Here is a 230,686-nt window from a genome sequence, read left to right on the forward strand (position 1 = left end):
ATCCACGGCCTCTGCCTGCAGCAACTGCACATTCGTTCCATTGGGCCGGTGCCTCATCAGTTCATTGAAAGTATCGAGAATATAATCCCGGTAAAATGTTCTCGGAACAAATGAGGAAGGATCAAAGTCATAGCCCTTCTTCAGTAACCAGTCAGTAAAATGATGCGGCATTTCTGCAAAAGCACTCATATTGCCTGCAGGCACGTTAAGCAGATGATGAACATTTTTTGTAGCATAAGGTACACCTACGCGATCCACCTGCTCTTTCTCAAGCATGACTATCTGTAGCCCTCCATTCTTATTGAACCGCAGAAAGCTCATTAGCAGCAAGTATCCGCTAAGCCCGCCTCCTATGATAACGATCTTTTCCATAATCCTTTTTATTTACAGGTATGCTTTGTCAAAAGCGAGCCGGGGTATATAGGCGGCTACTTCCAGGTATTGAATGATCTTTTCCACGGAGGCATTAACAGTTTCAATATCTGTATAACAGATAACTTCCGGGTCCAGGGGTTCTTCATATGGATCATCTATGCCGGTAAATGCCGTCAGTTCCCCGTTACGGGCTTTCCTGTAAAGCCCTTTCACGTCCCTGCGCTCACATTCCTCAATGGGGCATTTGACGTACACTTCTATGAACCCGTTTATTCTTTCCCGTACCATATTCCTTGTACTGCGATAAGGAGATATGGCAGATACGACCACAGCCACTCCGTTCCTTGAAAGCAAGCCGGCCACAAAGCCGATCCTCAGTACATTGGTGTCCCGGTCTTTCCGCGAAAAGGATAATCCCTGGGAAAGGTGTTCTCTAACAACATCCCCATCCAGCATTTCACTGGGCAACTGTCTTCCTTTCAATTCCTCTATGAGCTTCTCTGAGATGGTTGTTTTACCGGCGCCGCTGTAACCGGTAAGCCATATAGTAAATCCTTCCTTTTTCATAAGCTATATTGTAAGGATTGCGCATCAGCAACTACTTTTATCCATTCCTGATTATAGATAGTATCAAGATAGGCATCACCTCTGTCAGGACAGATGAAAACCACTTTAGGCATGTTGCCGGTTGGCGGATGTTCTTTGAAGTACTTTTTCACGGCACCATAGGAGGCTCCGGAAGAGGCCCCTGCAAACAGCATGTGCTCATCTACCAACTCATGACAGCCTTCGATAATATCCGTCTGTGGCAGGTGAATAACTTCGTCTATCTCTGCATGGTTGACCAGCGGGGGGACTATACTGGATCCTATACCGGAAATAAACCTTTTTTGCGGTTTCTGCATGAAGATCACAGAGCCTTCTACATCAATGGCAATGATCCTGATGCCGGGAAACTCTTCTTTCAGTCTTTTGGATAGTCCCGCAATGGTACCACAGGAGCTGACGCCAATAAAAGCATAATCCAGCTGCTCAAAACTGTCAGCGATCTCTTTACCCATAAATTGATAGTAGGCCTGGGCATTGTGTTTGTTCTCGTATTGGTTCGGCCAGAAAACATTTTGCTGGGTTTCGCAGAGGTCATGTACTACTGCCAGTCTTGTGAGCAGGTAACCGCCGGTTTCGTCCTGCCTGGTCACCTTGATCACTTTCCTGCACAGGTACCTGAGCAACTGCTCATATCCGGGGTTAATATTGGGATCTATTACCGGGATAAAATCTATTCCTAAAAGCTTACTGAACATCGCCAGTGCAATGGCAAAGTTGCCGGAACTGGATTCCACAATGGTACTATTCTGATCTATAATGCCATTTTCAATAGCCTTGTAGAGGATATGAAAGGCAGGGCGGCTCTTAATACTGCCGGCAAAATTCCCGAATTCAAGTTTGGCATACAGGTCCACATGCAATCCCTCAACAGAGAGCTTACGCAAGGGGGTATTACCAATAAAAGGTTGTACCGATTTAAGTTTGTCCAACATTTTTGTAAATTTTGATGTATGGGTATACGTGGAGAAAGGGTTAATCTTCCAGCAGCACGCCTGCTTTTTGTTCCATAGCAAGGTGGTAGTAATGACTGGCAATGGCAATATCAAAAACGGCCATTCCCATGGGGTTAAACATGATCACACTTTCCGGATCAAGGTTGTCGAGCAGGTGATCACAGATAACATTTGTAAGTGTCACAGTGTCGCTCTCCCCGAGCCCGGTGGTCCGGTGCATATTCTCAATATCTGTATTCTCCCTGCATACCTCTTCCCAGTCATCCACCACTATCATATTCACCCAATTCCTGTATGCAGGCACATAGTCCCGGAGAGATACATTCAACTGCAATGAACCCGGTTTCGGTGGCAGGTTTACATATGGCTTTGCAGAAACTGTACAGGTAATAAATATGTCCGCATTCTCGTATGCAGCTTCCCAATTGTCTGAGATGGTAACCTTGTCTTTTAAATGCGTTGGTATCCGTGTTTCATCTACGCCCTGCAGATCAAATATGCGTATATCCAGTTCCCGCCCTTCTGCTACTGCACCCAGCATCTGCAGGTGTAGCTGCCCGATGGGCCCAAACCCGGTGATACCAATGCGCAGCTTATTTTTCATGGGCCTCAGCTGCAGGTATTCATCCAGCAACACACCTGAAACGGCGGCCGTACGTATACCGCTGATAAGTGCGGTGTTGAATATGCAAAGCGGTATGCCGGTATCAGCCTCATTCAGGATGGTAACGGAATGGGCGCGCTGCAGCCCCTTTTTCAGGTTACCCGGAAAACTGGCGATCCACTTGATACCAGCCATGGATATATTGCCTCCAACATATGCAGGCATGGCGATAATGCGGTTTATTACATTACGATAGCGCAGGTATGGTTTTACAGGTTGTGCCACATCCGCATCCTTCATCACATGCAGGGTATCGCGTATCACTCCAAGCTGCTTTTTCCATTGGATGCCTATATATTCTATTGCATCTTTGTTCAGGTACAACATAAATTATTTTTCCTTTAGTGTTAAAGTATATACTCCTTCGTGTTTACGTTCAGTCCAATGCGTTCTTTCCAGGAACGCGCTGAAGGGTTTATTTTTTTCAGTGGGAATGAAACGGGCTGACAATGTGTGAAGGCCTGCTGATACAGCAAATTGCCGCAGGTCAGATAATACAGCATCTTCCACGCCTCTTCCAAGCACCCGGCAACTTAGCAGGAATGTATGCAGCGCCAGCACGTCCTTGTCAATGCTGCCAAGCAGCAGACCGGATATCCCATAATTTCCGAAACGATCCTCCACTTTTATAATACGGTTATATGCGGACGCATTTTTCGTTAGTGACATCATTTCAGAAATGCTTAACTGAATGCCATTCATGTTGAACTGGTTAGTGCGCTGAGTAAGTTGTACAGCACGTTCTATATCCATTTCCTCCAGCGGCAGCACATGTACCCGGATATTCAGGGAGCTGACAAACTCGTCCAGGCTTTGAACGTCTGCCTGCGCCTGTTGTCTTGCCTTTTCCGCCTTGTACATAAAATTGCGCTCACGGTCTTCTGCTGTAATATGCAACCTGTCGAAGGCCCAGTTATGATCCAGGAACGCGCTTATCTCCCCCGGGTCTTCAGGCAATTGCATGGCCAGTACTTCCGGACATCCTGCTGACACCTGGCCTATCTCAAATGGACTGTCGTCCAGGAATATGAAACTGTCCGGGCCCAGGTTAAGCTCCGCTGCAAGAGAACGCAGATTTTCCGCTTTATCATTCCAGTTGATCCGGTGCGCTGCAAAATGAGACCTTTGCAGTAACATGCCCGGGTGTTTATCAAACACTTCCCATACATCCCCCTCATTATTTTTGGATACTATCGTCAGGAGGAAACCTTCTTCGTACTTCTTCAGCAGAAACCGTTGCAAGGTGGAAAAGTTTTCGTCTATCAATACTTGTTCCGCACCAGCTTCTCCACAGATACCTCCCCACATGGTATTGTCACAGTCAACAGCGATCACCTTAAAAGGAGTGGTTTTCCAGGCGCGTACCTTTCTGGCGATGTAGGTTCCCAGGACTGCATAATATTCAGGAGTAAATGGCATATGACCTGCTTCATCAGCCTTACTGTCAAATATTTCTTCAACAGCATACAGTGTTGCCGCTTCCCTCAGATCCACCAGGTAAAACCCCGGCATACCGCCAAAAAATTCAGTAAGTGTCGTAATTACTTTGTGAAGCGTTGCATGGACATCCGGAAAGAGGCCACTATCAGCTGCAGGCGGTACAAGCGCTACGAGACAAGGCATAATACCCTGTTCCCTGGATAATCCGGCCACCAACATTAATTCATTGCAGGTTGCCTCCAGTAGAGATTGTTGTGCTGCTGCGTGCAGCATTCTGTTGTCGCGCAGCCAGTCTTCCGGACGGATGAATAAAACATTAATGCCTTTGTTATTATACAGTATGCTGTCCTTATCAATCATTTGCTGAAACACCTGGTTATACGGCGCAAAGCGCGGCTGCAGGTCTAAATTCAGTTCCCCGCTCCAGTAATTCAGGTATTCTTCAAGCGGTTCTGCCACAAAGGAAGCGCATATATTTACCGGCAGCCTGGCAAGCGAAGATGGTTCCGGGGCCCATGGCAGGTAAGTCAGCAGCGACTGTCCCTGTTGTTCCGTAACATCTGTCAACAATGACACATAGCGTTGCAGGAATGTCTGCATCCGTTCCCGGGCAAACAACCTGCTGTTAAAAGTGAAGTACAATTCCAGCTCTTCTCCTGCAGGGTAAACATCCAGTTTAAAATCAAGTACTGAACGGACGTCATCCTTTTGCGCGCCCTTATACAGCCTCATACGTATATCGGGGTTGTCATTTCCCCTACTATGAAGATCATTCTCTGCATGGAAGACGAGCATTGTATCGAAAAATGGATTGCGGGATACATCGCGCGTACTCATGCAGTTATCCACCATCAGGTCAAATGGATAGTCCTGGTATTTGTAAGCCTGCAGCAATGTTTGGTGCGTACGCTCCAGGTAATCTTCCAGCAGTTCTTCACCAGTTACCGTGAGGCGAACAGGTAAGAAATTAATGAATACACCCATTACATTTTCCAGGTCCACATGGTTACGGCCTGATACAAGCGAGCCTATGACCAGGTCATCCTGCTTACTGTAATGGCTGATCAGCAAACCGTATAGTGCAAACATGAGATTGTTAAGTGTGGTATTCCGGCGCTGTGCAAGCCTTCTTAACCCCGCTGTAACATCGGCCGGAAGCATATAGCTTAGCGACGATCCGGTAAACGTGAGTGTTTCCGGGCGACGGAAATCCAATGGAAAATCCAGCACGGGTATACCATCCCGGTACAACTGTTTCCAGTAATTACCCTGCTCTTCAAAAATACCTGTATGCCAGGCAGCATAGTCTTTATATTGAATGCGAAGCGCCGGCAACTCATTCCCGCGCCCTGTTGTATAATATGTGTAAAGATGCATGAGCTCTTTGGTCAATAGTCCCCTGGACCAGCCATCGCTAACGATATGATGCACCGTAAAAAGGAATATGTATTGCTCTTCCCCCATACGGATCAAAGTAGCTCTGAGCAGCGGGCCGTTCCCGAGATCGAACGGGGTATCTGCATCTTCTTTCATCCAGGTCTCCGCTATAGCAGCAGCATCAGGTATTCCACGAAGATCTCTCTCCTGTAATTCAAAACCCGTAGCATCTGCCGGCAGCACTTTCTGCATGGGCGTCTCATCCACTGTAAGGAAAACAGTACGTAAGTTTTCATGACGTGCTATCAATGTCATTAACGAGCGCCTGAATCCGTCCACCTGCAAGGGTCCTTCCAATACTACCGCTCCTGGTACATTATAAGCCGCAGTACCGCTGTCAAACCGGCTAAGCACCCATAACCGCTGCTGCGCATGGGAAAGTTCATAGTAAGGGCGCGCCTGCAACTGCGGAATGGAATTGAATTGCCGGGTTGCTGCTCCTGCTACAAATGCTGAGAGCTGCTCTATGGTAGGATAGGCGAATATCTTAGCGAGATCTATTTTAACGTTGAATTTCTTATGGACCTGTGAGGCCAGCTGTATGGCCTTCAGGCTGTGCCCTCCCAGGTCAAAGAAGTTAGATTTTATACCTATCATGGTCTTTCCCAATACCATCTCCCAGATAACAGCCATTTGCTTTTCCACTTCATTCCCCGGAGCCACATAAGCAGCATTATCGCTGCTTTCGGTAATGGCAGGCAATGCCTTCTTATCCAGCTTTCCATTGGCCGTTAGCGGCAGCTTTTTAAGCCATACCAGGTAAGTGGGCACCATAGGTTCAGGCAGGCGGGCGGATAAATATTCGCGCAATTGTTCAACGGTAAACGGACTATCGCTTTCATACCAGGCAGTCAGTTCCTTACCAAATTTTTCGTTATCCAGGGCAAGCACCGCCACCTGGCGTATGCCATTGTACTGTAATAAGGTCTGTTGTACTTCGTTAAGCTCTACACGGTAGCCGCGTATCTTCACCTGATCATCCTTTCTGCCAATGAATAAAATGTTTCCTGTAGCAGTCCACATGGCCTGGTCACCGGTGCAGTACATCAGCGTACCTGGTCTGAAAGGATGCGGTACAAATTTCCCGCGGGTGAGCTCTTCACGGTTCAGGTAGCCCAGAGACAAGCCCCTCCCTGCAATACACAGTTCTCCCGCAACACCCGGCGCCACGGGTTGATGATGCTCATCCAGGATGGAGATATAGCTGTTAGCAATGGGCTTTCCTATTACGGGCTGCGCCGCATACTGCCTGAACCGGCCTGTGTCTATAAGGGTGGCAATGGTACCAATAGTAGATTCGGTGGGACCATAATGATTCACCAGCCGGATATCCGGTTTAACGGACACCATCTGTTCCAGGTCCCTTACCCGGATAGGCTCGCCACCTACCAGCATGATCCGCAATGCACTTACGCCAAGTTCAGCCACATTGCCGGCATTCGTAATTACATGAAGCAGGGAAGGCGTGGTTTTTATAAAGCTGATACCTTGCTGTACAATATATGCAACCATTGTATCCGGTTCCTTTACATCACTTAAGGGTACCAGGTGCAGACATCCTCCGTTCAGCAACATGCCCCATATGCTTGTATAACCCAGGTCAAACGCAAAAGACGAAAGCAGTAAGGCGCTGTCATCGCGGCCTACCTGAAACGCATCCTGCAGCCAGCATACATAATTCACCAGCGCCCGGTCAGGGATCATTACTCCCTTAGGCTGACCGGTAGTTCCGGAGGTATAGATAACATAAGCCGGATCCTCTGTCTTTCTTAAAGATGAATGCTCACTGGTAGTATTTGTTGTGCATGCATCTTCCAGACATATTACAGCTCCATCATAGTCAGGAACCACCTGTTGCAATGATCTTTCCGTGATCAGCAAACGGGTAGCACTGTCCTTCAGAATATATTGTATGCGGGCAACAGGGTTCTCAGGATCAAGCGGAACATAGGCAGCTCCGGCTTTGATGATGCCCAGCATACCGATGATCATCTTTTCATTTTCTCCGCACATCAGGGCCACACGATCTCCAGCAGTGATCTGCAGTTCCTGTACCAGATATGACGCCAGCGCATTCGCTTTTAATTGCAGTTCTCCATAAGACAGCCGCTGATCGCCCGCTATTACTGCAGTAGCGTCCGGATGCAGGCGAACCTGCTCAGCCCACAATGCGTCTACAGTAAACGACCCATAGGGGAAATCCCTGTTAGTGTCATTAAACTGTTCCAGGAGTGAATGTATTGTTGCAGCAGGCAATACACCTACATCTGCCAGGCGAACATCGGATTGCGGCAAGCATTGCTGCACCATATATCTATATGCCATTGCCAGCAGACCAATGCTCTCTCTGCTAAAGGCCTGACGGTTATATTGAAAGTGTACCTGTAACTTATCTCCTTCGCGTATACAGCAGAGATGTATCTTATTTGCCACTGATGGCTGCTCACGCGCCAGGATGTCAAATACCGCATCATCCGCGAAGCGAACATGCATATCGGCAAATTCAAAAGAATAGGAAAAATGCGGACGAACAGGTATATAGGTAGCTTTATGCAGATCATTCGCTTCCAGCGCCCGGCTATAAGCTGCCAGGGCTTCACCAAAAGTCTGTTCGGGCCCCGGTTTGATGGCAACCGGCATACAACGCGACAACAAACCGATTGTATAGTTCAGTTCTGTAAAATCCCGACCGGAATTGGTATGCCCTATAGTGACCATTTGTTCTCCCGAAAAACGCCATAACAACCATTGCCAGCATACACCCAATCCTGCCTCCAGGGAGGCGGTATCAAAAGCACCAGGCAATTCCATCTCAGCTGAAAAACGGTCTTCCTCATATGCGGCCTTCAGATGCGGGTCTTCGTCAAAAGATAATGTTACCGGCGCTCCAGCCTGCTGCAGGTCCCGCCAATATGCATGGCCGTCTTCACTGCTTTCTGCCTCCATCAGCTGGTTTTGCCATTCGGAAAATTGGAGATAGGGCAACACTTCATGGCTGTTTCCAGGTTCTCCTTTCATAAAAGAGAGATACCCTGTTATGATGTGGTCTGCCAGTACGGTAAGGCTGCAAAAATCAGCACACAGCGCCGGCACGGTTACCGCGACTATTTGTTCCGGCGCAGGGCCGGCTATCACGTCCACGCGCATCAGTGGTCCGTTTTCCAGGTCAAACTGATGATCAGCGGCTTCCTTCAATAATCTGTCTTTCTCATTCAAGGGCACGTTCACCTGGTTTTCAAGCAAAACGAAACCGGCCGTATCATTCAGGGTCTGGACGGGCCATTCCTCTCCCTTTATATAAGTATAAGTTGTACGGAATATCGTATCCTGATCAATCACCCGTTCTAAAGCACCTTTCAGCCAGGACATGTTAATATGGCCATTCACCTGCATGACCAATTGGGCGCATGGCATGTTCATCCGGTGATATTGCTTCAACCATTCCCGCTGCTGCGGAGATAAGCTGTATGCTGTTATCGCATCCATAAATTATTTTTTCGTTGCTTGAATCTTCACTTATTAATCGACCCTTTTAAACAAGATCATTTGAGACATCGATGAATTATTCTCCATTACCCGGCCTATCATAAGATAATCGCCGGCATAACCGTACTCGCTCGCTATGTTCTGCGACCAGTTCATAAAAGCATCCTTTCCCCACTCAAATTTGTGATCCCAGTGGCGAAAGCCGTTCGGCAACATCTCCGGGACATATTTATTATAATCCGCGTTCGGAGTTGAGACCAGTACATGCCGGGGCCTGATAAAATCAAACACTACCTTTTCCAGTGTCTTAAGCGGTGCATCTTCCAGATGTTCGATCACTTCGATCAGCAATACTGTATCGAATTCCCTGAACCGCTGATCGCAGGTAGTTATATCTGCCTGCATGATCTCTACCCCGTCCACTGCTTCTAATCCTTTTAAACGCTCTACCGCTTTGGAGAATGGTTCGGTGTCAATTTCGACCCCACTGATCTTTTTAATGCCGTCATTTGCAGAAAGGTCATCCAGCACATGGAAAATGAACGCACCATCGCCACATCCCAGGTCTATGATCTTTTCACTATCCAACATGTTCAATTCCCCGAGTATCATCTCGTGCCGGATATCGTGCGGGGTTATCCTCCTGGCAGCAAAAAGCAGGAAGGTGTAGAGATCCGTCACCAGGTACCTGATACCAGCGCTTCGCTGAATATCCAGGACCTTACAACCTTCCAGCTCTTCATTTTCCGTAATAGTAAAATCATATCCTGTCCGGGAAAGATATTGCTTCACATAAGGCATTGTGTCTTTTGAAAACGCCTGTAACAGGGGGAAAGTAGCTTCGAATAATACGGATACTTCAAAGAGGTTCACGGCACTATTATCTGTAAAGAAATTCCTGAAAACCGTATAGAAAGAGCGGCTGGCCAGGCGGGCAAGCCTTTGAGGTATTACCTCTTCATCACTGCCGGGTGTATATGAAAAATTGAGTAAGAATGAGTATGCGGTGGTACTCAGTTCTACTGTCAACAGGCCACTGCCCATCTCCAGTCTCTTTGCTGTATTTGCTTCCAGGGCCAACAGGCTCTTCCATACATGGCTGTACCCGTCATGTATTTCTATTACCAGCAGGGTAATGGCGTTATTCATATTTTGCGTATTTTATCTGATACATTTAGAATCATATTATCTGCAGATGAGCTGCCGTCTACAAAAGCGTAGACCATATTTTCCAGCTCCTCATTCAGTTGGTAACCATACCGCTTAGCCAGGGCATGCGATACCCGTTTATAAACATCCATTTCTTTCAGCATCGCCTTTCTCATATCCTGTATGCTACTATGCGGGAAAATATGCTGCAGCTCCTTCACAAGCACTTCATCACACCATTCACGTATATTGGCACCATTATAAAACAGATCTGCCGCTGGTTGCAGTTCCCTGTACTGCCACTCGATCATTTCCAGCAGCAACTTTTTCACCAGGTTATCAAGCACCACCACGGCATAATAAAAATCCTCCCGGATCAGCTTTACCATGGCATGGTAGTTTGTTTGCCAGAATTGGCCGTAGTTCACATAGAATGCATAACTATCAGGAGCATCTTTTACAAGGCCTGCATTGTGATGATCAATTACCGACCGGATGACAGCATCTACGCCGGCATTGTCATACAACAGCTCATACCCTCTTTCCAGATCCCCGGCCATCAACTCCATTCTTCTTTGCACTCTTTTCCTGGAAATACCTGTCAGTAAGTAATTCCTCATTTTCTTCATCCGCAGGTAACGCCCTGTTTTTTTCAGCATCCTGTAAGGCATCAGTACCAGGTCAATGCGCAGTCCATTCTCCAGGATTATCATCAGCAGGTATCCTTTTCTATTTTGCTGTACAAAGAAGGACAAGACATTTCCCAGGTACTTTTCCCATACTTCCTTCCTGAGGAATAGCTGCGGCTTCCCTGTTATCATGTAGGCATCAAGATTAGAAAAAGCATCCTGCTTTCCCGCTCCTACAGAACCAAATGACAACAAGGCCTTCACCTGCTGATCATCCTTCGCTAAAGCACATAATTGCGCGGTAGCATTGCTCAGTCTTGCGCGTGCTGCATTTTCGGGCAATACGATTGGCTGGCTGACCAGCGCGTACACTCGCTGCTCCTGTTTTGTATCAAGTACATACCCTTTCCTATGTGCCAAAGCGGCCGCCTCCTCCCTGTAAAGAGACATGGTCTTCAACAATGCCTGCCGCATTTCATCCGGCCCGGAATGGGGGAACACGTCATACAATCTTTCTATTATTCCAGGGGTGCACCATTGGTATAATTTGGCGCCATTATAGTAAACATCAACCGTTTCATTCTTCTCCTGCCGTTCGGTAATAATATTCCATTCTATCAACCGGATAAGGTTCCGCTTTATTACATTGTCCAGCACGACAACAGCATAATAATAATCGCCCTTCATCAGCTTCAGGCTCATCCTGTGGCACATTTGCCAGAACTGGCTGCAATGCTGTTCGAATTTTTCGGCTGTTACAATATTTTCATCATCTGTCTTCCCTTCATTACTTTTAAAAATATCGTCAACGATCCGGGCGATGCCAACCTTATCGTATATGATAGTATACCCGCGCTTAAGAAAATAATGGAACTTATAGAGCTTTGCTTCTATAGCCTCTATGATATTATCAGGAAGTATTTTGTTTAAATGATATTCCTTCAGCAGGAAATAATATTTTCCTTTCCTGAATTCCGTTGCATTTACCACAATGATGTCGAGCGATAAGCCGTCTTTCATTATAATCCGGTTCATACGCACATTATTAAATTCTTCTCTCACCACTACTCTCGACAATACAGGATCAAGTTTTTCCAGCCAGCTACTGTCGTCCTGATCAAGATATTTTGATGGCGAAGTAGTGAACATAAACAGGTCGAGGTCAGAAAACTCATCCTGCTTTTTCCTGCTGGATGATCCAAAGGCAATGAGTGCCTGCACATCCTCATTATGCTGTGCGAAGGATTTAAATTTCCTTATTGCTTTCTCTAATTTATCTACCATAATTTCAGGGTCTCGGTATCCATTTCCTGGACGTTAATGAAAATATCTTTGGCGACCTTTCCATAATCAAACTTCACAATCCTGTCTGCATGTCTGAAATAGGCGTCATCATGTGTAACTGCGATGATTGTTTTGCGCTTCGCCCTCAGTTCCGGCAACAATCGCTCATAAAAGAATTTTCTGAAATAAGGATCCTGATCTGCCGCCCATTCATCCAATACCAGCACCGGCCTTTCTTCCAGCAATGCGAAGATCATTGCCATCCGCTTCCCCTGTCCTTTTGAAAACTTTTTACGGGCGGCTACATCGTCATTATTAGGGATGACTTTATCCAATTCCATTATTTTCAGCAGGCGTTCATACTCACCATTATTCTCCAGCGAGTATTGTTCATAGTGTTCATAAAAAAGATGATGATCACTAAAAACAGCGGATATATGATTCCGGTAATGCTGGTTGTCGCCCCTCACCTCTTTGCCGTTTAGAAAGATCTTTCCTTCATGTGGCGAAGAAATGCCTGTCAATAAGTTGATAAATGTGCTTTTACCACTCCCATTCCCACCAATGATGAACACCGTTTCGCCCTCATTGATGGTCAGATCTACGGGGCCCAGTGAGAAGGGCTTCTCAGACGAGGCTGATTGATAGTGGTATTTCACTCCTTCGAACCGCAGTTCCTCTAACCTTTTGCCGCCAGCTGCTACGTTCTCATCCGTATTACATGGTGGACTATTCTTTATATCTTTTAAGAAGGCCGAAATGCGTCTGTTGGCTACTATGCTTTTTGTATAAAAAGACTGCATAGCAATAAGGCTGTTAATAGGCCCACGAATAAAAAACAGTACAACAACCAGCGAAGACACCTGATCTTTTCCAAAGAAATGCATCACCGGCAGCACGAAGAGCACTACCCCTATCACCAGGTATAATCCATATTGGCTAAAAAGGTTTAACACCAGGTATTTACCTGCCACATATGATTCCACTTCGCTGGAAGTGGCGCGGTTAGGGCGAAGGAAGTTCTCATATAGTTTATTTCGCCTGGTATCGCTTAACTTCAGTTCTTTGAATCCCCGGAGTACATCATCAACGATCCGGAAGTATCTATCATTCAATTCACGCTGATGTTTTATTCTTCCTTCCAATTTTTTACTTGCCCAGAAGTACCCGCCGGCAATGGTCAGTATAATGGCCACAACAACAATGGTCGCGAACACAGATACTGTCAGGAAATAGAAAAGGCAGATAAGGAGTGTGATAATACTCGTAATGGTGGTAGCAACAATGCCGGGAAGGAAAGTGAATATCCTCATATCTTCAATGACCCCATATACCCTTTGCATACCTATCTTCTCCAGCTGACTTAAGCTTGACTGGAGAAAATACCTCATGATATTCATCTCGTTCTCATAGATCATCCTGTATGAATAAGCTATTATCTTCCGCTGAAAGAAAATATTCAACAGGAAAGAAATACCGACGATAGAAAAAAAGACAATGCCGAGTTTGTCCTGAAACATCATTTTCCTTCCTGATAAAATACCATTAACAATCACCAGGATACCCAGTGTCAACAAGGTATTAGGCACTGAAAACATCAGGAGGAAGAGTATTTGCCGTAACGATATTTTATACATGAAGCCTTTATCTTAATAATGTGAGATCCGCCTGATATGAGGCAGGGGACGGATTGCCGGAGATCAAGTCCTGCGGTGGAATAGTCATTTCTGATATCCCAGATCCGCAGTCAAGTGGTCACCGGTAACATCCTTTGTTTCCTTTAGCGTTAATTACTTTTGAGCGTTATTTTTCATGACGGTGCCGGGTATGCATCACATACCATCCAACAGGATATTTGCTCATTTCCTTGGTTTTACATTTTCGGGTAAAAAGAGAAATTCATTGGTTTGCAATATGCTTTTCCACAGCACAGATGCATAGGTTAAACAGATATGTGGATACTATTATTTTTGTAGCTATCGAATAAAGCTGTCGCTGTTGTTAACTGAAATATCAGCATTCATTCTTTTTGAGTCTGATGTAGGGTTATTCATAATACTTCGGGCTACTGCTTCTATATTTCCAACAACTACAATTTAACAAACTATTACTACTTACAAAAATATTCCAGTCTAAAATTCGAATATCTGAACATCTTTTTTCTGATACAGGAGTTCTTTTTCACCGAACAACCGCTCAGCAATGATCCCTCTCTGGCTACAGAGATCAACAAGACGGTTAGACTGGATAATAGGATTGGATTCATCCGTATACTTAATACTGCTGATAAATTCCAGCCATGGCTCCATGCCCATTGCATAAACATATACTTCCTTCGGATCGAAGATATCGACCAGCGCCATTCCCTTTGCACAATCAGATCCGGCAAGCCTGCGGCTGCCATCGTGTTCACGGCTGATCTTCTTTGTCATGAGCGGGCCATATAGCCATGTCAGCGGGGCGCCATCACATTCCATGCCCAGGAACATAACATCAACACTTCCTATCTGCTCCTTAACATGTTTATATAATGCCGGTTCAATGATCCGCGAATCAGCCAGGAATAACAATTTGAAGCCTCCTATCTCTACCAGGTAACAGGATTTGGTAAGAATATCCAGGTCGCTATGCTCGCCGGTAAAAGGAAGTCCGGTGATCACTGCATCCTCAAATCTCACTTCCTCCATTTCATCAATGGCTACCACATTCTTAAACCCTGCATTGATGAACATCATTTTCAGATCAGGATCTTCCAGTTTGCCGCCACAGGTACGCGGCACGATGAGATTGTTGATCTTGTGGCGCAGCGGCAGCAGCGTCTCAAAAAGAATATGGTCCTGGTGATTGTGTGTGATCAGTACATAGTCTATTACATCCGGCAGGTCTGCATCAGAAAAATGTTCTACATCAGAATGATATCCGTAATAACTGATCAGCGGATCTACTAATATGCTCACATCTTTCGTCTCTACCAGGATGCAGGCATGGCCAAAGTAACGCATACGTATCTTATCACCTGTATATTTCTGATAGGCCGGAGGAGCTGTGGCGGTTAGCAAGGCATCAAACAGGTGGTCCTGATCAGCAGTAATACCTAACATCTTTTTAATATAGGCAACATCCTGCGGTATTCGTTTCATCCTGGCCAATGCATCTATACCCGGGTGGTCAAAGGGTATCTTCAGGTGCAGGACATGCTCATCTTCCAGTCGCGGTGTGCTCAGGCAAAATGGCCTGTGGTCATTGTCCGTGATCCACAGTGCAATGCTCTGCGCCCCCCTTATATAATATTCACTTTTATAAAGTAATGATTCAAAAAAACGGAAGTCAGCATTATTGTTCCGGTCGTAGAACAACTCAACATATCCTTTCAGCATAGCAGGTACTTTTTCGTACAGCGTTTCCAGTCCGGCGCCATCTGCTTCATTTGCCAGCAGCCTGTCCAGCTCTTTTACAGCGGCCGCAAACTTCACCATGTGATGTTGTTCCTTCAGCGTACGTTCGTATAATGCCTTTACTTCATCCAGGCGGCTGATGGCTACATCCATGAAGGGCCCGCCCTTCATCTTCGGATTGGCTACTGCATTCACATGTATTTCCGGAGCCGAAATGAAAGATTCCATGATGGTTAAATGCCGGCCGGCAATATTCATTGCTGCAGTAGCAGGAGATACAAGATGGCTCCAGGCATACCAGTTGTCTACCAGTGGTTCAATTACCACGTTGGGCTTAAGAAACATTTTCTCACTCATATTGCTAATAATTTAATCTTTGTCAAACCATTTCACGTATAGTTTCCAGGCGTTTAGGCCGATATTCCCTGTTGATGGCTTACTTATTTTTTGCAGCAGCCCGTTGTATTTACGGAACCGCTCCAGGTCTTTATGGAAAGCGCCATTCTGACTATCGATAATTGCTCCGAAACGTTCCTGTGCAAATTCATACAACTCCATATCAAAAGCATTGACATTCCTGATAAGCTGCAGCGTTTCAGCAGATAGCTGATCTTTTACCGGCTTATCACTGATCGTATTCATTGGCTTATAAAAGGGGAACTTCCAGCCAAATTGATTTTTCATCAGTATTAACGTTTCGTCAAAACGCTCGGTAATACCAAATACTGCATAGTGCGATAGCAGGTTCGCTTTTGCTGTTTCCAACATCTGCCTGTTGCACTTTCCATTATCGCCGGGATGTATTCCGGATAATTGGCGGGTCTGTATATTATCCAGTTCAGCGCTCAATCCACTTGTCACAAAATCAGCAAGCTTCATTTTACTGTTAAGCACAACTTTATGCAGGTAATGATCTGGCAGCCTGAGTATGTAATAATAATAAGAAATGATCCTCTCCACCGGATCGCGGAGCAGTGTTACATATGTGTATGAAGGGAAATCCCTGTGAATGCCAAAGCTGGTATGTCCCTGCAACAGCTTCAGTTTTTGCCGTTTCTCCAGCGGCAATTCCTGAAATTCACTCATGGCTTCCCTGATATTCCCTGCTTTTTCCCTTACGTAGAAAAAGAACTGTTCATCTTCTGAGAAGCGCTGCTTCATAATGTGGACCAGGGTTGTTCCTGCACTTCTGGGCACATGGGTGAAGATAATAGGGTATTTAGGCCTGGCGCTTGCATCCGGTTCTTTCTTTAATGCACGGAACAGTATGTCGGCCAGTTCTTCGGGTTTATCTCTCCACATGAAATGCCCTACATCTTTCATTACCACGAGGTTCGCCTCCCTGGCAAAATATTTCCAGTCCTTATACCTGCGAGAGTAATTCTTTGTAAGCGGGTCTTTGTCGCCTACGATGCAATACAGTGGAGCATTGAGCTTGTTATAGGCTTTCGCCTTCATCAGTTCCAGCATATTGTTGAAGGATGCTGCAGCCAGCATACTATCATACTTGAAGTTGCGGAAGAAGATCACCTGATCTTCCGGCGATGCAGGGTAAGTAGCGTCTATAGTATCTAACAGCTGCATGATCTCCCTGTCAGTTCTGGGATCCTCCTCCTGGCTCTTTTTGGTGCGCGGCAATGCTGCGCCAATAAAGACAGCCTCACACATGACACCTGCTTCCTGCAAGAGCCTTGCAATTTCGAGTGCCAGTCCACTTCCATTACACTGACCATAGATCACTACCGGCGTATGGATACGCTGTTGTATCTCTACAACGATCGCAACGGCAAGCTCCTGCAACATTGTACGCATATTCTCATCCGCCCCTGGCTCAGGCCGTGGCAGGTGCACGCCATAAAATGCATAATCTTTCTCCAGCGCGGTAAGTGCATTGGTTGTTTTCTGATAGATGACAGGATCGCCGGCAGAATTCGGCACAGCAATGATACTCAGCTTTTTTCCTGGGCCGGCAGGCGAGAGCTCATGCAGATAATAATTAGTATCAGTCGCCTCCATGATCTGGACGGCCAATGCTTCTATAGTCGGATTCCTGTACAGGTCCGGTACGGAAAATCCCTTTCCGAACCTGGATACCATACGGATAGCTTTGAAGGAGTCGCCACCCAGTTCAAAGAAATTATCTTTGATACCCACAGTTTGTATCCCCAACACTTCCTGCCATAATGCGACCAGTTTCTCTTCTACTTCATTGCGGGGGCTTATATGCTCGCCGGCTGTTACAGCTGCCCCATCTTCTTTCCAGGCCAGCATAGCCTTACGATCTACCTTTCCATTGGAAGTAAGTGCAAGGGCATCGACCCGTGTCACCACTGCGGGGATCATATAATCGGGTAATTTTTCCGACAGTACAGCCCGGAATTGATCCTGTATAAATCCTTCCTTCACTACCAGGTAGGCACTGAGATAAGCATCCCCACCGGCGGTATATCTTACCAATACCACATTGTCCCGGACATCAGGATGTGCGGCTATTACAGACTCTATCTCTTCCAGTTCTATCCTGAATCCCCGCACCTTTACCTGGTTATCCTTCCTCCCGAAGAACTCAATATTTCCATCCTTCAGCCAGCGCCCCATGTCGCCTGTTTTATATAAGCGCTGTGCTTTTCTCGGCTGGAACGGATCATTTATAAATACCCTGGCTGTCTCTTCTGCATTATTCAGGTATCCACGTCCTACACCTGTTCCTGCTACCAGTATTTCGCCCTTTACACCGGGCGGACAAAGATTCAGGAAGCAGTCGGTAATGTAGATCTGCATATTTTGTACGGGGCTGCCAATAGGCACGATATCGCTCTCTATAGCTGCGCGCATGATATAGTGTGTAATATCATCTGACGCCTCTGTGGGGCCATAAGCATTGACCAAAGGAATATCAGGGAAGAGGCTGAACCAACGGGAGGTCAACTGTGGCTTCACTGCCTCCCCGGTCACCATCATGTATTTCAGATCTGCAAAGAGATGAGCGATCCTGCTTTCCTCTGCCAGGTGCAATAAAAGCGAAAGGTAGGAAGGAACTACTTCCAGCACGGTTACCCTGCTGGCTGCAATAGTTGTCATAAACCTTTGCGCATCCAGTATTGTTTCCTGGTCTACAATGACTGTAGTGCCTCCTGTTACTAATGCGGCAAAAAACTGCCATATAGAAATATCAAAACAATGAGATGCATTCTGCGCAATGATCGAAGTGCTGTCAAGTCCAAGATCATTGATCTTTGCATATAGATGGTTGATCATCCCGATATGCTCGATCATCACTCCCTTGGGCCTTCCGGTAGAACCGGATGTAAAGATCACATATGCAAGGTCGCCCGGTCGCAGCGTGTTGTCCACTTTATTATCCGGTTGTGCAGCTATTTCGTGTCTGAGCTCATCCAGTACAATGACATTCCTGCTACCTGCGTCTGCCAGCTGCGCCTTGTAATCAGCAAGGGTAATAATATTCGTAGCGGCAGTATGCTCCAGCATGTAGGCGATCCTGTCCGCAGGGTACTCAGGATCAAGCGGAACATACACACCGCCTGCCTTAAGAATAGCCAGTATGGCCACCAGCATATCCGGGGAACGGTGCATATAGACCGGTACCAGTGTTGAATGTCCTACGCCTTTTTTGCAGAGATAATGCGCCAGTTGATTAGAACGTCTATCTAATTCCCCATAGCTGCTCTGTTCATTTTTATAAACGAGTGCAATGGCTTTGGGCGTCCTTTTTGCCTGCGCTTCGATGAGCTCAGGTAAGGTTTTATCTTCCGGAAAATGCCGCTTATTATTATTAAAAGTGTTCAGCAGCTGATCTTTCTCTGACGTTGACAGCAGCGCTGTATGGTCTATTCGCTTATCGAGGGCATTGATAAAACAGTTCATTATTTTATCAAAATACCCATGTAAGGTTTCCATCGATACACCGGACTTCAATTTCCTCCTTAACAAATAGCTAACGGTCAACTGGTTGCCGGTAATATTGGTCGTTACATCCAGGTGTGTATTGGTCAACTCAAATGAGTCTACTTCCGCCTTTTCATCTCCCTCCGCATCGGGGTGGCTTTCCTCCAGATGATCGTATACATGAAAATCGATGAAGTTAAAGATAGTGTCAAAGAATGAATTGCTCTCCCCGGACTTCTCTCCTGCCGCATTGGATATTTCGAATAGTGTGGTACGCTCCCTTTTCTTAAGAGCCGCCAGTTGTTCATGTACCTTCCTGACGAAGGTCCGCCAGGTAGGCGCCTGGGGCGTATCCAGCCTTAGCCTGAATGGAACGGTATTTACAAAACAACCCAGCACCTTATCTCCATCTTCCGACTCCGGCCTGTTGTGGGCCACGAGGCCTACCGTCACTTCATTTTCGAAGGTCAGCATTTTCAGCGTGTACAGGTAAGCAGCAAACAGGAGGCTTCTGAGCGATATTCCATTATCCTTAACCACCTCTTTCAGCTTATCCACAAATGCAGCGTCATAATGCCGTAAGAACTTCTCTGCCACCACATCCTGTGAAAAGATGTCCAGGTGCTTGTAGCCAGCCAGTTCGTTCTGCCAGAACGCAGTATGCCCACCATCACTTTTGCCTGCCAATTCTTCAACAATTGCATTCCTGTTGTCCGACTTCAAAGGGGAAGGCTGGTAATCAGGATTACTTTTGAGGGCGATGTATGTATTGTTCAATTCCGTATTCAGCGAAGCACGGCTCCAGCCATCCAGAATGGCATGGTGGAACTGCAGGAGGAAGATGGTACGTTCCGGGCTTACTTTAAATACATGTGCCCTCCATAATGGCGCTTTTGAAAGATCAAAGGCATAAAGACGTTCCTTAGCCATAAAATCCCTTATCCATTTCCTTTGTGTGGCTTCTTTCTGAGACTGCACATCCTGGTAAGTGATACTCACCGGCACTTCCTTCAGTACTATCTGCAATTCTTCTCCGCCATCATTGTACAGGAATTGCGTACGCAATATGGAGTGCTTTTGTACCATCAGCGCAAAAGCACGGCTTAACAGGTCATGACTAAAATCAGGATCCTTAATATCATACACGAACTGATCATGGTACATCGGCATACCCGGATATAGCAGGGAGGAGAACAGCATACCTTTCTGTATATCACTCATGGGATATATGTCTGCTATCTCATCTGCATTATCCAGCAGCGCCAGCTTTTCTGCTTTCATCTGGTTGATCCTGTCCGATACCGATACCAGCAGTGCTTCATGCTGGTTATCCTGATGCTCCCTGTCGATGAATGCGGAAAGCTGTTGAATAGTATCATGCTCAAAAAAATCGGCCAGTTGGATGTTGGCGCCCAATTCCTTTTTTAACCTGTTCACCACCCGTATCGCAATAATGGAATCGCCGCCTATGTTGAAAAAGCTTTCTGTTGTGGTTATCGACGAAAGTTCCAGTACTTCCTGCCATATAGCCATGATAGCTGCTTCGCGTTCATTGGCCGGCAATACGGCTTCCTTCTCTCCTGTCGCCGGCTTTAACTCCAGCAAAGCCCTTTTATCTATCTTCCCGTTATTGGTTAAGGGCATTGTATCCACTTCCAGCAGCCATGCCGGCACCATATAATCCGGCAGCATTTCTTTAAGGCCAGCCTGCAGGGTTTTACGATCGTAACCTTCCTTTGGTACTACGTAGGCCACCAGTATCTTATCACCACTTGCATTCTCCCTGGCAAGCACAACCGCCTGGCTGATCGTACCCACCTGTTGCAGCATGCTTTCAATTTCCCCCGGTTCTATCCTGTAACCACGGATCTTCACCTGGTTATCTATTCTGCCGATATACTCAATATTGCCATCCGGCAGCCACCTGGCCAGATCTCCCGTCCTGTACAATTTTTGTTTTGCGGCAGTATTGAATGGATTGTCCAGGAACTTGTCTGCAGTAAGCGCAGCCTGATTCATATATCCTTCCGCCAATCCTGCGCCTCCTATATAGAGCTCTCCCGGTACACCTACCGGCAACAATTGCTGATCAGTATCCAGGATATACAGCTGTACATTCTCCAAAGGCTTTCCTATGGGAATACTATTGTTCTTATAAGGAGCGCTGTCACATGTATCTACAATGAATACGCTGCAGCCTACAGTTGCTTCAGTGGGCCCATACTCATTTATAATCTTTGTACAAATGTTACGTTCTGCCAGAAAGCGGAAATGGTTATATAAAAGCGCCTCGCCTCCCAATACCAGCTTCCCTGTAAAAAAGGGCTCTCCATGCTTTATCACTGCTGCTTCCAGCAAGGACATATGTGCAGGTGTCAGCTTAATAAAATCATAGGGGGCATGTTTCCTGAACGTTTCACTTTCAAACAGCGCGGTCTGTTTTTCCTCACTCACCACCATATATTTACCACAAAGCAGGGGCACGAACAGCGCTGTCAGCGATGCATCAAACGTATAGGACAAATGAACATAGCTGCCGGCGCCTCCTCCTTTCTCTGTGTAAAGGTTTTTAGCGCTCAAGAGATAGCTTAACAGGGCCGCATGGGTCACCATCACTCCTTTAGGATTACCTGTAGAGCCGGATGTATAAATAACATAGGCAAGCTGTTTGAGATGAGGTAATGGTAATGGCGTAACGGGTTGTGAAGCGAGCATATCTGCATCCCTATCAATATCTGCCAATGCCACCTGGCCTTCCAACGCATTTCTTCCTGCCTCGTTGCACACAGCGATGTTGGCCTGAGTATCTTCCAATATGTAGCGGATCCGCTTCTGCGGATATTCCGGGTCTACGGGCACATAGGCGGCTCCCGCTTTAAGTATTCCCAGGATTGCAACGACCATATCCAGGCTTCTGTTGGTGCATACAGGAACGAAGGTGCCAGCGCTTACTCCCCTTTGGTTTAAGTAGTGTGCAAGTTGATTTGACCGTTCATCCAGCTGCTGGTATGTTAAAGTATATTGACCGAACACGATAGCGGTGTTGCCTGGTGTAGCCTTCGACTGTGCTCCGATCAGGCTGATCACCGTTTCATCTGCCCTGGCACCGGCCACAGGTGTGCCGGCCATTTGAAGTATATGGCTGCGTTCTTCAGTGCTGAGCAGCTGAATACCATCCACGGTAACGGCGGTTTCAGTTATCAATTGTTCCAGCACATACCTGAAATGGGCCATGATCTGCTGTACGTATACTGCATCCAGTAGGGTGCTGTTGAAGCTGAAAACAATATCCGTTTCCGTCCCCATGGTAATGGTCAGGCTTAGTGGATAGTTATTCTGCTGGCGGACATGCACGTTGCTTACATCCAGGCTCCACTTGTGGGATTTCAGCATTTCACTTACAGGGTAGTTCTGGAAGGTGAGCGTGCTGTCAAACAGATCTCCGCGCACACCGGTCCATTTCCTGATATTGCTCAGAGCAGTGTACTGATACTCAAGAGAGGACAATTGCCTTTGTTGCATAGCCTGCAACCAGTCTACGATACCTTGTTCCTTTTGAAGGGTGGTTGCCAGCGGTAGCGTATTCACATACATGCCGACCTTGCGTTCCACTCCGGACATTTCATTCGGCCTTCCTGAAACCGTGAAACCGTAAGTCACCTGCTCATTCCCGGTATAACGGTATAAAAGGTATGCCCATACTCCCTGCATTACCGTATTTAAAGTAACACGGTTGCGTTGGGCAAATTTTTCAATTTTTGATGTGAGCACGGCGTCCAGCAGCAACACCTCGTCTCTATAGGTACCGATCCCTTTTGTTCTGTCCATGGCTGAACCGATAAAAGGCAAAAGGCAGCCTGTACTCATATCTTTCAGATAGTCGCGCCAGAAGGCTTCTTCATCGTCTTTGTTACGACGCTCGATAAAGCGGATATAATCTTCGTATTGATCAACCTCCACTGCCGGCGGCTGTTTACCGGCAGCAAGCAGATCATAGGTGTTCAGCAGTTCCACCATTAACGTGGGAGTAGACCAGCCGTCGATAAGGATGTGATGCCAGGTCCATAACATTTTATACCTGGTGTCTGTAAGCCTCAGCAATGCCACCCTGGTCAAAGGTGCTTTTGTAAAATCAAAGCCCTTTTGTCTATCGCTTTCTTCATATTCCTTTACCAGTTGTTCCTGCTGATCTGCAGGCAATCCGCGATAGTCCTGTATATCCACCGGCAACTTCACAGATTCATATACATACTGTATGGGGATCTTTAACTCATCATAATTAAAACCTGTGCGCAGGATACTATGATTGTTCAGCACATATTCAAAGCTACGGTGGAAAATACCTTCATCTAATCCCACCAGGTCGCAGCTTACCTGGTGTATATAAGCTCCGGCCTGCGTATCGTACAGTCCGTGAAAAAGCATCCCTTCCTGCAAACCGCTCAGGCGGTAGATGGAGGAAATATTGGGTACTTTTTTAGTACTTACCGCTTCTTTCTCCGCGATAAATGCGATCAGTTCCTGCTTATTGCTTTTTATAAAATCAATAATTCCCTGGTTACTTTTCACCGCCTGTATCTGTTCATCGGTGATCCGGCTTCTGTCTGCTTTCAGCAGCAAGCGATCATTTTCTACTACTAAAAAGAAATTTTCCTGCTCCAGGGTTGTTATAAAATCTTTTATCTCCATTATAATGAGGTTAATTTAAAAGCTTAAAATGTCGTCCAGACCTTGCTGCTTTTTCCTAAGGAATTCATCCAGTTCTTCATAGCTGATCTCGTCGCCTATTCCATAATCTGAAGGGGTATATACTACTCCATTATGTGACTGTGCTATGCAATGGGAAATAATATCACCTAATCTTTGCTGGTAGTCGCGGGCTAACTGTTCTATTGTTTCAGCGTTAAAGTGAAGTGTGCTGTAACTCCAGTTGATGCAAAGCATTCCACCCTGCACCATACTATTAATAGTGAGAAGGGCTCCTGCAGGATTTTCGGGGCTTATATTAGCGCCTGCATATTCAGCTGCATCGCTCAGCCATTTGCTATGACCGGCCATATTATCCAACTGGCCGAGATAGTTAAAAATGATATCCCAACATGGCTGTTGCAGTTTAGGGTCCCGGTTAATGTATTTCAGTACACCATAACCAATACCTTTATTTGGCAAACGGCGTAATTGTTCTTTCACACTTTTCAGCAGTTCTCCTTCTTTGATCTGCAGGGGTGTTTCCAGGAGAACGGGGTAAAGACTGGTGAACCATCCTACTGTACGGCTGATATCTATAGCAGGCTCCAGCACTTCCCTGCCGTGGCCTTCGAGGCCAATGATCACTTGCTGACGACCGGTCCACCTGCATAAAGTGGCTGCCAAAGCAGCAAGCAGTACATCGTTTATTTCTGTGTGGTATACTTTGGGTACCTCTTTCAACAACTGACGGGTGCGATCATTATCGAGCATTACCGCATGACGGGCTATATCCATCATGCGTACCTGTACATTACAGGGTTTATCTGAAGACAAAGGCACGTACTGTTGCTGTATCTTCTGCCAGTACAGCTCCTGCGATAAAAGACCTTTGCTGGCAGCATACCGTTCAAGTACGCCGCGCCACTCCCTGCAGGAGGCCGATTTTTCCTGTAAAGGCAGCTGGTTGAATATCTTTTCCAGGTCTTCCAGTAAAATACGCCAGGACACGCCATCCACTGCCAGATGGTGAATAATGATAAGCAGCCGGTTGCGCGACAATGCCGCCGGTGTTTGTATCAGTAATGCATTTACCAGTTTACCTTTTGCTATATCAAGGCGCTGCTGATATTCTTCTCCATATTTACGGATTAGCGCCTTCACTTCTTCTACAGGCGCCGCCTGCAGATCCACCCTTGTAATCACTTCACTGATGGCGCCATATTCCTGGATCCAGTTGTTTCCTTCCTGATGGAAAGAAAAGCGCAGGGCATCGTGCTGCTCCATCAGTTGCCGGAATGCGCTTTTCAGCTGCAGTTCGTCAATGCCCTTATCAATTTCCAGTAATACGCTCTGGTTATAATGAGAAACATGAAGCGGATGGCTTTCCAGGTACCACTGCTGAACGGGCAGTAACCCGCATGAACCGGTCAGTATACCTTGCTCGCCCGCATTTATTTTATTGGTACGTCCCGCTACAACAGCCGCCAGCTGGGAAATTGTCTGGTAGATAAACAAGTCGCCTGGTTGTAATATATAGCCTTTGTTCCTTGCTTTGTTCACTACCTGTATGGTAATAATGGAATCGCCCCCTACTTCAAAAAAGTTATCTTCTATTCCCAATGCCCCCGTGCCGAGCAGCTCCTTCCATATCTCGATAAAATCTTCTTCGATCCTGTTCCGGGGAGCTACGTAGGTGTTTGCTCTCGTGGCAGCGTCATCATCCGGATCAGGGAGCTTTTTCTTATCCACCTTCCCGTTGGAGTTCAGTGCCAGTTGCTCCATACATACCAGCGTAGAGGGCACCATATATGCCGGCAGTTTACTCCCCAGGTATGTGAGTATCTCATCTTTCTGCCATGCATCTTCCGGCACGATGTAGGCTACCAACCTGTTATTATTTGAGGCATCTGTCTTCACGACCACCGTTGCCTGTTTTACCAGGCTGCAGGACAGCAGTACATGGATGATCTCACCGAGCTCTATCCTGTACCCACGGACCTTCACCATGTCATCCCGACGCCCCTGGGAAATAATTTCTCCATTGGCCTTCCATTTGCCCATATCACCGCTTTTGTAGATCCTGGAATGAGGATCGGATGAAAAAGGATCCTTTATGAATTTCTCTGCTGTCAGTACCGGCTGACCCAGATACCCTTTTGCTACGCCAATGCCCCCTATCCAGATCTCGCCTGTTACACCGATAGGGCATAACTGACCGTTGCGGTCTACAATATAAATATCCGTATTGTCCATCGGCGGGCCAATATGCACAGGGGTTGTTACCTCCATCGGCGCCATTGTGGAATAGATGGTTGTCTCTGTAGGACCATATGCATTAAACAATTCACCATGCTGCAATAATGCCTGCATGACTGATTCGTTCAAGGTATCTCCGCCTGTTATCATTTTAAGGCCGCCCGAATATTGCCATCCGCTATTCAGCAACAACTGCCACAAACCGGGTGTACACTGCAAATGGGTGGGTCGGTGCGCTTCGATTTCCTTTGATAGCCGGAAACCATCAAGAACAGCTTCCCGCTCTACCATCACCACTGTTCCGCCGCTTGTAAGCGGCATATATAATTCGAGGTAAAAAATATCGAAACTAAAAGTACTGAAGGATAGCATCGTGGATGTCGCTTCAAACGCCAGGGTCCTGACCATATATGCAATACAATTGACCATATTGCGATGTGTGATCATAACACCCTTAGGTTTTCCTGTAGAGCCGGAGGTAAATATGATATGTATCACATCATCCGGCGCCAGGGTATTTACCAGGTCATCTTCAACTGCTGTTGCAATGAAAGACCATGCCGTATCCAGCTCTATCATACTGATCTCTTCCTGAAGGGACAATTTCCCCTTGCATGCGGCATTGGTAACAATGAGCCTGGCTGCTGCATTCTGAAGCATATAAGAGATCCTGTCCTGGGGCAATGATGGATCTACCGGTACATACGCGGCGCCTGCCTTTTGTATCCCCAGTATGCTAACGATCATGTCCAGGCCCTTCTCCAGGCATACAGGTATCAAATCTCCTTTACTGACGCCCTTCGCCTGTAAATGACGGGCCAGCTGGGTGGCACGCTGATTAAGTTCTTTGTATGTGAGCTGTGCCTGCCCGAATATGATGGCCACATGTTCCGGTGTCTTTAATGCCTGCTCTTCAAAAAGGGCGATCATCGTTTTATCTGCCGGATATGGCATCTTAGTATTGTTGAAAGCGACCAGCAACTGTTGCAACTCTTCACTATCCAGCATCTGCATGGCCCCTATTTTCTGTACCGGCTCACCTACCGCTGATCTGAGCAGGTTTGAATATTGCCCCAGCATCCTGGAGATGGTAGGTTCAGTGTAAAGGTCTGTACAGTATTCAGCAGTTATCTGTAATCCGTCTTCATTCCTGTTCACATAAAAGGTAAGATCAAACTTAGCAGTAGTGGTGATCCTTTTTTGAGCCTGCAGGCGTAGTCCGCCAAAATCGCGGCCACTAATGTCTGCCTGCTCATTATCCTGCATGGCGAACATTACCTGGAATAAAGGGTTACGTGAGGCATCCCTTTGCTTCACGACTGCATCAACTACTTTTTCAAATGGTACCTCCTGATGTAAGTATGCCTCCAGCGTATTGGTTTTCACCTGCTGCAATAATTCCTGAAAAGAAGGGTCTTCACCTAAATTGCTTCTCAGCGCAAGGGTATTGACAAAAAATCCAATCAGGCTCTCAGTTTCTGCACGCCCCCTGTTGGCAACAGGAGTACCTACACAGATATCGCCCTGGCCACTGTACCGGTAAAGCAATACCTTAAAAGCGGCCAGCATCGCCATAAACAACGTAACGCCTTCATTGGCACACAGTATTTCCAGCTGAGGGATAAGATCTGCGTCCAGCTGGTATCTGACCAATGCTCCACGGTTGCTTTGCCGGAACGGTCGTTCATAATCAGCCGGTAATTGCAGGGGGAGTACATCCTGTAACCTTTCTTTCCAATATTGCAGTTTACCAGGAAGAGCGCTTTCAAGGTAAGTACGTTGCCAGACAGCGAAATCTGCATACTGTATGGCCAATGGTGTTAAGGGGTCTGGGATATTGTTTATACGGGCCTCGTACAATGTTGTCAGTTCATTCATCAGTATAGCCGACGACCATCCATCTGTGGCAATATGATGCATCACAAGCACCAGCACGTGTAAATCCGGCTTTCTCCGCACCAAATGTGCCCGCAACATATACCCTGCAGCCAGGTCAAATGGCTGGTTTATTAAAGAAAGGATAAATTCATGCAGGGTATTATCATCAAGATCATGGTCCGTCATTTCAGGTTGCCATTCGCCTGCACTCTTAACCTCCTGGCTGGCGATGCCATCTCTTCCTATAATTGCCGTTCTAAGCACCTCATGTCGCTGCACAATACCCCTGAGGGCATAAAACAATGCGTCTACATTCAGAGGGCCTTCCAACGTAAACACCATAGGTATATTATATTGTACGGTATTACCTTCCAGCTGATCGATCAACCATAATCGTTCCTGACTGTAGGAAAGTGGTATCTTCTCTGTTTTTGGAGCCGGAGCCGGCGCCTGAATAGCCACCACCCGTTCCTGTCGATCTATATGTGCAGCCAGCAGGGCAATAGTAGGATAATTGAAAATATCCGTCAGCTGGATATGAATGGAAAAACGGCTGGTGATCCTGGATAACAGCTGAATAGCTTTCAGGCTCCCCCCTCCTATCGTGAAAAAATTATCGTTCACGCCAAATCCATCCCTTTTCAGCAGGCTCTCCCAGATACTTTGCAGTGTCTTTTCCGTTTCATTACGTGGCGCCAGGAACGGAGTATGTGCATCCGTTATTTCCTGTTTTATTTTGGTGGGTAGATTTAGCAGGTCCTTTCCGGTCCTTCCTGCCAGGGTTTTACTCACCAGCCCTTTCATAGCGTCATGCGGCTGATTCATTTTGGGTTTCTTTAATGGCAAAAAAATATCTGTAACATGGTATTACCTGTTACCGGGTTACAATACACTAAAATGTCTGTTAAAAATTCCTATCTGTCTTTGATCCTGCTTTCTGCATTATCGACATCTGCACTACTTTTCCTTCCTTTCATCTGGCTAGTCCCGAAATTGTATGTGAAAGACAAACGTAATTGCCGAAGATCAAGATAGTTAGCCTCTCTTCCGTTTACATTGGCATATACATAATGATGTACATAGTTCAATTTGTTTAGGATGTTGTATACACTCAGCTTTATATTGGCTTTTTTATTAAGCAACGATTTTTGTGCGCCCACACTGAGATTGATCAATGATTCCAGCTTTTCCAGGCCGAATATGCGGGGAGATTCATACTTAAATGAAACATCAAAACGGTAGGACGCCGGCAGGGTAAAAGTATGTATGGTACTGATGTTATATACAAACTGCTCTTTATTATAAGACCGGCCTAAATAGTTATTGGCTTTAAACTGGTCATAATAACCTCCAACACTATTTTCAACTGTCCACCAGCTGGCAATATCGAATGGAGCCAGCAAAGTCAGCGAAATGATGTTACGTGCATCAAGGTTGATGGAAGTGGAAATATCAACGTGGGTGATACTATCTATTGTATGTATACCTGTAATGGGATGACTTGTCCTGCTATACCCGAGGGTTAATGAGTACCTGTCCCGAAAAGTTTCTGTGAGGTTAACAGCACTGGTATAATCCGGCTTAAGTAATGGATTGCCCGTCACATAGTAATAGGCGCCTACATAGATTAAAGTGGGATCAAGGTCCTGGTAAGATGGCCTGTTAATGCGCCTGCTATAAGACAGGTTCAGCAGGTGGTGACGGTTTATTTTCTTTGAAAGGCTTGCACTGGGAAAGAAATCAGTATAATCATATTTATAAGCGATGTCCTTCAGCAATAGTTCAGAAGCAGAACTGGTATGCTCTACTCTTAGTCCTAATAAGACAGTGAGCCCCTTTATATCTTTCTTGGCATTGATATATCCTGCCAATACATCTTCTTTATACCGATAATCATTATTTCTCGATTCCACATTCTCATAATGACCGTTCGTCAGCGAATCATAACGCAGGTAGTTCCGCTGTCTGGTCCAGGAGCCCTTTGTACCAGCTTCCAGCAGCATGCCATTACTAAGAGGAAGGGTATAGTCTATCCTTCCAATATGGTTGTAGATATTAAAAGGTGCGTTGTTGATAACATGCTGCACAGGGCGAATAAGTTCATCTGTATTATTATAAGATGCATTCCGGTTAACGCGCCTGTCGGTATTATCAAATTTTGAAAGCGCATAGTTAAATTCAATTTTATGACCAGAGGAACTAAGGTTCCTCAGATAATTTACCGTAAACGCATAGTTCGTTAGTTTCTTGTTATTGTCTGTCCATGTATTATAACTGGAATCAATTCCGGGACGACTACTGCTGGCAGTGGAAGTATCGTGAATGGACCTTATTTTGCTAAATGAATTATAATATGCATTTAAACTTATGAAATCCTTTTTAGTTATATCGTAATCAATACCCAGCTTCGCCGTATGGTTCCTGAAATGCGGCAGGAAATAGGTATCCTCATGAATATTAACAGGCTGATCTCCACTTATAGCTCTATCCAGCACAAAATCCACGGATTTGCGCAGGTTACTGTAATTGTACGAAGCATAAATATTAAGCTTCTTTCTTTTGTAATTGACGGCTACCGACTCCATGAAATTTGGAAAAAAGCCCTGGTTATAGCCGGTGGTAACGGTTCCGTTAAACCCTTTCTGGTTACTCTTTTTGGTGATGATATTTATTAGTCCGGCCGCTCCTGCTGCGTCATATTTAGCGGGAGGAATGGCGTACACTTCAACTTTACTAATGGATTCGCCCTGCATGTTTTGAAGATATTCATAAAGCTGATCTCCACTTAATGTAGCGTTCTTGCCGTCTATCATCACAGTCACACCGGACTTTCCATTTAATCTCACCTGCCCTTTCTCATTGACGGAAACACCGGGTATCTGCTGCAATAGCTCGCTGGCTGCACTTCCCGACAGGATAGCGCTTCCCGCAACGTTGAGGGTGGTCTTGTCCGGCTTTATGTCCATTACCTTCCGGATGGCATTGATGGTGACTTCCTGGAGATTTTTGCGGGCCTCCGCCATTCTTATATGCGGCAGATGTAATACGCCCTCTCCGCTCACTTCAAATTCCGCCGTGGAATAAGGAGTGTAGCTAACATAAGATATCTCAACTGAATATCTTCCTTTGTTGATATTGGTAAATACAAACTTTCCATCCTTATCAGTCTGCGTATTAAGCACCATGCCGGCAGGCGGCCTCATTAGTTTAACTGTACAATATGGTATTGCGTTACCTGATACACTATCAGTTACAATCCCGTCAACACTCGATTGTGCATGCAAAAATGTGGGTATTATCACGACAGATAGTAAATAAATAATACGGTGCACCTTCATTAAGATCTAATTAACAATAACAAGTTGTGGCTCTCGAAACTGCAGGGTCCATATCAAAGTCGGCAAGTCCATAACGTATTAGTGAATACTTGAGGGAACGAGTTAACTTTTGAATTACAGCTTTTTCAGATACTATTTATTCTTTAAATATTGAGAACCTAAATTAGAGAAAAAAAAGCAATGACAAAATTCCATATAAAATAAATTAGTCGTAAGAGGCATAAACTGTAGGAGAAAATCAGCCGGATGCCTTGTCAGACCGGGCTATTCTAACAATCCGGAAATTCTTAATAATTAAGAACGCTTCGCTATTTAATTTATGTGTTCCACCGTTTAATTTTCTCTCTCTTAGCAGGTGGTCTTATCGTGGCTTATCCTCATCGCAGTGAGGATCAGGCTCTTCTGCAGACATGTAATACTGACGGGCACTTTCTTCTCGCGGGATATGTAAGGGCCTCATAAGGTTGCATCTTCAATGCATGAACAAGGCGCATATTCTGAATTAATTTTGAAGTTCCTATGACGGGAAGAATTGTTAACCCTCAGGGAATTGCTGTCTACCACTCCCACCCATCCATGACGGATCTTTGTACTGTCATTTAAACTCAATGTTATGAACTATTCAAAGTTCGCTTTTACAGACGCCATCAAAACCATTCAGAAACGATTGGGCAGCAGGGGTGCTTATGAGCGGGTAGAAAATATGAGCTATGTAGATGGATTAACACCGGTTGAAGAGGAATTCATCGGGCAGTTGGACAGTTTCTATATGGCATCTTTCGGGGAGAACGAATATCCTTACATCCAACATCGCGGCGGACCCAAAGGCTTTATTAAAGTGATAGACAATGAAACTATCGGTATCGTCGACTTCAGTGGCAACCGCCAGTATATCTCTGTAGGCAACATCTCGAAAAACCCGAAGGTTTCCCTTATCCTCTTATCATATCCGTTGCGGGCAAGATTGAAGATCTATGCAGAAGCGGAAATTGTGGAAATACAGGACAACCCTGCTCTCTTCGATCTGCTGAAACCGGAGGATTACAAATACAGGCCAGAGCGAATGATGATCTTCCACATCAAAGCTTATGACTGGAACTGCCCCCAGCACATAACACCCAGGTTCACTGAAGCGGAAATAGCCGAGCTAATATCTTCCAGGGACAGGCAGATACAACAGTTGGAGCAGCAGGTAACAGACCTGAAAAAAAAGCTGGAAGCTAAGTAAGGACAAGACGATGTGAACATTCATATAACAAGTTAAATCAGCAATTGACCGATATGTCACGACTAATGGCAACAGACCCGGATCAGGCCACCGGCATGACGAAGGAGCTTTTTGACCTGGTAAAAGGCAGGATGGGAATGGTTCCCAACATCATGAGCATGTTAGCCAATTCACCGGCGGCGCTTAGTGCTTATCTCGGATTCAATGCCGGCTTACGTCATGCATCCATTGGCAGCGAACTCTGTGAACTGATCGCACTTACCGTGTCCGGCGAGAACAAAAGCGCTTATTGCATTTCCCTGCACAGCTTTATCGGCACAGCAATGGGTATGGATGAACGGGCATTGAAAGAAGCCCAGTATGGAGTGTCTTCTGATCCGGAGATCAACACGGTGCTGCACTTCGTTAAAGAAGTGCTCCGCAGCCAGGGCGCGGTTTCGGATGCCGCGCTTCAGAAAGTAAAAGCCGCGGGATACACCGAAGGCCAGATCGTGGAAATCATGGCGCAAATATCATTGAGCATATTCACCAACTATGTGAACATCGTTGCGTCAACGGATATTGACTATCCTATCCGGACCTGTGCAACAGGAAAATGACGACAACACTGCCATAGCAGACAGGGAAAAATTGCCAACTCTACGGGAATTACTACCTAACGCTTATTCCCGTTTAAGATGCAATTTTGAACCATAATAAATCAAAGGACATCTGACAACAAAAATTATCATCACATGAAAAAGATAGCAATCAATGGATTTGGACGTATCGGACGGGCAGCATTAAAAATTATCATGGAAACGCCAGACCTGCAGGTTGTGGCCGTTAATGACCTGATGAGTATCGAAAACGCGGCTTACCTGCTTAAATATGACAGCAATTACGGAAAGTATCAGCAGGATGTCAGCATTGAAGGCGATACGATCCTGGTAGGCAGACATCCTGTAAAATATTCCAGTATCAAAGATATTGGCAGCCTGCCCTGGGCTGCTGTACAGGCAGATGTAGTAATTGAAAGTACCGGCATCTTTACCAATATGAGTGCTGCCGAAAAACACCTGGCTGCAGGGGCGAAATTTGTGGTCATTTCCGGTCCCACCAAAGACACTCCCACTGTGGTGCATGGCGTAAATACAGAAGACGGTAAAGTATCGGTTTTCTCCTGTGCAAGTTGTACAACCAACAATATCAGTCCCGTGATCGAAATACTTGGCCGCAGGCTTGGCATAAAAAAAGCAGTCCTTAATACCACCCATGGATATACCGCCTCCCAGACCCTTATTGATGCACCATCCAAACGGGAACCCCGCATGGGAAGGGCGGCCGGCATAAACCTGGCGCCGGCAGCAACAGGAGCTGCCATAGCGACTACAAAAGCACTGCCTCAATATGCAGGAAAATTTGACGGAATTGCAGTCAGGGTACCTGTACCTGTCGGCTCTATATCAGACATCACCTTCATTGCAGAAAGAGCTACCTCCGTGGAAGAGATCAACCAAATCCTGATCGAGGAATCCAGATCTGCACGCTACGAAAAAGTACTTGCCGTAACCGACGAACCACTTGTGTCTACAGATATCATCGGCAGTGCCTTCGCCGCAACGGTCGACCTGGAAATGACGCGGGTAGTTGACGGAGACCTGGTAAAGGTAATGGCCTGGTATGACAACGAATGGGGCTTCACCAATCAGATGATCAGGCAGATCCAGTCTATTTAGTTTATTATCCTGTCAAAACTCATCACGATGGCAGCAGCTTATGTTGCCTCGCTAAACAGGATAAGAAGATTAATTAAACCCGATCCGGAATAAATCAATACAAAAAAACATGGCAAACAATTCAACACAGGTCCAGGTAACTTACCTGGGCGGACCCACCGTCATTATTGAAATAGGTGGACTAAGACTCATGACAGACCCAACACTCGATCCTGTAGGTACAAAGTTTGTGCTGAGCGAAAAAAGCACCGAGGAGAAACTTGCGGGTCCGGCAGCTTTTCCTGAGCAACCCATCGACATCGTTCTGCTGAGTCACGATCAGCATTTTGATAATCTTGACGGAAAGGGAAGAGCATTCCTAAAAGAGGCAAAGCTCACCATAACGACAAAGGCCGGGGCAGGACGACTGAAAGATACCGGTGTAAGCAGCCTGGGGCTTGATCCCCGCGAGTATCGTACCTATGACGCGCCAAACGGCGATCGCATAAAAATAACGGCTACACCTGCACGACATGGCCCCGCAGGCATCACTAAAATGACCGGAGACGTGATCGGTTTTCATATTGCGGTAAGTGGCAGTCAGGCATTTGAGCTGTATGTAACCGGCGATACTGTATACTACAACGAAATCGAAAAGCTTGGTGAACGTATTGACCCGCGGTACATATTCGTATTCGCCGGAGCAGCGCGCCCACGTGGACCTTTTAATTTAACCATGGGCACTAATGACGTGATCGACACTGCTCATGCCTTTCCTAATGCAACGCTCATTCCTTTGCATTCAGAAGGCTGGTCACATTACACTGAGAACAACAACAATCTCCTGGAGGCCTTTAGCATACTTGGCATTGCAGACCGGTTGCAGATCCTGGAACCAGGCGTGGTTACAGCACTTTCCCCGGACTGATCTTTCCTGCAGCGCTCCCATGAGCACGCACAACAGCATTACCAGATAGACAAATACGAATGGAGCCGCGCAATGCCGATTGCATGGACACGTCTTCTTTTGCCCCATCAATAAACTTAACTGTCATGTCACGTTTAACCGCTTTAGATCCGGAGGAAGCCACCGGGAAGACAAAGGAACTTTTTGAGATCCTGCAACGAGAGATGGGAATGATCCCTAATATGATGAGGGTCTTGGGTAACTCGTCTGCGACTTTAAATGCGTATATGTGCTTTAATGAAGGCATGAGCCATTCCACATTGACCAGTACATTGCGCGAATTGATTGCCCTTACGGTGGCCAACGCGAACGGCTGTGACTACGGCAATGCCGCACACAGTTTTGTAGCAGGGGAAATCGGGTTGAACGCACCCACAACAGATGATGCGAGGCATGGCATCCATTCTGATGTAAAGATCACCGCTGCCCTGCGTTTTGCCAAAGAGGTGCTCAGCAAGCGTGGAGCCGTCTCCGACGAAACTATACAGCATGTGAAGGCCGCAGGTTATACCCAGGGTGAGATCATCGACATCATTGCACAGATAGCACTGAGCATCTTCACGAACTACATCTACGTAGCCGCAGTAACCGACATTGACTTTCCCAAACTTGCACCGATCATCAATAATGATTCACTCAATTTTAAATGATAAATCATGAAAACAACATTCAATACCCTTAAGATTAATGGCGTGGACATCTTCTACCGCGAAGCAGGTAACAGGAATAACCCCACCCTTGTATTGCTGCATGGTTATCCCACTTCATCTCACATGTTCAGGAATCTGATCAGGGACCTGTCTGACAAATACCACCTCATTGCACCGGACTATCCGGGTTACGGAAGAAGTGAGCAACCACCGGTGGCTGAATTTGAGTACACCTTTGACAACTTTGCAAAGATCGTCACAGCCTTGCTTGAAAAACTGGATATCCGGAAATACAGCCTGTACCTGATGGACTACGGTGCTCCGGTAGGCTTCCGCATTGCAAGTGCCAGCCCGCAAAAGATCGATTCCCTGATTATCCAGAACGGATGTGCCTATGAAGAAGGACTTGAAACCTTCTGGGATCCCATCAAGGCCTACTGGAAAGACAGGAACAACAAAGAAGCAGAAAACACACTCCGTGGCTTCCATAGCCCTGAGGGCCTGAAGTGGCAGTATACCCACAATGTACCTGATCCGCATCTGATATCTCCCGACAACTGGGAGATAGATCTGAGACACCTGGAAAGACTAGAAAATGGTGATATTCAGCTGGCACTGTTCTATGACTACCAGAACAATGTCACCCTCTATCCCCAATGGCAGCAATATTTCAGAGAGCATCAGCCACAAACGCTGATCGTGTACGGCAAGAACGATTACATCTTCCCCGGGTCCGGAGCCGAGGCATTTAAGAAAGACCTGAAAAATCTGGAATTTCATCTGTTCGAGACGGGACACTTTGCCCTCGAAAGCTTTGGTGATGAAATTGCGGCCATCATCAGCGACTTCCTTTCCCGAAAAGTGGTTAAATAACAATAAATATTAATAACCCATCGTAGTCAGCGTATTCCGAACCTTTCACTGGTAGCGGGATACGCTTGCTTGCATCTTTGCCCTAAGCTTCTATCTTTGTAAAAAAAATCCATGGTTTTTGTAAACAACACCAAAGAACGCCTCGTTGTATCGGAGCTCGACAACTCCAGCATTGAGATGATCACTGATGTGAGAGAAACTGATATGACATTGATCTGGAATGTGGGAGAACGGATGAACATTACCATCGATAAAATACCCTACTCGCTTAAAAAGAACCAGATCATTTTTCTGACCGAATTTCATAAGATCGATAATATAGAACTGGAGTCTGCAAGAATGGTCCGTTTCAATCAGCCATTTTACTGTATTGTGAACCATGACAACGAGGTAGGCAGCAAAGGGCTGCTCTTCTTTGGCGCTTCCGGTGTACCGTTGATATCGCTGCAAGACCATCAGATCAGGGATTTTGAGATATCCTGGGAAATGTTCTGCTCAGAAATGAAAAAGGACGAACTATTAAAACAGGACATGCTACAGGCCATTCTCAAGCGCCTGCTCATTCTCTCGGTAAGGATACTGATCCAGACAACAGCTTTCCATAAGCTGGAGAAAAGGCAGGGCGATATTGTCAGGGAATTCTACTGGCTGGTGGAAAGACATTTTGCCAAGGAGCATGAAGTAGCCTTTTATGCTTCCAAGCTGAATAAATCGCCTAAAACACTTTCCAACCTCTTTTCCGTTTTTTCCACACGTAGTCCGCTGAACATCATTCACGACCGGATCCTTATCCATGCCCGGCGCCAGATCAATTATTCGAACCTGTCCATCAAAGAGATTGCATATGAACTGGGGTATGACGATATACAGACTTTCAGCCGTTTCTTCAAAAGCAAGGAAGGCATGTCACCCATTCAATACCGTGAAAAATTTGACAGGGCCTCCCAGCAGCTAAAAACACATTCCGATACCCATATTCAGGCCTGAACATTCCCCGGCAAAGCGGCATGTTGCGGTGGTCCATCAGAAAAGTCATCCTGCGCCTTAGGATGATAGGGCGAAAAGACCTATTTTTGAGAAGTTGACAAGTCCCGCCAGACGGGCAATTCACCTTATGATCTGCTAAGATGCACGAACCGCTTTTTGACTATATAGAACGTTATGCCAGGGCAAGCATTACAGACGATGAGAAAGACATCATCAGATCTTCATTTGAACCCAAAAGGCTCAGAAAAAAACAATACTTTGTCGAGGAAGGAAAGATATGCCAATATACAGGTTTCATTGTGAAGGGCGCCTTCCGTCAATATAGCGTAGATGACACGGGCATGGAGCATATACTTCAGCTGGCTATTGAAAACTGGTGGGTGGTAGATCGTCAAAGCTATATTAATCAGACCCCATCCAGTTATTTTATCGAAGCCTGGGAAGACGCAACATTACTCATCTTACCCCGGGCAAAGCTCGACGTTATTCTGGAAATTCCGGTTATACAATCCATGTTCTGGCAGATGAGCGAAAATAATCACATTGCCTTTCAAAAGCGCGTGGACGACACCATCAGCCTCAACGCAGTAAAGCGCTATGAAAATTTTGAACGTTTATATCCCGAGATCGTCCAACGGTTTCCACAGCACCAGATAGCTTCCTATCTTGGAATAGCGAGAGAAACCCTAAGCAGAATAAGACGACCATCCTCCCGTTAATTTTCCTGCCTCGTATCTTCAATTCCCTGTGATAATTGTCATCATCCGATTGTGACATTTATCATCGTGTACAGCTCTTTCAGCAATGTAATTTTGCTTCATAAGTTCAAAGAAAACATCGTTTAAAACTTATCGAAAGCAAAACATAAATTATGAAAAAGTTCAAAATTGAAGATACAGTAATGCTACTGATCGACCACCAGGAAGGTACCATTAATTTCTCCGCCAACAGGCCTCATGAAGAGATCATATCCCGCGCACGCACCCTGGCGAGAGTTGCCAGAGATCTGAATATACCGGTTGTACTGACCTCCAGCCAGGAAGACCTTGCACAAGGACCACTACTAAAAGATATGGAGGAAATTTTGCCGCAGCAATTCGCCAACCGTGTGAAAAGGCAGGGCATTACAAATGCGTGGGAAGACGACGCATTCAAAGCCGCTGTACTTAAAGCTGCAGACGGGAGAAAAAATATAGTAATGGCCGGCCTTACTAATGACGTATGTATTGTTTGGCCTTCCATCTCCATGGTGGAAGAAGGTTTTGATGTGCAGGTTGTAATTGACGGAGGGGGTGCCCCAAGTCAGATGGCAGAGGATGTGGCCCGAAATACCTGGGAAAAACATGGTGTACGTACCACCACCATCAGCCAGTTTATCTCAGAACTGGTACATAGCTGGGCCACACCGGAAGGTGAAAAGGTGAAACCTATTCTTTTCGAGGAAATTTATTCCAAATTATTTAAGTAATGCAGCAGCAGTGCCGGTATGGCCGGCACTGCTTTAATACTATCTCGTTATGTTACAGAAAATAACACATGATGCATTTAAAAGCCACGGCTCTATCCGGATCCTCTACCCCGGCCTCGCGATGCCCGGCCAGGATTCCGGCATAGGCAGCATCGGCCGGATAGACCATGCTACAGTACACGGCAGACAGCACATTGGCATGCACCCACATGTCAATGACGAAATTCTATCTTACTTCAGGACGGGAAAGGTTCAGCATATTGACTCTGAGGGCAACAAAGATACTGTTGGGGCAACGCGCCTGATGCTGATGAAAGCCGGGAAACGCTTCTACCATGAAGAATATATCGATGGTCAGAACGAGCCATTTGAAGGCCTGCAGATATTTATAAGGCCCGGCGGGAAAGACCTGCCACCTGAGGTGATCTTCCACGATCTCAAAGAGCATGACAGTGAAAATCAATGGCGGCTGCTGGCCTCACCTGCATCTGATACAGCTTTTACCTTCAGCAGTCAGACCTGGCTGTACGATGTGAAACTGACAGCTCGTAAAACGCTGGCTTTACCGCCCCTGGCCGAAAAGGGATTTACTGCACTGCTATACGTCTATCAGGGTTCAGTTAAGGTCAACGACGAAATAGCTCTTAATAAAATGGAGTCACTGGTCTCAAAAAATGAGGTCATTTCTATTCAGGCAGACGAGGATGCTGAATTGGTCTTATTTCTCACCGACGAAAATGCGGCCATTTTTAAAGACGGCATGTACAGCGGTAACGTAAAGAATATTTAATGGTACTACCGGATCAACATAACAACAGATTAGCCTTGTACTAATACCCGAACAGCGATGCATACTCCGCGTCAATCTGGAAGTTCCTTACCCCCGCCGCTTTCAGTCGGTCCGCCTGTGCAGCAGCCTCGGATGCTGCATCTGCACCATGAAAGGCCCAGGCATTGATCACACCAACGACAAGTATGTTGTGACGGCGGGCCCAATCATTGTCCGCCTTACTGATGCTGTCTGAAAAGAGATAGTAGTTTGAAGACCTATAGTCAGGTCTGTGCATATTCGCCTCCAGCTGCTGACGGGTACAACTGAGCCGGATCTTCCCGGTAAAATATTCGGTGGATTCGTCCGTACCAATCATCAATGCGCTATTATACAGATCATACTTCTTCAACAGCGAGATCAAACGTATCCAGACGGTGGTATCGTTACCAGCTAACTTATTATCGATCATAAGGCCCAGTTTTCCCCTGCAATGCTGCAATACCTCTTCGAGTTTCAATACCCGGTAACCATTTGCATTGTGTAGTTTACTGATGGCCTCCCATGTCATGGAAGACACCGCACTATCCAATCCGAAAGAGTTTTTGAAGGTGCGGTCATGGTGCGTTACCAGCACACTGTCTCTGGTCATACGCAGGTCAACTTCCACCATCCAGTAACCTTTGGCAATCGCTTTGGTGAGCGCCCGCAGGCTATTCTGGCCGGCGGTACTGTCCACAATGCCTCCCCTGTGTGCAATGAGCCGGTAATGTTTTGCCCCTGCGGCAGATTGTGCCTGTGAATGTATACTGGTCAGTAACAGATAAGTAAACAAGATAGATACAATATACTTTTTCACCCTACAATGATTTAATTCCAATATTAGCACCGGCGTTAAAGTTGTGATATTTTTACCTTTCATGCAACATGGAAAGTTGTAATTAAATGTATTTCAGCGCGTTCCGTCTGAATAAGTAGTATAAAGTCAGCTATTAGCTTGGGTCATATATCAATAAAATATTATATTGGCAGCCAAAATTCAAGGCAATGGAAAAATTACTAGCGAAAAAGGGGATAGAATTCCTATCGTACACCGACGAAGAAGGCTCTCAGATAAGCTATGCCTTCACGAACAACATGCTGAAACAGGGTATTGTTGTTGTTTTGTCTGAATGGCAATATGAGGGGGACGAAGAAGAGGAAGAATCCGAAGAATGGGAAGAAACAAGCGTTGAGCTGAACGGAGATGAGGAAGCCTGGGAGGAAGACGATTCAGAAGAAGAAGCTGCACCGGAATCGCTTTTCGAAACAACAGTGTCAGTGATCTTAACTAAAGGCAATGTTTCTTACGAATTTGGCGTGTATGCAGACGACCGTGCAATTGTACCACCGATCTTCCTCTATAGGGTTATTCTTGACCTGATCGACATCATCTCAGGTAGCGATGCAGATAGTCTGCTGGAAATGCTCGAATCAGTGTCTACCACAGTTAGTTCTTCTGAGGATTTTGCTGATGAACCTGAAACACGTAATCAGATATATAGCCTGACAGTAGAACACCTGGAAAAAGCAGCGCGTTTATTGGCAGAAAAATAATGTTGCTACCTGCGTAGCATTCGAAAAATAAAAGGACAGCGGAAAGATCTGCTGTCCTTTTTTTATGCCTCTATGCTGCTTTTACTACAATGTCCTGGCGCTGCTATTTTTTTAACACCTGGTTCAGTTGCTCACCCAATACCTGGTACCCCTTCTCATTCGGATGCAGACCATCCCCTGTGAATAATGCATCATTCAGCGCATTACCATTCATGAAGTTTTTCGAAAGGTCAAAAAAACTATAGCCATTGGCCACTGCCATCGTCTTTATTTTCGGATTGATAGTCAATACACGTTGCAGCATATCTCTGCGGGGAAGGATACCACCCACAAAAATAGCAGCTTGCGGTGTTCTGTACCTGATTTGCTGCAGGAGGAAACTAAGACCTTTCACAATGTCCTCATCCGTATTCAGTCCCAGGTTATTAGTACCTATCATGACAAGGATCTTATTTCCTTTAAAATGATCCAGCTCACCGTGATATACCCGCCAAAGCACATTTTCCACCCTGTCCCAGCCGAAGCCGGCATTCTGCACCTGCAAAGGCGCCATATATTGCTGCCAGGCAGCTTCTCCGCGGCCCGCTACTTTCTCTCCTTTGGGCTCTCCACCCCAAAAGTTAATAATGGAATTACCGAAGATGATGGCCTGCGGATTGTTCTTCACAATATTGGCAATGATATCTTCATGCCGCTTCCTCCAGTCAAAGCCATCGCGGTACTGCTCCACTGGATATTGTGTAGACAGGTTGCCCACAGGCTCATGCAATATTTCACGTATTTTCTTCTCATAGGCCACTGCATATTGCATCATGCCATAATCATTGGGATGAGTGCCATCAGTAGTGCTGTTAATGTCGAAGTTGATATCCTTTTCTGTTAACATGTACAAGTCTTTAACACCACTTTTCTTCAGCTCATTGAATATCTCAGTAATAGTATTACTGGCTTCATGATATGCATTGATAACTGCTGTATCCATGCCTAAAGGCATGTTGCCGGCTGCATGTTCTGCCAGCAAAATGGGCACATCAGGATGTTGAGCGCGCAGCTTATTTATTCCATATATCAGGCGCTGCCGGATGGTATCTGCAGGATATGCCTTCTTACTTACAAGATTGGGCATGCAATCCAGTATATAGAATTTCGCATCAACATCTGCCATCAGGTCAAAGACAGGTGCGTCGAAACGTCCATTCCCGCTAAAGCCCAGGTTGATCACCTTCCGGCTCAGCTTTCTCTCCAATATATTCGTCCATGCCATCCCTGCTCTTGATGCCACTGCCCCCTGCATGATAGACGTGCCATACGCTACAATCGGTTTATCCTTGTGCGCGGCTGTGTACTCAAATTTTTGTTCTCCTGGCACACCGATGGAAATCCACTGTAAACTGGCATACAAGGGCAGGTACAAATAAAAATCAGCCTGTGCGCCTGCTGCAATGCTGAGGTTGCGATATTCGTATACGCAGGTATCGCCAAAGGAATATTTTGCAGGAGGCGCCCAGTTCCAGCCACCATGCATATCTTTTCCGTATAAGTCTACCCCGCTTACGCCGGTGGCGGGCATGTGAGGCAAGGCGTAGTTCTTCCCTGTTACGATGTACTTCACAATGAAGCTGCGGGCCGTAGTTTTGAAGTGAAGATATTCCCCTGCACTGTTTACCGACTGCCTCCACACACCGGCACTTACTTTCCCTTCCAGCCTGGCAGGCAGGCGATAAAAAATATGAGTGGTATCCTGTTCACAAACACCGATGGTCCACCTGGCTTCATGCCAGTTATAAGGGTCCTGCGCATAGGTATTAACTTTAACACAGATCAGGGTCAGGAAGAAGAGTAAGCTTTTAAACATGATATATAAATTAGTGGCTTCAAGAGTATGTGGTATAATACTTTTATATCCCTTTTGAACAAAATAATTCAAAAAAACCAACTCTCATATATCATTGCTTAAAACACGTGGTGTATCGATAGATAAATTCATTGCATAATGAACCCCGCGCAAAAATGCGCGGGGTTTTCCAATTAAAGCAAAGGTCAGAGGATGCTTGTATGCAAACCACCTTTAAAATCATACACACAGCTCCCCTGGAAAAGTTATTTAAGGTTTTAAATTATCAGCGATCGACTGTGCATGTTCCAGGTGCATTTTCACCTTGGGCAGATATTTATTGGCATAATCCTGCAAAGCCTTTTGTTCGCTGATAGCCGCCATCTCCAATAATGCGATCGTTGCCTGGTGATCTTTTATCTGCCCGTTGATATATGCGGTGTCAAACGTATAGCCCGACATCATCATCAGTTGCTGTTTCTTTGCTGCATGCAGTGAGTCGGGGGTTTGCGGAATATCCACAGAAAACATGTTGGCTATTCCCTGCAGGTCTTTCTGCGCGATAGTATGATCGGCGATCATCATCTGACCAAATTGTTTCACGGAGTCAGTTGCAGAGATAGAATCAGCCACCTTCCCCATTTCAATCTCGGCAATATTGCCATAAGACGCCTGCTCCATAATAGTCCAGTCTTTAGGTGACAAAGGCGGAGTTGGATTATCATCGTCAGAACATGCATAAAATGCTGCCAAAGCTGCTATCAGGCAAGCAGCACATAAGAGGTTTCGCGTTTTCATAAAAGTTTTTACAGCGAGTTAAAACAAATTCTGTGCTGCATATGTCTGCAGAACAGGCATGTAGCGCTTAGCTAATAACAGGCAAATTGCAGCGGAAAAATTGTAGCGATTTAGAATCAGCAGTGACGAAATTAGGCGCTGAAAGGTGAGGCAATTTATGGGTCCGGTTTTACCACATGAGAGAACTCAATGAGGAATTTCAACTTAATATTTCTTTTTATTAAAATATATAATATATTTGTTTTGGAATGAAAATCAATCGTCTGCACCCTGTGGCACAGCAATTATGTAGTACCCTGGCCGTGGGAGGACCGTTCAGGAATAGTTATAAACTTTAAAACAGTGCGGGCAGATCCGGAGACGTTGACAAACCAGGCAAATCGTTTACTCAGTTGCAATGTTGATAAGGCCTCGTGTTCGTAGTGAATACGGGGCTTTTTATTGACAAAAGACTATATTCATGTAATATTCCCAACAATACCTACGCTTTATGGCTGTATTTACCTTTATACTTCTGATCGTCATTCTTATAATGGTGTTTATTACGAAGAACGACCTCACAAGTAAAATAGAAGAGATGAACCACAAGCTGGATCTTCTCATGAGACAGCGGGAAAGAGTTGCCCCAACAACAAAAGAAGAAAAAACGATACCGGCTGATTACGACAGGCAACCAGCATTGCGGCCAGAGCCGCCTCCGGTAGTAATACCGGCAGCTCCGGCCCCTCCTGTTATTGAGGTGATCACACCTCCGCAACCTGAAACGGTGGTACCGGCGCCTGCCACCGAACTGCCAAGGCCAGCAAGAGAGGCGGCATTTACGGTTCCGCTGTCAGCTCCTGCAGCAACACAGGAACCTGCAAGGCCAAAGGAACCAGCCCCTACTTTCTGGGAAAAGAACCCGGACCTGGAGAAATTCATCGGAGAAAACCTGTTCAACAAGATCGGTATCGCTATTCTGGTTATTGGTATAGGTTTCTTCCTGAAGTATGCGATAGATAAGAACTGGATCAACGAGATCGGCAGGACCTTCATTGGCATTGTTTGCGGTGGTATCCTGATAGGGGTGGCACACCGCCTGCGCAAGACCTTCACCGCTTTCAGCTCTGTACTCGTAGGCGGTGGCGTGGCTGTCCTGTATTTCAGTATCACCATCGCTTTTCAGCAGTATCACCTGATTGGCCAGACGCTGGCCTTTGTTATGATGGTGCTGATCACTGCCTTCACAGTGGTATTGTCACTCAGTTACGACCGGAAAGAACTGGCCGTTCTTGCCATACTCGGCGGCTTCTCCTCTCCCCTGCTGATCAGCACGGGCGCAGGTAACGCTGCAGTACTGTTCACCTATATCCTGATCCTGAATGTGGGTATGCTGATACTGGCATATTACAAGAAATGGAATATCGTTAATATCATCAGCTATATAGCTACCGTACTACTTTTCGGCAGCTGGCTGTCTTTCAGTATTCAACACGAGGCCACCAAACCCGTTCCTTATGTAACAACGCTGGTATTTGCAACGCTGTTCTACGTGGTATTCTTCCTGATGAATGTGATCAATAATCTCCGGCAGCGGGTACGTTTTAAAGCTGGTGAAATACTGATCTTACTCAGCAATACTTTCCTTTATTACGCAGCGGGCATGATCATATTGTCGCATATACACGGCGGGATCTTCCAGGGATTGTTCACCGCCTGCATGGCAGTATTCAACTTTGCCTTCTCGTATGCACTATATCGCAACCAGCATGCAGACAGGAACCTGGTCTACCTGCTGATCGGTCTTACCCTGAGCTTCCTGAGCCTTGCGGCGCCCGTACAGTTGAAAGGCAATCACATTACCCTCTTCTGGGCGGCAGAATCTGTATTGTTGCTATGGTTATACCAGCGCTCAGGAATAAAGCTGATGCAATATGCTTCCGGCATTGTATTCTTTATGATGAGCATCAGCCTGATAATAGACTGGGAACAGACGTATGACGAACTCCGTTATGCCGGCGGTAAGCATATGTGGCCATTGCTCAACCAGGGATTCATTACGGGCATTGTATGCATCGCTGCTTTGTTCATCATCAGAAGATTGCTCAAAAAGGACCTGGACAAACAATACTTTATAGAGATACCGGCACCAATGCTCAGGCAGGCGCTGGGTGTGTTTTCCCTTGCTGTTATTTATATAGTCGGTATAGTGGAGCTCGACTATCAATCACGCATCTACTGGCCTGCGGTGACGACCATCAACACAGGCATTTACAATTATCTTTTCGTCTGCACGCTGCTCTATCTCAGCAGAAAAGAACACCTTATATTCAGAATACTGTCTGTAGGACTTTCTGCTGTATTTATACTGGTGTTCATTGTACTCTACAATGACGAGTTCATCGATGTTCGGTCGGCGTACCTGGAAGAGCACAAACCACTAGGCCATTTCCTGCTTAATTATGTGCTGATCGCTTCACTGCTGGCAATGCTCTACCAGGCATACCTGACCGTGAAAGCGATCCGTCATAAAAAGTATATCCATATTTTCCAGTGGGTAGCTACGTTTTCCCTGGTGTATGTGTTAAGCGCTTCACTGGACCACATAGTGGCACTGAGTACCTGGCAGCCGAATATCCATACAAGCGATATCACCAACAACAGCCAGCGTACGGGATATACCATTCTTTGGGGAGCTTTTGCCTTTATGCTGATCTATCTTGGCTTCAGGTGGCAGTCAAAACAGGTGCGTATTATCTCCATCAGCTTATTTGCGTTGACATTGCTGAAACTGTTTTTATTCGATCTGCACGACCTGTCCGAAGGTGGCAAGATCGCTGCATTTATTTCGCTTGGCATTATACTGCTGATCATTTCCTTTATGTATCAGCGCCTGAAAAAAATATTACTGACAGATGAAAACCAGACGACCAGTTAAGTTCATTCAATTATTTGCCTTCCTGTTCATTGTAACAGGTATATTGCCTGCCAACGCACAAGAATTTACCTGGCAGGCAGGGTTGCCTGCAGTCAGCGAAACAGGGTTTTATAATATCAGCCTGCATCCGGCATTCATCGCCAAATGTTACGATACGGCATTGACAGATGTACGGCTCTTTGACGGGGAAACGACAGTTTCCTATATGCTGCGGCGCGATACGCCCTATGTGGCACTGCCCTCTCCCGTAATAACCGTCAGGAACAATACTGCAGCCAGAAGAACGGTTATTCAATTGCAATTCAAAGAGGAATTCCTTATTGAGCAGCTGCGATTAACAGTGGCTACTCCCGCGTACTTCAAACGGTATTTTTATGTCACAAAAGATACCAGCGAACGGCCTTCTTCCGGGGAATTTGCGCTTGTTTCCGGCCAATCCTCAATATTTAAGTTGCATACATCACTGAAAACAAAGCAGTGCTTTATCATTATCAGCAATGAGGATAATCCCCCGCTACAGTTGAAGGATATCAACGCCTGGCAACAGCATATTTACCTTACTGCCTGGCTGGAAAAAGGGAAAGACTACCTGTTGAAAACAGGTGTACCTGAGCTGCCGGCGCCGGTTTATGACCTGCCCTATTTCGCCAGCAAGCTGCCGGCCCGGATACCTGTACTTGAAGCGGGCAATATCGCAGCTGTTCCGGCCGTTATAAAGAATGTGCCTTCAACGCCAGCTGAAAGGAATACTACCGTTTTCACGAGTAAAAAGTGGATCTGGACGGGGATCGTCAGCATTATTGTGCTCATCACCCTGTTAAGCATCCGTTTACTCCGGGATATGCGGGAGCGGAAATAACAGAATATATTCAGGATATCTTATTATCTTGTAACAATTTATATTTTTCCTTAATCTATAAAATAGACTACCTTTATCCACATGAAGACTGCTGCTGTTAAAAATTATTCCAATCTGGTATTTGATCTGGGCGCTGTGCTGATAGACTGGAATCCCCGTTATCTATACAATAAGGTCTTTGCAACAGCCGCAGAAACTGAGTTTTTTCTTGGCAATATCTGCACCTCCGCCTGGAATGAAGAACAGGATGCCGGCAGAAGCCTGCAGGAAGCTACCGAAATGCTCGTAGACCAGTTCCCGAAGTTCGAAGCAGAAATACGGGCCTATTATGGCCGTTGGAAAGAAATGCTGGGCGGGCCTATCCAGGAAACTGTGGATATTTTACAGGAGCTGAAAGAAAGTAATCAATATAAGCTTTACGCATTAACCAACTGGTCTAACGAAACATTCCCACTGGCACTATTTAACTATCCATTCCTGCAATGGTTTGATGGTATTGTGGTATCGGGCAGGGAAAAGATCCGTAAGCCGGACCCGGCATTTTACAACCTGTTGCTCGACCGCTACCAACTGGATGCCTCATCCACCCTTTTTATTGACGATAACGAACGCAATATCCGCGGCGCCGCCACCTGCGGCATAGCTGGTATCCATTTTACCTCCGCAGGGCAATTAAAGGCTATTTTAGAGGAAAAATCGATCTTACCGGTCTCTATACATCATTCCTGATTTGCTAAGGTAATACCGTCCCATGCTGAAGGTATTTATTTGTTCAGTCCATTCGCCGGGATTGATGCAGGCCCTTGTGTCTGTTCCCTGGATATAAGTCATGTACCTTCAATAACCGCTGATGATTGCCGGGTATTTGTGAAACTCAAATAGATGCCCTGCGGCTGAGATTTATGCGATCAATAAAACTTCCCTGCCTGCAAATGTGTCGCTAACAACAGCAGATAACAGCTTCAGCAATGTCTGAAACAAACAGGGATTGCATGCTTCTGCCTGCTATGCACCTACCCACCTTTACTTTTAAGAATACCTTAACATTTCACAGATAAACTTCATGTAACATCCCCGGTTCAAATACGTTAAAAGATTGTGCTGCTCTGCAATCCGGCTGTTGGCACATTTCCTGTTATACTGTTACATAACAGTCTGTCTCAATTTCCTCCCTCTACCTGCCTGAAATAGCAACAAAATAAAAACCCGTGAATATGAAAAGAGTAATGTTATTAATGAGCGCAGCATTGGGCATGGCACTGTCATTCAGCAGTTGTGGGAAAGATCCGCTGAAAGATATGACAGATGAAGAATCAAGGATCTACGTAACCAACCGTGCAGATGGTGTTGATTTTAGTACCTACAAAACCTTTAGTATCGTCGACTCCGTAGCAGTCGCCAGTAATTCCAATAACAGTGAGCGTGCGTTGACGGACTACGACAAAAAACTGATTGCGGATGTTACACAATCATTAGAGGCAAGGGGATACACAAAAGTGAGCAGGGCCGCCAAACCCGATCTGGCGGTGAACCTTACCCGTATTGACAACACTTACAGCGCCGTTTATTATGATCCCGGTTACTGGAGCGGTATAGGCGGTTACTTCGATCCCTTCTACTGGGGCTATCCAGGCTATGGCTATTACTGGCCAACTTATTACCAGGTGTACCAGAAAGAACGTGCAGTATCTGTGGACATTGTTGACCTGAAAAACCCGAAGAACAATGAATTGGTAGCTGTATGGAATGCTATGCTGCGGGGCAGCGGTGTATGGAACATCAGCAATGTGGATAGTATGATATCTGCTGTTTTTGCACAGTCTACTTACCTGAAGGCAAACAACAATTAATGATTCACTTTAAAAGAGACAGAGATGAAAAGTATGAAGCTTTGGATACTGACGATGATCGCTTTCCTGGGAGTACAAACTGCTTTTTCACAGGTACGCTCCCCATTATCCATTAACGTAGATTATTCTATCGGGCAACCGCTTGGTTCCCTGAAGGACTATACCGATAAAACAAGTTTCCGCGGCTGGCGGGCCGGCCTGCAATACCAGATAAACGACCAGCTGGCCGTTGGTCTTCGAAGCGGTTACCAGCAGTTCTATCAGCGACTGCCACGCGCTGTATATCCTACCAAAAGCGGGGATATTTCAGCGGTACAATCCCGCTCACTGGAAGTAACGCCGATACTGGCTACTGTGCAGTATCAGCTAACCAAACCTGATAAGGCCATCATCCCATACGTGGGCCTGGGTGTGGGTACGGTAAATATGTTGTACAACAAATACTGGGGAGAGTTTACTGACAGGGACAACAGCTGGCAATTTGCCGCTTCTCCGGAAGTGGGGATCAATATTCCTTTTGGCAAGGGTTCTCCTGTGTTATTTAATGCCAGTGTACAATATACTTATTCACCATACAAGCTGCAGGAAATTACAAACTATAATGTACTACAGGCCAATGTAGGTCTGAGGGTACATCTGAGATAAGCAGGCATATTCTATAAAAAACCACTTTTCCGATGAAGGTCCTGCATCACTGCAGGGCCTTCTTTTTATCTGATCAGCATCTTTTCAAAGCCGGGTGAAAAACGTTCCTGTATTTTACCGTTTTCGTCCTTGTAAATGAAATATGCTTCCAGGCCGTATTCCGGGTGTTGCCTGATAAATGACACCCCCTTTTCCACGCCCATTAAGATCAATGCGTTGTCATATCCATCTGCCGTGATCGCATCGCGGGCCACTACCGTCACACTCACGATGTTGCTATGCAATGCCTCGCCGGTAGCCGGATCTATGCTATGTGCAAAACGGGTGCCTCCCTGGTCGAAGAAACGACGGTAATTACCGCTGGTGGTAACAGCCCTGTTATCCAGCGTCAGCAGTTCCTGTACGGGATAAGCATTATCGTCTGCTGCGGGGCGTTCAATACCTACCGTCCATATTTTACCATGCTGGTTATGCCCTTTGCTGCACAATTCACCACCTACATCTACGAGATAATTTTTAATCCCTTGTTGTTCCAACAGGCGGGCCATTACATCTGAAGTATATCCCTGTGCTATACCGTTGCAATCAATCTCCACACCTTTTTTCTTCTTCCTGAGTTGCTGCCCCCTCACCTGCAAATACCTGTATCCCACGTGTTCCAGGATATGCTGCAAGGTATCGGCTGCAGGTATCTTTTGTACGGCAGGTTTGTGCACACCAAATCCCCAGGCGTCTACCAGCGGTTTTACCGTAATATCAAACGCGCCTACCGTTGCCTTGCTGATCTGTAATGACCTTGTCACAACGACCTGCATGTGCTGATCCATACGAACAGTATTCCCTTCGTTGAAACGGTTGATAAGAGAGCCTGGCTTATACAGGGACAGGGACCGGTCTATATCCGCAAAAACGGAATCTATTGCGTGCTGCAGGGAAGTCGTATCGTCAGAAAGATATTTGATGATGTAATAGGTACCTTGTGCCTCTCCCTCCACTGTTACCAGTTGTTGGGCAAAAGCGGGGGCACTGATGCAGAGAAAAAGCAACAAAATAAGCAGTTGTTTTACAGTGGCCGTTTTATCCGTTATAGTGTACATGAACCTTGCGCTAAGATTTTATTCCCCGAAAGATAGACAAATGCATCAATGAAATGCATCCAGTCCGGTGATATCCTGGCCGGTGATCAGCAGGTGAATTTCATGGGTGCCTTCGTAGGTGATCACACTTTCCAGGTTCATCATATGGCGCATGATGGGAAATTCGCCGGTGATACCCATTCCCCCGAGTATCCGGCGGGCTTCCCTGGCAATATTGGTAGCAATTTCACAGGCATTACGCTTGGCCATAGAGATCTGGGCGGGCGTGGCCTTCCCTTCGTTCTTCAGCACACCCAGGCGCCAGTTCATCAGCTGGGCTTTGGTGATCTCTGTGATCATTTCCGCCAGTTTTTTCTGGGTAAGCTGGAAACCGGCAATAGGTTTATCAAACTGGATACGCTCTTTAGCATATCGCAGGGCGGTGTCATAACAATCCATCGCGGCGCCTGTTACTCCCCAGGCTATCCCGTAACGGGCAGAAGAAAGGCAGCTAAGCGGCCCTTTGAGCCCTTTTACGTTCGGGAGGATGTTCTCTTTGGGCACTCTTACGTTGTCAAATACCAGCTCTCCGGTAGCGCTGGCCCTGAGGCTCCATTTTCCCTTTGTTTCGGGGGTAGAGAATCCTTCCATCCCTCTTTCCACGATAATGCCCCTTATGGCGCCTTCATCATCTTTTGCCCATACAACTGCGATCTGTGCAAAGGGAGCATTGGAGATCCACATTTTAGCACCGTTGAGAATAACATGGTCGCCGGCATCCTTGAAATGGGTGATCATACCGGAAGGATTGGAGCCGAAGTCCGGCTCAGTCAGTCCGAAGCACCCCATCCATTCTCCCGTAGCCAGTTTAGGCAGGTATTTACGCTTCTGCTCTTCACTGCCGAAGGTATAGATCGGGTACATTACCAGGGAGCCCTGTACGGAGGCGGTAGACCTTATCCCGCTATCCCCTCTTTCCAGCTCCTGCATCATCAGTCCGTAGGCAATATGGTCCATACCTCCGCCACCATATTCCTGTGGAATAGTAGGGCCAAAGCAGCCTAATTCGCCCAGGCCTTTAATAATCTGTGCAGGAAAGGTAGCCTGCTGGCAGGCATCTTCGATAACAGGCGATACTTCTTTTTTCACCCATTGCCGTACGGCGTCACGCACCATAAGATGTTCTTCGGTCAACAAATCGTCTACGTGGAAATAATCGGGGGATTGAAACAGGTCTTTAAGCATGTGGAACACGTTTTATAAGTCTTTCTCAATTTAAGACTTCATCCACAAAAAAAGTCCATAGTCTGAAGAACATTCCGAAAAGGAATTTTTCTACTGACTATGGACTGCGTTATGATCGCCAACAGCCGCTTAGCTATTGGCCAAAGTCTGTTTTGCTTCCAGGCATTCTGCCATTTCCTGCTGCAGCTGCAGGGCGGCAGCGCGGGCGTCACTGGCAAAGTCTTCACCGTTGCCGGCGTAAATGATTGAACGGCTGGCATTTACCAGCAGACCGCAGTCTTTGTTCATCGCCTGGGCAGAAATATCCTGCAGGTTGCCTCCCTGGGCGCCAACACCTGGTACCAGGAAGAAATGATCCGGCACCAGCTGACGGATATAGCCTAACTGGGAGGTCTGGGTAGCGCCTACCACAAACATCAGGTTATCAGGCGTTCCCCAGCTCATACCGGCTTTCATTACCTTCTCGTAGAGGTATTCATCGCCGGACTGCTGTAACTGGAAGTCCTGGCTGCCTTCATTGGAAGTGAGGCCCAGCATGATGGTCCATTTTTCATTGAAGGACAGGAAAGGCAGCACGCTGTCGCGCCCCATATATGGCGCCACGGTCACTGCATCGAAATTGTATGTTTCAAAGAATGTTTTGGCATATTGCGTGGACGTATTGCCTATGTCACCACGCTTGGCGTCAGCAATGGTAAACAGTCCGGAAGGGATGTACTCTACCGTGCGTTGCAGGCTTTCCCAGCCGCGGATGCCCATGCATTCGTAAAAAGCAGTATTGATCTTGTAGGATACACAAAGATCCTTTGTTGCATCAATAATCGCTTTGTTAAAAGCAAATACCGGGTCGGGATGAGAAAGTAAATGGCGGGGAATCTTATGAAGATCTGTGTCTAATCCCACACAGAGATAAGATTGCCTCTCCTTTATCAGATTCACCAGTTCCTGTCTGTTCATAAATGATTGATTTGGGGCGCAAAGTTAAGCAAAACTTAAGCAATGCCGTTTGAAATGAAAATATTAGTAAATTCTGGAATACTGTTTCCGGTCTTATATAAATATAACAAAAGAATCTGAAAAGTGCCCGACCCGTTTGACAGATACCGCTCATCCCGCGCCCATTTGGATTTTTAAAATAATGTTCCTAACTTTTGACCACCGCGTTCATGAAAAAAATAATATGAAAAACTATTCCGGATTGATATTTTTAGCCCTCTTCCTTTGTGTATTGCAATCGAATGCACAAGTGAAGGTCCCCCAGGTCGGAGTTGCTACTTCCCGCACGAATGATAGCCTGTTACATGCTGCCGGCTATGATTACATTGAAGAAAATGTACAGAAACTGTTATCGCCGGCCATACCGGAAGATACATTCCGCGTCCATCTTGCACAATTAAAGAAAATGCAGTGCAGGGTACAGGCATGCAATGTCTTTTTTCCAGGGGAAATAAGGCTCACCGGCAATAACGTCAATGAGCAGCAGGTACTCACCTATGTAGATGGTGTAATGGCCAGGGCCAAACAGGCTGGCATCGGGTTAATCGTATTAGGCAGCGGTGGCTCCCGCAGACTGCCGGACAACTACAATAAAGACACCGCTACCCTGCAGTTCATTGGCCTATGCCGCAAAATAGCCGTTGTGGCAGGAAAATATGACTGTGTCATTGCCATTGAAAACCTGAACAGCACAGAGACCAACTTTGTGAACACACTGGAGGAAGCCAATCATATTGTAACGGCCGTGCACCATCCGAATTTTAAACTGACGGCAGATATCTATCATATGCTGAAAGAACATGAGTCGCCCGATATGATCAAAAAAGCGGCGAAGAACCTGGTGCATTGCCATATTGCGGAAAGGGAGAAAAGAACGGCTCCCGGTTCCACCGGCAACGATGTAACGCCTTATATAGCTGCACTCGCAAGTATTCACTATACAGGCAGGATCTCCCTGGAATGCCGCTGGGAGAATATGTCGCAGCAGGTAAAGCCAACGCTGGACTATATGCATGACCAGATAAAAACCGCCTATAAACTGTAAACAACTTAAATCTATATAGAAATGAAATCACGTCGTGAATTCCTGAAAAATTCCCTGCTCACCGGCGCAGGTGTAACGCTCAGTGCAATGGGGCTGCCCGCCAGCAGTTATGCGCGCATCATGGGCGCCAATGACAGGGTCAATGTAGGACTCGTAGGATTTTCTGATCGTGCGAGACAGGCCTTACTTCCCTGCTTTTTTAACAATAACAAGGAGCTGAACTTCGATCTTATTGCAGTATCAGATATCTGGAATCGCAGACGTGAGGAAGGAAAGGCATTCCTGCAGGGTAAAGCCGGGCATGACATAAAAGCCTGCGTCAATAATGATGAATTATACAAAATAAAGGATCTGGATGCAGTGATCATCGCGACTGCCGATTTCCAGCATGCCTTTCATACTATAGAGGCGGTGGGCAACAGAATGGATGTGTACTGCGAAAAGCCATTCGCAGAAACCATGGACGATGCCCGTAAAGCGTTAAAAGCAGTAAAAGCGTCCGGAAAAATATTCCAGGTGGGTACACAGCGCCGCAGTGGCGACAGCTACCATGCTGCCAACAATTTCATCAAGGAGGGTAAATTCGGGCCTATCACTATGGTAGAGATGACCTGGAACGTGAACCAACCGGGACGCTGGCGCAGACCTGCACTGGTAAATGAGATCCGTGAATCGGACACCGACTGGCAACGCTTCCTGGCCAGCCGCCCCAAAGACAACTGGGACCCGCGTAAATACCTGGAATACCGCCTGTTCTGGCCCTATTCCTCCGGTATCTTTGGTCAGTGGATGACGCACCAGATCGACACGGTACACTGGTTCAGCGGTCTGAAACACCCACGCACTGCGGTAGCCAATGGTGGTATTTATATGTGGAAAGACGGCCGTACCAATGCGGATACTATTACAGCGGTATTTGAATACGGTCCTGAAAATGATCCTACCAGCGGTTTCCAGGTAGCTTACAGCTCCAGGTTTTCCAATTCAGCCGGCGGTACCAAGGAAATGTACTATTCCAATGGCGGTACGATCGATATCGACAAAAACAAGATCTCACCTACCGGCGGGCTCACTGAAAGAGAAGCCCAGGAAATGGGACTTCATGCCAATCTGCTGCCCGAAATGACACTCGCTTCCAATGAGACCAGGACGGCAACCGGCGCCAACACTGGCGGCGATCCGCTCACCAATGCCCACATGCGCAACTGGATGCAGAGCGTACGTGACCGCAAGCCGGCCAATGCGCCTATAGAAGCGGCCTATTCACACTCCATCGCCCTTATTATGGCGAATGCTGCCTATCGTACCGGCCAGAAAGCCACTTTCGACGAGACTACCCAGGAAGTGATGGTGGGAGGCAAACCTTTCATATTGTGATCGTTCTTTTGCTATAATGAAAGAAGCCCTGCGCCATGGCGCAGGGCTTTTCCTTTTGAATATGTTGCTGCTTATACAAAGACCTCTACGATCTTTGTTGGCGGTACATTAGCGTTTCTCATCGCAATGTTGCGGGCTACCATGCTGGCGAAGCCCATGAATGCCAGCTGGGTGGCATTGTCTCCACCTACCATCGCCGGGATACCGTCATCACCGCCTTCGCGGATGCTCTGTACCAGCGGTATCTGACCCAGGAATGGTATTTCCAGCTGTTCTGCCAGACGTTTACCACCTTCTTTGCCAAAAATGTAGTACTTGTTGTTCGGCAACTCTGCAGGTGTGAAATAAGACATGTTTTCCACCAGTCCGAGGATCGGTACATTGATCTGTGAACCACCAAACATGGCAATACCCTTCTTGGCATCTGCCAGTGCTACATCCTGTGGTGTAGTTACCATTACCACGCCTGTTACCGGTACTGTCTGCACCAGGGTCAGGTGGATATCGCCTGTGCCCGGAGGTGTGTCAATTACCAGGTAATCCAGTTCTCCCCAGTTCACGTCTGTGAGGAACTGCTTCAGGGCGCTGCTGGCCATAGGGCCACGCCATACAACTGCCTGCTTCTCATCTATCAGCGACCCGATGGACATCAGTTTGATACCGTGTTTCTCCAGGGGGACTATCATGCCTTTACCTTCCACTGTTTCCATCATAGGACGTTCACCGCGTACACCAAACATAATGGGCACGGACGGACCGTAAATATCTGCATCCATCAGTCCTACCTTGGCGCCGCCTTCAGACAGTGCCAGGGCCAGGTTAGCAGCTACGGTGGATTTACCAACGCCTCCCTTACCGGAAGCTACAACGATGATATTTTTCACGTTTGGTAATACACCTCTGCCGTCTTTCCTGTTGGAGTTTACGTTGGCTGTCATATTCACCTGAACTTCCGCATCCTTACTAACAAGGTGATGTATTGCATTCACACAGGCATTCCTGATCAGATCTTTCAGCGGGCAGGCCGGGGTCGTGAGGACAACTGTAAATTTCACCTTATTACCATCAATCTCAATGTCTTTTACCATGTTCAGCGTTACCAGGTCCTTCCCCAGATCAGGCTCTTCCACATTGCTCAAAGCCTTCAATATCTGCTCCGTTGTGATCATAAATAGTTGTTAATTTTAATTCCAGAATGCAAAGTTAACCCAATTGCGACTTAATTTGTCAGCGCTGTCATAGTTTTTGTCGATCTCTTTTCCATTCATCATCTATAATGACTGGAATACAATCCTATGGCGACTGTTTTAAAACAAATAATTTATCTTAGAGGCGGCATGAACAAAAAGAGTACCTACATACTGCTATTTTTCCTGTTTTTTCCTTTCCTGCTGAAAGCCCAACTCTCGCAGTTCAAAGACAGCATTATCCAGATTTCCGGTATTACCATGACGGCAGACAGTTTAAGAGCTGTGCCGGCAGTAAGTATCCTGGTGAGGGGCCAGCACCGCGGGACTATTTCCAACAGTCAGGGTGTATTCTCTATTGTTGCATTTAAAGGCGATACCCTTACTTTCAGTGCTGTAGGTTTCAAGCGAAAAGATTTTAAGATCCCGATGACCCTTCCGGGAAACAATTACTCTATGATACAACTACTGGTAGACGATACGACCTATCTGCCGGTTACGATCATTAAACCTTACCCAACCAAAGAAGAATTTGAGAAAGCATTCGTCAGTTCGGACATCCCGGACGATGAATATGAGCTGGCGCGCAAGAATACAGAAGAGGCCCGTATGCGCGCACTTTCACGTTATATACCTCCGGATGCCCGCGAAGCCACCAATATGTACATGAACAAACAGGCGCAGTCGCTGTATTATGCTGGCCAGCAGGCTCCACAGAATATTCTTAATCCCCTTGCCTGGGCCCAGTTCATTCAGGCCTGGAAGCGGGGCGACTTTAAGAGTAAGAATAACAATAACTACAGTTATGGTTATTGATCTGGCATAGCTCCATCTCTTAAAAATCAATACACCATGCAACAAATTGCTGTCATCGGCGCCGGTACCATGGGAAATGGTATTGCGCATGTATTTGCACAGAACGGTTTTAAAGTCAACCTCATTGATGTATCAGGGCCTGCACTGGAACGTGCCCTGCAGACCATCGAAAAGAATCTCGACAGGCAACTGGCTAAAGGGTCTATCACAGAAGACCTTAAACACCAGACCTTACAAAACATTAGCACCTTCACCGATTTGCCTGCAGGCGTAAAAACTGCTGAACTGGTAGTGGAAGCGGCCACCGAAAATGTTGATCTGAAACTGAAGATCTTCCGGGAACTGGATATGCATACGTCTCCAGAAGCCATACTGGCTACCAATACCTCTTCTATTTCCATCACCCGGATCGCAGCCATCACACAAAGGGCGGGCAAAGTCATCGGCATGCACTTTATGAACCCTGTACCGGTGATGAAACTGGTAGAGATCATAAATGGTTATGCTACTGAGCAGACTGTTACCGCAGCTATCGTGACACTGTCTGAGCAGCTTGGTAAAGTACCCTGTGTAGTGAACGATTATCCCGGCTTTATTGCCAACCGCATCCTGATGCCGATGATCAATGAGGCTATCTATTCATTATATGAAGGTGTGGCTGGCGTAACAGAGATAGACACTGTAATGAAACTTGGTATGGCGCATCCGATGGGGCCATTGCAGCTGGCAGATTTCATCGGCCTGGATGTATGCCTTTCCATCATGCGCGTACTGCATGACGGTTTCGGCAATCCGAAATATGCCCCTTGCCCCCTGCTGGTGAATATGGTCACCGCAGGTTACCTGGGCGTTAAAAGCGGCGAAGGATTTTACAGGTATGAGAAGGGAAGCAAAGACCTGTCAGTCAGCGAAAGATTTGCGAAAGCAGTTAATATTTAAACACCAGGGGTCAGGAATCACTCACAACAATTCCTGACTCCTGATCATATCTTTTTTATCTCCAGCCCCCTGATATCATTCAGCTTTAACAATGTTAACTCCTGCACAGCTTTGGGAATGCCTATTTCCATTTCACAAAACAACTGCAGTTCCTGCATATATATCGTACAATTCTGCTGTTTCAGCACAGTCATGATCTCATTCATGATAGTATAGTCAAAGCTCAGGCGATATTTTGCCTCTACATTTTTCTGTACCACCGGAATAAGCTGTAACACCATGGCGGTAGACATTTTATAGGCGTTGATCAGTCCCGGTGCACCCAGCAGCGTGCCCCCGAAATAACGCACTACCACCACCAGCACGTCCGTCAGTTGTTTACTGTCTATCTGTCCCAGAATGGGCTTACCGGCAGTGCCGGAAGGCTCCCCATCATCATTAGCCCTGAACTGCAATCCGTCTGTACCCAGGCGGTATGCAAAACAATGATGCGTAGCTTTGGGATGCTCTTTCTTCACTTCCTGCAGACAATCTTTTACCTGATCTACCGTTTTTACAGGCCAGGCATATGCCAGGAATTTGCTGCCCCTGTCTTTGAATTCTGCGGTTGCTGTTTTCTCTATAGTAAAATAAACTTCCATGCTGTTATTGTTTGCCGGTGGTATCGGCCTCCGGCTCATAAATGATCAGCAGCATATTATTCTGCTTCAGATCGGTTTTTATTGTCACATATTTTCTCAATGCACCAGCTACTATCCTCATAACAGCGGTATTCGGGGGAATACTGCCAAGGTTATCCGCCAACATGATCAGCTTGTTCTCACCTTCCTGCAGGTTTACCTTCAGCTGCTGCCGCTGCCTTTTCACCGGGAAACCTGTCACTACTTCCAGTCCGTTCATCCGTATGGAAATACTATCACCATCTTCTGCTGCATCATCCCATAACTCCAGTGTTACATCGGCTTGCTGTACATGGATCTTTTCCAACACGCTCGTCTGCCGTTCTGTAATACGCTTGTCATTGACAGGTTTAAGCAAAGTGGCCCTGACACTGTCCTTTACAGGATGACCGGCGCCAGGACCGGCAATACGCTTCATATCTGTTCCGGCAACGGGTGGCTGTCGGCTATCTGCCACCGTTTTCATCTTTCCGTACGTGCTGTCCTTCACAGGCCATTTATTATTCTTTTCTGCCGGTGTATTTGCTATCCCTGTTTTCACAGTATCCCTGAGGGCTTTGCGCGGCAACCGGTTCAGCTGCGCCACAAGAAAGGTAGCATACAAATTTGATCTGTCCCTGAAGTCAAACATGTATGCACCCGTGGTCGTCTTTACTTTAAAGGCGCCGGTATTCGGTGGCAGGCGACCATAGTTATCGGCAAACATTGTTACAATATTGATACCGCTATCCAGCGGCAATTGTAAGGTCCTTCCCGTTTCACTGATAAATGACCTATCCAGCAATTGCTTACCATTCAGCAAAAGGGTGACGGTATCCCTGTCAATTGCATCCTCATCTCTGATGGACAAGGGTACAATGGAATCGTACACATCCACTTTATCATAGATCCCAAAGTAGATGGAGTCCGCTTCGGGATGTAAGATCCGGTGTATATCCCTGTGTTGCCAGGGGGTATTGTTCTGCTTTTTCAGTACAATGTCTTTACGTGAAAGCAATTCCCGCAGCAGGTCTTTCATATAGGCATACATTTCATCGTCTGCATATAGTCCCTGCATGAATAGCTCATATGAATTGATCCACATGCGTTGCAGTCCTAACTCCGGTGTGCCTTTCGCCTGGTAGTTCAATGTACCGTTCAGATAAAGCATCCAGGCGCCCAGGTGAAATGGTGTCTCCTCTACCGGATATTTTGCCCGGCCAATGCCCAACTGGTAATCATTCTTTTTTGCCAGTAATACTTCATAAGTACCTGAAAAAGGAGAATAGATCACTTTCAGTTGCGCCGGGTATAGCATATCCCTTTCAGGCTTGCCTATCTGTAATTGCAGCTTAATACCACTTGTGGTAGGCCATGGTTTGTACTCCATTGTCCAGGTACCTACCCATTTGTCCGTCTGAGCATATGAAGTCAGTATACAACAACGGCAAATTATCAATATGCATACAAAACGCGGCAGGAAATTCATTATACCCTTCCCTCCTTTCTGTTACGATAATACAATATCCTGTCGCCATCCAGCAAGGTCTCTCCGGTTAATAAGCTGGGTGGCAATACCGGCGACTGCACGCCATCCGGCAATGAATGACTGCCAATGATAACACGGGCTTCATCCCAAAGCCCCGCTTCGATAAATGCATTCAATACATAAGGCCCGCCTTCCACCAATACGCTTAATATGCGTCTTTCATGCAAGAGCCGCATTAACTGCGGAAGAAGCGGCTGTTCAAAATCGGCGGTAACCGTTTCCGTTACCCCTTCCTGAGTAGCTGCTTCAGCTGTGATAAAGAGTGTGGGGGCAGCCCCACTCCATAAATGGTAGTGACGGGGCGTTTTCAGCGTACGGTCTATCACTATCCTGACAGGGTCTTTACCTGTCCAGTAACGGTTATTCAATCGGGGATTGTCTGCCACGGCCGTATTGGTACCTACCAGTATGCCCATTTCTTCACTGCGCCAACGATGAACAAGCCTGTCGGTCAGGGAGTTTGAAATACGCAGTGGCGATCCGTCTGCAGCAGCCATATACCCTGCTGCGCTTTGTGCCCACTTCAGTATAATATAAGGGCGCTGCTGCTCATGAAAAGTAAAAAACCGCTCATTCAGCTGCCGGCAGGCGGCCTCCAGTACATGCGTCCTCACCGTGATACCGGCATCCTCCAGTATAGCGATGCCCCGGCCTGACACCTGGGAGAAGGTATCCACACATCCTATCACCACGGTTCCTATCTTCCGGGCAACGATCAGTTCTGCACAGGGGGGCGTTTTGCCATAATGTGCGCAGGGTTCCAGGCTGACGTACATGGTAGCATGAGGGATCAGCGCCTGATCTTCCGGCCTGACGGATCTGACACAGTTCACCTCCGCATGCGCATGACCATACAACTGGTGATAACCCTCGCCAATAATACGGCCCTCATGCACCAACACAGCGCCTACCATAGGATTGGGCGCTACATTCCCTGCCCCCAGCTTCGCCAGTTGCAGGCACCGTCGCATATAAAATTCATCCAGGGAGCTGTCCATGATAGCGTCTGATATTATACTTTTGTGTGCAAAAATATCGTTTCAGCAGGGATTTTCCCTGCTGCGTACATTTTTATACGCTCCATATGACAATACAGGCCGCCTTTACACAGCTCATCACCTCACTGATACCGGTTCACGACCAGCGGGAAGCCGCCAATATCGCGCATATTGTGATGGAGCATGTGACGGGCCTGTCAAAGATGGACAGGATCGTTTATAAGGACAGGGAACTGACAGCAGGGCAAGCCACGCAATTGCAGCAAGCCCTTGCCGCATTGCTGGAACATCAGCCGGTGCAATATGTTACCGGCAGCAGCTGGTTCTACGGCATGGAACTGCAGGTAAACGCCAATGTGCTCATTCCCCGCCCCGAAACGGAAGAACTGGTAGAATGGATCGTGCAGGATGTGCGTAACAGTAAGCTGCCTCAGCGCAGGATATTGGACATAGGCACCGGCAGCGGCGCCATTCCCCTGGCCATTAAAAAAGAACTGCCCACCGCCACCGTCTGGGCCCTGGATGTCAGTTCAGGGGCCCTGGAAACAGCCCGCGGCAATGCGCAGCAGCAAAAGCTGGATGTTCATTTTGAGCAAATGGATATTCTTGATACCAATGCATCACAGTCACTACCGATGTTTGATATTATTGTTAGCAATCCTCCCTATATATGCCAGCGGGAAAGTACAGATATGCAGGAACAGGTAGTGGCTTATGAGCCCTCAATCGCCTTGTTTGTTCCCGATGATGATGCTTTGTTGTTCTACAGGCAGATCGGCTTACTGGCAAAAGAGAAGTTGCATCCGGGCGGGGCGCTGTATTTTGAGATCAATGAGGCGTTTGGGGAAGAGACAGCAGGCTTGTTACGTGCACAGGGGTATATGAATGTGGAAGTGAGGAAGGATCTGTTTGGAAAGGACAGGATGGTGAAGGCTTTACTATAAAGAGGATCGCGGCGCTATATAACAGTTGAAATGTTATTTAGCACCGCGATCTGTGTATTTAAGATATATTATCCTTTACTCTGTGGATTAGCTGTAGCCAGCACCACCTTTGCACCTATTTCACGGGCAACCTCCATTACTTTCACCACATCTTCTACAGGCACTGTCTTCTCCGCATTGATCACAATAGTAGGATCGACGGTTTCACGTCCTATAGCAGGTATCAGCATCTGTTTCAGGCTTTCAAAAGGCACTTTGTTGGTACCTACGAAGAATTCCCTTTTATCATTGATACTGATCACCACTGTCTGTTTAGCTTTGGTATTGCTTTTGGCTTTAGGCAACGTCAGTTTGATCACGTTGGGATTAGCCAGTGTGGATACGATCAGGAAGAACAGCAGGAGAATGAACAGGATATCATTCAATGCCCCGTTGTGCAATTCCAGATGCCGTTTATTTCTTCTATTGCGTAAGTTCATATTTTACAATTACGAATTATCAATGAATTATCTCGTTGGTTCTTGCAAAATATCAATGAACTCTGCTGAAGCGCCTTCCATTTTATTAATAACCTTGTCTATCTGTGCATTCAGGAAGCTGTAACCGATGTAGGCCACCAACCCGATGATCAGCCCCGTAGCGGAAGTGATCATTTTTACATAAATACCACCGGCGATCGTTCCCAGTGTGATATCAGACGTGATAGAGATGTTGAAAAAGGTCTGGATCATACCTGCAATGGTACCGAGGAATCCGAACATAGGTGCAATACCTGCAATAATGGACAGGATCACTAAGTTCTTTTCCATCTTGTAGATTTCCAGTTTACCTACATTCTCCATAGATTTTTCGATACTCTCGATCGGTTTGCCGATACGTTGTACCCCCTTATCGATCATACGTGCGATAGGACTGTTGGTGTTCTTCGACAAAGAACGGGCAGCGGAGATGTTCCCATTGGAGATGTGATCCCTGATCATGGGCATGAAATTATCTTCCAGCTTACCAGCCTTTGAGATAGTAAGGTATCTTTCCACAAAAGCAAAAACAGCGATAACGGAAAGTATTCCCAATGGGATCATCAGTACCCCGCCTTTTACCAGCAGATCGAGTAATTTGATGTGCTGATCAGCAGCTGCAACATTTGCAGCCGCACTGGCAACCGTATCTGCCTTTGGCTGTAATAGAGAATCCTGTAGTAATGTAACGAGTCCTAAGAGCATGAAAAAAATTTTAACCTTGCAAAAGTATTAAATTCAGATGCAACAAGGCCGGAAGATACCAATAATATGGTAAACATTTAACGTATGTTCTGGCAAATTATTGCCAGTCAACCAACTAAATCAGCTACGTTCTTCCCAAACCTGTGCCAGATGTACAATAGTCTGCACGGCTTTATACATGTCCTGGATGCTTACATACTCGTATTTACTATGCAGGGCCATTTCTCCGGTGAAGATATTCGGACAGGGTAATCCCATAAAAGAGAGCCGGGAACCATCCGTTCCGCCCCTGATAATCAGTCTTAAAGGTTCGACACCCGCACGGCGGATCGCCTCTTCTGCATTGGCGGTTACCTGTGGATGCAGGTCCAGCACCTCTTTCATATTGCGGTATTGCTGGGTGATGGTCAGCGTTGCACTGGCCTGCGGATAGCGGGCCATGACCATGTTCATGATATTCCGGAGGAAAGCTGCATGTTCCTCCAGCTTTGCGGTAATAAAGTCGCGAAGTATAAAGTCTATCTCTGCATGTTCCACAATACCCTGCATCCGTACCGGATGAATAAAGCCCTGACGGTCTTCCGTTGTTTCCGGCGACAGGCCATCTTTCGGGAGGGCGTCTATAACCTCACTGGCTATTTTGATTGCGCTTACAAGTTTGTCTTTCGCAGTACCCGGATGTACGCTCACGCCCTGGATAACTATCCTGGCGGCATCGGCAGAAAAACTTTCCTCTTCCAGCGATCCACGTTCCCCCCCATCCATCGTATAGCCAAACTGTGCGCCCAATCTTTTCATGTCCAGCTTTTCAACACCACGGCCTACTTCTTCATCGGGCGTAAAAAGGATACGGATATCGCCGTGTTTGATCTCAGGATGTGTTAGCAGGAAGTGTGCAGCGTCCATGATCTCGGCTACGCCCGCCTTATCGTCTGCCCCCAGCAGCGTGGAACCGCTGGCGGTAATGATATCATCTCCTTTCTTCGATTGCAGGTAGGGATGTTCGGCCGCCCTGATCACAGTCCCTTCTTCCGGTAAGGTAATATCGCCCCCATCGTATCGCTCATGGATGATGGGCTTCACGTTAGTGCCGCTGCAATCGCTGGAAGTATCCATATGTGAACAGAAGCAGATCACCGGCACAGATTTATCCGTATTGCCGGGAATAGTGGCGAAAACATATCCATGCTCGTCCATCACAGCATCTTTAATGCCCATTTCCTGCAGTTCCTGTACCAGCAGCTTTCCGAGGTCCTTCTGCTTTTCTGTGGAAGGAAAGCTCTTACTCAGCGGATCTGATTGCGTATCGATCTGTACGTAGCGCATAAAGCGCTCTGTTACCGTGTATCTATAATTGTTGAACATAGTGCAAACGTAAGGAATTTAAGATTCCGGGGCATAAGCAACGCATGATTTCTACGCGCGGCAGAAAAAAACACTGTTTCCCTCTTTGTTTTATTCACAAACAGCATATTTATCTTTATATTCTATTTAAATAGAACAAAACACCAAATTAAAATATATTGTCATTATTTTATTCCATAATAATAAGTTTGCACAGGAAACATGCAGTGTATTATCGTTAAAATCAGAAAAATATGCAAACCAACATTCTTGGCTACCCCCGCATTGGTAGCAACCGGGAATTGAAGAAGGCGAACGAAGCCTATTGGGCGGGAAAGATATCCCTGGAAAAATTACAGCTTACAGCCAGGCAGCTACGTCGCCAGAACTGGGAAAACCTCTGCAATGCAGGCATAGACCTGATCCCTTCCAACGATTTCTCTTATTACGACCAGATACTGGATATGTGTATTATGACGGGCACTATCCCGGCCCGCTTTAAGCCTTTGATGGAAAGCCTTGTGACTCCCGGCAGTCCTGAGTTATATTTCGCCATGGCCCGTGGTTACCAGAAGAATGGGATTGACGCCACTGCTATGGAAATGACGAAATGGTTTGACACCAATTATCATTACCTGGTGCCTGAATTCGACAGCTCCCAGCAATACAGGCTGCTCTATAACAAATGCCTTGAAGAATTTAAAGAGGCCCTTGCTTTGGGCATACATACCAAACCAGTGTTGATAGGCCCTGTCAGCTTCCTGCTGCTAGGCAAGATCAAGGAAGAAGGGATAGAGGAGACCGTTCTGCTGGATCAGTTACTGCCTGTTTATATAACGCTGTTGCAATCGCTTCAGCAGGCTGGCGCCACCTGGGTACAGCTGGATGAGCCTACGCTGGTAACCGATCTGACGCCTGCACAACGGGAGCTGTTCCAACATGCGTATACGCGGATCCGTGAAGCCGTTCCGGCGTTAAAAATATTGCTGACCACCTACTTCGGCGCATTACAGGACAATGCCCGGGTAGCCGTACAGCTTCCCGTAGATGCCTTACACATAGACCTCGTACGGGCACCGGAACAACTCGACCCGATACTGGATATTCTTCCGGAACAACTGCAATTGTCTGTAGGTGTAGTGAATGGCCGGAATATCTGGAAGAACAACTACGAACTATCGCTGCAGCTGATACGTAAAGCTATTACATCACTGGGAGAAGAACGGGTGTTGATAGCCAGCTCCTGCTCATTGTTGCATACCCCTTACGATCTTGAGCTGGAAACCGATGAAACGGTACTGACGCCGCAGATCAAAAACTGGATGGCCTTTGCTAAACAGAAAGTATACGAAGTGATCGCACTCAGGGATATTATTGCCGGCAATACAGCACTGTTAAAGGCCAATCAGGCTACCATGCAGGAAAAAAGCACCGCTGCCATTATCCATAAACCTGCTGTAAAAGCGCGGCTGGCAGCATTGACAGCAGCCGATGCTGCGCGTAAGAACGTATTTCCCATCAGGCAGAAAGCGCAGGAAGAGATACTAAAACTGCCGCTGTTCCCCACCACTACTATCGGTTCTTTCCCACAAACAGAAGATATCAGGAAACTGCGCGCCGATTTCAAAAAAGGGGCTATCAGCAAAGATGCATATGACACCGCGATGCGCAGCGCTATACAGGATGCTGTACAACTACAGGAAAACCTGCGCATAGATGTACTGGTGCATGGAGAATTTGAGCGCAACGACATGGTTGAATATTTCGGTGAGCAGCTGGAAGGATTTGTTTTTACGAAAAATGGTTGGGTACAGAGCTATGGTTCAAGGTGTGTGAAGCCTCCCGTGATCTATGGCGACGTACAGCGCACAGCGCCTATGACCGTTGAATGGAGCAGTTATGCGCAATCGCTGACAGACAAGCCGATGAAGGGCATGCTGACAGGGCCGGTCACCATCCTGCAATGGTCATTCGTGCGCGATGATCAGCCACGTGCTGACACTACCCTGCAGATAGCGCTGGCCATCCGCGATGAAGTGACCGATCTGGAAAAAGCAGGCATCCGTGTGATACAGGTAGATGAACCGGCTATCAGGGAAGGCCTGCCGCTGCGTAAGGCAGACTGGCAGTCCTACCTGGACTGGGCAGTAAAAGCCTTCCGTGTATCAGTATCCGGCGTGGAAGATGCCACGCAGATCCACACGCACATGTGCTACTCAGCGTTCAATGACATTATCAGCAATATTGCCGCCATGGATGCAGATGTGATCACTATCGAGACATCCCGCTCACAAATGGAACTGCTGGAAGTATTTTCCACTTTCAGGTATCCTTATGAGATCGGCCCCGGCGTATACGATATACATTCACCACGGGTACCCAATGTAGCAGAAATGACAGCGCTGCTGGAAAAGGCCATACAACTGCTGCCGGCGCGGAATATCTGGGTAAATCCTGACTGCGGACTGAAAACACGCAAATGGCCGGAAACAGAACAGGCATTACGTAACATGGTGGCTGCAGCCCGCAATATGCGGATGGCAGTTACGGCAACAGTATAACCATACCCTCCATAAACATTTATCCGCCATTCAAAACCAGGAAGTGTAGCAGAAGCAGTTGCTTTTGCTGCACTTTCCGTATTACAATCAACATGCGCCCGGCTGTTTAGGAAACAAATCCGGTTTCGTGCGCGCTGATTCGTAACTTTACTTCATGGCTTGTCATGAAACCATCAACTGTCCCCGCTGTAATACAGCTTTTGAATGCCGTGTTGGTTCTATCCTCCGCTGCCAGTGCCAGCAGGTAAAGCTGACAGAAGAAGAGCGCACCTTTATAGCCGGTGCTTATGCCGGATGCCTTTGCGCAGGATGCCTGAATGATATGAAAATTACCTACCGGCAGACGCAGTTTAAACAACGCCTGCTGCAACTGCATATCCTGCACCTGAAAGATAAAAACAGTAAATCAACAATATGGCATACGAAAAACAGATAGCCGATTCCGTTACACGCATCTTCAAAGCGGTATTCCCTAACACAGTGAACCATTATGATACCCTTTTCGGTGGCACAGCCATGCAGCTCATGGATGAAGCTGCTTTTATAACTGCCACCCGTTTCAGCCGTATGCGCATGGTAACGGTATCGAGCGACAGAATAGACTTTAAGATGGCCATTCCTCATGGCACCATCATAGAACTGGTGGGAAAAGTAGTACATGTAGGTACTACCAGCCTGAAAGTGGAAGTAGATATTTATGTGGAGCAGATGTACAATGCTGGCCGTGAAAAGGCCATCTCAGGCACATTTACGTTTGTGGCCATCGATGATCAGAAAAAACCAACCCGGATCGTATTGCCGGAGGAATAGTGCAATATTATGACATGGCTGTAATGCAAAACGCTGATCACCTTGAGGGTAATCAGCGTTTTGCATTAAGAACGTCAGTTGTGTTATTTGATCTCTACCAGTTCGATGTCAAATATCAGCGCTTCACCAGCCAGTGGATGGTTAGCATCCAGGGTAATGAAGTCAGCGCTTATAGCCGCTACTTTTACAGGGAAAACCTGGCCCTGTGGATTGCTCATCTGCAGATCCATACCCACCTGAGGATTCAGATCAGCCGGAATATTCTCTTTCGGGAACTCCATGATCAGCTCATCATTTTTTGGGCCGTATGCTTCTTCTACAGGAATATTCAATGTTCTTTTATCGCCCACCTTCATGTCCACCACACCATTGTCGAAGCCTTTAATAACCATACCGGCGCCAACCTTGAACTCCAGCGGGTCCCTACCCTCGGAAGAATCAAATGTTGTTCCGTTGGTCAGGCGGCCATGATAATGCACACGCACCGTATCTCCGTTTTTAACTGCTTGCATAAGAATTTAATTATAAGTGTTACAGGATTTAATTGCTGCAAGGTAAGAAAATAGTGAATAGATATTCAATTTAGCATAAATCCTGTAAACTTCCAATCCTGAATATATCTTCCCTTATTTAAACTATTTTTACGCTATGTATAAGATCGTAATTCCTCTCTTATTATGGCTGGCAGTCACTACTGCTGCATGCGCACAGGTCATCACCGGAGCTGAAAGGACCAGCGAATATCTGCCACTGCTGAAAGGTAAAAGAGTAGCCTTGCTTGTCAATCAGACCGCGATACTGGGAAATACTCACCTGGTAGATTCACTGTTGAAACTACATGTGAATATCCAGAAAATATTCAGCCCGGAACACGGCTTCAGAGGCAATGCCGATGCCGGCGAAAAAGTAGGCAATGCCAAAGATGAACGTACCGGCCTGCCCATCGTATCGCTCTATGGCAAGCACCGCAAAGCCGATGCAGCTGACCTGGAAGATGTAGATGTCCTCATCTTTGATATACAGGATGTGGGCGCCCGCTTTTACACTTATATTTCCTCCCTGCAGGAGCTGATGGAATCTGCTGCGGAAAATCATAAGCCACTTATTGTATTGGACCGTCCCAATCCGAACGGGCACTATGTAGACGGACCTGTATTACTGGATACTTCCCTGCGCTCTTTTGTAGGGATGCAGGCTATTCCCATTGTACATGGTATGACGGTGGGAGAATATGCTAAGATGCTGAACGGAGAGAAATGGCTGAAAAATGGCGTAGACTGTGACCTGACAGTGGTCACCTGCCAGCATTATGATCATCATACCTACTATCAGTTGCCGGTAAAACCTTCGCCTAACCTGCCGAATATGGCGGCTATCTACCTGTATCCCTCCACCTGTTTATTTGAAGGAACAGCATTGAGCCTGGGCCGGGGCACCGATCTGCCATTCCAGGTATTCGGACACCCTTCCTATCCGAAAAACCTCTATTCTTTCACACCACACAGCACGCCAGGCGCCAAGGAACCGCCACTGAAAGACCGTACCTGTTATGGCTACAATCTTACCGGTACACCGGCTGCTGTAAGGAAGGAAATGAATGACAGGGTACAGTTGAAATGGCTGATACAGGCTTATCGGCTATTCCCGGAAAAAGATAAATTCTTTATCCCTTTTTTCAATAAACTGGCTGGCAATACTATTTTGCAGCAACAAATAAAAAAAGGCCTCAGCGAGGCGGAAATACGCAAAAGCTGGGAACCTGCTTTGACGCAATTTAAAACTACCAGGAAGAAATATTTATTATATGCAGAGTGAGTTAACGGATCAAAAGAATATCAGGATCGTTTTCATGGGAACACCGGATTTTGCGGTGGCATCGCTGGACATCCTGGTGCAGAACGGATACAACGTAGTGGGCGTCATCACAGCGCCCGACAAGCCAGCCGGAAGAGGATTACAGTTACAACAGAGCGCTGTAAAACAGTATGCCGTATCAAAAGGCCTCCGGGTGCTGCAGCCGGAAAAGCTGAAGAATCCTGAGTTCCTGGAGGAACTGCGTTCATTGAAAGCAGACCTGCAGGTTGTAGTAGCCTTCCGCATGCTGCCGGAAGTAGTATGGGATATGCCAGCTTTAGGCACCATCAATGTCCATGCTTCATTGCTACCCAATTACAGGGGCGCAGCTCCTATCAACTGGGCCATCATCAACGGCGAAAAGCAATCGGGCGTAACTACATTCAAACTACAGCACGAAATTGATACCGGCGATATCCTGTTCAGTCAGTCGGTAGATATCCGTGATGATGAAACGGCCGGAGAGCTGCACGACGACCTGATGGCCACCGGCGCCGGCCTGTTACTGAAAACGGTGCAGGCACTGGCTTCAGGTAATGCGAAAGGAACGCCGCAGGCGCATATCAAAGCGGAAGACATTAAACATGCACCCAAGATCTTCAAGGAAGATTGCCAGATAAAATGGGAACAGCCTGTAGAACAGATCTACAACCTGGTACGTGGCCTTAGCCCCTATCCTGCTGCCTGGACAATGCTTAACGGCAAAGGATTGAAAATCTTCAAAGCAACGAGAGAACATGCTACGCCAGTTGTAGCGCCCGGACAAGTGGTCAGTGACAATAAAACCTACCTGAAAATAGCAGCTGCAGACGGTTATCTTTCTTTACTGGAGATCCAGCTCGAAGGGAAGAAACGGATGGATATTGAGGCTTTTTTAAGGGGCAACAAGATCAATTAGGGAAACCGGATAATATTAATCAGGCATTAAGCACCAGATCATTGAATATTTCTCCTGGTACTTAATGCCTGATTTTTTATTTAGTCTTCATAACTCAGCTGGCAATAGAACTTCGCTTCATTGGTTCCTAATGCCTCCAATGCTGAATCACTCAGTTTAATGATCAGGCCTTCATTTTGCTTGATCTGCGGAATGGCTTCCAGCACTTTTGCATAGATGAACTTACCATTCAGCGGGTTGGTCACTTTAATGATAGTACCTCTTGGTGCAGTATTGTGCAGCGCATAATACTTACCGGCACTTGCATTGCTCTTGAACCAGCCTCCGGGGCCTTTTTCAGAAGTTACGTTTTTACCGTTGCCTGTCTGCTGGTTGTACAACTGTTCAAAAGAAGACCCGGCCGGTGCTGTAGTAACCGGTGGTTTGCTACCTGTATTATTGCTGTCGGGAGTCTTTACAGGTTCAGGAGGCGCAGACTGATCAGGTTTGGTAACCGGTGGCGCAGGCGTTGTACTTGCCGGAGGTGTTGCAACCGGAGTTGATGGCGCCGGGTTAGCCGGTGCAGGATTGGAAGGCGCCGGAGTGGAAGCCGGTGGCGTAGCTGCCGGATGATTTGCCGGAGGTGTCGTTGCCGGTACATTTGCTACCGGTGCGGACGGAGCAGGACTACCACCGCCTTTCAGCCATCCCACTATCACATAACTGTCTTTCTGTAAACCATCGCCGGTCATATTGTTCCAGTGGCGGATATTGTCCAGGGGCACCTTATTATGATTAACACTCAGGCGATAGAGGGTTTCTTTTTCCTCTACCTTGTGATATACCGGCGTGCCATGCGGCTCGGGCTCTGATTTCTGTGAAAAGTTGGTGTTATTCAGCGGGATCTTTACCTGTTGGCCTAATTGCAAACCTTGTTCAAACGAAATATTGTTCTCACTTGCTATCTGTTTTGGAGACAAACTATAGGACCTGCCCAGGCTGTAAAAGGTCTCACCTTTTTTTACAGTGTGCAATACATACAGGTCAGGAGAGGTACCCTGTACCTGCAACCTGTCCTGCGCCTGTATTCCACCGGCTACACATAATACAAGTCCTGCAATTGTCATGAACGTTTTTACCATTACTACGCTGTTTATACCTTTCGGGTAACTAGATTAAAAATTATTTGCCTACACTTCTTTTAGAATACGGAGTTCTTTAGGATAGTAATTGTTGATACGGTTCGGTAATACTTTCGCCCATCCGAGCGCCATCCCATCATACATCATCAGTGCCCAGCCTTTCACATTTGTAGCTATTTCCGGATCTTCTTTTCTCAGATAACGCAAGGCCTGTTCACGGGTCAAACCTATCTGCGGGATTGTTTCACTCGTCATAGTGCTCATTGCCAGCTGGTGATCAGGTATCAGTTCCTTTGCTGCCAGCTGACCGGCCTTTATGCCAGCTTTCCGCAAATATAAGTGCTGTTGTAATAAAGAAACAACAGGCGCCATATTTTCCGGAAATATTAATACCTCTCCCTGATGCTCCATCAGGAAAAGGTTGTCCATATCTTTCACCCATTGCGCTACCTTTTCTGTATCTTTTTTAGCGACCGCAGTAAGCGTATCCCGTTGCCTTTTAGCGGTATATACATCTCCGGCCTTCTTACGGAAACAAGTGATAAAAAAGCCTTCTCCTTTTACTTTATCAGGATAAAAGCGATACCCTTCAGCTGCCTGAGGCCCTGCTGTTGTTTTTACGATATGCCAGCTATCATCAACCGGTATTGCAATATTTTCTACGGCAAAGTTCTCCTGTATCCATTCCATGATCTCCTCATCTTCCTCCCTTGAATAAGAACAGGTGGCGTAGATGATGATACCATCCTCTTTTAACGCATTCCATGCATCTGCAAGTATGCGCTGCTGGCGCTGGCTGCACAGGATCACATTCTCCGGAGACCACTCCTCCACTGCTTCCGGCTCACGACGGAAAAGACCAGAACCGGAACAGGGTGCATCCACCACCATCACATCAAAATATCCCGGCAGTTTCGCGAAGTCCCTGGGGTCATTGTTTGTCACAATAACATTGGCAGCTCCCCACTTACTGATATTATCCGCCAGCAATGCCGCCCTGCTCCTGATCACCTCATTGGACACCAGCACGCTGTCAGGGCTGAGCAGAGATTGCAGCAGGGTGGATTTACCTCCCGGTGCAGCGCAAAGGTCCAGCACTTTCAAAGGCACATGCAGGTTACATACATGACGCATCACATGTTCCAGGAACATGGAAGAAGCCTCCTGTACATAGTAAGCGCCCCCATGAAAAAAAGGATTGAAGGTAAACGAAGGCCTTGAAGGCAGGTAATATCCGTAGTTTGACCATGGCACCCGGCTTACCGGTTCTTCTGTCAGTGAGCTAAGTACCTTTTGTACTGCGCCTTCATCCTTTATTTTGTTTGGATTGATCCTGAGAGAAGTAACTTTTTCGCCTGCCTCATGTATACGCAAAAAGGCTGCCAAATCCATGCCTGGCAGTCCTGTGAGTGTATCTGTAAATTTTTTTGGTAAGAAATCCAACCCCTTATTTTTGCGGCAAAATACTGAAAAAAAGGGGATGACCGATAATGTGACACTGTCGCTGCCCATTCAATGAGGGCGACAGCACCTTAGGAAAGGCGCGCCACTACAGGGAGTTAACGATTTCAGTCACCAGTTGCTGCAATACCTGCTTTGCATCGCCAAACAGCATGGAGGTTTTGGGCTGGAAGAACAGATCGTTCTCAATACCGGCATATCCGGGTTTCATACTTCTCTTATTGACAATTACGCTCCTGGCGTTTTCCACTTCCAGGATCGGCATACCATAAATAGGGCTGGCAGGATCATTTTTGGCCGCGGGGTTCACCACATCATTAGCGCCCAGCACCAATACCACATCGGTGGTGCTGAATTGTCCGTTCGCCTGTTCCATTTCCAGCAGTTTTTCATAGGGCACATCTGCCTCTGCGAGCAGCACATTCATATGCCCGGGCATACGTCCGGCTACCGGGTGGATGGCGTATTTCACTTCTACTCCCCTTGCCTCCAGCAACGTTTCCAGTTCGTGACAGGCATGCTGCGCCTGGGCCACCGCCAGGCCATATCCCGGTACGATCATCACTTTCTGGGCATATGCCATTATAACAGCGGTATCTGACAATGAGATCTCCTTATATGCGCCCTGTTCCCTGCTGGCCCCCGCTACTTTGGGTCCGCCGAAAGAACCGATCAGCACATTCTTCAGGGAACGGTTCATCGCTTTACACATCAGGATCGTAAGGATAGTGCCCGCCGACCCTACCAGTATCCCACCTGTCAGCATCACCGGATTGTTATACAGGAAACCACCGAAGGCGGCGGCTACACCTGTAAAGGAGTTGAGCAGCGAAATGACTACCGGCATGTCAGCCCCGCCTATAGGCAATACAAAGCATACACCGTATAAAAGCGACATGAAGAGTATTACTACAAAAAGTATAACCGTTCCTGCCGGCAAGGCAACGGTAACAACAAGTGCCAGCATCACTATAAGCGCCAGTATCATCAGGTTGAAGATATGCTGGCCTTTAAACGAAATATCTCTGATACTGCCGTTTAGTTTTCCCCAGGCAATGACAGAGCCGGCAAAAGACACGGAACCTATCACCATACCAGCCAGAATGATCACCAACTGCATTCTTACCGGCGCCCCCGTAAAGATCACATCCGTCATGTGCTCAAACTCCACGATAGAGATCAAAGCCGCACAGGCGCCGCCCATACCGTTGAAAAGACTGACCATTTCAGGCATCGCTGTCATCTTCACTCTCCTGGCCGATACCAGTCCGACAACGCCGCCAATGAGCAGCCCTGCCATAATCCATCCGTAGTTGTGCAATCCCTGCCCGTGATGTTCATAAAGGAAAATAGTACCCAGTATGGCCAGTGTCATACCTCCTGCGGCAATAGCGTTCCCCTTCCTGGCCGTAGCGGGATTACTCAACATCTTTAACCCTATGATAAATGTAACAGAGCCTATCAGATAGATCAGCGATAACATAGTGTAATGATTAGATACGATTATTTGGTCTTTTTTGACTTGAACATTTCAAGCATCCTGTCTGTCACTACAAAACCACCCACTACATTGATGGTTCCCAATATAACGGCGAGAAAACCCAGTACCAGGGCCAGGTAATTGTCGGCTTCAGCTTCTCCCATTACAATGATAGCGCCGATGATCACAACACCATGAATAGCATTGGCACCACTCATCAGCGGCGTATGTAATACGGAAGGCACCCTTGATATAACCTCTACACCCAGGAAGACGGAAAGAATAACGATGTACACCGCTTCCAGGTGTTGCTGTAAAAAAGAAAAAAGAGCATCCATTATCGGGGATCGTTGATTTCAGAAATAGATGAACAGCCTTATAATTTCACACTATCCGCTTGTTTGAGCCGTTCGCTGGTAATGATACCGCTATGGGTGATACAGGCGCCCTGCACAATATCATCGGAAAAGTTCAATACCAGGTCGCCATCCTTTACCAGCAGCTGCAAAAAATTAAAAATGTTCTTTGCATATAGTTTGCTGGCATCCGAAGGCATCGAAGACTGCAGATTGGAATCGCCGATAATGGTGACGCCATTGTGCACGACAGTCTTCTTATTCTCCGTAAGCGCGGTATTACCTCCCGTAGCTGCTGCCAGATCAATGATCACCGCCCCGGGCCGCATCCGTTCCAGCATTGCCGTAGTGACCAGGACAGGGGCTTTTTTACCGGGTATCTGTGCTGTTGTGATCACAATATCTGACTTCGCGATGCTTTCCGCGATCTTTTCCTCCTGCCGCTGTTTATATGCTTCCGTCTGTTCTACCGCATAACCGCCGGCGGAGGATGCATCGGCCGCGCCTTCTACTTCTATAAACCTGGCGCCAAGGCTCATTACTTCTTCTTTTACGGCCGGTCGTGTATCAAATACCTCTACCACAGCGCCAAGCCGCCTGGCGGTTGCAATGGCCTGTAATCCCGCTACGCCGGCTCCCAATATCAACACTTTTGCCGGGGCAATACTGCCCGCCGCCGTCATGAACATGGGAAAATAACGGCTGTAAGTCCAGGCTGCCAGCAATACAGCCTTATATCCGGCAATATTCGCCTGGGAACTCAGCACATCCATGCTCTGCGCACGCGTGGTTCGGGGTATACTATCAAGACTGAATGTCGTAAGCTGCCTCTCAGCCCATTGCTGCATGGTTGCAGGATTACTGAATGGCTGGTAGATGCCGGTCAGCACTTTGCCCGCCGGTATAGACTTCCAGGATTGCTCATCAGGGATCTGGATGCTGAGGATGATGTCTGCCTGTTGCAGGATTTCAGCGGCAGGCTTTATAAGAGCGCCTGCCTGTACATAGGATTCATCAGGATAATATGCCCGGGTCCCGGCATCCGGTTCTATCCAAACCGTTACTCCCTGTTTTCCCAACTGCTTAACAATGTCCGGCACTAAAGAAACCCTGTTTTCTCCTGGCTGTTCTTTTAGGACGCCTGCAATCATCTAATGGAATTTATAGTCTGAATTTACGGTAGTTTTCTTAAATATAACGCTTAACGGCAAGTTGAACAAAAAACTCCTCCGGCTCATCAGGACACGCTTGGCAGGATATTAGTGTGCTGAAAATAGTATCAGTCCTTATTCAGGCTGAGTTTGTTTTAGCAGAAAATCTAAACTTACATATTATGCCAAAAGATCAAAAGGGAAAATTTACGCCAATCAAAGGGAAGCCTTCCGGCAACGGAAAAGAAGGCCTGGGATTAAGGAGGTCCATTTCTCCGGATGAACTGGAGTCAGATCTTGAAATGACTGATAAATATACAATGGGCCCCGATGAACTGCAACCTGCTGTTCATATGCGGCATCCGAACAGGGATACCGCTAAAAAAGCGGTGCAACAGCAAAACGTCCGGGAAGCGCCGGCCGATAAAACCGTCGAGGAGACCTTAGACAAAGAACATCCTGCTGTTGCTGCCCGGCAGATATCTGGCAGGCCGGACAAGGAAATATTCGCCGCTTTAGCGGAGCAAAAAGGCAATATCTGCCTGTCAATCTATTTGCCCACCCATTCCTCCGGTAAAGAGGTAAATGAACAGCAGGACCTCATCGTCTTCAAAAATATGCTGCAAAAATCGCAGAAGCTGCTGGAAGAGAAAAAGACCGATCCTTCATTGATACAGCAGATGCTGCAACCGGGATATGAACTGTTGAGAGATGAGCAGTTCTGGCTCAACCAGCAGGAAGGACTGGCCTGTTTCATCACTGAAGATTCATTCCGTTATCTGCAGCTGCCCCTGTCTGTACCAGAGCAGGTATACTGCAATAATTCCTTCATGTTAACACCATTGCTGCCAATCATTACCTGCAACGAACAATTCTATCTGCTGACCTTCAGCAAGCACAATGCAAGGCTATTCCTCGCAGATGCATTTGGTATGCAGGAAATAACTGTGGAAGGCATGCCCGATGGTATGGCTGATGTTATACATTTTGAAGAAAAAGGAAACCAGATGTTAACCCGTACAGGAAGTTCCGGCGGCGGAGAAGGCGCCAATTACCATGGGATGAACTCTAATCCGGATCATAAAACAGATATCGCCATTTACCTGGAGGAAGTAGACAAAACCATCTGGAAGGAAGTACTGTCAGATAAACACATTCCGCTGATGCTGGCGGCGGTAGATTACCTGCAGCCCATCTACCGGAAGGTGTCCCGCTATCAGCATATTGCTGAGGAATCGCTGACAGGCAATTTTGAGCATGAAAAACCGGTGAATATCTACAAACAGGCAAGAGAAAAGATGCAACCTTATTTTGAGAAAAGGCAACAGGTTGCGTTGGAAAAATATTATAACGGTTCTGCCGGTGCGCTGACCTCATCCATACCGGATGATGTGATCCCCGCAACTTACTATGGCCAGGTGGATAGCCTGTTCGTTGAGAAAGGATCTCATCTGTGGGGTACCTTTGATGCGAATGAAAACAAGATTGTTATCCATGAAACCGAACAACCAAAAGATGAGTGCTTGCTAAACAATGCAATAGCACAAACAATTCTCCATAACGGTGATGTATTCATCCTGGAGAAAGAAAAAATGCCGGCTGAGAGTAATATAGCGGCATCATTACGCTATCCGTAACAGGAAGAAGACTGACCAGGTTGTTACTGGTCAGTCTTCTTTTTTATCATTGCTTTAAGTATTGGTAGTATTGGTTGTCACAGTATCATCAGATGCGGTTTTTATTTTTAAAGGATAACTGTTCGACACAGCCGCATTTTCCGGCTGGACGGTAAGTAATACAGTATCCTCTCCCTGAAGCGCTTCCGGTAGCGTATAAGTAAAGCTGATACAATCGGGCTTCCGTTCCATATTTTGTATAGTGTCATCTCCGATAGTGACAGCTACCTTCCCTTCGTCCATTTTTTCCCCTCTTAATGTAATTAATGTTGGCTGCCCTGCTTCAAGCGGTGCTGCGTCGACTGCAGTTACTTTCAGTCCGCCATTCTTCAACTGGTCAGGACGATCGTCTTTAGGTCTGAACAGTACTTCAAATACTTCCTTCAGCTTAAGTGTGGTACGGTCAGTAAACAAACCTGACAGTATCGAAATTGTCATCAATCCATAAATATTGATGTTCGAACTATCGTCGCTCATATTGAGGAATCCGCCGCGGAAAACGAAATAGACAGCTATTGCCAATGCTGCTGCAGTAAAAGGTTTCACACAATACCAGAGTATCCAGCTCTTCCTGAATTTTCCGGCGCCTATATAACTGGTAAAGGAAGCTGAGATATGGATCATGCTACCCAGAAATCCGGCCACCCCCACCATGATCAGCAGCAGTGTATTAATATGTATCAATCTGTCTTCCTGCATCTCATCTGCCACAGAAGCAGGGTTTTGCTGTACCTGTGGAGGAACTTTCTTTACCGCAGGTGTTATGCTGTCGGCAGTACTGTCAGGCTTTGCCTGTGTACTATCTACCCCGGCAATGTTACCTCTTGTCTGCACTACCACACCGGTATGGGCTATACTATCAATAAGCCTGACGTGAAACCACCTGAAGGTATAAAGTGAGGTCGTATTCTCTTTAGGCCCTGGAATTCTGTCCGGCCAATGGCCTATCAGATAGAAGGCGCTAAAAAACGTAAAAAAGATAATAAGCAATCCTGCAAATGCCTTTCCCAAGGAGCTTATCTCATTGCCGTCATTGTCTTTGTAAGGAGGGCGGGGTGCAGCAGCACAAGTGTTTTGTGTTTCGGCCATAACGATGAATTAAATACTGTTGAATAAAAGCGCCGGCACCTGTTCCATTCACCACAGTGATGTTTTTTGGGGTCTGTATGGGATAGTCTCAGGGGGAATAACTCAATATATCGTTATGTGAACATACGTCTATTCGAATAATTCCTGTTCATCTGTATAATACGTCTTCCTGCCATTCAGCTCCTTCTGTTCTATTTTTCCTCCTGTAGGACTATTGGTTTCCCTGGGCTGATGGATCTTTAAGAAATCGCGTATCTCTCCTGCAATAATATCAGGATGTTCTTTACGGATGCTTTTCTCTGCATCTTTCAGGACCTTGTGTATGGCGCGATGCAGGGCCTTAATTTTTGCTGCCGGTATCCTGTTGCTGACGGAAAACGGCGAGATGCCGGCTTCCCATAGTATTTCGTCGGCATAGGCATTACCTATACCACGAATAATATGCTGATCCAGTAATATCTTTTTGATAACAGTCCTCTTCTTACCTAACTGCTCCTGGAGGTATTCTACTGTCAATTCATCTGATAATGCATCGGGAACACCTGTCTCTTCGGGGTTCAATGATGGTAGCGCAATGCCCTGGTAGTCGGTCAGCGCCAGCCCTGTTCCGTCTTCAAATAATATTTCGAGAATTGTATGCTTGTTCGTATTCTTTTCCTCAAAGAAATATAGTTTGCCATGCAGCATCAGGTGCATACCCAGCACCACATCATTCTTAAATCTGAAGCGCAGTTCCTTCCCCTCCCGGTATACTTCCTCCAGCTTCTCTCCTTTTATAGCTTTCTTAAAAGCGGCAGGCGTATCTTTTGCTTTTTTGGTATTCTCCAGGGACACGTCTTTCACTGTCTTCCCTGCCAGTTTCTTATCAAGGTTATGGCTGAATACCTGCAGATCTGGTAATTCCGGCATATGTAGTGTTATTTGGGTGATGATTGAGCTATTGCCTCTCCTATTGCATTGACAAACTTCTTGTCTTCGAGACCATCTATCTTCCAGCCTTTCTTCATTCGCCTGATAATGCCCATGCTGGCATCGTTGAGAATGACGTCGTATTCTTCACAGAGGCCGTCATGACAAGTTTGTCCAATTGGAATTGCTTCTCCAAGATAATGTTTTTCATTGTACGAAAAGTCAAGCGGCGCCGGCTCCTTTTCCAGCTGTGCGATCATTTCCTGTAAGAACTCAATGAGGTGTTTACGTTGTGTTTTTCCTGAAAGGCTCCACTTCTCCTTGTCAGCCCGTTTATGCGCTAACTTCAACTTCAGACCTGCCAAAGATGTTGTATAGTCGTTCGCATTCAGTTTGCGAACATTCTGGTGCGCCAGTATGTACCAGTGATATTCTGTACCCACTGGTACTCCCGAACCTTCAGGCGCATGCCCTGCGCGGCGTTTGGTCACAGCGTAAGAGATCTCCCACAGATCGGGCGTGATCTTCGTCTCTTTCCACACCCCTGCATCGTAATTCCACTTATGACTTCGCCCTATCGTCATACCGGTATATTGCTGCCCCTCAAATTCCTTGAACTCATTATATGTTTTGGACAGGTCTTCCTTCACAGCCTTTTTCCGGGCAACCGCGCTTTTCTTCACCAGGTTCTTTGGTGCAGGAGCGGCGCGTTTGTTTGCCTTCTTGGTTGCAGGCTTTTTCGTTACTGTCTTCATAAATTAAAGTTTTGTCAGTTCAATCAATGTCTTCGCATTCTCAAGTGCGTAGCCATGAACATCATTATTAAAATATACCCATACTATATGCCCTTCCTCCTGCCATGCCAGCATCTTTTCCGCGTATTGTTGTAATACCTTATCGGGATAAGATTTTGCATAAGAGCCATCAGGCCCATGGAACCTCACATAGATATGTTTCGCGGTCACAAATTCCCCATATGGCCATCGCTTCCCTGACTCTGCGATCACGAATGCAATTTTATATTTCTCCATTAATGCAATGGCAGCATCTTCCAGCCAGGTATCATGTCGTGGCTCCAGGGCAAACGTATATCCTTTGTATTTTCTGAGTGTTTCAAAAAAATGGGCCACCTTCTCCTCATTAAATCCCAGGTTTGGCGGCAGCTGTAAGAGGATTGGTCCCAGGTGTTTTTGTACGGCATCAAAAATATCGAAGAATTTAGGCAGGGTTTCTTCAGGATCGTTCAACTTCTTGATATGTGTAATGAAACGGCTGATCTTCGGACAAAAGCGGAACCTGGCATTAACCGTCTCCGTCCACTTTTCGATAGTAGAGGGCTTGGGTAAATGGTAAAAGCTGGTATTGATCTCCGTTGTCTGAAAATGATCAGCATAGTAAGCGAGGTAGTCTGTTGGTTTCAGGGTCAGCGGATAGAATATTTCCTTCCAGTGTTTATAACTCCACCCGGATGTGCCTATATGTATCTTACCTGTTGCCATACGAATATGCAATGGAAAAGCGTGCCAATACGGGCGTGCTCAGCATGCAGCGGGCTTAGCAATCCGTTAACAGTTATTCCCAAAGCGGCTCTTTATTCCAATCGTCTACAAAACCCATCTGCCTGACTGCTATACCCGGATGGAGGGCTATTAAAGCATGCAGCCTGGCAGAAAAAGTATTTCCGTGGCACACCCGGTCTAACAGATACTTGAGCGAACATAGCTGATTGTATAACATTCTTGAAAAGTGCATATTAGCAGGTAACCTGGAAATCCAGGGGTATGGCATGGTAGAAAGCCTTTGTGGAACAAAATCATACATCCGGTTACAAATTCTGCTATGATGAGCGCAAAGATTACGTAGAATAGTTACAGATTGCATCCAACTCACGAAATACACATAATTGGGAAGCCCAAAACTGCGCGCTATCTGATTTTTCTCAGGTAAAGCAGTACTGATATTGCTGTAGACCTTTGAGAGAGTGCCTAAAGACAATACCTGCATAGTCTTCCATGCCGGCGGGAAATTGGACTTCCCATATACTTCGTCATGATGAACAATGAACTGTTCCTTAGACCGTCCAATTTCTTCCTCTATTTTTAGTTTATTCTCCTCATAATGATCAGGATAATGGGCTAGCCCTGCGTTTACGAACCAATATGGACCGTATACCAGGGACATGTATTGTACCATAATGGTACGCAGGGAAACTTCTATCCTTTCAATCGCATCATAGACTAACATGCGCAATTCCCTGTCAAAATTATAGAGCTCTACGATCTGCTCGAACGTCGTATTTACTGCAAATGTATGTAACCTGCCATCGGTTTGAAAAATCTGCCAGTATCCGGCTAATCTGTAATAGCCAACATGCGTCAACCAATGTTCAGCCAGTGCGATATCTTTAATCAGAAGTCCACGTGCCGACAATAATTTAATCTGATCCTGTATAGAGAAGGCTGGTTTATTAAAAACAATGGAACCCATATATAAAAAAAAGTCTCGCCGTGGGACGCTGTTCAAGTGGGTAGCGTGGCGAGATCTGTTATTACAATGTTATGATTAAAATATCTCTCACCCAAATTTTATTTTTCGTTATGTCATAAACTCAATTTTTTTAAGAGTACAACATAAAGAGTAGTTACTATGCAAAAAGGGTGAAGGAAATCTAATCTAAATCATTGGGTTGCTATTCATTTTTCAACTATACCTTTTGCCGCCTGTATAATGGCCGGCACAGCTACTCCCGTTACATAATTGCCCGCCACTTTTATTCCCGGATACCGCTGCTCAAAAAAGCGTATCTGCTGTCTTATCTGCGCATGCCCCACATTCAATTGCGGTATGGCCTTATTCCACTGACTGAAACGTTGCATCTCGGGCGGTGTCTTCAGTCCCAATAGATCCATCAGTTCCTGTACGACTGTTTGTTGTAATTTCTCCGCGCCTAAGCGGTCAAACAGTTGTTCCTGCCTTGCGCCACCTATCATAACGGTGAACAAGGTCTTTCCTTCAGGCGCGCGGGCCGGGAATACGGCTGAATTACAGATGGCTCCCAGGAAATGTTTTCCAGCGGCATGTGGTATAAGGAACCCAAATCCTGCCGGTGCTTTCTCCTGTGCTTCTGCGCCGAAGCCCAGGTGTAACACGCCCATACGTGGATAAGGAATGCCCTGCAGCTGCGATGCCAGGGAGGCGTCCAGGCCCTGTATGGCAACAGCAGTACTGTAAGCTGGCGTGGCAAAGATCACGCGTTCTGCATTCAGCATACCGGTGCTGCCATTCTCGTTATATTGTACAATGTAGTCTGAAGCGCCACGGGTAAGGCCTGTTACAGCACAGTTCAGCCTTATATTACCAGTCAGCAGCGACAACAATTTTTCCGTCAGCACGGCATTGCCGCCTTTGAATGCAATGATCTTACGGCCGCCCATTGTCTTCATATTCTTCATGAGCCCTTTCGTTACGCTGCCGTACTTTTTCTCCCACTGCGGCAACATAGGTAACACCTCCGAAACAGACATCAGGTCGGGATTGCCGGCATAGATACCTGATAAAATAGGCTCAAACAGGTACTCATTCACTTCATGTCCGAAGCGGCGGCTCACAAAAGAAGATACCGATTCTTCCCCGTCCGCAGGATGGGGCCTGCGAAATCTTTCTGTAAACAGGCGCCATTTGGCCCCTCCGCTGATATAATTTGATTGCAGTATTTTAAGCGGATGAGGTGATACCGCGTGCAGTTGATTATTTCTGACGAGGAAACGGTTCTTACTCGCAGCAGATGCTTCCAGTACCTGGTCATGCAGTCCCAGTTGATCAATGTAGGCCATTATTTCCGGTGAAGCAGCAAAGGAGTTCGGTCCCGCATCCAGTTCATAGCCATCCACATGTAATGACTTTATGACGCCACCTGCGTGAGATCCTGTTTCCAGTATCTCATAGGGAATACCTTTCTGCTCTAATTCATAAGCAATGCTTAAACCGGTAATACCGGCTCCGACAATGATAACGGGCTGTGTTTTCATGGTAGTGGCTATTTGTAGAATAAATAACTCCGGTTAGGATTGCAGGCTCGTCATCCACTTCACGACTGCCTGTACCCATAACGGATGTACGTTCATACAGGGGATCATCGTAAAACTGTCACCTCCGCTGTTGATAAAAGTATGCTTACCCTCCACTGCGATCTCTTCCAGTGTTTCAAGACAATCAGAAACAAACGCAGGGCAGGCTACCAGCAACCGCTTCACACCTTTCTTCGGCAGCTCTTCAAGCGTGGCAGCCGTGTAAGGTTTCAACCACTCTTCCCTTCCCAGGCGGGACTGGAAGGTAACGCTCCACTTCTCCCTTGGTATATTAAGCTTCTCCGCCACCAGCTCCGACGTCACATGTACCTGGTGACGATAACAGAATTCATGGGCGGGGGAATCTACCCTGCAACAATTTTCCACCTGCATACAATGCTTCCCGGTGATATCTCCTTTTCGTATGTGCCTTTCAGGTACACCGTGATAGCTGAATAACAGGTGATCATACTCCTGTGCCAGGTATGGACGCATACTTTCCGCCAGCGCATTGATATAGTCAGGTTCATTATAGTAAGGAGGAACGATCGTCAGACTGAATGTATAGCCCTTCTTTTTATGTACCGCTTTGGCATGTTCCACCGCTGTTTCATAAGAAGACATGGCGTAATGCGGATACAAAGGCAACAGGATCACCTCTTTCAGATCAGGATTTTGTTTCAGCAGCTTGTCAAAGGCGGCCTCCTGCGACGGGTTACCGTAACGCATGGAGATCTCCACCGGCATCTGCAGATCGTGCTGTACCGCGTTTTGTAATTGTTTTGTCAGCACAACCAGGGGAGATCCCTCTTCCCACCAGATGGATTTATATGCTTCAGCCGATTTAGGAGCGCGCTTAGGCACGATGATACCTTTTATCAACAACAAACGGAACAGATAGGGATAATCAATCACCCGTTTATCCATCAAAAACTCATTAAGATAACGCTTAACATCAGGTACAGCCGTAGAATCAGGCGATCCCAGGTTCATCAGAATAATTCCTTTATCAGATTTAGCTTCCATCCTTTACTTAAATTGTTGCAAATGTAATAGCTTATCCAGCCTGCAAATGTCATACAATTGTTGAAATAAATTAATTATTCGTTATCCGGCGATAGATAATACTTATCAGCGTTCAAACTGATAAAAATCATTTTTCTGCAAGCCCTGTTACCATGTGTAGAAATGACACACTAATGACAGCCTCTTGCCCTTTCTTGCGGTCTATGCGAGTATTTTTGCACCCGGAAGCTTATAAGAATAAAATGCAGGGTAGTCATTCTAAAGATATAGCCCATTTTCATATCGTTGGTATCAACTATAAGAAAACAGATGCTGCTATAAGAGGATCGTTCGCTATTAACCAGGTACAATACCAGCACTTAATTGACAGTGCAAAGTCTCAACACCTGGATGATATATTTGTGCTCTCAACTTGTAACAGAACTGAGATCTATGGTTTTGCCGATGATCCGCAACAGCTGGTGGAACTGGTGTGCCATGAAACCGAGGGAGATTGTAATCTGTTCAGCCAGTTGTCGTACGTGAAATCAGGCGAAGATGCCATTAAACACCTATACCAGGTAGGAACAGGACTTGACTCACAGATCCTTGGCGACTATGAGATCATTGGCCAGATACGTACCGCCACTAAATTCGCTAAAGCGAACGGATGTTTCGGCGGTTTCCAGGAAAGGCTGGTCAACAGCGTCCTGCAGGTATCAAAGCTCATCAAGAATGAAACAGGCCTCAGCTCCGGTACCGTGTCTGTAGCCTTTGCGGCCGTACGTTTGCTGGAACATAAAGTGCCTGACATCCTTAATAAAAAGATCCTGCTGGTGGGCGTCGGCAAAATAGGGCGTAACACCTGCAAGAACATGATGGACTACCTGGGCGTGAACCAGGTAACACTTGTGAACCGTACCACATCAGTAGCAGAGGAATTCGCAGCACAGCATGGTTTGCGTCATGCGCCATACGAGCGGCTGGCAGAAGAATTACAGGCAGCTGATATCATCCTGGTGGCCTCCAATGCGCCGGAACCGACCATCCTGCCTGCTCACTTTGAGCAATCTTCTCCTAAACTCATCATCGACCTCTCTATCCCTTTTAATGTGGCGCCGGAAGTAAGAGAACTGTCACATATTGAGCTCGTGAACGTGGATGAACTGTCGAAGATCCAGGATGAGACGTTACAGATGCGCCTGCAGGAAGTGCCCAAGGCATTATCCATTATCGAGGAACACATGAACGAGTTCCTCTACTGGTATAAAATGCGTAAACACGCTGTGGTGCTGAAAGCGGTGAAAGATAAGCTGACAGAGATACACGCAAAGGAAATACAGCAACAAAAGAACGGCAACCAGTACAACCTGGAAGATATTGAAGCAGTATCTTCCCGTATCATCCAGAAGATGATCAACCTGATGGCTGGAAAGGTACGCCGGGAAACAGATAAAAGTGATCAATATATCGCCATGATCAATGATATCTTTGAGACAGGCGTTAACCAGGAATAATTCATGAACAGAGAAATACGGATAGGTACAAGAGAAAGCCAGCTGGCACTATGGCAGGCTAATAAGGTAAAAGCCCTGCTGGAAGCACAGGGATATACAACAACATTGGTACCTATCAAAAGCGAGGGAGATATCGACCTCGTCACTCCACTTTACGAAATAGGCGTTCAGGGCATTTTCACCAAAAGCCTGGACATCGCTCTTCTCAGCGGCCGTATTGATATTGCCGTTCACTCACTCAAAGACGTTCCGACACAATTACCTAAAAATATTATACAGGCAGCAGTCCTGGAAAGAGGTCCCGTAAAAGACCTGCTGGTTTATAAGCAGGATACCTCTTTTCTTGACCAGCCGGGGTATATCGCTAATATAGCCACCAGCAGCGTAAGGCGTAAAGCCCAGTGGCTGCGCAAATATCCGCATCACCAGCTGCATAACCTGCGGGGTAATGTGAATACCCGCCTGCAAAAGCTGGCGGCCGAGAACTGGAATGGCGCCATCTTCGCTGCCGCCGGACTGGAAAGGATAGGCATACGTCCCGCTACCTCCATAGAGCTGGACTGGATGTTGCCTGCGCCCGCTCAGGGCGCCGTAGTGGCCGTATGCCGGGAAGATGATAATTTCTGTCAGCAGGCCTGCTCACCACTGAACGACCTGGCTACAGCCCTCTGCACCCGTATAGAACGCGATTTCCTGCGTACGCTCATGGGTGGTTGTACCACTCCCATCAGCGCTTATGCTACTATAAGCAATGACACGGTGCATTTCAGCGGAGAACTCTGCAGCCTGGACGGCCGGCAACTATTCACCGTCACTGAGCAGGCGCCCCTGCAGGATGCAGGCCTTATTGGTAAAACTGCCGCAGAAAAGATCCTCGCACAGGGCGGCGATAAAATTGTTGCACAAATAAGGGATGCCGTCAAATAAAAGATATCGCATATTAAGCACTAAAGCGGTCGACCGACGATTGGTCGTGATAGCAGCGGCCCAAAAAATCGATATCGAGGCAAAAGGATTCATCAATACACAAGCGTTGATCACAGACAGCCTGAAACAGCGCATACACCAGCTGTTCCAGGAAAAAGCAACTGTCATCTTCACCAGTGCCAACGCAGTACAGGCACTGCTTGATCATTACCTGCACCCGGACGGAAAGTACTATTACGGCACCTGGATGGCCTTCCCTCCCAATGTAACCGACGAATACGTGGAAGCATATAAAAAGGGAGGCTTCTTTTCCCCCGGATGGAATGTATACTGCCTGGAAGGAGCCACAAAAGAGGCTTTAAAGCAACAATATGACATCCGGCACAAAATAGCCGGTACTGCAGCTAATGCGGCTTCGCTGGCACAAGAGATCATCAGGAACGGAGAAAAAGGCCCCCTGGTCTTCTTCTGCGGTGATAAACGCAGAGATGAACTCCCGGACCTGCTGCAACAGCACAATATCATACTGGAAGAACTGATCGTATATGAGACAACGGAAACCCCTGCCCTCGCAGGACAGGAGTATGATGGTATACTCTTTCTCAGTCCCAGTGCCGTAAAAAGCTTCTTTTCAGTCAACACCCTGCCGCAGCATACCGTCTGTTTCTCGATAGGTCCCACCACAGCCCGGGCCCTGCAGGAACATACCGGCAATAAGATCATTACCAGTACAAGCCCCTCCATGGAGCAGCTTGTAAAAACAACGATATTTTACTTTAACAACATTAACTGACAAAGAATGAGCGCCTTAAAGAATGACCTTTTACTGAGAGCTTTACGCGGAGAAACAACAGAACGTGTCCCTGTATGGATGATGCGCCAGGCCGGCCGTTACCTGCCCGACTATATCAAACTGCGGGAGAAATACTCTTTCTTTGAACGCTGCATGAACCCCGAACTGGCCACCGAGATCACCGTGATGCCGGTACACCAGGTAGGTGTGGACGCAGCTATCATCTTCTCCGACATCCTCGTGGTACCACAGGCCATGGGTATGGAAGTACAGCTCATAGAAAAGATCGGTCCCGTATTGCCCGACCCGGTAAAAGGTGCGGATGATCTGAAGAAACTCCGTGTACCCGATGTAAAGGATACGCTCAACTATGTCTTTGAAGCCCTCGCATTAACAAAGAAAACACTGGATGGCGCCGTTCCCCTGATCGGGTTTGCAGGCGCGCCATGGACGCTGCTCTGCTATATGGTACAAGGCAAAGGCTCCAAAACATTCGATAGCGCCAAGGCATTCTGCTATCAGCAGCCCGAAGTAGCCCATCAGCTGCTGCAGATGATCACAGATACAACCATCGCTTACCTGAAAGAACAGGTAAAAGCGGGCGCTGACTGTATACAGCTGTTCGATTCCTGGGGTGGTTTATTGAGTCCTCAGGACTTCGAAACCCTCTCCCTTCAGTACATGCGCCAGATCGTGGCTGCACTGAAAGATGTGTGCCCGGTTACCGTATTCGCCAAAGGCGCCTGGTTCGCACTGGAAGAAATGGCCGCTACCGGCGCCAATTGCCTGGGTGTTGACTGGTGTATCCAGCCTGCCCGCGCAAGACAATTTGCAGGCAACAACGTAACCTTGCAGGGGAACTTTGATCCAGCAAAGCTGCTGGCGCCCATTCCTGAGATCAAAAAGGCTGTGAGGGAAATGCTGAACGGCTTTGGCAAACACCGCTATATTGCGAACCTCGGCCATGGCATCCTGCCAAATGTGCCTGTTGATCATGCCAAAGCATTCATTGAGACTGTAAAGGAATTCTAAAGGAAACCTGCCATGAACATAAAAGATAATTTCATCACCCTCATACATCGCCTGCAGAATGAGATCTGTACGGCACTGGAAGATATTGATGGTAAAGCAAAATTCCGTGAGGACCTCTGGGAACGCCCTGGTGGCGGCGGTGGTAAATCGCGCGTTATTGCGGATGGCAATGTATTTGAAAAAGGCGGTGTCAGCACATCTGTGGTACACGGAGAACTCCCGGAACTGATGGCCAAACAGTTTGGTGTAGGTCAGGCGCAATTCATGGCCTGCGGCATCTCTCTTGTTATCCACCCCGTAAACCCCTTCGCGCCCACCGTACATGCCAATTTCCGTTACTTTGAACTGTACGACGACAATGGCACCCTGAAAGACGCCTGGTTTGGCGGCGGAGCCGATCTGACGCCTTACTACCTCGATGAGCAGGACGGTATCCATTTCCACCAGACATTCAAAAATGCCTGCGATCCTTTCGGTAAGGAACTTTATCCGCTGTTTAAAAAACATTGCGACGAATATTTTGTCAATAAACACAGGAACAACGAAGCCCGCGGCATTGGCGGTATTTTCTACGACTACCAGCGCCCGGGTGAGAAAATGAGCGCGGAACAGTTGTACGAGCTGGCCAAAGCTAACGGTGAGGCCTTCCTGGAAGCCTATCTGCCCATTGTAAGAAAAACGAAAGATATTCCATATACAAACATTCACAAGGACTGGCAGGAATACAGGCGTGGACGCTATGTAGAGTTCAACCTGATACATGACAGGGGCACCTTATTTGGCCTTAAAACCAACGGGCGTACGGAATCCATCCTGATGAGCCTTCCGCCCAGAGCCCGCTGGGAATACGATTATCATCCCACCCCGGGCAGCCCGGAAGCTGAACTGGTGGAATTCCTGAAACCCAGGGACTGGGCCATCTGAACACATTAAAACACATTTACCATGATACGTAGAAACAGGATATTGAGAACTTCTCCCGCCATCCGCGCGATGGTTGCAGAAACAGTACTGAGGCCCAGCGACTTTATTGCACCGTTGTTCATTGTGGAGGGGCAAAATGTGAAAGAAGAGATCATTTCAATGCCCGGCTATTTTCGTTATTCGCTGGACCTCACCGTGAAGGAAGTGAAAGAGCTGTGGAACATGGGTATTAAGAGCGTATTACTGTTCATCAAATGCGCTGATGAACTGAAAGATAATAAAGGTACGGAAGCAGTGAATCCCAACGGTTTAATGCAACGTGCCATTAAAGCCATTAAAGACGCTGTTCCGGAAATAGTAGTGATGACCGATGTGGCGCTGGACCCCTACTCTTCTTACGGCCACGACGGGATTGTTGAGAATGGCGAAATTGTGAATGATATCACGGTGGAAGTATTGTCACGTATGAGCCTGAGCCATGCCGAAGCAGGCGCCGACTTTGTAGCGCCCAGCGATAAAATGGATGGCCGCATCCTTTCCATCCGTACTATCCTGGAGCAACACAGCTTCCATAAAGTAGGTATTATGGCCTACAGCGCCAAATATGCATCCTGCCTGTACGGTCCTTTCCGTGATGCACTGGACTCTGCTCCGGGCTTCGGCGATAAAAAAACCTACCAGCTGGACTTTGCAAACAGCGATCAGGCCCTGAAAGAAACCCTGATGGATGTGGAAGAGGGAGCTGACATTGTGATGGTAAAACCAGCCTTGTATTACCTGGATGTGATCCAAAAGATCAAAGATCATGTACACGTACCGGTAAGTGCTTACCATGTAAGCGGAGAATATTCCATGATCAAAGCAGCAGCTAAAATGGGCTGGCTCAACGAAGAAAAAGCCATTATAGAAGCGCTTACCAGTATCAAACGTGCAGGCGCAGATCTGATCGCCACCTATTTTGCAAAAGATGCGGTGCGATTATTGTAACAACAGCACATGCTTTTCAGTTAAAAATATTTATCACTACCACCATGTACACGCAAAGCAAATCATTATTTGAAAGAGCCAAACAGCTCATTCCAGGCGGTGTAAACTCACCCGTTCGCGCATTCAAAGGTGTGGGCGGCTCACCCATATTCATGAAGAACGCCAAAGGCGCTTATATGTATGATGTGGACGGGAACCGCTACATAGATTATATCAATTCATGGGGGCCAATGATCATGGGACATGCCTATGAACCGGTAGTGAAGGCCATCCAGGAATATGCCACCTACTCCACCTCCTTCGGAGCGCCTACAGAGCTGGAAATCAGCATTGCAGAACTGATTATCAGCATGGTTCCCAACATTGAGCAGGTACGTATGGTGAATTCCGGTACGGAAGCCTGTATGTCAGCCCTGAGGCTGGCAAGAGGGTATACCGGCCGCAATAAGTTCATCAAATTTGAAGGTAATTACCACGGCCATGCAGACTCCTTCCTGGTAAGCGCAGGAAGTGGCGTAGCCACATTAGACATACAGTCTGTCCCCGGCGTTACGCAAACCGTCGCCGCCGATACACTTACCGCTCCTTACAATAATTTACCGGCTGTGGAAAAACTGATTGCCGCACATCCTGACCAGATAGCGGCCATCATTGTTGAACCAGTTGCCGGCAATATGGGCTGTATCCTTCCACAGGAGGGCTTCTTACAAGGACTGCGCTATCTCTGCGACGAGCATAACATCCTGCTGATCTTCGACGAAGTAATGACAGGTTTCAGATTAGCACGCGGAGGTGCACAGGAACTGTTCGATATTAAAGCAGATTTGGTTACCTTTGGCAAGATAATTGGCGCAGGTATGCCGGTAGGCGCCTTCGCAGGAAGTAAAGAGATCATGGAACATATCGCCCCTGCCGGGAAAATTTATCAGGCAGGAACATTGAGTGGTAACCCGATTGCAATGATCGCTGGCTATACGCTGCTGAAAACGCTGAACGAGAATCCGGATATTTACCGGCAATTAGCGGAAAAAGCTGCTTACCTGGCAGGAGGATTGCAATCTGTACTGAGTGCGGCCGGGATTGTTCATCAGGTCAACAATCTGGGCTCTATGATGAGTGTTCACTTTGCAGAGTATCCTATCATTAATTTTGAAGCTGCTTCAGGTGCCAACAATGAGTTGTTCAAACATTTCTTTCATGCTATGCTGGAACGCGGTATATATCTGCCACCTTCCGCTTTTGAAAGCTGGTTCCTCAGTACTGCGCTGACAATAGAAGATCTTGACACGACGGTAGAGGCTGCAAGATCAGCCATACAGTCTTTACATAGTTAACAATTCAAATCCTGTGCAGAGTGGAAAAACGCCCCGGTCATGTGCCGGGGCGTTTTTAGTTTTCCCGGAAGGAAGTCTTGCCTTGTTACCTCTCTCCCAACGATCCTTTATTCCCCCACCCCATTGTAGCCGTCACTTTTACTTTTTATGAGAAAACAACCATGGCAGGAGATCGGGTTCGGCAAAGGCATTATCCCAGCTGTTATGCCCCACACCCGGATATTCTGAATATTTTACATCGGCCTTCAGCTTCTTCAGGGCCTCCACATAATCTCTTGATCCAGAAACTGGTACAACATTATCCGCACCACCGTGGAAGATCCATATTGGCACTTTTGCAAATTTCACCGCAGTATTGACATTGCCTATCCCACAGATCGGAAAGGCTGCTGCCCACATCTTCGGATAACGGGCCAGCAGGTCGTAGGTACCTATCCCCCCAAGTGATAATCCACCGAGATAGATCTGCCTGCTGTTCACCTTGTCGATCTTTATCAGGCTGTCTACCAGCAGCTTTACCAATAATCCCGGCGTAGATTGCCTGTCAGTACCATCGGAAAATTCCCGTTTTATGGCCCTGCCCGTACTATCCCTCGTCACCTTCATGGATGACCACATCGAATCAGGAGGGCATTGCGGAAATATCACAAAAGCAGGGAAGCGCTGACGCAGCGAATCTTTCAGGAACAGGCTGCCGCCATGCAGTAACTGGGCCGCATTGTCAGTGCCCCGCTCGCCCGAACCATGCAGGAATACTATCAGGGGATAGGATTTCTGCGATTCATATCCCGGCGGCTGTAACATACGGTAACGCAACGTGTCGCCATTGTGTATGAAGGTCTCATAACTATAAGCACTGAAATCAGGATTCGACTGCGCATCCGCATAGGAGCAGAAAAACTGTACTATCAGCAGTACTGCCAGGGTCCGGAGTATTTTCATAATGGAATGTTTGAATGTTATATTGAAATTAAAAATTTTCAACCAGGAAAATATCAGGTATCACAAGACATGGTCCTTTCCATAAATATCTGTAAGACAAACGATAATCCCGGCCACAATGTGACAACCGGTCTCAGGTAAAGATGGCGGGAGCTATATAAATAAAACGGGGCTGTATCATACTTTGACACAGCCCCCGGATCTTTTATTATGCAAGTCAATACCTGCTCACTGTATTAATACACCTCCATGTAGCAGGTATCATACTCTCACTGGTATTCAGGCTCAAGAGCGCTGACAAGACCTTCATTCACACACTCAATGACCTTAATATTTCAGTATAAAATGTTGTTTCACTTTCATATCAGGACGGAAAAACACCAGGCCGATGAAGAACAGGTCTACTGTAAAAGTAACCTTTGGATGTTGCTGGATGGTATGCCATGCAGTTTCCATATCCGGTGTCCAGTGAATATCGTCAAAGATGAACAATGACTCATCATGTACTTTGGACAGGCATTGCTCAAAATAGTTCAAGGTAGGTGCAGAACGATGATTGCCATCAATATACACGTAGTCCAGCCGGGGCAGTTCCTGCAGCAAAGCCGGCAATACGGTATCAAAATTACCGACATGCTGCTTGATATTATGCAGCTGCAACGCTTCAAAATTGCGGCCGGCGCGGGCGGCAATATTAGGACATCCTTCAATGGTATGCACAGTGGCAGATGGCGCTGCTTTTGCCATATAGGCAGTGGACATGCCCATGGAGGTCCCGAGTTCAAGCAGGTATTCGGGTTGAAAATATTGTATCAGGCGGTAGAATAGTTGCCCGAATTTAGGCGGTTTGGCGGCATGCCGGGTGATATCGCTCACTTTACGTTCCCTTCCTGCATTGGTAAGAGAACCCGCTCCCAGGTCAGTGACCTGCAGGGTTTCCGTGCTGCGCAATAAAGATTTCCGTAATTGTTCGATTTCCCGGAATGTTGCCGGCTTTTTCTTATCCCGTAACACTTTCTCCACAAGGTCAAATACGAAAGGAGAATGTACATCATGCCGGTTGCCCGCTGTGAAATAATAATGCAGGTACTTTTTAGCTAATTCCCACTGTAGGCCCAAAATAGACAGTTTAAACAGTTATTTATCAGTTATATATTTCCGCTTTGATCCATCCCCACATATGCAGGCGGTGTTGCAGGGATACCCGCAATACGCCAAACCCATAGACAATGCTGCGTCTTAAGTTAATACTTGAGGCTTCTTCAAAGTATTTGGTGGGGCAAGTTACTTCACCTATTTCATAACCCTTCATAAAAATCTGAGAAAGCATTTCATTGTCGAAAATGAAATCGTCGTCATTGGCCATATAATTAATGTTTTTCAACACTATTGCTGAAAATGCCCTGTACCCGGTATGATATTCACTGAGTTTTTGTCCGATCACCAGATTCTGTACCAATGTCAGAAAACGGTTCGCAACATACTTATAAAGCGGCATTCCTCCGTTCAGCGCGCCGTTGCCGAGTATACGGGAGCCCAGCACTACAGGGTACACATTGTTGGCTATAATACTGCTCATTGCAAGGATGAGCCTTGGAGTGTATTGATAATCAGGGTGTAACATAATCACAATATCAGCGCCCAGTTCAAGCGCTTTGTTATAGCAGGATTTCTGGTTCCCGCCATAGCCCTTGTTATTATCATGTCGGGTAATATGTTTGATTCCCAGCCGCTTTGCAACGGCGACCGTCTCATCTTTGCTCGCGTCATCTCCCAGTACGATTTCGTCAACAATATCACGGGGTATTTCATTGTAGGTTTTCTCCAGCGTCAAAGCGGCATTGTAGGCGGGCAACACAACCACTATCTTTTTATTATTTAACATGAAAGTGGGTAATTTGCGACCAAAGTTAATAAAGTAGTTGAATGACTGGCAATTTCAACTTATTATAAATTGTTATCTTTGTGTAAACACGTTTTTTGGCACCATATTTTCATGGGTTGCTATTGAACGCAAACGCAATATTGCATGCAAAAACAATTACAGGTCGCAACTGAGAGCGGACATCCTGACTGTCGGCTTTGTGGGAAGAACGTATCCTATTGTGAATGTTTTGCTTTTTTTAAATCAGTCAAGATCACGCATTTAAATTCTATGAGATATCTGACACTACTACTGATTTTACTTTCAAGCTTTCATTATGCGCAGGCACAGGAACCGGAAAAACCTAAGCCGCCGACTGAGCAACCTAAAGGCGATCCAAATTCAGAATTGAAGAATGTGGTAATGCCGCAGGTAAGGACACAGGACACTACCATCCGCAGGATCATGGAGGAACTGCAGCGTATCAACGACAGCGACAAACAGAATTCTAATGCTATCCAGGGCTTGCTGCAGGGACGTGAGATCGACAATATCACCAAATATGAACTGATCCGTAACAACATCGTATTCGCCAGTGAAACTTATTACCTTCTAAATAAAAAGATCATTGATCTGAAGTCACGTACTACTACCAATAATCTCGACGTATTCATCACTTCACTGAACAACCCGGAAAGTAAAGAACTGGGCTTCTCACTGAGTGACCGTATTGTAGAACTGGTAGAGAAAGTAGTGTTAAAGGGCAAGGCTGACAAGAATGAAAAGAACAGCAAGATCGTTGAATCTACCAAATCCATCATTGCCAGCCCTATCTTCCAGAGCTTTACCTCTTTAACGCCTCCGCTGGCCATTGCCAACTCAGTAATGAACTTCCTGCATAGCATCAGCGTGAACAATAAAGAGATCAATCAGAATACACTGAAAGAATTCGAAAAAGAGCTGAATAAATATGTAGTGTATTATACAGCCCTGAACGATGCGAACCAGAAATTTGAATATGGCCTGAACTTCAATAAAGATCAGCTTAATCTCCTGCAGGACAACTTGTACGATCACCTCATGTTCACAGCAAGCGCCCTGAAATATCAGCTGCCACAGCGTGGTAACAAATCGCTTGGCGAGACGATGAACGATTTCTTCTTTGACTTTAAAAGAGACAAGGTAGTGACGTTCTTCAGCGATCTGGAACAGAAGTACAGCAAAGGCAAAAAAGTAGATTACGAGGCTTTGCTGCGTGAGAATCCCAATCTGAAAGAAGTGAACAACCAGTTGGAAGATCTGATCCTGCAGACCAAACGTTTTGAGAACCTGTATAACGAATACTTCACGCTGCTGGATTCTTATTACGGCAAAGTGAATAGCTCACTGAAAATAGCACAGGACAATGGCTTGGCAGATAAGAACACGATTGATACCAAACAGGCGGAGTTCCGTAATCTGAAAGATGAGGCAGTGAAAGAGATACAGGCTTCTATCAATATCAAGGAACTGTACAACAATACCGATAAGATCAAATACAGATACAGAATATTTTAGCAGGTCGTTTTCTGCGTAAGTAAAAAGGACGGATTACTTTTAGTAGTTCGTCCTTTTTTGTTTTGCTTGTGTTATTGTTCCCAATTGATTTTTTCACGCTAAGTAGCTCATATGCTTTATTGCCCTCCTGGATTTTTTCACAATAAGTAGCTCATATGCTTTATTGCCTCCTGGATTTTTTCACGCTAAGTAGCTCATATGCTTTATTGCCCTCCTGGATTTTTTCACGCTAAGTAGCTCGGTTTCAGTATGGGATGTCGGTCGGCGCCTCTTTGGTTGGATGTCTATCAGGCATTTGGAATCGTATAAGCTGCTGAATCATTATTTAGCTGCATCAATCGTATCTCAAAGAGCCGAAGGCCCGACATTCCCATCTGAAACCGGTGCTACTTACGCTCTCCCTCCTATAGTTTCTTGGCTTCTGATTATTATGAGAGCAGTTATTCTCAGGCATCTATATACAATAGTTGTGTTTCAAATGTGTCACGGCATATCAGTTTAGCACCTCCTATTAGGCTATAGAAGCCAAGCAATAACCAGGAAGCCGATAATTACAACGGTTTCAGGTGGGAAGCACTGGCATTGGTTGTTTGAAGCATGCCCACACGATTGACAGGGGTTTAATACATATTCAATAGCCCACACGATTCCAAATGCTTATAGCTCGCAGCTTCAAAGAACCACAGCCAGTGATCCCAGCCTGAAACCGGCGTATCGCAAATAAGTATGGCATCTACCAAGACAACACAAGCTATAACAAGGACGCCAATAAGTACAACGGTTTCAGGTGGGAAGCACTGGCCTTGGTTGTTTGAAGCATGCCCACACGATTGACAGGGGTTTAATACATATTCAATAGCCCACACGATTCCAAATGCTTAATAGCTCACAGCTTCAAAGAACCACAGCCAGTGATCCCAGCCTGAAACCGGCGTATCGCAAAGTAAGTATGGCATCTACCAAGACAACACAAGCTATAACAAGGACGCCAATAAGTACAACGGTTTCAGGTGGGACGCACTGGCCTTGGTTGTTTGAAGCATGCCCACACGATTGACAGGGGTTTAATATATATTCAATAGCCCACACGATTCCAAATGCTTAATAGCTCGCAGCTTCAAAGAACCACAGCCAGTGATCCCAGCCTGAAACCGGCGTATCGCAAACAAGTATGGCACATACCAACACAACACAAGCCATAACCAGGATGCCAGGACCTACAACGGTTTCAGGTGGGAAGTACTCGCTGAACCGCTTATTGCAGACAACGAACACCTGACGACAGTTATTTGATACCACACCGAATTCATGACCTTGATCATACACAATTCGTCATTCTTATTCGTAATTTTGACGCATGACCACTGTTCAATTAGAATATATTGTTGCGGTTGATACCTACCGAAGCTTCGTCATTGCGGCTGAAAAATGCTTCGTTACGCAACCTACGCTCAGCATGCAGATACAGAAGCTGGAAGACGAGCTGGGGGTCAAGATCTTCGACAGGAGCAAGTTACCTGTGATCCCAACGGAAATAGGTATAGAGATCATAGCACAGTCCCGTATTATTCTGAAAGAGAACGGGAAAATTAAAGAGATCATCGGCGAACATAAAAAAGAAGTACAGGGACACCTGCGCGTAGGTATTATTCCAACACTGGCGCCCTACCTCCTGCCCCGTATCCTGACGGGTTTCATGAAGAAATACCCAAAGGTGAAACTGGAGATATGGGAATACCCAACGGAACAGATCATACAGCAGCTAAAGCAGGAGCAGCTGGACTGTGGCCTGCTGGCAACACCACTGCATAATCCTAACCTGGAAGAACAACCGTTGTTCTACGAGTCTTTTGTAGTATATGCAGCAAAGACCAATAGCCTGTTTGAAAAGAAATATATTAAACCGGAAGATATTGACGTGAGGGAAGTATGGCTGCTGAACGAAGGACATTGCATGCGTAACCAGGTGCTGAATATTTGTCGCGATAAATTTACAATGGGCGAATATAAGAACCTGGAATATAACACGGGCAGTGTAGAGACATTGAAAAGAATGGTAGACCTGAATGCGGGATATACTATTTTACCGGAACTCTCCCTCCAGGAAATGTCTGCGAGACAGATGAATATGGTGCGCTATTTCAAGGCGCCGGAGCCGGTAAGGGAGATCAGTATAGTAACACACAGGTTCTTTATCAAACAGGCCTTAATTGCCGCCTTTAAGAAGGAAATACTGGCACATGTACCAGAGAAGATGAAGGTCCAGAAAAATAAAAAGGTGGTAGACATCACAGTGGACAAATAACCCATTGAGTAAACTATAAAAGAAAAAGCATCCGTTTATAGCGGATGCTTTTTCTTTTGATATAAGCTATCTGATTATTTCTTGATAGGCGTATAGTACTTCATAGCCTCAGGCATGAGCTTCTGCAGTTCTGATACACGACGCTCATCGCTGGGGTGCGTACTCACCAGTTCCGGTGGTTTGTTGCCGCCACCTGCTGATGCCATACGCTGCCAGAAAGGAATCGCCTCCTGAGGATTATAACCGGCCATCGCCATGAAAATAACACCCAGGTGATCCGCTTCCAGCTCATTCTTACGGGAGTATGCCAGCATACCGAGGTTGCCGCCTACACCGAACGACTGCAGGAAGATATTCTGCGCCTGCGGATTACGGTTAAGCGCTACAGAACCAGCTACCTGGATCCCCTGTGCTACTACCTGCTGACTCATACGCTCGTTACCATGACGGGCAATAGCATGGGCAATTTCATGCCCCATTACGCATGCCAGCGCTGTCTCGTTCTGGGTTACAGGCAATAGACCGGTATACACCACAACTTTACCACCCGGCATACACCAGGCATTCACTTCTTTACTATCTACCAGGTTAAACTCCCATTTATAATTCGCTACCTCGTTCCCCAGGTTGTTCTGGGTCATATACTTGGTAACTGCAGAAGCAATACGTTGCCCCACCCTTTTTACCATTTCAGCATCCTTGCTGGTTGTAGCGGCAATCGTTTTGTTCTGGGAAAGAAAACTCTGATACTCCTGCAGCGCCATGGATTGCATAGTGCTTTCAGGGATCAGGTTCAACTGGCTACGGCCAGTGATAGGTACTTTTGCGCAAGCTGTGATAAGCGCCAGACCAGTACCGATAAGAAGAAGTTTCTTTTGCATCTGAAATTTGTTTTTGACAGGTATTACCCCGTCCGAAAAGTGCTACTACAGTTGTTTAAAACAACTTTGATCGTCACACCATAAAGCATTTGAACACCCTATAACGCGACAATCAAAATCCGAGGAAAATTAAACATTTATATCATTCAGTACAATAGATATGCCAGAATGGATACGGCATACCTGGTAGCAGCGCAGATTATTTTTTGTCCCTCCTGTTTTTAAATAGGGGTACCTTGCTCTCATTACCGTTTATAAGACGGAAGATGTTCTTCTGATGCGTCAATACCACCATCAGTGCAACAGCAATAGCAAAAATGCGATAGAATACTTCAGGTTCATTGAAAATGTAGAGGATCAGGATCGGAAATGCGATGCTGGCTGAAATGGAGCTCAGCGATACATACCTGGTCAGCGAAAGGCTCAGCAGGAATACGCCTACACAGCAGATAGCCACCAATGGCTGGATGGCCAGCACCAGGCCGAACAGGGTAGCAATACCTTTACCGCCACGGAAATTTGCCCAGATAGGGAAAATGTGACCTATTACAGCAGCGAGGCCCAGACCGATCTGGAAGTTCACCAGTTGTGTTGTTACCTCCTGCAGATGTTCAGGGTTCTGATAGTAGCCCACCAGGTAAGCCAGACGTACGGCCATTACTCCTTTGAGCATATCCACCAACATCACAAAAGAACCTGCCTTTGGGCCTAATACACGGAAAGTATTGGTAGCACCGGCATTGCCGCTGCCATATTCCCGGATATCCATTCCAAAAACACCTTTACTTACCCACACCGCAGTAGGTACGGATCCAATCAGATAAGCACAAAATAGTAACAATAATTCTGTCATACAACAAGTTAGGTTTTGCTAAGATAGTAAATTCGTTCGTTAAAATTAAGAAAACATTAAGAATTTCGTTAACACGAAAATTGTATAGTTTTCAGATTAATATTAACTAATTTATCTAGACCAAGCACAACTATCTTGCTAATAATTTCATAGCCAGCCAATTATCCTTCTCCAGCTGGGCCTCCAGCACCAGTGCGTTCCTCCTGGCTGCCTCCAGGATCGCAGTCTCATCCTCTTTTAAAATCCCGCTCAGCAGTAAAATACCATCCCTTACGAGTATACGGCGCATGTCTCCCATAAACTCAAGTAAAATATTACGATTGATATTAGCCAGCACTACATTATAACTGCTCCGGATACTCTTCAGGCTGTCCGCCTGCCATACCTTTACCGGCAACGCATTATTATTGGCGATGTTCTCTTTCGTATTTTCTACCGACCAGGTGTCAATATCAATCGCATCCACTACAGCGGCCCCCATCTTATAAGCGAGAATAGCCAATATGCCCGTGCCGGTACCAAAGTCAAACACATTCTTTCCCACAAAATCAATGCCTTCCATCAGCTTAATAACGGAATAAGTAGTAGCATGATGGCCGGTTCCAAACGACATCTTCGGAGTGATCAGTATCTCATGCTGCGGCGCGGGAACGAAAGGGGGATGGAAAGAAGCCCTGATGCCGCAGAAATTATCCACAAGTACAGGTTGAAAATTACTCTCCCATACTGCATTCCAGTTAGTCTGCTCAATACGTTCCTGCGTATACGTCATACCAAAACCAGCTGTCAGCTCATTCGTTTCTGCTGCATTGAAATCCTCTTCAGGAATGTAAGCAACGAGAACATTACCGGGTTGTTCTTCAAACCCCTCAAAACCTTTCTCTGACAACACTGCTACCAGAATGTCTTTTGTATCATCGGTACAGGTCAGGGTAATTGCTATATGTGCCATAGCAACAAAGATATAGAAACTAAATGCATGATATATAACGCGTACGTGTCAGAACTGCGCCCAGACCTGTTATTGTAATGTTAATAACTAATGTGGCAACTGATAAATGCATAAAATTATTTTATTATATTTGCAATATCTTTAATTGAAAACCATATTTAATGAGAACCTTATTATTAACAGTGACCATGCTGGTAACAGCCCTCGCCAGCCATGCCCAGGAGATCGTCAAATTGTACCCGGACGATACCATGAAAGATTCAATCGTCTATAAGAATGGCACCAGCATCCTGGTTATCAATCGTGTAGATCTGGTGAACTACATGAAGGGACTGGACACCGTATTACAAAAGACCTGCTACAGCGATAACAGGGCTTTCCATAATGTACAGTTCAGCCATCTGACTGCACAGGAAATCGAATCTCACTTCACCTCCGCACTTGCTTTTCTGGGCGATTCCACACACACCAACCTGGAATACAGCACAGACAAATTTGTTCAGTTCTGGACAGAAGGTGAGAACATTCTCCTTCCTTATATAGAAGATATGTTATCCAGCCTGCTGACAGACGGAAGGATCAAAGTGATCGACAAAAGCACGCAAAAGTCTGTACCACAGTACACAATTTTCTGGGAAGACATCGCCGGTCAGCCATTCAAGATCTATAAATTACCTTCCGGTAAGATCATCTTCAGAGAAAGTAATCACTACATAGAGCAGTTCGCAGGAAGCGGCGCTGCCAGATAAAAAATAAAGTAAATTCATCAACGGATAGATAGTCGATAGTCAACAGAAAAGGCCAGTGCAGGTGCGCTGGCCTTTTCTGTTGCTGCTATATGCTGTACTCATCGCTGCATATTCCGGATATGATCTCCGCTTTAGGTACGTTATAGCGATACCTGTTGCAGGTATATGTTTCAATTATATCTCTGAATATTCCGCAGGTTGCAGGAATATGATCTCTGACCTGGATACATTATGGCTGTACTCCGGCTTTGCCAGCAGGGTTTTCCACTGTGCATCACTGCTGAATGCCTTCCAGTGCTCATCCCTGGAAGCACGATTATCAAAAGTAGTCATGTACATAAGATTCGGCATATGGCTGCCGCTCAATACTTCAGCATAGAACACTGCATTGAAACCAAGTCTTTTGAAGATACTGATCTCATCTCCCTTGTTGAACATATCTACTTTATTGCGGTACAGTTTATCCGTCGGACTTTCATAACTGCGCAATTCGTATATACGTTCACTTTTGGGTCCTTTTAAGCCTGGCAGTTCCATTTTAGTCATGCCCGGAAATGCTTCCAGGATAATGGTTTCCTGGCGTGTATACGTCGGCTTGTCCCATGCTGCGTCAATGAAATCTTTCGCTGCCTGTTGATAAGCACTGTTCTGCAACAATGTTCTCGGCAACTGTAACAACTGCTCAGGCGAATTGCCGGGAATAAAAACATACACTCTGCGATCTGCAGTAGTATCATTACCTACAGGCTTAAATACGCCAACATGCGCAGCACCGGCCTTGTGCAAAGCAGGAATGAGCGCATCTTTCAGGTAGTTGTCCATACGCGTTTCCTGTTCAGCATCTTTCAGATGATAGATCAGGATGCTGTAAAATTCTTTCTTCGAAGGAGCATGATGGGCGGCCTGTAACAAACATGGCAGGAGGAACAGGATCATTCCCAGCGCCAGACCATGAAATCCGTTTAACGAAATGCTTTTTGTTTTCAAGATGTGGAAATTTTAGTCATGAAATATAGTGCGAATTATCCGGCGGTAAAATACAATTTATAGGAGCGGTCAGAGAGTATGACAGCTTTCTCATAAATAAGATAGCGCTAAATAAAACAGCCGCCCTGTGGTACAGGACGGCTGTTAAGTATGTTGATCTGGACGATCTGTCTGAATTATGATTCCTCATCAAACATAGGCTCCTGCGGTTGATCCGGCGGAGGTGTAGGACGGCCACGCTCGCCTCTGTCACCACCATCACGTGGACCACGACGGTCTCCGCGATCACCACCACGGTCATTACGATCTCCGCGAAAATCGCCACGTCCGCCACGGTCTCCTCTGTCGCCACGGCCACCTCTGTCACCGCGATCTCCACGGTCTCCCCTGTCACCACGATCCCCTCTGTCGCCACGCTCGCCACCTTCAGGTCTTTCAACATAACCTTCTGGTTTTGGCATCAGTACACGACGGCTCAGTTTGAACTTACCGGTCTTAGGATCTGTACCTACCAGTTTCACTTTCACCTTTTCACCTTCAGACAGTACACCGTCCATTGTTTCCAGGCGTTTCCATGAAACTTCGGAGATATGCAACAGTCCCTGTTTACCAGGCAGGAATTCTACGAATGCACCGTAAGGCATTACTGATTTTACGGTTGACTCATATACTTCGCCGATCTCAGGAACAGCAACGATACCTTTTATCCATTCGAGAGCCTTCATCAGGCCTTCTTTCTGTGCAGAGAAGATACTTACTTCACCGGTTTCACCAACTTCTTCGATGTTGATGTTTGTACCGGTTTCGCGTTGGATCTCCTGTATCACTTTACCACCTGGTCCGATCACAGCACCGATGAATTCGCGATCAATGATCAGTTTCTCCATACGTGGTGCATGTGGTTTCGGTTCAGGACGTGGCGCTTCCATACATGCATACATTGCATCAATGATATGCAAACGGCCTTTACGAGCCTGTTCCAGCGCTTTACGCATTACGTCCATGCTTAGGCCATCTACCTTGATATCCATCTGGATACCGCAGATACCATCGCGTGTACCGGTTACTTTAAAGTCCATATCACCCAGGTGATCTTCATCTCCGAGGATGTCTGTGAGCACCGCCCATTTTCCATCGGAAGCACGGGAGATCAATCCCATTGCCACACCGGAAACATGCTTCGGAATAGGCACACCTGCATCCATCAGCGCCAGTGAACCGGCACATACGGTAGCCATAGAAGAGGAACCGTTGGATTCGAGGATATCGGATACTACACGTACGGTATAAGCGTATTCGCTGCCCGGCATCATCTGCTTCAGGGAGCGCATCGCCAGGTTACCATGACCTACTTCACGACGGCCGGGGCCACGCATAGGTTTCACCTCACCTGTAGAGAATGGAGGGAAGTTATAGTGCAGTATGAACTTTGAATATTTTGAAGTCGCAGCGCTTTCGATCAGCAGTTCATCATCTGGCGTACCCAGGGTCACGGTAGTGAGTGACTGGGTTTCGCCACGGGTGAACAGGGCGGAACCGTGCGGTGAAGGCAGTACATCCACTTCCATGTTCAGCGGACGTACCTGGTCCAGGCTACGGCCATCCAGGCGAACGGATTCATCCAGGATCATGTTACGGATCACTTCCTTTTCCAGATCATGGAAGTATTTGCCTACCAGTGGAGCATCCTCTTCGGAAAGCTCACCCAGTGATTCAACCAGTTCTTCACTAATCTTGTCGAAGGCATCACCACGGTCGTGTTTAGCGGAAGCAGATTTCGCTACAGCGAGGATGCGGTCTTTAGCAAAAGCAGTTACCTTCGCTTTCAGTTCCTCATTTGCATAAGGCAGGTCAAATGCACGTTTGCCGGTTACACCAGCTTTGTCGCGCAGTTCTTCCTGTGCCTTTACCTGTACCTTGATAGCATTGTGGGCGAATTCGATTGCCTTGATGATATCTTCCTCGCTGCACTCCTTGCTCTCTCCTTCCACCATCATGATGTTCTTGTCAGTAGCACCGATGATGAAGTCCATGTCAGCTTTCTCCAGCGGAGTGCGGTTTGGATTTATAACTAATTGTCCTTCAATTCGGGACACTCTTACTTCTGAAATAATTTCCTGGATGGGCACGTCAGAAACGGCCAATGCTGCAGAAGCAGCGAGACAAGCCAGTGCATCCGGCATCACTTCCGGATCGGAAGAGATGAGGCTCACCAGTACCTGTACTTCGCAGTAGTAATCATCCGGGAAAAGGGGGCGCAACGCGCGGTCGATCAAACGTGAAATTAAAACTTCATAGTCAGACAGCTTTCCTTCGCGCTTGAAGAAGGAACCTGGTATACGTCCTGCAGAAGCAAATTTTTCCTGATAATCAACAGTAAGGGGGAAGAATGATTGTCCGGGTTTTGGAGTTTTAGCTGCAACGACGGTAGCCAACAGGATACAATTGCCCAGACGAACCGTCACAGCACCATCGGCCTGGCGGGCTAACTTGCCAGTTTCAATGGTCACGATCCGGCCATCTCCTATATCGAAATTAACTGAGATAGGTGTCAGATTCATAAAAATGAGAAGATTAAAATGGTATACCTAAAAAAAAACTATTCCCAACCTTATAAGTTGGGAATAGCGCTATAAAAAAGTTCTTATTATTTTCTGAGACCTAATTTCTCAAGCAGAGCGCGGTAGCCTGTGAGGTTAGTTTTAGAAAGGTAGGAAAGCAGACGCTTTCTCTGGCCTACCATCTTCATCAAACCACGGTGTGTAGAAAAGTCCTTTTTGTTTTCTTTCAGGTGACTGGAAATGCTGTTGATACGCTCAGTCAGCAGGGCTATTTGCGCTTCTACAGAGCCGGTATTTTTTTCGCTTCCACCAAATTCTTTAAAAATATTGGCTTTCTTTTCAACAGTTAAGTAAGACATCTTGTAATTAAATAAAAAAATGATAAAGGTTTATTTAGTCGCTATTTTTCCGGGGCAAAGGTAAATCAAATATTGTGAATTAACAATTTCACATAAATTTTACACGAAAGTCACGCTGGCGTGATCTGTTACCTTGCCATTTTCCGTCCTGAGTACCCTGGACGGGAATTTCTGAAGTAATATATAATCGTGGGTAGCCATTACAACTGCTGCCCCCTCTTCCCTGCTGATCCTGAACAGCAACTGCATAATACCGTCAGAGGTTTCAGGGTCCAGGTTACCGGTAGGTTCGTCTGCGAGGATCAGTTTCGGCGAGTTCAGCATCGCCCGGGCGATGTCCACACGCTGCTGCTCACCACCACTCAGCTCATAAGGCATCTTGAACCCCTTGGTATTCAGTCCCACTTTGTCCAAAACATCTTTGATCTTCTCATCCATCTTCTTATTGTCTGTCCAGCCGGTCGCCTTCAGGGCAAATTTCAGGTTATCATACACGGTCCTGTCCGTCAGCAACTGGAAGTCCTGGAATACCACCCCCAGGTTACGGCGCAGATAAGGTACTTTCTTCCAGTCCATCTTCTTCAGATCAAATCCCACCACCTGACCGGCGCCTTCCTTCAAAGCCAGATCCCCGTAAAGGGTCTTTAGCAGGCTGGATTTACCAGTCCCGGTCCTGCCAATCAGGTATACAAATTCTCCTTTATTCACCGTAATGTTCACGTCAGCAAGGATCAGGGAAGTCCCCTGGTAGATATTCACATTGGATAATTGTATAATCGGTTGTTCTGTCATTTCTGCCGTATGGGTTTAATAATAACAAAAATAGCTATTTATCATCATAACCATTCGCCCTCGCCCGATCCATACCGGAATTTCTTTCAGACAAGGGTGGAGATAGTATAGCGATAGCCTGCGATGCTATACCTAAAGGCGCTATAGTCCTACATTACGCCTACTGTTCTATAGCGTTCGCTATAGAACAGTGCCTATAATGCTATAGTATAGAGCCTGTAGGTAGGAGCCTCTACCGGATTCCGAGGCCATATCAAGACTTTCCATGCGCTCATATCGGGGAAGAAATAAGATTTGGGAACGCATCTTCAAGGCGACTTTCGGCTATACGCCACTGTTTTCAGGTTATAGCGATCACCAGAATGGAAACGCCCGGTAAAGCCGGCCGTTCATAGACGAAGAAGGAACGAATAAGCGTCGGATAAGCGACGAAGACGCGACGGCGAAAGTTAAAAATGGCGTCCTAATAACAACTAAAAAAATAGTTTGTAAACTAACTAATTAGTTTTAACTTAGTCACAGCAAGTTAAATTTCACATTATGTCAGCAGTAAAAACATTGACCAAAGCGGAAGAGCAGGTAATGCAGGCCTTGTGGAAAACAGGCCCCGCATTCGTTAAAGACCTGATAGACGTCCTTCCCGAACCCAAGCCACACTACAATACAGTGTCGACCCTCATAAAGATCCTGCAGGACAAAGGCTTTGTGGACTACAAGGCTTACGGTAAATCCTACCAGTACTTTGCCCTGATCAGCAAGGAGGAATACAGCCGGAATACCATGCAAAACTTCGTAAAAGGGTACTTCTCCGGCTCTTTCAAAGACATGGTTTCTTTCTTCGTCAAAGAAAAAGAGATCAGCGTCAACGAACTGGAACAACTACTGGAACAAATTAAGGACTCCAAAAAAGAACAGCCATGATCGCTTATCTTATCAAAATGCTGGTATGCTCCGCCGTACTATATGGTTACTATGCCCTGGCATTGAAAAATAATCCTTTCCACCGCTGGAATAGGGGGTATCTGCTGCTGGCCACTGCCATCTCCATATTCCTGCCCTTGTTGCAGTTCTCCTTTGCCGGCGCGGCTACTCCCGCATATACAGGTCCGCTGGTAACCGTTTACGCCTATATGACAAAAAAAGTCGGGCAGGCCGGCGTTTCCGGTATGACTTCCTGGATCCCGCCGGGCATCTATACCCTGATAGCTTTATTACTGATCAGCAATATGCTGCGGAACTGGCTGTTCATCAAACGTCTCAGAAACCAGGGGGAACAGACCAGCTTTAACAATTACCTGCTGATCAGGCATCCGCAGGTGAAATCTACCTTTTCTTTCTTCGGCAATATCTTCTGGGGAGAAGAGCTTACACCCGACAGCGAAGAAGGTAAACAGGTGCTCCGGCATGAACTGGCACATGTACAAGGCCGCCATACAGCAGACAAACTTTTCCTGCAGCTGTCCTGTGCCGTTTTTTGGTTCAACCCCTTTTTCCACCTTTTTAAAAGGGAACTGGCCATGGTACATGAATTCCTGGCGGATAAAGCCGTGGCAACCGAAAATGCGCCCGACGACTATGCAAGGACATTATTACAAATGACCCTGCAGACCAAGCGCATGCTTCTTGTCAACAGCTTCTCGCAGGCGCCGGTTAAACGCCGCATCCTCATGCTGTTTACACATAAGGCTAATTATGCGCTGATGAAAAAGATCATCATATTCCCGGTGATGGCAGTTCTGGGCTTTTTTATCGGCTGCCAGCAGGACCTGGACCTGCAATCGCCTGTTAAGAGCGGCGCCGCCCTGCTGAATGCTTCAAGATCATCTGCTGCTACAAATTCCTCAGAAAAAGTATTCACTGTCGTAAGCGATCCTCCAACATTTCCTGGCGGGGAAAAGGAACTGGCCAGATTCCTTTCACATAACATCCGCTACCCGAAAACGGCGCAGGCAAACAATACCACCGGTACTGTATTCGTAAAATTTGTGGTAAACGCTGACGGCAACATCTCACAGGTAGAAACGGTAGGTAAATTTATAGGAGATGGTCTTGAAGACGAATCTATGCGCGTGGTAAACGCCATGCCAAAATGGATACCGGGCAAACAGGACGGTGAGAATGTAAGTGTGGAATTTCATCTGCCCATCCGTTACGTATTGCAATAACACTCCATACTCACAACTAAAAACAAAAAGAGGCTGTCGCTATAAGCAGGCAGCCTCTTTCTATTCAGATCAGGTCTTATCCTGAAGATGATCAATTATATACAAACTCTCCATGAGCACTACGTACCGTCACCTGTTTAGCAGTTGCCGGTTCCACCCTGCCCACGATCTGCGCATCAATACTAAAACTCTTGCTGATCCGGATGATATCTGCAGCAATTTCCTCAGGTACATATAATTCCATACGGTGGCCCATATTGAATACCTGGTACATTTCCTTCCAGCCAGTGCCTGACTGTTCCTGGATCAGCTGGAACAAAGGAGGGACCGGGAACAGGTTGTCCTTAATGACATGCAGGTTATCAATGAAGTGCAGCACTTTCGTTTGAGCACCTCCACTGCAATGCACTAATCCGTGTATACGGGAACGATAGGCTTCCAGTACCTGTTTGATCACCGGTGCATAAGTGCGGGTCGGCGACAAAACCAGTCTGCCGGCGTCTATGGCGCCGAAACCAGGAATGTCGATTTTATCGGTCAGCGCTTTCTTTCCGCTGAATATCAACTCGTAAGGTATACCCGGATCATAGCTCTCAGGATACTTTTCAGCCACTTGTTTATTAAACACATCATGACGGGCGGACGTCAGTCCATTGCTGCCCATGCCTCCGTTATAGAATTTTTCGTAAGAGGCCTGTCCGTAAGAAGCCAATCCGACGATCACATCCCCGGCCTGTATAGTATGGTTAGAGATCACTTCTGCTCTTTTCATGCGGCAGGTGACGGTAGAATCTACGATGATGGTCCGCACCAGGTCTCCTACATCTGCAGTCTCCCCGCCGGTGGAGTGAATACTGATGCCATAACCCCGCAACTCTTCCAGTATTTCTTCTGTGCCATTGATGATAGCCGCGATCACTTCACCAGGTATCAGCTGTTTGTTACGGCCGATAGTGGATGATAACAGGATATTTTCAGTGGCGCCTACACAAAGCAGATCGTCAATGTTCATGATGATAGCATCCTGCGCAATGCCCCTCCACACATCCAGGTTGCCTGTTTCTTTCCAGTAGGTATACGCCAGTGATGATTTGGTGCCGGCGCCGTCTGCATGCATAATATTGCAATAATCGTCCTGCCCGCCCAGGATATCGGGTACTATTTTACAGAAAGCTTTCGGAAACAGTCCCTTGTCAATATGCTTAATAGCGTTGTGCACATCCTCTTTTCCGGCTGAAACGCCGCGCTGCGCGTAGATATTCTGATCCACCAGATAATTTTATTAATGAACAATCTGCTGCAAAAGTAACTGATTAGCCACTTATCTGATATCTAAATGTTGTAATTTGCATAGGATTTTGATCGTTTAAGGCAATTTATGCGGATACACAGGGACCTCACCCATTTGCCAGCTTTGAGGCGGGCTGTTATAACAATTGGTACTTTTGACGGCGTTCACAGCGGTCACCGTTATATTATACAGCAATTGCAGGAAACTGCTGCGGCCTGTGACGGGGAATCCGTGATCATTACTTTCGACCCGCATCCCCGGGAAGTGCTGCAACCCGGCGGCGCACCTGTCAAACTGCTCACTACCCTCGAAGAAAAGACCGAACTGCTGGCCAAACAGGGTATTGATCACCTGGTGATCGTACCTTTCACCAGGGAATTCTCAGAACTTTCGGCCCGGGCTTACCTGGAAGATTTCCTGATAGAAAAATTCAACCCCCACACCATCATAATCGGCTACGACCACCGTTTTGGCCACAACCGTGAGGGCGGACTCGAACTCCTGGAGGCAGAACAGAACAGGTATGGATTCCAGCTGGTAGAAATTCCCCAGCAGATCGTCCACGACCTCGCTGTCAGCTCTACCAAGATCCGCAAAAGCCTGCAGGACGGCAATATCCAGCTGGCCAACGAATTGCTTGGTTATCACTATTTCCTGGAAGGAACGGTGATCCATGGCGATAAAATGGGCAGGCAGCTGGGCTACCCTACTGCTAACATTGAATTGCCTGACCCGCGCAAGCTCATTCCTGCACAGGGCATTTACGCTATAAAAGTTTACCTGGACAAACAGCCCTCACCGCTGAAAGGCGTGATGAGCATAGGCACCCGTCCTACATTTAACGGCATCGACCTCCGCCTGGAGGCGCATATCTTCGATTTCAGCCAGGAAATTTACGACCGGCTGTTAAGAGTGGAGATCATCAGTTACATCAGGGCTAACCTGAAATTTGACAATATTCAGGACCTGATCGCCCAGATGGACAAAGACAGTCTTGCGGCGAAAAATGTGCTGATGTCCTGATCATTTCTGATCGTCAAACAAATGGACAAGACAGTCTCACAGCGAAAAATGGCTGATGTCCTGAACATCCTGTAGTCGGGCAGCGGTCACAGCAAGCGCTGCTTATCAATACATCAGCTTGTATACCAGTTCCTTCATCAGTTCCCCGTCTTCTACACCGCTGTCATTGATACCAATGCTGCGAAGGTTATAGGCATGCAGCAGCAAAATGGCTTTTTCCGTGCCCTCTACGCCGTATTGACGGGCGGCATTGACATAATCCTTCACAAAGAAGGGATGTACGCCTAAAGCGGCTGCAATCTCCTTTTCTCCGCCTTTTACACCGAAGACCATGTTCATTTTGCTAAAGAAATTATACAGGGCCGGCAGTACCATCTGGATAGGGCCCGCCTTGGGGTTGGCGGCAAAATAACGGATAATGCGCATCACCTTGCCAATATCTTTCTGACCCAGTGCATTCTGCAGTTCAAACACATTATATTCCTTGCTGATCCCGACATATTTTTCGATGTCATTCTCATCTATCTTTTTATCGGGCGGCAGGTTGACCAGCAGTTTATCAATTTCATTGGCCATCCTGGAAAGGTCATTACCGATATGGTCTACCAGCAGGATACCCGCTTTTTGAGAAATAGCTCTTCCGAGGCTGCTTACATAGGCTTCCACCCAGCCAGGCAACTGGTTGTCGTACATCTTCTTGGTGCTCAGTAACACCCCTTTCTCCTTGATCAGTTTAGCAAGTTTACTGCGCCCGTCTATCTTACCCTGTTTATGTGCTACCACGAAAATGGTGGAAGACAATGGATTATCGATATAGGTTTCCAGTTTCAGGATATCTTTCATGGACTGTGCCTCCTTCAGCACCACTACCTGCTTCTCGGCAAACATGGGGTAACGGCGGCAGGCGTTGATAACTGTGCTCCAATCCGTGTCCTTTCCATAGAGGATGGTCAGGTTAAACCCTTTCTCGGCATCATCGAGCAGGTGATGTTCAGCATAATTGCTTACCTGGTCAATGAAAAAATCTTCCTCCCCTTCCAACCAGTATAAGGGCTTGTATTTCTTTTGCTTCCAGTCTTTTATAATATCCTGATATTCCATGCTTTATTATTTTGAATACACCACGTCTTCCGTTTCCAGCAAGGGAACGCCTTTAAAACGCATCAACAGCTGTCCGACGGCTATCACATCTTTCTGACAATAATTAGCGATCCTTTCCAGGTCCCTGTCCTGCCAGTATACCTTTGCCACCATGCTGCCGTCAATATCGTCTTTCGGTGTCGGAATGCCCATTACAGCCGTCATCAGTTTCAGGGAAGTATAGTTCTTGAAATCTCCGAACCGCCATAACTGCATGGTATCCAACATCGGCAGTTCCCAGGGTTTAAATCCGTGGATCTGCAATGGCAGGGGCAAAGATAGCTGATGAATAACAGATCGCCTGCAAATAAACGGAATATCAAATTCTTTGATGTTATGTCCGGCAAACTGGAACCGGGGAAATTTTATATGGAACTTATTTACCAATTCTAAAAAACTAGTTAATACAACTTTTTCATCGTCATTATAAAATGATTTTATACGTAGTTGATAACGACCACCTTCTGCATAGAAAAACCCTACGGAAATACAGATTATTTTGCCGAATTCGGCATAAATCCCGGCCCGGTCTGCGTATGCCTCTGTCGGGTTCCCCGTTTCTGGCAAAGTTTTTGCAATTTTGTCCACCCAGAGCGATTGCATATTGTCAGGTAAAAAATCGAAGGCCGCAACAGCGGGAGTTGTTTCAATATCAAGCAGCAATAACTGATCTAAAGATATATTCGGTAACACGATACGTACGGTTTATATTTTTTTGTAATAAAGTATTTTTAACAATTACATTTGCATAAGGAGTTTTAACCATATAACAATTAACTATAAAACACAAAAACGACTATGACTGAGAACACTTTTAACACGCCTGCGGCAGGATCCTCCGGACCTGAAAAGCCTAGAAGCCGTAATGGTCTGATATATGGTATATTGATTGCAGCATTGGCCGGTACATGGATATACATGTTGTATGACAAAAATAAAACTACCGATCAAATTGCTCAACAGGCAACGCAGATAGATTCCATCTCTACTTCAAGAGATGCTTTACAGCAGGAATACAATGCCGCAAATGCGCGTCTGGATGACCTGATCTCCCAGAACAGCCGCATGGATAGCCTGGTAAAAACAAAAGATAAGGAAATTGCCGATATGAAAGCGAGGATCCAGGGCATCCTCTCCAACAAAAATGCTACCCAGAAAGAACTGGCCGAAGCCCGTCGCCTGATCGAAACACTGAAGGGTAACATTGAAAACTATACGGCTACCATCGAACGCCTGGAAGGCGAGAAGATCGTGCTGACAGGTGAGCGTGACAATGCCCGTAAAGAAAGGGATGAAGTAACCACCCAGAGAGACAGCCTGAATAAGAAAGTAAACCTGGGCTCCGTATTACACGCATCCAACATTCATCTGCAGCCTATCAACATTAAAAAGAACGGTAAGGAAGTAGAAACGACAAAGGCTAAACGCGCTGATATGATGCGTGTAAGCTTCGATCTGGATGAGAACAGGATCGCACCAACCGGCGACAAAGAACTGTATGTTGCTATCACTTCTCCTGATGGCTCTCCACTGGCAGTAGAAGCGCTGGGTTCCGGCAGATTCACCCTGGAAGATGGTACTGAAAAATTATATACTGCCAAGAAAACAGTAAACTACGCTACCGGTCAGAAACAAACCGTAAGCATGGACTGGAAACAGAATTCAGATTTCAAACCAGGCGATTACGCTGTTGAGATCTACCATGATGGTTACAAGATCGGTTCCGGCAAAGTAACACTGAAAAAAGGCGGGCTGTTCTAATAGTCTTCGTAACTGATCATATAAGGATCCCGGATGTTCACCCGCTAAAGCGGCAGAACATCCGGGATTTTTTTGTGCCGGAAGACAGTAAGCAAACACAACCATATTTCCACATTTCCAACATTTTGTTAACAATTAGTTATTGGGCAATCATCATATATAAAATTATAATTATTTAGTGTTTATTTGTATTCGATTGTATCATGTGAAAACCGGGGATTACATCAGCTGTGTTTTATGTTACCCCTCTCGAAATTCTGGGAAAGACTAAGTTGTTAAATCAGGTATATATGGTGGAAACCACTAAACAGGTGTATGTTGTTGACGACGATGAAATATTCCATTTCATCCTGAAAAAAATGCTGGAACAGGAAGGAGAAAAACTGGAGGTGACCTCATTCCTGTGTGCGGAAGATGCATTGGAAGAATTACAGCACCCCAAAGGGCACCCTTTACCATCCCTGATCATCCTGGACATGAATATGCAGCGGATGAACGGCTGGGACTTTATAGAGGCCTACCGCGGCATTAAATGTACCCTGACCCAGCAGATCCCCATTATCATGTGCTCCTCCTCTATCGATATGCGCGACATACAGAAGGTGAAACGTACGCCGGAACTAAAGGCTTATATCACCAAACCTCTCGATTCTGAGAAAATGCAGCAGATCAAGGACTATCTCTAAAAAAAGCCAGGAATCAGGAGTCAAGAACCAGGATATGCTCCTCATTCTTAATACCCAATTCCTGCACTATATAATTTACGGCTCCTTCAGGAGCTTCCTCCATTAACTAGGAAATTGCCACTTTTTCTCCGTACATCTCTTCTCTGAGCGCCCTTACCCTTTCATCAGCCAGGTATTCATCGAATGTAGTTAACCTGTCGATAACACCCCTTGGAGTGATCTCGATGATACGGTTGGCTACGGACTGCATGAAGGCATGGTCATGCGTGGTGAACAGCACAATACCTTTGAAGTTCATCATACTCTCGTTGAAAGACTGGATAGATTCCAGGTCCAGGTGGTTAGTAGGCTCGTCCAGCACTACCACGTTAGGGTCCTGCAGCATCATACGGCTCACCATACAACGCACTTTTTCCCCTCCGCTCAATACGCTGGTCTTTTTCATGATCTCGTCGCCGCTGAACAGCATCTTACCCAGGAAACCACGCAGGAACGGCTCATCCACATCAGTTACATGCGGGGGCACATATTGGCGCAGCCAGTCCATCAGGTTCAGTGACGGATCAGTGAAGTATTTGGCGTTATCATTAGGCAAATAAGCGGACGTTACTGTTGTTCCCCACTCAAATTTACCGCCATCAGCAGCCTGTTCGCCATTGATGATCTCAAAGAAAGTGGTCAGTGCCAGGTGTTCCTTTGCCAGGAAGGCGATCTTGTCGCCTTTATTCACGGTAAAGGATACATTACTGAACAGTGGATTACCTTCGATGGATTTCTGCAGTTTTTCCACATTCAGGATCTGGTTACCTACTTCACGCTGCTGCTTGAAGATGATACCAGGATATTTACGGTTGGAAGGCTGGATATCTTCGATAACCAGTTTTTCCAGGGCCTTTTTACGGGAAGTAGCCTGTTTACTTTTGGAAGCGTTGGCACTGAAACGGGCAATGAAGTCCAGCAGGTCCTTACGTTTGTCTTCCATTTTCTTGTTCTTATCGGCTATCTGGCGGGCCATCAGCTGGGAAGATTCGTACCAGAAGCTATAGTTACCGGAGAAGATCTGGATCTTGGCGCGGTCAACGTCTGCCACATGCGTACATACGGCATCCAGGAAGTGACGGTCGTGGGATACTACGATCACAATGTTCTCATAATCAGCCAGGAAGTTTTCCAGCCAGCCGATGGTTTCTACGTCCAGGTGGTTGGTAGGCTCATCCAGCAGCAGGATATCGGGGGTACCGAACAGGGCCTGCGCCAGGAGCACACGCACTTTCAGGTTACCACTCAGGTCCTTCATCTGTAAATTGTGCAGTTCTTCCTTTACGCCCAGATCGCCCAGCAATACGCCGGCATCACTTTCAGCGGTATAACCGCCCATCTCGCCATATTCAGCTTCCAGCTCACCTGCACGCATACCGTCCTCCTCGGTAAAATCAGCCTTGGCATAGATCGCATCTCTTTCATGCGCTATTTCCCACAGCTTTTTATTTCCCATCAGTACGGTATTCAGTACAGTCACTTCGTCAAATTCGAAGTGGTTCTGCTTCAGAACACTCATACGTTCACCAGGTGTGATCTCGACAGTACCCTTGGTAGGGTCAATCTCACCTGATAATATTTTAAGGAAGGTGGATTTACCGGCTCCATTGGCGCCGATCACACCATAACAGTTACCTTTGGTGAAATTGAGGTTAACTTCATCAAACAACACCCTTTTTCCGAAAGAAAGCGATACGTTTTTAACACTGATCATGCTGGCTAAAGAAATTTAAGGCGCAAAGTTAGTAAATGTTCCTGGTTTTACCGTTTGTGGTTTATTCTTTGTAACGATCATCAGATGGATACTTATACCCAACAGGTTAATAAAGAGCTCCTGGCCTGGCAAAAAGCCATGCAGCGGGGCATCAGCCTTCCTGCTAAGCTAAGCCGGGGGCTGCAGCAGAAAATTAACCGGGTCATTCCGGAAAAGGTACACGTAGCCCTGACCAGCGCAGTCAAACAAACGACCCGGGCGGTTATCTCCGGCGCGGGCTTCACCAGTCCTCCTCCCTTATTTGAGGAAGATCTGGCCATCCGCGAATCGAAAGTGCGGGAGCGCATCAACTTTTACAAAACGACGGCCGCTACTGAAGGCGCCCTGACAGGAGCCGGCGGTATCCTGCTTGGCCTGGCCGATTTTCCCCTGTTTCTGACCATCAAGATGAAGATGTTATTTGACATTGCCGCCCTCTATGGCCGTAATGTGAACGACTATAAGGAACGTCTCTTCATCCTCCATATTTTCTTCATTACTTTCTCTACCCAGGACTTCCGCAACAAACTATACCCGATCATTGCCGACTGGGAGCATTACAGCCGCGAACTACCTGAAGATATCCATGCCTTCGACTGGCGTAACTTTCAGCAACAATACCGGGACTACCTCGATCTGGCCAAGCTGCTTCAGCTCATGCCCATCATCGGGGCGGCCGTTGGCGCCTATGTCAATCACCGCCTGACGGACAAACTTGGCCACAGCGCCATGAATGCTTACCGCTTACGACTAATGAAACAGTAATAGCTGTCGTGACTTATCTTGGGACGCTGTCGGCGCATACGTCAATCACCGCCAGACAGACAAACTTGGACAGAGTACCATGAATGCTTACCGCTTACGACTAATGAAACAGTAATAGCTATCGTGACGTATCTTTACGCTCTCTATGTATAAACGATACGCTATCTAACTTTATTAAACTCCGTAGTATATGACCAGGTACGATGAAATCTTCGAGAACAACAGGATGTGGATGGCTTCCAAAACAGCCGCAGACAAAGGATTTTTTGAAAAACTGGCCGAGGAGCAGAACCCGGACTACCTTTACATCGGCTGCAGCGACAGTCGCGTGCCCACCAATGAGATCATGGGACTGGATGCCGGCGAGGTCTTTGTACACCGTAACATCGCCAACCTGGTGAACAATGTGGATCTGAGCGTCATGGCCGTTATCAATTATGCCGTACGGCACCTTGGCGTAAAACACATCATTGTATGCGGTCACTATAACTGTGGCGGCGTTAAAGCGGCTATGCAGCCCGCCGACCTCGGATTGCTCAACCCCTGGTTGCGTAACATCCGCGATGTATACCGTTTGCACCGCCAGGAGCTGGATGCCATTGAAGACGATACTGCCCGTTACAACCGCCTCGTGGAACTGAATGTGCAGGAACAATGTGTGAATGTTATCAAAACAGCGGCTGTACAGCAATCCTATGTTGAAAGAGGTTATCCTACTGTACATGGTTGGGTATATGACCTCTACACCGGCCAGCTGATAGATCTGAAGATCGACTTCGAAGGCATACTGCACAATATCCAGGAAATCTATGACCTGACCGGTAAGGGATTAATGAAGAAAAAGGGTGAACAATGACGGGACCTATCGGTGTATTTGATTCCGGTTACGGCGGCCTGACAGTATTAAAGGAGATCATAGCTACGCTTCCGCAATATGACTATATCTACCTTGGTGACAATGCACGCGCACCTTATGGCAACCGCGGCTTTGATACCATCCATGCCTATACGCTTCAGTGTGTACAGCACCTGTTCGATATGGGCTGCCCGCTGGTAATACTTGCCTGTAATACTGCTTCTGCCCGGGCACTCCGCACTATCCAGCAGAAAGACCTGCCGCGCATTGCGCCGGATCGCCGTGTGCTGGGTGTGATCCGTCCTACTACTGAAATGGTAGGGACACTGACGCAGAGCGGCGAAGTGGGTATTCTTGCTACTAAAGGCACCGTAGCTTCTGAGTCCTATCCCATCGAGATCAACAAGTTCTTCCCGCATGTCAGGGTACATCAACTCGCTTGCCCCATGTGGGTGCCGATCGTTGAGAATGGTGAGGCTGATGGCGAAGGCGCTGATTATTTTGTCAAAAAATATCTGCATCAGATATTGACAGACGCACCTGACATTGATACCCTGGTATTAGCTTGTACGCACTATCCTATCTTAACCAAAAAGATCCGGCAGTTCCTTCCCGGTGGGATTACACTGCTATCTCAGGGGAAGATCGTTGCGCATAGTCTGAAAGATTATCTGCAACGTCATCCGGAAATGGAGGTACGACTGAGTAAGAACGGTGGGAGGAAGTACTTTACTACGGATGATCCGGTAATATTTGAGAAGCAGACGGAGATCTTTTTGGGGGAGACGGTGAAGACGGAGTTTATTAATCCGTGAGGTACGGATGATGATTATAATACCGCGTATAGTAGCTTTTCCTACGCTTTGAGTGATTTCTTTTCTGTGTGATAAATGGATAATATTCCATCTATTTTGCGAATGCAGTGACCGGATTCCGGGTTATAGTACCGCGTATAGTAGCTCGGTTTCAGTATGGGATCGCGGTCGGCGCCTCTTTGATTGAATCTCTATTGGGCGTTTTCAAGCGTATGGGCTTGGGATGTCTGTTTAGCTGCATCGATCGTGTGTCAAAGAGCCGAAGGCCCGCGATTCCCATCTGAAACCGGTGCTACTTATACGCTCCCTATTAGTTGCTTTTCCTCCGCTTTCAATGACTTTTCTTAACTGTCTCATAAATGGATAATATTCCATCTATTTTGCGAATGCAGTGACCGGATTCCGGATTATAGTACCGCGTATAGTAGCTCAGTTTCAGTATGGGATCGCGGTCGGCGCCTCTTTGATTGAATCTCTATTGGGCGTTTTCAAGCGTATGGGCTTGGAATGTCTGTTTAGCTGCATCGATCGTGTGTCAAAGAGCCGAAGGCCCGCAATTCCCATCTGAAACCGGTGCTACTTATACGCTCCCTATTAGTTGCTTTTCCTCCGCTTTCAGTGAATTCCTTTCTGTGTAATAAATGGATGTTGTCTCTCACTTATCAGTCATACAATCATTGTTGTAATGTGGAGCTATTAGATTACATACCTGCCTTCAGCGGCTCGGTTAAGTGAATTCTCTTTATCCAATAACTATGCTGGATAAGGTTTTCGTGATTCAACCAATACGATCCATAGGCGTTTTCAAGAAGGCGTTCATTCTGTGTGCATGGCCAATAAGGTTAAGACAACAAAGAAACTATCTCTGATATTTATCGTGTAGTACGTATATAATACGTGTATGGTATATACCGCCTCATAAAAGCAATTGGGATGCGTTTTACCACATTTTCTGAAATTTGATTCGACAAGAGACTTACTTACAATTGGAGGTCCGGAAGTAGCAAGCGGTTTCAGGTGGGAATCACTGGCCTTAGTTATTTGAAGCATGTTCACACGATTGACGGGGGTTTAATACATATTCAAAAGCTTACACGATTCCAACTGCCTAATAGCACGCAGCTTCAAAGAACTACAGCCAGTGATCCCAGCCTGAAACCGCAGCTACTTCCAATAAACGAACAAACAACAATAGAAAAGCCCATAGATCGAAAGACCTATGGATTTAAGAGAACTACAGCCAGTGATCCCGGCCTGAAACCGCAGCTACTTCCAATGAATGAACAAACAACAATAAAAAAGCCCATAGATCGAAAGACCTATGGGCTTAAAAATATCAACATCAAACTATTTCCCTTCCAATCCAAGCAGGAACGCATATTGCAACGCAACATCCTCGAGGCTCTTGAAACGCCCGGAAGCCCCACCATGCCCCGCCTCCATGTTGGTATGCAGCAGTAACATATGGTTATCTGTTTTGAATTCACGCAGCTTCGCCACCCATTTTGCAGGCTCCCAATATTGCACCTGTGAGTCATGCAGGCCTGTTGTTACAAGCATGTTAGGATATGCCTGTGCCTTTACATTATCGTAAGGAGAATAAGCCTTCATATAGTCATAGTATTCCTTCTTCTTTGGATTACCCCATTCGTCAAATTCACCGGTAGTTAATGGAATACTTTCGTCAAGCATCGTTGTCAGTACATCCACAAATGGAACCGCTGCAATGACACCGTTCCAGAGCGCAGGACGCATATTGACAACTGCACCCATCAACAAGCCGCCGGCACTGCCTCCCATGGCGTAGAGATGTGAACTGTCAGTATAATGGGCTTTTACAAGATAGTCAGCACAATCGATGAAGTCTGTAAACGTGTTCATCTTCTTGAACAGCTTACCATCTTCATACCATTGCCGCCCCATCTCCTCTCCTCCTCTGATATGCGCAATAGCATAGGCAAATCCCCTGTCCAGTAAGCTCAAACGGTTACTGCTGAAGGAGGGCTCTATACTGACACCGTAAGAACCATAGCCATACAGCAACAGTGGTCCCTTGCCATTTTTCTCGAATCCTTTTTTGTATACAATGGAGACAGGTACTTTCACGCCATCCCTGGCAGTAACGTACAAGCGCTCTGTAACATAATCCTTCGGATCATAGCCGCCCAATACCTCCTGGCGTTTACGCAGCTCACTCTTTTTGGCATCCATGTCGTAATCGTAGGTAGATACCGGCGTTGTCATGGATGTATATGAGTAGCGGAGCGTCTTTGTATCAAACTCAGGATTGACCGAGATGGACGCAAGGTAGGCAGGTTCTTCAAACTTCAGGTAGTGATCTTCTTTTGTACGGGAGTTGATCACGCGCAATTGTGTAAGACCATTCTTACGCTCACTCAGCACCATATGATCACGGAACAGTTCAATGCCCTGTAACAATACATCTGCACGATGAGGAATGACCTCTTTCCAGTTACTGCCGGCGGTTTTATCCTGCGGACATTCCATCAGGCGGAAGTTCACAGCATCCCAGTTCGTCACGATATAGAATTTGTCATCCTTGTGATCAATATCGTATAGATGATCGCGCCGGCGTGGTTCAAAAACGTGAAATGCACCATCAGGTTTGGAAGCATCCAGTATACGATATTCAGAAGAGACCGTACTATGGCTTTGTATCATGATGAATTTACCTGATTTTGAACGGGCAACATCCACATAGAAGGTTTCATCCTTCTCATTGAACACTTCCTTGTCCTGAGCCGCATCCGTACCGGCAACATGCCGCAGGATACGTTCTTCCCTCAGCGTAACCGGGTTCTTGACAGTGTAGAAGAAAGTCTTGTTATCGCTTGCCCAGGCTGCACTGCCGGAAGTTTCCCTGATCGCCTCCGGCAATACTTCCCCTGTCTGCAGGTTCTTGATATAGATAGTATACTGACGACGGCTTACCGTATCAACACCATAGGCCAGCCATTGTGCATCAGGGCTTACAGACATCCCTCCCACATGGTAGTAGTCGTGGCCTGCGGCCAGCACGTTCACATCCAGCATCACTTCTTCTGTACCTTCCAGGCTGCCTTTTTTACGGCAGTATATCGGGTACTCTTTGCCTTGTGTAAAACGGGTGTAATAATAGTAACCATTCTTCAGGTAAGGTACGCTGGCATCTGTTTCCATAATACGCCCCCTCATCTCCTCGTACAACTTCTTTCTCATACCGGCGGAAGACTCCAGCATGGTATCCAGGTAGTTATTCTCTGCCTTGAGATACGCAATGACTTTGGGGTCATTCCGGTCATTCATCCAATAGTATTTGTCTATCCTGGTTTCACCGTGTATGGTCATCGCCGTATCTATCTGTTCGGCTACAGGTGGCTTTATTGTTTTGACTTCTGCTGACATACTTTTCTTATTTTCCTTACAGGCAAACAGGCCCATGCCTGACAACATTATGGCAAATGCAGCGGCTTTCCTCATAGGTGACAAATTGAGGCTACGAATGTAATACTTATCCTGTTACACAATCTTCATTTTTTGGGCGTCCCAGTGGATCACTTTTTTACTGAAGTAACTCTCATTGGTAACCAATGCAGGACCTGCTGCACGGAGTCCAAAGGAGGCGTCTTCCACAACAGGCCTGCCCGTACGCATGGCCTCAAAGAAGTTGATAAAATGATCCAGACGGGCATCGTATCCCCTTGGGGCAGCATAAGCGCTTTCTGAACGCTGTGCCGGCTTACGGCTTTCCTCAGGATATTTTGCATTGTACTGTTTTACATAAGCTTCCTGGGTAGCTTTTGTAAAAGTATTATAGGTATCCCAGCCACCATAACCAGGTGCTGAAGAGAGTTTATGCTTTTTGATCTTGAAATCATCCCATCCCAGTTCCAGCACCCCGTCTGTACCAATAAAGCGGGTAAATTCACCACCGCCTCCACCGTCAGCGAAGTTGACACGTAAGGTTACCTGGAAGGCTGCATGCGCTTTTGTTTCCGGATAATCAAAGATCGCGACCACAACATCCGGAACATCACGCCCGTCTTTCCATTGTACCAGGTTGCCGCTGGCAAAGATGCGCTCGGGGCCCAGTGAGCCCGTAATGAAGTGCAGGCCGGAGATGAGGTGAACGAACAGATCGCCCGGTACACCGGTACCATATGCCCGGTAGTTGCGCCAGCGGAAGAAACGGGTGGGATCGAAAGGTACTTTGGCGGTATCTTTGAGGAAAGTGTCAAAGTCTACGGTAGCGGGAGAGGCATCGGGCGGAATGGAATACTGCCAGGCGCCCAGGGCATCATGACGGTCTATCCTGGCTTCTACAATGTTCAGCTGACCTATTTCCCCTGCCTCATAGCGCTTCTTTGCTTCTGCGAGGGCAATACTGCTCACACGCTGGCTACCTACCTGGAAAACGGCCTTTGTGCGCTGCTGGGTGGCAATCACCTTATGCCCTTCTTCAATCTGCTGTACCATGGGTTTCTCGCAGTATACAGCCTTGCCTTTTTCCATAGCGTCAATAGAGATAGTATCGTGCCAGTGATCGGGTGTGGCTACGATCACGGCGTCAATGTCCTTCCTGTTCAGCAGCTCGCGGTAGTCGCGGGTAGTAAAGATGTCTTTACCATACACTTCTTTGACTTTCGCAAGGTGACCATCATACAGGTCGGCGGCTGCCACGAATTCCACACCGGGCGCTTTCAGCGCCGTTTCTACGTCGCCGAAGCCCATAATGCCCATACCGATACAACCGATACGGATCTTGTCGTTGGCAGCAATGCGGGTGTTGGGTTGTAGGATATGGACCTGTTCTTTTCCTAAAGCGGCCAATGAACCGGCGCCCATCAGGGCGGCTGTTCCTCCGAGGTTACGGAGAAATTTTCTCCTGGAGTTGTCTGTCATAACGTAAAATTTGTGTGCAAACGGGTTTAAACTAAAACAATATACAAAAAAAATCCCCCTCGTTCCAGCGAGGGGGATCATGGTATTCACCAAATGCAATCGTGACAAAGACTATTTTTCGTAGCTGAAACCTGCGGCAATGTATTCGCGGTTCAGACGTGCAATATTTGTCAGGGAAATTTCTTTCGGACATTCTGCCTCACAGGCGCCGGTGTTGGTACAGCTGCCAAAACCTTCCTTGTCCATCTGTGCCACCATATTCAGGGCCCTTGTCCTCTTCTCAGGCTGTCCCTGTGGCAGCAATGCCAGTTGGGATACTTTCGCTGAAACGAAGAGCATAGCAGAAGAGTTTTTACAAGCCGCTACGCAGGCGCCGCAACCGATACATGCTGCTGCCGCAAACGCTGCATCTGCTTTATCTTTTGGCACCAGGATATTGTTGGCATCCTGGGCGTTACCTGTATTTACAGAAACATAACCACCGGCTTCGATAATACGGTCAAATGCACCTCTGTCTACGGTCAGGTCTTTCACTACCGGGAAAGATCCTGCTCTCCATGGCTCAACAGTGATGGTATCGCCATCCTTGAAAGCGCGCATGTGCAGCTGGCAGGTGGTAGTACCAGCCCACGGACCATGTGCACGGCCGTTAATATGCATGGAACACGCACCACAGATACCTTCACGACAATCGTGGTCAAACGCTATCGGCTCTTTACCTTCATTGATCAGGCGCTCATTCAGCACGTCAAACATTTCCAGGAATGACATTTCGGAAGAAATGCCGCTTACCGGATAAGTTTCAAATTTCCCCTGGGCGTCTGTGTTTTTCTGCCTCCACACTTTAAGTGTGAGATTCATAGTATAATGTTCCATATCTATTGGACTATTATTATTGTGAAAATTATTTATAGCTACGTTGAGTTGGTTTACATTCTACAAACTCAAGAGCTTCTTTGTGCAACTCGAACTGGCTTTCACCTTTATATTCCCATGCTGCTACATAGCTGAAGTTTTCATCATCACGTTGTGCTTCTCCATCCGGTGTTTGTGATTCTTCACGGAAGTGACCACCACAGGATTCACGACGGTTCAGCGCATCCAGGCACATCAGTTCTCCCAGCTCCAGGAAGTCAGCTACACGGCCGGCTTTTTCCAGTTCAGGGTTGAATTCGTTGGCATCGCCAGGGATACGTACATCGCTCCAGAATTCCTTGCGTAAAGCCTGGATCTCAACGATCGCTTCCTTCAGTCCCTGTTCATTACGGGCCATACCGCATTTATCCCACATGATCTTACCCAGTTTCTTGTGGAAGTGATCTACGGATTTGGTGCCCTTAATGCTCATCAGCTTATCGATAGTAGCCTGAACATTCTTTTCAGCTTCTACGAATGCAGGATGATCCAGGGAAATTGCTTTGGTCTTGATATCATCAGCCAGGTAGTTACCCAATGTATAAGGAATAACGAAGTAACCATCAGCCAGCCCCTGCATCAGTGCCGAAGCACCCAGGCGGTTTGCACCGTGATCGGAGAAGTTTGCTTCACCCAGTGCATACAGACCGGTTACGGTTGTCATCAGTTCATAATCCACCCACAGGCCACCCATGGTATAGTGTACTGCAGGGTAAATGCGCATTGGCACTTCATATGGATTTTCGCCGGTGATCTTGGCGTACATATCGAAGAGGTTACCGTATTTCTCAGCTACCACTTCTTTACCCAGTTTACGGATCTCTTCCGGAGTAGGATTGGACAGCTGTCTTTTGCTGGCCTCTATTCTTCCGTAACGGTCCATGTTATATGCGAAATCCAGGTATACGGCCTGCTTGGAGCTACCCACACCATAACCGGCATCGCATCTTTCCTTGGCAGCGCGGGATGCCACGTCACGTGGTACCAGGTTACCGAAGGCAGGATACCTTCTTTCGAGGTAGTAATCCCTTTCGTCTTCAGGAATATCAGAAGGTTTGCGGGTATCGTTCTGTTTTTTAGGCACCCATATACGGCCATCGTTACGGAGCGACTCAGACATCAGCGTCAGCTTGGACTGGTGATCTCCGGAAACAGGGATACAGGTAGGGTGGATCTGTGTAAAGCAAGGGTTACCGAAGAAAGCGCCTTTACGGGTTGCTTTCCAGGCTGCTGTTACGTTAGATCCCATCGCGTTGGTAGACAGGTAGAACACGTTACCATAACCACCACTTGCCAGTAATACAGCGTGACCGAAGTGACGTTCCAGTTTACCGGTGATGAGGTTGCGGGCAATAATACCGCGTGCTTTACCATCTATTACTACGATGTCCAGCATTTCATGACGGTTGTACATGGTCACGTTGCCTAAAGCCACCTGGCGCTCCAGTGCGGAGTATGCACCCAGGAGCAGCTGCTGACCGGTCTGACCGGCGGCGTAGAAGGTACGCTGTACCTGTGTTCCACCGAAAGAGCGGTTGCTCAGCAATCCGCCATATTCGCGGGCAAAAGGAACACCCTGTGCCACACACTGGTCTATAATATTGCCACTTACCTCTGCCAGACGATGCACATTGGCTTCACGGGCACGGTAGTCGCCACCTTTTACAGTATCATAAAACAAACGGAACACTGAGTCACCGTCGTTCTGGTAATTCTTTGCAGCGTTGATACCACCCTGTGCAGCAATACTGTGCGCACGGCGTGGACTGTCCTGAAAACAGAAAGCTTTCACCTTATAACCTAACTCACCCAAAGAAGCAGCAGCCGAAGCCCCCGCCAGGCCAGTGCCCACGATGATCACTTCCATGTTGCGCTTGTTAGCCGGGTTCACCAGCTTACAATGCCCCTTATAATCTTCCCATTTCTTATCTAATGGACCGGCAGGAATTTTTGAGTTCAACATATATCCTTACTTTACTAAATTGATTTGAAATATATAACCACGGGAATAATGGCAAAGCCAATAGGGATCAGGATCCCGAACAACCAAACACCTACGAAGTTGATGAGGCCATTGTACTTAACGTGGTTCAGGCCAAATGTCTGGAAGGCGCTTTTAAACCCATGAATCAGGTGGAAAGATAAACCGATCATACCAATCACATACAGGATCACCATCCATAATTGCTTGAATGCCTCCTGTACAACAAGGTAAAGGTTATTGTATTCCTCTCCTTTATAAGTCACAGGCCGTACGTCTCCATAGTGCATCCAGTACCAGAAGTCTTTCAGGTGAATAATCAGGAAAATCAGCAGGATACTACCCATGATAGCCATCTGGCGGCTGAACCAGGAAGAAGTCTGATTGCCGGGATTGATAGCGTACTTTACCGGACGGGCAGCCCTGTTGCGGAAGGTAAGTTGAAAAGCAAGAATAGCGTGGATAAGAATAACAACCTTTAAACCCCAGGCTATAAACTGGATAAGGCCGTTGTGACTCATGAATGCGGCATAAACATTAAAAGCCTCACCCTCATCTTCTTTGAGCAAGGCGAGATTACCAGCCAGGTGCACGATAACAAAACTACACAGAAAGAGACCGGTAGCACCCACTAATAATTTTTTACCGATAGAGGTATTAAAGAACTGTGACCACTTCATAAGTTAAAATCTAAGCTTCCTAAAAGATGATATGATAATATTTCGAATATATCGCGCAAATTTAGCGCAGGAAAAATTAAAACCAAATGATATTTCTCAGTTTTTGGTTTGAAACTGAGCGCCAATCCATTGTTTTGGCCCCGGCCATCGGGTTCAGGGAGAACATACGCCACTGACCTGCCGGTATAGCGGAGAAACCGGCCGTACGTTCACGGAAATAAACAAAGAAACGTGGACTTTGTTCCGCCATCACTCAAGACGGCGCATCATAACGTTGTCGACAAGGGAATAAAGGTGTTGTGGCTGGTAAGTACGCCATTTCTCTATATCCAGGAGATGTACGTAGTTGTCCAGGTGGGCATGTTCAAACTCCTGACGCGTCTGTTCAGGCATGTTCAGGCTCACTATCCAGCCTCCTTCGTCCCGGATGTCATCCCACCACTCCTCATAGTAACAGTCGTCGGATGAGTGGAAGTTCATCACATTCTCAGTGATCAGGATGAACTTGTTGATCTTGCTGGCAATCATAAGATCAATAACATCACGCTTTAATACCATGATGTCATTCTCTATACAGTCATTCCATTCTCCCAGCACTTCGATGATGGCATAGTTGAACTGGTAGTCGGCAAATAATACCTTCAGATAAAGGTTCCGGGAGCCAAATTCATCCCACTGGGGATGTACATAATAATTATATACAGTATTCGTAAAAGTGAACTCACTGTATTCCCTGCCATAAAACGGGGACTGTTCATCATCTTCTGCTGTATATAGGTGGCGCCAGTTATAAAAAGGTTCTATATCATGCATGTCACGCTAACTCTAAAATGTTCGTTTCTACAAATTTCGGGGGAAATTTCAGAAAATAGAAACGCTCCATTTCTGGAAAAAGTCGTAACTATACATAGTCTTCAATGGCCTTTCTGACGCTGCCGGCTTTCAGTAATAACTCTTTTGCCTTTTCATAATCCGTCAGGGACAATTTCTCCATCAGCATCTTCACACCTCTGTCCACCAGTTTGTCATTGCTCAGCTGCATGTTCACCATCTTATTATCTTCCACCCTGCCCAGCTGGATCATAACGGCGGTAGATATCATGTTCAGCACCAGTTTCTGGGCTGTTCCACTTTTCATACGGGTGCTGCCGGTGATGAATTCCGGTCCTACCACCACTTCAATAGGGAAATCTGCCTCGGCCGACAAGGGGGCGCCAGGGTTACAGCAGATGCTTCCGGTGACGATCCCTTCACGGCGACATTTATTCAGGGCGCCGATCACATAGGGAGTAGTACCACTCGCTGCAATACCTACGACCACATCTTTTTCCGTTACATTGAACTCCTGCAGATCTTTCCAGCCCTGTTCCCTGTCGTCTTCAGCAAACTCCACCGCCTTGCGGATGGCGGCATCCCCTCCGGCAATCAGGCCTATCACCAGCCCATGAGGTACGCCAAAGGTGGGCGGGCATTCGGAGGCATCGACAATGCCTAAACGTCCGCTGGTACCTGCGCCCAGGTAAAATAACCTGCCACCGGCCAGCATTTTATCGGCAATGGCTGCTACCAGCTTTTCTATCTGTGGTAAAGCCCTGGCTACGGCCTGGGGTACGGTGGTATCTTCCTGATTAATATTACTGAGGATCTCCTGCACACTCATTTTCTCCAGGTGGCGATAATGTGACGTTTGCTCTGTTACTCTCTCAAAGGACATTTGTAGTGTATTTGTTTATTGATGATATGCCACCAGCCCTTCCATAGGACTACGCAATATCCGGCCCAGCTGCAGTTCGTACAGTTCACATAACTCCTCCAGGATGTCCCTGAAATTCCAGGCGATACTTCCGGTAAAGTGCAGTGGGTGTGTCCAGCTTTCGCTGTATTTATAAATGTGGTTAAAGAAAAATTCGTTTAAGCTGTCTTCGAGGATGTTCTCTATAATAAAGTGCCCCCTGTTCTCGCCCAGAAACTTCGCAAAACCAGCCAGATAACGGTTCGGGAATGGCCTGCGGTATACATTCTCCAGTATTTCCTCATGATTGGTGTTATACTGGGCGTCAAAACGGCTTTTCAGCTCTTCGTCAAAGGAATTGTACAGGTAGTACTGCAGGAGTTTCTTCCCCAGGAAAGCGCCGCTGCCCTCGTCTCCCAGTACATATCCCAGTCCGGGATTATTCTTTTTGATAGTAGTGCCATCAAAAAAGCAGGAATTCGACCCTGTACCCAGGATGCTGGCTACTCCGGGCTCTTTTCCACACAGTCCCCGGGCAGCTCCCATCAGGTCATGGTTCACCTCGAACGAGGCCACTGGCCACACCGCCTGCAAGGCTGTCTCTACCAGCTCTACGCTCTTCCGTTGTAAACAACCTGTCCCGTAATAATGGATCTCATCTATCTGAACATCCGGCGGCAATTGCGGTAACAGCTCTTTCTCCAGCAAGGCCTGTATCTGTTCTGCATTCAGGAAATAAGGACTGATACCGGATGTCTGATAACGCGCGGCTTCCCCGGCGCCCAGCAGGCACCAGTCAGCCTTGGTAGATCCACTATCTGCAATTAGCTGTACTTTCATGACACATCCGTTGAAGGTTGAGGTTTAATATACTATTTTTGCCACAAGTTAAATAAATAGCGACAAGATACAAGCTACCTTGCGGCTGTTTTCAATACATCATTATGTCGAACAGGAAACTGAATGTTTTTTTACCGCTCTTATTTGCAATAGTGCTGGCTTTGGGAATGTACCTGGGGCATAAAATGCCGGGAGCTAACACGGGGGCGCAAACGTTGCTATTCAGCCGGGCGGGCCGTGCACCTTTACAGGAAGTCATGGACCTGCTGAAAATAAAATACGTTGATACCTTACAGGTAGCAGATCTGCAACAGGAGGCCATTGAAGGCCTGTTAAGCCATCTGGATCCTCATTCCATCTATATTCCGCCATCCAACCTGCAAACCGTGAATGAAGACCTCGAAGGTCACTTTTCCGGCATAGGCGTCGAATTCAATATCATCGCAGATACCGTAAATATCGTCTCCGTAGTTCCGGGAGGCCCTTCAGAGACTGCCGGTGTACAATCGGGCGACAAGATCATCAAAGTGAACGACTCTCTCGTGGCAGGTAACAACATTTCCGGCGATAAGATCCGCAAAATGCTGCGTGGTCCCAAAGATTCCAAAGTGGCTGTTACCATGTTACGTCAGCAGAAACTGGTACCCGTTCAGATCATCCGCGGCGACATCCCTCTTTATAGTATAGACGCCAGTTACATGACGGCGCCGGGAATTGGCTATATCAAGATCAGCAAGTTCTCCGGCACTACTTACCAGGAATTCATGGATGCGATGCGGAAACTGACCCAGGCAGGCATGACCAAGCTGGTGATCGACCTGCGCCAGAACCCTGGCGGCTATCTCGACGCGGCTACCCGCATTGCCGACGAACTACTCGACGATAACAAACTGATCGTATATACAAAAGGAAAAAGCTATCCCCGTTCAGACTACCGCTGTGAAAAGCCGGGTATCTTCGAGAAAGGGGAACTCGCCATTCTCACTGATGAAGGCTCTGCAAGCGCCAGTGAGATCCTGGCAGGCGCGGTACAGGAATGGGACCGTGGTACTATTATCGGTCGTCGTACCTTCGGTAAAGGCCTGGTACAGGAACAGTTTGACCTTAGCAATGGCGGCGCCCTCCGTCTGACAGTAGCCCGCTACTATCTCAACTCCGGCAGAAGTATTCAGAAATCCTATGCCAATGGCCGTGAAGCCTACGATGAGGATATCCTGAACCGCTTCAACCATGGTGAGTTCGTTAACCGCGACAGCATTCACCCGCTGGATACCGTGCAGTTCAAAACTGCCAGCGGCCGTATTGTTTATGGAGGCGGCGGTATTACTCCCGACGTCTTCATTCCATTTGACACCAGCCGCTTTTCCAATGTGCTGACCAGCATGTATTCCCGCAGTACTTTCAGCAACTTTGCCTATCAGTATTACAATAGCCACAGGGACGAGTTCAAACAATATAAAGACGCTACTCAATTCAGTAATCAATACCAGGTTAGTAATGAGCTTTATAGTGCTTATAAGTCTTTCGCGGCAAAAGACAGCGTTCGTGGCGTTGAGTCTATCAATGCGCATGATGAAGTTGAGATCAAAACACGTCTGAAAGCATTGCTGGCGAGGCAGATGTGGAGTTATGCGGGGTTCTATGAGTCGCTGAACAAGGAAGATGATATGATGAAGAAGGCGGTGGAGATGCTGAAGAAGAAATAAAAAAGTTATTTGTGTTTAAAAGCCATCTGGGGAACTCCGGATGGCTTTTTTTATGCCTGGTTCCTTGGCTCATTGTCTTTCCAGAAATTTTTCACGCTAAGTAGCTCGGTTTCAGTATGGGATGTCGGTCGGCGCCTCTTTGGTTGGATGTCTATCAGGCATTTGGAATCGTATAAGCTGTTGGATCACTATTTAACTGCATCAATCGTATCTCAAAGAGCCGAAGGCCCGACATTCCCATCTGAAACCGGTGCTACTTATGCTCTCCCTACTACAGTTTCCTGTCGCCTGATTATCATGGCCAAATATTATAACAAGGAAGCCAGGAGGTACAACGGTTTCAGGTGGGAAGCACTGGCCTTGGTTGTTTGAAGCATGCTCACACGATTGACAGGGGTTTAATACATATCCCAAAGCCCACACGATTCCAAATGCCTGATAGCACGCGGCTTCAAAGAACCACAGCCAGTGATCCCAGCCTGAAACCGGCGTATCACAAAAACAGGATGACATATGCCAAGGAACTCCAGGCTATAACAAGGAAGCCAGGAAGCACAACGGTTTCAGGTGGGAAGCACCGGCCTTGGTTGTTTGAAGCATGCTCACACGATTGACTGGGGTTTAATACATATCCCAAAGCCCACACGATTCCAAATGCTTGATAGCACGCGGCTTCAAAGAACCACAGCAAGTGATCCCAGCCTGAAACCGGCGCATCACAAAAACAGGATGACATATGCCAAGGAACTCCAGGCTATAACAAGGAAGTCAATAAGTACAACGGTTTCAGGTGGGAAGCACTGGCCTTGGTTGTTTGAAGCATGCTTACACGATTGACAGGGGTTTAATACATATCCCAAAGCCCACACGATTCCAAATGCCTGATAGCACGCGGCTTCAAAGAACCATAGCCAGTGATCCCAGCCGGAAACCGGCGCAACTCAAGTATGTGGGGAACTCCAGCTATAACCAGGAAGCAGAAATGAACGCGACAAAGACAGGCAAAAAAAAAACCGTCTCGTTTACACGAGACGGCCAATAATTCTTACAAAACAGATTAGTGTTTTGCTTCAGCAGCAGGAGCAGCAGCAGTATCAGCTGGAGCAGCAGCAGCAGAATCAGCAGTTACTGATGCAGAATCAGCAGCTGGAGCTGGAGTTGCAGCAACTGTATCAACAGCTGGAGTTGCAGTAGAATCTGCAGTTGTAGTAGAAGCACCACCACCGCAAGCTACGAAGAACATGCTAGTTGCAACTGCGAAGAAGAATAATTTTTTCATGCTTTAGTTTGTTTTTAAAGATGCGCAAAGGTATAGTTATTTTTAAATATAGAACAACATCTATATCAAAATTTTACCTTTATTTCTTCCTGAAGAACAGTTTTAACGGTACCCCCTCGAAATCAAAGTTGCTACGGAGCTGATTTTCAAGGTAGTTCCTGTATGGTTGCTTCACATCATCCGGCAGATTACAGAAGAATGCAAATGCCGGTGTAAACGTCGGAAGTTGCGTTACATACTTGATTTTGATAGGAATACCCCTCACTACAGGCGGATGGAAACTCTCGATCGCCTTCAGCATCACCTCATTCAACCTGGACGTCTGCACTTTACGCTTACGGTTCTCATATACACGCAGCGCCTCTTCTATTGCCTTGAAAATACGCTGTTTCTCCGTTACTGAGGTGAATATCACCGGTACATCAGAGAATGGCGCCAGACGGCTTTTCAGGTCCTTTTCATAATCCCTTGCCGTATTGGTGCTTTTATCTTCGATCAGGTCCCATTTGTTCACCAGCACTACCAGGCCTTTCCCTTTACGGCCGGCCAGGCTGAAAATGCTCAGATCCTGCGCAGTGATGCCTTTGGTGGCATCGAGCAGCAGCAGGCAAACGTCTGCTTCATCCATCGCTTTGATAGCGCGGATAACAGAATAGAACTCCAGGTCTTCCTGTACTTTGTTCTTACGGCGCAAACCGGCAGTATCGATCAAAACAAAGTCCTTCTGGAACATCTTATAGTGGGTATGGATCGTATCGCGTGTAGTACCGGGAATGTCAGACACGATATTCCGCTCCTCTCCGATCAGGGCATTCAGCAGGGATGATTTACCCACATTCGGCTGACCGATGATCGCTATCTTCGGCAGTTCGGCTGCTTCCTGTGCTGCTTCCAGCGTGTCGTCGTCTTCAGGGATCATGCCGGTGATCTCATCCAGCAATTCACCACTGCCACTACCACTCATGGAAGACATGAAAAATACCTTTTCAAACCCGAGGCTGTAAAATTCCGTTGCTTCCAGCTGACGGGTATTATTATCCACTTTATTGACCACCAGTATCACCGGTTTGGAAGAACGACGCAATATATCCGCCATTTCAGCATCCAGATCAGTAATACCTGTAGCCACATCACACATGAACAACAGGAGGTTGGCCTCCTCCATTGCTATTTTTACCTGTTTGCGTATCTCACGCTCGAAAATATCTTCACTTCTGGATACAAAACCACCGGTATCAATCACGTTGAACGATTTCCCGTTCCAGTCCGCAACACCATATTGCCTGTCACGCGTAACACCGCTCACGTCATCGACGATGGCTTTACGCTGCTCCAGCAAACGGTTGAACAGGGTAGATTTACCCACATTTGGACGACCGACGATTGCTACTGTAAATCCTGCCATAACTAAATAAAATTAATAACCGTATTCCCTTAAATAAATATCATTATCCCGCCACTTGCTGCGCACTTTCACAAATAGTTCAAGGAACACTTTCTGACCCACAAATTTCTCGATATCCTGGCGGGCCAGCGTACCGATCTTTTTAATGGAAGACCCTTTGTCGCCCAGGATGATCGCTTTCTGCGTCTCACGCGTCACAATGATCTCTGCCGAGATCTTGATCAGGGTGTTCTTCTCCTGGTATTGCGTTACAATTACCGCAGTATGATAAGGAATCTCTTCGTCGAACAGGTGAAATATCTTTTCCCGGATGATCTCGGCTACAAAAAAACGTGTAGACTTATCGGTTAACGTATCTTCCGGATAGAAGGGGTCGCTTTCCGGGAGCAGGGCTACCACAGTCTGCAGCAATGCAGGAACACCTTTTCCCTGCAGGGCAGAGATCACTACCACCTTTTCGGCTTTCCCCCACTCCTCGCATTTTTTAACCAATGCGTCCAGCTCATCTTTCATCAGGAGGTCCGACTTGTTGATCACCAGGATACTGCGGGCTTTTAGCTTCAGCGATCCGAACAGCTCCAGGTTCTCTTCCAGGTTGTCTTTGGCGTCCATGAGCAACATGGCCACATCTGCATCCTCCAGCGCTGACTTAACAGCACCCATCATCTTTTCGTGCAGCCGGTAACGGGGATCGATAATACCAGGAGTGTCAGAGAATACGATCTGGTATTCCGGTGTGGTAACTATCCCCGTAATGCGGTGCCTGGTTGTCTGTACCTTCGGAGACACAATAGCGAGCTTTTCGCCCACCAGCGCGTTCATCAGGGTGCTCTTCCCTGCATTTGCCTTACCGAAGATATTTACAAAACCAGCTTTATGCATGCACAACGAATTTCCTTAACTTCCTGAAATAAAAAAAGCCGAATCACTTCGGCCTTTTTTTGCTTTGATTTTTTGTAGCGAGGAGAGGATTCGAACCCCTGACCTTCGGGTTATGAGCCCGACGAGCTACCTCTGCTCTACCTCGCAATGAGGGTGCAAAGATAGGATTAAAATCATTTCCGCCAAATCTTTTTTAGAAAAATCTGAAAAAGATAAAAAAAATCGTTCTGCATTCTTTTTCTTCGGTCACCTAAAGCGGCTTACTGTAAAGCGTTTCGTCGCTTTCCCGCCGCCAGGTCCGCTGCTGCGATAAAAAATGTTGCTCTGCCCGGTGATTAAACCGGACCAACACTTCAACACCTCCCGCAGCCAGGTCCGCTATGATAGAAACATTGCGGATACCTACTGAAGCAAGCCAGCCAGATTGTTGGACATTATTCGTCGTCTACCGTGAAACATTGCCACTACCTGACTGATTTAATCCAGCCAACACTGCAACACCAAACGCAGCATGGTGTCTGCGACCGCCGGTATGTGACCTAAAAAGGCAGATCGTCTGCCACATCCGCATCATCGCCTGCAGCTTCTTCCACTTCCTTCCCGCCAACGCCACGGCGACTGGAAAGTAACTGTAAAGTGGTTACCCGCAGGCGGATCGAGGATTGCTGTTCTCCCTGATTGTTCACATACACTTCTGCAGATGGATTGCCATCCACATAGATGCGCGTGCCCTTCGTCAGGTAAGGTCCTACCTTTTCATGCTCCCAATAGGAACAGTCGACCCAGATGGTCTTTTCCTGCAGTATGCCATCCCTGTTTGTGAAACGTTCTGTGTGTGCAACACGAAAGCTGAGTACGGTCTTGCCATTTACATGCCGCTGAACTGCATCATGTCCCAGATGCCCGATTAACTGTAGTCTGATCATTACAGATTCAATTTGGTTAACGATAAAAAAAGTTCAGGGAGGATTCAATTTGAGAGAGCGGTATAATGATTGAAAATTATACATTTTCTTTCATTGTGAAAAATATTTTCTCTTTTTAATCAAAGCAGCTATAACTTTGTCCCGGAAACAGGAGTGCGTACTGGCGCAAATTAGCATTCAAAACTCCCATGTTTCACCTCGGGGTGCCTTACTATCAGGCTGAGATCAGACCCGTTGAACCTGACCAGGTAATGCTGTTTAGGAAAGGTAAGCGAACAATCTCTTCCTTACCCGCATATTGAAAGAAAGCTACAGATTGTAAGCTATTAAACCGTCATAGTCCAATGAGACAATTTTTATTTCTTTTGCTGCTATGCAGCTTAAGTACTGTACACGCGCAAACGGTGCTGACAGGAACAGTGACCGACAAGAACAGCGGCAAACCGCTGCAGGGCGTGTCTGTAAGTATCCCTTCCGCCAACGCCGGTATTCATACCAATGCCAGCGGTCAATACCGATTTACCATCCCTGCTAAAGGCCAGTATACCTTACAGGCCACTTATCTCGGTTTTAAGACATTCACCACCAATATCACCGCCAACGGCAGCAACATTCAGACAGACATCTCCCTGGAAGAAACAGGACTGTTCGTGAAGCCTGTTGAGATCACCAGCCTGCGTGCAGGTGAGCATTCTCCCTTCACACAGTCGACGCTGACCGCTGAAGATATCAAAAGGCAGAACCTCGGACAGGACCTGCCATTGCTGCTCAACCAGCAGCCAGGTGTGGTAACAAATTCCGATGCCGGAACAGGTATCGGTTACACCGGCATCCGTGTAAGAGGCTCTGATATCACCCGTATCAATGTTACGGCAAACGGTATCCCTATCAATGACGCAGAATCACAGGGTACCTTCTTCGTGAACATGCCCGATTTCGCGTCTTCTGTCAGCAGCATCCAGCTGCAACGTGGTGTAGGCACTTCCACCAACGGCGCCGGTGCTTTTGGGGCTTCACTGAACCTCAGCACCAACGATTTCAGGGATAAAGCCTATGGTGAGATCAGCAACAGCTACGGTTCCTTCAATTCATGGAAACATACAGTGAAAGCAGGTTCTGGTCTGATCAACGATCACTTTACCATCGATGCGAGGCTGTCCAAGATCTCTTCGGATGGCTATATAGACCGCGCTTCTTCCGACCTGCGCTCCTTCTATACTTCCGCTGCCTATATCTCAAAAAACACCGCCATACGGCTCAACGTATTTTCCGGCAAAGAAAAGACCTACCAGGCATGGAACGGCGTACCGTTTGACTCACTGAAAACACACCGTACCTACAATTCCGCCGGACAACGTTCTGACGGTTCCTACTACGATAATGAAACTGATAATTACCAGCAGGATCATTACCAGTTATTCCTGAACCAATCTCTCAGCTCAAGGCTCGACTTCAACGTGGCAGCACACTATACGCGCGGCAGGGGTTACTATGAGCAATACAGGGAAGAAGAAGCATTTGCGGACTATGGTTTGCCTGATCCCGTGATCAATGGCGCGCCGGTAACCAAAACAGATCTTATCAGGCAGCTATGGCTGGATAATGATTTCTATGGTGGCATCTTCTCTGTCAACTATAAAGGCGATAAACTGAACTGGAGCCTCGGCGGCGGATGGAACAGATATGAGGGCAGTCACTATGGTAAGATCATCTGGGCACAGTATGCTGCAGGTATAGATAAGGATCATAAGTATTACGACAACGATGCCTTCAAACGCGATTTCAATGTCTACTGGAAAGGCGAATATAAACTCACAACAGACCTTCGCCTGTTTGCCGATCTGCAATACCGTACAGTGAAATACAATATCGATGGATTTGATGATAATCCACACCTGATACAACACAACGACTACAACTTCTTCAATCCGAAAGCAGGTATTTCCTATACGCTGGATAGTCACCAGGAAGTATACGCATCATTTGCTGTTGGCAATAAAGAACCGAACCGCGACGACTTTGAAGCAGATATCAACCACACGCCTAAACATGAGTCATTACGCGATGTAGAAGCCGGATACGCTTACCACAGTAATAACCTGGTATTACAGGGCAATGTCTATTACATGGACTATAAAAACCAGCTGGTGCAAACCGGTCAGCTGAATGATGTAGGCGCTTATACCCGCACTAATATTCCGAAAAGCTACCGCGCTGGCATAGAGCTGCAGGCAAGCACAAGACTGGGACATCTCTTCACACTCTCGGCCAATGCAGCCCTGAGCCGCAACAAAGTAAAAGACTTCCGCAATTTCCTGGATAACTGGAATACCGGCCTGCAGGATACCGTTGCTTACAACAACAGCAATATTGCCTTCTCTCCTGCTTTCGTGGGTGGCTACACGCTGACTGCAAAGCCGATAAGGAACCTGGAAATAAGCCTGCTGGGCAAGTATGTAAGCAGGCAGTACCTGGATAATACCGGCACAAAAGAACGTAGCCTGGACGGTTATTATACTAACGATCTGCGTATTAACTATGTCATCCCCCAGCCATTGTTCAAAGAACTGGGTATACAGTTCATGCTGAACAATATCTGGAACAAGAAGTACTCACCCAACGGATGGACCTACGCATATAAAGAGGATGGGGCCGAAAAATCGACTAACGGGTATTATCCGATGGCTGGTACCAATTTCTTCGCCGGCGTCAATATAGCCTTCTGACGTAGCCTTAAATATATTAAGGGCCGTCCGCCTCCCGGCGTGACGGCCCTTTTTGTTTTCCGCCGCCTGTATACCGTATGAAAATGAATTACGGTTATATATTAATAAATTACACTATATTGCATTGGAAATCACACCTATACCTCCAAGGGGACATTGCATGATACCTTATACCCGGTCACATGTGACCATCACTGTTCGTATACCTGGCAGCGCGTTTAAACAAAAACGGCCTGAAACAAGACTTTCATCGCATATCACCTTTCCGGCCGGTACAGGCCCTGTACATTATCAAATTCACACCCATTACACGCTTTAAACACTTAAAATGAAAAAAAGGCTCCTATTATTCCTGTACACTTTATTTGTTGTACTTAGTGCCAGTGCTCAGTCCCGGGTATTCAAACAGGTAGGCAGCGGTATTTCCACCTCGCTGCACAGCATTTTGCAGGATGGAAGTCTTGTAGGTTACCTGACCTTTACAGAACTTGAAAAAGCCAGCAAAGACTCTTTCAACTACGAGATCACTATCATGGACGAGAACCTGAACGATATCGGAAAGGTAAAATTCCGTCAGCAGAAACTCAACCTGCGCGATGTGGCCTTCGAGCAGGATATGCTTTGTCTGGCCTATATTAAAAGCGATGTATTAGGCACCACTGCAAGACACAAGATCTCTTATAAAATAGCCGCCAGGAAAGGCTATGTATCATTCTTCGCACAATTCATCAACCTGCAGGGCGAGATCACGAAGACCTTTGAAAAGAAAGCAGATGTTGATCTTTATGTTGCGCTGAAGGAATATGAAATGGGTATCCGTCCGTTGAAAGAGGATATCCAGCTGAAAAATATCAGTGGCGTAGGTTTTGCGGCCTTTTACGGCGACAAGACCAAAAAACCTTTGCTCACTTTCAATGCTGCCGGCGAAAAGATCAGTGAAAGACAGGTGAAGGAAGTAGCAGAGAGCTATTACTTGCATACTGCAGGTGATGATATCTACCTGCTGACACAAAAAGCACAGGAATATGGCAACGGTTATACCCTTTACGGATATAGTGGTACCGCCAACTCTCCCACACTGAAATTGCAGTTGAAAGATAAAAAACAGCGTATGCTGGATATCCTTGGTTTCGGGAATGACCCTGCAACCGGCAAACTGTTCATCTCGGGCATCGTCGGCGGCAGATCGGATAACACGATGAATGATGTATATGATATCTACAATGGAAAACTTCAGGGTATTTTCAAAATAGATATAAACGGCGCTCATAAAGAAGATGTGAAAACTGTTTATTCCTGCTGGGCCGACAGCACCCATGGCGATATCAACAACAAGGGTTACATCGCCAGCGCCCACGGGCATATCGTGCCACGTCCTTCTTTCAGGGACTTTGAAGGCAACACCTATTTCCTGGGAAGCCGCCTTACTGCAAAGAAGAACAAAGGAGCGATGATTGCCGGTATAGCCACAATGCCGCTGCTGATCCCCTATTACGTACTATTGGCAACCGGTTCTTTCGGGACCTATTCTTTTGATGATGTACTGGTAATGCAAATGGACAAAAATGGTAAGATCCATTATATTGACAGCATCGGTACTGAACTGTACAAACGAAAGAATGCAGCGCCAATATTCAAAGGGGCTGATAACTGTACTTTCTATTCCTTAACCAACCCCGATACCAAAACATCCTTCCTGATTGTTAAAGGCGAAAAAGACATTACTATCTACAATGTTCACGATAAAAAGATCGTGCGGAAAATAGCCAGGACCAATAATGAGGTGAAAACAAACATATATCCTGCAAAAGATGGCCACATCATTGTTTCAGAGTATGATGAAAAGGAGAAATCCACGAGGTTATCCATTGAGGCTATTTAGTAACTATGTTATAAAAGAAGAAGCCTGAAAGTATGATACTTTCAGGCTTCTTCTTTTATAACATATAGCTTAACGCAACAACTTTTCTATCGCTGCCGCTACCTTTCCGAAAGGAAAGCCTTTGATCACTTCATCCATCATCCTGCTCACTTCTGCATTGCCCGGGTTACCGATACTGCCTTCGTGTGTATGCTGTACGGTCTGCTCAGGTTCGAAATTGCCTTTCTCAATATCCAGCCCTACCTGCTTGTATGCTTCACGGAAAGGCACGCCTTCCAGTACAAGCCTGTTCACTACTTCTACACTGAACAGGTAACGATACTTTTCATCATCCAGTATATTTTCTTTGATGCGGATATTTTCCAGCATTAATCCCGCCATCCGTAAACAATCTTTCAGCACGCCGAATGCAGGGAACAGGTTTTCCTTCAGCAACTGCAGATCACGGTGGTAACCGCTGGGCAGGTTCGTGATCATCATCGTGATCTCATTCGGCAAAGCCTGGAGTTTGTTACCATGTGAGCGGATCAGTTCCCATACATCAGGATTCTTCTTATGCGGCATGATACTGGAACCTGTGGTCAGCTCGTCCGGGAAACTGATGAAGCCAAAGTTCTGGTTCATGAACAAACAGGCGTCCATTGCCATCTTGGCCACTGTAGAGGCAATACCTGCCAGTGCAAAAGCAACGATCTTTTCTGTTTTTCCACGTCCCATCTGGGCATACACCACATTGTAATTCAGATCATCAAAACCCAGCAGCTGCGTGGTCATGGTACGGTTCAGCGGGAATGAGGAACCATAACCGGCAGCAGAACCCAATGGATTCTTATTTACAACCTTATAAGCGCCCTGTAAAACGGTCAGGTCATCTACCAGGCTTTCTGCATAAGCGCCGAACCATAATCCGAAGGAAGATGGCATGGCGATCTGCAGGTGCGTATAGCCCGGCAACAGGTGATCTTTATACTGCACACTTTTCTGTTGCAGGAGGTCGAATAAGGTCTTTACCTCTCCTACCAGCACTTCCAGTTCATGACGGAGGAACAGCTTCAGGTCTACCAGTACCTGGTCGTTACGGGAACGGCCACTGTGGATCTTCTTGCCTACCTCTCCCAGCCTGCGGGTGAGCAACAATTCTACCTGTGAATGGATGTCTTCGACCCCATCTTCCAGTGTAAAATTGCCCTCCTGTATTTCTTTGTATATCTGCTTTAACTCTTTCTGCAGGATGGCCAGCTCATCTGCCGTTAACAGGCCGATGCTCTCCAGCATGGTCGTATGCGCCAGGGAGCCCAGCACATCAAATGGCGCCAGATAAGCGTCCATCTCACGGTCTTTACCGACTGTAAACCGGTCCACTTCTGCCAGCGCGGCTTTATCCTTTTGCCAGATTTTCATGTCTACAAGATTTCTTCCAGTAATTTAATGTAACTATCAATACCCTGACGGATCTCGTCCAGGTAAATGTACTCATCTGCGGTATGCGAACGGGCAGAATCGCCGGGGCCCATCTTGATAGAGGTTGCCGGTATCAGCGCCTGATCCGATGTAGTGGGCGAGCCATAGGTGGTCTTTCCATGGCGCAGGCCACCCTGTACAAACGGATGGTCCAGCGGGATACCCGATGGACGCATACGCAGGGAACGGGGCTTCACCTCGCACTGTACATTTGCACGGATAATATCCAGTACCTCTTCCAGTGTATATTGTTCCGTTACCCGCACATCCACCACGAAGGTGCAATCGGCCGGTACCACATTATGCGCTTTATTGGAGGTGTTGATCACCGTTACGCTCATCTTTACCGGTCCCAGTGTATCAGATACTTTCGGGAAACGGTAGGTCCTGAACCACTCAATGTCCGGCAACGCCTTATACAGGGCATTTTCTCCTTCATCGCGCGCCGCATGCCCTGCCTTGCCCTGCACGGCACAATCCAGCACCATCAGGCCTTTTTCTGCTGTGGCCAGTTGTGTTTGAGTCGGCTCTCCCACGATAGCAAAATCAATCGCCGGTAATTGCGAAAGGATACTTTCTATACCGTTTACACCACTGATCTCTTCTTCTGCCGTGGCAGTAAGAATGATATTGTAAGCCATATCGCTGCGATCATAAAAATGCAGAAAGGTAGCGATAAGACTGACCAGGCATCCGCCTGCGTCATTACTGCCAAGACCGAACAGTTTTCCGTCTTCTACATCGGGAGAAAAAGGGTCGCGGGTGTATTGCGGGTTAGGTTTTACAGTATCGTGGTGAGAATTAAAAACAATTACAGGCTTAGCGGGATCAAAATGTTTATTCTTTGCCCATATATTATTCAGATGCTGCTGATAAGGAATGTTCCGCTCCTTCAGGAAATCAGCGATCAGTTGCGCCGTCCCCTGTTCCTCCCTGCTCAGGGAAGGGATGGAGATCAGCCCTTTTAGTAATGTTACTGCATCATCATACAGCTGTTGGTTCCACATAGGTTTAGCGTATTAAAGTACCCGCTACTGTATCTGTGGTGTTGCTCTGTACGTCATCAGCATGACCGATCAGTACTTCCGCCACACCACTTTCTATAGCTGCGAAAGCATTTTCCAGTTTCGGCAGGATACCGTCCGTCAGCACGTTATCAGCCTTCAGTTCCTCATAGATCATACGGTCTATCAGGGTAATAACAGAATTATCATCGTCCGGGCTATGCAGCACCCCTTTCTTCTCAAAGCAATAGATCAGCCGCACTTCATAGAACTTCGACAAAGCTACTGCCAGGGAAGACGCAATCGTATCTGCATTTGTATTCAGCATCTGCCCCTTGCCATCGTGTGTCAGCGGTGCAAATACAGGTATCAGGTCAGCCTCCAGCAATGCTCTCAGGGAAGCGCCCTGCACATCTGCTGTGTTGATATCTCCTACAAATCCATAATCGATGTCCTTCACAGGACGTTTGGTAGCAGGAATGATATTGGCATCAGCGCCGGTCATGCCGATAGCATTGCAGCCATTGGCCTGTAATTTAGCCACCAGCTGTTTGTTTACCAGTCCACCGTACACCATTGTCACTACATCGATCGTTGCTGCATCGGTAATACGGCGGCCGTTCACATATTTCGATTCGATACCCAGCTGGTCTCCTATGCGGGTGGCAATTTTGCCACCCCCATGGATCAGTATTTTCTTTCCTTTGATGGCTGCAAACTTTTGAAGGAATGCATCCAGCAATGCAGGATTATCGATGACGTTACCGCCGACTTTTATTACAAAGAGATCGATCATACAAATTAACCTTTTAAGATCTGGCTTAATACCGCCTGTGCCGCCCATACCCGGTTAGCTGCTTCAGGGATCACAATAGACTGAGGTCCGTCCAGTACTTCATCAGCTATTACCACATTCCTTCTTACCGGCAGGCAGTGCATCACTTTTGCCTGGTTGGTTCCCTTCAGCTTGTCGTTGGTCACCATCCAGTTACTGTCTGTGCAGGTGATCTTGCCATAATCTTTATAAGAAGACCAGTTCTTTACATACACGAAATCCGCACCTTCCAGGGCTTTATCCTGGTTGTATTCTATCTGTGCGTTGCCGGTGAATTTCGGATCCAGTTCATATCCTTCCGGATGTGTGATCACGAAATCAGCTTCGCCCCAGGCATTGATCCACTGTGCAAAAGAGTTGGGAACAGCCTGTGGCAGCGGCTTCACGTGCGGCGCCCAGGTCATTACCACTTTCGGTTTGCGTGGCTGCTGCCAGCGTTCCTTAATGGTAATCACATCTGTTAAGCTCTGCAAAGGGTGCAGGGTAGCGCTTTCCAGGCTCAATACCGGCACGCCTGCGTACTTCACGAACTGATTGATATATTTTTCCTTATAATCAGACTCTTTATCCTTCAGTCCCGGAAACGTACGGATCGCCATTATATCGAAGTACTGTCCCATTACGGCAGCGGCTTCTTTTACGTGCTCCGAAGTATTTCCGTTCATTATAGCGCCATCATTCATTTCCAGCTGCCAGCCTTCCTTATCGATGTTGAATACCACTACTTCCATTCCGAGGTTCTTCGCCGCCACCTGCGTACTCAATCGTGTTCGCAGACTGGGGTTCAGAAATATCATTCCCAGCGTCTTGTTCTGTCCTAATGTTTTGTCTTTGAAAGGCTGTTTTTTGTACTCCAGTGCGATCTCCACTAAACGCGGGACACTTGGCACATCATCTACGGAAATAAATTGTTTCATTTTATGTATGGCTCTGTAATGATGAGTATTTAGTTTTTCTCTACTTCCTGTTTGAATGCAGTCAGGAACTGGTCTGCATGTTCCATGCTCAAAGCCAGGGAAGGCAGCAGTCTTATTACGTTTGGTTTTGCTTCACCCGTAAAGATCCTGTGCTTGAACAACAGTTCCTTCCTTACATGACTTAATGACTCCGGCAGGTCGATACCGATCATCAATCCTCTTCCTCTCACTTCTTTTACCTGCGGGAATGTTTTCAGTTGTTCGATCAGGTAAGCGCCTACCTTCGCCGCATTGGCGATCAGGTTATCCCTTTCTATCACTTCCAGTACTGCCAGGGCAGCTGCACAAGCCAGGTGATTACCACCGAAAGTAGTACCCAGCAGGCCATAGGAAGGCTTGATATGCGGAGCAATGATAATACCGCCTACAGGGAAACCATTTCCCATACCCTTTGCCATTGTATAAATGTCTGCATTCACACCGGCAAAATCGTGAGAGTAGAATTTACCGCTTCTGCCATAACCGCACTGTACGCTGTCTGCAATAAATACAGCATTGTGTGCATCGCAAAGGCTTCTGATCTTTTTCAGGAACGACTCGCCAGCTACCTGGATGCCGCCTACTCCCTGAATGCCTTCGATGATAACAGAAGATACTTCATATTGTTTAAAAGCCGCTTCCAAAGCCGCCTCATCCTGCCATGGCAGGAATACCACGTTGTCAGTTTCATTCACCGGCGCCACGATCTTCGGATTGTCAGTAGCCGCTACAGCCAGTGATGTTCTGCCATGGAAAGACTTTTTAAATGCGATCACTTTCTTCTTTCCATTGTGGAAAGAAGCCAGTTTCAGCGCATTCTCATTCGCTTCAGCGCCGGAGTTACAGAGGAACAACTGGTAATCTTCCTTACCGGACACCTTACCCAGTTTCTCTGCCAGCTGCTGCTGCAATGGTATTTTAATTGAGTTGGAATAGAACCCCACTTTCTGTAGCTGATCTGTTAAGCGCTGAACGTAGTGAGGATGTGTATGACCAATAGAAATTACCGCATGACCGCCATACAGGTCAAGATATTTATTGCCCTGCGCATCCCACACGTTGGAACCCGCAGCTTTCTCTATAGTGATGTCATTAATGGGATAGACGTCGAATAATTGCATTGTAGCTCAGATTGTTTCCGTTCTATACGGAAGATTGTAAAAAATTGGCACCAGAATGGGCATAGTTTAAAATACAATAGACTTCAGCCTTAATCCCGCAGTTTCATCCAGTCCGAACATGAGGTTCATATTCTGTACTGCCTGTCCGGATGCGCCTTTCAGCAGATTGTCCTCTATGGAATGGATCACCAGTTTGTTACCTACCTTCTCCAGCTGGAGCAGGCATTTGTTGGTGTTCACGATCTGCTTCAGGTCTATCTGTTTATCGCTCACATGTGTAAACGGATGTCCTGCGTAATAGGCCTTATACAGCTGCTGTGCTTCTTCAAGCGATAAATCGCTCTGCAGGTAAGAGGTTACCCAGATACCTCTTGGAAAATCCCCGCGCACCGGTACGAAATTCACTTCGCCGGTGAAGGACGGCTGCAACAGCTGTAAACTTCGTCGTATTTCTTTTAAATGCTGATGGGTGAGTACTTTGTAAGTGGAGATGTTGTTGGCCCTCCAGGTGAAGTGTGAGGTAGCCTGTAAACTCTGTCCTGCACCGGTGGATCCTGTGATACCGGTGGTATGTACTTCCTGCAGCAAACCCGCTTTGGCCAATGGCAACAATCCTAACTGGATACCAGTTGCAAAACAACCCGGGTTGGCAATATTATTGGCTGTAACGATCTTTTCCCGCTGCATTTCAGGCAGTCCGTATACGAACTCCCTTCCTTTCACCGTCTCTCCCAGCCTGAAGTCCTGGCTAAGGTCGATTACTTTTACAGCAGGAGCGATCTCCGTTTCTTCCAGGAATTTCTTTGCTTCTCCATGTCCGAGACACAGGAACAATACATCTATATCGCTGCTGACCTCTCCTGTAAAGGCGAGCTCAGTTTCCCCCAGCAGGTCGGCATGTACAGCGTACAGGGGATTACCGGCATTACTCCGGCTATTTACATAAGAGATCTCTACGTTGGGATGATTCAATAAAAGACGGATCATTTCACCGCCGCCATATCCTGCTCCACCAATGATCCCTGCCTTTATTTTCTTGTCGTTTGCCATTTTTCTTCTGTTTTGCGCCTCCGGCTATTTGTCTTTGGCACTTTCTGCCACCTGATGCCAGATCATTGTCTGGTTACCGAATATTTTGCTGAAACCTCTCACATCTTCGCCGGTCCATCCACTGTTCATTTCACCATATTTACCAAACTTGCTGCTCATCAGGTCGTATTCAGATTTGATACCTGTTACCTGGAAGCGGTAAGGCTGCAGAGTAACATATACTTCACCGGTTACATGCTCCTGGCTATGTTGCAGGAAAGCTTCAATGTCCCGCATTACAGGGTCCATTACCTGTCCCTCGTGCAGCCAGTTGCCGTAGAACTGCGCCAGCTGGTCTTTCCAGCTGAGCTGCCATTTGGTCAATACGTGTTTTTCGAGTGCATGATGCGCTTTAATGATGATAACAGGCGCAGCGGCTTCAAAACCCACACGGCCTTTGATACCGATAATGGTATCGCCCACATGGATATCACGGCCGATAGCAAACGGGCCTGCTATTGACTGCAGATGCTGGATAGCTTCTGACGGATGACTGAAGGTCTTACCATTCACACCGGTCAGTTCGCCCTTTACAAACTGCAGGGATATCTTTTCAGTATCCTGTTTGGACAGCTGGGTAGGCCATGCCTCTTCCGGCAGGAAACCATCTGATGTCAGTGTTTCCTTACCACCTACGGATGTACCCCAGATGCCTTTATTGATAGAATAAGCTGCTTTCTCAAAGTTCATCTGCACGCCCTTACCTTTCAGGTAAGCGATCTCCTCTTCACGGCTCAGTCGCATATCACGGATCGGTGTGATGATCTCAACACCCGGGATCATGATATGGAAAATCATGTCGAAACGCACCTGGTCATTACCTGCACCGGTACTACCGTGCGCTACTGCGTCAGCGCCCAGTTCCTTTACATGCTGTGCAATCACCAGCGCCTGTGTAACACGCTCTGCGCTTACGCTGAGCGGATAGGTATTATTCTTCAGCACATTACCAAATACCAGGTATTTGATAGCACTATCATAATAGGAACGTACCGCATCTACCGTCTTATGACTCTTTACTCCCAGGCTATATGCACGTTTTTCAATTTCCTGCAGTTCTTCCGTAGAAAAACCGCCGGTATTGACAATAACTGAATGCACTTCATACCCTTTTTCTTCTGTCAGGTATTTTACGCAATAGGAAGTATCAAGCCCTCCGCTAAATCCAAGTACTACTTTTTTCATTTATGATAAGATTGTGCTCCACACTATGTATGGGCGATGCGTTATAGTAATAAAATGATCTTTAAAATAAGTTGAACAGGAAGAAGAATTTCTTCTTGCCGGCCGGTGCAGCGCCACCACCAACACCATCCTTTCCGCTCTTCAGCAGCACATATCTTTTAAACCGCAGCCATCTTTCAAACAGCTTGAAGTTCTCTTTGAACTTCCTGGCTTTTTTATTGTGCTTCATCTGTCCGTTGGCTGCTACCATTACCTGCGGATGCGGCTGTGCATCTGTCTCTGTTTTGATGCTCAGCGTGTTCTTTTTCATCTGTTCCTTCTTCTCAGCCTCTTCCTTTGCCTTCTCAACAGGATCGTACAGCATAGCAGTACACAAACAGTTCTTGCGGTTCTTGCTTGTCAGCACTTCAAAGTTCACACAACTGCGGCACCCTTTCCAGAACTCATCATCGTCTGTAAGCTCTGAATAAGTTACCGGTTCGTAACCCAGCTCCGAGTTGATCTTCATCACTGCAAGCCCTGTAGTCAGACCAAATATTTTAGCGTCAGGATATTTCTGTCTCGACAGTTCGAACACACGATGCTTGATAGCCTTGGCTACGCCATGTCCCCTGAAGGCAGGGTTCACGATAAGCCCTGAGTTGGCCACAAATTTTTCATGTCCCCAGGCTTCTATATAGCAAAAGCCTACCCATTCGCCTTTATCTGTTACTGCTATAACGGCTTTTCCTTCCTCCATCTTAAGTTGGACATACTCAGGAGAACGTTTGGCAATACCTGTTCCACGTGCCTTGGCGGAAGATTCCATCTCGTCAGTGATGGTTTTGCCATAATGCTTATCGTCAGCGGTAGCAACCCTGACAATGATATTTGGATTTTCCAATTTTGTCAATTGAAAACGTAATCAATAAATTATTAATCTGGAATCCATTGCTGGATGAAAAACACCTTTTTTGTGTGACTGAGTTTATCACGGTGTTGCGATAGCGTGCATGATGTGAGCGGACGCTATCAAATACGAGGTCGTCGGGAAAGATATCTAAAGACATTGAACCCAATAGAGTACTCTCCTTCCATCAGAGAAGGATGATATGCAGAAAGGTTATGGGCCGCAAAGTTTTCCAACTTCAGTTCAGCATTAAATTGTTAAAAACTGTCTTTAATAAAATCAAACGCAAAGTTATACTATTATTTTTTTTCGCGGTCAAAAAAATTAAGGACGGCAAGTTAAATTATCAAATAGAAGGTTGCAAATTACGGGCCAACATAGATTTTAAAAATACATATAACAAAAACTCCCCGTCAGTTTGACGGGGAGTTGCTGAAAATCAACTATTTACTTATTTCGTGATCACGCCCAACTCTGCCACACTGGCCCATTGCTCCTTTTCATTGGCGGGAGCAACTGCCACTAATCTGATGAAGCGTCCCTTCGCTGCTTTGTTAAACCGGATGCTTTGTGTCACAGGATTGTTTGCTATGTTGGCAAAGTTTCCCTGTGCCACCGGCTCGCCCCAGTTCTTTCCATCTTCGCTCACGTAGAAAGCGTAGGTATAAATAGTACCCGACTTCTCTACAAGGTGTCTTGGCGTATAGGTAAAGCCCTTAAGCGTCAACTCCTCTCCCAGGTCTACCTGGATCTCATGCGGATATTTCGCCGCTTCGGGCTGGATGACAGAGGCCCAGAAAGACTCCGGATTACCATCTATTGCCTTCTCCGGATCCGCTCCTTTTGCCTGTCCGTCAGTAAAGGTCACCTTCCATTTTGCCGGAGCAATATCGTAAACAGCGGTCACCGTTGCGCTGGCTTTCTTTCCTTTTTCAAGGAATGCTTTTGCCTTTACAATACCTCCGGCCGGCAGGGAAACAGGGCCTGTATATTTAGGAGAGCTGTACACTGGCTCCTTGCCATCTACTGTATAATGCAGTTCAGGATCGGGAGAAGAACAGGTGATGCTTACCTCTCCCTGCTTATTGCGCTGGATGACAGGCACTGCCAGTAATCCCGGCGCTTTGTACAACTGTACTTCGCTGATCACCGGACAAGCCAGTGCATCCTGTATATTGATACGCACCTGTGTGGTGGTGACATCAGGGAAAGAGAGGATGCGCTTATGACCAATAGTAGTAGCGGTCGCTATTTCCTTAAAAGCCCCGTTTTCAAGGATTTCTACAGAGAACGCTTTCACACGCTGACCAAGAGCGATATATTCCTGCAGCACCAGCCTGTTAAAAGAAGCTGGCTTCGCGAATGTCAATGTGATCGTACCCTTCAGTACACCGTCCGGCGTGGCCCAATATGTGCCCGGTTTGCCATCTGTAAGATTCGCCGCACTTACCTTACTGTTATTCCTGCGGGTTTCAGTAGCTGTCACTTTCGCCTTCAGCGCAAGGTTCGTTTTAAAGCTCTCATCGCGGAAACGCTTAAATTCCATCAGGCGGATAGAATCTGCAGAATAGATCAGGCCTCTCCTGTCTACTGGTACGTTCAGCAGCATGTTGCCATTGCGTCCTACAGAGCCGTAATAGATGTCCAGCAGGTGCTGCACACTCTTTACCTTATCGTTGGTAGAGGGGCTGTAGAACCATCCGGGACGAATAGATACATCGCATTCTGCCGGTATCCATTTTTCACCGTTCATGTTCCCTTCATTCAGCACCGACTGTGCAGGAGCACCTTTACCAGGCGTAAAGCCTTTTACATTCAGGGTTGCCCAGTTGGTAGTACCGGCAATGCCATCTTCATTACCTACCCAGCGGCAACCAGGACCTACATCACTGAAGATGACAGCATTGGGCTGATTCTTATATACAGTATGATGGAAGAGATCCCAGTCATATACCGGCTTCTTGCCATTAGGCCCTTCTCCGTTGGCGCCGTCGAACCATTGCTCAAATACAGGACCATAGCTGCTGAGCACCTCGTTCAGCGTATTGGAGAACACCTGGTTGTACTCAGGGGTACCATAGGCAGGGTGGTTACGGTCCCAGGGGGACAGGTACACACCGAACTTCAGGCCGTATTCCTTACAGGCCGCCGACAGTTCTTTCAGCACATCGCCCTTCCCGTTCTTCCAGGCACTTTCCCTTACGGTATGCGTGCTGTATTTACTGGGCCAGAGGCAGAAACCATCGTGGTGTTTGGCGGTAATAATGATCGCCTTCATTCCTGCCAGTTTCGCGGTACGCGCCCACTGGCGGGCGTCAAGCCGGGAAGGATTGAACACCTTCGGATCTTCATCTCCATGTCCCCATTCATTGTCTGTAAAGGTATTCGGGCCCAGGTGGATGAACATGTAGTATTCCATGTCCTGCCAGGCTAACTGGGCTTTGGAAGGCAGTGCACCATAGGGAGCGATTTCCTGCGCATGAGCAGTAGCCAGGGTGCCGCAAAGCCCGGCCATTAATAGCAATTTTCTCATCTCTGATGTTTGTCTTTCGTGGAACCGGAATTGCTTCCGGCGCATTCTGTAGTTATTCGACCTGTTTTGTTTATTCCTGATACGATCCGGATGATCCGTGTATCCATCTAAAAATAATGCTTAATCATGCGTCAAGTATATAACAGGAGAAAATTGATGCAGGGAAAGTTAAAATACAGGAGAACCGCTCAGATAAGAAGTCTTTTCCGCCCGCGGCTGTCATGCTATAAAAAGGCCTGTTGATCTGCAATGGGAGGCCCCGGAGTGAGCCGGTCAACAAATGCATATACTTCGATAATAAACTATTTTATCAGCAGCTATAGTAACTATAGCACATTTTCTATACTTTTAGACATCAACAACATACACCAGCAGTCTCGATCTTTTAGCAAGGGCTAAAAACCAAACACGCATGAAAAAGCAGCACTTTCACAGGAGAAACTTTCTCAAAACCACTGTGGCAGCAGGTGTAGGATTGACCCTTCTCAATACGCCCGCCCGCCTCTTTGCAAACACCAAAAAAGAAAAAGTAAGAGTAGGATTGATCGGAGTAGGCGCCCGCGGACAAGGGCACCTGGAACTATGCCTTCACCGGGAGGATGTAGACGTCATAGCCATCTGCGACCCCGATACCCAATGGGCTGTTCCTAAGTCGCGCGAGTTAATTACCAAAGCTTACGGCGGAAAGAAAAAAGTGGCCGAATACAGCAACGGCCCGGAAGATTTTTACAACATGCTGAAACGCGATGACATCGATGCGGTGATCATTGCCACTCCCTGGGAATGGCATTCCATACAGGCCATCGCTGCCATGAAAGCAGGTAAAACGCCTGCCGTGGAAGTATGCGGCGCCTCAGACATCCAGGAGTGCTGGAACCTCGTGAATGTCAGTGAAGACACCGGCGTTCCCTTGTTCGGTATGGAAAACGTATGTTACCGTCGGGATGTAATGGCGGTACTGAACATGGTACGGCAGGGCCTTTTCGGCGAGCTGACACACCTGCAGGGGGGCTACCAGCATGACCTGCGACAGGTAAAGTTCAATAATGGCAAACAATTGTATGGCGGCGGCGTTGAATTTGGCGAAAAAGCCATGTCGGAAGCCAAATGGCGCACCAATCACAGCGTACACCGCAATGGTGACCTGTACCCTACGCATGGCCTGGGACCTGTTGCCAACATGATCAATATCAACCGCGGCAACCGCCTGCTGTCACTCACTTCTGTAGCCACCAAATCCAGAGGCTTACACAAGTATGTTGTAGACCACGGAGGCGAGAACCATCCCAACGCCAAGGTGGAATTTAAACTGGGCGATATCGTCACTACCCTGATCCGCACCAACAACGGCGAGACGATCATGCTTTCGCACGATACTAATTCTCCCCGCCCCTATTCTCTCAACTTCCGCGTACAGGGCACCAATGGCCTGTGGATGGACGATCTGGATTCCATCTATATAGAAGGGAAAAGCCCTTATGACGAGTGGGAGAAAGCAGGTACAGAAAAGGATGCCGGCAGTTACATGGCCAGGTATGATCATCCGCTGTGGAAACGTTACACCAGCAGCGCCGCCGGCGCAGGCCATGGAGGTATGGACTGGTATGTGATCAATTCTTTTATAGAAAGTGTCAAACGGGGCGCCCCTTATGCCCTGGATGTATACGACTTCGCTACCTGGTATGCCATTACTCCGCTGAGCGAGCAGTCGGTGGCAGAAGGCGGGAACGTACAGTATATCCCCGATTTTACCAGGGGAAGATGGATGAACCGGAAACCGATCTTTGCACTGGACGACCAGTACTAAAATAAACGAAGCCTTCCGCCATGGCGGAAGGCTTCGTTCTTATAACAAGTTCGTAATTACTTCTTGCCTACTTTGTGTCCTGCCACCGCATAATAGAGAATGTAGATATATCCTGGTACCATACAGTACAGGAATGCATGCCTGAAGTCCATTCCCTGCACATAAATGAAACTTTCAGGGTTATACAGACGGGAGAATATCTGCGGCAGTACGCCACCACCAACAATACCCATTACCAGGAAAGCAGAGCCCAGCTTTGTAAACCTGCCCAGCTTTTCAATAGCAAGCGGGAATATGGCCGGCCACATCAGGGAGTTGGCCAAACCAAGTAAGGCAATGAAAGTAACTGCGGTATAGCCTTTGGTCATAAATGCACAGGTGGTGAACAGTATACCCAGAATAGCGCAGATACGTAAACTCTTGTCCTGTGACAGGTATTTCGGAATAGTGATAATCCCCACAACATATCCCACCAGCATGGCAGCCAGTGTAAATGTGGTGAAATATTTCGTTTTATCAAGGCTCATGCCCAGTTCCCTGCCATAAGTACCTATTACGTCACCAGCCATTACTTCCACACCAACATACATGAAAATGCACAGGGCGCCCAGCAACAGGTAAGGATACTGGAAAACACTGGTCCTGTTGTCTGTCACCGTCTTTCCTTCCGCGTCCACAGCTCCGCTTTCAGTTTCAATTTCAGGCAGGGAAGAGCGGCCAATGGCTACTGCCAGTAATACCAGGAAAACCGCAAGAACGATATAAGGAAGGATCACCCTGGAAGCCAGGCTGTCGAGTAAGGTGCTTTTTTCAACCAGGTCTGTTGCCGCCTTTATTTTTGATTCCAGCTCGTTGGCATTTTTCAGAATGATGGAAGCAAGGATCAGCGGGCTGATAGTACCGGCAATCTTATTACAGATCCCCATCATACTAATACGCTTGGCAGCACTTTCAATAGGTCCGATAATGCTTACATAAGGGTTGGAAGCGGTCTGTAAGAGCGACATGCCCGCCCCCTGTATAAACAGCCCTGTCAGGAAAAGACCGAAACTACGGGTATTAGCCGCCGGAATGAATACCAGGCAACCTGCAGCCATGATCACAAGGCTATAGGCCATTCCGTTCTTAAAACCCGTCTTCTTAATGATAAAAGAAGATGGGATTGCCAGGAAAAAGTAACCCAGATAAGAAGCGAAAGTCACCAGCAGCGCTTCTGCGATGGAAAGCTCGCAGGATATTTGCAAGAATGGAATCAGTGTGGCATTCACCCACGTGATAAAACCCAGCATAAAATAAAGCACGCCCAGAATAATAAGCGATTGCACATAGCCAGCCTGTTTAGGCGGGGCAAGCGTAGTTGCGGTGTTAGCCATTACATTCCTTGTTTATAAATTTTAATGATTTTGATTGATCCTTGCGAACTTAGTCAACTATTTCTGCATTTCATAGGAATTTGCAACTAAATCCGCTTTTTTAATAGATTTAAGTTAAATTCCCATCTTAATTGGTTCAAAAAGTACGTTTTTTTACACTCAATCCGGAATAATTATCAGTCTATGTCTAATTTAAATAGAAATTTTATAACATATTAGCTAAAACGTTTTTGCCTCAGGAAAATAGGCACATTTATTTTTGAAATTTAGGAATTCTCGAAAAATAATTTATACATTTATCGCGCAAAAATTACAGTAATTTAACACGTTTATGGCTCAACAAACAAAGCAAAGTACACATCCATCTTTCTTTGTACTGATACTTGTATTTTTTTTCTGGGGATTTGTTGCTGCATCGAACAGCATCTTTATTCCCTTCTGTAAGGCCCACTTCCATCTGGGACAACTGGAATCACAATTGATCGATTTCTCGTTCTACGGCGCTTACTTTATCGGCTCGCTGCTGCTGTACCTGTTCTCAGCACTGCGGGGCGTAGATATTTTAAACAAGATCGGCTACCAGAAAGGGATCATTTATGGCCTTCTGATTTCCGTAGTAGGTGCAGTGGCATTGATCGCTGCAGTGAATATCGGTAACAACATGGCTGATGCCACTATGGCCTTCTATCTTATTCTCGGTGCGTTCTTTATTGTTGCTTTGGGCTTCTCTCTGCAGCAGACCGCTGCCAATCCCTTTGCCATCCTGCTGGGAGATCCGGCTAAAGGCACCCACCGCCTGAACCTGGCGGGAGGTGTGAATTCCTTTGGTACTACCATCGGTCCATTAGTTGTAAGTATCCTGCTTTTCGGTTCAGCCAAAGACGCTTCTGCTTCTGCTGATACTGACATCAGCAAGATCAATACACTCTACATCCTGCTGATCGTATTGTTCCTGGTAGCTGCAGTTATCTTCTGGTTTTCCAAAATGCCTAAAGAGACTTCTGACGAACCATTTGAACAATCAGCCAAGGCCAGTCGTTCATTAAGCGGTATCACTGCTATGTTCGTCCTGATCCTTGTCGGTATTATACTGAATGCCATTAAAACCAACATCGGTTTCTCAGCAACCGCTGAGGTGGGGCTCCCATTCTTCCTCGTTGGTATTATCGGCATCTTCGGTATCCTGTTCAACGCAAGACAGTCTGCCCGGAAAGACGGTAATGGCTGGGGCGCTATGAAATACCCGCAGCTGATCCTCGGTATGATTGCCATTTTCGTGTATGTAGGCGTGGAAGTGACCATTGCCAGCAACATGGGCGCCCTGCTGAAACATCCTGGTTTCTTCACTGCTGAAGGCCTGGCTGAATCGCAGATAGACCCTTATGTATCCCTTTTCTGGGGTAGTATGATGGTGGGCCGCTGGACAGGCGCTATCACTGTATTCAACCTGTCTGACCGTTCCCGTAAGATCCTTTCCGTTATTGTTCCTTTCATCGCTTATGGTGTGGTGCTCGGCGCCAACCACCTGAAAGGTACAGACGTGAGCGTGTTATATCCTTATGCCGGCGTACTGGTAATTCAGATCATCGGTTTCTTCGCAGGACAGGAAAAACCAGCTAAAACGCTGATGATCTTTGCCCTGTTCGGTATCCTTGCCATGATCATCGGCTTATGCACTACCGGTTCAACAGCTATCTTCGCCTTCATCAGCGGTGGCCTGTTCTGTTCCGTAATGTGGTCCTGCATCTTCGCACTGTCTATCGCAGGTCTGGGTAAATATACCAGCCAGGGCTCATCCTTCCTGATCCTGATGATCCTGGGCGGATCTCTGATCCCTCCGGTACAGGGTGGTCTGGCAGACATTCCTTCCATAGGTATTCATTATTCTTACATTATACCGGTGATATGCTTCGCATACCTGGCTTTCTTCGCATTCAGAGTTAAAAACATATTAAAATCACAGGGAATAGATTATGAGTCAGCAATTAGCGGTGGGCATTGATATTGGCGGAACCAATACAAAGTTTGGCATAGTAGATCGCAGAGGTAATATTCTGTGTGATGGCCGTATGCTTACAAATCAACACGAGGACGTTCATGGCTTCCTGGATGAGCTGCATGAACACCTCTCCGTACTGATAGCACAGGTTGGTGGTATCGATAACATCAGGGGTATTGGTGTTGGTGCACCAAACGGTAACTTTTATACAGGGAACATCGAGTATGCTCCTAACCTTCGCTGGAAAGGCGTAGTGCCACTGGCAAAACTGCTGAGCGAGAAGTTCGGCGTACCGGCTATCCTCACCAACGATGCCAACGCAGCTGCACTGGGTGAATTCCAGTATGGCGCGGCAAGAAGTATGAGAGACTTCATCGTTATCACCCTGGGTACAGGCGTAGGTAGCGGTATTGTTGCCAACGGTCAGCTGATATACGGTCATGACGGCTTTGCCGGCGAACTGGGTCACTGTATCGTAATACCTGGTGGCAGATATCACCCTGGTACCGGTGCACACGGTTCCCTTGAAGCATATGCTTCCGCTACCGGTGTAACCAATACAGCACTGGAATTCCTGGCCAACCGCCCGGATACCAAAAGCATCCTGCGCGATCATCCAAAAGAAGAGATCAATTCCAAACTGATATATGAAGCAGCCATGAAGGGCGACCCACTGGCTGTAGAAGTGTACGAATTCACCGGTAAGATACTGGGTGAAGCTTTGGCTAACTTCGTAATGTTCTCCAGTCCTGAAGCGATCATCCTTTTCGGTGGTCTGACAAAGGCAGGCGACATGATCATGAAACCTGTACGCGAGCATATGGAGAAAAACCTGCTGCCTATCTTCCAGAACAAGGTTAAGCTGGTATTCTCCGAGCTGAAAGAAAGTGATGCAGCGATATTAGGCGCAAGCGCACTGGCTTGGGAAATGAAAGATTAAACTTTCGGCCGGGCATCCGGTATCATAAATAAAGCATTATGCAAGATCGCAGACATTTTCTGAAAGCAGCGGCACTAAGTGCCGCTGCTTTATCTTTAGATGGCATTACATCTAAACCGGCACACGCGGCGCCTTTTGTGAAAGGAACAAAGGCAAAGCCAATTGTAGTATCTACCTGGGACTTCGGCCGTGCGGCCAATGAAGCTGCCTGGGATGTACTGAAAAGCGGCGGCCGTGCCCTCGACGCAGTAGAAGCCGGCGTAAAAGTACCCGAAGCAGACCCTAACAACCATACCGTAGGTTACAGCGGGTTTCCCGACCGTGATGGCCGTGTAACCCTGGACGCCTGTATTATGGATGAACTGGGCAACTGCGGTTCTGTAGCCGCCCTCGAGCACGTGGTACATGCCATTTCCGTGGCACGCGCAGTGATGGAAAAAACACCTCACGTCATGCTGGTAGGCGATGGCGCACTCCAGTTTGCACTAGCCAACGGATTCAAAAAAGAGAACCTGCTGACACCTGAATCAGAGAAGGCATGGCGCGAATGGCTGAAAAAGTCCGAATACAAGCCTATTATGAACATAGAGAACACTTCCTATGGTCCTGAGAAGGAATCGGCTTTTAACCCGCTTAAACTGCCTGGAAACGTGTATAACCATGACACCATCGGCATGATAGCCATGGATGCCAACGGTAACCTCTCGGGCGCCTGCACTACCAGCGGTATGGCCTTTAAGCTGCATGGCCGCGTAGGCGACTCTCCCATTATCGGCGCAGGCCTGTATGTAGACAATGAAATAGGCGCTGCTACTTCTACCGGCGTAGGTGAAGAAGTGATCCGCGTGGTAGGTAGCTTCCTCGTGGTAGAACTGATGCGCCAGGGCTATTCCCCTGAGGCGGCCTGTAAGGAAGCGGTGACCCGTATCGTGAAGAAGAATAAAGAAAGAGCCAAGGGCTTACAGGTAGGTTTCCTGGCCATCAATAAGAAAGGTGAGCATGGTGCATACTGCCTGCAGAAAGGATTTAACTATGCAGTGAAGTCTGAAAAGGACAACAACATCCTGATAGACGGCAAGCATTATTTCTGATAAAAAGAATGGACAAAAAGATCACACTTGAAATATGTGCCGCTTCCGTAGCTTCCTGCATAGCTGCAGAAGAAGGAGGCGCACAGCGGATAGAATTATGCGATAACCTGCTGGAAGGCGGCACCACTCCCAGTTACGCTACCATTGCTGTAGCACGCGAAAAGGTGGACATCGACCTCTACCCCATCATCCGTCCCCGTGGTGGCGATTTTCTGTATGATGACCTGGAATTTGCCATCATGCAGAAAGACATCAAACTGTGTAAGACACTGGGATGCAATGGCGTGGTGATCGGCCTCCTGACAGCAGATGGTAAAGTGGACGTTCCCCGTACAAAAGAGCTGGTAAAACTGGCCTGGCCGATGGGCGTTACCTTCCACCGTGCCTTCGATATGACAGCAGATCCTCTGCAGGCGCTGGAAGATATCATTGAGACCGGTTGTGAACGCATCCTCACATCCGGCCAGCGGAATACAGCGACCGAGGGCATCCCTTTACTGAAAACACTGGTGGAAAAAGCAGCAGGACGCATTGCCATTATGGTAGGTTCAGGCGTACGCGCCCACAACATTGCCGAACTGGTAAAAGAAACCGGCGCTGCCGAGTTTCATACCACCGCCAAAGCCTACGAGGAAAGCGGTATGCAGTACCGTAATCCGAACGTCAGCATGGGTGGTATTCCAGGCGTGCCGGAATATGGCATCTCCAAAACACAGGTAAGCGAAGTAAAGAAGATACTGGCGCAAGCCAGGGAAGCTGCGGGGATTTAAACCGTTAACAAACGTATTGATAGTAAAAGGGCGGTCGCTATATGCGCACCGCCCTTTTTTTATCGGTTTAGATTTGCTGAGTCATTATATCGGGTTCTGCTGGATCGCCTTGTTGGCGTTGATCTCATCCTGCGGGAACAGGAACTCCCAACGGATGTCATCAACAGGTACTTCCATCACACCAGCTGTCAATGCAGTGGTATGATTAGCACCTGTTCTGTTCAGCGGCAGGTGCAGGCGTTTCAGGTCATAGAAACGGAAACCTTCACCCCACAGCTCTATACGGCGTTGCGTCAGGATCTCCTGCAGCAAGGCATCGCCGGTAGCAGTACTTTTGGTATACTGCGGATCACGGTTCACCGCCAGTGTATACAGGGCGTCAGCTGCTGCCGCGTCCTGGTGCAGATGCGCTCTCGCCTCCGCTTCTATCAGGTACATTTCAGCAGCACGCATCAAAGGAACGTCGCCAATGCTAGATGCGGTAGCTACCAGGAATTTTTTATTGATGAAGGGGAATCGCACACCACCGGGAGGTACCGGTACATCCTGTCCATCATTGCTCCATACCTGCTTGCGTACGTCTGTAGATGTAATTTTACCATACAATACAGAATTGATCGCTTTAGGATTGGTCCTGATATTGGAAGAGTTATAATTCGCAGACATAAAGGCGAAGAAAGAGTAAAAGTAAGTGGTCTGTTCAGAGATCTGGTGACTGCCCCACATCCACTCCTTATTGCTCACATCATTGAAACCGGTCTTATAATCTGCATTGCTCATCAGTTCCACACCTGCTCTTGCTTCTGCGGCATAGGTTGCTGCCACTTCCCAGTTCTGCATCGTCAACGCTATACGCGCTTTGATACCTTTCGCTACATTAATACTGATATGCGATTTAGGTTTATTGTGGAAACCTTCCAGGTTTACGATAGCGTCATCAATATCTTTCACTATCTGTGCGTATACCTGTGCTACCGTAGCTCTTGGCTGGCCCACCGTGGTACTTGTCAGCACCAGCGGCACGCCATTCTGTGAGTTGTCTGTCTCAGCATCATAGCGCTTGCCGTACATCTGCACCAGGTTCCAGTAAGCCCATGCACGGTAAGCCAGGGCCTGTCCTTTGATCACTTTCCTGTCGCCATCATCTCCCACTGCCTTGTCAATATTGTCAATGATCATGTTGGCATTGGCGATGATCTTATAATAGAACAGGTAAGTGAATTTCAGAAATGTAGCAGATACATTACGGTGTGTTAACCACTGGTAGTTGGCATTAAACCAGCCATTACCGGCTGCCGTCATCACCAGGTCATCGCCCAGCATATCATTGTTGATCATGATGCTGCCCTGACCACCCTGGTCCTGGTTATCGTACTGGATGTACAATGCCCGGTGAATACCATTGATGGCGGACCATGCATTATCTACGGTCGTAAATACAGATTCTGAAGGATAAGAATCTGTAGGATTAGTATCTAAATAGTCTTTGCTGCAGGCACTGAAAACCATCACAGCTATGAGTGTATATAATAATTTCTTCGTCATCTTTTTTCCTTTTTTAGAGTGTAACATTAATACCGAGGGTTACTATGCGTGCTGGCACATATACGTTTGAAGTAACACCATTGAATGACTGTGTCACGTTCATACCTTTACGCGCAGTTTTCAGGAACAGGTTCTCTCCGCTCGCAAAAATGTTGGCACTTGCCAGGTGTAATAAAGAAGTATATGCTTTAGGCAGATTGTATCCCAGGCTCACACGTCTCAGGTTGAGGAAAGACGCATCGGTCAGCCAGCGGTCAGATGTACCGGAAGCCAGGTTGGTCGGATTGGCGAAGTTCATTTTAGGAACGTTCGTCACATCGCCAGCCTTCTGCCAGCGCTGCAGCGCGTCCTTATGTAACGCTGTACCATATACGCCGCCAAGCATCAGGTTCTGATAGGTCTGATCATATACTTTACCACCTATCTGGTAGCTTACCAGGATAGACAATTCGAAGTTCTTATAGTTGAATGTATTGGTAATACCACCGTATACATCAGGTATTGCACTGCCTGAATAGTGGTAACGGGCGTTAGACAACAATGTAGTTACCGTATCGCCGCCCTTGGTAATGCGGGTAGTGTTATTGGCAGTTGGCGCCGTGTTCTGTGCCCTGTACAGCGGAGAACCATCCGCTTCATCCACACCCATATATTCCCTTACCCAGTAATCATACTGTGAGTGGCCTACCATCAGTTTCTTCGTACCGCTGATGATCTCGTCTTTTGGCAGTTTGGTCACCTTGTTTTTGTACGTAGTGGCGTTCAGGTTCACATTCCACTTGAAGTCTTTATTGTTGATCACATCAACACCTACCTGGAATTCAAAACCTTTATTCCACATAGAGCCTACATTCGCGTTCTGTTCTTTCAGACCGCTGGAAAGAGGCAATGGCACACGGAAAAGGAGATTGTCTGACTGACGGTGGAAGTATTCAATACTACCGCTTACACGCTCATGTAAAAAGCTGAAGTCAACGCCGACATCGAAAGTTTTGTTCTGCTCCCATACCAGGTTGCTGGTAAGTGAGCTCTGTAGCATACCTGGTTCGTCAGCATTGGCATAAGGATCATACAAAGCCTGCCATGCGTAATAGATACGGTCGCCGTTTGCATTCAACAATGCATCATTACCCACAACACCATAAGAAGAACGTACTTTCAGCAGGTCGATCCAGCTGATATCTTTCATGAAATCCTCACTATTAAGTTTCCACGCAGCTCCTACTGACCAGAACTGGCCCCAGCGCAGGTCTTTCGAGAAAAGGCTTGTAGCATCGCGGCGAAGAGAGCCTGAAACAAAGTACTTCTCATTAAAGTTGTAATTGGCACGCCCGAAATAACCGTCCAAACGGTATTTATCAGTACGGGATGTCAGGCTGTTGGTAGTCGTAAAATTACCCAGCTCAGAGTTGCCATTATCGAGGATGATCTGCTGTCTTGAACCATTGAAATAATTGTAGGTCATGTCATAGTTCTCATGACCTGCCAGTACTTCTACATGATGTAATCCAAACGCATGACTGTAATTGAGCAACTGGTTGAAGGTGAAGCCCGTTCTTACACGGTTGGTGCGGCTGGCGCGGCCGGCAGGAGCGCCATCGCCGATGCTGGTATTATCGAAAGTGGCAACCAGGTCGTTGGTAACATCTGCACTGATATTGGTAGTGAATTTAAAATCACGCAGGAAAGAAACTTCACCAAATGTACGTGCAGACAGGGTGTTACGTTTGAAGCTGTTGTCGTTCAGTTCCGTCTCCATGATCACGTGACGGCCCGCATTGGCGCCGGCAGGTCTTGCGAGCTGTCCGCCCTGTGAGCCATCACCGCGGTCATAGAGCTGGTTACCATACTGATCCAGAACAAATGCTCCGGTAGTGGCATCATGTACATGAATGGGATAAATGGGTCCCATACCTCTTGTGAAGTTAAACGGGTTTATATAGGACGAGCTGTTATCCACAGTGTTACCCTGGTTTGATTTCGCATAAGATCCGTTCACATTAATACCGGTCTTGAACCATTTCAGCGGATTGGTATTCACGTTTACACGGCCGGTGATCCTTTCGAAATCGGACTTCATGGCAAACCCCTTTTCTTTCACATAACCCAGGGATATAAAATAATCATTCTTATCAGACCCACCGTTGAAGCTAATGCCATAATCGCCGCGGCTCCCGGTACGCTGGATGGCTTTAGTCCAGTCCAGATCATCTTCATACAACAGTTTGGCGTTAGGGTTGATGGTACCATCAGTACGTACAATGTCATTGTCAGCAACATTAAATGGATTGTATCCAAGGCGGGATTTGATATTGGCGGTAGCAGTCTGGCTGGCCTGCTCCAATGTTACGGTAGAGGATATTAAGCTGTTCCTGTAAGACTCCCACATCAGCGGATAATACTCGTAGGCATTTACGCGGTCGTATTCGGGAATAGCACGGGAACTGACACCCTGCATGGCTTTGAACTGAATGTGGTTCCCGTTGCGTTTACCTTTTTTGGTAGTGATGATCACTACGCCATTGGCAGCGCGGGCACCGTATAAGGCGGAAGAAGAAGCGTCTTTTAACAGGGACATGCTCTCGATGTCGTCTGTACTGATGCTGGAAATATTACCGGTGAAGGGCACACCATCCACTACATACAGCGGCTCACTGGATGCGTTGATAGAACCTATACCACGGATGCGGATGGAAGGACCATCGCCCGGCTGACCACTACCGGAATTCACCTGTATACCCGGGGCGGCGCCTTCCAGCGCGTTGAACGCGTTTGTTACAGGGCGTGTCTGCAATGATTTTGAATCGATCTGCGCCAGGGAGCCGGTAAAGGTCTTACGGTTGGCAGTACCATAAGCAATGACCACCACTTCGTTCAGGCCCTTGGTATCTACCTGCAATACCACATTCAGGGCTGAGCGGCCGTTTACGGCTATTTCCTGGTCAACATGACCAATATAACTGAATACGAGTGTAGCAGTAGATGGCGCCTCGATCTCGAATTCACCTTTCATATTGGTAACAGTGCCTTTGTTACCTTTTGCCACACGTACGCTTACGCCCACCAGGGGAGTGCCGGCAGCATCTGTTACACGGCCCCTGATATTGATATCTGCTATTACTTCACTTTTGGGAGCAATGCCTACCAGCCTGTCGGACATTACCCGAAAGGTAAGCCCGGTGCTGCTTAATGCCTTGTCTAATACCTGCTCTACAGTCTTATCTGTTACAGATACCGTCACCTTCGTATCAGCAGCAATAACGTCGTTGCTGTACACAAAACGGTAATCGCTTTGCTTTTCAATGATTTTAAGCAATTTAGCCAGTTTTACATCTTCCAGGTTAAGGGTGAACCTTTTCTGTGAGAATACACTGGCAGACACCTGCATACAGGTCACGAGCGTCAGCAAAAAGGCCAGTTTCATCAATAGAATTGCTTTTAGGAACGACTTCGGTTTAGGTAAAAGAAACAGATTAAGTCTGGTTTTTTCCATACTTTTAGATTGTTTAAGGTCAATAAAATGCCAGACAGGTCTCATCGCCAAATGAAACTCCCTGTCTTGCGCTGATCTTGGTTGAGGGGGAATGTTGCCGCATTTCCCCTTACTTTTTGTTAGCTGTTAAAATTCAAATAGTTCAATAGTTAAAGTTCAAATAGTTCAATAGTTTACTTCATAAGTTGAGTATGGACTGTTTATCGTTTTATGATGATCTTCTTTTTATCAATGCGGTAGTGAAATGGAGATGTGAACCGGAGCGCTTCTAAAGTCTGTTCAACGGTTTCGTTAATAAAAGTCCCTGTAAAGCGGTGATCTTCCACTTGTTTGTCTTCAAAAATGATCTGTACATCGTACCATCTTTCCATCTTGAGAGCGATATCTGCAAAACGCTCATTGTTAAACACAAGACAATTCTCCTTCCAGGCTGTTTCTGCTACCAGGCTGTCAAGCGGGTTTACCTTCACTTCTTCCAGCCGGTATGATTCCTTGTCCGGGCTTGCGGGAGCGGGCGCTGACACGACCTGTGGGTGCTGTTCTTCGTTAAATAAAACAATCTTCTGATTGGGCGATAAAATGACCTTCTTTGGTACCTTCCCTTTTATTGTTACTTCTACTTTCCCCTGTATTAATGACGTTTCTACTGTTTTGTCCTCTTCATAAGCCCTGACGTTAAAAGTCGTTCCCAATACCGTAATGTCCATCTTTTTCGTATGGATAATAAAAGGCCTTTGCTCATCTTTGGATACATCAAAGAATGCTTCTCCTTCCAGCACTACCTGTCTGCTGTCTCCATGTCCGTAATCATAGGTCAGCTTACTGCTTACATTAAGGAAAACAACGGACCCGTCGGGCAATGTTACCGTCGTACGGGACCCATGGCGGGTAGATATTTCGCTTACCAGTTCTTTGTTGTCAGACACTTTATGGTCGCGCAGGCGCCATAATCCGGCCATTAACAGCGCTACCAGCGGCACGGTGACCGCCAGCACCCGGATGCTGTTCCTTCTCAGCCATGAGCTGCTTTCCGGCTTTTCCGGAAGGGCGGCCAGACCTGCTGCACTTACCCGGAAATCTTCCGGGTACAGTTCCTGCATCCGCTGCATATGCCTTTCCAGCGCGGCTTCCGTTTCTCCCGTGATGTCAGGTGTACTCAGCTCCAGCTCTTTGATCAGGGATGCCTGATAGCTCAGTGCCGCATCCTCTTTCAACAATATCTCCAGCTCCCTTAGTTCATCTAATGTAGCCTCACCCGATATTTTTCTTCCCAGCAATATCCAGGTTCTGTCTTGACTCATAAACTTTTTATGGGCTTTACACTTAATAAGACAAAGGAATTAAAGACATCTACTAAGTCTTCGGAAAAAAATTTTAAAAAAAGAAGGCACTAACGTTTGGGCAGATATAAACGGAGGGATTCACTGATCTTTTTACAGGCAATGGCCATTTGTACGTCGATGGTATTGACGGATATTTCCAGGATGCTGGCCACTTCCTTATACTTCAATCCATCTTCACGGATCAGTTTATAGATGATCTTACAACGGGGAGGCAGCTTATTGACTGCTTCTGCCATTTTCCGGGCCATTTCTCCGGATATCATCAGTTGTTCGGGGGTATTGTCAGCCACAGTCAGTTCTACAGACAATTCGTCTATGCTGAAATGCTGTAACTGTTGTTTATTCAGGTAGTTAAGGGCGGTATTACGGGTAGATACATAGAGATACACTTTCAGGTTACCGACCTGTAAAAGCCGTTCCCTGTTCTTCCAGATGTTTACGAATACGTCTGAAGCTATTTCCTCTGCCTGTTCATTGGATCTTACGATGGAAGCAGCAAACTGGCACAATGACTTGTAAAAAAGCCTGAATAACTGCCTGTATGCTTTTTCGTCCCCTGTTGCAATCCTTCCGGCGAGCATCTGTAGAGTGGCGTGATCTGGCTGCACTACGAACTTGATTGATTTTAGCTGATATGCTCTCTGCTACCTTGATTAATACTAGCGGTTCTCTGCTGGTGGCAGATAAAGTTAAAATAAAAAATGCTTAATACTGAACACATGTTCAATATTAAGCATTCGAAATAATTTGAAAGGATCTGATACTGCCAGGTTATAACATATCGCCACCCGTTACCCACAAGGTCCAGTCTTTGTCGAATTTATACCATTCGCCTTTAGGGCCTTCCCATTTCCATTCCGGCACTTCAGACCAGCTGGCGCCGTTGTCGGCGCTCCACATCAGTTTAGCGTCGCTTATTTTCAGCCAGTGGCCATCTTTATCGGCCCACATACCGTCGTCCACGGCAGTCCATTTTTTACCGTTGGTGCTCCACCAGAGTTTTGCTTCCTTATCTAACTTATACCAGTAGTTTTTCCTGCCTTTTACGCCATTCCAGATACCGCCTTTTGCTTTGGACCATTCTTCTGCAGCATATTTATGATATACGGGATGGGGACTTGCCGCATTTACATTTCCATTAACGGCAAGGAAAATACAGATGCCAAGCATCGGCAGCAATGACTTTTTCATAACATGTAAATTTTAAAAATTGATTGACCGGTACGTAACAACAGGGCTGTTTGTAGCGCTCCGGCGGAAAATTTTGAGGTTTTTCTGCGGTTATGCCCTTATAACCGCTTCATTTAAAGCAAGGTTTCGATGTTCACCTGCAACTATAACACGTTTCACATACTGATGGTTTTATCTCATTTATGTATAGTATGTTAAGGGTATTCTGTACATTTATCGAATTCTTATGAATATAACTTAAACAAAACCCCAAACTTCTATGTGGATAGAGAGATTTTTTTTAATTTTCCGTCTCGTTTTTAAACCGCATCTAATCCAAAACATAGATCATGACGCTTAATCATCAGGAAATTGAACTGATCGACAGTTTCGAACAAATAGCCGTGGATATACATCCTACGGCTAAGGACGGTTCCAAAGCAGTTGCGCAGGAAATAGCAGCACTGATTAAACAAAGGCAGGGCACTAATAAACCAGTGGTACTGGGCCTTGCAACCGGTTCAACTCCCAAATACCTGTATGCAGAACTGGTAAGACTGCATAAAGAAGAAGGGCTTAGCTTTAAAAATGTGATCACATTCAACCTGGATGAATATTATCCGATTGAAGCAGATGCACTTCAGAGCTATAACAGGTTCATGAAAGAGCAGCTTTTCAATCACATTGATATTCCTGCAGAGAATTGTCATGTTCCGGACGGCACTTTACCTAAGGAAAAAGTGAAAGAATATGCCGCCGAATATGAGCGCCGCATAGAAGCAGCCGGTGGTATCGATCTCCAGATCCTGGGCATCGGTACGAACGGACATATCGGTTTCAACGAGCCCGGTTCAACCCTTACCTCCCATACGCGCCTCGTTACCCTGGATAACGCTACCAGACAGGCTAACGCATTCGAGTTCGCCAATATGAGCCAGGTACCTCGTCTGGCCATTACCATGGGTCTGAGCACTATCTTCAAAGCAAAACGCATTATACTGCTGGCCTGGGGCACGCACAAAGCCAAGATCGTACGCAGGGCTGTAGAAGGCCATAGCTCCGATCAGGTACCTGCATCCTTACTGCAACAGCATCCTGACTGTAAATTTGTGATCGACGAACAGGCCGCTGAAGAGCTGACCCGTTTCAAAGAGCCATGGCTGACCGGCGATTGCGAATGGACACCAAAACTCCGCCGCAAAGCTGTAACCAACCTGGCAGTAAAACTGAACAAGCCGATCCTGATGCTCACAGACAGGGACTACAACGAAAACGGTCTGAATGACCTGATCGTACAGTATGGTTCTGCCTATGAACTGAACATCGAAGAGTTCAACGGTATCCGCGACACCATCACCGGCTGGCCGGGCGGTAAACCAGGCGCACAGCTGCCAAGCCACCCTGAACGTTCAGAGCCTCAGCATAAACGTGTACTGATCTTCTCCCCTCACCCTGATGATGATATCATCTCCATGGGAGGTACCTTCATCCGCCTGCACGAACAGGGACACGATGTACACGTAGCTTACCAGACTTCAGGCAACATCGCTGTAACAGATGAATTCGTATTGCGTTTCATCGACTTCGCCGTAGGTTTCGAAGGTATGTTTGACATAGACCGCAGCAAGAGCTCCCAGATCCTGGAAGATGCGAAAGCATTCCTCCGCGTGAAGAAGCCAAGCCAGAAAGATACCCCTGAGATCCGCGCTATCAAAGGCCTGATCCGTCGCGGTGAAGCAAAAGCTACCTGCCGTTACGTGGGTATTCCTGAAAGCAATATTCACTACCAGAACCTGCCTTTCTATGAAACAGGTACGATAGAGAAGAAGCCGATGGGTGAAGAAGATATCCAGATGACCGTTGACCTGCTCCGTCAGCTCAAACCACAGCAGATCTACTGCGCAGGCGACCTCGCTGACCCACATGGTACGCACAAGGTATGTCTGGACATCATCTTTGCAGCACTGGAAAGACTGAAACACGAAGACTTCATGAAAGACTGCTGGGTGTGGCTGTATAAAGGTGCATGGCAGGAATGGAACATCCATGAGATCGAAATGGCTGTACCAATGAGCCCTGACCAGGTATTACAGAAACGCCTCGGTATCTTCATCCACCAGAGCCAGAAAGACGTGGTGCCTTTCCAGGGTACTGACCTCCGGGAGTTCTGGGAAAGAGCGGAAGACCGTAACGCCAACACCGCTAACCTGTACGACCAGTTAGGTTTGCAGAAATATGCGGCGATGGAGGCTTTCGTAAGATATCACTTCATGTAACAGCCAGCTTTAAAAATACATTCGGCCCCCGTTCAACAATTGGACGGGGGCTTTTTAATTGCCCGGTCGCAGCCAGCGGCTGCATGATATTCTCCCGGGGGTTTTCAGGCTGATTCTTTTTCAGTAGCTTTATTGCATGACACTCGATACAGCCATATCTATTGCAATTGAAGCCCATGCCGGCCAGCTCGACAAATATGGAGCGCCTTATCTCAAACATGTAATGAGGGTAATGGAGCTGGGGAAAACAGAAGACGAAAAAGTGGTTGGCGTACTCCACGATGTAGTGGAAGATACCTCCTGGACCTTTGAACAACTGGTCGATAAAGGACTGAAACCGCATCAGCTGGAGGCCCTGCGTTGTGTGACCAAACTGTCTGAAGACGAAGACTATGACCATTTCATTGACCGTATCATTAACAACCGGCTTGCCTGCGCAGTGAAGATCAATGACCTGACAGACAATATGGATATCAGGCGTATTCCCGAAATATCAGAAAAGGATGTACCCCGCTTAAACAAATACATCAGGGCTTACAATAAAATTGCGACTGTCATTTCCGGTATGTAAATATTCGCTACATTTAGGCAGATAAAATTTCGACCACGATCGTCATGTACTGTTATGTTGCTAAACCTGTCATGTTAATCTGCATGTCATCCATTTATAAAAACTAGTAAACGTTATGAGTCTGGTTCCTGCCGGCAAGGCTGCGACCTATTTAGCCTTATTACGCGCCATTGAATCGAACCGTCCTGAAAATAAGCGCTTATTTTACGATCCTTTTGCGAAACTTTTTCTGCCATCTTCTTTGAAACTGGTTGAAAGGCTGTCCCGTATTTCCTTCATGAACAGCTTCATTGCGTGGTTTATTGACAGGAACTGGACGGGAGCGCTCACCTGTTGTTCTGCAAGAACAAGACTGGTAGACGTGATGCTGGAGAATACTATCCACGACGAGGGCATCAACCAGGTCATTGTATTCGGCGCCGGCTATGACTCCAGGGCCCTGAGACTGAAAATGAAGAAACGGATACAGTTTGTCGAGATAGACAACCCCGACTTCCAGGCGCAGAAGAGAGATATACTGGAGAGCCGCCACAGGAACGGCCGGGAGGCCATGGTCAACTATGTGCCGGTAGACTTCAACAGCCAGGAGCTGGACCACGTGATCCCCCATATTTTTCAGCAGGGGCATTATAAGACCATGTTCATCTGGGAGGGAGTGACCAACAACCTGACAGCCCCTGTAGCACCCAAGGTATTTGACTACTTCAAACGCTTCCGCCCCGGCACTATTATTGTTTTCACCTATGTAGACAAAGAGATGCTTGACAAGCCGGAAAAATTCACCGGCGCAGCAAGCGTTACAAGGCTATTACGCCGCAATAACGAGTTTTGGAACTTCGGTATCGATCCTGCCAACATAAAGGAATTTCTGGCCTCCTACAACATGGAACTGCTACATAACCTGGACACTCCCAGTTTCCGCCGCATGTACTATGGCGATGACGCCGCTGACATGAAAGGCTATGAGTTTTACCGTGTAGCCATGGCACGGGTCACCGCTCCATAAATCAACCCGCTCTTAACAATCTGATGCAGCACCGGCTTCCGGTGCTGTAGAAAGCTATTGCATGCTGCTAACGGGCTGTTGAAAGCCCTGGTATTTCGTACCTCTGCCTTTGTAATCCATACATAAACTGTAGCTAAGCCATATATAACCCATATATAACCCATATCTTAGAAGTATGGGTTATATATGGGTCATATATGGGTTATATATGGGTTATATATGGGTTATCTCAGGTAATACACTATGGTAGCGGGTTTACAAAGCTTATTTGAAAAACTATAGATGTACTTCATTTTTTACCAAACGATTTTATAGCATCAAAATATTACATACTATGCATATTCACGTTTTTCAGCATGTCTCTTTTGAGGGTCCGGGGTGTATTTCAGACTGGGCCCGCAACCATCACCACACACTTACATTTACCAGGTGGTATGAGCACCCTACGCAGCCGGATATGACAGAAGTGGATATGCTGGTCGTTATGGGAGGACCGATGAGCGTACATGATGAGGAGCTCCATCCCTGGCTGAAAATGGAAAAACAATGCATCCTGCAGGCTATTCAGGCGGATAGAAAGGTGCTTGGCATCTGCCTCGGGGCGCAGCTCATTGCCAGCGCACTGGGTGCTAATGTGTACGCCAACACGCAGAAAGAGATCGGATGGTTCCCGGTAGTATACGCTACCGCCCTGCTGCCTCCTGCCCTGGCAGTGGAACTGCCTGAAGCACAGACGGTTTTTCACTGGCATGGAGACACTTTTGACCTGCCCGCCGGCGCGGTATGTTTTGCCGCTTCGCCGGTCACCCGCCACCAGGCTTTTCTGATCGGGCACCACGTCATGGGCCTGCAATATCATTTTGAGGTAACGCCTGCATCGCTCGGCGCAATGGTGCAACACGGTAGGGAAGAACTCATTCCGGCTGCTTATGTGCAGGATGCAGATACGATTGTACGCGAACAGCGATATATAGAGGGCAGTAACATAACGATGTACCGCTTATTGGACTTCCTTACTAGCAATTACGGGTGATCATTCGTAATTTTAGCACTTATGGAAACATACGACATACTCATAGTAGGGGCTGGTCCTATTGGCATTGCATGCGGACTGGCGGCACAAAAGGCTGGATTAAGTTACGTTATTGCGGAAAAAGGATGTCTCACCAATTCCCTCTACAATTACCCCTTATACATGACCTTCTTTTCCACTTCAGAAAAGCTGGAAATTGGCGGTATTCCCTTCGTTTCCATCAGCGCCAAACCAATGCGCCCGGAAGCCCTGGAATATTACCGCAGGGTCACGATCTCCAATCACCTGAATGTGCGCTTATTTGAGCCCGTAGAGGACATTAAACGCACAGAAGACGTATACCAGGTCACCACCGACAAAGGAAGCTATAATGCCCGCCATGTCATCATTGCTACGGGCTTTTACGATATTCCCAACATGCTGCATATCCCGGGAGAACATCTCGCGAAAGTAAATCATTACTATAAAGACCCTCATTTCTACGCTGCACAAAAGGTCGTGGTGATCGGCGCCAATAACTCTTCTGTGGATGCAGCGCTGGAAACCTACCGTAAAGGGGCGGACGTTACCATGGTAATAAGGGAAGAAGGGATCGGGAAACGGGTGAAATACTGGGTAAAACCGGATATTGAGAACCGTATCAAAGAAGGCAGCATAAAGGCGTATTTCCATTCCCATGTAAAAGCCATCAGGGAAACTGAAGTGGATATACTGACACCGGAAGGTATGATCACCATACAGAATGATTTTGTGCTGGCGCTGACAGGCTATCAGCCTAATTTCAATTTTCTTGAAAAAGCTGGCGTGACACTAAGCCGCGACGCGAAGCGATATCCCACTTACAATCCGGATACCATGGAAACCAATATGCCGGGCTTATACCTGGCAGGCGTGGTATGCGGTGGTATGGATACACATGTCTGGTTCATAGAGAACTCAAGGGATCATGCAGATAAGATCATTGCGCATATAGCGGGGAAGAAGCGGAGTTGATGGAATGCCCGCGATTCGGATTATCACAACAATGGGGGATCAAAATGGGTTCTTACACCGGGTTGTCATACCCGGCTATCATACCACCGGTTGTCATACCGAATCATTACACCGGGTTATCATACCCCGGGTTAGAAACCCGGGGCTACAAACACACAACTCCTGACGGAGTTGACCGAAGCGATTTGGCCTTTCAGACTCACCGTAATATGTTCTGCTGAATAATCAGACGATATTCACTTCTCTTTCCAGTTCCACACCAAACTTCTCATGCACACTGTCCAGCACCCGCTGTGACAGGCGATAGATCTCATCGCCGGTAGCATTGCCATAATTCACCAGTACCAGGGCCTGACGGGCATGTACTCCTGCATCTCCTTCCCTGAAGCCTTTCCATCCGCACTGCTCTATCATCCAGCCTGCTGCCAGCTTGTAGGCATCATTGGCGGTAGGATAAGCTACGATGTGCGGAAAGGCCTCCTTCAATGCAGCATATTTTTCTGCAGTCACTGTCGGGTTCTTGAAGAAGCTGCCGGCATTGCCTATTTCCGCCGGATTAGGCAGCTTGGAGCTGCGGATATTAATGACGGCCTGACTGATGGCCTTTATGCTCAGATCCTTTACCCCCATATGTTTCAACTCTTCCTCAATAGCGCCATAGCTGGTATTGAACTGCGGATGTTTGGACAAACGGTAGGTGACGGAAAGGATGGCGAACTGTCCCTTGTATTGACGTTTGAAAACACTTTCACGATATCCGAACTGGCAATCTGCACTGTTGAAGGTAACAGTAGCATGGTCTTTCAGGTGATACGCTTCCAGCTCATGAAAACAGTCCTTTATTTCCACACCGTATGCGCCGATATTCTGCATGGGACTGGCGCCTACATTACCTGGTATCAGCGACAGGTTTTCCAGTCCTGCACGGTCATTTCTAATGCAATCCATCACGAAGCCATGCCAGTTCTCTCCTGCCCCTGCTTTCACATATACGTACTGGTCGTCTTCCCGCACCACCTGTATGCCTTTTATTTCGTTCTTTAAAAGCAAACCTTCAAAAAAATTGCGGACGAAGAGTATATTACTACCTCCTCCCAGTATCATATAGGGCAGCTCCGGCAAAGGCGGATTTTCGAGGAGCTCCTTCAACTCATCTGTGGATCTGAAAGAAGCGAAGAAACGTGCCTGACCGGCAATGCCAAACGAATTGTAAGACCTGAGCGAAACATTTTCGGATATGCGCATATGATCGTAAATTTAGTATAAAGCTGCACTGCAGCATTCAACAACCGACAAATATAGTAAAACCATGCCTCAAACTGCTGTTGTAATAGGCGCTACCGGGCTCACAGGTACTACCCTGGTCACTTTGCTGCTGCACGACCCGCATTTCAGCAAAGTAAAGGTATTGTTACGCAGTCCTTCCTTCAAACAGCGTCCGGGCCTGGAAATAGTCCTGGTAGATTTTAACGACGAGGAAGGTCTTTCTGAAGCTTTAACGGGCGATGTGCTCTTTTGCTGCATCGGCACCACCATCCGCCAGGCCGGTACCAAAGAGCGCTTCCGCGAAGTGGATTTCGAGATACCACTGCGCTGTGCCACATTGGCCCGCAGGCAGGGTATGCAACAGTTCCTGCTGATCTCCGCCATCGGCGCCAATCCGCATTCCCGCAATTACTACCTCCGCACAAAAGGAGAAGTGGAACATGCAGTGGAAAGGCTGGGATTTCCTGCCTTATACATCTTCCGTCCATCTATATTGCTCGGCGTGCGTAAGGTATTCCGGTTGAAGGAATGGCTGGGCATAGTGCTTGCCATGGTATTTTATTTCCTGTGGCAGGGACGCTGGCGGAAATATCGTCCGGTAAAAGCCGCCAATGTTGCGCGGGCTATGCTCAATGTAGCAAAGAAAACACCTGAGGGTACGCATGTTTATGAATATGATGCCATTAAGGAACTGGCGCAGCTAAGATAAACATCATATACCATCTCTCTTTCAGTGATAATGCTGTTCTGCTTTGAAGCCAGGCAGCATAAACGCCGGTTCACATCCGGTACTGCGATAACATGTTCAGCAACTGACGTGTCAGCGGGGATGCACGTTATGTGCAATCCACATCCGGCACAATGACAACCGAGCGGAACTGCTTTTCTGCCAGTAGTTTGATAAAATGCTCCTGTAACAAGCGTTTGGTATTGGCAATGATTTTCGTATCGCGGGGTAGCTTGATGAGCATTTCCTGCAGGTAGTTATTACGCACACGGCCTACCAATGGCACTGCCGGTCCTACCAGTCTTGGCCCGATGTGCGGCCGCAACCAGTTGCCCAATACCTGTGCAGCCTGCTCTACCGTCTGCTGGTTCTTATGTTTGAGTGTAATTTTCAATAGCCTGTAGAAAGGCGGATAACCAAAACGCTCCCTTTCTGCTATTTCAGCAGCATACATCGCTTTATAGTCGTGGGTGGTGACGTAATGCAATATCGGATGACGCGTATTGCTGGCCTGTATGATCACTTTTCCCTTCCCATGTTTTCTGCCGGCACGGCCACTCACCTGTTCCATCAGCTGAAAGGCCCTTTCATTTACACGGAAGTCGGGAAAGCTCAGTAAACTATCTGCGCTCAATATCCCCACCAGGTTCACATTCTCAAAGTCCAGTCCTTTCACCACCATCTGTGTACCCACCAGTATGTCAATGTCCCTTTGTTCCAGCAGCTGGATCATCTTGTTATGACTATCCTTGTTACGTACAGCATCCATATCCATACGGGCTATACGCGCCTTGGGAAACAGCTGCTGCAGATCGTCTTCGATCTTTTCTGTACCAAAGCTCTTGGGAATGAGGGTCTGACTGCCGCAGGCCGCACAGGTCTGCGGATAAGGGTAGCGGGTGCCGCAATAATGGCAATGCAGTTTATCCTGGTTACGGTGATAGGTCAGCGAAACATCACAGTTCTTGCAATTAGGTATCCAGCCGCAGGTGGTACACATGAGGAAGGGAGCATAACCACGCCTGTTCTGGAAAAGGATCACCTGTTTGCTGGCAGCCATACTATTGTTGATAGCGGCATTGAGCTGTGGTGTGAAATTTTCCTGCATATTCTTTTCCGCACGTTCCTTCTTGACATCCACTACTTCGATTTCCGGCATTTCCAGTCCGCCGAAACGCTCCATCAGCTCCACCAGTCCATATTTCCCCTGCTGTGCATTGAAATAGGATTCCAGTGAAGGTGTAGCGGAGCCCAGCAACACCTTTGCGCCAAACAGGCCGGCGTAATAGATAGCGGCATCCCTGGCATGATAACGGGGAGCAGGGTCCTGTTGTTTGTAGGAGGTATCATGTTCCTCATCCAGGATGATCATGCCCAGGTCGCGGAAAGGCAGTAGTAAGCTGGAACGTGCGCCCAGCAATATCTGCAGTTCGCCGGTCTTCACCTTGTTCCAGATCTCTACCCTTTCGTTATTGTTAAAGCGGGAGTGATAGATCCCTATCTTCTTTCCAAAGTGCTTCTGCAGGCGGCGGATGATCTGTGCGGTCAGGGCTATTTCCGGGAGGAGGTATAGCACCTGTTTGCCATTGGCCACATACTCTTCGATCAGTTTTACGTACAGCTGTGTTTTACCGCTGGAAGTAACGCCATGCAATAATGTTACGGGCCTGGCAGCAAAGCTGTTACGCACTTCCATCAGGGCTTTTTCCTGTGCAGGGCTGAGCGCAAAGTCGATCTGTACCTCTGCTTTACCGTTTCCGGGTACGCGGTCTACCACCCGCTGTTCTATCCACACGATGTTTTTTTCCACCAGTCCTTTCAGCTGTGCGGCGGTAGCGCCTGATTTTTTAAGGAGCTCACTCTGCAGCACGCTGCCCTGTGTTTTCATAAGGTGCAGGTAAGCCAGCAGCAGTTCCATTTGTTTGGGCGCGCGGGACAATTCATTGAAGAGTGGCGCCAGTAGCTCCTCATCTTCATATTGCGGGTGCAGCTGCACATAATTCTCCTTCTTCTCTTTGTATACTTCTTTCAGCTCCTCATATACCAGCAGTACTTTCTTTTCTATGAGCTTTTTGATGGTAGAGTATACGTCTGATTTATCGAGGATCAGCTGTACTTCGTCTATTCTGAGTTCTTTTCGTATATGCAGGGCTTCGGCTACCAGGTATTCATCATCATCCAGGTCGGAGAAATCGTCGCCATAGGCGTCGTTGAACAATAGCAATGTTTCGCTGGAAAGCTTCAGATGGGCCGGTAAGGCCGCGTTCAGCACTTCGCCTTCGCTGCACATATAGTAAGATGACAACCATTGCCAGAATGACAGCTGCGTAGGATATACTACGGGATCTTTATCCAGCATGTCCAGCAATGGTTTGGTCTTATAGTCGGCAGGGGCCTGTTCGTGGATCGCCTTTACGATACCTGCGTATTTCTTCTGTTTGCCCAGTTGTACGGCCACACGGCTGCCTACCTTCAGGGCTTCCTCCATATGAGGGGGTACCGAGTAGGTATAATTCTTTGGCAGGGCCAATGGCAGTATGACGTCAGCAAACTTCATCTGTAAATGTTATACACTAGCTTTCAATTCCCGTTCCATAATGTCGAACACCTGTTGTTTCAGGGCTGGCAGGTTTTCCATTGTCAGTCCGGCAACAGGTACTGGAGGCAGGTATACCACCCTGCAGCGGCCGGGATTCAGGTTGAACCCTTTGGCGTGGAGGCGGTCTCCGTTATCGAGATACAGGACCGGCTGAATGGGCGTCTGCGTTTCAATGGCTATACGGAAAGCGCCATTATGGAATGGCTGCAGCAGCTGATCGGTTTCGTTGGTAGTACCTTCAGGAAAGATGAGGATAGAAATACCTTCCTTAATGACGGCAATCATCTCCCTTACACTGCGGGAACGGGCTTTGGCATCCTTACGGTCTACCAGTACAACAGATTGTTTATAAATAAAGCCGAAAAACGGGATCTTCTTCATTTCTATCTTTCCCAGCGGACGGAAAGGGAGGCGCATGACCTGTACGGCCAATGCCGCATCGAGATAGGAACGATGGTTCACTACATAGACATAAGGTGTTTTATCCTTCCTGTCACATTTATATATTCTTTTCACTCTTATGCCAACAGCGGGAAACCATGTGTGAGACCAGAAGCGCAGGAAATAAAAGATAAAGTTCCCTCCTTTTATCTTTCCGAAGAAAGAAGCCACGAAGATGGGTGGCAGGATAAGGAACATGATAGCAAGAAATACGATTGCAGCATATATGATATACACCACATGTAACGGCTTGAGCAATAACTTCATAATAATGCCAGTCTCTTTATTAGTCGATCGAAGCCGGAAAATTACTGCTTACTGACGGAAATACCTAATTACAGCTGCAAGTCCAGTCCTTGTCCAGGTCAATGCAGGTCACTACGCTGGTAGTGTCTTCACAGGGCGCGAAAACCACCCGGAGGTGTTGTCCTTCTTCAGAATAGCCTTCCAGTGCATAGGTTGGGCAAGGTTCGTCGTGGGGATTTGATTTCTCGGTATTTACGCGGCCTGTTTCCAGGATTTCTACCACTTCCTGTTCGGTTACATGGCGGCAGGCCATCCGGCACCTGGCGTGACGGGTATATCTGAGCGGAGCATGCCGGTCGAGAATTGCCGGGTAGCTGCCATTGGTATGGGAATCTTTCTGATTGGTCCTGGTGATAGTTGTGTTACCCGGAGCAGACACACGCGGATGGCGCTGTGGTCCTTTCCACCATTGTTGCTGCCAGGCCAGCCACAACAATAGTCCCAATAACAACATAGGTACGTACTTGCCCTTAGATTTCATGGTTACGCTCTGTTACGGAATTTCAGCATTTGCTCTGCCGGGCGGCAATCTATACAATTTTGGCAATATAACCAGTATAAAAAAAAGGTGCTACCTTTGCCCTCCTTATGACAACAGGTAAAAAAGTAGCATTTCACACCCTCGGCTGTAAGCTGAATTTTTCAGAAACCTCCTCCCTGAGCAGGCTGCTGGAACAGGATGGATTTGTGAAGACGGATTTCGAGGAACAGGCCGATGTATATGTGATCAATACCTGCTCTGTTACCGACAATGCGGACAAGGAATGCCGGCACCTGGTGCGCCGCATCCAGCGCAGGGCCCCTGAAAGCATGATCGTCATCACCGGCTGCTATGCGCAGCTGAAACCGAAGGAGATCGCTGAAATTGAAGGAGTTGACCTGGTATTGGGCGCTGCAGAGAAGTTCAATATCGTGGACCATCTGAAAACGCTCACCAAAGGCGATAGTGCAAAGATCTGCTCCTGCGATATCGAAGATGTGAACACTTTCCATGCATCTTATTCACTGAACGACCGTACCCGTACCTTCCTGAAGGTACAGGATGGCTGTGATTATACCTGCTCTTTCTGTACCATTCCCATGGCGCGTGGTAAAAGCCGCAGCGACAGTGTGGCCAGTGTGGTGCAGCACGCGCATTCCCTGGCAGCTACCGGCGTGAAAGAGATCGTGCTGACCGGTATCAACCTGGGAGACTTTGGCAAGGGCCTGGAAGGCGGTAAAAAAAGAGAAGAAACCTTTTTTGAGCTGATTCAGGAACTGGATAAAGTAGACGGTATAGAACGTTACCGCATCTCTTCCATAGAACCTAACCTGCTAAGTAATGAGATCATTGAATTTGTAGCCAACAGCAAAAAGTTCATGCCTCATTTCCATATACCCCTGCAGAGCGGCAGTAATGAGATACTGGGCCTGATGCGCCGCCGTTACCGCCGGGAACTATATGCCGAAAAGGTTGCCCTGATCAAACAGTTCATGCCGCATTGCGCTATCGGCGTAGATGTCATAGTAGGCTTCCCGGCAGAATCTGATGCACATTTCCAGGAAACCTACGATTTCCTGCATTCCTTAGACGTTAGTTATCTCCATGTGTTCACCTATTCTGAACGCGCCAATACCGCCGCGCTTGATATTACACCGGTGGTACCTGTGCACGTAAGGAATGAACGCAATAAGATGCTCCGTAACCTGAGCCATAAGAAACAACAGTATTTCAATGAACAGCATATCGGCGAAACAAGGAAAGTACTGTTTGAAAAACATGGCAAGGATGGTATGATGGAAGGATATACCGACAACTACATTAAGGTAACAACACCTTACCGTCAGGAATGGACGAACCAGCTGATAGAATGGGAATTGAAATAGTGTGTTGTAATTATCCGTGAATAATTTTAATCGTCTCAAACACTTTATAGCAAAGCATTTGAGAACATCATAAGTTTAGAAGGCACTTACTTTTTTCAAAATCTTCTCAAAAAAATTTGGCAGAATAAAAATAGTTTATACCTTTGCAATCCCATCAGACGAAAGGCCTGACGGTAACGAAGAAAAAAAGAGGGAGTTTAGCTCAGCTGGTTCAGAGCATCTGCCTTACAAGCAGAGGGTCGATGGTTCGAATCCGTCAACTCCCACTCTTTAAATTTTTCACTGATTTTTTTCTTCAAGGGAGTTTAGCTCAGCTGGTTCAGAGCATCTGCCTTACAAGCAGAGGGTCGATGGTTCGAATCCGTCAACTCCCACCTATTAAAGGTCCATCTAAACAGATGGGCCTTTTTTTATGCGCGGATCCCGGGCTTACACACCGCGCTACAAACAAGACCTATTCACTTTATTATTTCCACCCCCTTTTTTTCAGAATTTCCCCCTCCCCGCGATCCGGAATACCCGGTAATTTTAAGTATTAACGATTAAAATCCACTTGTTATGAAAAAATTACTGAATGTCCTGTACATATCAGGGTGTATCCTGATTTCGGGTAGCTGCACTAAAACAAATAATCAGATCATTGAAACGCCCGACAACACCGGTACAAACGTGGTCTCCACTGAATCTGTAGGCGCAGCAGGTATCTCCGGATTAAACTGGGCCGATGGAAGAGATAATTTTGTAGATGGCTGGGTGATCCCCTCTGGTTTAACGGCCAGTGACAACTATAGTACGGTAGTTGCCAAAACAGATGCCATTCTTAACGGTTTTTCGAACGCTGTGAATGGCGTAAACACCATACGTATTCCGGTTAATCCTCCTTCTGTAGCCGAAAGTTGGTGGGGAAGTTATACGGGGGCTATTGATAAAGCCACCAGTAAAGGCTGGAAAGTTATTATCGCCTGCTGGGAAAGCGCTTCCTCGAAGGATGGTAAAATTGATAACACCACCGACTTCTGGAATATGTGGACCACCATTGTAAATAAATACCAGGGTAACGGGAACGTATATTTTGAGCCGTTCAATGAACCACATGGATATACGCTGAGCCAATTGACAGGTATATATGCACAGTTCCTTTCAAATTTCCCTAATGTTCCCAAAGGTAGGATCATATTGGATGGCCAGGGTTATTCTGAAAATGTTACCGGTGTCGGTGCTGATAGCCGCTTCAACAGTTGTTTGCTGGGGCTTCATAACTATGCTTACTGGGCTACCCATAGTGCCGCCGACTGGAGGACTGACTGGAGGAACCGTATAGGCAGTTATGGAAGCCGCACGGTCATCACTGAATTCGGCGCCACTATGAATTCAGGTAAAGATTACCAGAATGGTCCACAATCTGATAATGAAATTGCCTATATCGTTTCAACCAGCGACGTTTGCAGGAACGATAGAATTGCAAGCGTTTACTGGCCAGGTTTGCGCGACAACGATTCTTACAGCCTGTTAAATCGTGGAGGCAGTGGTACCAATATTACTATTTCTACAGTGAACTCCTCCGGCGTTTTCAGGTTGCGTTACGGTTGGGGGTTATAATTGGCTGGAACGCCCCCCATACGGCTTTCACTTAAACAGACATAAATTTTCCGCTGAAGAATAAGCCACAGATACCGATGATCTGTGGCTTACCTTGTTTTTCATTTATGGCTACATGAGGTCTTATTGTGGTATGGCCCTGGCAGCATGTGCCTTTATCAGCCCGGCAACATAACCCGCACTCGTCTCTATCGCATCGTAGGTATTTATTTCGTCGGCCAGCCGTGATATGTGCGCTTTGTAACTGCTGTCCGCAAGTATCTTATTCACAGCTTCTTTCACCTGTTCCGGCCTAGGCGTATCAGTAGCCAGGTTAAGGCCCAGTTTAAAGTAGCCTATGCGCGCGCATATTTCACTCTTTCCTTCATGTATACCTGCAGCCACCATCGGTAATTTGTTCTTAATGCTCAACAGTGTACCGCCATAGCCTCCATTTGTAACATAAACACTGGCATAAGGCATGATCTCATCGAATGGGATATAATCCTCCACAATGATGTTATCGTGCGGATATTGCGCCCGTAATGCAGCCGTTTGATTATTGGCGGTCGCAGTCACCACCAGTACGTCAGACCCCTTAAAGGCGTCCAGTGCCGGGATGATCAGTTTATTGACATCTTTCTCTACAGTTCCCTGAGTCAGTAATATTACTTTCTTATATTTTTTCAGACGCTCATCAAACCACGGTGTTTGTCTTTTCTCTGCATATGCCATCAGTGCACCTACGAAACGAACATTCTTTCCCATGTCACTACGCTCATATTCGAAAGAAGGGGTTCCTATCTGAAGATACAGAGACGCTTCCCGTATCAGCAGATCAAAAAGGAAACTTTTTTTGTGAGGAACCTTGTGGCTGTTCAGAATATCGTCATAAATGTCGGTTGACTTTTTGAATACTACTGTTGTCATCAGCTCGTGCAGCTCTGCATATTTCGCTTTTTCAGCCTCATTGGTGGCAGGCGGCAGTGCCATACCATACGGTGCGAGATCAACAGAATTCTCTGCCAGGGGCACGATGCCGATGGATAGCACAGGAATGTTCAAACCCGATTTTACCAATGGGATGGCGGTAAATACCGAGTCTGCAATCATAATATCAAAAGGGAAAGACTGATAAATGTCCCTGATATCTTCGTAGTACTCAGGCGCTCTTTTAGCGAAGACCTCTATCATATCAAAGTCCAGCTTTGCCGCAGGATCTTCGATCAATGCCCTTTGAGGCAATGTAGTACCGAGATTTTCCTGGTTTATATCCTGTGCTTTTACAAAAGGATAATGCTGAATACCCAGTTTCTCCAGTTTCTTTGTAAAGAGAGGGGAAGCATACCACCTTACATCACAGCCGGATGCCTGTAAATATTTTGCCAGTCCGGTCAGCGGGTTAAAATGTCCGTCGGCAGGCACCGTTCCAAAAAGGATCTTTTTACCTTTCAAATGTTGGTTGTGGTTTGTCATTACTGAAATGTTGTTTAAATGTTGCTGATTATTGAGGTTTGTGATCACATAGACCCGACAGTCATGTTTTGTTCCAATGTCCTGTTTTGAGGAAAAGGTTACGGGGTCAAAGGTATGGCTGCTGCTGTGAAGCGTTTATCCCCGAATCCGGTCAAAAGGCATCCCCTATTCAGACCAGCGCCACTGTCTCAGGGCAGATCTTACTACTTATGCGAACACGCTTACAATGCATTACTAAATGCGATGATGCTGAAAAAGTAGTCAGGCAAATCGAAGCTTCTTTTACTATCCGGAATAAAGCAATGCCGGAGACTATCATACAATGGTGGTCGCTTAACTGTTACAGGCAACACAGGGATACGTGATTGCAGCAGGCATTCAACGGGAATGGAGAGATAACAGTCGTTGTTGCGCATAGAGGTGCTGTTACAGCCCCTGACCTGATCTTCAGCTGAAACCGACCCAGGCAACAGTCCTGATGAGGAACTGGCAGTGTTCCTGAAAGTGCCCGGGCGATCAGGCACAGGAGTATGCAGTCCATCTGTCATGGACCATAACGTTATTATAGTTGCTTTTGAGATCCGGATGCACAATAGATAATAGTTCATTCGCCTCGAAAGGATGCCCTGCACTATTTCTTTCCCCTCAGGATGCGTTTCACGGCTTTACCCAGCTTGTTCAGATTGGCCAGCTGTTCCTGGATAGGCGCCAGCGTAAGGTCTTCAGGTTGCACGCCTGCTTCTATGTAATCCATCTCTGTTTGTTCAGGATAGATCAGTACAATATTATTGGCGGGGAAATGTTTGTTCAAACGGCCCGGCATACCATCCAGGTAAGGATGATGAGAGAGCGTTCCTTTACGGGCGGCTACCACCATGAGGAGATCATTTTTGGTGATGTCCTTTTCAAGCTGCAACAGTTCTTCGATATTGTTGAACGGCTTAAAGGTGATCTCCAAATTCAGTTTAAACTGTTGCAGATAGGCTTCCACGGCAGCCTGTGTTTTGGCACAGCAACACAGCAATAACCTCGCTCCTATCTGTTTACTGAGCAGGAAAACCTTCTGTATATAGTGCAGGAAGCCTGCTTCGTATTCCGCATTCTTAGGCATGACCAATACCAGTTTACGGGTAGCGTTGAGCGGATAATGGAAATCGCATACATAGATGTTCTCCCACACGCTCTGCAATACGTTGTCGAGCGTTGTACCGAAGATAGATCCGAAGAGACGCTCCGTTGTAGTGCTCTTATCCGGCCAGCCCAGTACCACGTCTGTGATCATCAGTTCTTTTGCTGCACGTGCAATACCATCAGAAACGTTGAGGTCAACACGCGTCACGGCCCGTACTTTACTTTCTGTAGCCCCCGCATACATAACAGCAGCCTCCATGATCTTGCCGGTAAGCGCAACCTTCTGTTTAGCCTCATCATCATCCTGTACTACTGCCAGCGGGTAAATAGGCGTACTGGCATCGGGATCCTTGATCATCAGGGCAAAATCAAGTAAGGCTTCCATATGTCCCTGGCGGGAAATGGGCACCAGCACTCTCTCCGGCATCTCTTCTTCTACAGGTTTCCGCTCAGCTTCTACAATAGCCAGTTTACGGCCTGCGCTTTCTGTTACGAAAGAGCTGGTCAGACAGGTCACCAGGATTAACACTACGGTACCATTCAGCACATTCTCATTGATGATACCCATGTTGAAACCTATCAATATCACCGCGATCGTAGCTGCGGCGTGTGAAGCACTCAACCCGAATATGACGTTTCGTTGTGTAGGCGTATAACCGAATGAAACCTGTGTGAAAAATGCTGCGCACCATTTGCTGACAAGCGCCATAGCGGTCAGCACACCAGCTATCATCAGGGCTTCGGGACCTTTGAGCAATACCCGCAGGTCTACCAGCATGCCCACGCTGATCAGGAAGAAGGGTATGAACAGGGCATTACCTGTAAACTCTATCCTGTTCATCAGCGGAGAAGTATGTGGTATCAGCTGGTTCAGTGCAAGCCCCGCCAGGAATGCGCCGATGATGCCTTCCACACCTGCCAGTTCGGCCAGGAAGGCTGCCAGGAATACCAGCGCCAATACGAAGATGAAGTGAGATGTTTTGTCGTCTTTGATCTTTTTGAAGAACCATCGTCCTACCAGCGGAAATATCCACAGTATGATAGCGCCAAATACGATGAGCGATACAGACAGCCGCACCCAGAAATGGGTGTTCAGGTTACCTGCCGCTGCGCCGGTAATGATGGCCAGTATCACCAGCACAGCCGTATCAGTGATGATGGTACCTCCTACCGCAACAGTAACCGCTTCATTTTTAGTGATGCCGAGACGGCTGGCCAGCGGGTATGCTACCAGCGTATGTGTGGCAAACATGCTGGATACCAGCAAAGTAGCCATGAAATTGAACTGCAACAGATAGGTGCAGACAAAATATCCTAAGACAAGTGGAATAAAAAAGGTAAATGCCCCGAAAATGAGACTGCGGTTACGGTTCTTCCTGAACTCTGTCATGTCCAGCTCCAGGCCGGCAAGGAACATAATATAAAGTAACCCGGCCTTTCCAAACAGGTCAATACTCCCCTTCTCAATGATCTTGAACCCATGATCGCCTATTGCCATTCCCGCCAGTATCAGCCCTATAATACTCGGAATACGGAACTTACGGAGTATGATAGGAGCTAACAGGATGATAAACAATACCAAAGAGAAAATCGGAACCGGATCTTTTAATGGTAAGCTAATATCCATCAACAATTTAATGCCGTTCAATACATTCATAACCTACGCTTCTAGTGACCACAATAATAATAATTATCGGCCAATGCCTACCGATTATGTTAAACACATGATTTTCAAATCTATTGCTATAGCCTTAGTTTAAAACTTTCCTATTTAATTTAACGATTATTAGCCGTAGTTTTGTGTAAAGTTTTTACCGGATTATGAGCCAGCGTAAGCAAACAGGCACGCAAACAAAAGAATGGGAAGATGTATTGGTGGCTGAGGATGAGCAGTTCCCTTTCAGCCTCATTGTATGGAATGATGAGGTCAACACCTTTGACTGGGTGATCCAATCGCTGATTGAAGTATGTGATCATTCCCCGGAACAGGCTGAACAATGTGCCCTGATCATTCACCACAATGGCAAGTATGCCGTAAAGCAGGGTGAATTCTCCGACCTCCGCCCTATGTGCGAAGCCCTGCTCGACAGGGGCATCAGCGCTACTCTTGAAGAAGCGGTTGAAAGCTGATGCCGGTATTTCAGCTTACAGACGAGTTAATTTTCCCACCCGTTGATCTGGCGGAGCCGGATGGACTGCTGGCCTATGGCGGAGATCTGTCGCCCCACAGACTACTGCTGGCCTACAGTGAGGGCATCTTCCCCTGGTATAACGAGCCGCCTGTACTCTGGTGGTGCCCCGATCCGAGATTCGTATTATTTCCCGATGAACTGAAGATCTCTGCCAGCATGAAACAGGTGCTGAAGAAGGGCGTGTTCACTTTTAGCATCAATAAAGATTTCCGGGGAGTGATCCGTGGTTGTAAAGAATCGCCCCGGCCCGGTCAGGATGGCACCTGGATCACTGCGGATGTGGAAGAAGCCTATACGGCGCTACATGAAGCCGGTTATGCACATTCCATAGAATGCTGGCAGCAGGATGAGCTGGTGGGCGGCTTCTACGGCATACAGCTGGGCGATTGTTTCTTTGGTGAGTCCATGTTTGCCCGCGTCAGCAATGCCTCTAAAGCGGCCTTTATCACCTTTGTAAAATATGCGGCAGAACAGGGCCTGGAAATGATCGATTGCCAGGTATATACTGCACACCTGGCCTCACTGGGAGCAAGAATGATATCGCGCGAAGACTTCCTCAGCATCATCAAAAAATCGCAATAAAGAGCGGCTGTAACAAAAGCCAAAAGAGCAGCACCTCCTCTATCAGGTGCCTAAAATAAAAAGAGCCTGCATCATTGATACAGGCCCTTCGTTCTTATACTGATCGTACTTACTTTTTCTTACTATAACTTCCTTCAAAGAAACAACGCACGCCCCTGTAAGCGCCGCATCCTCCTATCTCCCTGATGCTTACCCTGCCGGCAGCAAACTGGAAAGCAATACCGCAGGAAGATTCCTTGTCTTTGTATTCCCCCTTGTTAGTGCCTGTGAAATGCCCTGTTCCGGACAATTCTCCTTTACAACCTGTTTTATCTTTCGAGAAAGAGATGAAGAACAGGAATGATTTCGGATCTTCTCCATCGCGGATAGATACGATACTGGTTTCACCGGAAAGATAATCGCCGGACAATTTATGCTTTGCAGGCAGTGTATCGATGGGGTTGAAAATCTGGCTGGCAGTGGCATCTCCACTGGTGTTGGTCATGATCAACGTCGTCTTTCCATCTTCCGCAACACCAAAGAAGTCTTCCCTGATGGCCGTATGGCCCGGACTCAATTCTGTTTCATTCGTGATCTTCACAACCTGGCGACTGTCTATCGAGAAATAATGCTGATCTTTTTTCTCATCCACCTTTGCTACGGCCAGGCGGTTCAGGTAATGACCTTTTTTGTCGAGGAAGCACAAATAAGCAGTGCTGGTTGTTTTACCAACCGCTTTTACTACAAAATAATTCACGGCAGCGCCGTCGATAGCAGCCAGCGGATAGAATCTGATAACAGTTCCTTCAGGAAAATCAGATTTGCCTAAAGTGTCTACCAGGAACTGTTTCATTAATTCCTGCGGAATAGCAACAGAATCAGGTAATTTCTCCCTCAGCGCTTCCGGCGTAAGCTTGTAGGGCAGTTTAGCCTGCGTAAACAATTGGCGGAAATCTTCAAACGTAAAAGTATCTTTTCCTGCATTCTTCTTTTTCGATCCACAACCGGCCAGTAAACCGATAGTCAACAGCGCTAACACGAGCTTATTCATGCGTATATGCTTGTTTATTACGGCCGAAAAGTTAGAGAAAAAAATGATATGATCAAAATAAGGGTATTGCCCGGGCCGTTTCATTTGTAATTCTCACACCTTTTATTTAGATTTACCTAAACTTTATTTTAAGGAATTATGAATTTGTCGATTGCTGAGGAGAATTACATCAAATCAATCTATAAACTGGAAGAAGACGGACAGGACGCGGTTTCGACCAATGCACTAGCCAGCGAGCTGGACACAAAGCCGGCATCGGTGACCGATATGGCTAAAAAACTCAAGGAGAAAAAACTGATCGAATACGAAAAATACCAGGGTATCAACCTGACTGCGGACGGGAAAAAGGCGGCGCTATCCATCATCCGCAGGCATCGCCTCTGGGAATGTTTCCTGGTAGACAAGCTGGCATTCAGCTGGGAAGAGGTACATGAGCTGGCAGAAGAGCTCGAGCATGTGCGCAGCGAAAAGATGACCAACCGTCTCAGCGAGTTCCTGGGTAACCCACAGATAGATCCTCATGGCGATCCTATTCCTGATGCTCAGGGTAAAATGGGCAAGCCCCGTACACATACGCCGTTGCATAAAGCAAAGGCTAAAAGACTGGAGGTAGTGGCCGTTTCCGACAAGTCGACCGCACTACTGGAATTCCTGAATGCCAAAGGCATCCGTTTAGGGACGCAACTGGATGTAATAGAACGGTATGAGTTTGATAACTCTATCGAACTGAAGATCCGCAATCAACCTGCCTTTACCATTAGCGAGCAGGTCTCAAAAAATATAATGGTCAAACCGATATAAAGCAGTCAGCAGACAATACATCCGGCTATTAACACGCATACAGGTCACTCATGACACATGTACAACGGACAACCCGGACAGCGATCTGCGGCTGCATAACAGCTAACATATGAATCATCAGCACACATCGTTAGGCGAAGTTCATCAAAGTGTAGACACTACTGTGCCCAGCACGAGCCGCTGGCGCAAACTACTGGCATTTTTCGGTCCGGCATACCTGGTCAGCGTAGGTTACATGGATCCGGGCAACTGGGCCACAGACCTGGCAGGCGGTAGCCAATACGGTTATAAATTGCTGTGGGTGCTCCTGATGAGCAACCTCATGGCCCTGTTGCTGCAATCACTGAGTGCCCGCCTGGGCATTGTACGCGGAAGGGACCTGGCACAGGCCAACCGCGAAACCTACCCCGCAGGCGTTAATTTCATCTTATACATACTGGCGGAAGTAGCCATTGCAGCTACAGACCTGGCAGAAGTGCTGGGTATGGCCATCGGTATACAATTGCTCACCGGCCTGCCCCTGCAATGGGGCGTTAGCATTACCGTGCTGGACACCTTCCTGCTGCTGGTATTACAGCGCTATGGCATCCGGAAGATGGAAGCCTTTATCATTGCCCTGGTGGCTATAGTAGGCATCTCCTTCCTTGCTGAACTGGTAATGGCGAAGCCTGTGCTGGGTGAAGTGGTGACAGGATTCGTACCTTCCATCCCCGACAATGCTGCACTATATATTGCAATCGGTATCATAGGCGCAACAGTGATGCCGCACAATCTTTACCTGCATTCTGCACTCGTGCAGACCCGTAAGATACAACGTGACGAAAAGGGTATCCGGCAGGCACTGAAGCTCAATTTCATCGATAGCGCGGTAGCTCTGAACCTGGCCTTCTTCGTGAACGCAGCCATCCTGATACTGGCAGCGGCTGTATTCTTCAAAACGGGGCGTACAGACATTGCCGAAATACAGGATGCGCATCAGCTGCTGGAAGGCCTGCTGGGCAATAAATGGGCCCCTGCCCTCTTTGCCATTGCGTTGATTGCAGCCGGGCAAAGCTCCACCGTAACCGGTACACTGGCGGGACAGATCGTAATGGAAGGTTACCTGCGCCTGCGTATCAACCCCTGGCTGCGCCGCCTGCTTACCCGACTGCTGGCTATCATTCCGGCCCTCTTCGTGATCCTCATTGCCGGTCCGGAAAAGGTAGGCGAACTCCTGGTATTCAGCCAGGTGCTGCTTAGCTTACAGTTAGGCTTTGCGATCATTCCCCTCATACATTTTGTAAGCGATAAAAAGACCATGGGCAGCTATGCTGTTGGTCCGCTGGTAAAAGTGATCAGCTGGATCATCACCGCTGTGCTGGTGTACCTCAACACACGCATGGTGTATACAGAAGCAGCAAAGTATATCAGCAACAATGGTAACATCTGGGTAGACATCCTGATCATTGCTGCAGGCCTGGGTTTCCTGTCATTGATCGTTATTACGATCGCTTATCCGCTTATCAGCCGTTATCAACAGAAAGCATCCTCACGTATCCATACCACGCCCGATTTCTCACTCGGCGATATTCAACCGCCGGTTTATAACCGTATAGCACTGGCGCTGGACTTCAGCAGGGACGATGAAAGGATCATCTCCAATGCGCTGGCGCATGGCAACCCGATGACGGAATATTTGCTCATACATGTTGTTGAAAGCGCCTCTGCGCGATACCTTGGAAGGGAGTCTGACGACTTTGAAACGCGGAAAGACAAAGAGCAGATGCAGGCCTACATCTCATTACTGCACGCAAGGAATATCAGGGCCAAAGGCCTGCTGGGCTACCGGCACCGTGCGGAAGAAATTGTGAGGATCGTGAAGGAAGAAAGGGCTGATTTCCTGGTGCTGGGCGGCCATGGACATACCGGTATCAAAGACTGGATCTATGGAGAGACGACCAACCAGGTAAGACATAAGGTAAGAATACCCGTATTGGTCGTACAATAAAAAGAAAGGGAAAGATGACCAGCATCTCTCCCTCTTCTCCTGAAAAAAGCAATATATCTTATAATCCCAGCGCTGCTTTCAGCCTTGGATATCCTGTCTTGCTTACCGGTACTTTAGCGCCGGTCTTTAAAATGGCCAGGTGGTTTTCCTTTTCATAAGGTTCAATACGCGTCACCTGGTTGATGTTCAGCATATAGGAACGGTGTACACGCGCAAACTGTTGCGGGTCCAGCGATTTCTCGAAGAACTGCATGGTTTTGTTCTTCAGGAAAGTTCCTTCCGGTGTCACTATTTTTACATAATCATCTGCAGCTTCCAGGTAGTGTATATCCTGTACAGGAATGATCTTGATCTTGCCATTGAGCTTCACCACTACCCTGTTACTCTGCATTGGTGATGATGCAGCTGTTTCCAGCACGGCAGCAGTTTGCTGCAGTTCATCGGCTGCACGACGGTCCAGCCATTTCTGCACAGCCTTATCAAAACGTTCTTTTGAAAATGGTTTCAGCAGATAGTCTATGGCGTTCACTTCAAAAGCACGGATAGCATGTTCTTCAAACGCGGTAGTGAATATCACAGCCGGCAACTCTTCCACCAGCTCCAGCATTTCAAAGCCATTGATCTTAGGCATCTGTACATCCAGGAAGATGATATCAGGCTGCTGTTGTTGTATGGCCTTCAACCCCTCAAATCCATCCCCACATTCCTGCATCAGTTGCAGCTGCGGAAACGACTGCAGGTATTCCTTCACGATCTCACGCGCCAGGGGCTCGTCATCAATTATTACTGCTTTTATCATATAGTTGCGGCACTTTAATCAGGGTAGTAAAAATGTTTTCATTTGCTTTTGTTTCAAGCAGGTCTTTTCTGCCAAATAACAGATAGAGCCGCCGTTCGATAGATGAAAGCCCGAATCCTGTACCAGCGCGTGTTTGCAGTTCAGGATCAAAAGGGTTCTGCACCTGTATATAGAGCACGTCATCTGTCTGCCATGCTGTAATTGAAATGGTGATAGATTCTGTTGTATCGTATAGCCCGTACTTGATGGCGTTCTCCACGACGGGTTGCAGGAGCATCGGCGGGAGCATTAAACGGCCCGCATCATCATCCGCAGTAATGGCTGTCGATAAACGGTGACCAAAACGCACTTTCTCAATGTCAAGATATAATTGCAGATACTGTAATTCTTCCGGCAGAAAGATCCATTGCTGGTCTTCGCGTTTGAGCGTGCCCCGCAGAAAATCGCTCAGCTTCAGCACCATTTCCCTGGCCTGTTGCGGACGTAGTGCGATCAGCGCATTGATAGAGTTCAGACTGTTGAACAGGAAATGCGGTTGCAGCTGCTGTCTCAGTTTATACAGTTCCGCTTCTCTCGCCATCCGCTCTGTAGCTTCTTTACGCGACAGCTCTTCCCGCTGGTCTTCCATGCTGTACCACATCATGTTTTTGAAACCCAGTGCCGTGATCACCAGCCAGCCTATAATGAAGCGTACAGGAAGCGCGGTGATCAGCCATGTCTGATAGTACGCCGCTGAGTCAAAAACATGGTAGAGGGTACAGTAACTAAATGTTTCCCATACAATAGTAAGTGCTGTGCAGTAGGCCAGCAGGAAAATGTATTTCCCTTTTGCCGGCCGGTAATGCGACATACTGAAACAAAGCGCTACTCCCGCCAAAGCCAGCAACACATTGTGCACCACGCTGTCTGTCCAGGCAATACTGTCACTGATATTAAACCAGCATATCAACAGGTAGGCATGCAGGATGGTGAACACGTAGCTCGTACCTATTAAAGCCCATCTGAAAGATCTGTTTGCCAGTAGTGGATTTGCCAAAGAGTGTTGAATAAAGATTAAATAATTAGGCGCGAACGTCCAGCAATTGCTGCCCTTTCAGGTGATTCGCCTTTACCTGCATCCAGGAAATATATGCGTTGGCATCTCCTGGTTCTTCAATACGGGAATAGAGTTCCATTCCGTCGCCCAGGTTGTCCAGCCCATTCACTTCGGGTACGCTGATGAAACGCCATTCTACCAGTTCCTGTCTTTGATTCCTGAAAGCGTATTGTTCCTGCAATCCCATCTCGCTTGCACGTTTCCATGCTTCATCCCGCGTGTTTGCACTTATCAGGCGTAATTGTTCATCAAACTGTGGGTTATGTTCTCCTTTTCCGGTGATGATCTGGTAAACGATCTTCGCTACAAACCATTGCATAAAATATGATTATTAGAGGATGAAATAAAGTTGATCAGATATAGTTTTTGATTTCAATTCCACCGAAGATGCAGGTGCCTTTGATCACGAAGATCTTCTCGGAATTGTTGGCCAGCAGCTCTACAGGGCGTTTGTCGGTCACGCCGCCCATAATGGTGTGCATATCCAGGCGTACGTCCCAGTTGGCAGGAACGATCAGTTCAATGCCGCCGAAGATGCAGGTAGCATCAAACTCGATCCTGTCCTGGAAGTCGGCCTGTATCAGGTTAAAATCGGCGCCACCAAAGATGGCTACTACCTTGCCGCCTTTAAACTGTTTGGATACCACTACCCTGTTCTCTCCGCTGAAAATAACGGAAGAGTCAATATAATCTTCTACAGTGGTGCCGGGGGGCAATACCCGCCTGTCTTTCAGGGTCGATTCCTGTCTTTTCCCGAATATCAGGGCCAGGCCTACAACAGTAAAGACAGCTGGCCATATGAAACGGGTCACATCATATGTGAGATAGACATACTCCTTTATCATGAAAATGGTGCCTACGAGTATCATGATCAGGCCGCCCCAGTTCTTGAACTGGCTCATTACCAGCACAATGGCCCCGATAGCGATCAGTAATGTCTGCCAGGAAAATACCCAACCGGGAACATTAGGATCGAGGGTTCTCACAAAGAGGAAAAGACCGATCAGTAAAAAGATGAAGCCTTTGCCGGATTTATAACCCTCATTTCTATCAGCTCTTCTCAGCGATCTTTCGGCTCTCCTTTCTGCCCGTCTTTCGTCTTTCGTATATTCTTGGTTATCCATAGATTTTTAACATTTACGGTACAAACTTAGGAAGAGCCTGTGGGTTACGAAAGCCTATTTAGGCTAACAGGTTGTTCATTCCCGGTAAAAGGCATGAAAAAGGCGGTAAAAATGATCATTGCAGGATGGCCTCCATTATACCGGCTAATTTACCGGCCCAGAGGGCCATTTCCTTACCAGAATAATGTAATCCGTCGCTGGCCACCAGGCTGGGATCTCCGGCGGCCTGGCGGCTGTCGGCAGTAATATCGAGGTAATGTACCCGGAATTTCTTTGCAATCGTCTTATTAGCGGCGTTAAAAGCGTCTATTTCATCGGCAATCTGTTGCCTGTCGCGGCCTTCAGCAAAAGGCACTACTCCCCAGTCGGGAATAGATAGTACCACCACCCTGTCGGAATGGCCGCCGGCAAACCGGATAGCCTGCTGCAGCAGCCGGGTGAATTCCGTCTTATATTCGGCTACGCTGCGGCCCCTGTATTGGTTATTTACACCTATGAGCAGGCTTACCACACTGAAGGTATCGGTAATAGCGGCCTGGTTGACGGCAGCTTCCAGTTCATCTGTGGTCCATCCTGTTTTGGCAATAATGCGGGGAGGAGCAATGGTAATACCCTTTCCGGCCAGCAGCCTGGCCGTCTGCACGGGAAAACGGTGCTCTTCCGGCACGCTTTCTCCGATCGTATAACTGTCTCCCAGGGCCAGATAGGTGAAATTGCTGACACTAGTGTCCTGGGTGCTGTGATTACCCGGTATCATAGGGATCTCTTCTTTTTTTGCAGCTAAAAATAAGAAAAAGACCATAGACCATATATAGTAGCCCATAAGATGTGTGGATTCCGTACCTTTGCGGCGATTAATTAATTACGAAACTCGTAAAGAAACTGTTTTATGCCGGCAGAAAAAATATCAATGACCAATGGCCAGTTGCAGGTGCCTAATCATCCCATTATTCCATTCATAGAAGGTGACGGAATAGGACCTGATATCTGGCGGGCGAGTGTGCGTGTATTTGACGCCGCTGTTGAAAAAGCCTATGGTGGAAAAAGAAAGATAGAATGGAAAGAGGTGCTGGCTGGGGAAAAAGCCTTTCAGCAGACGGGGGAATGGCTGCCAAAAGCAACACTGGATGCATTTAAAGAGTACCTGGTATCCATCAAGGGACCATTGTCCACACCGGTAGGTGGCGGTATCCGCTCCCTGAACGTGGCTATGCGCCAGGAACTGGACCTTTATGCATGTGTACGCCCTGTACGTTGGTTTGATAAAGTGCCTTCCCCGGTGAAACATCCGGAAAAGGTAGATATGGTGATCTTCCGCGAGAACACTGAAGATATCTATGCCGGTATAGAATATATGTACGGAACACCGGAAGCTGAAAAGCTCCTGAACTTCCTGCAGAACGAAATGGGCGTGAAGAAGATCCGTTTCCCGGAAACTTCTTCCCTCGGCATCAAGCCTGTATCCAAAGAAGGTACTGAAAGGCTGGTACGTGCAGCACTGAAATATGCGCTGGAACAGAAACTGCCTTCCCTGACCCTGGTGCATAAGGGCAACATCATGAAATTTACCGAAGGCGGCTTCAAAAACTGGGGTTATGAACTGGCTGTACGTGAATTTGGCGACAAGGTATATACCTGGGAACAGTGGGAAGCTACCAAAAAAGCCAGTGGTGAAGAAGAAGCCAACAAAGAACTGAATGTAGCTATTGCACATAAAAAACTGATCGTGAAAGATGTTATCGCCGATAACTTCCTTCAGCAGATCCTCCTGGCGCCACAGGATTACTCCGTAGTGGCTACCCTGAACCTGAACGGCGACTATATCTCCGACGCGCTTGCTGCTGCAGTAGGCGGTATCGGTATCGCCCCGGGCGCCAATATCAATTATCTGACCGGTCATGCTGTATTTGAAGCTACACACGGTACTGCGCCCCGCTTCGCCAATACAGATACTATGAACCCAAGCTCCGTTATCCTCAGCGGCGTAATGATGCTGGAATACATGGGCTGGAAAGAAGCCGCCGATACTATTACACACGGCCTCAGCACTGCGATTGCACGTAAACGTGTGACCATAGACTTCTACAAGCTGATGGATGATGCTACCCTGGTAAAAACCAGTGAATTTGCAGATGAAGTGATCAAACACCTGTAACCCGAGGGGATACACAAAGACATATAGTTCCGCTTTTCAAGGCCCTGGTAGACAGTGATAATTCATTTTTTTGTCAAAGAATTGTTGCAATGCCAGCCCATGGAAAGCGGAACTTGTAAATTATACCCGGTTATCGTATATTTCACGATTATCACATGAACACTCGTATCTAATTAAAAATCAAAGTCGAAATGGCAGAAAAAATCAAAGTCGCCAACCCGGTCGTTGAACTGGATGGAGATGAGATGACGCGGATCATCTGGAAATTCATTAAAGATAAACTGATCCTTCCTTACCTGGATGTTGATATCAAATACTTTGACCTTGGCATGGAACATCGTGATGCTACCAATGACCAGGTGACCATTGATGCTGCTAATGCTATCAAGGAAGTAGGTGTTGGTATCAAATGCGCTACCATCACTCCCGATGAAGAGCGTGTGAAGGAATTCAAGCTGAAACAGATGTGGAAGTCTCCAAACGGAACTATCCGTAACATCCTCGACGGTACCGTATTCCGTGAGCCAATCGTAACCAAGAACGTACCACGCCTGGTGCCTAACTGGACTGCTCCTATCTGCATTGGCCGTCACGCTTTCGGCGACCAGTACCGCGCTACTGACTTCGTAACTAAAGGTAAAGGTAAACTGACCATCAAGTTCGAAGGCGAGAATGGTGAAGTGATCGAGCACGAAGTATTCAACTTCAAAGGCGACGGCGTTGCCCTGGCTATGTACAACACTGACGAGTCTATCAAAGGATTTGCACGTGCTTGTTTCAACCAGGCGCTGATCAAAAAATGGCCACTGTACCTGAGCACCAAGAACACCATCCTGAAAAAATACGATGGCCGTTTCAAAGACATTTTCGAAGAGATCTACCAGAACGAATTCAAGGCTGAATTCCAGAAAAATGGCCTGACCTATGAGCACCGCCTGATCGATGACATGGTGGCGAGCGCACTGAAATGGAATGGTAACTTCGTATGGGCCTGTAAGAACTACGATGGCGACGTTCAGTCTGATACCGTTGCTCAGGGCTTCGGTTCACTGGGTCTGATGACTTCTACCCTGGTAACTCCTGATGGTACTGTAATGGAAGCAGAAGCCGCACATGGTACTGTAACCCGTCACTATCGCGACCACCAGGCTGGTAAACCAACTTCTACCAACCCTATCGCGTCTATCTTCGCATGGACCCGTGGTCTGGAATTCCGTGGCCGCCTGGACAACAACCAGGAGCTGATCAACTTCTGTCATGCACTGGAAGCTGTTTGCGTTGAAACAGTAGAAAGCGGCAAAATGACGAAAGATCTGGCTGTTTGTATACACGGTAACAAAGTTGAGCACGGAAAGCATTATCTTTACACTGAAGAATTCCTCCAGGAACTGGATAACGCGCTGAAAGCGAAACTGACAAAGTAAGTTCACGTACGTAATACTGATATAAACACAAGGTCCCTGCAAATGCAGGGACCTTGTTATTTTGGAATGATCTGATAATACGTCAGGTAAAATTTGTAATGGAAGGGTTAAATGAATGGCGCTTCATTAACTACATGCCCATTATCTTTCGCAGCACCTTGTCTTCTCCATAGATATCCTCATGAAATACGAGACTTCCCTCCCTTCCTTCTGCTGAAAAATACCGGAGATAAATAGGGATGGCATGCTGGATATCGATCTGCTTTTTATTCCCGTTCGCCAGCCACATACGCATGCTATCGCGGGGGTGCCGGGTATCATCTTTCGTGAGGTACATGGCCAGGCTATCCCACTGCTGCACTCTTACGCAGCCGTGACTTAAAGCCCTGTAGGCATTGGAGAAAAGGCCCCTGTTGTTCGTATCGTGGAGGTATACCGAGTACTTGTTCATAAAGTTGAACTTCATGATACCCAGTGAGTTTTCCAAACCGTCCATCTGGCGGAGTACATAGGGGAAGTAGTTCTTACTCATGCGCCCCCAGTTCACGCTGTCTGGATTGACGGCATTTCCATCCCTGTCAATGATCTCCAGGCTCTTTTTTGCGAGGTAGGCCCTGTCTTTTTTAATAGCGGGCAACATTTCCTTTATGGTGATGCTGAAAGGCACGCGCCAGTAGGGATACATGATGAAATTGGTCATGCGGGAATTGAGCAGCGGCGTACGTGTACGTGGCGCACCCACAATGATCTTCGAGGTAAGTACTACCGATCCGCTATCCCACAGTTCCATTCTGTAAGCGGGGACATTTACCAGGATAAAGCGCTGGGGAAGGGTATCAGGCAGTTTACGCCAGCGGTCCATATTTACGGCCACCTGCGCACGCCAGTCGCGGAAGGTTTTATTCAGCGCCTGGACAGTTTTTTTACCTGCCTGGCCATCTTCATACATATTAAATTCTTTCTGAAAAGCGCGGATGCCCCTTTTCAGAAGCACGGTATCAGTGCTATGCCCACCGGATGTATCGAGGTGACCGCTTTGCACCAGGCGGTTGATCAGCTGTTGACGGTAGGCAAATGTATCAGTATATGAAGTGGGCAGAGAATCCCATTTCATGTCGCAGTATTTTCCCTTAAAATTGATCCAGGCTGATTTCAACTGCTGGTATCCCTGGTGCTGCGGCTCCTGCAAACGTAAGGTGGCGCCGACAATATGCTGGTGTAAAGCGGCGGTGAGATAATTGGCCAGCAAGGTGTCGGAATAAATTGAATCCCGGCGCAGGGTAATACTATCTCGTGGGGCAATTCCAAAACGCAGGTGGGTGGCCATCTTCATAAAAGCGTCTGTCATCAGCACGTCGATCTGTGCCCAGAGCGCAGCATCTTTCCTGGCGGCATCGTCTTCTTTCAGGCGCTTCATAGCCTGTGTCAGTGCCACATTGTGATAGCTGGCAGGATTCAGCCCTGATTCATCAGCGTGAGACACGTAATAGAACAGGGAATCGGCCCCGGGATCGAGCGCACCATCGGAAGACCATACGGGATTGTTGCCGGTTTGCTGGTAAAAATAAGTCAGTGCCCCGCTACGCAGCGCTGGTACACTATCCTCCATGACATCTTCATTGTCCACTATATATTCAAGACGTTCTGCTATATTCTCCGGAATGACCTCACTTAGCTGCCGTACATCCTTTACTATTTCTTTTTCCCGGAGCACCCGCTTTCTGTGGCAGGCAAACAATGAAAACAATACAAATACAATAGTTAAATTGTCCCTTAGAAACCTATACTTCATTGGCGATAACAATGGGGTAAAGATAGGCAATTGCTATATACAAATTTTGGAAAATATATCGTTTGCCGTTAATGGGGGAACGAACATTAAAAAAGGTGTACCGGGATACGATACACCCTTTTCAGGCCTTCTTACGAAAACCTCCGGAAGAACAACAATTTACTAATAGATTGGAATAGTTATTTACAACAATTCTTCTTCACAAACAGTGACTGGATGAACCGAAGTACTGTTATCAAAGCATTCTTCATTTTCTTTTTGTTGAAATATTAAAAATATTGTGCCCGAACCGTAATGTAAAGGTATTAAATACATTGCGAGTCATGTCACCAAATAATTGTGTACGGGAAGAAAAATCCAGCCGGAATAACAAACACGCGTATTACTTACACTTACAGCGTTCAGTAATTGATGAGTATTGTGTACAGATAAGTGCAGTATGCTGCACAGGGGAATATGTTCACCGTCCGGCAGACAGTGATGGTTCATTGCAGTAAAATGGGTAACAGTCAATGCAGGCACAGGTGGCATCATCACCGGTATGAGATGTAAAATCCACTGACGACAGCTTACCCGCACGGCAGTCTGCGTTCACCGTGAACCCACCGGTGAGCGTGACATACAGGAAAGCTAGTAATATGGTTACAAATCTCTTCATGTTACGGATGCAAATTTAGCAATACTGCCAGATTTACTTACATCCCTGCGCTTTCTTCAATTTTATCGGCCAGACCCAGTAATAATGACATGCTGGCTGCTTTAGTAGCTTCGGCCCTGACGTGGCCGTCCATGTCATGTTCAAAAACGACATCCTGCCCATTTACATTCACGAGAAAACGGGGAGAGTGACCATTCAAAGGTTTCACCATGTACCTGTCTTTGTTAATAACTACTGTAAACGCCTTCATGTTAAAATGCTTTATACAAACTTAAACAAAGAGCACGCCAGAAGGTTGCAGTCTGATAACGGCTGCGACCTACTGACAGTAGTAAAACGGTTTACTTAATAAAGGCTTAATGTCTTGATTTAAAGAAGTTTACGGTCTCAGCTACACGTATTTCAGGTACTTGTTAACGATTTGTTAGTTAATGAACCACCAGCGGATCCCCAGTCTGAACTGGAAATTATTGTATGGATAGGCTGGTCCGGCGAAGTTATTTGTTGCAAAAAATGTATTCAGGTTTTCACCCCTGATGAAAGCAGACAATGACTTGATCCTGAAGTGTACAAATGCCGCCAGGTCGGGCGCATAGTACTTCACCCGTTGTGTAGTCTGATACACAAATTGACCTGTTACCGGCGAGTAATCGTCTGCATAATAGGAAGTATTATATTTTGCTTCAATACCGGTCATCAGGTTCAGGTTGTTAAACAACTTGTTTTCATATGCCAGCCGGTGGCGGGTCCAGATGGTAGGCACATTTATCCTGCCATCGCCATGTACCTGCTGAAATGCGATGTCCATGTACCAGTTGTAGTGTTTGTACCTGAAATGCTTGCTTAATGTAACCTGTAACAGGTTGAACAGCGCCGGCGCCTGTGTACTGGTATAGTAATTTTCGAAGTAGGTATAGTTCTCGATCAGGAAATAATTCACTGCCAGGTTGTACTTCAGCTTCCTGTTATCGGCAGAGAACTGCAACTGCGTAATATTCTCCTTTCCGAGCGTGCTGTTATACCAGCTGTCATATGTACTGCTGAAATATTTGTATACATAGGAGGGCTCGCGGTTGGTATTACTGAAGAAGAGATGCACATTACCCAGTGTTTCATTGAGGTAACGGCTCAACATACCGGTCACGTTGTAGTCGCCGGAATTCTGCCCGGCGAGATACAATTCACCTTTGGCAGAGAGGTCCCATTTCTGGTTGCGTGTCTTATTCCGGTATTCACCATGTATTACAACGTTGTTGAAGTTCACGCCGGCATCCAGGAAAGTGCCCCTGATATTCTCATACCTGGCTCCCGCACTGATAAAATGCGCCTGGTTGCCACGCACCGGGAATTGTATGAGAGAGATATCGTTGGAGATGGTGCGCCATTCGTGCTGCGCCCGGACGGTATCTCCATTGAACCCCCATTTGTAGCGGTTTGTATAGTAAAAAGTATCCGGCTGGCCATCCAGGTAGGAGGCACTGTTGTTGTCTACCTTAAAACTATATTGTACACGGAAGAAAGGATCAAATTTATAATAATCCGTAGTATCGTTTACGTGAATGGTATCTCCTTTACCCCAGTCGTACTGCTGCACCAACAGGATGCCGGACTGCCTCTGAGATGTTTTCACCGGCAGTGTGGTACTGAACAGGCCTGTGGTAGTAGCTGAATAGTTCCCCAGGTTCACGTCAATGGTCTTGCGGTTATTATAACGGGGGTTATCCAGTATGGTGTCGCCCGCCCGCAGACCGCCATTCTCACCATTGTTAAACTTGTTATAAAAATAGCTGAGGTATGCATTGTACCGTTTGTTCCTGCTGTTGAAACGGCCGGTAATGCGGTATACGTCGTGGTTAGTGGATTGTGATCTGAAATAGCCCGGAGCGTAGATCTTATTGTATTCAAAACCGAAGTTGAAATGGTCTGTGCGGTTTTGTGTATGCAATACGCCGATCTGTTGTTCCTGCTGGCTGCCAACCATATACAGCAATTCGGAGTAAGGACGGTTGGTAGTATAAATACGGGCATTTTCATGCGTAAATGCGTAAGGATCAAAGATATGGAAGCCCGCATCAAAACCCGGTTTCATAAATGGCGTAAACATCACGTTACGGGCAGGCGCGCCATTATTCCCCAGGAATACATAGCTGCCAGGGATGCGCAGGAATGTGCTGTTAAAATCAGCAATAGAGGAATCCAGCCTGAAGTCGGTAGGTTCTCCAAGTCTGCGGTAAGTGATGGTAAGCGTATCCAGGTCATGCTTGTGGCTGCCGGTGTCTTTTTGCATGGAGGAAGAGCCACCGCCGCCCATATTCCCGAAACGCTGGCCTATCTGTGCCTGCAGTTGCTGTGCGCATACCAGCAAACAACATATTAAAATAAATGACCTCATCCTTTGATATATTTCCTGCTTCGTTCTTCTTTTGACTTAGATTACCCTGATCAGTTCCCTGAAAATAAGCGTTAATTTCGGTTCAGCCGCGTTGGCAGCTTCCAGCACCTCTTCGTGCGTGATCACATTTTCCTCTTCCCTGATGCCAATATCAGTAATAACACTCATTGCGAATACTTTTAATCCGCTGTGAGCAGCCACTATCACCTCTGGCACGGTGCTCATGCCCACGGCATCTCCACCGATGATGTGCATATACATATATTCCGCCCTCGTTTCGAAGGTCGGCCCCTGTACGCCCACATACACTCCTGTATGTACAGGAATATTACTGGCCTGAGCAATTTCCTTTGCTTTCGTAATCAGCGCTTTCGAATAGGGTTCACTCATATCCGGGAAACGGGGGCCCAGCGTATTGTTATTGGGACCGCGCAGCGGATGTTCGGGTTGCAGGTTAATATGGTCCCGGATGATCATCAGGTCGCCCACATTAAATGCCTTGTTCATACCACCGGCTGCATTGGAAATCAGCAGGGTATGTACGCCAAGCGCCTTCATCACCCTTACAGGGAAAGTTACCTGCTGCATAGACAGCCCCTCATAATAGTGAAATCTGCCTGCCATAGCTATTACAGGACGGCCGTTCATTTTCCCCAGTATCAGGCGGCCCTTATGGCCTTCTACAGAAGAAGAGGGGAAATGGGGGATATTTTCGTAGGGGATTTCCGTACTGTCGGTAATATCGCCGGCCAGATTACCTAAGCCGCTGCCCAATATAATGCCCACTTCCGGGGTCCCGGACCATGATTTTTTGATGTAGTCCGCAGCAGCAGCTATTTGTTGCAAGAGATCACTCATTATATAATGTCTTTAAAACAGGTTGCCGCAAAGTTATTTTTAATTCACAAAACACTACGGTTTTATATTTAAATCATAATGACCTATTTTAGCGGCAAATTTTTCTCAGATGAACTTACATGAATACCAGGCTAAAGAACTGTTGAAGAAATATAATGTACCGGTACAGGAAGGGATTCCGGTAGATACCCCTGAAGCGGCGGCAGAAGCTTATAAGCAATTAAAAGTGCAATATGGTAATGAGTTTGCTGTGGTAAAGGCGCAGATCCATGCCGGTGGACGTGGTAAAGGTACCATCCGTGGTAAAGAGCAGAGAGGTGTAGCAGTAGGTAAAAATGCCGAAGATGTAAAAACCATTGCCGGTAACATCCTTGGCGGTGTACTGGTAACCATCCAGACCGGTGAGGCCGGAAAATTAGTAAACAAGGTGCTGGTAGCACAGGACGTGTACTACCCTGGCCCTAACCCCATAAAAGAATTATACCTGTCCATCCTGCTGGACCGTGCAAAAGGTCAGAACGTAATCATGTACTCTACAGAGGGTGGTATGGATATCGAAGAAGTAGCCCACAAAACTCCTGAGAAGATCTTCAAAGAGTTAGTACAGCCGAACACTACCCTGCAGCCATTCCAGGCCAGGAAAATAGCGTTCAACTTCGGCCTGAGTGGTGAGGCTTTCAAAAACATGGTGAAATTCGTGACCAACCTGTATAATGCATACGTAGGTCTGGATGCAGCTATGCTGGAAATCAACCCATTATTCAAAACCAGCGACGACAAGATCATCGCTGTTGACTGTAAACTGAACCTGGACGACAACGCACTGATGCGTCATCCGGACCTGGAAGCGCTCCGCGACATTTCCGAAGAAGATCCAACCGAAGTAGAAGCAGGTAAATACAACCTGAACTATGTAAAACTGGATGGTAACGTAGGTTGTATGGTGAACGGCGCCGGTCTGGCAATGGCTACCATGGATATGATCAAACTGAGTGGTGGTGAGCCGGCCAACTTCCTGGACGTAGGTGGTACCGCCAACGCGCAGACAGTGGAAGCAGGTTTCCGCATCATCCTGAAAGATCCTAAAGTAAAAGCGATCCTGATCAATATCTTCGGTGGTATTGTTCGTTGCGACCGTGTTGCACAGGGTGTTATCGACGCTTACAAATCCATCGGCAACATTACTGTTCCGATCATTGTACGTCTGCAGGGTACCAATGCAGAAGAAGCAAAGAAACTGATCGAAGAAAGCGGCCTGACCGTACAATCAGCTATCCTGCTCAGCGAAGCTGCTGCACTGGTGAACAAAGCGGTTACCGCTTAATAAGTTTAAGTAGTGATTGACTAAAAAATAAGAAAAAAGAATCCCCGGACAGTAGTCCAGGGATTCTTTTTTATACCTGTACCCAGCCCCTCTCCTCCTTTGTATTTTTCCATCACATTTTTCCCGCCTTTGATCACTTAATTAGTTCAGGGCCAGCAAAAATTCGTACCTTCATTATCCATCCTTACTGTATACCTGCGTCCTGTGGGTGTCTTTTTATTCTATATATCAAATTGTACAATTATCATGAAGCGCTTCCGCGACTTTTTCCTGTTCTGCTCAGGGGTACATGTGCCTATGCTGAGACGGGCACCATCAGAAACCAATAAATACGGCGGCATTGGCGCTACTATCTTCTTCACCGGGTTGCTGGCAGCATTTTCCGGCGGGTATGCCCTGTGGTCGGTATTCAGTTCTCCCTGGGGAGCTGCCGTATTCGGGATCATCTGGGGCCTGATGATCTTTAACCTGGACCGTTACATCGTGTCTGGCATGAAGAAACGCAACAATTTCTGGAGCGAGTTCGGTATGGCCGTACCAAGGCTTGTGCTGGCGGTATTGATTGCCATTGTCATCTCCAAACCACTGGAACTGAAAGTGTTCGAGAAGGAGATCAACCAGGAACTGATCGTCATGGAACAACAGGTGTTCAAAACACAGGAAGACAAAGTAAAAGACCGCTTCCAGCAGCGTATCGGTGTGTTAAACGCAGAGATCGCACAATTGAATGCGGACATCCAGCTCCAGGCGACCAAACTCGACACCCTGCAGATCATCGCCCAGCAGGAAGCTGACGGAACAGGCGGATCGCGCAGGCAGAACCTGGGCCCTATCTACAAAGCGAAAAAAGCGGATGCTGATACCGCGGCGGCAATGTTAAAGCGGATCACAGATCAGAATGGCGCCCTCATCGCACAAAAGAGGCAGGAGCTACAGTCAATTGATTCCACCCAGAAAGCGACGGTAGGTGGACTGAACCGCACCAGCATCGACGGCCTCGCATCCCGGCTGGACGCATTGGGTCACCTGACAGATCGTAGTGTACCTGTACGGTGGGCGAACTGGTTCATTATGCTGCTGTTCATTACCATCGAAACAGCGCCGGTATTTGTGAAACTCATCTCTCCCCGCGGACCATATGATGATCTGCTGGAAGCCCATGAGCATGCCTATATCATCTTCCGGAAGGAAACAATAGAAAAGAGGGAACGGGAGCATAATAAGCGCATGATGATCGGGCAACCGGCTGTTAATTCGTAAGCAGCCAATTAAAAGGGCCTTTCTGGTCAGGCCGCCACTAATTCCACTTCATAGACGGGGCTAAACAGATACATTCTTTTCGTCGCTACCTCTTCACAGCGGTAACGCTTACGTATACGTTCTCCCCGGCGGAAGACACGGCCGTCTTTGGTACGGAACAACTGATTGGGCGCCAGTTGTTCTACCAGGAAATGGTTTTCCTTTTGCCTGTCATAGCGTTTCAGCACACGCATAAGATCATCATCCGCACAGGAACTGGCTGCCGGGTTCTGAATACTCTGCCGTAAAGCCATTTCCACATCCGGTGGAAGATAACCTTTGCCTACGAACTGCTTCAGGATGCTGGAAAAATGCTGCTTCCACTCCTTCCCATGCGAGGCTACCGTATTGGTATACTGCATGTAGGTGGTGAGGTGTGATATTTCGTGCAGCAACGTGATCAGAAAAGCGTACTTGTTAAGATTTCCATTGATGCTGATCCGGTGCCCTCCCCTGCGGTCGGGATGCCGGTAGTCACCCAGGATGCTTTGCCGTTCGCGGGTCACCGTCAGGTGTACCTTATATTCTGTGAGGTAGGCCATTACCTGCTCGAAGGTTCCTTCGGGCAGGTATGCAGCTAATGCATTTAAAGGAGCCTCCTGCTTCACGAATCTTTAATTTTTCTTTCTGGTAATTTTTTGCAGACTTACGTTCTCACATACCGCGTAGACGATATAGAAAAACATCAATATAAAAATAGTGATTCTGCTGGTATTTGCCCTGTTTGCTACAGCATATATAGTAATGCCGGCCAGGCATAACATCATTCTGCTGATCATGGAGCCATATACCCTTAGCATAAAGATGCTGTTATTGTCGGATTGTACCCCTTTGCGGCTCATGTTGTAGGTGATGCCGGAGATTGTAGCTAAAGCCAGGTTGCCGAAGAGCAGCACATTATGATGCGCTCCATTGTCCAACAACCAGGCTTTTAATGATAATAAAGCAACGTTCAAAATAATGAAAACGCCAATAACTCTAAAGTAAAACCTGTCACTCATTCCTGCTGGTATCTTTGATAATTTGGCGCAAAATTAAGACTAAAGCTAATAAAGACAAAATGATCAGAAAGAAGGGGAACGACCATCCCGTCCGCTGGTCTATTTTATAACCAGCAAATACCGCTACGCCTAATGTGGCCATCATCTGGAAAGCCAGCCCGGTGTACTTTAAAAGTAACCTGTTATCAGGCTTCTTCCGTGGCTTCTTCTGTGAAGACGGGTCTTCCATTCTTTTCTTTCAGGTTTGCGTTAGCAGCTGCCACCTCTTCGGGTTCCATGTAGCAACGACCATTGAATTTCGCGGTTGGCTCCATTTCAAAATGGGCTGTGTACAGATCTCCTTTTACCAGTGCATTACCTTTCAGGAAAAGCAGATCTTCAACTTTGATAATACCAGTTACTTTGCCCAGAATGTCAGCACTCTGACATACCAGGTCACCGATAATCTCCCCTTCAGGACCTACTACAATTTTAGCTTTTGTTGATACCAGGCCATTCACCTGTCCGTCAATGCGAATGTCGCCTTCGCACACGATGTCTCCCTGGATGGAGGTTCCACTGCCAATAATGTTCACGTTGGAAGTAGGCATTACTGATTTGCTCTCGCTTCTGGCATTACGATTGTTGTTGCTAAACATAGGATTCTAGGTTTTTCAGCTTTTAGTGTGATGTAAGATAGTATTATTTATTAACATATTACTACATATTGACAATCACTTCTTTTAAGAAGTTATCCACATTATCCCCCCTTAACGGTGATTCGGACCCTTTGCGTATCTGCTGACAGTATATTTTTTCAGTCTCAAATAATGTTGTGCCCCCTTATCAACCCTTAATAAGTGCTGTTATCTACTTTAGGAACTTTAATGGTGGTGGTATCCAGTTTACTGGTAGAAAAATCTCCGTTAATGACCTGTTTAATGTTCTCCAGGTATTTATCGCGTGCATTGATGGCAGACTCCAGGGAATCCGTGCGCATTTTCAGACGAATGAACTCCCTCCGCTGCTTCAGGTCGCCATAGCCGGGAATGTAATACCGCAATGGCGTAAATACCACAGTAGCAACGGTGATCGTTACCAACAGCACAAACAAAGTGCTCAAAGCAATATATACACTCATACGGGATAATTTGAACGAGGTTACCTCTTCGTAGGTATTGTCATTCATAATCACCAGGCGATACCTGTTCCCTATCCGCCCCACATTTCTGCCTTTTCTATCACGCTTATTAGCCATAGCCGCTATAAAACTTGAATAATTTTTCTGATTATCAACCGGCTAAAGTTAAACATTTATATTATTTCGTATTTAAAAAATTAGGATAGCTCCATTTTTATTCCGGCTGACCACTTTCATGCCCTCAAAAAAATTATCCTATCTTTAAAAATAATTTCCTGACATATAAGTTATATAGGTAAGCCTATACACCCTGGCATCCATGAATTATTACAGATCAGTTCGCATATATCTACCATATACCTGTTTAGTAAGTTTGTTTTTGTGCTGTATGAATGTTAACAGGGTCTACGCCCAGCGAAGGGATACCACGGTTACTAATCAGTCCAAGAGCAACAGTAGCAGGATGCCTCCACGCACCATGCAAAAACCGCTTGTACCGAAAGTACCACAACCACGTGTGGAAGACCGGCGCCCACCCTCAGAATTACTGGCAGAAAAAAAATGGACCATTAAACGGAAACTGGTGCAGAACATGCTGGCCAGGTACAACTATTTATACAATGCCCGGAAGAAACTCCGCCTCATTACCCATAATGTGAGCCGTCAGGGGCAGGACAACTATAATTATCTGCTGCCTTTCTATCCTTACAGTCTTCAGAACCTGGGCCTCAGCACCGGCGACCTGGACACCGTTATCGAAAAGGCGTCTATCAATATACAGATCCGCGATCCGCGCAGCAAATGGATTGACGACAGTTACCTCGTGATCGGTCAGGCCTACTTCTACCAGGGTGAATGGGACAAGGCCAACCGTACATTCCAGTTCATCAATACCAAATTTGCTCCCAAAAAGAAAGACGAGTATAAGACGGTGATAGGTTCCAGTGAAAAAGACCAGCTCAGCATCGCTTCCCGTGAGAAAAGAAAGCCGCCTTTCGGCTATTTCAAGCACACGTATGCCCGTAACGATGCTTTTGTATGGCAGGCCAAAACCTTACTGGAAATGAAAGAGTTCGATCAGGCCCGCTCCCTGATGAACATTGTCGAACACGATCCCTATTTCCCTAAAAGGCTGACGGGCGAACTGGCCGAGGTAAGAGCCTACGCCCTGTACAAACAGGAACGTTTTTCAGAAGTGATCGTACCCTTGCAGATAGCTGTTAAAAGCAAGGGGAACCGCGATGAACGGGCGCGCATGTACTATATACTGGGACAACTGTATACCAACTATAGCCACCCGGACTCCGCCGTAATGATGTTCCATAAAGTGATCAAACAGAAGCCGGACCCGATGATGGACTTCCAGGCCCGTATGCAGATCGCAAAACTGGATGCTACCAGGGAAGGCGGTTCCTTCGATGAAAGCCTGGCCCGCTTGAAAAGAATGGCCCGCAGGGAGAAATACATTGAGTTCCGCGACGCCATTTATTATAATATGGCCAACATCGTGCTGCCTAAAGATCCAGACCTGGCCCTGGAATACCTGCGCCAGTCGCTCAAGGTGGAAAGCTCCAATACCATGCAGAGAGCCTTGTCATTCAAGGCAATAGCTGATATTTATTATGGGCAACGCCAGTATCGCCTGGCCCGGAACTTCTATGATAGTACCGCGACTGTCATGCCGCCGGAATTCACAGATTCTGCTATTGTTAACAAGCGTAAACGCGTGCTCAACGATGTCGTTATCCGCGTGGAGGCCATCCAGAAGGAAGACAGCTTACAACGGATTGCCGCTATGCCGGAATCTGACAGGAAGATCTTCCTGGAAAAAATGGCCGCTACCCTGCGTAAGGAAGCAGAAGAAAAAGCAAAAAAGCAGAAGGAAGATGCCGACAACGGCGTTGATCCACAGGCTATGGCCAACAACAATCCGCTGATCAACAATATGAACAACAGCCCCGCCACTCCTAAGAAGGAAGACCAGGGTGAATGGTATTTCTATAACACCGCCAGCAAATCGTCCGGGTTCTCTGAATTTAAGAAACGTTGGGGGAACAGGCCGCTGGCCGATAACTGGCGCAGAAGCCAGTCCGGAGCAGCCGCTGCTAACCAGCCTTTACAGCCGGAAGATGATAATAAAAACACTGCCGGCGCCGCAGAAGCCACCAAGGCCCCATCAGACAGCGCTACAGCAAATGCACTGGCCGCAGGACTGCCACTGACGCCGGATGATCTCCTGAAATCCAACGTGATCATCGAAGATGCCTATTACGACCTGGGTAAACTCTATAACGATCAGCTGGACAATACGGAGCTGGCCATCGAGACTTACGATACCCTGCTCAACAGGTATCCACAACACCCACATAAGACAGAAGTGGTTTACTCCCTGTATATCTGGCATACTAAACTGGGACATACCGCGCAGGCGGCCAAATACAAGCAAAATGTAATGACCCAGTTCGGCAACTCTAAATTTGCCAGCATTATTAAATATGGCTCCCTGCAGGACATTAACGAGGAAAAGAAAAAGGAGATCTCCACTGCTTATGACTCAGTGTATGTAAATTATAACAGGGGGAACCTCGAAGGTGCAATGGCATTGAAGAAAGCAGCCGATTCCACCTTTGGGCTCAACTTCATGCAGCCAAAATTCGACCTCCTGGAAGCCATGATCATCATGAAAATGGATACCTGTGAATTTGGACGTCAGGCTGTTATGAATGTCATCGACAAATACAAACAGGATGACGCCGTACAGGAAAAAGCCAAATCACTGCTGGAAGCGCTGGATAACCGTGCGGCCCTGGTGGTATACCTCTCCAGGCTGGAAATCGAGAAGAGCAAAGATAACAATGTGGTAGACGAGAATATTTCCATCCGATATCCATGGCAGAACCCGGAGCCGAAATTCGAACCCAAACTCGATTCTGTGACCATCAAAACCGCGGTAGCCGACTCTATCAAACTGGCAGCAAATGCCGGTCTGAAGGTGGCGCCACTGCCCGCGCCGCTGAAACCTGTTACCATTTATAAACTGAATGCTGCAAACCCGCATTTTGTGGTACTCTCCTTCCAGCGTGTCTCAAAGGCCATTATGGATGAAGCACTGACACAATTTACCAAGTACAATGCGGCCAAACATCCGGGCGAAGGTATACAGGTAGCCAACTTTGTGCTGACACCGCAGGATGTGATGCTCATTTTCAGGCTTTTCCCGAACGAGGATAAGGCGCTGGACTATTTTGACGAGATCAGGATCGATGCTGAGAAGATAATTCCACGTATCCGTCCGTCAGACTATTCCATGTTCATCATTTCAAGGGATAACTTTATCCAGATGAACAGCACCAAGGACATCAACGGGTATAAAAAATTCTTTGACGACAACTACGTTACTCAGTAACAAACAGTAAGATAGAAAAACATACTAATTCGTTGGGGTACATCAATCAGTCTTTTAACAATATTTGAGGGACATCAACCCGTTTTTTTTAATAGTTTTGCCCGCTGTTATAAGCACGGCGTAATAAGGCCCGTAAATTGCTATATCTTGAGTAAAAGCCATGAGAGCGATCCCGGCCACGCAAATCAAACATTTAAAGCAAGTATGAAAAAATCGGTTAAAATATTGTGGATCACAGTGTTATCGATAACTGGGTTTTTCCTGTTATTGATCCTCCTGGTGAATTTCCGCATTATTGGCAGCATGCCATCTATGGAGACCCTGGAAAATCCAAGGGCTGCCCTTGCATCTGAAGTAATTGCCGAAGATGGTACCATCCTGGGTAAATATTATCAGGTGGACAGGTCGAGCTCTGATTACAACGAAATTTCCAAAAATGTGATCAATGCCCTGATCGCCACAGAAGACGTCAGGTTTTATGAGCATTCAGGCATAGACCCCTATGCAACGATCGCCATCCCCTTCTACCTGGCTGTCGGCAAGAAAAGGGGTTCCAGCACCATCACGCAACAGCTGGCATTGAACCTGCAGGCTGACAATACCGGTACACAGCGTGCCTCCAATATAATAAAAAGGGGCTTCCAGAAAATGCAGGAATGGCTGATAGCCGTAAGACTGGAGCGTAACTTTACCAAACAGGAGATCATTACTCTTTATCTCAATACAGTGCCTTTCGGCGATAATGTATACGGTATCGAAAACGGCGCCCGGACCTTCTTCAGTAAAGATGCAGGCCACCTGTCCATTGAAGAAGCAGCTACCCTGATTGCCATGCTGAAGGGTACGAATCTGTATAATCCCCGCCGTAACCCAAAAGCTGCACTGGACCGCCGTAATACGGTGATAGAGCTGATGCAGAAGAACGACTTCATTACTGAAGCGGAGGCCAATGCAGCTAAAAGCAAGCCTATCGTACTGCGTTACAATAAGATAGATCACAATAAAGGACTGGCGCCTTACTTCAGGGAAGTATTGCGCGACGAGCTGAAAGACTGGTGTAAAAACCATAAAAAAGCCGATGGTTCTGAATATAATCTCTACCGCGATGGTTTGAAGATCTATACTACCATCAACCCTCGTATGCAGCTGTATGCAGAGGAAGCAGTAGCGCATCACCTGAAAGATCTGCAGAAAGTATTTACGGCACAGGCCAATATCAAATCCGGCAGTGTGTGGAAGAACTGGCAGTCATACGTTGACCGTTATATGAAGGAATCTGATCGTTACAAGGCTATGAAAGACGAAGACGCCACCGACGAACAGATCAAAAAAGCCTTCAATACGCCGGTGAAAATGAAGGTGTTTGCCTGGAAAAGCTTTACAGAACCTGAGCTGAATGAACTGGATACCATCATGACACCGATAGACTCCATCAAATATATGAGAGCTATCTTACAGGCCGGCTTTATGGCAATGGATCCTGAAAGCGGTGAAGTGAAGGCGTGGGTAGGTGGTCCGGATTTCCGCTATTTCAAGAACGACCACGTATCCAAAACCCGCAGGCAGGTAGGTTCTACATTTAAACCATTCCTGTATTGCTTTGCCATCATGAATGGTATGTCGCCCAACACAATGTTGCCAAACGAACCGATATCATTCCCTAAATATAACTGGACGCTGAGCCGCAACTCAGAAGGTAGCGTAGGTGGTAGTATCTCCATGGCAGGGGCACTGGCTAAATCCCTCAACCTGGTGTCTGCTTACCTGATCAAACAATTAGGTCCGCAGGCAGTAGCCGACTTTGCGAAAAACAAGATCGGTTTCAGTGCTGATATTCCGCCCTATCCATCCATCTGTCTGGGTACACCGGAAATCTCGCTGTACGAAATGTTGCAGGCCTACACCATGTTCCCGGCCCGTGGTATTATTACAAAACCCATCTACATCACACGTATAGAAGACAGGAACGGCAATATCCTGCAGACAACGGCTCCTGAAAAACGTGAGGTGATCAGTGAGAATGAATCCTACACTATGGTGAAAATGATGCAGGGTGTAACTGGTCCTGGTGGTACATCCGCGCGTCTGCGTTTCCGTTATGGCATCCAAAGTGAAGTAGCAGGTAAGACCGGTACTACCAACGACAATACAGATGGCTGGTTCCTGGGCTTTACTCCTCAGCTGCTGGCAGGCGCCTGGGTAGGTTGTGAAAACAACTTCCTGCACTTCAGCACTACCACCAACGGTCAGGGTGCAAATACCGGTCTCCCGATCTGGGCTTATTTCTTCCAGAAATTATATGCAGATAAAACGCTGAAAATAGATGATAAGGCAACCTTTGCCATCCCTCAATCTATCAACAGTGAATTCTATCAGAATTTCGAAGAGAACTATAAACCACCTGCAGAAGCTGATGATCAGGGTAACGGAGATGCAAGTGATTATATCATGGATGTAAACGAGGCAGAAGCTGAAGCAGATAAGGCTGCAAGAGAAAGAGAAAAGGAAAAGCAGAAGGAAAATAAGGATAAACCTGCTGCTCCTACCACACCTAAAGCAGCCTATCCCGCACAACCCACCAAACCACAGTAAGTAAGTACACACAGACAATAAAAAAGGCGTCCGGTTTAAAGCCGGACGCCTTTTCATTTATATCCATGTTGATAGCGCTCTATTTCTTTTCTTCCTCTTTTTTCTCCTCTCCTACATAATGCAGTTCAGGGTATTTCATTGCATTAGTGATCAGCTGAACGGCCAGTTTTAGGATCAGCGCTTCCTCTTTCGCTTTCAGTTTCTCAACATCATCTGTAGGCTTGTGATAATCGTCATGCGGACCGGTATGCAGGAAGATCACCGGTACCTGGTGCATAAAGAAGTTGTGATGATCTGAAGCGCCTTTGCCCGATCCGTCTGTAAAATAGTGGATGCCCGGTTCCTGCGCATCTTTGAATACTACGGGCCATTCCTGCGCAGTCGCATAACCGCCTATACCGATACCCCGTTCTTCATTGTACCTTCCTATCATATCCATATTCAGCATGAAATGTACATTGGTTAGCGGAATGGTGGGATTGGCCGTAAAATACTTTGATCCCTGCAGGCCCATCTCTTCTCCTCCAAAAGAAATGAACAGGAAGTTAAACGGCTCTTTCTGCCCGTTCCCTGTAAAGTAGCGCATCAGTTCCAGCAGCCCTGCCACACCAGATGCATTGTCGTCAGCGCCATTGTGAATTTGCCCCACGGGGTATTTCCCGTCATATAATGCGGCAGTACCCAGGTGATCGTAGTGAGCGCCGATAATGATCGTTTTGGCAGCACCGTTGTCCAGGAAACCGATCACATTTCTGCTGTGCAGGTTTTTGTGCTCTTTTCTGTCGAAAGTAAAGTCCTGAAAATAGCTGCCGCCATTGCCGGGCGTCAATCCGGCCTGCTTAAATTGTTTGGCTACATAGTTGCTGGCTTTAAGGCCCCCCTTTTCATTAGTGCCCCGGCCTTTCAATTTGTTGGAGGCCAGATAGCCCACCGTCTTTTGTATCCGGCTGGCAGATGGTTGGTAATCCTGTGCGTAAGAAGAAGAATGAACAGTTGCGGCTATTGCCAGAAACAATAGATATTTCATAAGGTCAGATTAAATGCATGAATCCTGAAAATACAGAAGGCTTCCATTGTGGGAAGCCTTCTGCTAATATACTATGTTAAAAAGATCGGATACTATTGCTTTTTACGTTGCTGAATGTCCTGCTGACGCTTCTGCATATCTGCCTGGCGTTTCTGCATATCTTCCAGCTTCTCCTGCCATTTTGATTTGCTGGCCGGTTTCTTTTTATTCTCCTGGATTTGTGCGTGGATCTTATCATGATTCACGAAGAACTTCTGGATCGCCCACTGCAGACCGATACTGATCACGTTAGACAGGAAGTAATAGAAGGTCAGCGCTGATGCCAGGCGGTTGAAGATCCCCAACAGCATGACAGGGAATACATACGGCATATATTTCATTACCGGATTGCTCTGATCTGCCATACCACGGTTATTGAACGCCAGCATCAGGCTCGTAGCGGTCATCAGCAGCGTGAACAAGCTCACGTGATTACCGTAGAATGGAATAGTGAACGGCAGGTCCAGGATGGAATCGTAGGCAGAAAGGTCTTTCGCCCACAGGAAGCTTTCCTGTCTCAGCTCGATAGAAGAAGGGAAGAAGCTGTACATCGCCACCAGGATAGGCAGCTGCATCAGTGCTGGTAAACAACCACCCAATGGGTTTACACCGGCGCTCTTGAATAACTTCATCTGCTCCATACCGAATGTCTGCTGATCATCAGCATATTTTGCCTTCAGCTCATCAATTTCCGGTTTGAGCACTTTCATTTTAGCCTGAGATACGTAGCTCTGGTAAGTGAAAGGCGCTATCAGCAGGCGGATGAACAGGGTAAGCAGAATGATAATGATACCGTAGTTACCGATAAATCCGCTCAGGAAGTTAAACACAGGGATGATCACCCATTTGTTCACATACTTAACGAAAGCGAAGATACCGGAGCCCAGTGGAATGATGCTTTCCAGACCGATATCGAAAGATTTCAGGGTCTTATAGTGGTTAGGACCGTAGTAAATCTCTATCGGGAAAGTAAAATCATGTGCACGGTTGTATGGAAGTTCGATGCTTGCGAATGTCTGTCCTACGATATTACCGCTTTCAGGCACTTTTGTGTTCACTTCCGCGCCGGCAAAACGGGCATCATTTCTGGCTATAAAGGTCGTGTTGAAGAACTGCTGTTTCACACTGAACCATTCCAGCTTGGAATCCAACTTCTGGTGGCTGGTACGTTCGAGGGTGAAATAGTCATGTTTGCCGTCTGTATTCCGGTAATGTACCTGGTTGTTCAGACGCTCGTTCTGCATGTCTTTTTCCTGCTTGTCATTCTGGGAATCCCATTGCAGGGTTAGGGTTTTCTGACCGGCAGGCAGCACATTTTCCAGGCCGATAGCACGGATATCGAAATCCATGGCATAACCATCCTGTTTCAAAGTATATACATACTCCAGGTACTGGCCGGGGTTGGAGGTAGACAGGCGGTAGGTAATGGCCTGGCTGCCATCTGCCAGCTGTTGTACATTACCACCGGTAAAGTACAGGTCTGAAGTATTTAATAAAGTATTGTTATTGGCAGGAACCTGCAGGGAAATACGATTGAAAGAGCCGTTTACGAGCAATAAAGGTTTACCCTGGAAGTCCTTGAATTGTTTCAGCTGTACCTGTGAAGGCTGTCCACCATGGTTGGAGAAGGTGATTTTCAGCACTTTATTCTCCAGTACGGCAGCCTGCTGAGTGCCATTGGCAGCACCTGCGAAGGTACCATATGTGCCGGCAAGTTTGCTGGAATCGGGTACACCCCCGGTCGTGTAGGTGGCGGTATCAACAGGTTTGGGCTTGTTAAGATTAGCTATGGAATCCTGGCGGTCCTTCTCTCTTTTTGCGGCAACCTGTTGTTTCTGGTTAAAGAAAATGTAACCAACAAACAACACTCCCAGTAGTACAAAGCCAATGACTGAGTTTCTGTCCATGAAATTCAATTAAAATTTAGGCAGCAAAGGTAAGTAAAAGCAACAAGCTTTCAGTTGTAATCAACAAAGTTAATACCTCGCTGTTACCACTGAAAGCCTGTTACTTATAAATATTCATTATTGGTGAGCAATCTTTTCTTCAGCAACTTTTGCCTTATTGGTCTTGTCTTCTGCATACTGTTTCGCGGCAGCAATGAAGTGTACGAACAGGGGTGCAGGAGCCTCCACAGTGCTTTTCAGTTCAGGATGGAACTGGCAGCCTACAAAGAATGGATGGTCAGGTAATTCCACCATTTCTACCAGCCCGCTTTCCGGGTTGCGGCCGGAAGGGATCATGCCCGCCTTTTCAAAATCGGCCAGGTACTGGCCATTGAATTCATAGCGGTGACGGTGGCGCTCGCTGATGGTAGTACTACCGTAAATGGCGGCAGCCCTTGAACCTGGCGTTAATTCACAGGTATAGGCGCCGAGACGCATGGTACCACCTTTAACAGTGATCTTTTTCTGCTCTTCCATGAGACCGATCACCGCATGAGGTGTATCAGGGTTCATTTCTGTAGAGTGGGCATCTTTCCAGCCTATTACGTTACGGGCATATTCCACAACGCTCATCTGCATACCCAGGCAGATGCCGAAGAATGGCAGGTTGTTCTCACGGGCATATTGTATAGCTACGATCTTTCCTTCAATACCACGATGACCAAAGCCGGGAGCTACCAGCAGACCATCCAGGTTGCGCAGTTTTTCTGCCACGTTCTCCTGGGTAAGGAATTCAGAATGAATGTTTTGTACTACCACTTTACACTCATTCATAGCACCTGCATGTATGAATGACTCCAGGATGGATTTATAAGCATCCTGCAGCTCCACATACTTCCCGATCAGACCGATGGTCACCTTTGACTTCGGATATTTCAGTTTATCCAGGAAAGCGCGCCATTTGGTCATATCTGGTTCTCTTTCAATAGGGATGTGCAGTTTCTTCATACAGATCACATCCAGTTTCTCACGCAGCATTTCCAGCGGCACTTCATAGATGGTGCTCATATCTGTAGCCTCGATCACCGCATCTACCGTCACATTACAGAACAGTGCAATTTTCTTTTTCAGATCATTGTACATGGGCTCTTCCGTACGGCAAACGATCACGTCAGGATGTACGCCGTTCTCACTCATCATCTTTACGGAGTGCTGTGTAGGCTTGGTTTTCAACTCTTTAGCCGCACGCAGGTAAGGTATCAGGGTCAGGTGTACTACCAGGCAATCCTGTTCATCCAGTTCCCATTGCAACTGGCGAACCGCCTCTATATAAGGCAGGGACTCGATGTCGCCCACAGTACCACCCAGCTCGGTGATGACGATATCATATTTACCGTCTTTACCCAGCAGCAGGATCCTGCGTTTGATCTCATCAGTAATGTGAGGTACTACCTGTACGGTTTTACCCAGGTAGGCGCCTTCACGCTCCTTGTTAATAACAGTCTGATAAATACGGCCGGTGGTCACGTTATTCGCCTGGGAGGTAGGCGTATTCAGAAAACGTTCGTAGTGGCCAAGGTCAAGGTCAGTTTCAGCGCCATCTTCGGTTACATAGCACTCACCGTGTTCGTAAGGGTTTAATGTTCCCGGATCCACATTGATATACGGATCAAATTTCTGAATAGTCACTCTAAAGCCACGAGCCTGCAATAATTTCGCCAGCGAAGCAGCTATAATTCCTTTACCCAACGAGGAAGTCACACCTCCCGTAACGAAGATATATTTTGCCATAAAATCTAAAAATTCTGTAGAATATACTTGACCTAAAGAGAAGCGCCGGACGACTTTTGGTGTAACCAGTCAAGTAAAAATAACTTCCGAAGGTCATGCAAAGTTAAGACAAATTTAAAGTGCTCCAAAAGGGATTTTCATATTTAGTTGTGATCGCACGTGTAACAAATTCATAATAAGTCGTTTCCAGCGAAAATTAAGCTTTATAATTTTATATCTCACGAAATCGCCCGGTGGCATTGCATTTCTTGCGTCTGTCAGGAAACTTCTTGCTAATTTTGCGCCGTAACAAATCAGCATATGACATTAACGCCCAAGCGTGCGCAGGACTCCATGATCCAGATGACGGAACTGGTTTTGCCCAACGATACCAACACTTTCGGCAACCTGATGGGGGGCCGCCTCATGTACTGGATGGACATAGCCGCGGCGCTCGCCACTATGAAACATTGCAGTGCTCCGGTGGTAACTGCTTCTGTAGATAACATCTCTTTTGAAACCCCCATCAAACTGGGTAACGTAGTACATATTGAAGCGAAAGTGAGCAGAGCATTTTCCACTTCTATGGAAGTGCACCTGCGGGTATGGGGAGAAGACCCGGTACAGCAGTACCGTTATAAGTCCAACGAGGCCTTTATGACTTTCGTAGCCCTGGATCCAAACGGAAAATCCAGGCTGGTACCCCAGATCATCCCTGATACTGAAGAAGAAAAGCAATTATATGAAGGCGCGATGCGCAGACGTCAGCTCCGTCTGATCCTGAGCGGGAAAATGAAACCCCAGGACGCAGAGGAACTGAAAGCCTTGTTCATTTAAAATTATCAGCATCTCCCCGGATCATCTGTGTTTCGGGGAGCGTGCTTCCCCTCTCAGCTTTCCCCCTCCCACTCCTGGTAAAATTTCTCCAGGAAGGTTTCCATAAAAGCATGTCTTTCCATGGCCATCTGGCGACCTGTAGCTGTATTCATCCTGTCTTTCAGCAACAACAGTTTCTCGTAAAAGTGATTGATGGTTGGGGCTGTGCTGTTCTTATACTGTTCCTTTGTCATATAAAGGTCAGGCACAATGGCCGGATCGTATAAAGCCCGGTTCTTAAATCCGCCGTAATTAAATGCACGCGCCACACCAATGGCGCCGATAGCATCCAGCCTGTCAGCATCCTGCACAACGGCCAGTTCGGGAGAATAAAAAGTACCGGCGTTATGACCACCCTTGAAAGAAATGTGCAGGATGATGTTCACCACATGCTGTATGATTGCTTCAGGCACACCTGCAGATTCGAGGTAGGCGCGGGCTTTCTGCGGACCAATATTCTCATCCCCGTTATGGAACTTGGAATCGGCAATATCGTGCAGCAGGGCACTGAGCTCGACTACCAACAGATCTACCTGCTCGCCGGCGGCGATCTTTCTGGCCAGTTTCCATACCCGGTAAATATGCCACCAGTCATGGCCGCCTTCAGCGCCCGCCAGCTCTTTTTTTACAAATTGCTCTGTCTGATCGATCAGTTGTTGCGTATCCGCAGTGTATTGGCTCATAGGGCCAAATATATTATTTCTGCCTGGCAGCAGCAAAATGAGGGGTTACAATAACAGGAAAAACGAAGAAAAGGAGAAACTGAAAAGGAGGCTCATAGCATAATTGGTTTAGATACATTATTGTTGTTCACCCTCCTTCCTGCTTTCGGTTTCTCCCCCCTGGATTCCGGCATGCAAGTTAGAATTGATCAGGGATCTTGCTTCACTAAGATCTTCTTCGTTTTTCCTTCTGAATGGTTTAGCGTATTCGTTAGACTAATTTGGTGCATGCAACCATTCCATTGTTATTGAACTTTAATGGCGGTTGGTAATTACGATTTAGATTAAAAAGATGTCCCCCTTAAAGAAGGGGGCAGTAGCATCATCGCATTACGCGATATAAATTCTGGTTGATAAAACTATAAAGAGCTGTCATAGCTACCCGGGAAAATACCTTAGCGAGGCCCCTTTTGGGCCTCGACGCGTAAGGTATATACTTCAGGGAAGCGGGAATACTTTATATTGGCGCGGCGTAAGGCGGGGGAATTTTGTGAACCCTGACTGCGAGGTCAAAAAAATTTAACTGGCCTTGCTGACCCTAGTACGGAGGTTCGCCCCGCCTTTTACCGCTGAATTATTTCAATGTCAGATATACCCTTGCAGTATATCGCTTTACAGCATAGCGCCAGCTATCTCCGGATAATCAGAAGATAGCGTTGTCCTTCCGCCTGGTTTAAGATTTTTTAAGGATGAATCTCTTTTTATGATAGAAATATCCTGTTTAAGCGTAATGCCGGTGTTATTGTAACGGACCTTTTTGATAATTAATCTGCTGAATCTATTCTTTGAACCTATACGCATACAAAGACAAATAACACATAACAAATATTACAATATTATAAATATCCCTCACAAAGAATCAAAAACATCAACTTTACATCCGTTTCACATTATAAAAATAGCAATCACAGTTCATATTTCACAATGATTTAAAGTAAAACACAAATATATTTATTTTACTAATGTAATAAGAAAGTACAGAAAAGCAGATGAAAGAGGATGAAACAGGGGTACTATTTTAACTGAAACAAATTGAATATTATCAGGCGGGTGGACACAGAAATGCCCGGCAATAGCTGCCGGTAAATTTAAGATGGGGAAATATTAAAAAGGAGAATAAGATGGGTTAATCTTTCCGGACCAGCACATCCGTAATCTTGTTGAGCTGTTTCACCTTTTCCGTAAAATCACCTTTCAGCCGGTCCCTTATCACCTGGAGCTTATCTAATACATCATTGATAGAACCCGGGATCACTTCCTGCAGGACTTCTTTCAGACGTTTGGCAACGGTTGGGGATTTCCCGTTGGTAGAGATGGCTATCTTGAGATGGCCCTTCTGTACGATAGAGCCTAAATAAAAATCGCACAATTCAGGTGTATCAGCCACATTGATCAATACCCGGCTGCATTTCGCCTTTTCCCATATATACATGTTCAGCTCCTTATCGCTGGTGGCGGCAATGGCCAGGTCCTTTCCCAGCATATCGCCACAGGAAAAAGGTTTCTGGATCAGTTCCACGTTGGGCGCATGCTTTACCAGCTCCGTCAGTTCAGGCTGAAACCAGGTGGCCACTACGGTAATATTGGCCCCGGGACAGTTCTCCAGTAAGGCATTCACTTTTTCATGACCTATATTTCCCCCTCCCACAACCAGCACATGCAGGCGATTCAATTTAAAAAAGACCGGGAAAAGATGATTTTCTTCCATAATGGTGCGATTACTGATTACACACGACAAATTACGTATCCATCCCTTACCCGGACTTCCCGTAATTTATCATGTGTAATTTATGAGTTATACAGCGATTTTCAATTGTTCTGCTATCCTTTCCTGTACTGCCTGGAAGGCTTCATGAAAACGCACTACCTCGCCTACTACAATAATTGCTGGATTACGCAGGTTGTCCCGCAGGGCAATTTCTTTCAGATCGGCTACATTTCCAATACCTATCTTCTGGTCAGGCAGTGTTCCATTCTGAATAATGGCGGCTGGCACATTGCCTTTACCCTGCTCTATATATGCTGCTGAGATCTCCTCCAGTTTGCCCATCCCCATGAGTACTACTACGGTAGTATCTGCCTGGACAGCATAAGCCAGGTCACGGGATAAGCTCCCACTCTGTGTGGTACCTGTCAGGACCCAAAATCCTTCACTCACATTACGCGCCGTAACAGGTATCCTGTTGATACCCGGTACGGAGATAGCACTTGTAATGCCCGGCACAACTTCCGTATCAATATTGAATTGCTGAGCGAAGGCCAGTTCTTCCTGCCCCCGGCCAAATACGAAGGAATCTCCTCCTTTGAGGCGTACCACGCTGCCATAGGTCAATGCATATTTCACGATCATGCGGTTGATCTCATCCTGCGAGTACACATGCATACCCGCACGCTTACCTACAAAGCGCTTCAGGCAATTGCTGGGCGCATGCTCGAGCAGCTCATTATTGGAAAGCGCGTCATAAAGGATCACCCTTGCCTGCTGTATGGCCTTCAGGCCTTTTACAGTGATCAGCTCAGGATCGCCCGGGCCCGCGCCTACCAGTGTCAATTTCGGATGTATATTCTGCATAGTGTACATTTAATAAGATGTGATGACCGCAAAACGCTTATTGTGCAACAACTGCTGCTGTCTGTTGTCTGTATGACTGCGCCTGCTGGTAAAAATCTGATGCCTGTTGATAATACTGTTTTGCAAAGCTTTCAGCAGGTTCATTCTGATTGATCTGCAATACCAGTGTTTTAAAGCTGCCTTCGAGCGACCATTTACCGGTTTCAACAAAGTGTTTATCGAAATCGTTGATGATGCCTGTTTGTGTATTACAGCTTACGCCCTCGCCCAGTAACAGCGCTTTTGCAGTCTGTACGAAAGTGGAGTAAGAATGGTAAATGCTGTCTGCATATTGCTTATCGTCCAGCGCCGTCTGGCTCCATTGCAGCTTTTCCTCTCCTTCAAACAGGAGCGTAGCCACCAGGTCTATCACCACGCTGGCACACTCGCCCACACCAATAGCAGTCGCGAACTTGTCGCCCTGTCCCCAGTCAACGAAATCTTCATCGATCAGTGTATTCAGATCCGTTAATGGTTTCAGGAGATCATAGAAATATTTTTCACCCTTACGGTCGTAATAGTCATTGAACTTCTCATCTTTCTGACTATTTGCTTCAAAGTCTTTCAGCAGGGAACGCAGCACATCAGGACCTCTTTTACTTGGTACCTTGATCACTTTATCAGCCACACGGCCTACGCCATTTCCCACAATACCGCCACCCAGCAGCACCTGCAGGGCAGGCAATACCTTACCTCCGCTTTTCAGTGAGCTGCCATGGAAACCAATAGCAGCAATACCGTGCTGGCCACAGGAGTTCATACAACCACTTATCTTGATCTTGATGTCTTTATTATATACCAGGTCAGGAAATTCTTCCTGGATCACAAGTTCCAGTGCCGTAGAGATACCGGTGCTGCTGGAAATAGCCAGGTTACAGGTATCAGTGCCAGGACAGGCAGTGATGTCTGCGATACTGTCAAAACCTGGTTCTGCAAAACCGCCTGCTTCCAGTACGCTGAATACGTAAGGCAGATGTGCAGGCTGGATATATTTCAGTAACAGACCCTGGTTGGCAGTCACACGTACGTCATTGGCCACTGCAGGTCTGAGACCTTCTATCAGCTGGCGTGATATAACAGAACTGATGTTACCCAGCGGTACACGTACATATGCCGCATAGTAGTCGGACTGGCGCTGCTGGAAGACGTTCGTCTTTTTCCATGCCTCGTATTTCTTCGGATCTTTAATGGTATATGCCGGCAATACCGCGCCAGCAGCCGGAAGTTCCGGATCAGCCCAGGTATCGGCGTCCACATGGAAGGATTTTGATCTGATAGCAGTACGCTCTTCTGCTACCAGGCGTTGAAATTCTTCAAACCCAATTTTCTGTATGAGGAATTTCATACGTGCTTTATGACGACTGGCCCTTTCGCCATGGCGGTCAAACACGCGCAGTACTGCTTCTATATATGGAATGAGCTGATCTTCTTCCAGGAATTCATGGCCAACATGCGCCAAGTAAGGTTGTGCACCCAGGCCTCCGCCTACCAGTACCTTGAAACCACGTACTTCCCTGCCGTTTTCCACACGCACTTTAGGTATTACACCGATATCGTGCATGAATGCCCAGGCAGTATCGGCATCGCTGCTGGAAAAAGCCATCTTGAATTTACGGCCCATATCCTGGCAGATGGGGTTACGCAGAAAATACCGGAAAGTTGCATCTGCATAAGGAGTAACATCAAATGGCTCCTCAGGGTCAATACCTGCCTTATCGGAAGCAGTGATGTTACGAACCGTATTACCGCATGCCTCGCGGATGGTGATATCGTCCAGGTCCAGTTTGCTCCACAGTTCGGGCGTCCTTTCCAGGCTTACGAAGTGGATCTGAATATCCTGACGCGTGGTCAGATGCAAGTTGCCGGTAGAATATTCGTCAGATACGTCTGAGATACGTTTCCATTGTTCCAGCGTCATCTTACCGTAAGGCAGCTTGATGCGGATCATCTGTACACCCGCCTGACGCTGGCCATAAATGCCTCTCGCCAGACGCAGACTGCGAAATTTCTCCTCCGGGATCTGTCCTTCACGGAATAAGCGGATCTTCTTCTCCAGTTCTATGATATCTTTCTCAACCACGGGATTTTCCAGTTCGGTTCTGAAGCTTTGCATAGTGAATATTTTCTTGGTGGTAAATTATCAGATATTAAAACGTTATACTTCCTTATCTTTTATAAAACAACGCGCCTCCGCACATGTAGGTCGGAGGCGCTGTATATCTTGTTTGATTCCTGGTCGATCAATTTTCCTTATACATCTACGCCTCTCCTGCTGTCACTGCAATGGAGCAATGGCATCCATCACACATAAATCCGCTATTCATCCCTATATTTCCCATTAATTTAGTAGACTATTACAAAGTTATAAATATAGGCCAGATTTCCAAAAGTAATTTTGCCCTACGGAAGCCCCCCAAGCGGCCCTTTCCAAAGGGGGCGGACGGGCATATTTCAGCGAAATCGGCCCTTCCGCCAGCCTGTAGTGAAAAGGAGCTTCCCCGACAAGCTGCCTGCCATAACCATTGATTATACAGGATAACTTTTATTTATGCGAAAAGGGCGCCGGTATTACTTCCTCCGACTTTCTCCGCACTTTCTCCCGTCTCTGTCTTAACTTTGCGACGCTGAACAAATGAAAAGCGCATGATAAATACGGTGATTTTTGATATGGACGGGCTGTTGATAGACTCTGAGCCACTTTGGGGGCGAGCTATGAGAGAAGTCTTTGCTACAGTCGGAGTGGATCTTACAATGGAACTGGCCAGCCATACTACCGGCCTTCGTACGGCGGAAGTAGTGGATTACTGGCATAATTACTTCAAATGGGAGGGAAAAGATAACCTGCAGGTTACCAATGAGATAATAGATGCTGTTATCAACAAGATAGTGGCAGAGGGTGAAGCAATGGAGGGACTGGAATACATACTGGACTATTTCACAAAAAAGAACTTTAAAATAGGGTTGGCATCCTCATCTCCCCTGCGACTGATTGAATCGGCAGTAGATCACATGGGCATCAGGGACAGGTTTCATGCCATCTCCTCAGCAGAGTTCGAGTCGCACGGCAAACCTCATCCGGCAGTATACCTGACCTGTGCCAAAAAGCTGGGCAGTACTCCACTGGAATGCCTGGCCTTTGAAGATTCGGTAACAGGCATGACGGCCGCCAAAGCTGCCCGCATGAAAACTGTTGTAGTTCCGGAAGCACATAACCGCCAGAACAAACGATATGCACTGGCAGATGTACAACTAGATTCCCTGCTGGAGTTCAATGATGAGATACTGGCTCGTCTGCAGGCCTAGAGACAAACTTCATCAGGTAAACAATCCAAAACACATATAAAAGAAGAAGGGTGTTCTGTTACCAGAACACCCTTCGTTATTTCAACAACCTAAAAAGCTTATTCACCTTTCTTTTCGTCGCCTTCATCCTTCTTCAGCTTCTCTCTCAGTTCAGCCAGTGCACCCAGATCACCAAGCGTAGCTTTCTCTACTTTGCTCTGGATGGTTTTCACAGCCTTACGAGTTTTGTCAGCATCAGCTCTCTTTTCTTTGGCAACTGCTTCTTTCTCCTCGTTCTTAGCCTGTTCCCACACTCTTGTATGAGACACCAGGATGCGTTTTTCGCTACGATCGAATTCAATGATCATGAATTCTTTCACATCTTCAACGCTGATTGGTTTCTCATCTTCAGTGCGCAGGTGACGTGCAGGAGCGTAAGCTTCCAGACCATATTGCAGTTGAACAGTAGCACCTTTTTCATCTTTCTTCACTACAGTACCTTCATGAACGGATCCAATCGGGAAGATAGTTTCGAAAGTGTTCCAAGGATCTTCTTCAATCTGTTTGTGGCCCAGGCTCAGTTTACGGTTATCCTTATCGATACCCAGGATCACTACTTCGATCTCGCTACCCACTTTAGTGTATTCACTTGGGTGGTTGAAGCGTTTGATCCAGCTCAGGTCAGAGATGTGGATCATACCACCGATACCTGTTTCCAGCTCAACGAATACGCCATAAGGAGTGATGTTCTTCACGATACCTTTGTGACGGCTGTCCAGCGGGAATTTAGTTTCGATAGTAGCCCAAGGATCTTCTGTCAGTTGCTTGATAGACAGGCTCATCTTACGCTCGTCCTTGCTCAGGGTCACTACCACTGCTTCGTATTCTTCACCTAATTTGAAGAATTCCTTAGCATTGATAGGAGTAGAAGCCCAGGAGATCTCAGATACGTGTACCAGACCTTCTACACCAGGCAGAATTTCCAGGAATGCACCGTAATCTTCGATGTTCACTACCTTACCTTTCACGCGCGCACCTTCAGTGATGTGTGCAGGCAGGGTATCCCATGGGTGAGGAGTAAGTTGTTTGTAACCAAGGCTGATACGTTTTTTCTCGTCGTCGAAGTCCAGTACCACCACATTGATCTTCTGATCCATCTGGAGCACTTCGCTTGGGTGAGAGATACGTCCCCAGCTGATGTCGGTGATGTACAGCAGACCATCCAGACCACCCAGGTCGATGAATGCGCCGAAATCCGTAATATTTTTGATAGTACCTTCCAATACCTGGCCTTTTTCCAGTTTGGAGATAATATCCACTCTCTGCTGTTCGATATCGCTTTCGATAAGCGCTTTGTGAGAAACAACTGCGTTCCTGATAGCCTCGTTAACCTTAACTACCTTGAATTCCATTGTTTTGCCTACAAACTGGTCGTAGTCGGTTACAGGCTTAACATCGATCTGAGAGCCCGGCAGGAATGTTTCCATACCATAAACGTCTACGATCAAGCCGCCTTTGGTTTTGCTGGTAACAGTACCAGTAACCACTTCGCCGGTTTTGTAAACTTCCACGATTTTTTCCCATGCACGCTGCTGGCGAGCCTGTTTACGGCTCAGGTGCAGGTTACCATCGCGGTCTTCTTTTTCAACAACCAGTACTTCTACTTCATCACCTACTTTCAGTCCCTGCAGATCGCGGAATTCGTTCAGAGAGATCAGACCGTCAGATTTGAAGCCGATGTTGATCACAACGTCCGTCTTGGTCAGGCCAACTACGGTACCTGTGAGCAGGCCGTTTTCTTCGATCACTTTAAAAGTGTTGTCGTACGTTTCATCGTACTTCGCTTTTTCTTCTTTGCTGTAAGAAGAAACATTGCGTTTGTCCACGCTCCAGTCGAAATCATCGTGAGCGGTTTCTACAACAGGCGCCTTTTTTGTCGCTGTTTCTACCTGAGCTGCTGCTGCAGGTACCTGTTGTTCAGCGTTTTGTTCGTTAGTAATGTTGTTTTCTGCCAAAATTTGGTTCCTCCTTTTGTAATAA

The 230,686-nt window shown here is 47.0% G+C and carries 183 protein-coding genes, 3 tRNA genes and 1 riboswitch (1 of these 187 running past the window's edge); of the genes, 75 read left to right on the forward strand and 111 right to left on the reverse strand.

Annotation, left to right across the window (positions count from 1 at the left end; all coding sequences use genetic code 11):
* The 12 genes from MYF79_RS28095 to MYF79_RS28150 form a co-directional block, all read right to left on the reverse strand.
* A protein-coding gene (locus tag MYF79_RS28095) for an FAD/NAD(P)-binding protein (RefSeq protein ID WP_247811189.1) crosses the window boundary here: on the reverse strand, positions 1-372 show its beginning. 1,011 nt of this gene lie to the left of the window's left edge; only the first 372 of its 1,383 coding nucleotides appear in the window; its start codon is at positions 370-372; its stop codon lies beyond the left edge, outside the window.
* A gap of 12 nt (positions 373-384) precedes the next feature.
* Positions 385-942 (reverse strand): adenylyl-sulfate kinase, encoded by a 558-nt coding sequence (cysC, locus tag MYF79_RS28100; RefSeq protein WP_199652735.1) that lies wholly within the window; start codon positions 940-942, stop codon positions 385-387.
* Entirely contained in the window at positions 939-1,916 is a 978-nt protein-coding gene (sbnA, locus tag MYF79_RS28105) for a 2,3-diaminopropionate biosynthesis protein SbnA (protein WP_247811190.1), read from the reverse strand. The genes cysC and sbnA overlap by 4 nt, the downstream gene beginning before the upstream one ends.
* Positions 1,917-1,956: 40 nt before the next feature.
* A complete protein-coding gene (locus tag MYF79_RS28110; protein ID WP_247811191.1) occupies positions 1,957-2,928 on the reverse strand; it encodes a 2,3-diaminopropionate biosynthesis protein SbnB in 972 nt (323 codons plus the stop codon).
* A 3-nt stretch (positions 2,929-2,931) separates the two neighbouring features.
* A complete protein-coding gene (locus MYF79_RS28115) occupies positions 2,932-8,964 on the reverse strand; it encodes a non-ribosomal peptide synthetase (RefSeq protein WP_247811192.1) in 6,033 nt (2,010 codons plus the stop codon).
* Positions 8,965-8,997: 33 nt separating this feature from the next.
* Positions 8,998-10,113, reverse strand: coding sequence for a methyltransferase (locus MYF79_RS28120; RefSeq protein WP_247811193.1), 1,116 nt, complete (start codon positions 10,111-10,113; stop codon positions 8,998-9,000).
* Positions 10,110-12,026, reverse strand: a complete 1,917-nt coding sequence (locus MYF79_RS28125; protein ID WP_247811194.1) for an aminoglycoside 6-adenylyltransferase — start codon at positions 12,024-12,026, stop codon at positions 10,110-10,112. Before MYF79_RS28125 ends, MYF79_RS28120 begins: the two co-directional genes overlap by 4 nt.
* Positions 12,020-13,663, reverse strand: a complete 1,644-nt coding sequence (locus MYF79_RS28130) for a cyclic peptide export ABC transporter (protein ID WP_247811195.1) — start codon at positions 13,661-13,663, stop codon at positions 12,020-12,022. The genes MYF79_RS28125 and MYF79_RS28130 overlap by 7 nt, the downstream gene beginning before the upstream one ends.
* Before the next feature lie 495 nt (positions 13,664-14,158).
* Positions 14,159-15,778, reverse strand: a complete 1,620-nt coding sequence (locus tag MYF79_RS28135) for an MBL fold metallo-hydrolase (protein WP_247811196.1) — start codon at positions 15,776-15,778, stop codon at positions 14,159-14,161.
* A gap of 12 nt (positions 15,779-15,790) precedes the next feature.
* Positions 15,791-24,016 (reverse strand): non-ribosomal peptide synthetase, encoded by an 8,226-nt coding sequence (locus tag MYF79_RS28140; protein ID WP_247811197.1) that lies wholly within the window; start codon positions 24,014-24,016, stop codon positions 15,791-15,793.
* A 15-nt stretch (positions 24,017-24,031) separates the two neighbouring features.
* On the reverse strand, positions 24,032-28,975 hold the full coding sequence (locus MYF79_RS28145) for a non-ribosomal peptide synthetase (RefSeq protein WP_247811198.1): 4,944 nt from the start codon (positions 28,973-28,975) through the stop codon (positions 24,032-24,034).
* A gap of 89 nt (positions 28,976-29,064) precedes the next feature.
* Positions 29,065-31,434, reverse strand: a complete 2,370-nt coding sequence (locus MYF79_RS28150) for an outer membrane beta-barrel family protein (RefSeq protein WP_247811199.1) — start codon at positions 31,432-31,434, stop codon at positions 29,065-29,067.
* Positions 31,435-32,101: 667 nt separating this feature from the next.
* Between MYF79_RS28150 and MYF79_RS28155 the strand changes: the two genes are divergently transcribed.
* From MYF79_RS28155 to MYF79_RS28200, 10 genes are all read left to right on the forward strand, one after another.
* Positions 32,102-32,716, forward strand: coding sequence for a pyridoxamine 5'-phosphate oxidase family protein (locus MYF79_RS28155; RefSeq protein WP_247811200.1), 615 nt, complete (start codon positions 32,102-32,104; stop codon positions 32,714-32,716).
* Between the two features lie 53 nt (positions 32,717-32,769).
* Positions 32,770-33,315, forward strand: a complete 546-nt coding sequence (locus tag MYF79_RS28160) for a carboxymuconolactone decarboxylase family protein (protein ID WP_247811201.1) — start codon at positions 32,770-32,772, stop codon at positions 33,313-33,315.
* A gap of 135 nt (positions 33,316-33,450) precedes the next feature.
* Complete coding sequence (locus tag MYF79_RS28165) at positions 33,451-34,434, forward strand: type I glyceraldehyde-3-phosphate dehydrogenase (protein WP_247811202.1); 984 nt, start codon at positions 33,451-33,453, stop codon at positions 34,432-34,434.
* A gap of 109 nt (positions 34,435-34,543) precedes the next feature.
* Positions 34,544-35,341: an MBL fold metallo-hydrolase gene (locus MYF79_RS28170; protein WP_247811203.1), complete on the forward strand. Its 798-nt coding sequence runs from the start codon at positions 34,544-34,546 to the stop codon at positions 35,339-35,341.
* A 125-nt stretch (positions 35,342-35,466) separates the two neighbouring features.
* Positions 35,467-36,030 (forward strand): carboxymuconolactone decarboxylase family protein, encoded by a 564-nt coding sequence (locus tag MYF79_RS28175; RefSeq protein ID WP_247811204.1) that lies wholly within the window; start codon positions 35,467-35,469, stop codon positions 36,028-36,030.
* A 6-nt stretch (positions 36,031-36,036) separates the two neighbouring features.
* A complete protein-coding gene (locus MYF79_RS28180) occupies positions 36,037-36,903 on the forward strand; it encodes an alpha/beta fold hydrolase (protein WP_247811205.1) in 867 nt (288 codons plus the stop codon).
* Between the two features lie 111 nt (positions 36,904-37,014).
* The gene (locus MYF79_RS28185; RefSeq protein WP_247811206.1) at positions 37,015-37,890 is read left to right on the forward strand and encodes an AraC family transcriptional regulator; all 876 of its coding nucleotides are present in this window, start codon (positions 37,015-37,017) and stop codon (positions 37,888-37,890) included.
* Between the two features lie 140 nt (positions 37,891-38,030).
* Positions 38,031-38,609, forward strand: coding sequence for a Crp/Fnr family transcriptional regulator (locus MYF79_RS28190; RefSeq protein ID WP_247811207.1), 579 nt, complete (start codon positions 38,031-38,033; stop codon positions 38,607-38,609).
* A 152-nt stretch (positions 38,610-38,761) separates the two neighbouring features.
* Positions 38,762-39,358: an isochorismatase family protein gene (locus MYF79_RS28195; protein WP_247811208.1), complete on the forward strand. Its 597-nt coding sequence runs from the start codon at positions 38,762-38,764 to the stop codon at positions 39,356-39,358.
* Positions 39,359-39,407: 49 nt separating this feature from the next.
* Complete coding sequence (locus MYF79_RS28200) at positions 39,408-40,148, forward strand: pirin family protein (RefSeq protein ID WP_247811209.1); 741 nt, start codon at positions 39,408-39,410, stop codon at positions 40,146-40,148.
* Between the two features lie 40 nt (positions 40,149-40,188).
* On the opposite strand, the gene MYF79_RS28205 is transcribed toward MYF79_RS28200, so the two are convergent.
* Positions 40,189-40,986 (reverse strand): glycerophosphodiester phosphodiesterase, encoded by a 798-nt coding sequence (locus MYF79_RS28205; protein WP_247811210.1) that lies wholly within the window; start codon positions 40,984-40,986, stop codon positions 40,189-40,191.
* Between the two features lie 188 nt (positions 40,987-41,174).
* On the opposite strand from MYF79_RS28205, the gene MYF79_RS28210 reads away from it, so the two are divergent.
* The gene (locus MYF79_RS28210) at positions 41,175-41,723 is read left to right on the forward strand and encodes a hypothetical protein (RefSeq protein WP_247811211.1); all 549 of its coding nucleotides are present in this window, start codon (positions 41,175-41,177) and stop codon (positions 41,721-41,723) included.
* Positions 41,724-41,826: 103 nt separating this feature from the next.
* On the opposite strand, the gene MYF79_RS28215 is transcribed toward MYF79_RS28210, so the two are convergent.
* Both MYF79_RS28215 and MYF79_RS28220 read right to left on the reverse strand, forming a co-directional pair.
* Positions 41,827-43,578, reverse strand: coding sequence for an SGNH/GDSL hydrolase family protein (locus MYF79_RS28215; protein ID WP_247811212.1), 1,752 nt, complete (start codon positions 43,576-43,578; stop codon positions 41,827-41,829).
* Positions 43,579-43,827: 249 nt separating this feature from the next.
* A complete protein-coding gene (locus MYF79_RS28220; RefSeq protein ID WP_247811213.1) occupies positions 43,828-44,355 on the reverse strand; it encodes a DUF4142 domain-containing protein in 528 nt (175 codons plus the stop codon).
* A gap of 490 nt (positions 44,356-44,845) precedes the next feature.
* On the opposite strand from MYF79_RS28220, the gene MYF79_RS28225 reads away from it, so the two are divergent.
* From MYF79_RS28225 to MYF79_RS28245, 5 genes are all read left to right on the forward strand, one after another.
* Positions 44,846-47,272, forward strand: a complete 2,427-nt coding sequence (locus MYF79_RS28225; RefSeq protein WP_247811214.1) for a DUF2339 domain-containing protein — start codon at positions 44,846-44,848, stop codon at positions 47,270-47,272.
* Positions 47,250-48,131 (forward strand): hypothetical protein, encoded by an 882-nt coding sequence (locus tag MYF79_RS28230; RefSeq protein ID WP_247811215.1) that lies wholly within the window; start codon positions 47,250-47,252, stop codon positions 48,129-48,131. Before MYF79_RS28225 ends, MYF79_RS28230 begins: the two co-directional genes overlap by 23 nt.
* An 81-nt stretch (positions 48,132-48,212) precedes the next feature.
* On the forward strand, positions 48,213-48,860 hold the full coding sequence (locus MYF79_RS28235; RefSeq protein ID WP_247811216.1) for an HAD family hydrolase: 648 nt from the start codon (positions 48,213-48,215) through the stop codon (positions 48,858-48,860).
* Positions 48,861-49,345: 485 nt separating this feature from the next.
* Complete coding sequence (locus tag MYF79_RS28240; protein ID WP_247811217.1) at positions 49,346-49,981, forward strand: DUF4136 domain-containing protein; 636 nt, start codon at positions 49,346-49,348, stop codon at positions 49,979-49,981.
* Between the two features lie 24 nt (positions 49,982-50,005).
* Positions 50,006-50,626, forward strand: a complete 621-nt coding sequence (locus MYF79_RS28245; RefSeq protein WP_247811218.1) for an outer membrane beta-barrel protein — start codon at positions 50,006-50,008, stop codon at positions 50,624-50,626.
* Between the two features lie 65 nt (positions 50,627-50,691).
* On the opposite strand, the gene MYF79_RS28250 is transcribed toward MYF79_RS28245, so the two are convergent.
* The 3 genes from MYF79_RS28250 to pyrF all read right to left on the reverse strand — a co-directional run bounded on the left by MYF79_RS28250 (position 50,692) and on the right by pyrF (position 53,904).
* Positions 50,692-51,723 (reverse strand): FAD:protein FMN transferase, encoded by a 1,032-nt coding sequence (locus tag MYF79_RS28250; RefSeq protein WP_247811219.1) that lies wholly within the window; start codon positions 51,721-51,723, stop codon positions 50,692-50,694.
* A 45-nt stretch (positions 51,724-51,768) separates the two neighbouring features.
* Positions 51,769-52,947 carry an acyl-CoA dehydrogenase family protein gene (locus MYF79_RS28255; RefSeq protein ID WP_247811220.1) on the reverse strand — a complete coding sequence of 393 codons (1,179 nt, stop codon included), beginning with the start codon at positions 52,945-52,947 and terminating at the stop codon, positions 51,769-51,771.
* 129 nt (positions 52,948-53,076) lie between these two features.
* Positions 53,077-53,904 (reverse strand): orotidine-5'-phosphate decarboxylase, encoded by an 828-nt coding sequence (pyrF, locus tag MYF79_RS28260; RefSeq protein ID WP_247811221.1) that lies wholly within the window; start codon positions 53,902-53,904, stop codon positions 53,077-53,079.
* A 223-nt stretch (positions 53,905-54,127) separates the two neighbouring features.
* Between pyrF and MYF79_RS28265 the strand changes: the two genes are divergently transcribed.
* Both MYF79_RS28265 and MYF79_RS28270 read left to right on the forward strand, forming a co-directional pair.
* On the forward strand, positions 54,128-54,988 hold the full coding sequence (locus MYF79_RS28265) for a sugar phosphate isomerase/epimerase family protein (protein WP_247811222.1): 861 nt from the start codon (positions 54,128-54,130) through the stop codon (positions 54,986-54,988).
* Between the two features lie 21 nt (positions 54,989-55,009).
* A complete protein-coding gene (locus tag MYF79_RS28270; RefSeq protein ID WP_247811223.1) occupies positions 55,010-56,365 on the forward strand; it encodes a Gfo/Idh/MocA family protein in 1,356 nt (451 codons plus the stop codon).
* A gap of 71 nt (positions 56,366-56,436) precedes the next feature.
* Here the strand turns inward: MYF79_RS28270 and MYF79_RS28275 are convergent, their stop codons facing one another.
* Positions 56,437-57,534 (reverse strand): Mrp/NBP35 family ATP-binding protein, encoded by a 1,098-nt coding sequence (locus MYF79_RS28275; RefSeq protein WP_247811224.1) that lies wholly within the window; start codon positions 57,532-57,534, stop codon positions 56,437-56,439.
* Positions 57,535-57,702: 168 nt separating this feature from the next.
* Between MYF79_RS28275 and MYF79_RS28280 the strand changes: the two genes are divergently transcribed.
* On the forward strand, positions 57,703-58,368 hold the full coding sequence (locus MYF79_RS28280; RefSeq protein ID WP_247811225.1) for a carboxypeptidase-like regulatory domain-containing protein: 666 nt from the start codon (positions 57,703-57,705) through the stop codon (positions 58,366-58,368).
* Positions 58,369-58,404: 36 nt separating this feature from the next.
* Complete coding sequence (locus MYF79_RS28285; RefSeq protein ID WP_247811226.1) at positions 58,405-59,307, forward strand: 3-hydroxybutyryl-CoA dehydrogenase; 903 nt, start codon at positions 58,405-58,407, stop codon at positions 59,305-59,307.
* Between the two features lie 44 nt (positions 59,308-59,351).
* On the opposite strand, the gene MYF79_RS28290 is transcribed toward MYF79_RS28285, so the two are convergent.
* The 3 genes from MYF79_RS28290 to ribD form a co-directional block, all read right to left on the reverse strand.
* Positions 59,352-59,948: an IMPACT family protein gene (locus MYF79_RS28290; protein WP_199652771.1), complete on the reverse strand. Its 597-nt coding sequence runs from the start codon at positions 59,946-59,948 to the stop codon at positions 59,352-59,354.
* Between the two features lie 4 nt (positions 59,949-59,952).
* A complete protein-coding gene (locus tag MYF79_RS28295) occupies positions 59,953-61,356 on the reverse strand; it encodes a hypothetical protein (protein WP_247811227.1) in 1,404 nt (467 codons plus the stop codon).
* 98 nt (positions 61,357-61,454) lie between these two features.
* Positions 61,455-62,513: a bifunctional diaminohydroxyphosphoribosylaminopyrimidine deaminase/5-amino-6-(5-phosphoribosylamino)uracil reductase RibD gene (gene ribD / locus MYF79_RS28300; RefSeq protein WP_247811228.1), complete on the reverse strand. Its 1,059-nt coding sequence runs from the start codon at positions 62,511-62,513 to the stop codon at positions 61,455-61,457.
* A gap of 86 nt (positions 62,514-62,599) precedes the next feature.
* On the opposite strand from ribD, the gene prmC reads away from it, so the two are divergent.
* Positions 62,600-63,457 carry a peptide chain release factor N(5)-glutamine methyltransferase gene (gene prmC / locus MYF79_RS28305; RefSeq protein ID WP_247811229.1) on the forward strand — a complete coding sequence of 286 codons (858 nt, stop codon included), beginning with the start codon at positions 62,600-62,602 and terminating at the stop codon, positions 63,455-63,457.
* Between the two features lie 68 nt (positions 63,458-63,525).
* Here the strand turns inward: prmC and MYF79_RS28310 are convergent, their stop codons facing one another.
* The 3 genes from MYF79_RS28310 to pepT all read right to left on the reverse strand — a co-directional run bounded on the left by MYF79_RS28310 (position 63,526) and on the right by pepT (position 66,006).
* Positions 63,526-63,936 (reverse strand): ExbD/TolR family protein, encoded by a 411-nt coding sequence (locus MYF79_RS28310; RefSeq protein ID WP_199652775.1) that lies wholly within the window; start codon positions 63,934-63,936, stop codon positions 63,526-63,528.
* Between the two features lie 27 nt (positions 63,937-63,963).
* Entirely contained in the window at positions 63,964-64,680 is a 717-nt protein-coding gene (locus tag MYF79_RS28315) for a MotA/TolQ/ExbB proton channel family protein (RefSeq protein ID WP_199652776.1), read from the reverse strand.
* A gap of 120 nt (positions 64,681-64,800) precedes the next feature.
* On the reverse strand, positions 64,801-66,006 hold the full coding sequence (pepT, locus tag MYF79_RS28320; protein WP_247811230.1) for a peptidase T: 1,206 nt from the start codon (positions 66,004-66,006) through the stop codon (positions 64,801-64,803).
* 272 nt (positions 66,007-66,278) lie between these two features.
* Between pepT and metE the strand changes: the two genes are divergently transcribed.
* The 3 genes from metE (at position 66,279) to MYF79_RS28335 (ending at position 69,395) form a co-directional block, all read left to right on the forward strand.
* A complete protein-coding gene (gene metE / locus MYF79_RS28325) occupies positions 66,279-68,585 on the forward strand; it encodes a 5-methyltetrahydropteroyltriglutamate--homocysteine S-methyltransferase (protein WP_247811231.1) in 2,307 nt (768 codons plus the stop codon).
* Between the two features lie 154 nt (positions 68,586-68,739).
* Positions 68,740-69,021, forward strand: a complete 282-nt coding sequence (locus MYF79_RS28330) for a cysteine-rich CWC family protein (protein ID WP_247811232.1) — start codon at positions 68,740-68,742, stop codon at positions 69,019-69,021.
* Positions 69,000-69,395 (forward strand): acyl-CoA thioesterase, encoded by a 396-nt coding sequence (locus tag MYF79_RS28335; RefSeq protein WP_247811233.1) that lies wholly within the window; start codon positions 69,000-69,002, stop codon positions 69,393-69,395. Before MYF79_RS28330 ends, MYF79_RS28335 begins: the two co-directional genes overlap by 22 nt.
* 83 nt (positions 69,396-69,478) lie before the next feature.
* Here MYF79_RS28335 and MYF79_RS28340 read toward each other — a convergent pair whose 3' ends face one another.
* Positions 69,479-69,907 carry a peptidylprolyl isomerase gene (locus MYF79_RS28340; RefSeq protein ID WP_199652781.1) on the reverse strand — a complete coding sequence of 143 codons (429 nt, stop codon included), beginning with the start codon at positions 69,905-69,907 and terminating at the stop codon, positions 69,479-69,481.
* 136 nt (positions 69,908-70,043) lie between these two features.
* On the opposite strand from MYF79_RS28340, the gene MYF79_RS28345 reads away from it, so the two are divergent.
* On the forward strand, positions 70,044-71,210 hold the full coding sequence (locus tag MYF79_RS28345) for an exo-beta-N-acetylmuramidase NamZ domain-containing protein (RefSeq protein WP_247811234.1): 1,167 nt from the start codon (positions 70,044-70,046) through the stop codon (positions 71,208-71,210).
* On the forward strand, positions 71,200-72,147 hold the full coding sequence (gene fmt, locus MYF79_RS28350) for a methionyl-tRNA formyltransferase (RefSeq protein ID WP_247811235.1): 948 nt from the start codon (positions 71,200-71,202) through the stop codon (positions 72,145-72,147). The genes MYF79_RS28345 and fmt overlap by 11 nt, the downstream gene beginning before the upstream one ends.
* Positions 72,148-72,227: 80 nt before the next feature.
* On the opposite strand, the gene MYF79_RS28355 is transcribed toward fmt, so the two are convergent.
* The 5 genes from MYF79_RS28355 to MYF79_RS28375 all read right to left on the reverse strand — a co-directional run bounded on the left by MYF79_RS28355 (position 72,228) and on the right by MYF79_RS28375 (position 77,716).
* A complete protein-coding gene (locus tag MYF79_RS28355) occupies positions 72,228-73,268 on the reverse strand; it encodes a LysM peptidoglycan-binding domain-containing protein (RefSeq protein ID WP_247811236.1) in 1,041 nt (346 codons plus the stop codon).
* 48 nt (positions 73,269-73,316) lie between these two features.
* Positions 73,317-74,711, reverse strand: a complete 1,395-nt coding sequence (locus MYF79_RS28360; RefSeq protein WP_247811237.1) for a methyltransferase RsmF C-terminal domain-like protein — start codon at positions 74,709-74,711, stop codon at positions 73,317-73,319.
* Between the two features lie 106 nt (positions 74,712-74,817).
* Positions 74,818-76,212 carry an NAD(P)(+) transhydrogenase (Re/Si-specific) subunit beta gene (locus tag MYF79_RS28365; RefSeq protein WP_247811238.1) on the reverse strand — a complete coding sequence of 465 codons (1,395 nt, stop codon included), beginning with the start codon at positions 76,210-76,212 and terminating at the stop codon, positions 74,818-74,820.
* A 20-nt stretch (positions 76,213-76,232) separates the two neighbouring features.
* Positions 76,233-76,547, reverse strand: coding sequence for an NAD(P) transhydrogenase subunit alpha (locus MYF79_RS28370; protein ID WP_199652787.1), 315 nt, complete (start codon positions 76,545-76,547; stop codon positions 76,233-76,235).
* A 38-nt stretch (positions 76,548-76,585) separates the two neighbouring features.
* A complete protein-coding gene (locus MYF79_RS28375) occupies positions 76,586-77,716 on the reverse strand; it encodes a Re/Si-specific NAD(P)(+) transhydrogenase subunit alpha (protein WP_247811239.1) in 1,131 nt (376 codons plus the stop codon).
* Between the two features lie 182 nt (positions 77,717-77,898).
* On the opposite strand from MYF79_RS28375, the gene MYF79_RS28380 reads away from it, so the two are divergent.
* Complete coding sequence (locus MYF79_RS28380) at positions 77,899-79,353, forward strand: hypothetical protein (RefSeq protein WP_247811240.1); 1,455 nt, start codon at positions 77,899-77,901, stop codon at positions 79,351-79,353.
* 54 nt (positions 79,354-79,407) lie between these two features.
* Here the strand turns inward: MYF79_RS28380 and MYF79_RS28385 are convergent, their stop codons facing one another.
* From MYF79_RS28385 to hemH, 7 genes are all read right to left on the reverse strand, one after another.
* The gene (locus tag MYF79_RS28385) at positions 79,408-80,481 is read right to left on the reverse strand and encodes a hypothetical protein (protein WP_247811241.1); all 1,074 of its coding nucleotides are present in this window, start codon (positions 80,479-80,481) and stop codon (positions 79,408-79,410) included.
* 129 nt (positions 80,482-80,610) lie between these two features.
* Entirely contained in the window at positions 80,611-81,390 is a 780-nt protein-coding gene (locus MYF79_RS28390; RefSeq protein ID WP_247811242.1) for an Fpg/Nei family DNA glycosylase, read from the reverse strand.
* Between the two features lie 8 nt (positions 81,391-81,398).
* Complete coding sequence (locus MYF79_RS28395) at positions 81,399-82,145, reverse strand: hypothetical protein (protein ID WP_247811243.1); 747 nt, start codon at positions 82,143-82,145, stop codon at positions 81,399-81,401.
* Between the two features lie 3 nt (positions 82,146-82,148).
* The gene (locus MYF79_RS28400; RefSeq protein ID WP_247811244.1) at positions 82,149-82,889 is read right to left on the reverse strand and encodes a DUF72 domain-containing protein; all 741 of its coding nucleotides are present in this window, start codon (positions 82,887-82,889) and stop codon (positions 82,149-82,151) included.
* 73 nt (positions 82,890-82,962) lie between these two features.
* Positions 82,963-83,877: an Abi family protein gene (locus MYF79_RS28405; protein ID WP_247811245.1), complete on the reverse strand. Its 915-nt coding sequence runs from the start codon at positions 83,875-83,877 to the stop codon at positions 82,963-82,965.
* Positions 83,878-84,083: 206 nt separating this feature from the next.
* Complete coding sequence (gene hemG / locus MYF79_RS28410) at positions 84,084-85,418, reverse strand: protoporphyrinogen oxidase (protein ID WP_247811246.1); 1,335 nt, start codon at positions 85,416-85,418, stop codon at positions 84,084-84,086.
* A gap of 33 nt (positions 85,419-85,451) precedes the next feature.
* Complete coding sequence (gene hemH, locus MYF79_RS28415; RefSeq protein WP_247811247.1) at positions 85,452-86,483, reverse strand: ferrochelatase; 1,032 nt, start codon at positions 86,481-86,483, stop codon at positions 85,452-85,454.
* A gap of 203 nt (positions 86,484-86,686) precedes the next feature.
* On the opposite strand from hemH, the gene hemA reads away from it, so the two are divergent.
* From hemA to hemL, 7 genes are read left to right on the forward strand one after another with little or no spacing between them, the layout of a single operon-like run.
* Entirely contained in the window at positions 86,687-87,979 is a 1,293-nt protein-coding gene (hemA, locus tag MYF79_RS28420) for a glutamyl-tRNA reductase (RefSeq protein WP_247811248.1), read from the forward strand.
* Between the two features lie 3 nt (positions 87,980-87,982).
* A complete protein-coding gene (gene hemC / locus MYF79_RS28425; protein WP_247811249.1) occupies positions 87,983-88,906 on the forward strand; it encodes a hydroxymethylbilane synthase in 924 nt (307 codons plus the stop codon).
* The gene (locus tag MYF79_RS28430) at positions 88,893-89,699 is read left to right on the forward strand and encodes a uroporphyrinogen-III synthase (protein ID WP_247811250.1); all 807 of its coding nucleotides are present in this window, start codon (positions 88,893-88,895) and stop codon (positions 89,697-89,699) included. Before hemC ends, MYF79_RS28430 begins: the two co-directional genes overlap by 14 nt.
* Positions 89,700-89,705: 6 nt before the next feature.
* Positions 89,706-90,731: a uroporphyrinogen decarboxylase gene (hemE, locus tag MYF79_RS28435; RefSeq protein WP_247811251.1), complete on the forward strand. Its 1,026-nt coding sequence runs from the start codon at positions 89,706-89,708 to the stop codon at positions 90,729-90,731.
* Between the two features lie 12 nt (positions 90,732-90,743).
* On the forward strand, positions 90,744-91,655 hold the full coding sequence (gene hemF / locus MYF79_RS28440) for an oxygen-dependent coproporphyrinogen oxidase (RefSeq protein ID WP_247811252.1): 912 nt from the start codon (positions 90,744-90,746) through the stop codon (positions 91,653-91,655).
* 21 nt (positions 91,656-91,676) lie between these two features.
* The gene (hemB, locus tag MYF79_RS28445; RefSeq protein WP_247811253.1) at positions 91,677-92,642 is read left to right on the forward strand and encodes a porphobilinogen synthase; all 966 of its coding nucleotides are present in this window, start codon (positions 91,677-91,679) and stop codon (positions 92,640-92,642) included.
* Positions 92,643-92,686: 44 nt separating this feature from the next.
* Positions 92,687-93,976, forward strand: a complete 1,290-nt coding sequence (gene hemL / locus MYF79_RS28450) for a glutamate-1-semialdehyde 2,1-aminomutase (protein WP_199652802.1) — start codon at positions 92,687-92,689, stop codon at positions 93,974-93,976.
* A gap of 138 nt (positions 93,977-94,114) precedes the next feature.
* On the opposite strand, the gene MYF79_RS28455 is transcribed toward hemL, so the two are convergent.
* The 3 genes from MYF79_RS28455 to MYF79_RS28465 form a co-directional block, all read right to left on the reverse strand.
* A complete protein-coding gene (locus tag MYF79_RS28455; protein WP_247811254.1) occupies positions 94,115-94,918 on the reverse strand; it encodes a dienelactone hydrolase family protein in 804 nt (267 codons plus the stop codon).
* A gap of 327 nt (positions 94,919-95,245) precedes the next feature.
* Positions 95,246-96,037 (reverse strand): O-methyltransferase, encoded by a 792-nt coding sequence (locus tag MYF79_RS28460; protein WP_247811255.1) that lies wholly within the window; start codon positions 96,035-96,037, stop codon positions 95,246-95,248.
* A gap of 25 nt (positions 96,038-96,062) precedes the next feature.
* A complete protein-coding gene (locus MYF79_RS28465; RefSeq protein WP_247811256.1) occupies positions 96,063-96,803 on the reverse strand; it encodes a glycosyltransferase family 2 protein in 741 nt (246 codons plus the stop codon).
* Between the two features lie 270 nt (positions 96,804-97,073).
* Between MYF79_RS28465 and MYF79_RS28470 the strand changes: the two genes are divergently transcribed.
* Both MYF79_RS28470 and MYF79_RS28475 read left to right on the forward strand, forming a co-directional pair.
* Positions 97,074-98,339: a hypothetical protein gene (locus MYF79_RS28470; protein ID WP_199652806.1), complete on the forward strand. Its 1,266-nt coding sequence runs from the start codon at positions 97,074-97,076 to the stop codon at positions 98,337-98,339.
* Positions 98,340-99,696: 1,357 nt separating this feature from the next.
* Positions 99,697-100,644, forward strand: coding sequence for a hydrogen peroxide-inducible genes activator (locus MYF79_RS28475; RefSeq protein WP_199652807.1), 948 nt, complete (start codon positions 99,697-99,699; stop codon positions 100,642-100,644).
* A 74-nt stretch (positions 100,645-100,718) separates the two neighbouring features.
* On the opposite strand, the gene MYF79_RS28480 is transcribed toward MYF79_RS28475, so the two are convergent.
* The 3 genes from MYF79_RS28480 to prmA form a co-directional block, all read right to left on the reverse strand.
* Complete coding sequence (locus MYF79_RS28480; RefSeq protein WP_247811257.1) at positions 100,719-101,525, reverse strand: M48 family metallopeptidase; 807 nt, start codon at positions 101,523-101,525, stop codon at positions 100,719-100,721.
* Between the two features lie 199 nt (positions 101,526-101,724).
* On the reverse strand, positions 101,725-102,378 hold the full coding sequence (gene plsY / locus MYF79_RS28485; protein ID WP_089835016.1) for a glycerol-3-phosphate 1-O-acyltransferase PlsY: 654 nt from the start codon (positions 102,376-102,378) through the stop codon (positions 101,725-101,727).
* Between the two features lie 130 nt (positions 102,379-102,508).
* Positions 102,509-103,330: a 50S ribosomal protein L11 methyltransferase gene (prmA, locus tag MYF79_RS28490; protein ID WP_247811258.1), complete on the reverse strand. Its 822-nt coding sequence runs from the start codon at positions 103,328-103,330 to the stop codon at positions 102,509-102,511.
* A gap of 161 nt (positions 103,331-103,491) precedes the next feature.
* On the opposite strand from prmA, the gene MYF79_RS28495 reads away from it, so the two are divergent.
* The gene (locus MYF79_RS28495) at positions 103,492-104,079 is read left to right on the forward strand and encodes a hypothetical protein (RefSeq protein ID WP_247811259.1); all 588 of its coding nucleotides are present in this window, start codon (positions 103,492-103,494) and stop codon (positions 104,077-104,079) included.
* Between the two features lie 174 nt (positions 104,080-104,253).
* On the opposite strand, the gene MYF79_RS28500 is transcribed toward MYF79_RS28495, so the two are convergent.
* From MYF79_RS28500 to MYF79_RS28515, 4 genes are all read right to left on the reverse strand, one after another.
* Positions 104,254-105,066: an NIPSNAP family protein gene (locus MYF79_RS28500; RefSeq protein ID WP_247811260.1), complete on the reverse strand. Its 813-nt coding sequence runs from the start codon at positions 105,064-105,066 to the stop codon at positions 104,254-104,256.
* Positions 105,067-105,242: 176 nt separating this feature from the next.
* Positions 105,243-107,627: a polyribonucleotide nucleotidyltransferase gene (locus MYF79_RS28505; protein WP_247811261.1), complete on the reverse strand. Its 2,385-nt coding sequence runs from the start codon at positions 107,625-107,627 to the stop codon at positions 105,243-105,245.
* Positions 107,628-107,713: 86 nt separating this feature from the next.
* Complete coding sequence (gene rpsO / locus MYF79_RS28510) at positions 107,714-107,986, reverse strand: 30S ribosomal protein S15 (protein WP_012794085.1); 273 nt, start codon at positions 107,984-107,986, stop codon at positions 107,714-107,716.
* 99 nt (positions 107,987-108,085) lie between these two features.
* Entirely contained in the window at positions 108,086-108,778 is a 693-nt protein-coding gene (locus MYF79_RS28515; RefSeq protein ID WP_247811262.1) for a cell division ATP-binding protein FtsE, read from the reverse strand.
* A 540-nt stretch (positions 108,779-109,318) separates the two neighbouring features.
* On the opposite strand from MYF79_RS28515, the gene MYF79_RS28520 reads away from it, so the two are divergent.
* Positions 109,319-109,699 carry a BlaI/MecI/CopY family transcriptional regulator gene (locus MYF79_RS28520; RefSeq protein WP_247811263.1) on the forward strand — a complete coding sequence of 127 codons (381 nt, stop codon included), beginning with the start codon at positions 109,319-109,321 and terminating at the stop codon, positions 109,697-109,699.
* The gene (locus MYF79_RS28525) at positions 109,696-110,943 is read left to right on the forward strand and encodes a TonB family protein (protein ID WP_247811264.1); all 1,248 of its coding nucleotides are present in this window, start codon (positions 109,696-109,698) and stop codon (positions 110,941-110,943) included. The genes MYF79_RS28520 and MYF79_RS28525 overlap by 4 nt, the downstream gene beginning before the upstream one ends.
* 91 nt (positions 110,944-111,034) lie before the next feature.
* Here MYF79_RS28525 and MYF79_RS28530 read toward each other — a convergent pair whose 3' ends face one another.
* The gene (locus MYF79_RS28530) at positions 111,035-112,213 is read right to left on the reverse strand and encodes an AIR synthase related protein (protein WP_247811265.1); all 1,179 of its coding nucleotides are present in this window, start codon (positions 112,211-112,213) and stop codon (positions 111,035-111,037) included.
* A 108-nt stretch (positions 112,214-112,321) separates the two neighbouring features.
* Between MYF79_RS28530 and MYF79_RS28535 the strand changes: the two genes are divergently transcribed.
* On the forward strand, positions 112,322-113,257 hold the full coding sequence (locus MYF79_RS28535) for a bifunctional riboflavin kinase/FAD synthetase (RefSeq protein WP_247811266.1): 936 nt from the start codon (positions 112,322-112,324) through the stop codon (positions 113,255-113,257).
* A 105-nt stretch (positions 113,258-113,362) separates the two neighbouring features.
* On the opposite strand, the gene holA is transcribed toward MYF79_RS28535, so the two are convergent.
* Positions 113,363-114,358 carry a DNA polymerase III subunit delta gene (holA, locus tag MYF79_RS28540; RefSeq protein WP_247811267.1) on the reverse strand — a complete coding sequence of 332 codons (996 nt, stop codon included), beginning with the start codon at positions 114,356-114,358 and terminating at the stop codon, positions 113,363-113,365.
* A gap of 6 nt (positions 114,359-114,364) precedes the next feature.
* On the reverse strand, positions 114,365-115,090 hold the full coding sequence (locus tag MYF79_RS28545) for a ribonuclease H-like domain-containing protein (protein ID WP_247811268.1): 726 nt from the start codon (positions 115,088-115,090) through the stop codon (positions 114,365-114,367).
* Positions 115,091-115,195: 105 nt separating this feature from the next.
* On the opposite strand from MYF79_RS28545, the gene MYF79_RS28550 reads away from it, so the two are divergent.
* Together MYF79_RS28550 and MYF79_RS28555 are read left to right on the forward strand one after the other, a co-directional pair.
* Positions 115,196-116,158, forward strand: coding sequence for a hypothetical protein (locus MYF79_RS28550; protein WP_247811269.1), 963 nt, complete (start codon positions 115,196-115,198; stop codon positions 116,156-116,158).
* Positions 116,159-116,448: 290 nt separating this feature from the next.
* On the forward strand, positions 116,449-116,844 hold the full coding sequence (locus MYF79_RS28555; RefSeq protein ID WP_247811270.1) for a response regulator: 396 nt from the start codon (positions 116,449-116,451) through the stop codon (positions 116,842-116,844).
* Positions 116,845-116,950: 106 nt separating this feature from the next.
* Here MYF79_RS28555 and MYF79_RS28560 read toward each other — a convergent pair whose 3' ends face one another.
* Positions 116,951-118,597, reverse strand: coding sequence for an ABC-F family ATP-binding cassette domain-containing protein (locus tag MYF79_RS28560; protein WP_247811271.1), 1,647 nt, complete (start codon positions 118,595-118,597; stop codon positions 116,951-116,953).
* Between the two features lie 84 nt (positions 118,598-118,681).
* On the opposite strand from MYF79_RS28560, the gene MYF79_RS28565 reads away from it, so the two are divergent.
* The 3 genes from MYF79_RS28565 to murI all read left to right on the forward strand — a co-directional run bounded on the left by MYF79_RS28565 (position 118,682) and on the right by murI (position 121,072).
* A complete protein-coding gene (locus MYF79_RS28565) occupies positions 118,682-119,401 on the forward strand; it encodes an EcsC family protein (RefSeq protein ID WP_247811272.1) in 720 nt (239 codons plus the stop codon).
* A 190-nt stretch (positions 119,402-119,591) separates the two neighbouring features.
* Positions 119,592-120,257: a carbonic anhydrase gene (locus MYF79_RS28570; RefSeq protein WP_247811273.1), complete on the forward strand. Its 666-nt coding sequence runs from the start codon at positions 119,592-119,594 to the stop codon at positions 120,255-120,257.
* A complete protein-coding gene (gene murI / locus MYF79_RS28575) occupies positions 120,254-121,072 on the forward strand; it encodes a glutamate racemase (protein ID WP_247811274.1) in 819 nt (272 codons plus the stop codon). The genes MYF79_RS28570 and murI overlap by 4 nt, the downstream gene beginning before the upstream one ends.
* Before the next feature lie 1,347 nt (positions 121,073-122,419).
* Here the strand turns inward: murI and MYF79_RS28580 are convergent.
* The 8 genes from MYF79_RS28580 to MYF79_RS28615 all read right to left on the reverse strand — a co-directional run bounded on the left by MYF79_RS28580 (position 122,420) and on the right by MYF79_RS28615 (position 132,122).
* Entirely contained in the window at positions 122,420-124,552 is a 2,133-nt protein-coding gene (locus tag MYF79_RS28580) for a S9 family peptidase (protein WP_247811275.1), read from the reverse strand.
* A 39-nt stretch (positions 124,553-124,591) separates the two neighbouring features.
* Positions 124,592-125,974: a Gfo/Idh/MocA family protein gene (locus tag MYF79_RS28585; RefSeq protein WP_247811276.1), complete on the reverse strand. Its 1,383-nt coding sequence runs from the start codon at positions 125,972-125,974 to the stop codon at positions 124,592-124,594.
* A 111-nt stretch (positions 125,975-126,085) separates the two neighbouring features.
* Positions 126,086-126,850 (reverse strand): succinate dehydrogenase/fumarate reductase iron-sulfur subunit, encoded by a 765-nt coding sequence (locus MYF79_RS28590; RefSeq protein ID WP_247811277.1) that lies wholly within the window; start codon positions 126,848-126,850, stop codon positions 126,086-126,088.
* A gap of 28 nt (positions 126,851-126,878) precedes the next feature.
* Positions 126,879-128,852: a fumarate reductase/succinate dehydrogenase flavoprotein subunit gene (locus MYF79_RS28595; protein WP_247811278.1), complete on the reverse strand. Its 1,974-nt coding sequence runs from the start codon at positions 128,850-128,852 to the stop codon at positions 126,879-126,881.
* 14 nt (positions 128,853-128,866) lie between these two features.
* Positions 128,867-129,550: a succinate dehydrogenase cytochrome b subunit gene (locus MYF79_RS28600; protein ID WP_247811279.1), complete on the reverse strand. Its 684-nt coding sequence runs from the start codon at positions 129,548-129,550 to the stop codon at positions 128,867-128,869.
* Positions 129,551-129,799: 249 nt separating this feature from the next.
* Positions 129,800-130,363: a hypothetical protein gene (locus MYF79_RS28605; protein WP_199652829.1), complete on the reverse strand. Its 564-nt coding sequence runs from the start codon at positions 130,361-130,363 to the stop codon at positions 129,800-129,802.
* 88 nt (positions 130,364-130,451) lie between these two features.
* The gene (gene murQ / locus MYF79_RS28610; RefSeq protein ID WP_247811280.1) at positions 130,452-131,264 is read right to left on the reverse strand and encodes an N-acetylmuramic acid 6-phosphate etherase; all 813 of its coding nucleotides are present in this window, start codon (positions 131,262-131,264) and stop codon (positions 130,452-130,454) included.
* 15 nt (positions 131,265-131,279) lie between these two features.
* Positions 131,280-132,122, reverse strand: coding sequence for an N-acetylglucosamine kinase (locus tag MYF79_RS28615; RefSeq protein ID WP_247811281.1), 843 nt, complete (start codon positions 132,120-132,122; stop codon positions 131,280-131,282).
* 104 nt (positions 132,123-132,226) lie between these two features.
* On the opposite strand from MYF79_RS28615, the gene MYF79_RS28620 reads away from it, so the two are divergent.
* Positions 132,227-133,828, forward strand: a complete 1,602-nt coding sequence (locus tag MYF79_RS28620; RefSeq protein ID WP_247811282.1) for a S41 family peptidase — start codon at positions 132,227-132,229, stop codon at positions 133,826-133,828.
* Positions 133,829-134,885: 1,057 nt separating this feature from the next.
* Here MYF79_RS28620 and MYF79_RS28625 read toward each other — a convergent pair.
* The 5 genes from MYF79_RS28625 to MYF79_RS28645 all read right to left on the reverse strand — a co-directional run bounded on the left by MYF79_RS28625 (position 134,886) and on the right by MYF79_RS28645 (position 138,320).
* Positions 134,886-135,107, reverse strand: coding sequence for a hypothetical protein (locus MYF79_RS28625; protein ID WP_247811283.1), 222 nt, complete (start codon positions 135,105-135,107; stop codon positions 134,886-134,888).
* 79 nt (positions 135,108-135,186) lie between these two features.
* The gene (gene der / locus MYF79_RS28630) at positions 135,187-136,512 is read right to left on the reverse strand and encodes a ribosome biogenesis GTPase Der (RefSeq protein WP_247811284.1); all 1,326 of its coding nucleotides are present in this window, start codon (positions 136,510-136,512) and stop codon (positions 135,187-135,189) included.
* A gap of 12 nt (positions 136,513-136,524) precedes the next feature.
* Positions 136,525-137,394: a GTPase Era gene (gene era / locus MYF79_RS28635; RefSeq protein ID WP_247811285.1), complete on the reverse strand. Its 870-nt coding sequence runs from the start codon at positions 137,392-137,394 to the stop codon at positions 136,525-136,527.
* A 75-nt stretch (positions 137,395-137,469) separates the two neighbouring features.
* A tRNA-Met gene (locus MYF79_RS28640) sits at positions 137,470-137,541 on the reverse strand.
* A 392-nt stretch (positions 137,542-137,933) separates the two neighbouring features.
* Positions 137,934-138,320, reverse strand: coding sequence for a single-stranded DNA-binding protein (locus MYF79_RS28645; protein WP_247811286.1), 387 nt, complete (start codon positions 138,318-138,320; stop codon positions 137,934-137,936).
* 189 nt (positions 138,321-138,509) lie between these two features.
* A riboswitch (TPP riboswitch) is annotated at positions 138,510-138,602 on the forward strand.
* Between the two features lie 62 nt (positions 138,603-138,664).
* Here MYF79_RS28645 and MYF79_RS28650 point away from each other — a divergent pair.
* Complete coding sequence (locus tag MYF79_RS28650) at positions 138,665-141,046, forward strand: TonB-dependent receptor (protein WP_247811287.1); 2,382 nt, start codon at positions 138,665-138,667, stop codon at positions 141,044-141,046.
* A gap of 328 nt (positions 141,047-141,374) precedes the next feature.
* Positions 141,375-142,928 carry a DUF6770 family protein gene (locus tag MYF79_RS28655; RefSeq protein WP_247811288.1) on the forward strand — a complete coding sequence of 518 codons (1,554 nt, stop codon included), beginning with the start codon at positions 141,375-141,377 and terminating at the stop codon, positions 142,926-142,928.
* Between the two features lie 69 nt (positions 142,929-142,997).
* Here the strand turns inward: MYF79_RS28655 and argH are convergent, their stop codons facing one another.
* From argH to MYF79_RS28700, 9 genes are all read right to left on the reverse strand, one after another.
* Positions 142,998-144,329, reverse strand: coding sequence for an argininosuccinate lyase (gene argH, locus MYF79_RS28660; RefSeq protein ID WP_247811289.1), 1,332 nt, complete (start codon positions 144,327-144,329; stop codon positions 142,998-143,000).
* Positions 144,330-144,331: 2 nt separating this feature from the next.
* On the reverse strand, positions 144,332-145,396 hold the full coding sequence (locus MYF79_RS28665; protein ID WP_247811290.1) for a M20 family metallo-hydrolase: 1,065 nt from the start codon (positions 145,394-145,396) through the stop codon (positions 144,332-144,334).
* A gap of 4 nt (positions 145,397-145,400) precedes the next feature.
* Positions 145,401-146,189, reverse strand: coding sequence for an acetylglutamate kinase (gene argB / locus MYF79_RS28670; RefSeq protein WP_247811291.1), 789 nt, complete (start codon positions 146,187-146,189; stop codon positions 145,401-145,403).
* Between the two features lie 5 nt (positions 146,190-146,194).
* Entirely contained in the window at positions 146,195-147,145 is a 951-nt protein-coding gene (locus MYF79_RS28675; protein ID WP_247811292.1) for an N-acetylornithine carbamoyltransferase, read from the reverse strand.
* Between the two features lie 29 nt (positions 147,146-147,174).
* The gene (locus MYF79_RS28680) at positions 147,175-148,305 is read right to left on the reverse strand and encodes an aspartate aminotransferase family protein (RefSeq protein ID WP_247811293.1); all 1,131 of its coding nucleotides are present in this window, start codon (positions 148,303-148,305) and stop codon (positions 147,175-147,177) included.
* 66 nt (positions 148,306-148,371) lie between these two features.
* On the reverse strand, positions 148,372-149,355 hold the full coding sequence (gene argC / locus MYF79_RS28685; RefSeq protein WP_247811294.1) for an N-acetyl-gamma-glutamyl-phosphate reductase: 984 nt from the start codon (positions 149,353-149,355) through the stop codon (positions 148,372-148,374).
* A gap of 24 nt (positions 149,356-149,379) precedes the next feature.
* Entirely contained in the window at positions 149,380-150,579 is a 1,200-nt protein-coding gene (locus MYF79_RS28690) for an argininosuccinate synthase (protein ID WP_247811295.1), read from the reverse strand.
* A 61-nt stretch (positions 150,580-150,640) separates the two neighbouring features.
* Positions 150,641-151,462, reverse strand: coding sequence for a GNAT family N-acetyltransferase (locus tag MYF79_RS28695; protein ID WP_247811296.1), 822 nt, complete (start codon positions 151,460-151,462; stop codon positions 150,641-150,643).
* Positions 151,463-151,919: 457 nt separating this feature from the next.
* Positions 151,920-154,001, reverse strand: coding sequence for a discoidin domain-containing protein (locus MYF79_RS28700; protein ID WP_247811297.1), 2,082 nt, complete (start codon positions 153,999-154,001; stop codon positions 151,920-151,922).
* A 412-nt stretch (positions 154,002-154,413) separates the two neighbouring features.
* Between MYF79_RS28700 and MYF79_RS28705 the strand changes: the two genes are divergently transcribed.
* On the forward strand, positions 154,414-155,808 hold the full coding sequence (locus tag MYF79_RS28705; RefSeq protein WP_247811298.1) for a Gfo/Idh/MocA family protein: 1,395 nt from the start codon (positions 154,414-154,416) through the stop codon (positions 155,806-155,808).
* Positions 155,809-155,864: 56 nt separating this feature from the next.
* Here MYF79_RS28705 and MYF79_RS28710 read toward each other — a convergent pair whose 3' ends face one another.
* Positions 155,865-157,181 carry a sugar MFS transporter gene (locus MYF79_RS28710; protein ID WP_247811299.1) on the reverse strand — a complete coding sequence of 439 codons (1,317 nt, stop codon included), beginning with the start codon at positions 157,179-157,181 and terminating at the stop codon, positions 155,865-155,867.
* A 331-nt stretch (positions 157,182-157,512) separates the two neighbouring features.
* On the opposite strand from MYF79_RS28710, the gene MYF79_RS28715 reads away from it, so the two are divergent.
* From MYF79_RS28715 to MYF79_RS28730, 4 genes are read left to right on the forward strand one after another with little or no spacing between them, the layout of a single operon-like run.
* A complete protein-coding gene (locus MYF79_RS28715) occupies positions 157,513-159,183 on the forward strand; it encodes an MFS transporter (RefSeq protein WP_247811300.1) in 1,671 nt (556 codons plus the stop codon).
* Positions 159,155-160,120, forward strand: coding sequence for an ROK family protein (locus MYF79_RS28720; RefSeq protein WP_247811301.1), 966 nt, complete (start codon positions 159,155-159,157; stop codon positions 160,118-160,120). The genes MYF79_RS28715 and MYF79_RS28720 overlap by 29 nt, the downstream gene beginning before the upstream one ends.
* 38 nt (positions 160,121-160,158) lie before the next feature.
* On the forward strand, positions 160,159-161,211 hold the full coding sequence (locus MYF79_RS28725; protein ID WP_199652850.1) for a N(4)-(beta-N-acetylglucosaminyl)-L-asparaginase: 1,053 nt from the start codon (positions 160,159-160,161) through the stop codon (positions 161,209-161,211).
* Between the two features lie 8 nt (positions 161,212-161,219).
* Positions 161,220-161,981 (forward strand): copper homeostasis protein CutC, encoded by a 762-nt coding sequence (locus MYF79_RS28730; protein WP_247811302.1) that lies wholly within the window; start codon positions 161,220-161,222, stop codon positions 161,979-161,981.
* 84 nt (positions 161,982-162,065) lie between these two features.
* On the opposite strand, the gene MYF79_RS28735 is transcribed toward MYF79_RS28730, so the two are convergent.
* The 5 genes from MYF79_RS28735 to MYF79_RS28755 form a co-directional block, all read right to left on the reverse strand.
* Entirely contained in the window at positions 162,066-163,526 is a 1,461-nt protein-coding gene (locus MYF79_RS28735) for a RagB/SusD family nutrient uptake outer membrane protein (RefSeq protein WP_247811303.1), read from the reverse strand.
* Between the two features lie 13 nt (positions 163,527-163,539).
* On the reverse strand, positions 163,540-166,950 hold the full coding sequence (locus MYF79_RS28740) for a TonB-dependent receptor (protein WP_247811304.1): 3,411 nt from the start codon (positions 166,948-166,950) through the stop codon (positions 163,540-163,542).
* Positions 166,951-167,219: 269 nt separating this feature from the next.
* A complete protein-coding gene (locus MYF79_RS28745; protein WP_247811305.1) occupies positions 167,220-168,320 on the reverse strand; it encodes a FecR family protein in 1,101 nt (366 codons plus the stop codon).
* An 89-nt stretch (positions 168,321-168,409) separates the two neighbouring features.
* On the reverse strand, positions 168,410-168,970 hold the full coding sequence (locus MYF79_RS28750) for an RNA polymerase sigma-70 factor (RefSeq protein ID WP_247811306.1): 561 nt from the start codon (positions 168,968-168,970) through the stop codon (positions 168,410-168,412).
* Positions 168,971-169,133: 163 nt separating this feature from the next.
* Positions 169,134-169,553 (reverse strand): hypothetical protein, encoded by a 420-nt coding sequence (locus MYF79_RS28755; RefSeq protein ID WP_247811307.1) that lies wholly within the window; start codon positions 169,551-169,553, stop codon positions 169,134-169,136.
* Between the two features lie 329 nt (positions 169,554-169,882).
* Here MYF79_RS28755 and nagB point away from each other — a divergent pair, with 329 nt between their 5' ends.
* The 5 genes from nagB (at position 169,883) to MYF79_RS28780 (ending at position 175,411) form a co-directional block, all read left to right on the forward strand.
* A complete protein-coding gene (nagB, locus tag MYF79_RS28760) occupies positions 169,883-171,808 on the forward strand; it encodes a glucosamine-6-phosphate deaminase (protein ID WP_199652856.1) in 1,926 nt (641 codons plus the stop codon).
* 136 nt (positions 171,809-171,944) lie between these two features.
* The gene (locus MYF79_RS28765) at positions 171,945-172,379 is read left to right on the forward strand and encodes a phosphohydrolase (protein ID WP_247811308.1); all 435 of its coding nucleotides are present in this window, start codon (positions 171,945-171,947) and stop codon (positions 172,377-172,379) included.
* Between the two features lie 115 nt (positions 172,380-172,494).
* The gene (locus tag MYF79_RS28770) at positions 172,495-173,385 is read left to right on the forward strand and encodes a class I SAM-dependent methyltransferase (protein WP_247811309.1); all 891 of its coding nucleotides are present in this window, start codon (positions 172,495-172,497) and stop codon (positions 173,383-173,385) included.
* Between the two features lie 334 nt (positions 173,386-173,719).
* Positions 173,720-174,418: a type 1 glutamine amidotransferase gene (locus tag MYF79_RS28775; RefSeq protein WP_247811310.1), complete on the forward strand. Its 699-nt coding sequence runs from the start codon at positions 173,720-173,722 to the stop codon at positions 174,416-174,418.
* Positions 174,419-174,439: 21 nt separating this feature from the next.
* The gene (locus MYF79_RS28780; protein ID WP_247811311.1) at positions 174,440-175,411 is read left to right on the forward strand and encodes a YpdA family putative bacillithiol disulfide reductase; all 972 of its coding nucleotides are present in this window, start codon (positions 174,440-174,442) and stop codon (positions 175,409-175,411) included.
* 225 nt (positions 175,412-175,636) lie between these two features.
* Here MYF79_RS28780 and murB read toward each other — a convergent pair whose 3' ends face one another.
* A complete protein-coding gene (murB, locus tag MYF79_RS28785; protein WP_247811312.1) occupies positions 175,637-176,656 on the reverse strand; it encodes a UDP-N-acetylmuramate dehydrogenase in 1,020 nt (339 codons plus the stop codon).
* Positions 176,657-176,720: 64 nt separating this feature from the next.
* Here murB and MYF79_RS28790 point away from each other — a divergent pair, with 64 nt between their 5' ends.
* Positions 176,721-177,386 (forward strand): NAD(P)H-binding protein, encoded by a 666-nt coding sequence (locus tag MYF79_RS28790; RefSeq protein WP_247811313.1) that lies wholly within the window; start codon positions 176,721-176,723, stop codon positions 177,384-177,386.
* A gap of 127 nt (positions 177,387-177,513) precedes the next feature.
* Here MYF79_RS28790 and priA read toward each other — a convergent pair whose 3' ends face one another.
* From priA to MYF79_RS28805, 3 genes are all read right to left on the reverse strand, one after another.
* Positions 177,514-179,961 carry a primosomal protein N' gene (priA, locus tag MYF79_RS28795; protein WP_247811314.1) on the reverse strand — a complete coding sequence of 816 codons (2,448 nt, stop codon included), beginning with the start codon at positions 179,959-179,961 and terminating at the stop codon, positions 177,514-177,516.
* 9 nt (positions 179,962-179,970) lie between these two features.
* Positions 179,971-180,711 (reverse strand): lysophospholipid acyltransferase family protein, encoded by a 741-nt coding sequence (locus MYF79_RS28800; protein WP_247811315.1) that lies wholly within the window; start codon positions 180,709-180,711, stop codon positions 179,971-179,973.
* Positions 180,712-180,775: 64 nt separating this feature from the next.
* Positions 180,776-181,231: a DUF4258 domain-containing protein gene (locus MYF79_RS28805; RefSeq protein ID WP_247811316.1), complete on the reverse strand. Its 456-nt coding sequence runs from the start codon at positions 181,229-181,231 to the stop codon at positions 180,776-180,778.
* A 107-nt stretch (positions 181,232-181,338) separates the two neighbouring features.
* On the opposite strand from MYF79_RS28805, the gene mtaB reads away from it, so the two are divergent.
* From mtaB to MYF79_RS28825, 4 genes are all read left to right on the forward strand, one after another.
* Complete coding sequence (mtaB, locus tag MYF79_RS28810; protein WP_247811317.1) at positions 181,339-182,616, forward strand: tRNA (N(6)-L-threonylcarbamoyladenosine(37)-C(2))-methylthiotransferase MtaB; 1,278 nt, start codon at positions 181,339-181,341, stop codon at positions 182,614-182,616.
* 191 nt (positions 182,617-182,807) lie between these two features.
* Positions 182,808-182,882 (forward strand) — tRNA-Val (locus tag MYF79_RS28815).
* Between the two features lie 33 nt (positions 182,883-182,915).
* A tRNA-Val gene (locus tag MYF79_RS28820) sits at positions 182,916-182,990 on the forward strand.
* A gap of 184 nt (positions 182,991-183,174) precedes the next feature.
* Positions 183,175-184,215: a glycoside hydrolase family 5 protein gene (locus MYF79_RS28825; protein WP_247811318.1), complete on the forward strand. Its 1,041-nt coding sequence runs from the start codon at positions 183,175-183,177 to the stop codon at positions 184,213-184,215.
* A gap of 123 nt (positions 184,216-184,338) precedes the next feature.
* Here MYF79_RS28825 and MYF79_RS28830 read toward each other — a convergent pair whose 3' ends face one another.
* From MYF79_RS28830 to MYF79_RS28840, 3 genes are all read right to left on the reverse strand, one after another.
* Entirely contained in the window at positions 184,339-185,670 is a 1,332-nt protein-coding gene (locus MYF79_RS28830) for a glycosyltransferase (protein ID WP_247811319.1), read from the reverse strand.
* Between the two features lie 221 nt (positions 185,671-185,891).
* Positions 185,892-186,218 (reverse strand): hypothetical protein, encoded by a 327-nt coding sequence (locus tag MYF79_RS28835; protein WP_247811320.1) that lies wholly within the window; start codon positions 186,216-186,218, stop codon positions 185,892-185,894.
* A gap of 83 nt (positions 186,219-186,301) precedes the next feature.
* Positions 186,302-188,458: a cation:proton antiporter gene (locus MYF79_RS28840; protein WP_247811321.1), complete on the reverse strand. Its 2,157-nt coding sequence runs from the start codon at positions 188,456-188,458 to the stop codon at positions 186,302-186,304.
* Between the two features lie 164 nt (positions 188,459-188,622).
* Between MYF79_RS28840 and MYF79_RS28845 the strand changes: the two genes are divergently transcribed.
* A complete protein-coding gene (locus MYF79_RS28845; protein ID WP_199652870.1) occupies positions 188,623-188,931 on the forward strand; it encodes an ATP-dependent Clp protease adaptor ClpS in 309 nt (102 codons plus the stop codon).
* Positions 188,931-189,575, forward strand: a complete 645-nt coding sequence (aat, locus tag MYF79_RS28850) for a leucyl/phenylalanyl-tRNA--protein transferase (protein WP_247811322.1) — start codon at positions 188,931-188,933, stop codon at positions 189,573-189,575. The genes MYF79_RS28845 and aat overlap by 1 nt, the downstream gene beginning before the upstream one ends.
* A gap of 109 nt (positions 189,576-189,684) precedes the next feature.
* On the opposite strand, the gene MYF79_RS28855 is transcribed toward aat, so the two are convergent.
* Complete coding sequence (locus MYF79_RS28855) at positions 189,685-190,605, reverse strand: hypothetical protein (RefSeq protein ID WP_247811323.1); 921 nt, start codon at positions 190,603-190,605, stop codon at positions 189,685-189,687.
* Between the two features lie 138 nt (positions 190,606-190,743).
* Here MYF79_RS28855 and MYF79_RS28860 point away from each other — a divergent pair, with 138 nt between their 5' ends.
* Together MYF79_RS28860 and MYF79_RS28865 are read left to right on the forward strand one after the other, a co-directional pair.
* Positions 190,744-191,406, forward strand: a complete 663-nt coding sequence (locus tag MYF79_RS28860; RefSeq protein ID WP_247811324.1) for a metal-dependent transcriptional regulator — start codon at positions 190,744-190,746, stop codon at positions 191,404-191,406.
* 109 nt (positions 191,407-191,515) lie between these two features.
* Positions 191,516-193,393, forward strand: a complete 1,878-nt coding sequence (locus MYF79_RS28865; protein WP_247811325.1) for an Nramp family divalent metal transporter — start codon at positions 191,516-191,518, stop codon at positions 193,391-193,393.
* A gap of 58 nt (positions 193,394-193,451) precedes the next feature.
* Here the strand turns inward: MYF79_RS28865 and MYF79_RS28870 are convergent, their stop codons facing one another.
* From MYF79_RS28870 to MYF79_RS28890, 5 genes are all read right to left on the reverse strand, one after another.
* Positions 193,452-194,192 (reverse strand): LytR/AlgR family response regulator transcription factor, encoded by a 741-nt coding sequence (locus MYF79_RS28870; RefSeq protein WP_247811326.1) that lies wholly within the window; start codon positions 194,190-194,192, stop codon positions 193,452-193,454.
* Entirely contained in the window at positions 194,170-195,228 is a 1,059-nt protein-coding gene (locus MYF79_RS28875; protein WP_247811327.1) for a sensor histidine kinase, read from the reverse strand. The genes MYF79_RS28870 and MYF79_RS28875 overlap by 23 nt, the downstream gene beginning before the upstream one ends.
* 25 nt (positions 195,229-195,253) lie before the next feature.
* Positions 195,254-195,607, reverse strand: a complete 354-nt coding sequence (locus tag MYF79_RS28880; RefSeq protein WP_247811328.1) for a DUF4288 domain-containing protein — start codon at positions 195,605-195,607, stop codon at positions 195,254-195,256.
* Between the two features lie 34 nt (positions 195,608-195,641).
* A complete protein-coding gene (locus MYF79_RS28885; protein ID WP_247811329.1) occupies positions 195,642-196,412 on the reverse strand; it encodes a cell wall-active antibiotics response protein in 771 nt (256 codons plus the stop codon).
* A gap of 115 nt (positions 196,413-196,527) precedes the next feature.
* Complete coding sequence (locus MYF79_RS28890; RefSeq protein WP_247811330.1) at positions 196,528-197,235, reverse strand: SGNH/GDSL hydrolase family protein; 708 nt, start codon at positions 197,233-197,235, stop codon at positions 196,528-196,530.
* A gap of 66 nt (positions 197,236-197,301) precedes the next feature.
* On the opposite strand from MYF79_RS28890, the gene icd reads away from it, so the two are divergent.
* On the forward strand, positions 197,302-198,567 hold the full coding sequence (gene icd, locus MYF79_RS28895) for an NADP-dependent isocitrate dehydrogenase (protein WP_247811331.1): 1,266 nt from the start codon (positions 197,302-197,304) through the stop codon (positions 198,565-198,567).
* Between the two features lie 191 nt (positions 198,568-198,758).
* Positions 198,759-199,991, forward strand: a complete 1,233-nt coding sequence (locus tag MYF79_RS28900) for an NADP-dependent isocitrate dehydrogenase (protein WP_247811332.1) — start codon at positions 198,759-198,761, stop codon at positions 199,989-199,991.
* Positions 199,992-200,121: 130 nt separating this feature from the next.
* Here MYF79_RS28900 and MYF79_RS28905 read toward each other — a convergent pair whose 3' ends face one another.
* The 5 genes from MYF79_RS28905 to MYF79_RS28925 form a co-directional block, all read right to left on the reverse strand.
* Positions 200,122-201,783 carry a murein L,D-transpeptidase gene (locus tag MYF79_RS28905; RefSeq protein WP_247811333.1) on the reverse strand — a complete coding sequence of 554 codons (1,662 nt, stop codon included), beginning with the start codon at positions 201,781-201,783 and terminating at the stop codon, positions 200,122-200,124.
* Positions 201,784-202,243: 460 nt separating this feature from the next.
* Positions 202,244-202,441, reverse strand: coding sequence for a hypothetical protein (locus MYF79_RS28910; protein ID WP_247811334.1), 198 nt, complete (start codon positions 202,439-202,441; stop codon positions 202,244-202,246).
* A gap of 37 nt (positions 202,442-202,478) precedes the next feature.
* Positions 202,479-202,691, reverse strand: coding sequence for a hypothetical protein (locus MYF79_RS28915; protein WP_199652882.1), 213 nt, complete (start codon positions 202,689-202,691; stop codon positions 202,479-202,481).
* Positions 202,692-202,865: 174 nt separating this feature from the next.
* Positions 202,866-204,833, reverse strand: coding sequence for a putative porin (locus MYF79_RS28920; RefSeq protein ID WP_247811335.1), 1,968 nt, complete (start codon positions 204,831-204,833; stop codon positions 202,866-202,868).
* 36 nt (positions 204,834-204,869) lie between these two features.
* Positions 204,870-205,691 (reverse strand): purine-nucleoside phosphorylase, encoded by an 822-nt coding sequence (locus MYF79_RS28925; protein ID WP_247811336.1) that lies wholly within the window; start codon positions 205,689-205,691, stop codon positions 204,870-204,872.
* A 109-nt stretch (positions 205,692-205,800) separates the two neighbouring features.
* On the opposite strand from MYF79_RS28925, the gene sucC reads away from it, so the two are divergent.
* Both sucC and MYF79_RS28935 read left to right on the forward strand, forming a co-directional pair.
* Positions 205,801-207,015 carry an ADP-forming succinate--CoA ligase subunit beta gene (sucC, locus tag MYF79_RS28930; RefSeq protein ID WP_247811337.1) on the forward strand — a complete coding sequence of 405 codons (1,215 nt, stop codon included), beginning with the start codon at positions 205,801-205,803 and terminating at the stop codon, positions 207,013-207,015.
* A gap of 246 nt (positions 207,016-207,261) precedes the next feature.
* On the forward strand, positions 207,262-208,275 hold the full coding sequence (locus MYF79_RS28935; protein ID WP_247811338.1) for a DUF4407 domain-containing protein: 1,014 nt from the start codon (positions 207,262-207,264) through the stop codon (positions 208,273-208,275).
* A gap of 26 nt (positions 208,276-208,301) precedes the next feature.
* Here the strand turns inward: MYF79_RS28935 and MYF79_RS28940 are convergent, their stop codons facing one another.
* The 5 genes from MYF79_RS28940 to MYF79_RS28955 form a co-directional block, all read right to left on the reverse strand.
* A complete protein-coding gene (locus MYF79_RS28940; RefSeq protein ID WP_247811339.1) occupies positions 208,302-208,922 on the reverse strand; it encodes a SprT-like domain-containing protein in 621 nt (206 codons plus the stop codon).
* 6 nt (positions 208,923-208,928) lie between these two features.
* The gene (locus MYF79_RS28945; RefSeq protein WP_247811340.1) at positions 208,929-209,315 is read right to left on the reverse strand and encodes a hypothetical protein; all 387 of its coding nucleotides are present in this window, start codon (positions 209,313-209,315) and stop codon (positions 208,929-208,931) included.
* Entirely contained in the window at positions 209,308-209,544 is a 237-nt protein-coding gene (locus MYF79_RS32555; RefSeq protein ID WP_410688331.1) for an AtpZ/AtpI family protein, read from the reverse strand. Before MYF79_RS32555 ends, MYF79_RS28945 begins: the two co-directional genes overlap by 8 nt.
* Entirely contained in the window at positions 209,501-209,953 is a 453-nt protein-coding gene (locus MYF79_RS28950; RefSeq protein ID WP_247811341.1) for a polymer-forming cytoskeletal protein, read from the reverse strand. The genes MYF79_RS32555 and MYF79_RS28950 overlap by 44 nt, the downstream gene beginning before the upstream one ends.
* Positions 209,954-210,147: 194 nt before the next feature.
* Positions 210,148-210,552, reverse strand: coding sequence for a hypothetical protein (locus MYF79_RS28955; protein ID WP_149693187.1), 405 nt, complete (start codon positions 210,550-210,552; stop codon positions 210,148-210,150).
* Between the two features lie 271 nt (positions 210,553-210,823).
* Between MYF79_RS28955 and MYF79_RS28960 the strand changes: the two genes are divergently transcribed.
* Entirely contained in the window at positions 210,824-213,841 is a 3,018-nt protein-coding gene (locus MYF79_RS28960; protein WP_247811342.1) for a tetratricopeptide repeat protein, read from the forward strand.
* Between the two features lie 204 nt (positions 213,842-214,045).
* Positions 214,046-216,433 (forward strand): transglycosylase domain-containing protein, encoded by a 2,388-nt coding sequence (locus MYF79_RS28965; RefSeq protein WP_247811343.1) that lies wholly within the window; start codon positions 214,046-214,048, stop codon positions 216,431-216,433.
* Positions 216,434-216,512: 79 nt separating this feature from the next.
* Here the strand turns inward: MYF79_RS28965 and MYF79_RS28970 are convergent, their stop codons facing one another.
* The 3 genes from MYF79_RS28970 to MYF79_RS28980 all read right to left on the reverse strand — a co-directional run bounded on the left by MYF79_RS28970 (position 216,513) and on the right by MYF79_RS28980 (position 221,176).
* Complete coding sequence (locus MYF79_RS28970; RefSeq protein WP_247811344.1) at positions 216,513-217,460, reverse strand: M20/M25/M40 family metallo-hydrolase; 948 nt, start codon at positions 217,458-217,460, stop codon at positions 216,513-216,515.
* 92 nt (positions 217,461-217,552) lie between these two features.
* Positions 217,553-219,406, reverse strand: coding sequence for a membrane protein insertase YidC (yidC, locus tag MYF79_RS28975; RefSeq protein ID WP_247811345.1), 1,854 nt, complete (start codon positions 219,404-219,406; stop codon positions 217,553-217,555).
* Between the two features lie 117 nt (positions 219,407-219,523).
* Positions 219,524-221,176, reverse strand: coding sequence for a CTP synthase (locus MYF79_RS28980; RefSeq protein WP_247811346.1), 1,653 nt, complete (start codon positions 221,174-221,176; stop codon positions 219,524-219,526).
* A 300-nt stretch (positions 221,177-221,476) separates the two neighbouring features.
* Here MYF79_RS28980 and MYF79_RS28985 point away from each other — a divergent pair, with 300 nt between their 5' ends.
* A complete protein-coding gene (locus MYF79_RS28985; RefSeq protein WP_199652896.1) occupies positions 221,477-221,992 on the forward strand; it encodes an acyl-CoA thioesterase in 516 nt (171 codons plus the stop codon).
* Between the two features lie 53 nt (positions 221,993-222,045).
* On the opposite strand, the gene MYF79_RS28990 is transcribed toward MYF79_RS28985, so the two are convergent.
* The 4 genes from MYF79_RS28990 to MYF79_RS29005 all read right to left on the reverse strand — a co-directional run bounded on the left by MYF79_RS28990 (position 222,046) and on the right by MYF79_RS29005 (position 227,477).
* Complete coding sequence (locus tag MYF79_RS28990) at positions 222,046-222,714, reverse strand: HD domain-containing protein (protein ID WP_247811347.1); 669 nt, start codon at positions 222,712-222,714, stop codon at positions 222,046-222,048.
* 1,165 nt (positions 222,715-223,879) lie between these two features.
* Positions 223,880-224,461: a bifunctional precorrin-2 dehydrogenase/sirohydrochlorin ferrochelatase gene (locus MYF79_RS28995; RefSeq protein ID WP_199652898.1), complete on the reverse strand. Its 582-nt coding sequence runs from the start codon at positions 224,459-224,461 to the stop codon at positions 223,880-223,882.
* Between the two features lie 87 nt (positions 224,462-224,548).
* A complete protein-coding gene (gene cobA, locus MYF79_RS29000; protein WP_247811348.1) occupies positions 224,549-225,325 on the reverse strand; it encodes a uroporphyrinogen-III C-methyltransferase in 777 nt (258 codons plus the stop codon).
* 37 nt (positions 225,326-225,362) lie between these two features.
* A complete protein-coding gene (locus tag MYF79_RS29005; protein WP_247811349.1) occupies positions 225,363-227,477 on the reverse strand; it encodes a nitrite reductase in 2,115 nt (704 codons plus the stop codon).
* Positions 227,478-228,031: 554 nt separating this feature from the next.
* On the opposite strand from MYF79_RS29005, the gene hxpB reads away from it, so the two are divergent.
* The gene (gene hxpB / locus MYF79_RS29010) at positions 228,032-228,667 is read left to right on the forward strand and encodes a hexitol phosphatase HxpB (protein ID WP_247815099.1); all 636 of its coding nucleotides are present in this window, start codon (positions 228,032-228,034) and stop codon (positions 228,665-228,667) included.
* 98 nt (positions 228,668-228,765) lie between these two features.
* On the opposite strand, the gene rpsA is transcribed toward hxpB, so the two are convergent.
* Entirely contained in the window at positions 228,766-230,661 is a 1,896-nt protein-coding gene (gene rpsA, locus MYF79_RS29015; RefSeq protein WP_089834910.1) for a 30S ribosomal protein S1, read from the reverse strand.
* Between the last annotated feature and the right edge of the window lie 25 nt (positions 230,662-230,686).

It is taken from the genome of Chitinophaga filiformis, from assembly GCF_023100805.1.
In the GTDB taxonomy this organism is placed as follows: Bacteria; Bacteroidota; Bacteroidia; order Chitinophagales; family Chitinophagaceae; genus Chitinophaga; species Chitinophaga filiformis_B.

Bases quoted from the DNA above. Each gene is read 5' to 3' on its own strand.
- cysC (WP_199652735.1), bottom strand. From the start codon at position 942: ATGAAAAAGGAAGGATTTACTATATGGCTTACCGGTTACAGCGGCGCC.
- sbnA (WP_247811190.1), bottom strand. From the start codon at position 1,916: ATGTTGGACAAACTTAAATCGGTACAACCTTTTATTGGTAATACCCCC.
- MYF79_RS28110 (WP_247811191.1), bottom strand. From the start codon at position 2,928: ATGTTGTACCTGAACAAAGATGCAATAGAATATATAGGCATCCAATGG.
- MYF79_RS28115 (WP_247811192.1), bottom strand. From the start codon at position 8,964: ATGGATGCGATAACAGCATACAGCTTATCTCCGCAGCAGCGGGAATGG.
- MYF79_RS28120 (WP_247811193.1), bottom strand. From the start codon at position 10,113: ATGAATAACGCCATTACCCTGCTGGTAATAGAAATACATGACGGGTAC.
- MYF79_RS28125 (WP_247811194.1), bottom strand. From the start codon at position 12,026: ATGGTAGATAAATTAGAGAAAGCAATAAGGAAATTTAAATCCTTCGCA.
- MYF79_RS28130 (WP_247811195.1), bottom strand. From the start codon at position 13,663: ATGTATAAAATATCGTTACGGCAAATACTCTTCCTCCTGATGTTTTCA.
- MYF79_RS28135 (WP_247811196.1), bottom strand. From the start codon at position 15,778: ATGAGTGAGAAAATGTTTCTTAAGCCCAACGTGGTAATTGAACCACTG.
- MYF79_RS28140 (WP_247811197.1), bottom strand. From the start codon at position 24,016: ATGGAGATAAAAGATTTTATAACAACCCTGGAGCAGGAAAATTTCTTT.
- MYF79_RS28145 (WP_247811198.1), bottom strand. From the start codon at position 28,975: ATGAATCAGCCGCATGACGCTATGAAAGGGCTGGTGAGTAAAACCCTG.
- MYF79_RS28155 (WP_247811200.1), top strand. From the start codon at position 32,102: ATGAACTATTCAAAGTTCGCTTTTACAGACGCCATCAAAACCATTCAG.
- MYF79_RS28160 (WP_247811201.1), top strand. From the start codon at position 32,770: ATGTCACGACTAATGGCAACAGACCCGGATCAGGCCACCGGCATGACG.
- MYF79_RS28165 (WP_247811202.1), top strand. From the start codon at position 33,451: ATGAAAAAGATAGCAATCAATGGATTTGGACGTATCGGACGGGCAGCA.
- MYF79_RS28170 (WP_247811203.1), top strand. From the start codon at position 34,544: ATGGCAAACAATTCAACACAGGTCCAGGTAACTTACCTGGGCGGACCC.
- MYF79_RS28175 (WP_247811204.1), top strand. From the start codon at position 35,467: ATGTCACGTTTAACCGCTTTAGATCCGGAGGAAGCCACCGGGAAGACA.
- MYF79_RS28180 (WP_247811205.1), top strand. From the start codon at position 36,037: ATGAAAACAACATTCAATACCCTTAAGATTAATGGCGTGGACATCTTC.
- MYF79_RS28185 (WP_247811206.1), top strand. From the start codon at position 37,015: ATGGTTTTTGTAAACAACACCAAAGAACGCCTCGTTGTATCGGAGCTC.
- MYF79_RS28190 (WP_247811207.1), top strand. From the start codon at position 38,031: ATGCACGAACCGCTTTTTGACTATATAGAACGTTATGCCAGGGCAAGC.
- MYF79_RS28195 (WP_247811208.1), top strand. From the start codon at position 38,762: ATGAAAAAGTTCAAAATTGAAGATACAGTAATGCTACTGATCGACCAC.
- MYF79_RS28200 (WP_247811209.1), top strand. From the start codon at position 39,408: ATGTTACAGAAAATAACACATGATGCATTTAAAAGCCACGGCTCTATC.
- MYF79_RS28210 (WP_247811211.1), top strand. From the start codon at position 41,175: ATGGAAAAATTACTAGCGAAAAAGGGGATAGAATTCCTATCGTACACC.
- MYF79_RS28215 (WP_247811212.1), bottom strand. From the start codon at position 43,578: ATGTTTAAAAGCTTACTCTTCTTCCTGACCCTGATCTGTGTTAAAGTT.
- MYF79_RS28220 (WP_247811213.1), bottom strand. From the start codon at position 44,355: ATGAAAACGCGAAACCTCTTATGTGCTGCTTGCCTGATAGCAGCTTTG.
- MYF79_RS28225 (WP_247811214.1), top strand. From the start codon at position 44,846: ATGGCTGTATTTACCTTTATACTTCTGATCGTCATTCTTATAATGGTG.
- MYF79_RS28230 (WP_247811215.1), top strand. From the start codon at position 47,250: ATGAAAACCAGACGACCAGTTAAGTTCATTCAATTATTTGCCTTCCTG.
- MYF79_RS28235 (WP_247811216.1), top strand. From the start codon at position 48,213: ATGAAGACTGCTGCTGTTAAAAATTATTCCAATCTGGTATTTGATCTG.
- MYF79_RS28240 (WP_247811217.1), top strand. From the start codon at position 49,346: ATGAAAAGAGTAATGTTATTAATGAGCGCAGCATTGGGCATGGCACTG.
- MYF79_RS28245 (WP_247811218.1), top strand. From the start codon at position 50,006: ATGAAAAGTATGAAGCTTTGGATACTGACGATGATCGCTTTCCTGGGA.
- MYF79_RS28250 (WP_247811219.1), bottom strand. From the start codon at position 51,723: ATGTACACTATAACGGATAAAACGGCCACTGTAAAACAACTGCTTATT.
- MYF79_RS28255 (WP_247811220.1), bottom strand. From the start codon at position 52,947: ATGCTTAAAGACCTGTTTCAATCCCCCGATTATTTCCACGTAGACGAT.
- pyrF (WP_247811221.1), bottom strand. From the start codon at position 53,904: ATGAACAGACAGGAACTGGTGAATCTGATAAAGGAGAGGCAATCTTAT.
- MYF79_RS28265 (WP_247811222.1), top strand. From the start codon at position 54,128: ATGAAAAACTATTCCGGATTGATATTTTTAGCCCTCTTCCTTTGTGTA.
- MYF79_RS28270 (WP_247811223.1), top strand. From the start codon at position 55,010: ATGAAATCACGTCGTGAATTCCTGAAAAATTCCCTGCTCACCGGCGCA.
- MYF79_RS28275 (WP_247811224.1), bottom strand. From the start codon at position 57,534: ATGATCACAACGGAGCAGATATTGAAGGCTTTGAGCAATGTGGAAGAG.
- MYF79_RS28280 (WP_247811225.1), top strand. From the start codon at position 57,703: ATGAACAAAAAGAGTACCTACATACTGCTATTTTTCCTGTTTTTTCCT.
- MYF79_RS28285 (WP_247811226.1), top strand. From the start codon at position 58,405: ATGCAACAAATTGCTGTCATCGGCGCCGGTACCATGGGAAATGGTATT.
- MYF79_RS28290 (WP_199652771.1), bottom strand. From the start codon at position 59,948: ATGGAAGTTTATTTTACTATAGAGAAAACAGCAACCGCAGAATTCAAA.
- MYF79_RS28295 (WP_247811227.1), bottom strand. From the start codon at position 61,356: ATGGAGTACAAACCATGGCCTACCACAAGTGGTATTAAGCTGCAATTA.
- ribD (WP_247811228.1), bottom strand. From the start codon at position 62,513: ATGGACAGCTCCCTGGATGAATTTTATATGCGACGGTGCCTGCAACTG.
- prmC (WP_247811229.1), top strand. From the start codon at position 62,600: ATGACAATACAGGCCGCCTTTACACAGCTCATCACCTCACTGATACCG.
- MYF79_RS28310 (WP_199652775.1), bottom strand. From the start codon at position 63,936: ATGAACTTACGCAATAGAAGAAATAAACGGCATCTGGAATTGCACAAC.
- MYF79_RS28315 (WP_199652776.1), bottom strand. From the start codon at position 64,680: ATGCTCTTAGGACTCGTTACATTACTACAGGATTCTCTATTACAGCCA.
- pepT (WP_247811230.1), bottom strand. From the start codon at position 66,006: ATGCGCTACGTACAGATCGATACGCAATCAGATCCGCTGAGTAAGAGC.
- metE (WP_247811231.1), top strand. From the start codon at position 66,279: ATGCAAACCAACATTCTTGGCTACCCCCGCATTGGTAGCAACCGGGAA.
- MYF79_RS28330 (WP_247811232.1), top strand. From the start codon at position 68,740: ATGGCTTGTCATGAAACCATCAACTGTCCCCGCTGTAATACAGCTTTT.
- MYF79_RS28335 (WP_247811233.1), top strand. From the start codon at position 69,000: ATGGCATACGAAAAACAGATAGCCGATTCCGTTACACGCATCTTCAAA.
- MYF79_RS28340 (WP_199652781.1), bottom strand. From the start codon at position 69,907: ATGCAAGCAGTTAAAAACGGAGATACGGTGCGTGTGCATTATCATGGC.
- MYF79_RS28345 (WP_247811234.1), top strand. From the start codon at position 70,044: ATGTATAAGATCGTAATTCCTCTCTTATTATGGCTGGCAGTCACTACT.
- fmt (WP_247811235.1), top strand. From the start codon at position 71,200: ATGCAGAGTGAGTTAACGGATCAAAAGAATATCAGGATCGTTTTCATG.
- MYF79_RS28355 (WP_247811236.1), bottom strand. From the start codon at position 73,268: ATGGTAAAAACGTTCATGACAATTGCAGGACTTGTATTATGTGTAGCC.
- MYF79_RS28365 (WP_247811238.1), bottom strand. From the start codon at position 76,212: ATGTTATCGCTGATCTATCTGATAGGCTCTGTTACATTTATCATAGGG.
- MYF79_RS28370 (WP_199652787.1), bottom strand. From the start codon at position 76,547: ATGGATGCTCTTTTTTCTTTTTTACAGCAACACCTGGAAGCGGTGTAC.
- MYF79_RS28375 (WP_247811239.1), bottom strand. From the start codon at position 77,716: ATGATTGCAGGCGTCCTAAAAGAACAGCCAGGAGAAAACAGGGTTTCT.
- MYF79_RS28380 (WP_247811240.1), top strand. From the start codon at position 77,899: ATGCCAAAAGATCAAAAGGGAAAATTTACGCCAATCAAAGGGAAGCCT.
- MYF79_RS28385 (WP_247811241.1), bottom strand. From the start codon at position 80,481: ATGGCCGAAACACAAAACACTTGTGCTGCTGCACCCCGCCCTCCTTAC.
- MYF79_RS28390 (WP_247811242.1), bottom strand. From the start codon at position 81,390: ATGCCGGAATTACCAGATCTGCAGGTATTCAGCCATAACCTTGATAAG.
- MYF79_RS28395 (WP_247811243.1), bottom strand. From the start codon at position 82,145: ATGAAGACAGTAACGAAAAAGCCTGCAACCAAGAAGGCAAACAAACGC.
- MYF79_RS28400 (WP_247811244.1), bottom strand. From the start codon at position 82,889: ATGGCAACAGGTAAGATACATATAGGCACATCCGGGTGGAGTTATAAA.
- MYF79_RS28405 (WP_247811245.1), bottom strand. From the start codon at position 83,877: ATGGGTTCCATTGTTTTTAATAAACCAGCCTTCTCTATACAGGATCAG.
- hemG (WP_247811246.1), bottom strand. From the start codon at position 85,418: ATGAAAACACAGCCCGTTATCATTGTCGGAGCCGGTATTACCGGTTTA.
- hemH (WP_247811247.1), bottom strand. From the start codon at position 86,483: ATGGAAGCTAAATCTGATAAAGGAATTATTCTGATGAACCTGGGATCG.
- hemA (WP_247811248.1), top strand. From the start codon at position 86,687: ATGCGAGTATTTTTGCACCCGGAAGCTTATAAGAATAAAATGCAGGGT.
- hemC (WP_247811249.1), top strand. From the start codon at position 87,983: ATGAACAGAGAAATACGGATAGGTACAAGAGAAAGCCAGCTGGCACTA.
- MYF79_RS28430 (WP_247811250.1), top strand. From the start codon at position 88,893: ATGCCGTCAAATAAAAGATATCGCATATTAAGCACTAAAGCGGTCGAC.
- hemE (WP_247811251.1), top strand. From the start codon at position 89,706: ATGAGCGCCTTAAAGAATGACCTTTTACTGAGAGCTTTACGCGGAGAA.
- hemF (WP_247811252.1), top strand. From the start codon at position 90,744: ATGAACATAAAAGATAATTTCATCACCCTCATACATCGCCTGCAGAAT.
- hemB (WP_247811253.1), top strand. From the start codon at position 91,677: ATGATACGTAGAAACAGGATATTGAGAACTTCTCCCGCCATCCGCGCG.
- hemL (WP_199652802.1), top strand. From the start codon at position 92,687: ATGTACACGCAAAGCAAATCATTATTTGAAAGAGCCAAACAGCTCATT.
- MYF79_RS28455 (WP_247811254.1), bottom strand. From the start codon at position 94,918: ATGAAAATACTCCGGACCCTGGCAGTACTGCTGATAGTACAGTTTTTC.
- MYF79_RS28465 (WP_247811256.1), bottom strand. From the start codon at position 96,803: ATGTTAAATAATAAAAAGATAGTGGTTGTGTTGCCCGCCTACAATGCC.
- MYF79_RS28470 (WP_199652806.1), top strand. From the start codon at position 97,074: ATGAGATATCTGACACTACTACTGATTTTACTTTCAAGCTTTCATTAT.
- MYF79_RS28475 (WP_199652807.1), top strand. From the start codon at position 99,697: ATGACCACTGTTCAATTAGAATATATTGTTGCGGTTGATACCTACCGA.
- MYF79_RS28480 (WP_247811257.1), bottom strand. From the start codon at position 101,525: ATGCAAAAGAAACTTCTTCTTATCGGTACTGGTCTGGCGCTTATCACA.
- plsY (WP_089835016.1), bottom strand. From the start codon at position 102,378: ATGACAGAATTATTGTTACTATTTTGTGCTTATCTGATTGGATCCGTA.
- prmA (WP_247811258.1), bottom strand. From the start codon at position 103,330: ATGGCACATATAGCAATTACCCTGACCTGTACCGATGATACAAAAGAC.
- MYF79_RS28495 (WP_247811259.1), top strand. From the start codon at position 103,492: ATGAGAACCTTATTATTAACAGTGACCATGCTGGTAACAGCCCTCGCC.
- MYF79_RS28505 (WP_247811261.1), bottom strand. From the start codon at position 107,627: ATGAATCTGACACCTATCTCAGTTAATTTCGATATAGGAGATGGCCGG.
- rpsO (WP_012794085.1), bottom strand. From the start codon at position 107,986: ATGTCTTACTTAACTGTTGAAAAGAAAGCCAATATTTTTAAAGAATTT.
- MYF79_RS28515 (WP_247811262.1), bottom strand. From the start codon at position 108,778: ATGACAGAACAACCGATTATACAATTATCCAATGTGAATATCTACCAG.
- MYF79_RS28520 (WP_247811263.1), top strand. From the start codon at position 109,319: ATGTCAGCAGTAAAAACATTGACCAAAGCGGAAGAGCAGGTAATGCAG.
- MYF79_RS28525 (WP_247811264.1), top strand. From the start codon at position 109,696: ATGATCGCTTATCTTATCAAAATGCTGGTATGCTCCGCCGTACTATAT.
- MYF79_RS28535 (WP_247811266.1), top strand. From the start codon at position 112,322: ATGCGGATACACAGGGACCTCACCCATTTGCCAGCTTTGAGGCGGGCT.
- holA (WP_247811267.1), bottom strand. From the start codon at position 114,358: ATGGAATATCAGGATATTATAAAAGACTGGAAGCAAAAGAAATACAAG.
- MYF79_RS28550 (WP_247811269.1), top strand. From the start codon at position 115,196: ATGACTGAGAACACTTTTAACACGCCTGCGGCAGGATCCTCCGGACCT.
- MYF79_RS28555 (WP_247811270.1), top strand. From the start codon at position 116,449: ATGGTGGAAACCACTAAACAGGTGTATGTTGTTGACGACGATGAAATA.
- MYF79_RS28560 (WP_247811271.1), bottom strand. From the start codon at position 118,597: ATGATCAGTGTTAAAAACGTATCGCTTTCTTTCGGAAAAAGGGTGTTG.
- MYF79_RS28565 (WP_247811272.1), top strand. From the start codon at position 118,682: ATGGATACTTATACCCAACAGGTTAATAAAGAGCTCCTGGCCTGGCAA.
- MYF79_RS28570 (WP_247811273.1), top strand. From the start codon at position 119,592: ATGACCAGGTACGATGAAATCTTCGAGAACAACAGGATGTGGATGGCT.
- murI (WP_247811274.1), top strand. From the start codon at position 120,254: ATGACGGGACCTATCGGTGTATTTGATTCCGGTTACGGCGGCCTGACA.
- MYF79_RS28580 (WP_247811275.1), bottom strand. From the start codon at position 124,552: ATGAGGAAAGCCGCTGCATTTGCCATAATGTTGTCAGGCATGGGCCTG.
- MYF79_RS28585 (WP_247811276.1), bottom strand. From the start codon at position 125,974: ATGACAGACAACTCCAGGAGAAAATTTCTCCGTAACCTCGGAGGAACA.
- MYF79_RS28590 (WP_247811277.1), bottom strand. From the start codon at position 126,850: ATGGAACATTATACTATGAATCTCACACTTAAAGTGTGGAGGCAGAAA.
- MYF79_RS28595 (WP_247811278.1), bottom strand. From the start codon at position 128,852: ATGTTGAACTCAAAAATTCCTGCCGGTCCATTAGATAAGAAATGGGAA.
- MYF79_RS28600 (WP_247811279.1), bottom strand. From the start codon at position 129,550: ATGAAGTGGTCACAGTTCTTTAATACCTCTATCGGTAAAAAATTATTA.
- MYF79_RS28605 (WP_199652829.1), bottom strand. From the start codon at position 130,363: ATGCATGATATAGAACCTTTTTATAACTGGCGCCACCTATATACAGCA.
- murQ (WP_247811280.1), bottom strand. From the start codon at position 131,264: ATGTCCTTTGAGAGAGTAACAGAGCAAACGTCACATTATCGCCACCTG.
- MYF79_RS28615 (WP_247811281.1), bottom strand. From the start codon at position 132,122: ATGAAAGTACAGCTAATTGCAGATAGTGGATCTACCAAGGCTGACTGG.
- MYF79_RS28620 (WP_247811282.1), top strand. From the start codon at position 132,227: ATGTCGAACAGGAAACTGAATGTTTTTTTACCGCTCTTATTTGCAATA.
- MYF79_RS28625 (WP_247811283.1), bottom strand. From the start codon at position 135,107: ATGAAAAAATTATTCTTCTTCGCAGTTGCAACTAGCATGTTCTTCGTA.
- der (WP_247811284.1), bottom strand. From the start codon at position 136,512: ATGGCAGGATTTACAGTAGCAATCGTCGGTCGTCCAAATGTGGGTAAA.
- era (WP_247811285.1), bottom strand. From the start codon at position 137,394: ATGCATAAAGCTGGTTTTGTAAATATCTTCGGTAAGGCAAATGCAGGG.
- MYF79_RS28645 (WP_247811286.1), bottom strand. From the start codon at position 138,320: ATGATCAGACTACAGTTAATCGGGCATCTGGGACATGATGCAGTTCAG.
- MYF79_RS28650 (WP_247811287.1), top strand. From the start codon at position 138,665: ATGAGACAATTTTTATTTCTTTTGCTGCTATGCAGCTTAAGTACTGTA.
- MYF79_RS28655 (WP_247811288.1), top strand. From the start codon at position 141,375: ATGAAAAAAAGGCTCCTATTATTCCTGTACACTTTATTTGTTGTACTT.
- argH (WP_247811289.1), bottom strand. From the start codon at position 144,329: ATGAAAATCTGGCAAAAGGATAAAGCCGCGCTGGCAGAAGTGGACCGG.
- MYF79_RS28665 (WP_247811290.1), bottom strand. From the start codon at position 145,396: ATGTGGAACCAACAGCTGTATGATGATGCAGTAACATTACTAAAAGGG.
- argB (WP_247811291.1), bottom strand. From the start codon at position 146,189: ATGATCGATCTCTTTGTAATAAAAGTCGGCGGTAACGTCATCGATAAT.
- MYF79_RS28675 (WP_247811292.1), bottom strand. From the start codon at position 147,145: ATGAAACAATTTATTTCCGTAGATGATGTGCCAAGTGTCCCGCGTTTA.
- MYF79_RS28680 (WP_247811293.1), bottom strand. From the start codon at position 148,305: ATGCAATTATTCGACGTCTATCCCATTAATGACATCACTATAGAGAAA.
- argC (WP_247811294.1), bottom strand. From the start codon at position 149,355: ATGGCAAACGACAAGAAAATAAAGGCAGGGATCATTGGTGGAGCAGGA.
- MYF79_RS28690 (WP_247811295.1), bottom strand. From the start codon at position 150,579: ATGAAAAAAGTAGTACTTGGATTTAGCGGAGGGCTTGATACTTCCTAT.
- MYF79_RS28700 (WP_247811297.1), bottom strand. From the start codon at position 154,001: ATGAGAAAATTGCTATTAATGGCCGGGCTTTGCGGCACCCTGGCTACT.
- MYF79_RS28705 (WP_247811298.1), top strand. From the start codon at position 154,414: ATGAAAAAGCAGCACTTTCACAGGAGAAACTTTCTCAAAACCACTGTG.
- MYF79_RS28710 (WP_247811299.1), bottom strand. From the start codon at position 157,181: ATGGCTAACACCGCAACTACGCTTGCCCCGCCTAAACAGGCTGGCTAT.
- MYF79_RS28715 (WP_247811300.1), top strand. From the start codon at position 157,513: ATGGCTCAACAAACAAAGCAAAGTACACATCCATCTTTCTTTGTACTG.
- MYF79_RS28720 (WP_247811301.1), top strand. From the start codon at position 159,155: ATGAGTCAGCAATTAGCGGTGGGCATTGATATTGGCGGAACCAATACA.
- MYF79_RS28725 (WP_199652850.1), top strand. From the start codon at position 160,159: ATGCAAGATCGCAGACATTTTCTGAAAGCAGCGGCACTAAGTGCCGCT.
- MYF79_RS28730 (WP_247811302.1), top strand. From the start codon at position 161,220: ATGGACAAAAAGATCACACTTGAAATATGTGCCGCTTCCGTAGCTTCC.
- MYF79_RS28735 (WP_247811303.1), bottom strand. From the start codon at position 163,526: ATGACGAAGAAATTATTATATACACTCATAGCTGTGATGGTTTTCAGT.
- MYF79_RS28740 (WP_247811304.1), bottom strand. From the start codon at position 166,950: ATGAAACTGGCCTTTTTGCTGACGCTCGTGACCTGTATGCAGGTGTCT.
- MYF79_RS28745 (WP_247811305.1), bottom strand. From the start codon at position 168,320: ATGAGTCAAGACAGAACCTGGATATTGCTGGGAAGAAAAATATCGGGT.
- MYF79_RS28755 (WP_247811307.1), bottom strand. From the start codon at position 169,553: ATGAAAAAGTCATTGCTGCCGATGCTTGGCATCTGTATTTTCCTTGCC.
- nagB (WP_199652856.1), top strand. From the start codon at position 169,883: ATGACGCTTAATCATCAGGAAATTGAACTGATCGACAGTTTCGAACAA.
- MYF79_RS28765 (WP_247811308.1), top strand. From the start codon at position 171,945: ATGACACTCGATACAGCCATATCTATTGCAATTGAAGCCCATGCCGGC.
- MYF79_RS28770 (WP_247811309.1), top strand. From the start codon at position 172,495: ATGAGTCTGGTTCCTGCCGGCAAGGCTGCGACCTATTTAGCCTTATTA.
- MYF79_RS28775 (WP_247811310.1), top strand. From the start codon at position 173,720: ATGCATATTCACGTTTTTCAGCATGTCTCTTTTGAGGGTCCGGGGTGT.
- MYF79_RS28780 (WP_247811311.1), top strand. From the start codon at position 174,440: ATGGAAACATACGACATACTCATAGTAGGGGCTGGTCCTATTGGCATT.
- murB (WP_247811312.1), bottom strand. From the start codon at position 176,656: ATGCGCATATCCGAAAATGTTTCGCTCAGGTCTTACAATTCGTTTGGC.
- MYF79_RS28790 (WP_247811313.1), top strand. From the start codon at position 176,721: ATGCCTCAAACTGCTGTTGTAATAGGCGCTACCGGGCTCACAGGTACT.
- priA (WP_247811314.1), bottom strand. From the start codon at position 179,961: ATGAAGTTTGCTGACGTCATACTGCCATTGGCCCTGCCAAAGAATTAT.
- MYF79_RS28800 (WP_247811315.1), bottom strand. From the start codon at position 180,711: ATGAAGTTATTGCTCAAGCCGTTACATGTGGTGTATATCATATATGCT.
- MYF79_RS28805 (WP_247811316.1), bottom strand. From the start codon at position 181,231: ATGAAATCTAAGGGCAAGTACGTACCTATGTTGTTATTGGGACTATTG.
- mtaB (WP_247811317.1), top strand. From the start codon at position 181,339: ATGACAACAGGTAAAAAAGTAGCATTTCACACCCTCGGCTGTAAGCTG.
- MYF79_RS28825 (WP_247811318.1), top strand. From the start codon at position 183,175: ATGAAAAAATTACTGAATGTCCTGTACATATCAGGGTGTATCCTGATT.
- MYF79_RS28830 (WP_247811319.1), bottom strand. From the start codon at position 185,670: ATGACAAACCACAACCAACATTTGAAAGGTAAAAAGATCCTTTTTGGA.
- MYF79_RS28835 (WP_247811320.1), bottom strand. From the start codon at position 186,218: ATGACAGATGGACTGCATACTCCTGTGCCTGATCGCCCGGGCACTTTC.
- MYF79_RS28840 (WP_247811321.1), bottom strand. From the start codon at position 188,458: ATGAATGTATTGAACGGCATTAAATTGTTGATGGATATTAGCTTACCA.
- MYF79_RS28845 (WP_199652870.1), top strand. From the start codon at position 188,623: ATGAGCCAGCGTAAGCAAACAGGCACGCAAACAAAAGAATGGGAAGAT.
- aat (WP_247811322.1), top strand. From the start codon at position 188,931: ATGCCGGTATTTCAGCTTACAGACGAGTTAATTTTCCCACCCGTTGAT.
- MYF79_RS28855 (WP_247811323.1), bottom strand. From the start codon at position 190,605: ATGAATAAGCTCGTGTTAGCGCTGTTGACTATCGGTTTACTGGCCGGT.
- MYF79_RS28860 (WP_247811324.1), top strand. From the start codon at position 190,744: ATGAATTTGTCGATTGCTGAGGAGAATTACATCAAATCAATCTATAAA.
- MYF79_RS28865 (WP_247811325.1), top strand. From the start codon at position 191,516: ATGAATCATCAGCACACATCGTTAGGCGAAGTTCATCAAAGTGTAGAC.
- MYF79_RS28870 (WP_247811326.1), bottom strand. From the start codon at position 194,192: ATGATAAAAGCAGTAATAATTGATGACGAGCCCCTGGCGCGTGAGATC.
- MYF79_RS28880 (WP_247811328.1), bottom strand. From the start codon at position 195,607: ATGCAATGGTTTGTAGCGAAGATCGTTTACCAGATCATCACCGGAAAA.
- MYF79_RS28885 (WP_247811329.1), bottom strand. From the start codon at position 196,412: ATGGATAACCAAGAATATACGAAAGACGAAAGACGGGCAGAAAGGAGA.
- MYF79_RS28890 (WP_247811330.1), bottom strand. From the start codon at position 197,235: ATGGGCTACTATATATGGTCTATGGTCTTTTTCTTATTTTTAGCTGCA.
- icd (WP_247811331.1), top strand. From the start codon at position 197,302: ATGCCGGCAGAAAAAATATCAATGACCAATGGCCAGTTGCAGGTGCCT.
- MYF79_RS28900 (WP_247811332.1), top strand. From the start codon at position 198,759: ATGGCAGAAAAAATCAAAGTCGCCAACCCGGTCGTTGAACTGGATGGA.
- MYF79_RS28905 (WP_247811333.1), bottom strand. From the start codon at position 201,783: ATGAAGTATAGGTTTCTAAGGGACAATTTAACTATTGTATTTGTATTG.
- MYF79_RS28910 (WP_247811334.1), bottom strand. From the start codon at position 202,441: ATGAAGAGATTTGTAACCATATTACTAGCTTTCCTGTATGTCACGCTC.
- MYF79_RS28915 (WP_199652882.1), bottom strand. From the start codon at position 202,691: ATGAAGGCGTTTACAGTAGTTATTAACAAAGACAGGTACATGGTGAAA.
- MYF79_RS28920 (WP_247811335.1), bottom strand. From the start codon at position 204,833: ATGAGGTCATTTATTTTAATATGTTGTTTGCTGGTATGCGCACAGCAA.
- MYF79_RS28925 (WP_247811336.1), bottom strand. From the start codon at position 205,691: ATGAGTGATCTCTTGCAACAAATAGCTGCTGCTGCGGACTACATCAAA.
- sucC (WP_247811337.1), top strand. From the start codon at position 205,801: ATGAACTTACATGAATACCAGGCTAAAGAACTGTTGAAGAAATATAAT.
- MYF79_RS28935 (WP_247811338.1), top strand. From the start codon at position 207,262: ATGAAGCGCTTCCGCGACTTTTTCCTGTTCTGCTCAGGGGTACATGTG.
- MYF79_RS28945 (WP_247811340.1), bottom strand. From the start codon at position 209,315: ATGAGTGACAGGTTTTACTTTAGAGTTATTGGCGTTTTCATTATTTTG.
- MYF79_RS32555 (WP_410688331.1), bottom strand. From the start codon at position 209,544: ATGGAAGACCCGTCTTCACAGAAGAAGCCACGGAAGAAGCCTGATAAC.
- MYF79_RS28950 (WP_247811341.1), bottom strand. From the start codon at position 209,953: ATGTTTAGCAACAACAATCGTAATGCCAGAAGCGAGAGCAAATCAGTA.
- MYF79_RS28955 (WP_149693187.1), bottom strand. From the start codon at position 210,552: ATGGCTAATAAGCGTGATAGAAAAGGCAGAAATGTGGGGCGGATAGGG.
- MYF79_RS28960 (WP_247811342.1), top strand. From the start codon at position 210,824: ATGAATGTTAACAGGGTCTACGCCCAGCGAAGGGATACCACGGTTACT.
- MYF79_RS28965 (WP_247811343.1), top strand. From the start codon at position 214,046: ATGAAAAAATCGGTTAAAATATTGTGGATCACAGTGTTATCGATAACT.
- MYF79_RS28970 (WP_247811344.1), bottom strand. From the start codon at position 217,460: ATGAAATATCTATTGTTTCTGGCAATAGCCGCAACTGTTCATTCTTCT.
- yidC (WP_247811345.1), bottom strand. From the start codon at position 219,406: ATGGACAGAAACTCAGTCATTGGCTTTGTACTACTGGGAGTGTTGTTT.
- MYF79_RS28980 (WP_247811346.1), bottom strand. From the start codon at position 221,176: ATGGCAAAATATATCTTCGTTACGGGAGGTGTGACTTCCTCGTTGGGT.
- MYF79_RS28985 (WP_199652896.1), top strand. From the start codon at position 221,477: ATGACATTAACGCCCAAGCGTGCGCAGGACTCCATGATCCAGATGACG.
- MYF79_RS28990 (WP_247811347.1), bottom strand. From the start codon at position 222,714: ATGAGCCAATACACTGCGGATACGCAACAACTGATCGATCAGACAGAG.
- MYF79_RS28995 (WP_199652898.1), bottom strand. From the start codon at position 224,461: ATGGAAGAAAATCATCTTTTCCCGGTCTTTTTTAAATTGAATCGCCTG.
- cobA (WP_247811348.1), bottom strand. From the start codon at position 225,325: ATGCAGAATATACATCCGAAATTGACACTGGTAGGCGCGGGCCCGGGC.
- MYF79_RS29005 (WP_247811349.1), bottom strand. From the start codon at position 227,477: ATGCAAAGCTTCAGAACCGAACTGGAAAATCCCGTGGTTGAGAAAGAT.
- hxpB (WP_247815099.1), top strand. From the start codon at position 228,032: ATGGACGGGCTGTTGATAGACTCTGAGCCACTTTGGGGGCGAGCTATG.